Below are 205,907 nucleotides of genomic sequence, written 5' to 3'. Positions count from 1 at the left end.
TGGGTGGGCCCGTGGGGCCAGGGGATCTGATGGTCGAGATCGCACTCGACTGCTGGACGGCTACAGGTGGCGAACTGGCACGTTCCGTCGCGGAACTCGACAGCTCGGCGAAGCTTGGATGAGGGTCGGTAGCCGATTTCGGCAATGTCGAGAATGTGGCCGAGGGGATTTTTGAGGATGCGATAGAAGATCGTGCCGGGTTCGGCCGCGAGGTCACGGACCATGTCGGCCGGTAGCGCGAAGGAACCGTCGAGGGCTACGCCTGGCTCGTCAGTCAGACCGGCCAGAGATTCGAGCGTGGCCACGACGCCGATGACGGCCCTGCGGTTGGTCGAGCYRTGRCCGCGCCCGAGCATCTGGTCGACGAACGCGTCAGCGCGCATCTGGTCGATGTTGCGGTCGCCGGACGGCTTGTTTCTGGCCATTGTGGTCAGCAGATCGCTGATCTGAGCGGCATCGGTTGTCTTGATGTACGCGGTCAGTCGGGTCATACCGTCATCACCATGTTTGGCCCACACCGACCGTTTSGCGTATTCATCACGCGCGCGAGCTCTGGCGGCTTCTGGTTCGGCACGGGCCACGAACCGGTTCAACCATCCTTTGACCTGCGACGGGGTGTGGTTGGAGGCATAYCSCCCGAYCCGGTGGTCCAGCCTGGCCCGGGACTCGGGGTCGCGGAGCTTCTCGGCGGCCGCMGCGATCAGACCGACCCGGTAAGAATCGATCTCACCATCGAGGTGAGCCTGCCACGTCAAGGGCATGGTGCCACGGATCCGACGGGCTGCGGCCAACCGGTCGACGTCGCTGCCTCGACTTGGGCACGCTCGACCTCACGTGCGGCGATCCGGTCGAGGATCACCTGCGCCGGGTCGATTTCTGAGGCCATACATCGAACCTAGAAGACGCCTCCGACACCCGGTTTTGGCTGCAGCGCGGTTGTCCACAGGCCTTGTCACAACACCCAGTTCATCGGCGGTGGACGAAGACCAAGTCACTCTCAATGTCTTTGGCCGCAGCCAGCAGCTTCGGCAGGAAGTTCTCCACGATCTCTTCGGCGTCGCCCCGCAGCGCACTCGCCGACACGTTGAGTGCCGCAAGTATCTGGCCAGCCGGCAATCGAATGGGCACGGCAAGCGATCGGAGCCCTTCTTCGAGCTCTTCGCTGACCATCGACCAGCCCTTTTCACGCACCACGGCGATTTCGTCGAGCAGCGCCTGGCGGTCAACCAGCGTCCTGGAAGTGAACTTCTTACGTTCGTGCTGATCGAGATATGACTCGAGCTCTTCTGCCGAGCGGCCCGCGAGCAGAACGCGACCCATCGACGTCGCATAGGCCGGCATTCGAGTTCCCACACCGATATCGACAGACATGATCCGCCGCTTGGCGACTCGCGCGACGTAGACGATGTCCTTGCCGTCGAGGATGGCAACGGATGAGGACTCCTGAGTGGCTGCGGTCAAGCTCTCCAAATGCGGCGCCACCAGCGTCGGCAGATTCATCGATGAGAGGTAGGCGTAGCCCAGTTCGAGGATCTTGGGCCGCAGGCTGAAGTTCTTTCCGTCAGTCGCGACGTAGTCGAGGTCGACCAGGGTGTGCAGAACCCGTCTGGCTGTCGCACGTGTGAGTCCTGCCCGACGGGCGACTTCCGACAAGGTGAGTCTGGCGTGCTCTGCGTCGAACACCCGAATGACGGTCAGACCACGGACCAAAGACTGCACCTGAGTGCCTGATTTGGCATCGCTCTCGTCCTGCTCCGTCACAGGGACACCCTAGCCGTGGCATCGAAGGGAGCTACCGCCATCGTCGAGGAATACTTCGACGCTCAGCGCGGAGAGGACCTGTTCATCTAGGCGAGCTGACTCAGAACCGCATCGGATCGACCTGGATCCGCGGTAGTGAGAGCTTGGCCGCGCTGCGGGTCGCCACGATTTCCCGCAACGCATTCGCTAGCGCCGCTCCCTCACGTCGGGGTGCTCTGACGATCAGACGCTGTCCGGCCGACGGATCGCGCGGGTCGACCGGCACGGGACCGAGCACTTCGGCATGCGGCGTCCAGGTTCGCCCGGCCAGTTCGGCCAAGACGTCATCGTCTGCGTCGATGATCGCGAGCCTGCCGGTCGGCGGCAGGCGGGTCTCCGTCCGGTCGGCCAGTTCGCGCGCAGCAAACCCTGCCGGGTCGGCGCGCACAAGTGCCTGAAGTGTGGTCGGATCACCTACCGCGACGGCGGTGGCCCCTTCACCGGCCAGCGCCAATGCGTTGAACCAGCGGCGATGCGACTCCTCCTCGACGCGTACGTCGTCGCGAGCCAGCATGAGCCAAGTGTCGAGCAAGACGACGACGGAGTAGCCGCCTTCGACATGCGGCTCTGCTCCTGGGGTCGCCAGCACAAGAACGGGGCCAGGTTCCACCGAATCGCGGATCGTCTGACCACCCGACGTCACGACCTCCAGCTTCGGGAACGCTCGCGCGAACTCCTCGGCCGTTCGCAGCGCCCCCACAACAGGCGACCGGAGCCGGGTGCCTTGGCACTCACTGCACCGCCACGACGGTTCGCTCACGCCGCACCAGCGACACGTGACCGGCTGGGAGGCCGATCTCTGCATGAGCGGTCCTTGGCAGTGCCTGCAGCGGGCCGGATGACGGCAGGTCTGGCATGACAACGATTCGCGGTATCCCCGGCGCGGGACCTGTATCAGCACCGGACCAGAAGCCTTGCGAATCGCCGCGAAGACCTCCTTAGGCAGCCGGACCGGAGCAGAACCGTCGACGACACCGTCGGTCACCGCCAGCCGCGGCCATCGGTCGCGTCTGGTGTCGCGATCTGCCACGATCTCGCCGGCCCATCGGCTTTCGACGAGAAGCTGCGCCTCGGCGGTTCGGACATAACCACCCAACAGCAAGGCAGCTTTCTGCTCAGTAGCCCGCAGCAACAGCACGTCGCGCGCATGCGGATAGGGCGACCGTGGTTCGGCGAACAGATCGTCTCCGTCGTCCCAGATCGCGACCAGGCCGAGATCTTTGACCGGCGCGAAAGCCGCCGCACGTGTGCCGACCACGATCTGCACATCACCGCGCGACAACGCCAGGAACGAGCGGTAGCGGCGCGCTGGTGGCTGCGCCGCAGTCAGCGTGACGTGGTGTCCCTCCCCCAGCACTTCGGTGAACACCGCGTCCCACCGAGCGACATCGCGCTGGTCGGGAACACACACAACCGTGCCGCGACCGGCGTGCAGCGCAGCGAGAGCAGCCTGCGCCATCGAGCGGGCCGGATCATGGCCCGGGACGGCGTTCCAGCAGGCTCGTGGGCTCTCACCGGCCAGCAATGCGGCGAGGAACGAAGCACCGGCCTCGTAGTCGTTCCAACCATCTGAGGTGGCATCGGGCAGCCGGGCCGGCCGCACCGGACGTGCTTGTGCCTCGGCGCGGGCATGTCGCGGCGGAATCGCCAGTCGGAGGACATCACCCAGGACGCCGGCGTACCGATCGGCAACCGCACGAGCCAGCGTCAGGACCTCAGGCCTCAGGACCGGTTCGGACGACACGACCTTGGCCAGGAAGGCCAGTTTGCCCTCGTGTGCGCTGTCTGCCATCCGCTCGACCACGAATCCATCGACCATCCGACCGGCGAAACGTATCTTGACCCGACAACCGGGCACCGCCTCGGCATCGAGTTCGGCCGGGACCCGGTAGTCGAAGGGCCGGTCGAGATGCGGGAGGCCGGAGTCGACGACGACCCGGGCGACGGGGTCGGTCGCAGCCGCCTGTTGGGCCGGTTTGACCTTCTTCGCAGCCTTCTTCGGCGTGGGGACGGACGAAGGGACCAGAGCTAGCTGCTCTGGTCCCTCATCCGACGTCACGTGCCAGTTCTATCAGCCGGCGGTGACACCTACTTTGTCGCAGCTGCCTTCAGTGCCTCGGCGCGATCGGTGGTCTCCCACACGACGCCCGGGAGCTCACGACCGAAGTGGCCGTACGCGGCAGTCTGGGCGTAGATCGGCTTGAGCAGGTCGAGGTCGCGGATGATCGCGGCCGGACGCAGATCGAAGACCTCGAGCACAGCGGCCCGGATCTTGTCGACCGGCACAGTCTCTGTGCCGAACGCCTCGACGTAGAAGCCGACCGGGTGAGCCTTGCCGATTGCGTACGCGACCTGCACCTCGACCTTGGACGCGAGTCCGGCGGCCACGATGTTCTTGGCGACCCAACGCATCGCGTAGGCGGCCGAACGGTCGACCTTGCTCGGATCCTTGCCCGAGAACGCGCCGCCGCCGTGACGGGCATAGCCGCCGTAGGTGTCGACGATGATCTTGCGACCCGTCAGGCCGACATCGCCCATGGGGCCGCCGATGACGAACTTGCCGGTCGGGTTGACCAGCAGTCGGTAGTCGGAGGTGTCGATGTCGAATCCCGCGAGCACGACGTCGACGACATGCTTCTTGATGTCGACCGCGAGCTGCGCATCCAGATCGATGCCCTCTTCGTGCTGGGTCGACAGCACGACGGTGTCGACGCGAACCGGCTTGTCGTTGTCGTCGTACTCGACCGTGACCTGAGTCTTGCCGTCAGGACGCAGGTACGGCAGCGTGCCGTCCTTGCGAACTGCCGTGAGCTGCTCGGCGAGACGATGCGCGATCGTGATGGGCAAGGGCATCAGTTCGGGAGTCTCGTCACAGGCGAAACCGAACATCAGACCCTGGTCGCCGGCGCCCTGCAGATCGAGCGGATCGGCCGAACCCTCGGTCCGTCCCTCGAATGCGGTGTCGACGCCCTGTGCGATGTCGGGCGACTGCGCGTCGAGGGTGATCTGGACGCCGCATGAAGCACCGTCGAATCCCTTGACCGAGGAGTCGTAACCGATTTCGAGGACGCGGTCACGTGCGATCTTCGCGATGTCGGCATATGCCTCGGTCGTGACCTCGCCGCCGACGACGATGAGGCCGGTCGTGATGAATGTCTCGCACGCGACCCGGCTCTTGGAGTCCTGGGCAAGCAGCGCGTCCAACACGCTGTCGCTGATCTGGTCGGCGATCTTGTCCGGGTGACCCTCGGTCACTGACTCGGACGTAAAGAAGCGGCTCACTATTACTCCTGGGTTGACGACTGTTCGAAAGTGTAACGAGCGAAACGTCTCGCGGTTTTGCTCAGTCCAAGCGCTGGACCACTGCATCCCAGATCACGTGGGAGAGGGCCGTCTTGGAACCGAGCGGAAATTGTTTGAGTGTGCCGTCGGCGCCGAGCAGAACGGCTTCATTGTCTTCGCGGCCGAATGCCTTGCCTGCGCTCACATCATTGACGACGAGTAGATCACAGCCCTTACGGGCCAGCTTGGCCCGAGCATGCTCGATGACCGTGGCATGTGCATCGCCGGTCTCTGCCGCGAAACCGACGATGACCGGGTGGGTGCCCGTCCGTGTCTTGACGAGCTCGGCCAGGATGTCAGGGTTCTCCACCAGGTGGATCTGCGGCGCGACACCGTCGGGAGTCTTCTTGATCTTGGCATCGACGAACTCCGCCGGGCGAAAATCAGCCGGGGCGGCGGCCATGACGACGGCGTCGGCCGAAGCGGCGGCCAACTGCACCTGTTGGCGCAGTTCCTCGGTGCTCACGACGTCGATGACCTCGACACCTGCCGGGCGGGCCAGCGAGACGTTGGCGGCGACGACCGTGACGCGGGCGCCGCGGGCCACTGCTGCCTCGGCCAGGGCGAAGCCCTGACGTCCCGATGAGCGATTGCCGAGGTAACGGACCGGATCGAGGTATTCACGCGTGCCGCCTGCGGACACCACGACGTGGCGTCCGGCCAGATCCTGCGGATGTCCTTCGAGAACGTTCAAGGCGGCGGCGAAGATCTCGGCCGGCGCGGGAAGCCGCCCCTTGCCTGTATCGACGCCTGTCAGACGTCCGACGGCAGGTTCGAGCACGACACATCCGCGGGACCGCAGGGTCTCGACATTGGCCTGTGTGGCTGCGTTCTCCCACATCTCGGTGTGCATCGCCGGTGCGAACACAACCGGACAGCGGGCCGTGAGCAGGGTGTTGGTCAGCAGATCGTCCGCTAGTCCGTGGGCGGCCTTGGCCAAGATATTGGCCGTCGCAGGAGCCACGAGCACCAGATCGGCCGACTGGCCGATGCGGACGTGAGCCACCTCGTCGACATGCTCGAACACGCCGACCTGGACCGGTTTGCCGCTCAGGGCCTCCCACGTGGCCGCGCCGACGAAGTTCAGTGAAGACTCCGTCGGCACGACGCGGACACTGTGGCCCGACTCGGTGAAAAGTCGCAACAGCTCCGCGGCCTTGTAGGACGCGATCCCACCCGATACTCCGAGGACGATCTCAGTCATGGTGCAACCTCCGGGGTGGAGGTCAGGCCTTCTCTGCAGCTGCCGCTTCGGCCTCGGGGTCGATGTCTTCGACGGTCAGCAGATCGGCGTTGATCTCGCGCAGCGCGATCGACAGCGGCTTCTCCTGGACGCCGGTCTCGAGCAGCGGTCCGACGTACTCGAGCAGGCCTTCACCGAGCTGCGAGTAGTAGGCATTGATCTGGCGCGCACGCTTGGCGCTGTACAGCACGAGCTTGTACTTGCTGTCCGCCTTCTCGAGCAGATCGTCGAGCGGCGGGTTGGTGATGCCGATGGCAGTCGAACGTGTCGTGGACACAGAGCCTCACAGAAAAGACGGTTTGATGGGGGTGTTCATTCAAGAACCGACCCGGCTGGAGCCGGATCTGAACAAGTCTACCAATTCTTGGCAAGCCGTAGCGACATCGGTGTTGACGATCGTCACGTCGAACTCCGACTCGGCTGCCAACTCGACCCGCGCGGTCGCCAGACGACGTTCACGTTCCTCGGTGTCCTCGGTGCCGCGACCCACGAGACGTCGCTCGAGTTCGGCGAAACTCGGCGGTTTCAGGAAGCACATCAACGCACCGGGCATCGCCTCGCGCACCTGGCGGGCTCCCTGCAGATCGATCTCCAGCAACGCCGGTCGGCCAGCGGCCAACTGCTCCTCCACGGCGGCCCGCGGGGTGCCGTAGCGGGCGGCCTTGTGTACAACCGCCCATTCGAGCAGCCCGCCGGTCGCGATCAAGTGATCGAATTCCGCGTCACTGACGAAGTGATAGTGCACGCCGTCGATCTCCCCCGGTCTTGCCGGCCGGGTCGTGGCCGACACCGAGATCCAGATATCGGGATGCAGCTCCCGCACACACGCCGCGATGGTGCCTTTGCCGACGGCTGTCGGGCCGGCGAGCACCACGAGACGAGAAGGTCCTTCGATCTGTTCAGCCACGGGCAGTACGCTCAGCCCGCGCGGCGAACTCAGCGATCAGCGCCGAGATCTGATTCGCGCCGAGACCGCGCAATCGACGACTGTCGGCGATGCCGATGCGCTGCATGATCTCTTGGGCCCGCACCTTGCCGACGCCCGGCATGGCCTGCAAGAGATCGACCACTTTGAGTTTGGCGATGACCTCATTGGCCTTCGATTCTGCGATGACCTCGGTCAGGCTCGCGGTCGAGCTCTTGAGCCGGTTCTTGACCTCGGCACGCAGCTGGCGGGCCAGGGCCGCCTTTTCGAGTGCGGCCTTGCGCTGTTCTGGCGTCAGTGCGGGAAGTGCCACTGCCTCAACCTCTCTGCCTGCGGGACATCATTTGAGCGTCACACCGCATTCGCTCTTGACGTTGTCAGTGATGGCCTGACCATGATCGGCCACGGCGTCCGAGAATGACTTGTACGCCTCGTTGAGCCCGGTGCTCTGCGCCGTGCTGAGTCCTGCGACCGACTTGACCGTGACGTCTTCGAGTTTGAGTCCTGCAGCCTTCTGGGCGTCCCTGACCTCGATGAGTGACTTGGTCAGCGCGGTCCAGTCCTTGTCGACCGGCTCGGGGGCGAGCTTGGATATCTCATTGACCGCGCGACGGTACTTCTTGAACTTGGCGTCAGTCTTCTTCTTGCCGAAGGAGTCGAGCACCGACACATTCTGCTTGACCGTCGCACAGTACTCGCTGTCTCCGCCACAGCCGGACAGGACGGTGGACGCGACGACCGTCGCGGCAACCAGGGCCGCTGCCTTCTTCATGTCACGACCCTACAAGTTCGGCGTTGACCCGGGCGGCAGCATCGCGCAATGCGCCGATATCGGGACCGGCCGTCAGCACGCCACGCGACGTCGACGGGATGACGTTGTCGATGACACCGGCGAACAGACGCCGGATGTCGTCGACCGTGCCGCCCTGCGCACCGAAGCCCGGTACGAGCAGCGGACCGTTGATCGCCAAGTCCTCGGTCGCGTCACCGATCGTCGCACCGACCACGGCACCGTACGAACCCATGGGAGTCGCGCCGGCGTTGAGTTCGGCGAGCTGGGCAAGGACGTTTCCGGCGACGGTGCGGTCACCCACGCGCGCATGCTGCACCTCGGGGCCTTCGGGATTCGAGGTCAACGCGAGGACGAACACGCCCGCATCGTTCTTCTCGGCGACCTCGAAGAACGGGGTCAGCGAGCCGAATCCGAGGTAGGGACTGACTGTGATGGCGTCGGCGGCCATCGGCGAGTCGTCGTCGAGGTAGGCCTCGGCGTAGGCCGCAGCGGTCGATCCGATGTCGCCGCGCTTGACGTCGAGCACGACGAGCGAACCTGTGTGGCGCAGATCTTCGATCGTGCGCTCCAGGATCACGACTCCCCTGGCACCGAACCGTTCGAAGAACGCCGACTGCGGCTTGACGAACGCGACCTGCCCGGCGAACGCCTCGACGCAAGAAGAGGCGAACCGGTCGAGACCTTCGATGTCGTCGTCGAGTCCCCACTGCTCCAACAACGCGGCATGCGGGTCGATGCCGATGCAGGCTGGACCGTAGGCCTGCATCGCGACCCGCGCGCGGGAACCGAAGGACATCAGCTGCGCCCGGCCGTGATGATCTTGGCCCAGTCCTGCAGCGACGTGACGCCGATGCTGCCCTCGATCATCGCCTCGATGCCCTGGACCGCCGCAGCAAGCCCCTGGATCGTGGTGATGCACGGGACACCTTCGGCCACGGCCGCGGTGCGGATCTCGTAGCCGTCGATGCGCGGGCTGCCACCCGACGTCACGCCGTGCGGGGTGTTGATGATCAACTGTACGTCCTGCTCGTGGATCTTCTCCACGATCGTGCTGCGGCTCTGTCCCTCGAGCGGCTCCTCGCTGAGCTTGCGGATCACCGTCGACTTGACGCCGTTGCGGGCCAGGACGACTGCAGTTCCGCTTGTCGCGAGGATCTCGAAGCCGAGATCGGCGAGCCGCTTGACCGGGAAGATCATGTGCCGCTTGTCGCGGTTGGCGACCGACACGAAGACCTTGCCCGACGTCGGCAAGTTCTGCTGCGCACCGGCTTGAGACTTCGCGAACGCCGGGCCGAAGCCTGCGTCGAAGCCCATGACCTCGCCGGTCGAGCGCATCTCGGGGCCGAGCAGGGTGTCGACGTACTTGCCCTCGAACGTGCGGAACCGGTTGAACGGCATGACGGCTTCCTTGACGGCAATCGGGGCCGTGTCGGGAAGGCGTCCGCCGTCGCCGGTCGCGGGCAGCACGCCCGCCGCACGCAGCTCGGCGATCGACTCGCCCAGCATGAGCCGGGCCGCGGCCTTCGCCAGCTGGGTCGCTGTCGCCTTCGAGACGAACGGCACGGTGCGCGATGCCCGCGGATTGGCTTCGATGACGTACAGGATGTCGGATGACAGCGCGAACTGGATATTGATGAGCCCGCGCACGCCCACGCCCTTGGCGATTGCCTCGGTCGACTCGCGGATCCGCTGGATCTCCAGGTCGCCGAGCGTGATCGGCGGCAGCGCACAGGCCGAGTCGCCCGAGTGCACGCCGGCCTCTTCGATGTGCTCCATGACGCCGCCGAGGAACAGCTCGGTGCCGTCGTACAGCGCGTCGACGTCGATCTCGATCGCGTCGTCGAGGAACCGGTCGACCAGCACGGGACGATCGGGCGAGATCTCGGTGGCCCGACCGATGTAATCGGCCAGTGTCGCCTCGTCGTACACGATCTCCATGCCGCGCCCGCCGAGCACGTACGACGGACGCACCAGGACCGGGTAGCCGATCTCGTCGGCGATCTCCTTGGCATTCTCGAACGTCGTGGCCATGCCGTTCTTGGGGGCGACGAGTCCCGCTTCATCGAGCACCCGTGCGAATGCTCCGCGCTCCTCGGCCAGCTCGATCGCGGCGGGCTGAGTGCCCACGATTGGGACGCCCGCAGCTTCGAGGCCCGCAGCCAGACCCAGCGGGGTCTGTCCGCCCAGTTGCACGATGACACCGACGACGGGCCCGGCCTGCTGCTCGGCGTGGACGATCTCGAGCACGTCCTCGAGCGTCAACGGCTCGAAGTACAGGCGGTCGGAGGTGTCGTAGTCGGTCGAGACGGTCTCGGGATTGCAGTTGACCATGATGGTCTCGTAGCCGACGTCCGACAGCGCCATGGCCGCGTGCACGCACGAGTAGTCGAACTCGATGCCCTGACCGATGCGGTTGGGGCCACTGCCGAGGATCAGCACGGCCGGTTTGGTACGCGGCGCGACTTCGGTCTCCTCGTCGTACGACGAGTAGTGGTACGGCGTCGCGGCCGCGAACTCGGCGGCGCACGTGTCGACGGTCTTGTACACCGGGCGGACGCCGAGCGCGTGCCGAACACCGCGGACGACCTCCTCGCGCATATCGCGCAGACCCGCGATCTGCGCGTCGGAGAAGCCATGGCGCTTGGCCTTGCGCAGGACGGCGGGGTTGAGCTCGTTGGCGTCGCGCAGCTCGACCGCGACCTCGTTGATCAAGAACAGCTGGTCGACGAACCACGGGTCGATCTTGGTCGACTCGAATATCTCGTCGGGCGTCGCACCGGCACGGATTGCGTCCATGACGAGCTTGATTCGACCATCGTGCGGACGGGCGATCTCTTTGAGGAGCGTCGCCTTGTCACCGGCGTCGCCGGCCCAGGTGAACACCGAGTCCTTGCGTTCCAACGAGCGCAGCGCCTTGCCCAGCGCCTCGGTGAAGTTGCGACCGATCGCCATGGCCTCGCCGACCGACTTCATGTGCGTCGTCAGGGTCGAGTCGGCCGCCGGGAACTTCTCGAAGGCGAACCGCGGCACCTTGACGACGACGTAGTCGAGCGTGGGCTCGAACGACGCCGGAGTCTCCTGCGTGATGTCGTTGGGGATCTCGTCGAGCGTGTAGCCGATCGCGACCTTCGCAGCAATCTTCGCAATAGGGAACCCAGTGGCCTTGGAAGCCAGAGCGCTGGACCTCGAAACCCTCGGGTTCATCTCGATGACGACGATGCGGCCGTCCTCGGGGTTGACCGCGAACTGGATGTTGCAGCCACCCGTGTCGACGCCGACCTCGCGGATGATGCCGATCGAGATGTCGCGCAGCTTCTGGTACTCGACGTCGGTCAGCGTCATGGCCGGGGCGACCGTGATCGAGTCGCCCGTGTGGACGCCCATGGGGTCGAAGTTCTCGATCGAGCAGACGATCACGACATTGTCAGCCGTGTCGCGCATGACTTCGAGCTCGTACTCCTTCCAGCCGAGGATCGACTCCTCCAGGAGCACTTCGGTGGTCGGGCTGAGCGCGAGTCCCGAACCGGCGATGCGGTAGAGGTCCTCCTCGTTGTACGCCAGACCCGAACCGCTGCCGCCCATCGTGAAGCTCGGCCGCACGACGACGGGGTAGCCGCCGAGCTCAGGAACGCCGGCGAGGCAATCTTCCATGCTGTGACAGATGACCGAGTTGGCCGACTCCGCGCCCCACTCCGGAGGCAGCGTCGCGACGACCTCCTTGAACGACTCGCGGTTCTCGCCCTTCTCGATCGCCTCGATCGAGGCGCCGATCAGCTCGACGTTGTACTTCTCAAGCACCCCCGCCTCGTGCATCTGGATCGCGGCGTTGAGTGCCGTCTGACCGCCGAGGGTTGCCAGCAGGGCGTCGGGGCGCTCCTTGGCGATGACCTTCTCGACGAACTCGGGCGTGATCGGCTCGATGTAGGTCGCGTCGGCGAACTCCGGATCGGTCATGATCGTGGCCGGGTTGGAGTTGATCAGGATGACCCGGATGCCCTCCTCCTGGAGGACGCGGCACGCCTGGGTGCCCGAGTAGTCGAACTCGCACGCCTGGCCGATGACGATGGGACCCGAGCCGATGACCAGGACGGACTTGATGTCATTGCGCTTCGGCATTAGTTGGCCCCGTCGGTTGAGCTTGTCGAAACCACGGAATTCTCCTGCATCAGGTCTACAAAACGGTCGAAGAGGTAGGCCGCGTCGTGCGGGCCGGCCGCCGCCTCTGGGTGGTACTGGACGCTGAACGCGGGCTGCTCCAGCAGAGCCAGCCCTTCGACGACGTCGTCGTTGAGGCACACGTGGGTGACCCTCCCCGCGCCGTACGGCGTCTCGAACGTGCCGGTAGTGGGCGCGTCGACTGCGAAGCCGTGGTTGTGCGCAGTGATCTCGACCTTGCCGGTCGTCAGGTCCTGCACCGGCTGGTTGATGCCACGGTGTCCGTAGACCAGCTTATAGGTGCCACGGTCGAGCGCGCGGCCGAAGATCTGGTTGCCCAGGCAGATGCCGAAGTAGGGCAGCTTGGCGGCGAGCACCTGCTTCAGCACACCGACCGCGTGATCGGCGGTGGCCGGGTCGCCGGGTCCGTTCGACATGAAGACGCCGTCGGGAGCGACGGCAGCGATCTCGTCGAACGTCGTCGTCGCTGGCATGACGTGCACCTCGATGCCGCGCTCGGCCATCCGGCGCGGGGTCATCCCCTTGATGCCGAGGTCGATCGCGGCGACCGTGAAGCGCTTCTCACCGACGGCCGGCACGACATAGGTCTTCTCGGTCGTGACATCGGCCAGGAAGTTCGCGCCTTTCATCGTCGGCGCGGCCTGGACACGGGCCAGGACGGTCTCGACATCGGTGCTGGTCGAGCTGATGGCACCGCGCATGGATCCGCGTTCGCGCAGGTGGCGGGTCAGTGCACGGGTGTCGATACCGGAGATCCCGACGACGTTCTGCTTGGTCAGTTCTTCGTCGAGCGAGCGGTCGGACCGCCAGTTGCTCCGCACGCGCGCCGGGTCACGGACGATGTAGCCGTCGACCCAGATGCGACGCGACTCGAAGTCTTCGTCGTTGACTCCGGTATTGCCGATGTGCGGCGCGGTCATCGCCACGATCTGGCCCTTGTAGGACGGATCGGTCAGCGTCTCCTGGTAGCCGGTCATGCCGGTCGAGAACACGATCTCGCCGATCGTCTCACCGATCGCACCGTAAGACTCGCCACGAAAGACGCGCCCGTCCTCCAGCACGAGGATTGCCTCGGTCATGCGTTCACACCTTCTACGAGTGCACGGTCCTGGACGGTGGGATTGCCACGCAGGAACGTTGCGACGATTTCGCCGGGCAGGGTCAGGCCGGCGTAGGGGTTGTTGCGCGACAGCGAGGCGGTGTCGCGCGGGTCGATCGTGCGGGTCGCCGCGGGGTCGACCAGCACGATATTGGCCGGCTCCCCCACAGCGAGCGGACGGCCGTGACCGGCTACTCGTCCGATCGACGCGGGCTTGGTCGACATCTTGTCGGCGACCTGCGCCCAGGTGAGGCGTCCGGTGTCGACCATGGTCTGCTGGACGACCGAGAGCGCGGTCTCGAGCCCGAGCATGCCGAACGCTGCTGCGGACCACTCGCACTCCTTGTCTTCCATGGGGTGCGGCGCGTGATCGGTCGCGACGATGTCGATCGTCCCGTCGGCCAGACCGTCACGGACCGCCTCGACGTCGTCGTTGGAGCGCAACGGTGGGTTGACCTTGTAGATCGGGTCGTAACTGCGCACGAGGTCGTCGCTGAGAAGCAGGTGGTGCGGGGTGACCTCGGCGGTGACGTCGATGCCGCGGCTCTTGGCCCAGCGGATGATCTCGACCGATCCGCGGGTCGACAGGTGGCACACGTGCAGACGTGAGCCGACGTGTTCGGCCAGCAGCACGTCGCGGGCGATGATGGCCTCTTCGGCGACGGCCGGCCAGCCTGTGAGTCCGAGCTCGCCCGACAACGGGCCCTCGTTCATCTGAGCGCCCTCGGTGAGGCGCGGCTCTTGGGCGTGCTGGGCGATGACGCCGTCAAATGCCTTGACGTACTCGAGAGCCCGCCGCATCAGGACGGCGTCGGAGACACACAGGCCGTCATCGCTGAACACCCGGACACCGGCGGCCGAATCGGCCATCGCCCCGAGCTCGGCGAGCTGCTGGCCCTTGAGCCCCACGGTGACCGCGCCGACGGGCTGGACGTCGCAGTAGCCGCCTTCGCGGCCCAGGCGCCAGACCTGTTCGACGACACCGGCGGTGTCGGCGACCGGGGACGTGTTGGCCATGGCGTGCACGCAGGTGAACCCGCCACGGGCAGCGGCCCGCGAGCCGGTCAGGACCGTCTCGGCGTCCTCGCGCCCGGGTTCGCGGACGTGGGTGTGCAGGTCGACGAGACCGGGCAGGGCGACCAGGCCCGCGGCTTCGAGAACTTCGTCGCCGTCGAGGCCCGTGCCGATTGCCGCGATGACGCCGCCCTCGATCAGGATGTCGGCCGTGTTCTCACCGAGGAGGTTCGCTCCCTTGATGACGATGCTCATTCACGTTCCCTATCGGTGGAGTCTTGTTCTGCTGTGTCTCCAGCGGCGCCGCCGAGGAGGAGGTAGAGGACGGCCATTCGAACCGCGACGCCGTTGGTGACCTGTTCGACGATGACCGAGCGGCCGGAGTCGGCGACGTCGGCGGTGATCTCCATGCCCCGGTTCATCGGGCCTGGATGCATCACGATCGCGTGGTCAGGCAGCCGGTTCATCCGCACGGTGTCGAGGCCGTAGCGGCGTGAGTACTCGCGCGCGCTCGGAAAGTACGAAGCGTTCATGCGTTCTGCCTGCACCCGCAGCATCATGACCGCATCGGCCTTCTCCAGCGAGGAGTCGAGGTCGTACGACGTCTTGACCGGCCAATGCTCGATGCCGACCGGCAGCAATGTGGGCGGCGCGACGATCGTGACGTTGGCACCCAAGGTCTTGAGCAGGAGCACATTCGACCGCACGACCCGGCTGTGCAGCACATCGCCGACGATTGTGACGTTCTTGCCTTCGAGGCTGCCGTCGCCGTCCTTGGCCAGATGCCTGCGCATCGTGAACGCGTCGAGCAGCGCCTGCGTGGGGTGTTCGTGCGTGCCGTCGCCGGCATTGATCACAGCACCTTTGGTCCACTTGGCCTGAGCCAACCGGTGCGGCGCACCCGACGAGTGGTGCCGGATGATGACCGCGTCGGCACCCATCGCCTGCAGCGTCAGCGCAGTGTCCTTGAGGCTCTCACCCTTGCTGACGCTCGAGCCCTTGGCCGAGAAGTTGATGACATCGGCGCTGAGCCGCTTGGCCGCGGCCTCGAACGAGATCCGGGTGCGGGTCGAGTCCTCGAAGAACAGGTTGACGACGGTGCGTCCGCGCAGCGTCGGCAGCTTCTTGATCGGCCGGCTCGCGACGCCGAGGAGCTCTTCGGCGGTGTCGAGTACCTGGATCGCGTCGGCGCGGTTGAGATCGCCTGCGCTGAGGAGATTCTTGATCATGCCGCCGCCCCCTCGGAGAAGCAACGGTAGGTAGGCAGCGGCATGATTGCGCTGATTGTCGCGCCCCCTACTCGCAGAGCTCGTGGGGGGACCCCCAACTGGCGCTCGCTCATGCCGCTCCCCCAGTGATCGACACGGAGTCCGCATCATCGGACTCGGCCAGTTTGACCTTGACCTTCTCGGCCAAAGACGTCGGCAGATTCTTGCCCACAAAATCGGCCCGGATCGGCAGCTCGCGGTGACCACGGTCGATCAGCACGGCGAGCTGGACGGCCTTGGGACGGCCCAGCTCATTGAGCGCATCGAGCGCGGCGCGGATCGTGCGTCCCGAGAACAGCACATCGTCGATCAGCACGACAACCTTGCCGTCGATGTCATCGGGAATCTCGGTGTGCTCCAGCGCGCGAGCAGGCTTGAGCCGCAGATCGTCGCGGTACATCGTGACGTCGAGTGCGCCGGCAGTGATCTGGCGCCCCTCGACGTCGGACATCCGTTCGGCGATCCGGCGGGCGAGATGGACGCCGCGAGTCGGGATACCGAGGAGGACGAGTCCGTCGGAGTCACGGTTGCGTTCCAGGATCTCGTGCGTGATGCGGGTCAGAGCCCGGGAGATGTCCTGGTCGTCGAGGACTGTGCGAGCATCGTCGCTGCTGTCGTCGTGGGCATTGCCAGCACGTGAAGCGTCCGTAGGCGCGACCATGACTGACCTCCTTCTCCGCCTCTCGGGACGGCCGTTAAAGGATGTCGTTGAACGGCCTCAGCCTAGCAGCGTGAGCGCCCTCACTCCGACACGGCCCGCCCACTCCTTGAGCATCCCGATGCTAGGTTTCCCATGCTTCGATGTGCCTGCGCACCTGACAGTTGAGGATCGACGAATGACAAGTGCCCACCACGAGATCTCCGCGCTGCCGGTCGTCATCCCGCTGGCTGCACTGCTCTTCGCCGTCATGCTGTGGCGGCTGCATCGCCGCGCTGCATGGTCGATCCCTCGGGTCGTGGTCGCCGCCGCGTTGTGCGTCTACGGCGCCGGAATCGTCGCCAACACGATCTTCCCGATCCTGATCGGCCAGGACGCCTACCGTCCGCCGTGGGACGCATTCATCAACCTCGTCCCCTTGGCCGACACAGAACCGTTCGACATGCTCAGCAATGTCCTGGTTTTCATGCCGCTCGGCTTCTTGTTGCCACTTGTGACCCGCGCACGCACGTCAGGGCGCGTAGTGCTCTACGGATTCTTGATCAGCCTGACGATGGAGGCGGCCCAGTTCGTCAATGCCGTCACAGGTCACGGCGGCCACATCGCCGACATCAACGACCTGCTGGCCAACACCCTCGGCGCCGTCGTCGGGCACGCTCTCTTCCGGGCCTGCCTGCGCATACCGGCCGCTCGCCGATTGGCCGACGCCGCGAGTTGGAAGAGCGCCACGGGAGCCGACCAGCTCGCGGTCTCTGCAATTGCAGAGACCGACCGTGACGCCCCCTGACCGATTGGCGCGTCTGATTTGGGCTGTGGCATGATGTACACGCTGCTTCGGCAGCACTTGCGGACGTAACTCAATTGGCTAGAGTCTCTGCCTTCCAAGCAGAATGTTGCGAGTTCGAGTCTCGTCGTCCGCTCCACCACGAAGGGCCCCTCATCGAGGGGCCCTTCGTTATTTCGGTCGAGAATCGGCGAGGATCAGCTCGTCAGGTCCTTCATCATTTTCAGCGTTTCCGGTGATCCGTTGACGATCATGGTCGTGACGAGCGAGTCGTGCCAAGGTGCGATGTCCTCGGCGATCTTCTCGCGCGGCCCGATCAGCGAGATCAGCTCGACCATCTCCAATGTCACGGCCTTCTCGGCCTCGGCCTTACGCCCTGACAGGTAGAGGTCCTGGATCTTGTCGCACTGCTCTTCGTAGCCCATGCGGTCGAACACGGCCTTGTGGAAGTTGGCCCCCTTGGCACCCATGCCGCCGATATACAGCGCCATCATGGGACGGATGCGGTCGGCGGCCGCGTTGACGTCGTCGTCGACCTCGACGTTGACCATGCAGGCGACTTCGAAGTTGTCGATCGTGTTGCGGGCGCCTTCCTTGGCGAAGCCCACACCGAGCGCCTCACGGTAGTGCGCGTCGTCGGTCGGGGCATAGAACAGCGGCAGCCAACCATCAGCGATCTCCGCGGCCAGCGCGACGTTCTTGGGCCCTTCCGCAGCAAGCAGGATCGGGATGTCGGTGCGCAGCGGGTGGATCGTCGAACGCAACGGCTTACCGAGACCCGCGCCGCCTTTGAAGGGGATCTGGAAGAACTCGCCGTCGAACTCGACCTTTTGGCGCTCCATGGTCTGGCGCATGATCGCGATGTACTCGCGCGTGCGGGCCAGCGGCTTGGGATACGGCTGTCCGTACCAGCCCTCGACGACCTGGGGACCCGATGCTCCGAGGCCTATCATGACCCGGCCGCCACTGAGGTGATCCAGCGTCATGGCCGCCATCGCGGTCGCGACCGGCGTACGGGCCGACATCTGGGCGATCGCCGTGCCGAGCTTGAGATTCTGCGTCGTCGCTCCGTACCAAGTCAGCGGCGTCAGGGCGTCCGAGCCGTAGGCCTCCGCCGTCCACATCGAATCGAAGCCGAGATCGTCGGCGGTGCGAACCAGCTCCGCCATGCCCGGCGGCGGGCCGGCAGACCAGTAACCGAGGGAAAGACCTAGCTTCATATGTGACCTCCTGGGAAGTGATGACTCCCACAGATTGCCATATCTATTGCGCAACCAGTTGCATAGGTCGAAGATTTCTCAGAAATCAGCCATCCGGTCCAGGATCAGGACCGCCCGATCGTCATCGCCCGACTTGACCAGTTTGAGCAATCTGCGCGGTGCGTCATCGAATCCGCTCGCCACGACAGTCGCCGCACTCGCACGCAGCCATTCGATACCGCTCGTGAAGTCCTGGGTGCGGGACTCGACAACTCCGTCGGTGTAGAACATCAGCGCATCCCCGACTTCGAGTCGTCCCGTCGTCTGGACGAAGTCGGGACGCTTCATGATCCCCAGCGCCGTACCACGCGCACCGTCGACATCCCAGACCTCGCGGTGATGATCCCACCGCAACGCCGGCGGATGACCTGCATTGATGATCGAGTAGTCACCCGACCTCATGTCGATCACGACATGCACGGCGGTCGCGAATCCCTCATCCCAGTTCTGTCGCATCAAGAACTCATTGCCCGCGGAGAACAGGCCGTTGGGCGGCAGCGCGCCGATCAATCCGCCGAGCGCTCCGGCGAACTGCAGCGACTGGGTGCCGGCTCCCACACCTTTGCCGCACACGTCGACCAACACCATCTCGAGTCTGCTCTCGTCCTCCGACAAGTTGGCGACCAGGAAGTCCCCCGCGAATTTGGCCCCGCCGGCCGACAACATGGCACTCTGCGCCCGCCAGCCGTCGGGTAGCGCCGGGACGACGCCCTGGGCCTGCAGTTTGTCGCGCAGATCGACGAGCATCGCCTCGCCCAGCGGACCCGGCAGGCCGCTGCGGTGCCGGCTCGATTCGTAAAGGACCAGAACCGCGGCCAGCGCCATGACTGCCAGGGTGCTGATCCTGCCCGCCGTGATACCCGGCTCGTGTCGTTCGGTCGCCTCCAGATAGGCGTGGGTCACCGTGATCGCGACACAGACGAAGATGAACAGCACGAGCAGCAACAGCGGCCGATACCGCAACGCCATGGTCCCCAGCAGAAGCGGGATGACGAAAACGACCGCTGGAAACGTGTCATAGCTGAGGACCGAACAGCCCAGCAACACCACCGACATCGCGGCGAGGACCGCGAAGACCGCGACCTGCCCCTCGGACGTCCCGGTGCGCCAGCGCACGATGCGATCGTCCAGGTACCCGGCCACGGTCGGCAGCGATCGTCGTAAGCTTGGCATCACCGGAGAAACACTAGCGACGTTATTGGCATGACGGGCACCAGAACAGATTTCTGGCGGCCACGACACGCCGCCTGATCGCGGTGCCGCACACCAGACAGCCTTGCGCATCACGTCGGTACACGTAGACCTCTCCCCCGTGATCGTCCGCCCTGGGTTCACGTCCCATCGCCTCAGGCTCATGCTCGGGTCGCACCGTGTCGATGCGCCCACGTTCGACACCCACCTGCATGAGCTCGACCAGATCTGTCCAGATCGCGTTCCAGCGGACCTTGGAAATTCGTCGGCCCGCGGTCATGGGCGCGATCTGCTGCCTGAACAACACCTCTGCCCGGTAGACGTTCCCGACACCGGCCAGCACGGATTGGTCCATCAGGAGTGTCGCGATGGGCGCCGACGAACCGTGGATCCTGGTCCACGCACGCTCGGGATCGGCGTCAGCCCGCAGCGGATCCGGACCGAGGCGCGCCACGATCGCATCAACCTCGGGAGGCGTGAGCAGACGGCAGGCACTGGGTCCCCGCAGATCGGCGGTGTGATCGGACTCCAGCCGCCACCTGACCTGCCCGACGACAGGTCGGTCGACGCCCTGCGAGATCACGAATGTGCCGTACAGCCCGAGGTGCACGTGGACCTGCTCTGGAAGGCCCGCGAACGAGACGAACAGATGTTTGCCGTAGGCCTCTGCGCCCTCCATGACCTGTCCGTCGAGACGGGCCGACTCCGCCGCGAAACGTTCCTGCGGGCTCGACGACCTGACGAGCCGGCCCGCATAGGCCTCGGACAAGTCTCCGGCCAGGCGATGGAGAGTGTGCCCCTCAGGCAAATGTGCCCGTTTCCTCGTACGACAGCAGCATGTCGATACGGCGCTGATGGCGAGCCTCGTCACTCCACGGGGTCGTCAGGAAGGCTTCGACGATCGCGGTGGCTTCGTCGGCGGTGTGCATCCGCGCACCGACCGAAACGACCTGCGCATTGTTGTGCTGCCGGGCGAGTGTGGCCGTCTCGATGCTCCAGGCGAGGGCCGCGCGGGCGCCTTTGACCTTGTTGGCCGCGATCTGCTCACCGTTGCCGGAACCACCGATGACGATCGCCAGCGAGTCGGGCTCGGCGACGGCAGCGGCGGACGCTGCGACGCAGAACGGCGGATAGTCATCCAGCGCGTCATACGTGTGAGCGCCGTGGTCGACCGGCTCGTAGCCATGGGCCGAAAGCCAGGAGATGAGGTGGGTCTTGAGCTCGAAGCCGGCATGATCTGCCGCAATGTGGACGCGCATGCCCCGATTCTCCCAGTCGTATCGGTCGACCCGTCAACTGGCTCCGACGAGCTCTCGCACGAACTTGGCGAAGGCCTCGGCGGACTGCTCGCCGTCGAAGTCACCGAGCACATAACGTTTTCGCTCGGCCCGTGCCTGCGCCAGTGGATCGGCGATCAGCAGATCGTCGAGAACCTCGTCGAGGTTCGACAGATCGCCCAACAGGACGTAGCCGGTCTCGGCGACCGAGAACTCCGCCCGGAAGTCTTCGACCGAGGCATGCATGCTCGTCATGGCATAAGGCTTGCGCGACTGCAAGAAGTCCGACACGACGCTCGAGACGTCGGAGATCAAGGCATGTGAGTGGTTGGCACAGTCGGCGACCGACCATTCCTTGTCGATCTTGCGACCCCAGCGATGTCTTCGCCCCGAGGCCGTACGGTCAGCCCTCAGGATCGCCTGGATCTCACGCACTACGGCCTTGCGGATGCGCCAGCGATAGCTCAACGGGTGGGGGCGGAAGATCACGGTGACGCCGCGATCGATCAAGGCCTGAACGATCTGCGGACCGCGTTCGAGAGAGGAGAAGTTGACCGCCTCGTCCAGTCCCTGCCAGGTCGGTGCGTACAGGACGACTTTCGGGTCCTTCTCGGCGATCGGCTGTTTCATCGACTTGACCGCCGAGGCCTGCGGGCGGCCGAGGATCGCGAACTTCTCCGGATCGATGTGGATACCGTGACGCTCGTACCGGTCGATTCCGGCCTGGCCGCACACCACGAGCCTGTCGTAGTTCGCGTGCCGCGGATTGAAGTTGGCGGGCTTGTCGGAGTCACCATGATTGAGCCAGACATGCGTGAGTCGCTCGTGGGCCATGAAACCGGCATTGGCGCGCGCATTCTGCACGTAGAAGACGGCCTTCAGTGAAGGCACGAGCAGCTGACCGAGGTCTTTGAACCCGCGCGATCCCAGCTGCACGAACGGCGATGACAAGCCGGCGTCCTTCAGGATCATCCCGGCGTACTTGGGGTGCAGGCTGATCACGACATTGCGTTCGCCCGAGCGCAGGATGTAGGGCTCCCACATGCGCAACTGCCACGGTCCGCCCGACCGGCCGGCAAAGCCCATCGCGGTCGTCGGCGCATAGGCCGCGAGCCCCCGCTTGACGCGTCGGCTCTGCCTCACGTACCTCAGCGCACTGTCAGCGGCCACGAGCCAGGCCAGGGCCGCCCCGACCGCGAGAGCTGCGAACACCCAGGCACCCGCGCCAACAGCCACGAGCACTGCCGCGAGCACCACGACGGCACCGGTCACGACGGGATATGCGATGGCCGGAACTTTGCTTGGCGCACTCGGGCCATCGGGCACTCCCGGCAGGCCGTGCGACCACGGAGGGCTGTCGGTGATGGTCGGATCGAATCCGGACGCCGCACCGAGCAGTACGAGCACACCGACCGCGACAAGTCCGCGGTCGAGCACCACCGCGAGCGCGATCAGAACCACGAAGACCAGGACCGCAATCGTCTGGAGTACCGGCAGACGCCTCGTCGGCTGGTCTTCAGTCACCCGGACAGTATGCCAGTCAGCGTCGACGGGCCCGGTGCGTGTCGAGCAGGGCACCCACGAACGTCACCGCCGAGCGCGAACCGTCGAATACATCAGGCTGCCGCCAGAACGAGTGCACCATGCCGAGCGCTCGATGTGCGGTGACCTCGACCCCGGCCGCCGCGAGTCGTGCGGCGTACTGCTCGGCCTGGTCGCGCAGGACGTCGTACTCACACGTCAGCACGAATGCCGGCGGATGCTGGTCCAGATTCTCCGCGCGCGCCACCGAGACCTCTGGGTGATCGCCGAGCTCACCTGGTGCATAGCCTTCCCAGAACCAGTCCATCGCGACATCGCCGAGCGTCGAATTGGCCAGTTCGGACAGCAGTTCGGCCCGGCGATCCACCGGCGGGTACATCAGCACTTGGAAGTCGAGCAGCCGCGGATCGCGCACAGACAGCCCGGCGATCAGATTGGCCCCTGACGAGTCGCCGATTCCCGGTAGGAACGAGGCATCGATGCGATGCGTCCGATCGTGTCGGCGCAACCAGCGCGCTGCCGTCTCGACATCGTCCAACGGTGCCGGGAAAGGATGCTCGGGTGCCAGCCGGTAGTCGACCGCCAGCAGCGCCCACCCGGTCTTGTGAGCCAGGTACCGGCAGAACGCATCGTGGGTTTCCAGGTCGTGCATGACCCAGCCGCCGCCGTGGACGTACAACGCCACCGGCGCCCCCTGCTTGGGCCGGTAGAGCCGGCAGGGGACGCCGTCCGCGTCGACGTCGATGACGTAGTCGAGTCCGATCCGGTCACCGGACATCGCGGCTGCTTTCGCCTCAGCGCGCAGCGACACGAGGTCTTCAGGACGCCACGGTTCAGCGCCTTCGATGACGGTGTCCAACAGCGCCTGCGCCTGTGGGTGAAGAGTCATGGCACGAGACTAGTCAAAATCAGTCGAACGACAACTCGCCCTTCCGGGTCCGCTTGAGCTCGAAGAAGTCCGGGAACGCCGCAAGTGCACGGGCGCCGTCGAACACCGAACCGGCCGTCTCACCCTTGGGGATGCTCTGCAGGACCGGGCCGAAGAACGCCGAGCCGGCGATCTCGATGACCGGGGTGCCGACGTCCTCGCCCACCTTGTCGATGCCGACTTGATGGGAAGCCCGCACCGCGTCATCGAGCGACGGGTCGTCGGCGGCCTTGGCCAGCTCGACCGGCAGGCCTGCCGCAGCAAGGGATTCCTCGAACATCGCGGTGTCGAACTCCCGACCCTCGTTGTGGTGACGTGTGCCGATCGCGGTGTAGAACTCACGGACCGCGGCGCGGCCGTGTTGCTGTTCGACCGCGATCGCGATCCTGACCGGGCCCCAACCGCGTTCGATCATCTCTTTGTACTCGTCGGGCACGTCTTTGCCCGAATTGAGCACCGAAAGGCTCATGACGTGGAAGTGCGTCTCGACATCGCGGACCTTCTCCACCTCCAGCATCCAACGCGACGTGATCCACGCGAACGGGCACAGCGGGTCGAACCAGAAGTCGACGGTCTCTTTTCCAACAAGTTCAGTTTCAACAGCGTCAGTGGAAGTCATGACGGGTGCAACACCGGATGACCCGCCCGCATTTCCTCGACCAGGGATCCGACCACGGCGTCGAGCTCTCCGGCGTTGATCGCGGCGACCCGTCGCTGCCGCTGATACGACGCCCCGCGCGCGATGATGTCGTGGATCCCGGCCAGTTCGTCGACACATCCGAGGCGATCCGCCACGGGTTCGAGTCGGTCGAGCCAGCGATGCAGATCGGTCGTGACGAGATCTTCATTGCCCTCTTTGTCGAGGATCAAGATCGCGTCCATGCCGTAGCGGGCCGACCGCCACTTGTTCTCCTGCGCGAACCACGGCGGGATCGTCGGAAGCTCGCGACCTTCGTCGAGCTGGGTCGAGAAGTACTCGACCAGGCAGTGCGTGAGGGCAGAGATGCTGAGCAGCTCGGACATCGTCGGGATCCCGTCGCAAACCCGCACCTCCAAGGTGCCGAACTTCGGCGACGGTCGAAGGTCCCAGCGAATCTCGTCGAACGAATCGATCACGCCGGTGTGCAGCATGTCGTCGACATAGCGTTCGAGCTGGCTCCACTCCTCGAACTGGAATGGCAGCCCTGCTGTCGGAAGCTGTTGGAACATCAGAGCGCGGTTGGAGGCGTAACCCGTCTCACGGCCACCCCAGAACGGCGAGGACGCACTGAGTGCCTGCAAATGTCCGTAGACCGTCAGCAGCGCCCGACTGATCGGGAGTACTTTGTCACGATCCTCGATGCCGACATGCACGTGCACGCCGTAGATCAGCATTTGCCGGCCCCACCACTGGGTCCGGTCGATCAACCGCGCATAACGTTCTTTGTCGGTGACCTTTTGGTGATTCCAGGCCGCGAACGGATGGGTTCCGGCACACATCAGCTCGACCCTCAGCGGATCGGTGACGGTCCGGATCTCGTCGATCGCACGTTGCAGGTCAGCGCCCGCCTCGGCGACGTTGGCGCATATGCCCGAAACCACTTCGACGGTGTTGAGCAACAGCTCCTGACGGATGTGCGGATGCTGGTCGAGACCTCGCGGAACGACCGCATCGAGCACCGTCTGGGCCACCTGGCGCAGATCACCGGAGTCCGAATCGACGAGAGCCAGCTCCCACTCGATGCCGACCGTCGAGCGTCTGGACTGCGCGAAGGCAATGGGCATGTCCCTATCCTGCCCGAGTCTTGGCACATCACCCGCTTCGCCCAAACTCCGGGACCGTGAAAGCATGGCGATATGCCTGGTACGAATCTCACCCGCGAAGAAGCCAGCGAGCGCGCATCTGTCGTCTCCACCGAGACCTACGACGTGCAGCTCGACCTCACCCTCGACTCAGAGACCCGCTTCGGCTCGGTCACGACGATCGATTTCGGGGGCACCCCCGGCGCCTCGACGTTCGTCGACCTCGTCGATGCCGAAGTCTCGTCGATAACGCTCAACGGAAGCCCGGTCGACACCGCGGCGTACGTCGACAACCGCATCGCGCTGTCGGACCTTCAGGAGACCAACACCCTGGTCGTCGAAGCGACATGCGCCTACTCGCGCTCCGGCGAGGGTCTGCACCGGTTCGTCGACCCCGCCGACGACAAGGTGTACCTCTACACGCAGTTCGAGGTACCGGATGCCCGTCGCGTGTTCGCGACATTCGAGCAGCCCGACCTCAAGGCCGTGTTCACATTCCACGTCACCGCGCCGTCACACTGGGCCGTCGTGTCGAACTCCCCCACCCCTGAGCCCGAAGGCGCTGCGGAGGGCACGAGCACGTGGCACTTCGCGCCGACCAAGAAAATGTCGACCTACATCACGGCCCTGATCGCCGGCGAGTACGTCTCAGTCACCGACTCCTACCGTGGCGCCTACGACGAGATCCCGCTCGGAATCTTCTGCCGTCAGTCGGTACGTGAACACCTCGACGCCGACGACATCTTCCTCATCACCAAGCAGGGCTTCGAGTTCTTCGAGGGTGCCTTCGAGATGGCGTACCCGTTCGGCAAGTACGACCAGCTGTTCGTGCCCGAGTACAACATGGGTGCGATGGAGAACGCCGGAGCCGTGACGTTCCGCGACGAGATGATCTTCCGCAGCCGGCAGACCGTCGCGGCCTACGAGAGCCGCGCCAACACGATCCTGCACGAGATGGCGCATATGTGGTTCGGCGATCTCGTGACCATGAAGTGGTGGGACGATCTGTGGCTCAACGAGTCGTTCGCCGAGTTCGCGGCCTCGCACGCCTCGACCAATGCGACCCGCTTCAAGGACTCCTGGACGAGCTTCACGAATGCCCGCAAGAACTGGGCCTACCGCCAGGACCAGCTGCCGTCGACGCACCCCATCGCGGCCGACAACTACGATCTGCACGCGGTCGAAGCCAACTTCGACGGCATCACGTACGCCAAGGGCGCCTCGGCGCTCAAGCAACTCGTGGCCTGGGTCGGCGAGAAGGACTTCTTCGCGGGTCTGCGCGCCTACTTCGGCAAGCACGCGTACGGCAACACCGAGCTGAAGGATCTCCTGGTCGAGCTCGAAGCCGCTTCGGGACGCGAACTCGGCGACTGGGCTGCGGAATGGCTGCAGACGTCCGGTGTCAACACGCTGCGCGCCGAGTTCGAGACCGACGCCGATGGCATCTTCACGTCGTTCGCGGTGCAGCAGTCGGCCATAGAGGCGTACCCGACGCTGCGGCGTCACCGCATCGCGATCGGCCTGTACAACCGTGTCGATGGAAAACTCGTACGTACCCACCGGGTCGAGACCGACATCCGCGGCGCGTCGACCGATATCGCCGAGCTCATCGGTCAGCAGCAGCCCGACCTGATCCTGCTCAACGATGACGACCTCACGTACGCCAAGATCCGCCTCGACGAGCGCTCGTTCTCGACGCTGGTCGAGAGCATCGCGACGTTCACCGAATCGCTGCCACGTGCCCTGTGCTGGGGTTCGGCGTGGGACATGACCCGCGATGCCGAGCTGTCGGGTGCCGACTTCGTCACGTTGGTGCTGGCCGGTGTGGGCTCTGAATCCGATCTGACCGCAGTCGGTTCGCTACTGCGTCAGGGCAGCGGCGCGGTCCACTACTACACGAGCGATGCGGCACGTCCTGCCCTCGCCGCCCGCTGGGAGAAGGGGCTGCACGACCTGGTCGTTGCGGCCGAGCCCGGCAGTGACCACCAGCTCGCCCTCGTGCGCGCCTTCGCGTCGGCCGCGACCGACCCGGCGCACGTGCGGGCACTGCTGGCCGGTGAACTGGAGGGCCTCACGATCGACACCGATCTGCGCTGGACCCTCATCACGGCGCTGGCGCGTCTCGATGACGCCGACGAGGCACAGATCGCTGCCGAGCAGGAACGGGACAACACGATCTCGGGCCAGGAGCGCGCGGCCGCGGCTCGCACGATCCGTCCGTCCGCAGCTGCCAAGGAGGCGGCCTGGCAGGTCGTCGCGGTCGATCCCAAGACGCCGAACGAGACTCGACGTCAGACTGCGGCCGCATTCCAGGTGCCGGGTCAGGCCCAGATCTTGGAGCCCTACGTCGACCGGTACCTCGAGATGGCCAATACCGTCATCGACGATCTCGGTGTCTGGATCGGTCAGGTCGCCCTGATCCATCTGTTCCCGCTCGCCAATCCGTCGCAGTCGGCGTTGGAGAAGGTCGACGCCTGGCTCGCCACGACAACCGCGAACGCTGCCGCGATCCGCTACGTCTCCGAGGGCCGCGACGACCTCGCCCGTGCGCTCACGGCGCAAGCTGCGTTCTGACACTGTGGACCTCACGTTCCGCGGACGACGACTGGTGCGTGATCGCGCGCTTGTCATGGCGATCGTCAACCGCACTCCCGACTCGTTCTTCGACAAGGGTGCGACGTACGCCGACGGCGCGGCACGTGAGGCAGTACGGCAGGCGTTAGCCGAGGGCGCCGACATCATCGACGTGGGCGGCGTCAAAGCCGGTCCCGGTGACGCCGTCGACGTCGACGAGGAGATCCGCCGCACGGTCCCGTTCCTGGCGGCGGTGCGCGAGGAGTTTCCCGACGCCGTCTTGAGTATCGACACCTGGCGCGCCGAGGTCGGCCGGCAGTGCGCCGCCGCGGGAGCCGACATCATCAACGACACGTGGGCCGGCGCGGATGCCTCTCTCGGCGATGTCGCGGCCGAGTACGGTCTGGGATTCGTGTGCTCGCACACCGGAGGCGCCGTCCCGCGCACCCGCCCGCATCGGGTGCACTACGACGACATCGTGGGCGATGTCATCGCGCAGACCACCGCCGCTGCCGAGGCGCTCGTGGCCCGCGGCGTCCCGCGCGAGGGCATCGTGATCGATCCGACGCACGACTTCGGCAAGAACACCTGGCACGGTCTGGAACTGCTGCGCCGGGCCGACGAGCTCGTGGCGACCCGGTGGCCGGTGCTGATGGCTTTGTCGAACAAGGACTTCATCGGCGAGACGCTCGGCCGTCCGGTCGACCAGCGCCATGAGGGCACCCTCGCGGCCACGGCCCTCGCGGCCGATCGGGGCGCCGCGATCTTCCGCGCCCACGACGTACCGGGCACATTGCGTGTCCTGGAGATGATCGCCAGCATCCGCGGCGACCGGGTGCCGGCCCGGGTGGTGCGCGGCCTTGCCTGATCCCTTTGCCCAGACCTCGGCCTGGTTCGGCTCCCGCACGTATCGCTGGGACCAGTTCGACCCGGCGGCACTGTTGATCGCCAAAGGGCAGACGCGGGTCAGCATCCTGATCCCGGCCAAGGACGAGGCCGCCACGATCGGTGCGATCGTCAAGACGCTACGCACCGAACTGATGGAGCGGATCGCCTTGGTCGACGAGATCATCGTGATCGACTCGCACTCCAGCGACGACACGTCCGATATCGCCAGGACCGCCGGTGCCACAGTTTTCCACGTCGACCAGGTGCTGCCCGAGGTCGGCAGCCGCCGCGGCAAGGGCGAGGCGATGTGGAAGGCACTCGCGGTGATGTCGGGCGATATCGGCATATATCTCGACGCCGACGTCCAGGAGTTCACCGCCGACTTCGTGATCGGCCTGCTGGGCCCGTTGCTGTCCGATCCCGAGACCGTGTTCGTCAAAGCGTTCTATGACCGCCCCTGGTCGTCAGGACCGGCCCGGTCGTCGGGCGGCGGACGGGTCACTGAACTCGTCGCGCGACCGCTGATCCTCGATCGGGCCCCCCTGCTGGCGGGATTCGTGCAGCCCCTCGCCGGGGAGTGCGCATTCCGGGTCGAGGCTCTCCGCGCCGTCCCCTACGTCTCGGATTACGGCGTCGACATCGGTCTCATGATCGATGTGCTGCGCAATCACGGCCTCGACGCGATGGCACAGGTCGATCTCGGACTCCGGTTGCACCGCCATCAGGATCTCGCGGCGCTGAGCGCGATGGCCCAGCACGTTCAGGCCGCCTTCGAACTGCGCGGCGATCCAGCCTCCGATCACGCCGTCGACAGCACCGCCGTGGTGTTCCACCGCGACGGTGCCGCGATGCAGATGTCGAAACGCTCAACCACGACGTACCAGCGTCCCCCGATGGACGAGGTGGTGGACGCTCCGTGACCTCGCAAGATCTTTCGCCCGGCCGCAGCTCGTTTCGGCGGACGGCGACCGTGATCTCGATCCAGCAGCTCGCCGGCGGTCTCGGCACGGCGTTGCTGGCCGTCCTGACGCTCGCGTGGATGCTCGTGGTCCTCACCTTGTCCGTGGTCGGTATCGGGCTGCTTCTCGTGCCTGACGCACTCCGTAGATTGCGCGCCACCGCCGATCGAGAGCGGGCACGGCTGAGCTCCTGGGGTCCGGAGGTGGTCGGAGCCCCGCCGGGTCCGTCTCAGTTGCGGCCGGCCATCCGCGATCAGATGATCCGTCGTGAGGTCACGTGGCTCGCCCTCCATGCCACGGGAGGCCTGCTGATCGGTCTGGTCGGGATCCTCCTGCCAGTTTTCGTGGTCCGCGATCTGACCTTCCCATTGTGGTGGTGGCTTGCACCCGACGGGGAGGCCGCGGCCGCCTTGTGGTTCTGGGTCATCGACTCTTGGGCAGGTGCCTTTCTGGTGGCGGTGTCAGCGGCCGGGTGGCTCGTGCTGACGATCGTGCTGTGCCCACGACTGGCCCGACTCCAGGCGACCAGCGGCCGCAAGCTCCTTCCCCCGCCGCCCGGGACCGATCTGCCCCTGCGGATCGCGGTGCTGACTGCCAGCCGTGCCGCGGCGCTCGACGCGCATGCCACCGAGCTGCGACGTATCGAACGCTCCCTGCACGACAGCGCACAGAACCCTCTGGTCGCCGCCACCGTCATGATCGGAGCCGCCCGCCGCAAGCTCTCGAAGGACGTCCGCGGTGCCGACGAGCTGCTGGAACAGGCCCAGACCGCCGTCGAGCATGCTCTCGGCGAGCTGCGCTCCACGGTCCGGGGAATCTTGCCACCCGTCCTGGCCGACCGGGGGCTCGATGGGGCCATCTCGGGTCTCGCGACGACGTCCGCGGTCCCCACGACCGTCGATGTCACAACTGGAGTGCGTTGTCCCGCCTCCATCGAGGCCAGCGCCTACTTCATGGTCGCCGAGGCCCTGACCAACGTCTCTCGTCACAGCCAGGCGCATCTGGCATCCGTGACCGTGCACATCATCGACGGCCACCTCGACATCGTCGTCGCCGATGACGGACGTGGCGGCGCGGACGAGACCGGCGGATCCGGGCTCACCGGTATCCGCCGGAGGATCGAGGCGCACGACGGGACGCTCGACGTCAACAGTCCCAGCGGCGGACCGACGATCTTGCACGCGAGGCTGCCATGCGGATCGTGATCGCCGAGGACGACCCGCTGCTCCGCGAAGGTCTGGCCTTGCTGTTGCGGGCCGAATCGCTCGACGTCGTGGCGACGGCAGCGAACGCCCCCGACTTCCTGACAGCGATTGACGAGCACCGACCAGACATCGCCGTCGTCGATGTCCGTATGCCGCCGACCCACACCGACGAAGGAATCGTCGCTGCCGTCGAAGCCAGGAACAGACAGCCGGGCCTGGCGATCCTTGTACTGTCCGCCTACGTCGAGCAGGCATTCGCGACCGAGCTGCTCAGCCACGGCGTCGACGGTCTCGGCTATCTCCTGAAGGAACGCGTCGGCCGGGTGGAGGAGTTCCTCGACGCGCTGCACCGTGTGGCTTCGGGCGGGACATCGCTGGATCCGGAGGTCGTGGCGCAACTGCTCACCCGCAACAACCGCGATCCTCGGCTCTCGCGCCTCACTGGACGCGAGGACCAAGTCCTGGCGCTGATGGCAGAGGGACTCGGCAACAGCGCCATCGCCGACCGGCTCTTCATCACCGAAGGCGCGATCCACAAGCACGTGCGCAATATCTTCGCGAAGCTCGATCTGGCGCCGGACGACCGGGCCGATCGACGGGTCGCCGCCGTCCTGCAGTATCTCGGACGCTGACCTCCACTTCGAGGTAGTGCAGGCTGTACCACGATTCGGGTAGCCGACGGGATCGTGGCGGACGTCCCGGGCTCGTAGCGTCGATGACGTACATTCCCACACGTCAGGACGCTCACATGTTCACTCCTCCCGCACCTCGAACCGCCCACCGTGTCGTCCGGGCCATTTTGTGGTCATTGCTGGTCATCAGCGTCTTCGGCAACTCCGTCGCGTCGCTCGGCGATCCGGGCCTGGCGGTCCATCTGGTGTTCGGGCTCGTCAGCGCGGTATGCGCCGCAGCGCTGATCGCCGACTGGCGACGGTCGCGCGCATGAACGACGTCCAACCGGCCATCGAGCTGATCGACGTGACCCGGACCTACGAAGGTGGCGTGCGCGCTCTGCACGACGTCTCCCTTGCCGTCGGTCGCGGGGACTTCCTCGCCGTGATGGGACCGTCCGGATCGGGCAAGTCGACACTCATGCACTGCGCCGCTGCGCTCGACCTCCCCACCAGCGGCAGCGTCCAGATCGATGGCCATGAGACCCGCGCTCTGAACGAGACCCGCCGTACCGAGCTACGGCGTGAGCTGGTCGGCTTCGTCTTCCAGTCCTACAACCTCGTCCCAGCGCTGAGCGTCGCCGACAACATCACCCTTCCGCTGAGGCTCGCGGGGCGCGAACCGGACGCCGACTGGGTCGCCTCGCTCGTGGAACGGGTCGGGCTGAGCGGCCGTCTCTCGCACCGTCCAGCCGAGCTCTCCGGCGGGCAGCAGCAACGTGCAGCCATCGCACGAGCGCTGGTCACCCGGCCCGCCGTGGTGTTCGCCGACGAGCCCACCGGTGCTCTCGATCTGCGAACGGCCAATGACGTGCTCGATCTGTTCCGCGATGTGGCCGACGAGCTTCGACAGACCGTGGTGATGGTGACCCATGATCCCGCCGTCGCAGCTCGTGCCGACACCGCAGTCGTCATGGCGGACGGATGCATCGTCCACACCGTGCCCCGACCCGACGCCGCCGATCTGGCGAACCACCTCATCGCCTTGAGCCGGGACTGAGACATGATCACGCTCGCGATGCGCATGGCTCGTCACCGCCTCACCTCGTTGATCGCGGTGGCCTGCGCCGTCCTCGGCGGGGCCGCCCTCGTCACCGCCACCGGCGTGCTGGCCGAATCGGGCCTCCGATCCCACGCGCCGACCGGACGCCTCGCCGGCGCTGACATCGTGGTCAGTGGGAAGCAGAGCGTGGACGCGTCGGCGGACTTCGCTGCCGCCCTTCCGGAACGCCATCGGCTCTCCACCAGCCTGGCGGCTGATCTCCAGGACGTACCCGGCGTCCATCGCTCAGTCGGCGACATCACGTTCCCGGCCGCGCTCCTCGACACGGACGGGAGGATCGTCGACACGACGGATCTGCGGGCGTCCGCCGCACACGGCTGGTCATCCACGCACCTGCTGGGCGAACACCGGACAGACGGCACACCGCCGTCGGCCGACCATCAGGTCGCTCTCGGTTCCCGGGCGGCCTCGAGCGCGCAGGTGACCGTCGGTGACCTCGTTGGCGTCGCGGCTGCCGGACGCCCCCCGCAGAACTATCGGGTGTCGGCGATCATCGACGGCGCCGGTGACGATCTCTTCTTCTCCGATCGGACCGCGACCCGGTTGGCGGCCCTCGACGGTCGCTCGGTGACCCGAAGCATCGACCTGATCGGCCTACGGGTCGACCGGGGGTCGACCGAACAGATCGCGTCGGTGATACGCCGTGAGGTGCGCGGTTCCGGCCTGGTCGTATCGACCGGTGCCGTCCGTGGCGACGCCATTGCCCCAGACGTCGCGGCCGCCCGGAGCACGCTGTTGCTCGTGGCCGGCTCGCTGGCAGGAATCGTCATGATGCTCGTGGGATTCGTCGTCGCCGGAGCTGTGGCGGTCTCGGTTGCCGGACAACGTCGATCGCTCGCCCTGATCCGGTCCGTCGGTGGCACCCCCCGCCAAGTTCGCCACCTCGTCGCGGGCGAGGCCACCGCGATCGCCCTGCTCGCCATGGCTCCTGGGCTCGCGCTCGGGTATCTCCTCGCCGGTCAGCTCGGTCGGCTGCTGAGAGCTGTCGACATCCTGCCCGCCTCTCTGCCCCTGACGTTCAGTCCCCTGCCGGCCGCTGCCGCTGTCGTGTCGATGGTCTGCGTCGTCCAACTGTCGGCCCGAGCAGCCTCCTGGCGGACGTCGCGGCTCGCACCCACACGCGCCGTCGTTGAGTCGTCCAGTGCTGCTCGCTCCGGATCGACTATCCGCGCGCGCGTCGGCGTACTCACGATCCTGGCCGCAGTGACCCTTTCGGGCGCGCCGCTGATCGTCACGTCCGAGATCAGCGCAGCAATGACCTCGACAGCCGGGATCGTCGCGGCGATCGGCCTGGCCATCGCGGGCCCTGCTCTCCTTCGTCGTGCGGGCGACGCGATCGCCGCCCGGGTACCGCGACGCGCTTCGGCCACGACTTGGCTCGCGATAGCCAACATGCGCGTGTTCGCCACGCGGTTCGCGGGTGTCATCACGGCCTCGACGATGCTGATCGTCTTCACGCTGACCTATGCGCTGTCCCAGACGACGCTGCTGCAGGCCACGGCCGACTCCGAGCATGCTGGGACGTCGGCCCAGCACCGCATCACGGCCGACCAGCTCGGCGGGGTGCCCCGCGACGTCGTGGACCAGGTGCGCGACCTGAGCGGGGTCCGTGATGCCGCACCCGTATCGAGGACGTCCGTCGTCTGGCCACACCGCGTGCTGGGTGAGCTTGAGATCACGGCCGAACCGGCCATGATCCTCACCCCCCAGGCCCCGGGCGTGCTCGATCTGGACGTACGGCACGGGAGCCTGGAAGCGCTTGAGGGTGACACCGTCGCGGTCGGCCGAGATATTGCGGATTCACGAGATGCCGCAGTGGGTCGATCGGTCGATCTGACCCTGGGTGACGGATCCGAGGTCCGAGCGCGCGTTGTCGCGGTCTATGACCGGACCCTCGGTTTCGGTTCGATCGTGTTGTCCCGCGACCTCGCTGAGGGGCACACGACCTCCGGCCTCGACCAGAGCGTCCTCGTCCGAGTCGACGACACTCCGAACGCGGCCCGAGCTCTCGAATCGTTCACCGCGTCCCGGCCCGGCCTGAGCATCGGGTCCACCCGCGACGACACCGGTCAGTCGCTCGCATCGCCTACCCTGTGGCTCAACATCGCGACCATTGCGGTGCTGCTGGGCTACTTGTCGCTCACGATCGCCAACCGCATCGTGGCGACGACCGCACAGCGTGGTGGCGAACTGTCCGCGCTGCGTCTGGCCGGAGCCACCCGGCGCCAGATCCTGGCGATAACACGTCGGGAGGCGTTGATCGCCGGTGCGATGTCATCGATCGCCGGATTCGCCGTGGCGGCGTTGCCCTTGGCCTTCCTCGGCATCGGGTTCCTCGGTCGTCCGTGGCCGGCAGGGCCGATATGGCTGATGCCTGCGACGGCCTTATTCATCGTCGTTCTCACAACCGCCTCAGTCGAGCTGCCCGCCAGGTCGCTCCTGCGATCCTCACCCCTGACGTCGAGAAGTTGAGTCCCCGAGTGGACGCCGACTCAGCCGACCAGCGTCGGCAGCTTCCGGATGATCGCCTCGGCGTCGGCGACGATCGTCTCGACGACGTCCTTGACCGGGGCGACATCGTGGATCAGGCCCTGGGTCTGACCCGCCCACCACATGCCGTCGTCCATCTTGCCTTCGGCGAGCACATTCTGCCGGCCGCGAGCACCCGAGGCGAGGGCCGCGATGTCGTCGAATGTCGTGCCCTCGCGTTCGGAGATCTCGACGATCTCCTCCGAGATCTTGTTGCGCACGACGCGGGCAGTGTTGCGGAACTTGCGGAACACCAGCACGGTGTCGCGCTCGTCGTTGTCGACGAGCTGCTGCTTGACGTTGGCATGGATCGGCGCCTCTGCCGTGGCCATGAACCGGGTGCCCATATTGACCGCGACAGCACCCAGCGCAAGCGCCGCTGCCAGTCCCTGTCCGTTGGCGATACCGCCGCTGGCGATCACCGGGATCGACAGTTGCTGGACCGCAGCCGGGATCAGGATCAGGCCGGGCACATCGTCCTCACCGGGGTGCCCGGCGCACTCGAAGCCGTCGATGCTGATCGCATCGACACCCTTGCGTTCGGCCGACAGTGCATGACGCACCGACGTCGCCTTGTGGATGACCTTGATGCCGGCGCCGTGGAAGTCGGGCAGATGCGGTTCGGGACTCGAGCCGGCCGTCTCCACGACGGTGATACCCGCTTCGACGATCGCGGCGCGGTACTCGTCGTACGGAACAGGATTGATCGTCGGCAGGATCGTGAGATTGACGCCGAAGGGCTTGTCGGTCAGCTCCCGGGTGCGCACGATCTCCTTGGCCAGCGCCTCAGGAGTGGGCTGGGTCAAGGCCGTCAGGAATCCAAGGGCACCGGCGTTGGCGACTGCCGAGATCAGTTCAGCGGTGCCGAGGCCCGTCATACCGCCGCAGACGATCGGGTGCTGCACGCCGAACTGCTCGGTGAAGGGGGTACGGATCATGAGGACGTCCTTTGGGAGTGAGGAGTTTGGGAGTGGGGAGTTCGGGGATCGCCGGACAGCCCGGCGACCATGAGACTGGCAAGTGCGCGGTAGGCCGCAGAATCGTCGAGGCCGGTCTCCCGCGCGATGTCGCCGCGGTGGATCGAGGCCATCGTGAGCGCCGCGACGGCTCCGAGGAAGGACGAGTCGGCGTCCGGTCGGGCCTGCCGCACCAGATCGGCGACCCTGGCGGCCGCGACCTGGGTGTTGTGCTGGTAGATCTCGCCGGCCGGTGAGAAGACTTCGAGGTCCGCGTAGAACTGCGGAGAGGCGGAGGCCAGTTCGACCGAGACCGCCGTCAGATAGCTGTGAATCTGTTCGACCGGCGTCGACCGACGGTCGACGGATTCCTCGATCCGTTCGGTGGCTCGCTTGAAGAATGCGCGCACCACGACAACCAGCAGCTGCTCCTTGCTGGGAGCGATCGCATACAACGTGCTCTTGGAGCAGTTGAGTTCTGCCGCGATGTCGGCGACGCCGAGCGAGATGAATCCACGGGCGGCGATCAGGTCGACGAGTTCGAGCACGAGGGTCGCGGGACGACCAGCGGATGCTCTTTCGGCCATGGCCGAGACAGTACCAGAGATCATACTCCAGTACAGTTGCGCGTACACCCTGCTGAAAGAGGTTGCCCATGCCGGCAGAACGTCTCATGCCCACCGCGGAATCCGACGATCTCATCCAGCTGACCCGCGAGATCGTCGGCAAGGAGCTGCGCCCCAAGATCGGCGAGCTCGATGCGAGAGCCGAGTTCCCCCGCGATATCTTCCGCACACTCGGCCGCGCGGGGTTGTTGAGCCTGCCGTATCCCGAGGAGTTCAACGGTGCCGGCCAGTCGTACGAGGTCTACCTGCAGGCCCTCGAGGAGATCGCGTCGGCCTCGGCCAGTGTCGGAGTCGGAGTCAGCGTCCATGCGCTGTCGTGCTTCGGCCTCTTCACCGCCGGCACCCCCGAGCAGAAGGCCGAATGGCTGCCCGAGATGCTGTCGGGCGAACAGCTCGGCGCCTACTGTCTGTCCGAGGCGCATGCGGGCTCGGATCCGGCCGCGATGCGGACCAAAGCCGTCCGCGATGGCGATCACTACGTCCTCAACGGCGCCAAAGCCTGGACGACCCATGGTGGCCAGGCCGACTTCTACAAGGTCATGGCCCGCACCTCCGACCCTTCGACTGGCTCAGGGAGCAAGGGGTCCGGGATCTCCTGTTTCCTCGTCCCGGCCGACACTCCGGGCCTCACGGCGGACACACCCGAGAACAAGATGGGGCTGATGAGCTCCACAACGTCCACGATGCTGTTCGAGGAGGTCCGCATCCCGGCACACCGGCGCCTCGGGGACGAAGGACAGGGCCTCTCGATCGCTCTGGCCGGGCTCGACTCGGGCCGCCTCGGCATCGCCGCCGTGGCCACGGGCCTGGCGCAGGAAGCCCTCGACGTCGCGGTGGCCTACGCCAAGGAACGCGAGACGTTCGGCAAGGCCATCATCGACCACCAGGGCCTCGGCTTCGTCCTGGCCGATATGTCGGCCGCGGTCGAATCTGCTCGGGCGACATATCTCGCCGCGGCACGGCTGAGGGACGCCGGGCGACGGTTCTCGCGTCAGGCCTCGATCGCCAAGATGGTCTGCACCGACAACGCCATGAAGGTCACGACCGACGCGGTGCAGGTCCTCGGCGGCGCCGGTTACACCAAGGACTTCCCCGTGGAGCGCTTCATGCGCGAAGCCAAGGTCATGCAGATCTTCGAAGGCACCAACCAGATCCAGCGACTCGTCATCAGCCGCAGTCTCGCGCGCTGACCCGCCCCCAACGACCTCTACCTCTCAGGAGCAGCATGCAACTCAACGACACAGCCGCGATCGTCACCGGCGGAGCCTCCGGACTCGGCGCGGCCACAGCAGCCCTGCTCGCCGAGAAGGGCGCTTCGGTGTTCGCGCTCGATCTGCAGGGGTCGATCGAACAGGCCCCGGCCGTGGACGGGGTCACGTACCTCGCCGCTGACGTGACCGACGAGGATCAGGTCCGCGCGGCTGTCGCCACCGCGAATGAGGGCGCTCCCCTGCGGTCTGTCGTCAATTGCGCCGGTATCGGCCCGTCGGCCCGCATCCTGGGTCGCAAGGGCGTTCACGATCTCGGCATGTACGCCAAGGTCGTCCAGATCAATCTGGTCGGCAGCTTCACGGTGCTCGCTCTGGCGTCCGAGGCGATCGCCCAGAACCAGGCCGATGAGAACGGGCAGCGCGGTGTCATCGTCAACACCGCGTCGATCGCGGCCTACGACGGGCAGATCGGACAGGTCGCCTATGCCTCGTCCAAGGGCGGAATCGTCGGCATGACCTTGCCGGCGGCCCGCGATCTCGCGCAATACGGCATCCGCGTCTGCACGATCGCGCCCGGCATCGTCAACACCCCGATGCTCGCGACGGTCAGCGAGGAGTTCCGCGCCGGCCTAGCCGCCGGCGTCCCGTTCCCGCAGCGCCTGTGCGAACCGGCCGAGTACGCCAAGCTCGTCTCGATGATCATCGATCACGACTACCTCAACGGCGAGACGATCCGCATGGACGGTGCGCTGCGGATGGCTCCGCGCTGACTCAGTTGCCGAACAGGCAACGTTCCAGCACGGTCGCCAGCGCCTCTGCCGTCGGGAGTCTGTCGAGCGCACCGATCATCACGACCTGCACACTCCACGCGGCCACGATGTCGTGCAGCTCGGCGGTCTCCACGACAGATCCGAACACGACCATGACCAACTGATGGAACCGCTCGCGGCTCTCGTCGAGTTCCTTGCTGTGGGGCGACAGGTCGATCAATGCACGCATGACCCCGAGATGGGCATTGCGAAGTTCCAGAAGCCGGCGCGTCCAGTCGAGGCGTTCGGACACACCGCCGGCGCCCATCGTGACATCGCCGAGCGCAAGGATGTGGGCGAAGGCCAGATCCTCGAATTCATCGGCCAGGACCAAGAGCAGATCGGCTTTGTCGGCGAAGTACTTGTAGAAGGTGCCTCGGGCGAATCCGGCCTGCCGCAGGATCTCGTCCAAGTGGGCTCGGTGATAGCCCTGTTCGGCGAAGGCCTCGGCTCCCGCATCCACGATCCGGCGCACGGTCGTAGAGCTGCGAGGCGTCAGATCCGCCGTGATGTCGTCCAGACGGGACGATCGGGCACGACGCGTCACGACGAACTCCGCCGACGGCTCATCGTGCTGTGCCCGACAGGCCGACAGCACGTTGTGGGGCGTCGCAGGAAACAGGACGAGTTGCAGCGCGATCGCGACCTCGTCGGCCGCTCCGGGCCGGTGGACGAGTGAGTCGGGCTCGGCGAACCGCAGGTAGTTGAACCGGTGGACGACATCGGTCACCAAGGTGCTGGCATCGTCTGGACTCATCGCGCTGAGACCACCTGCGCGCAAGAGATGTGTGAGGCGGTGTTCGTACTCCTGCAGGGTGCCGAGACCCCCGGGCAGGTCGACGCCGGCCCACCGGACGAACAAGACACCGTATCGATCGTGGACGGCACTCCACTCGTCGATCCAACGTCGTAGTTGCTCGAATCCTTGTGCTGTCGGTCCCAGCTGGCCGATCCCGTCGACCACCTCGATCAGCGCGGTACTGCACTCGTCGAGCAGCTCCCGGACGATCTCGTCCTTGCTCGCGAAGTACTGGTACAACGTCGCACGGGACATCTCGGCTGCTTCGGCGATGTCATGGACCGTCGTGTCCTGAAAGCCTTGGCGTGCCAGCAGTTGCAGTGTCTCGGCGATGATCCTGTCGCGGGTCAGACTCCCCCGGCGCCCGATTTGCGGACTCGTCGGACCGTAGCTGGCACGACGTTGCACCGGCCCTATGCTCGACATAGTGCCCTTCCCCCCGGATTGAGTGACGCACGATCCGTCACTTTCGACTCCAACGGTAGCCGAATTCAGCCAGTCCGCTCACCGTGGGAGTCGATCATCTGGCCGCTGCCCGATAACTTCGCATACTCTGACGAATGTGTCACCCGCTCCCGAGAACCACCGCAGACAGGTCATCCTCGACGCCACCGTCGAACTGATCGTCGAGGGCGGCTGGGCGGGTCTGGCCATGAGAGCGATCGCCGAACGAGCCGGGGTCAGCCTCACCACGATCTACCATTTCTGGCCAACCAAGACCGACCTCGCCCTGGCGGCCGTGCAGTCGGTGACCCTTGCCCAGGACTGGTCACTGGAGTCGATCCGCGACTTGTTCGCCGATCGTCCCAATCTGGTGTTGTGCCTGGTATCGATCCAGCGCGCCGATCCGAGTCGGCGCGCGGCGATCGACGAACAGTTCGCTCAGGTACTGGTCGGCCCGCTTCGCGACGCCGCGATCGAGGCATCCGGCGGCGAACTCGATGACGACACCGCGAGCATGATCGCGCTGCTCGGACCGGCGTTCTTGTTCGTCCGGAGCATCGTTCTCGAGCGCCCCGTGAACGCTACAGAACTCGAACGCTTGGCCGACCTGATCGACCGCACCGCGCGGACATTCGGCCCCGGCGGTCAGGAAGTCGGCTGATTCGGCCGGTAGGAGACAGCCATCAGAACCGCTGCCGCGGCAGCTCCACCGAGCGCAGCAGCAACAGCCCAGCCGGTCCCGGCGAGATCGAGGCCGAATGCGTGATCGAGTGACCAGGCTCCGGGCCCGAGGGCGGCGATCGCGACGGCCGCCATCGCGACCAGGACGGTGTACTCCCAACCGCCCTTGAAGACGAAGTAGCCCTTGCCACGGTGATCGGTGAACGTCGCCACCAGCATGAGACCGACGAACGCCATGGCGGCAAGCCCGTTGAGCAGTCCGAGCGTCATGAGGATGCCGGCACCGATCTCGTTGACCGGTGCGATCCGGGCGTGGAGCCAGGCAGGCCGCAGGCCGAGGCTGCGGAACCAGCCTTCTGTCCCCGCCAGACCGCCGCCGCCCCACACCTTGTTGCAGCCGTGAAGGAGCAGCATGGGCCCCAACGCCAGGCGCAGGATCAGCAGGCCCAGGTTGAGCTCGTTCTCCGTCATCACCGGGTTCTAGTGCTGCGCCGGAGCCTTGCCGCCGGTCGTGGCGACCTCGCTGCTCGGCGCGGGAGGAACATAGTTGTTGCGGGCCGTCAGCAGTCCGAACAGCGAGATCACGATGAACAGGACCACAGTTCCACCACCGAACAGCAACAGCGTGTCGAGAGTGCTGCGCCCCTCCCCATCGGGCCAGGCCGGGCCGGCGGGCTGATCGGCGAGCGCCGCACCCGTGCCGGCAACGAACATGACCACGAACGAAAGCGCGAGACCGAGCACGCGAGCAGGAGTCCTCATGGGGTCAATCCTAGCCACCCGTAGGCTGGAGGCGTGCCTCACCTCGACATCGACTGGAAGCTGCCTGAGGGCAAGGCCTACGACTGGTTCGTGGCGACGCCCGGCGCCATTGCGCTGATCATCGCGGTCGGACTGTTGTTCCGCTGGTTCGTGTGCCGCGCGATCGACAAACTGGTCAGGCAGGCCAACCGGGGCGCAGTCCCCGGCGTCATCGCCAATACCCGCGCCGGCGAGTTCCTCGCGGACCTGCGTCCCGAATCGTACGAGCGTCGCCAGCAGCGCACCGAGGCCATGGGATCGCTACTCAAGAGTGCCGCCACGGGCCTCATCATGGCCGTGGTGACCGTCATGGTCCTGGCCAAGCTCTCGATCGATATCGCACCGATCATCGCGAGCGCCGGAATCGTGGGCGTCGCACTCGGCTTCGGCGCCCAGAATCTGGTCAAGGACTTCCTGGCCGGGACCTTCATGATCTTCGAGGACCAGTTCGGCGTCGGTGACATCGTCGACCTGGGGCTCGCGGCCGGTACGGTCGAGGCTGTCGGTCTGCGCGTGACCCGGCTGCGCGATGTCAACGGCACGGTGTGGCACGTCCGCAACGGAGAAGTGCTGCGGGTCGGCAACCAGAGCCAGAACTGGTCACGGACCGTCCTCGACATCACCGTGGGCTACGACGCGGACCTCGACCGGGTGCAGCAGATCCTGCAGGACGAGGCCAACAGCCTGTACGCCGATGCCCAGTTCGCCGGCGTCATCATCGAACCGCCCGAGGTGTGGGGCGTCGAACGGTTCGACAAGGACGGCGCCGTGGTTCGGGTGGTGCTGAAGACCGCGCCCATGAAGCAGTGGCTCGTGGCGCGCGCGATGCGCCAGCGGGTCAAGGCGCGCTTCGACGAAGAGGGCATCCGGATCCCCACGACATTCCGCACGACCACCGAAGAGGAGCAGACATGAGCGAGCAGAGCGGTGGAGAGCAGACCTTCTACGACCGGATCGGCGGATACGACACGATCAAGCTGATCGTCGACGTCTTCTACGACGGAGTCGCCACCGACCCCCTTCTTCGACCCATGTACCCCGAAGCCGACCTCGAGCCGGCCAAGGACAGGTTCACCCTGTTCCTGCAGCAGTACTGGGGCGGACCGTCGACGTACTCCGAACGTCGGGGTCACCCGCGTCTGCGGATGCGCCACGCGCCGTTCGAGGTGACGTCAGCGGCCCGTGAACGCTGGCTGCACCACTTTCGCGCAGGACTCGACAAGGCCGCGCTGACGCCGGAGCAGGACGCCCAGTTCTGGGCCTACGTCCAGCACGCCGCGACGTTCATGATCAACACGCCCGACTGAGCCGCGAGTGGTGCAAGCCCGCCCCCGAGTGGTGCCTTCTGGACTGACACGCCGTCTCAAGACGTCCAAAATGCACCACTCGCGGGGACCGGCGGGGGTCAGGCGCTGGCGGTCTCGTCTATCTCCATGATCGGATCGCCCTCCTGGACGATCTGACCCAACTCGACCAGGATCTTGCTGACGTGGCCACCGACCTGGGCGACCAACGGGATCTCCATCTTCATCGATTCGAGGATGGCCAGGGTGTCGCCGGCCGCGACCTGGTCACCCTCGCGGGCGACGATCTTCCAGACGTTCGAGACGATCTCTGCGCGAGCGAGGAACATCACTCACCTGATCCGTGGGTCAACATACGCAGCGCGGCGATCATACGGTCGCGGGTCTCCTCGGGGTGAATGACGTCGTCGACGATGCCGGCTTCGGCAGCCAAATAGGGCCGGGCCACTTCTTCGCGGTAGACCGCTGCGAGTTCGTCACGCAGTACGGTCGGCTCCTCGGCCTCCTTGAGTGCACGACGGTGCAGCAACGCCACCGCACCTCCGGGGCCCATCACAGCGATCTCGGAGTTGGACCACGCCCAGTTGGCGTGAGCGCCGAGCGAGGCAGAACCCATCGCGATGTACGCGCCGCCGTACGACTTGCGCACCACGACGGTCAGCTTGGGGCTCTTGGTGTCGACATATGCCTTGAGCAGTTTGGCGCCGTGCGTGATGACGCCGCGCCCCTCCTCAACCGTGCCGGGCAGGAAGCCGGGCACGTCGACGAACGTCAGCACCGGCAGGTCGAAGCGGCCGCAGAACTCCACGAACCGCGCGGCCTTGACCGACGCCTTGGAGTCGAGGATTCCGCCACGGGCATTCGGCTGATTGGCCAGGACGCCGACGGCGTGACCGTCGATGCGGGCGAACAGCGTCAGGATGCTCGGTGCATGCGTCGGCATGAGTTCGAGTCGGGCACCGTTGTCGAGCACACCGTCGAGCAGTTTGTTCATGTCGAAGACGATGCTCGACTTCTCCGGAACCAGCGTCGGCAGCGCCTCGACCGCGTGTGGATTCGCCGGTACGGCGTCGTGCCGTTTCTGCTTGCCACCCTTGTGGGTCGGCAGGAACGACAACAGCAGCCGGGTCGCGTCGAAGGCCTCCTCCTCGGAGTTGACCTCGAGATGGGCGACGCCGCTGGTCTTGGTGTGCAGCGCGGAGCCGCCGATGTCTTCGGCAGTAGCGTCCTCACCCGTCGCGGCCTTGACGATGTCGGGGCCGGTCAGGAACATCTGTCCCTGCTCCTTGACCATGATCGTCCAGTCCGTGAGCGCCGGCGAGTAGGCGGCGGCACCCGCACACGGGCCCAGGATCAGCGAGATCTGCGGGATGCGACTCTGCGCCTCGATGTTGAGCGCGAAGATCCCGCCACAGCCGTGGAGGGCGAAGATCCCGTCGTGGATACGGGCTCCACCGGAGTCGTTGATGTACACGATCGGGTAGCCCTTGTCGATCGCGAACCGCTGGGCCTTTTGGATGCTCTCGGCCATGACCGCGCCGATGGCACCGGAGGCGACCGCGGCATCGTGCGAGACGACGACGACCGAGTGACCGTCCGTCGTGCCCCAACCGGCCACGACGCCACTGCCTGCGCCGGCTCCTGCCGAACGCATCGGCGCCATCTCGACGAATGAACCGTCGTCGACGAGCATCTCGGCGCGCTCACGGGCGGTATAGACACGCTTGCCCTTGGGCTCGATCCGGGCGAACCGGGTCGCCCGACGCTGCGCGAGGGTTTCACGCTGATCGGCTGGTGTTGCTGCTTCGACAACCGCGGGTTGGTCGAGCTTCGACACATCGTCTCCTAAAACATGAGGGATGCCTCAACTATACACAAAGATGAGGAATCCCTCACCTTCTGAGCGTGTCGGATGCGTGTCTCTCGCGTGGATCGCCGCACTGCGATAGCGTGCCTTACTAAGCAAGCGCTTAGACCTATCCCTGAGGAGAACACAGTGACTGAACCCCGCACTGCCGTGGTGACCGGCGCAGCACGAGGCATCGGCGCCGGCGTGGCGCAGCGACTGGCCGCCGACGGCTTCAAGGTCGCGGTCGTCGACCTCGACGAGGCTTCGTGCGCGACGACGGTCGACGCGATCACCGCCGCCGGTGGCACTGCCCTCGCCGTCGGCGCCGACGTCAGCAAGGAGGAGCAGGTCGCTGCCGCGATCGAGCGGATCGCCTCCGAACTCGGTGCACCGACCGTCCTGATCAACAATGCGGGCATCATCCGCGACAACATGCTGTTCAAGATGACGGTCGACGAGTGGGACCTGGTCATGGCCGTGCACCTGCGTGGCGCGTTCCTGATGACCAAGTACGCCCAGAAGTACATGACCGAAGCCAAGTACGGCCGGATCGTCAACCTGTCGAGCACGTCGGCGTTGGGCAACCGCGGCCAGTCGAACTACTCGGCGGCCAAGGCCGGCGTCCAGGGCTTCACCAAGACCCTCGCTATCGAGCTGGGCAAGTTCGGTGTCACCGCCAATGCGATCGCGCCCGGATTCATCCAGACCGACATGACCGCGGCCACCGCGGAACGTATGAAGGTGTCATTCGACGACTTCATCAAGTTCAGCGCCGAGCAGATCCCCGTGCAGCGCGTCGGACAGCCCGAGGACATCGCCCACACCGCCTCGTTCCTGGTCAGTGAAGGCGCCGGTTTCGTGTCCGGTCAGGTCATCTACGTCGCCGGCGGACCTACCAACTGACATGACCGATCCCCAGGGGTTCGACTCCATCACCGTTGCCGACTGGCTGCGGGCTCGACAGCCCGAGGCCGTTGCCGGGCCGTTCACGGCCAGTCTCCTCACCGGCGGCAAGTCCAATCTGACCTACTTGGTTCAGGACGGCGTGCACGATTACGTCGTTCGGCGTCCGCCCCTGGGGCACGTTCTGGCCACAGCCCACGACATGGCCCGCGAGCACCGTGTCATGGCCGCGCTGGCACCCACCGCGGTGCCGGTCCCCCGCATGATCGCGTTGTGCGAGGACACCGAGGTGCTTGGCGCCCCGTTCTACATCATGGAGCGCGTCGTCGGTACGCCGTACAGTCGCGCGTCGCAGCTCGAGCCGTTGGGACCCGAGCGCACGCGCGCGATCACCGAACGCATGGTCGACACCCTCGTCGCGCTGCACGCGGTCGACTATCGATCCGTCGGACTCACCGAGTTCGGCCGACCCGACGGCTACCTCGATCGCCAGGTCGCGCGCTGGAAGAAGCAGCTTGTCGCTTCCACCAGCCGCGAGCTGCCCGGTATGGACGAGCTCGTCGCCTATCTCGACGCGAACATCCCGGCATCGGGCGAAGGAACTATCGTGCACGGCGATTTCCGACTCGACAATCTGCTGGTCGACGACGATGACCAGGTCACCGCAGTCCTCGACTGGGAGATGAGCACGCTCGGCGATCCGCTGACCGACCTTGCCGTGATGCTGGCCTATCAGCAACTCGGCGAACTTCCCGGTTCGTCCGGGGCCGTCGTGACGGATGCCCCGCGGGCTCCGGGCTATCTGAGCCGCGACGAGGTCGTCGAGCGCTATGCGGCCCGCTCAAGCCGTGCCGTCGATGACCTCGGTTTCCACCTTTCGCTCGCATTCTTCAAACTTGCTGTGATTCTCGAAGGAATCCACCTCCGACACTCGCGCGGACAGACCGTCGGAGCCGGATTCGACGGTCTCGGCGACATGATTGTGCCGCTGATCGACGCAGGACGCGCCGCTTCACGCTAGGGTTGCGCGCGTGACGGCCGAGATCCTCGAACCCCGGCGCCGCCCGACCCAGGAGCGTAGCCACAAGAAGTTCGACCACCTGTTGTTGGTAGCACGCGAGCTTTTGCTCGACGTGGGCTTCGAGTCGTTCACATGCGAGGAAGTCGCCCATCGGGCCGGCCTGCCGATCGGCACGTTGTACCAGTTCTTCCAGAACAAGTACGTCATCGTGTGCGAGCTCGACCGGGTCGACGCTGTCGCGGTGCGCCATGAACTGCAGAGCTTCGCCGAAGCGATCCCGTCGCTTGACTGGTTGCGCTTCCTCGACCGGCTCGTCGACCACATGGCCGCCCTGTGGGCCAATGACCCGTCACGGCGGGCCGTCTGGTTAGCGGTGCAGTCGACTCCTGCCACGAGGGCCACCGCGGCAGTCACCGAGCGGGAGCTGGCCGCCGAGGTCGCCCGTTTCCTGGGGCCACTCACCCCTGGCACCCCGCGCGAGCGCCGCACCATCATGGCCGAGGTCTTGGTGCACATCGTGTACTCGATGCTCAACTTCTCGATCCGCGACGGCCAGGAGCACGCCGAGTCGATCATCGAACTGAAACGGCTCCTCACGGCGTACCTTCTGAGCGCCGAACGCCCCTAGGGACGGTTTACCACGGTCCCGCGGCAAACTGGCTCCGCCCTCGGGAAGCTTTCCGCGGTAGGAGCAGGCTTGCTGCGGGGAGTCGTCGTCCACAACCTGGCAGCCGCCTTCCGCCGTCCACAGGGGCCGTTCCGCGTCTCGTACGCGCCGTCGTGAACAGCGACGCTCGAGGCATGGACGAACTCGCGTACGCCGCCAAGATCAACGGCGGCTACCTCTTCCGGCACCAGCTCAACTCATTGGGCTGCAGCGACCGTTTGATCCGGGCACTGACCCGAACGGGCACGCTGACCCGACTCCGCCACGGCACCTACGCACCCACAGAGAGCTACCGAAAGCTGTCACCAGAAGAGAAGCATCGCGTCGTGACCTATTCGATCCTCGACAAACTCGGGCCTGCGGTTGGAGCGTCCCACCATTCGGCGAGCGCAATTCACGGCCATGACCTCTACGACGTCGACCTCAGCAAAGTGCACGTGACTCTGCTCGACGGACGTTCCGGTCGCACCGAAGCAGGGGTCGTGTTCCACGAGGGCACGACCGACACCACCGGGGCATTCATCGAGTTCGACGGTCGCCTGGTGTCGTCGCCCATACGTTCGGTGTACGAGACCGCGAGCCTGACCACAACTGAGTCCGGGCTGGTCCTGGCGAGCTCTGCCCTGCACAAAGGCCCGTTCAGCAAGGAAGAACTCGTTGAAAGCGGAGGACAGTTCGCCCACTGGCCAGGCACCCGCAAGGCGCGACTCGCGATCCGGTTGTCGGATGGGCGCCTCGAATCAGTCGGCGAGGCCCGGTCACTGCACATGTTCTGGCGACACGGGATTCCCTTTCCCGAGCTCCAGTACGTCGTCGCCGACGGAAATGGCAGATTCATCGCCCGCACAGACTTTTGCTGGTGCGGCTATCGCCACGTCGGCGAGTTTGATGGACTCTCCAAGTACGGTCGGCTCAATCCGTACTCGACCGACGTCGGCCAGGTCATTGCCGACGAGAAGATTCGCGAAGACCTAGTCCGCGACCAGTTCCTCGGCATGTCCCGCTGGATCTGGAGTGGACTGGCACCGAAAGCCCAGGCGACTACGGCCGGCACGATCTTCCAGGGGATGCAACGATCCAAGAAGCTGTATCTGCGCAATGCGACTCACATCCAGCTGAGCTGAAACCTCTGTCGGCGTCTCTTCCCGCGGGAACCGTGCTCCTACCGCGGAAAGCTTCCCGCGGGCAGAGTCGGTTTGCCGCGGGACCGTGGTAAACCGTCAGCGGTGGAGGACCACGTAGGCGATCGCGTAGTCGCCGTCGTGGCTCAGTGAGACGTCGACGGTGCAACCCTCCAGGTGCTTGGCCACCTCGCCGTGAAGGCGCACGCGCGGCCGCCCCCAGGCATCCTTCACGAGCTCGATCAGATGGTGGACGTTCTCGTCCATGACCGGCGCCTCGCCGTACAACGAGGCGGACCAGGCTTTGATCACAGCTTCCTTGACCGCCCAGCGGGCGGCGAAGTGACGCGCGGAGCCGGAGGGATGGCTCCGCGCATCACTTCTTTCTCCGGGAAGAAACACAACTTCGAATCCGGTGCCGGGTCGTTCCAGCTGGTCCGCGAATGAGGGAACGTGGACCAGATCGACACCGACACCGAGAATCGTCACTGGCAGGCAACGCCGAAGTAGGCGCCGTCCTCCCCGAGCCGTGCCTGCGGATCCAGAAGCATTCCTGCCTCACGGGTCCGCACTCCCTCGCTGCCGAGACGACGGTCCGCCGGGCGTTCGTACAGGGAGGGGCCCCCGTACATCGCCCGGACGATCCGCATCCGGCCCTCGATGCTGCGGGCCTGCGCACGCTGGGCGTACGCGTCACGGTCCGCGGCAGACAAGGTTGCGAGGAATGCTTGTGGGTGGACGATCGCCAACAGGCCGGCGACGTGCCCGAAGCCGAGGCTCGTGACGAGTCCGGCCTTCAACGCTCCCGTCGCGAGCGGCTGACGCAGCCACACGAGATGCTCATGCTCGGCCAGATCGTCCATGACGCAGTCGAGGCTGCGGTTCGGCGGGATGACGCCGCCCGACAGCACCTGGCAGAGCCCGATGATCTGGAACGCCGCCGCGCCGCCCTTCGCGTGACCCGTGATGGTCTTCTGCGAGATGACGAACAGCGGATTGCCATCGCTTCGACCGATCGCAGCGGCGAGACGTTCGTGCAGCTCGGACTCATTGCGTTCGTTGACGCCGGTCGACGTGTCGTGCTTCGACAGCACCGCGACGTCATCGGCGGTCAGACCGACCTGGGCCAGACCACGGGCCAGCGCCGACTCACGTCCACCGAGTCCGGCCGCCAGAGCACCGATGCCGGGCGCCGGAATCGACGTGTGCACGCCGTCCGCGAACGATCCGGCATACGCCACGACTCCGAGCACCGGCAGCCCCATCGCCGCAGCGACGTCGCCACGCGCCAGCAGGATCGTGCCACCACCCTGCGACTCGACGAATCCGCCGTAGCGACGGTCGTTGCCGCGGCTGAAGTACTTGTCTTCGAGCCCCTTGGCCTTCATGGCGCCCGAGTCGGCCGTGGCCGACATGTCCGCGAAGCCGACAATGCCTTCCACCGACAGGTCGTCGAAGCCACCCGACACGACGAACTGCGCCTTGCCGAGACGGATCTTGTCGACGCCCTCCTCGACCGAGACGGCCGTCGTGGCACAGGCGGCCACCGGATGCACCATCGCGCCGTACGAGCCGACGTACGACTGCACGACGTGCGCCGCGATGACGTTGGGCAGCGCCTCCTGCAAGATGTCATTGGCCTTCGACTCACCCAGCAGCGTGTCGATGTACAGCGACTGCATCGACTGCATGCCGCCCATACCGGTGCCCTGCGTGTTGGCGACCAGCGCGGGGTGGACCCACTTCATGAGTTCGGACGGCGTGAAGCCGCTCGACAAGAAGGCGTCGACGGTGCAGATCAGGTTCCACAGCGCGACCCGGTCGATCGATTCGACCATCTCGGCCGGGACGCCCCACACCGTGGGATCGAACCCGGTCGGGATCTGGCCGCCGACCGTACGGGTCAGCTTCATGCGGCGCGGAACCCGGATCTCGGTGCCGGCCTTGCGGGTGACTGTCCAGTCGCCGTCGGCGGTGGCCGCGATGACCGTGCGCTCGGGGTCGGCGTCACGCAGCGCGCGGGCCTCGGCCTCATTGCCCACCGTGAAGGACAGATCCTTGTCGAGGAAGACCGAGGTCAGCAGCGGTGCTGCGTTGTCGACCATCGAACCTTCATCGACGTAGCGGCGGATGCCGACTGCTTCGCGGACGGTCTCCTCGTAGCGCTCGACCAGATCGGCCTCGTCGACCTTCTCCTGTGTCGCGGTGTCGAACCAGCCGCCACCGGCGGCGTCCCAGCTGACGAGCCCGGTCGACCAGGCGAGTTCGAGCACGCCGGCAGCCGACAGCTCGTCGGAGACCTCGACCTCGAACCGGGTGCGAGCCGAACCGTACGGCCCGAGTTCACCCGCGCCGACGATGACCACGAGGTCTTCGGGACGCGCTGTGACGGGCGCCCAGTCGAGCTCTTCGACCCGATCGAGCTGCGCCGGCGATGGTGCCAGCGCCGTGATCGTCGGAGTCTCGTCCTTGGCCGGAGCCACCGGACGTTCGATGCCCTCGGCGAGCGCCTTCATGTCGATGCGGGTGCCGCCCAGACCACCGGTCAGGTCGACCGTCAGCGGCTCGTCCAGCGCGGCGACACGTGATGCCGTCGAGCAGGTGTCGAGCAGGGCCGCAGCCATCTCGGCGGTCGTCCAAGTACGGACGCCAGCGGCTTCGACCGCTTCGATGAGCGGATCGTTCGCACCCATGAGCCCGGTGCCACGTACCCAGCCGATGATCGCGTGGGCCAAGGTGACCCGCTCGCCCCATGTGCGCTCGGCCGACCAGCGGGTGACGAGCGCGTCGAGGGCGGACTTGGCCTCGCCGTAGCCGCCGTCCCCGCCGAACATTCCGCGGTTTGGCGAGCCGGGCAGGACGACGTGCAGCTTGGCGTCGATGTCGTGATCCTGACCGTGCGCCGAGAGCGCCCCGATCAGACGCTCGACCGACCACAGCAGGATGCGCATGTCGACCTCGGTGCGGCTGCCTGCATCGCGCAGGTCACCGGCAACCGGTCCGGCCGCGAACGGGAACAGCAGCGTCGGCGTCATGGCCGGCTTCAGCACCGTCGTGGCACCCGCGCGGGTCTGGGTCTGCTCCGAGCTGATCCAGTCCGACAGCGAGTCGACGTCTGAGAACGAAGCCATATTGGCCGGGACGACCCACAGAGCGGCACCGTTGACGGCGTGCGTGCGGTAGAGCTGCTTGAAGAACTCCAGCTTCGCCGGCCCCATGCCCGACGTCGTCGCGACGACTGTCGCACCGCCTGCGAGCAGCTGTCCAACAATGCCTGCGGCAATCGAACCCTTGCTGGCGCCGGTCACGACCGCGAGCTCGGCGGCCCACTGGCCGTCCGAAGCCTGCAGCGCTTCCTGCGCGATCTGATTGAACCGTTCCCGAAGCTGAGCATCCTGCGACTGGGCACCCCACCAGGTGGCCTGCGCTGCGACGACCTTGCCGGCCCCGACGAACGAGGCGTCCACGGTCTGGCCGACAGCCAGACGCGCCAGATCTTCGCGTGCACTCGCCCAGCGGTCGTCGAATAGGACCGCATGCTGCTCATTGAACGCCGGCGCGGTGAGCTTGGCCCAATCGCTGCCGAGTTCGGCCTCGACCCGGGCCAGCACCTCGGCGTCGGCCGCGTCGGGCTCGATCACCGTGGGGGTCTCGGTGAGTCCCAGCTGATCGAGAACCAGGCGTGCCGAGGAGGCGAGAACGCCGTCCGGACCAGTGATCTGTGCCGTGAACTCTCCGAGGGCGGCCGCATCGATCGTGGCCTCTCCCCCGCCCGAGGACGGCATGTCGACCGCGACGCCATGGCGTGCGCCGACGGCCTGGACACTCGCGTCCACCGCGGCGTCGACATCGGCACCCGAAGCGATCGACAGCGAACCGTATGCTCCGCCGCGGACACTCGAACCCTCACGGGTCGACATCGCGAGCTCCGCCAGGACATGACTGGCCCAGCCGGGGCCGAGCTGCCAGACGTCCGTGACGCGTTCGGCGATCGCGGCCTGACGCTTGCCGGTCGGACCGAGCACCTTCTTGAGGTGGTCGCCGAGTGCCTCTGTCAGTACCGGACCGAAGGCCTTGTAGCCACGTGCCAGGCCCTTGACCTGGGCCGACAGCGACGGGATGTCGGCGTCGGCCGCACCGTCGATCGCACCGAGGCCGAGCTCACCACCGAGGTCGACGAGCAGCTGGTTGCGGCGCGACGACGCACCGTCACACAGCGACTCGATCGAGTCGGCGGCACCGATCTGGTCGAGGCGCATCTTGGTCCACCAGGCGATCAGCACCTTGGTGGCATCGGCGGCGTCGAACGTCAGGTCGGCCGGGCGCGGTCCGCTGCTGGTCGCCACCGCAGCGGGTGCAGCAGAAGCTGTGGTTCCGACAGGCTCAACCGACGAGGAAGCCGGGGTCTCATCTTCCACACTCGTGTCATCGAGGGGGGCCTGCTCTTCGTCGGTGGAGAACACCGCAGCGACATCGCGCTCGAAGTTGAGCACCTGCACCGCGGGACCGAAACGTCCGGGCAGCTTGAGGGTCGACGCTGCCAGGTTCGCGACGGTCGGCGACTGGCCGACACCGATCTCGATGAACCGCTCGACACCGAGTCCGCCGTCCTCGACGGGGGTGAAGAACAGGTCCTGCGTCTCGATCCAACGCACCGGGCTGGCGAACTGCCAGGCCAGCAGCTCGATCAACACGACGCGGCACAGCTCGCCGGGACGGCTCGCCCACGCGGCATAGTCCGCGAGCACCTCGTTGAGCGGCTCGGACGGCACGAGATCGGCGATCTCCTGCAGGAAGGCGCGGTCGAGCGTGAAGGGCCGCGGCACCAGGTTGGGCACGTACCGGCCGGCGAGGATCGCCGGATCGATCGTGGCAGGCAGCAGCTCGGTCAGACGCGCGCGGAAGTCCGGCACGCCGCCGTGCAGCACCGTGGAGTGGAACGGCACGTCGATGCCCGGAACCAGGATGAATGCACCCTTGCCCTTGAACTCCTCGCGGCGCTTGTTGACCCGCTTCTCCAGGACTTCGAGGCCCTTGACGGTGCCGGCGATCGCGTACTGCGAGTCCTTGAGGTTGTAGTTGACGATCTGCAGGAACTCGCCGGTCTCGGCAGCGACACCGTCGACGAAGGCCGTGACGTTGCTGTCGCTCAGACCGATCTGCGAGGGACGGATCGCGGCGAGACGATAGTTGCTGCGACCTGCCGCATCACGCGGGACGAGTCCGTGCATGACCGAGCCGCGCTGGAACACGACCTCGACGACAGCTTCCAGGGGGATGACGCCGGAGACGGCCGCGAGAGCGTTGTACTCACCGACGGAGTGCCCGGCGAGGATCGAGCCCTCGACGAAGTTGCCCGACTCGCGCAGTTCGGCCATCTGAGCGGCACCGAGCACCGCCATTGCGACCTGCGTGAACTGGGTCAGGAACAGCACACCGTCGGGGTGCTTGTGCGTGACGCCGCGCGTCACCAGCGTCGTCGGGTTGTCCCGTACGACGGTCAGGATCGAGAAGCCGAGAGCCTCGCGGGTGTGTGCGTCGGCACGGTCCCAGATCTCACGGGCGGCCTTCGACCGCTGGTAGGCGGCCATGCCCATGCCCTTGTGCTGGATGCCCTGACCCGGGAAGGCGTACGCCGTGCGGGGAGCTTCGAGGCGAGCAGTCGCCGACATGACGACCTCTCCCCCGGCGCGAACTGTGACGTCGACGACCTCGGCACCGGCGTCGAGGCCGACGCGGTCGGCGGAGATCGTGACGGTCGCACCCGGTGCGAGCGGCGACATGAAGCGCGTCGTCCAGCCCGTGATCTTGCGGTCGCTGACACCGCGCTGACTAACCACCTGCTGAGCAGCAGCCGAGATCCACATACCGTGAACGATCGGGGCGCCGAGTCCAGCGAGGCGGGCAGCAGCCACGTTCGTGTGGATCGGATTGTGATCGCCCGTGACGGCTGCGAAGGCGCGCAGATCGGTTGGCGCGGCCAGAGTCGCGGAGCCGCGTGACTTGCGCGGTGTGTCGCGGACGTCGTCGCCCAGCGTTCCACCGGCGCGCTCCGGGTCGGCGAGAGTGCCGGCGCCGGTGCGTCCGCGGATCGCGAATCGTTCACGCAGCGTGGCGACATCGCCGTCGCCCGAAGAGATCGTGACGTCGACCGAGACGACCCGACCGAAATCGGTGTCCTCGATCGAGTCGAGGTCGGCGGCGATGATCAGGCTCGACGGGACGGTCGGCAAAGCACCTGTCAACGCGATCGCGTGGTCGAGGTGGACCAGATCGAGCATGCCCTCGATGACGGGCAGACCCGCAGCGGTCTTGGCATCGCCGATCACGGCGAACACCGACGGCCAGGCCAGGCCCACCAGGACGTCGGGCGCGGGGTGGACCGGGACGTTCGCACCCGTCACACCCGCGTGGTCGGCCACCAGATCGGGATTCCAGTCGACAGCGACGCTCGCGCGTCCCTCGTTGACAACCGGGACATCGCCCCCGGCGGCGCCGACCAGCAACGTGCTCATGGCCTCGACGGCACTGTCGGTCGCCACGACCGGCGATGCACCGGTCAGGACCGACTCGCCCACCGTGATGCGCAGCGTCAACGGTCGTGCCATCGGGACCGTCAGTTCGGCGGTCTGAGCGTCCACCTGGACGAGCGCGGCTCCGGTTTCGGGGTGTTCGGCGCGCTGCGCGTCGACGATGACCCATTCGTCACCGAGACGGTGGACGGGATTGCGGACCGTGCGACCCGCCCACACGAGATCGGGCGAGGCAAGTACGAGGGACAGCACCGAACCGGCGTCATCGACGCGACGGCGTCCAGCGACACGGTGCGGCGACCGCCCGGCGGCGAGCAGTCCGTCGATCGTCGCGTCCTCGAAGCGGCGCAACAGTTCGGCGACGGGCTCGTCGACGCGCTCGATACCCGCGACGGACACGGTGCCGGGGATGATGCAGACCTCGTCGGCGGCGTAGCGCGGATCGTGCGCCTGCCACAGCGAGTCCGAACGCCACCAACGGCGGACGTCCTGGTCGAGCACGGGCACGAAGTTGACCGGCTTGCCCGGCGTGCGGCACTGATCGACGAAGAACAGGATGTCGGCGGGGTGAAGCACGATTTCCGAGGCGCTCGGGTAGGTCTCAAGCAGCTTCGCCAGTGCGGCGGCTCCGTCTTCGACCGTGGTCGCGTCGGCGAACAGCGTGGCGATCTCGCCGCGATCGGCGTCGTGGAGACGAGCCTCGGCACGCTGCAACATCGCGAAGAAGCGATTGCGCAGCGAGACGTCGAGCCACGTCGGCGTGCCCGACAGTTCGACGAAACGCGTGAGCCACTGGGCGTACGTCATGGTGTCGACATCGCCGAAGTACGGCTTGGCCGTGCGGTTCAGCGCCTCGATGATCTCGTCGCGACGTGCCGCGACCGCGTCGGCGTCTCCTGCAACGTCATCGAGCAGTCGGCCCGTCCGCGACGCGGTGTTGTCGATCTCGTGGATATCGGCGCCGAGCTGGCTACGACCCGATGCCATACCGCCCTTCGCGGTTCCGGCGCCGACCCACGAGCCGGTGCCGCGGGTGTCGACGAGCATCTGCTTGACGGCAGGCGAGGTGGTCGCCTCGAGCGTCGCCATCGCAGCGGTGCCGACCAGGATGCCGTCCAGGGGCATGAGGGGGAAGCCGTGGCGACGGGCCCACTCACCGGTCAGATACGCCGAGGCGACCTCGGGCGTACCGATTCCGCCGCCGACGCAGACCACGACATTGTCGAGGGCGCGCAGCTCACCGTAGGTCGCGAGCAGGAGATCGTCGAGCTCCTCCCACGAATGGTGTCCGCCGGCCTTGCCGCCTTCGATCTGGACGATCGTCGGCGTCGGCGCGACGGCCTTGGCGATCGCGATGACCTGGCGGATCTGCTTGACCGTGCCGGGCTTGAACACGACGTGTGCGATCGAGGCCTCGTGCAGTTCCTCGACGAGCGCGACGGCGTCGTCGAGTTCTGGGATCCCGGCCGTCACGATGACCGCATCGATCGGCGAGCCGGCCGCGCGGGCGCGCTGCACGAGACGCTTCTGCCCCAGCTGCAGCTTCCACAGGTAGGGGTCGAGGAACAGCGAGTTGAACTGGTAGGTGCTGCCGGGTGTCAGCAGTTCGTCGAGCTGGGCGACGTGATCGGCGAAGATGTCTTCGGTGACCTGGCCGCCGCCTGCGAGCTCGGCCCAGAAGCCGGCATTCGCGGCAGCGGCGACGATCTTGGGGTCGACGGTCGTCGGCGTCATACCGGCCAGCAGGATCGGCGACTTGCCGGTCAGGCGAGTGAAACGGGTTTCGGCGTGCAGCGTCCCGTCGGGCAGCGTCACGACGGTCGGCTCGTACGCCGACCACGGAGTCGTAGGACGCGGCGCGGCGCCGGCAGCCGTGAGCTCACGATGACCACGTCGGGTCGTCGTGGCGATGATGTTCGCGCCGCGGATGCGCAGCTCGCGGGCTGAAAGGCGTGCAGCGATATCGCCGGGGCCGAGGTCGAGGATCCAGGAAGCGCCGGCATCCATGGCCTGCTCCAGCGAGGCGACCCAATCGACGGGATCGACGATCGACCGCATCGTGAGGGTGCGTGCCAGGTCGGCGTCGATCCCGCAGGTCTCGGCCCAGCCGGCGACGAGGTCGGCGGCCTCGGCGAGATCGGGGTGGTGGAATGCCAGTAGCGCCGGCAACTGCTCGACGACCGGGGCGAACGGCGTTCCACCGGTTGTCTTGCGGTCACGCTCGGCCTTCTCCGCGGCGGCGATCTCTTCGAAGCGGGCCTGGACGATCGCCAGACTGTCGGCCGGGCCGGACAGCACGACGCTGCGGCGTCCGTTGCGCAGACGCGAGACGATCCGCAGGGAGGAGGGCAGTTCGGCCAGGATCTCGTCGATCATGTCGGGCGCGACGTTGGAGACACTCAACATCGTCGAACCTAGGAGGCCGCGGCGACGTCCGACCAACTGCGCCGCCGCACCCATCAGGCGGGCGACAGCCAGCAACTCGACGTCGGGGACGCCGGCCAGCGACTGAGTCGCAAGGTAGCCCTGCGAGTGGCCGATGACAGCGGCCGGGGCGACGGCCTGCGGATCGATACCCTGACGGTGCAGCGCGCGGATACCGGCGAGCTGGGCGAGCAGGATGCCGGGTATCGACGCTCCGGGTGTATCCAGCACCTCGGAGGTCGGCAGGGCGGGGGCGTCTTCGTCGTCGGCGGACTCAGCAGAGGCCAAGACATCGGCCCAAGCCAGCGGGGTGAACGTGACGCCGACGCGGGCGAGTTCGGTCGACACTGCCGCGATGCGCTCTTCAGCCTGCGATACCAGCTGTTCGAGTTCAGCATCGAGGGCGAAGTCACGGATCAGACCTGCGAGTGGCTCTAGCCACGGCGCGCCCTGACCGCCGAAGGCGATCGCGTACGGCGTTCCGGCGAGGAGGCGGTCGACAAGTGCTCCGCGGCGTTCGGTGGTCTGGCTCGTGGCAGGCGTGGTGTCAATCGTCGTCACGTGGAATCCCTCGGTACTGCCGTCGCTGGATCGACGGTCGTTACCCACCATCTTCGCAAAACATGAGGACTTCCTCAACTTTAACGCGAGGAAAACCTCATGTTTCTGCTGTGGCGTGAGTCACCCCAGACGCAATGCTCGCGAGTCACTTAATTACCTACGGCGAGTCACCCAGTCACGTGCCGCGAGATATTTTGCCTCTCGCGGTAGGTAATTGAGTGACTCGCCGACTGTGTTTCAGTGACTCGCGAGCGTGGGGGTTAGACGCCTCCGCCGAGGAGGACTCCTCCGTCGATCGTCAGGGTCTGACCCGTCATCCAGCCTGAGTCCTCCGACAGCAAGAAGGTCACAACCGAGCCGATGTCGTCGGGCAAGCCCAAGCGCTTGAGCGCATACGGTGCCGCGACCTCGTCCTCACGCCCCTCGTACAACGCTTCGGCGAACTTGGTCTTCACGACCGCCGGAGCGACCGCGTTGACCCGGATGTCGGGGCCGAGTTCGAGCGCGAGCTCCTGCGTCACGTGGATCAGCGCCGCCTTCGACGCACCATAGGTGCCGATCCCCGGCGCCGGACGCTGACCGGCGACTGACGCGATGTTGACGATCGCACCGCCGTTCTCGGCCAATGACGCCCGGTACGCCTTCTGAGCCCAACCGATCGCCGCCACGACGTTGACGCGGAAGATCTTGTTCGCGACCTCGAGATCGATGTCGATCATCTTGCCGTACGCCGGATTGATGCCGGTGTTGTTGACCAGGAAGTCCAGGCCGCCGAAGGTCTCGATCGTCTTGGCGATGACCTCGTCCTGGTGTTCGGCGTTGTCAGCCGCGCCCGCGACGAACATCGCCTTGTCGGGACCGCCCAGCGCCGTCACGGCCTCGGCGAGAGCCTCAGGCTTGCGAGCAGTGATGCACACCCGTCCACCATCGGCGACGAAACGTTCCGCGACCGCGAAACCGATACCTCGACTGGCGCCGGTGACGATCGCAACCTTGCCGTCGAAACGACCCGTCGTACTCTGTCCGCTCAAACTCTGTCCGCTCAAGACAAACGCTCCAACACCATCGCCATGCCCATGCCGCCACCGACGCACATCGACTCGACGCCGAACTGCTTGTCGTGGTGCTGCAGCGAGTTGATCAGCGTGCTCGTGATGCGCGCACCGGTCATACCGAACGGGTGACCGACCGCGATCGCCCCGCCGTTGACGTTGAGCTTGTCCATGGGGATGCCGAGCACCTTCGCCGAACCCCACGCCTGGACGGCGAATGCCTCGTTGATCTCATACAGATCGATGTCGTCGATGCCCATGCCGGCATTGCGCAGCGCCGCCGGAATCGCCTCGACCGGGCCGAGGCCCATGATCTCCGGAGACAGGCCCGTGACAGCAGTCGACACGATACGAGCCAGCGGCGTCAGCCCCAGCTCCTTGGCCTTGGTGTCGCTCATGATGACGACGGCCGCAGCGCCGTCGTTGAGCGCACAGCAGTTGCCGGCCGTGACGGTGCCGTCGGGACGGAACACCGGCTTGAGGCCGCTGATGCCTTCCAGCGTCACGCCGGCACGTGGGCCGTCATCGGTGCTGACGACCGTGCCGTCGGGCAGCGTGACGGGAGTGATGTCCTTGGCCCAGAAGCCGTTGGCGATGCCCTGCTCGGCCAGGTTCTGGCTGCGCACACCGAATTCGTCCTGCTCCTGACGACTCATGCCGAGATGCTGGGCGACGTTCTCGGCAGTCTGGCCCATCGCGATGTACAGATCGGGCAGCTCGCCGCCTTCGCGCGGGTCGGTCCAGGTGGCCGCGCCACCTTCGGCACGCTTGGCCGTACGCGCGATCGCGTCGGCGAAGACCGGGTTCTCCGAACCGGGGATATCGGCGAATCCGTTTCCGAACCGACTGACGGTTTCGACGCCGGCAGAGATGAACGCGTCGCCCTCGCCGGCCTTGATCGCGTGGTAGGCCATGCGGGTCGTCTGCAGCGATGAAGAGCAGTAACGGTGGACCGTCACGCCGGGCAAGTGATCGAGCCCCGACATGACGGCCACGACGCGCGCCAGGTTGTGACCGGATTCGCCAGCGGGCTGGCCGACGCCCAGGTGCAGATCGGTGATGTCGCGGGGATCCAGTCCGGGCACCTTGGCGAGCGCCGCCTGGAGCATCTGCACGGTCAGATCGTCAGGGCGCATTTCCTTCAGCGAACCCTTGACGGCACGGCCGATCGGCGAGCGGGCGGTGGATACGATGACTGCTTCGGGCATTGCGTCTCACTTCTTTCCGATGGTGGACTTGTTCAAACGGTAGGAATCAAAAGCCGAGATCGCGACCGATGAGCTCTTTCATGATCTCGTTGGAGCCGGCCCAGATCTTCGTGACGCGGGCATCACGCCACGCACGGGCAACCCGGTATTCGTTCATGAAGCCGTAGCCACCGTGCAGCTGCACACAGTGGTCGAGCACTTCGTTCTGCACCTGCGACGACCACCACTTGGCCTTGGCCGCATCGATCGCGGTCGCATCCCCCGTAGTGTGGGCCAAGACGGCCTGGTCGACGTACGCCTCGGCCACCTCGATCTGCGTCACGAGCTCGGCCAGGAGGAACTTGTTGTGCTGCAGACTGCCGATCGCCTGACCGAATGCTTTGCGGTCCTGGGCGTACTGGATCGTCTCGGCCAAGATCTGCTTGGCGTGGGCGACGTTCGCGACCGAGCAGCTGAGCCGTTCTTGCGGCAGTCGCTGCATCATGTAGATGAAGCCCATGTCGACCTCGCCGATCAACCGGTCATCGCCGAGACGGATGTTCTCGAAGAACAGTTCGGCCGTGTCGGCCTCACCCTGCCCGACCTTGTCGAGCTTGCGACCGCGACTGAAGCCCGGGTCGGTGGCCTCGATACCGAAAAGGCTGATTCCCTTGGCGCCCTTCTCGGGGGACGTCCGCACGGCCGTGATGATGAGATCTGCCGAGAAGCCGTTCGTGATGAACGTCTTGGAGCCGTTGATGACCCAGGCATCGCCATCGCGGACAGCAGTGGTGCGCAGCGCCGCCAGATCGGACCCGCCGCCGGGTTCGGTCATGCCGATCGCGGTAAGGATCTCGCCGGAGGCACAACCGGGCAGCCAGCGCTGCTTCTGCTCGTCGGTGCCCAGGTCGACGATGTACGGCACCGCGATATCAACGTGGATCGCGACGCATGAGGCCAGGGCGGCATTGAGCTTGCTCAGCTCTTCGCCCCACACCGCATTGAAGCGGAAGTCTTCGGCGCCTGCTCCCCCGAACTCCTCAGGGATCTCCAAACCGAGGAATCCTTCGCCACCGGCCGCCAGCCAGAACTCGCGCGGCAGCGCCTTGTCGTCGAGGTATGCCTCGAGATTCGGGGTGGCGTGCTTGGCCAGGAAGGCCGCACAGGAGTCGCGGAACGCCTCATGATCGTCACTGAAGATCGTCCGTTTCATCTGCTGGCCTGCCTTAAGGTGAAGAACTTCGAAGGAATCGAGTACTAAGCGCTTGCTTAGCATGCTGTCCCTCCGCCATGCTGTCAACCTAAGGAGGCCACATCATGACGACCGTCACTGCACGTGAACGACTGCTCAATGCCGCCGTCGAGGCATTCGCCGAAAAAGGATTCGCTGCAACGACAACGCGCGACATCGCGTCTCGTGCAGGTATGAGCCCGGCCGCCGTCTACGTGCACCACGACTCCAAGGAGAGCCTGCTGTTCACCGTGAGCCTCGACGGGCACCGTGAAACCTTGGAGATCCTGACGTCGGCTGCCGATTCCAGCACCGATCCGATCGTTCGGCTGCGCAATATGGTCTACGAATTCAGCCTCTGGCACGCCGACCACAGCCGCGTCGGACGCATCGTCCAGTACGAGTACCACGCTCTGACGCCCGAGCACCGTGCCGAGATCGCGGTCTATCGGCGCAATATCGAAAAGACCATGCAGGACGCCCTGGCCGACGGGGTCAGCCAGGGCGTCCTGGAGGCCGATGACGTTCCCGGAACAGCGTTCTCGGTACTTTCTCTCGGCGTCGATCTTGTGCGGTGGTTCAAACCAGGCGGCTCACGATCGAGTCATGAACTTGCGACGCTACACGCCGATCTCGCTGTGCGGATGACGCTTCGCACCTGAGGTTCAGGCCTGCTGCAGCACGGCCTCGGCAACGATGTTGATCGAGATCTTGTCACCGATCATCACCGAATCGCCACCGACGGGGATGTTGAAGTCGATGCCGAACTCCTTGCGGCTGATCGTGGTGGTGGCTTCGACGCCCACACGCGTGCCGCCCCACGGGTCGCCGCCCTCACCGAGGAAATCGACCGTGAGCTCGACCGGCTTGGTGACGTCCTTGATCGCGAGGTCACCGGTGACAACGAACTCGTTGTCACCCTTGTCAATGACGCCCGTCGAGGTGAACGTCATGGTCGGGTAGGTGTCGACGCCGAAGAAGTCGCCCGAGCGAAGGTGCGCGTCGCGATCAGCAGTTCCGGTATTGATCGAGCTGAGGTCGATCTTGACGTTGACCGAGGAGGCAGTGACGTCATCGGCCGTGACGAGCGTGCCCTCGAACGTCTCGAACTTGCCGCGCACCTTGCTCATGAGGTGGCGGACCGTGAAGCCGACCTCGGTGTGGGTCGGATCGAGGTTCCAGGTACCGGCGGTGATGTTGCCCATGGTGACTCCTTGAAAGATTGTGGTTGATGCTTCAACTAGACTACCGTAACACATGGTTGAAGATTCAATCAACAATACCGACTAGTAGGGTAGATCACATGAACAGCGGCGCAGAGACACCTTGGCTCGACTCCGAGCAGCAGCACGTCTGGCGGGCGTTCCTCGGTGCTACGACAGTCCTGACCGATCGCCTGGATCGCGACCTGCGCAACCAGCACGGCCTGTCGATGCCCGAGTACGAGATCCTCGTCAGGCTCTCGGAGGCTCCCGACCGGTCGATCCGCATGGCTGAGCTCGCCGATGCCGTCTCCCACTCCCGCAGTCGGGTGACGCACACGATCGCGCGCCTCGAACGCGAAGGCATCGTCCGACGAGGCCAGTGCTCAGACGACGGTCGGGGCGTATCGGCGGTACTGACCGAACACGGTTTCAGCGTCCTCGAGCAGGCCGCCCACACCCACGTCAGAGGTGTCAACGACTACCTGATCGAGAACGCCGATCCAGAAGATTTCCGCGCGCTCGGACGGATCATGGACAAAGTCCAGGAAAAGCTCCAGGGCAAGAGGTTCTAACCCCCGCCGCCCTTGGTCAGTCGCGGGTGAGCTTGCGGTAGGTGACGCTGTGCGGACGGGCGGCTTCTTCACCCAGACGTGCGACCTTGTTGACCTCGTAGTCGGCGAAGTTGCCCTCGAACCAGAACCAGTTGGCCGGGTTGTCGGCATTGCCCTCCCACGCCAAGATATGCGTCGCGACGCGGTCGAGGAACCACCTGTCGTGCGAGACGACCACGGCACAGCCGGGGAAGTCCAGCAGAGCGTCTTCGAGTGACTGCAAAGTCTCGACGTCGAGGTCGTTGGTGGGCTCATCGAGCAACAACAGGTTGCCGCCCATCTTGAGTGTCAGCGCGAGGTTCAGGCGGTTGCGCTCACCTCCCGACAGGACCTTGACCTGCTTCTGCTGGTCGGGGCCCTTGAAGCCGAACGAAGCGACGTATGCGCGGCTGGGCACCTCGAAGTTGGCGACCTTGATGAAATCGAGCTCCCCCGACACGAGCTGCCAGATGTTGAGCTTGTCGTCGATGCCGCCACGGCTCTGATCGACATACGAGATCTTGACCGTCTGACCGACTTCGAGCGTTCCGCTGTCGGGCTTCTCCTCGCCGACGATCATCCGGAACAGCGTCGACTTGCCGACACCGTTGGGGCCGACAACTCCGACGATGCCGGCCCGCGGTAGATCGAACGTCAGTCCGTCGAACAGCTCGCGCTCGCCGAAGCTCTTGTGCAGATCCTTGGCGTTGAGGACGACATCGCCGAGGCGCGGACCGGCCGGGATGTTGATCTCCTCGAAGTCGAGCTTGCGACCGCGCTCGGCCTCGGCCGCCATCTCCTCGTACCGACTCAGACGGGCCTGGTTCTTGACCTGGCGGGCCTTGGCGTTCGACCGCACCCACTCGAGTTCCTTGGCCAGGATCTTGGCGCGCTTGGCGTCCTTCTTGCCCTCGACGATGAGGCGCTGCTGCTTGGTCTCCAAGTACGTCGAGTAGTTGCCCTCGTACGGGTGGGTCTTGCCGCGGTCGAGCTCGAGGATCCATTCGGCGACGTTGTCGAGAAAGTAGCGATCGTGGGTGATCGCCAGCACCGCGCCGGGGTAGGACGCCAGGTGCTGCTCGAGCCACAGCACGCTCTCAGCGTCCAAGTGGTTGGTGGGCTCATCGAGCAGCAGCAGATCAGGCTGCTCGAGCAGGAGCTTGCAGAGCGCGACGCGGCGGCGCTCACCTCCGGACAGGTGATCGACGAGCTCATCCGGCGGCGGGCAGCGCAGGGCGTCCATGGCCTGGGCAAGGCGGGAGTCCAGATCCCATGCATTCGCGTGATCGAGGTCAGTCTGCAGATCGCCCATCTCGGGCAGCAGCTTGTCGTAATCGGCATCGGGGTCGGCCAGTTCCACGCTGATCTGGTTGAACCGATCGAGCTTGCCCTTGACGTCGGCGACGGCCTCCTCGACGTTCTCGAGCACGGTCTTGCCCTCGCTCAACGGCGGCTCCTGCAGCAAGATGCCGACCGAGGCCTCGGGGTCCTTGATGGCGTCGCCGTTATTGGGCTGGACCATGCCGGCCATGATCTTGAACAGCGTCGACTTGCCGGTGCCGTTGGGACCGACCACACCGATCTTGGCGCCGTGCAGGAACGAGAGCGTGACGTCGTCGAGGACGAGCTTCTCGCCCAGCTTCATGCGGACGTTGCGGAGAGTGAAGACGTATTCGGCCATAGGGTCAAGACTAACGAGAGCCCTGCAAGCAGCCCACGCCGGTCATGGCCGGTTCATGCCGCCGGAACATCGGCCGGTTGGCTCTCCAGTTCGGCAAGCGCCTCAGCGGTACCGTCACTGGCCGACGCCACGACCTGATTGCGCTCGACTTTGCGGAATCGCGTCACTCCACGGTTGAGGTCGTGGGCGATCAACGTCGCCTCAAGAACCGTACTTTCGCGCTCCTCCCCCTCTTTGGTCGACCACAACTCGGTGCGCAGCCGCCCGGTCACGACCACCGGATCACCGACTTGCAACGAGTCGGAAGCATTCTGGGCGAGCTGGCGGAAGGCTTTGACCGACATCCAGGTCGTCGGCAGGTCGCGCCAGGAACGGGTCGGTTGATCCCAGTAGCTCGGCGTCGATGCGACCCGGAACAGCACCCACGGGACGCTGGCCCCCTCGCGCAATACGACGGGCGTGCCGATATGTCCGTGAAAGGTCAAGATGTTGTCGTTCGACATGGCAGTCTCCTTCGAGGTCAGAAACACCAGCCTGGCCCTCGCGGTATGACCGCGCCAAGACGTCTGCGCGCGGCTGTGGACGACCAACAGCACCTTGCCGACCTGTGGACGCCGCTACTTCATCGCGGCGAGAATCCCGGTGCGATAGCTGCGGTAGGAGTCCAGCTCGGCCTGGATCGGCGCAATGACCCGCTCGTCGGTGACCTTCTGGATCGCCGAACGCAGCTCACGGTCGGCCCGCGCCGCCTTGCGCTGACCGCCGATCCGCGCAGCCACTCGTGATAGCAGGGACATCGCGATGCCGAGCACCAGAGCCCCGGCGGCAACTGCTGCGGCCATCGGCACGCCCGCGACCTCACCCAGGTCTGGCAGGTCAAACGAGGCGAGTTCACCTATCCCCTGCACCGCCCACCACGCCAAGCCGCCGATTAGCGCGATGACACCGAGAATCTGGAGTGCCTGCACGACGATCCACCAGCGTGAGGGCTGAGCACTGCCGACACTCGTCGCCGCAATGGCCCGATCGAGTTCACCGACGATGTCCTGGCCGGCCGGATTCGACGCGTCCCGCACGGCATCGCGCCAGGGACGTTCGAGACCGACCGCCGCCTTCTCGGCGGCGTCACGGATCGCGAGCTCGGCCTGCGCGCGCTGCACATTGCCGGCTTCTGGGACCGCCGACCGTGCGAGCGAGGCCGTTGACAGCTCATCGCCGAGTTCGAGCTCGTCAAGCGACGTCTTGCGCAAACGTCCGAGCCAGCGGGTGATCGGCCAGCCGGTACGCAGGGCCGCGCGCCGTTCGGACGAAGCCGAGAATGCCTCGACCAGCTGCGGGACACCCGCGCATTCCACGAGCGCGTCGTCGAGCGCCTGCCGGTCGACCGGGCTGATGCCGGGCGCATCGGCCGTGCCGCCGACCTGCGCCATGACATCGGCCGAGGCCGCGATATCCGAAGCAAGCCGTCCCTTGGCCGAGGCCTTGGCCCGGATGCGGGAGGCAAGTTCCCGTTTGAGATCGTCGACGCCGTCCCCACGGGTCGCGGACACTCCGATGACCGGAACGTCGGGAAGTCCCTCATCGGCGAGGATCCGTCGCACATCGGCAAGTGCCCGTTCACGCTGCTCGAACGGGATGCGGTCGATCTGGTTGAGCACGACCAGCGTCACGTCGCTGTATCCGGCCATGGGTCGGATGTAGCGGTCATGGATCGCCGCGTCGGCGTACTTCTGCGGGTCCAGCACCCACACCAACAGATCGGCATATTTGATCAGCCGATCCATTTCGAGGTGATGCGATACCTCGGTCGAGTCGTGGTCGGGCAGATCGAGCAGCACCAGACCGTCGAGCTTGGTGTCCTCGGCCGAACGGTCGAGCATGCTCATGCGCGAGACCTGATGACGCGCCGGGATGCCCATCCACTCCAGCAGCCCGTTGGCACCGTCGGGCCCCCAGGCGCAGGCCAGCGCCCACGACGTCGTGGGTCGACGCACACCGACACCGGCCAGTTCCAGATCCGTCAGCGCATTGAACAACGACGACTTGCCGGATCCGGTGGCACCGGCCAGCGCGACGATCGTGTGCTCCCCGGACAGGGTCAACCGCTCGGCCGCGCGAGCCGACAGCATTTCAGCCGGGGCGAGGATCTCCTCGTCGATCCGACCGCGGCTCGCGGCGACTGCCTGGGTCAGCCCGTCAAGGCGCTTGGCCACGTCACTCGGCCCGCCATCGAAGCTGGGACCGCCGTCGAACACAGCCGCGGCGGCGTTGACGGGCTCTGTCATGGTGTCTTCTCTTCTTCGTTCAGGAACTCGACGTGTCGAGCGTATTCGGTCTGGCGCGCGGATTCGCGCACTGCGGTCTGTTGTGCCTTGAGCGTCGCCGGATCCGCGAGCAGCGTCAGGAACCGCTTCTGCTCGGCATCCAACAGCGTCGTGACGCGCGTCGTCAGATCGGCGTGAGCCTGGTCGGCGAGCTGATCGACGACTTCGGCGCCGAAAACCGCGTCGAGGAGCCGGCGCCCGAGGATTGCTGTGCCGCCACCGACCGAGTCAGGAGCGGTTCGCGAGAACATCGTGATCATCAGTGCCACCGCGATGCCGTTGACGCCGAAAGCCAGGAATCGCGCAGTCATGCGTTTGTCGGCGCCTTCGGTTCTGACCAGTTCGAGCACCGACTGGCGCCAATCGTGGACGACACGCTCGGCCTTGACGCGCAGGTCAGGCGACGACCGTTCGAGCCCGCGGTTCGTTTCGAGAAGGTGGCGTCCCGGAACTGTCGCACTCCAGGCCCGGGCGATCTTCTCGGTCGTGGCCTCAGCGTGCTCGACGAGCAGCAGGTGGACGCCGGTCTCGATCGCGTCGACGACCTCGGTCGAGCGGGTCCGTTTGCCGGTCATGCCCTCGACGAAACGCCCCCGGATACGGCTGACCTTGTCCTCGACGGACTTCAGGAGTTCACCCGTGCCGACGAACTCACGCCAACTGGCCAGGATCTCGCCGTGCAGCAAGGTGCCGTCAGAGGTCTGCTTCGCGAAGTCTTCGAGCGCGGTGAGCTGGATGGCCACCGCCTCGTCATGCAGCTGCTCGGCCGATGCGATCTGGACGTCGAGGGCGTCGGCGACGTCATGTGTCCGCATGACCAGATGGCGCACCGCGCCGTCGAGCGTCCGGTTGACGACCATGTGCCGAGCCTTGGGATCGGCCGCGAGTTCGTGCAACCAACCGACCATCGGCGCAACCGCCTCGGGCGGGAGCAGACCATCGGCGTCGAGGCCGACCTCGGGGACCGTGAACAGTGGCGAGTCCGACAGCCCGCGCGACGTCATCATGCGGGCAAGGTGACCGCGCACTTCGATCACGGCATCGTCACTCGTACGGTCGAGGACGACCGCGACCGAGGTACTACGTTCAGCGGCCTGGCGCAGGTAGTCCCACGGCACCTGATCGGCGTAACGCGCCGCCGAGGTCACGAACAGCCACATGTCGGCGGCGGCCAGCAACTGTGCCGCAAGCTCCCGGTTGCCCTTGTCGATCGAGTCGACGTCGGGCGCGTCGAGAATCGCGAGTCCCTGGGGGATCCTCGTCGAGGACGCGAGGCGCAGACCGTACGAGTCGTTACCGACGACCGTCGTGCGTTCGAGATCGGGCAGGATCCGATCGGGCTGGAACCACTCGGCATCATCGGGATGGTGCACCAGCACCGGTGAACGGGTCGTGGGGCGAAGGACACCCGATTCGGTTACGGGCTCGCCCACGAGCGAATTGACCAGCGTCGACTTTCCGGCGCCGGTGGATCCGCCTACAACCGCCAACAGCGGCGCCTCAAGCTGCACGAGGCGTGGCAGAACGTAGTCGGACAATTGATCGGCCACTTCGGCGCGTGTGCGCCGGGCGTCCTCAACGCCTGGGACCTCCAACTCGAGTCCGGCATCACGCACCGTGAGGAGGAGGGAGCTCAAGCCCGCGAGGAGTTCGGCCGAAGCGTGTTCGCTGGGCACGGGCTGCTCCTCTCGTTGGCTGGTGCACTGTTGCGGCTTCGTTGGACCCAGATTAGTCGACAGTCTGCCTGTTCGTGGCCGCGGCTCGTGCGGCGTCGTGCTCAATACGCACGGTGAGTGGTCTGGAGCGCCGGCGGGAACCTCAGCCCGGGCCGCAGAGCGTACATCTCATCGAGCAGAGCATAGGTACGTTCGACCCCGAACGGCTTCTCTCGTCCGCTCATCAAGGAGTCGTGCAGGAACGCCATCTCGGTCGCGCGCTGCTGATATCGGGCCACGATCTTGGCTGCGATCTTGCCGTGGTTGGCCTTGGCATAGCGTCGCGCGGCGTTGCGATGGCCGAAGCGCGACAGGTACGGAATCTCGGCCGGATGGATCCAGCCGCGTTCTGCCACATATGACAGCGAACGTTCCAGGATCCGCACCTGGCGAAGGCGCACCACGACCGCCAGCACCGTGGCACCGATCAGGATCCCGGCCAAGGCGAGGTAGGCCAGCAGGAAGGCTGAGCCGTTGTCGGGACCGTAACTCAATGATCCGTTCCAGAGCATGTGCAGACCGACGCTGGCCGCGAGTCCGGCCGTTCCGATCAGCGTTTTGGCCCACTTCGACCTGCGTGAGACGGCAAGACCGATCGCGATGCCGAACGCCGCAGTGAACAGTGGATGCGCGAATGGACTGAAGATGCCCCGGACGACGAATGTGCTGGTGACACCTTCGGCACCCGCGACTTGGTAATCGGCCGATGTCGTGTAGCTGCTGACGTAATAGCCGATGTTCTCGACGAATGCGAAGCCGATCCCGACCAGGCCGGCGTAGATCATCCCGTCGAGCACTCCGTCGATGACTCGACGGGTACGCACGAAGGTCAGCAGCAGGAACAGGCATTTGGCCGGTTCCTCCACCAGAGGAGCGACGAATGTCGCCACCTGGTTATCGCTCAGATCGAACGCATTCGCGATCCACACCTCGAGGGCCAGCGCGATCGCGACGGCGACGACACCGCCCCAGATGAACGCCGCGCACTTGTAGCGAAGCGGCTCGGGCTCATATCTGTCGAGCCACCAGAAGACGAGCCACAGCAATGGCAGCGGGATCATCGCATAGAACAGTGAGAGACCGGTTCCTTCCGCATCACCGGCACCCAAGGCGATCAGGACGGCTCCGACCACACCCGCGACGGCGATCAGCGTGAACAGGACGATCAGCGCCGTGCGACCTCGCTGTCGCACTGCCTCGCGATATCGGGGCAGCGTGGCGGGAATCTGGCTGGTCGTCACGTCTGTCACCCGTCAGATCGTAGGCCATCTGGACGGCACAGGCCCGCGAGTGGCGCAAGACGGTCCGCAGCGTCTATCGCTCTCCAGCGGCCCGCACCTGACGCCGACCTGGTGCCGCCTGCCGAAGACGACCAACCAGTTAGACTCCGAACGACCAAATTCTTCGGTCTAGGCGCCCGTAGCTCAGATGGATAGAGCAAGAGCCTTCTAATCTCTAGGTCGCAGGTTCGAATCCTGCCGGGCGCGCAAAATGTGCGATGTTCGAAACATACCCTTCACTGCGAGCGGTGCGCTGCTCTCAGCTGCTCAGCGAATGCCTCGAGACCCGCTCGCCGCTCCGGGTCATAGCTCATCTCGTGGCGGTGCTCGTTCGCCTTGGTGATTAGGAGCCGGGGGCGCCGCCCATCGGTGAACTGCAGGTCAGGCCGGTAGGCGATATGAATCCGATGTGAGTCCTCGAACCCGAACACTTCGAGAACGTCGCCGTCAAAAGTCAGCAGTACATTTTCGGACACCCAAGCTTCGAAAGTGTGACTCATCTCCCGGGCCCCCGCCTGTCTGCACTTCATGACTCCGTTACGCAAGAGTGTAGGCCGTCTGCCGGTGCACCTTGAACGCCTTGGCGACCTCCTGCGCCGACCTCGAGCGTCAGAAATCGGGATGCAGGAGCCTGGCTCGCGGTCCCGGAAGCTTTGGTCATACGACATCGGCGGCACAGCCCAAAGTCTCGTCCTACGATTCCACCGCGGCCGGGGCAGAGCGCATGTCACCGGTTCTGCGAAGCTTTTGCCACTTCAGCCGGATGCCGTAGATGGCGCTGGCGACCGACTGAAGCACCACCAAGTACATGAGCTGGCGGTACACGACTTGTTGCAGGGCAAGGCTCCACAGCGGACGCAGGCTCTCTCGATCGAGTTTGAAGGCATACGCGGCGCTGACGTACTGCAAGCCGAGAAACGCCAACCAGATGTAGGCGATGGTGGGCGACGGGGCGAAGATCAATGAATACAGTGCCGCGACGTCGATGGCAGGGGCAAGAAGCGGTAGGAGCACCTGGAACGCCATCAGGTAGGGAAGTCCTCGGCGTCCGAGCTTGCCGGATGCGCCCGGCTCGATCACGGCGCGGCGGTGCTTCCACATCGCCTGCATCGTGCCGTAGCACCAGCGGTAACGCTGTCGCCAGAGCTGCCCGAGTGATGAGGGAGCCTCGGTCCAGGCGCGCGCTGCGGGAGCGTAGACGACTCGCCACCCGGCTCGACAGATCGCCATGGTCAAGTCGGTGTCCTCGGCCAAGGTGTCCTCGCTGACTCCGCCTACCTGCTCGAGCACCGACCGTCGGAAGGCGCCGATCGCGCCGGGGACGGTGGGCATGCACTGCAGGACGTCGAACATGCGGCGATCCAGGTTGAATCCGATGACGTACTCAATGTGCTGCCAGCGCCCGAGCAGGCCGCTGCGGTTGCCGACCTTCGTATTCCCCGACACAGCGCCAACGCGGGGATCGGTCAACGGAGCTACGAGCGCACGCATGGCGTCGGGTTCGAAGACGGTGTCACCGTCGACCAGAACCAAGACGTCATGGGCGGCAGCTGCGATCCCGGTGTTGAGTGCGGCCGGTTTGCCAGCATTGTCTTGACGGATCAGTCGGACCGCGGGCATCGCAAGCGAACGCACGACTTCCGAGGTCGAGTCAGTGGAACCATCGTCGACAACGATGATCTCCAGCTCGGGATAGTCGCTGTTCGCCAAGGATCGGACGGCGGCCTCGATCCCCAGCTCCTCATTGAAGGCAGGCACGATGACCGTCACGCCGGGAAGATCGTCGTCCCCGCTCGTGTGCGGTTCCACCGGTGTCCGGGCGTGCCGACGCGCAACACTCACGAGCAGCAGGGTCCGTGCGATGGCAAGTATCGCGAGAAGGATGAAGGCCCAGCGCAGGAACGAGACCACCGCATCGCTGATGCGGACCAAGGCGATGACGACGTCTCCGCGGAGTTCAGCAAAGCGGCTCGCCTCGTGCCAGGGAGACGGCACGCCGACCGCTTCGGTCACCGTCGTGAACGTATATCCCCGCGCCTGGAGATCGACGATGAGTTTTTCGAGACCGGCCGCCGTCTGGGCGCGGTCGCCTCCCCCGTCGTGAAGCATCACCACGGCGCCGGCATCACCCGACGGGGTCCCCGAGGTGGCGATTTTGTCGACACCCGGCGTCTGCCAGTCCTTGGTGTCGAGATCGGTCAGCACGATGCGATAGCCGCGGGTACGAACGAGGGCACGCCAGTCCCCGGGAGAGATTCCGGCAACGGTCGAAGAGTACGGCGGCCTCAACAGATCGGTCGTGCGGCCGGTGACTGCGGCGACGGCGAACTGGGTCTGGTTGAGTTCGAGCTTCTGGCGCCAATCTGGCACGTTGGCCATGTTGATGTGTGTGAACGTATGAATGCCGACTTCGTGACCGTCTGCCACGATTCGGCGGAGAATATCGGGCTTCTGAGCGACCTGTGATCCGATCACGAAGAACGTGGCTTTGACGCGGTGGCGCTCGAGGACGTCGAGGATGCGGGGAGTCCAGTCGGTCGGGCCATCGTCGAACGTCAGCGCGATCGTCTTGGCGGGCACCTTGAGACCAGGCTCCGCCGGAGCCGACGGATCGAGTACGGGCCCGCCTCGACGAACGGCGTCGGGAACCGCGACTGCACCACCCTTCGACTTCGGTGCGTCCTTGTTCTCCCCGAGTTGCCCGGTGGTAAATCCCGACACGACCAGCAGCAGGAACAAGGCCGCCAGCAGAACGGCCAAAAGAAACCAGTGAGCCCGCGGTTCGCGCGAAACACGAGAGTTCACGAGCCGTCGGAGGACTTCTTGGCCTTGCCCGGTGGCTCGGTGGGCGGGCTGCCCGGCGAATGGACCGGCTCCGCGGCATTGGTCGGCTTGGACGTGGGCTTCCCGTGCACCGTCCCTTTGCCCTTGCCGGGCTTGCTCGGCACAGCCGGGGTTGAAGTTCCCGGCGCGGGAGTGGAGGGCCGGACAGGTGTTGCATCGGATCGGCCCCCGTTGCCCGCGATACTGTCGCGCGTGGTGCGCCCGGTCCTCGTCACGGTGTCGCTCGGCTGTGCATCTCCCGGAGCGAGATCTGTCGGCGCCACGGCCCCGCTGGACGGCAGACCAGCAGAGACGGACGGGGAGTGTGGGCGTGACTCGGTGACACGCGAAGTCCCCGATCCGGTACCGGGGAACGACAAAGGAGACTTGAAGCCGGGCAGCGAGACGTTGCCCACCATGCTGATCACGACGGCCAACACACCGAGAATCAGGAGCACGGACGTCGAACGAAACGTCCACGCCACCCATCGCCGACGCGAGCCGGAATCGTCGGTGAACACCGACGTGTCGCCTGCGTTCTTTGTCATGAAACCTCGCTTCCGGAGACGTACTCTACCGGCAGTTCGAGGACCCGCCGCTCCTCCAGCCAGTCGCACCGCGGGATCATCGGCTGGTCCACTCCCCTCCGTTGACGGCTATCGTCTGCCCGGTGATCTGACGTGCGCTGCCTGAAGCAAGGAATGCCACGGTCGCCGCGATATCGTCCGGGACGCCTGCCCTGCCGGTCATGGTGGCCTTCACCAGGCTCTCGCGACGCTCGTCGGTCAAGACGTCGCGGAAGAATTCCGTGCTCGCGATATAGCCCGGCGAGACGACGTTCGCGGTGAGCCCTTGCGATCCCACCTCTCGTGCCAGGTCCACGTTCCAGGACGCGACAGCAGCCTTGGCAGCGCCATAGGATCCAGCGCCCTTGTCTGCTGCGATCGAGCCGATCGTGATGATCGTTCCGCCCTCGCGCATGACCGGCCGCAGCGCCGCGGTCATCAGCACGGCTGACATGACATTCGACTCGAAGTTGGCCCGCCAGGCCACTGCGACGTCGCTGAGTGCATCTGCGGCGGGGCGGTCGAAGTCGGTGTTCCCGCCGGCATTGTTGACGAGCACGTCGACGTCACCGATCTCGGCCGCGAATTCGGCCACCTGTCGCGGGTCCGAGGCGTCGAACGATCTCGTCGACACATCACGACCGAGGTCAGCTGCTGCCTGTCGGAGAACGTCAGCTCGCCGACCTGTGATGGTCACTTTCGCACCTTCTGAAGCGAACTGCTTCGCAATCGCCTTTCCGATGCCTGTTCCCCCGCCACTCACGACGACACACTTACTCATATGAACCCCATCCCCTGCTACGTTTAGCCCTAAACGTAACGGATGATTCGGAGAGGTGTACGGATGCCCCTCGACCCGCATGACGCCATCGACGCGATCGCTCTGGGATGGAAGCGCGAGCGTCCAAGCACTCCTGTGGACTCGATCGGAGTCGTCACCAGGCTCTGGCAGGCGGCGAAGCTCTTCGGCGACGACCGGACGCGCCTGTTGCGCGGAGCAGGGGCCGACGCCGCGACGCTGGATCTGCTGTCGACCCTGCGCCGCTCAGGCCCTCCGTATCGGATGACGACCCGCGACCTGGCCGAAACAGCCCTGATCACCGCCGGTGCGATCACCCAGCGGGTGACACGAGCCGAAGAACAAGGGCTGGTCGTTCGCACTCCGCGCGGAAAAGGCTCACGGCAGGTCGACGTCGAACTGACCCGAGACGGTCACGAGGTCGTGGAGAACCTGGTCGACAGCGTTTTGAACCGGGAGGTTCAACTACTCGGCGTCCTCGACGACGAGGAACGCGACCAGCTCACCGGGCTATTGCGCAAGCTCCTGAACGGACTGCAGTCGGAGCTGAACGAGGTGAAGCCAGGACACGTCGGTCACTGAATCTCTTGAGAAGCGAGACGTCAGGCCTCGCCCAGCTTGAGTTCGCTGACGAGAGCCTCTTCCAGGTATGTGCCGGACGGATCGGGCGACTCCTGCGCGTCGCCGACTCCGCGGCGCACAACCAGCACGGGGCACTTGGCGTAACGGACGACCTGCTCGCTGACCGATCCCAGGACGAGGCCTGCGAACCCACCACGTCCTCGGCTGCCGACGACGACCATCTCTGCCGTCTCGGATGCTTCGATGAGCTGGGCGGCCGGATTGCCACGCACGACCGCAGTGTTGATCGTGACGTCGGCGTGCTGCTCACGGACGGCGGCCACATCGCGATCGAGTTCGGCCAGCGTGGCCGCCTCGAAATCCTCCAGCGGCGGGACGTATCCGGCTGTCGCAGTCGGAGGCTTGGGCGCGGTCATGAGACTCCAGGCGCGGGTCACCGTGACATGCGTGCCGAGGGCCTCAGCCATACGGACGGCCGTCTGCAACGCCTGATTGGCGTCCTTGGAGCCGTCGTGTCCGACGAGAATTCCGCCCGCTGCTTGGTTCACTGTCTGGTTCCTCCCTCAGGCCGATCCGCCGGGCTCGGGGCGCTCGGCGTCTTCGACTATCCGACCGTATCAAGATGGTCCGCCGCAGCTGCACGGATCGCGGCCTCCACGGCTTCGAGCGCCGGAGTCGTCAGCGCCCATCGCTGCCAGTGCAGAGTCACATCGACGTGCCGTCCCGGTTCCAGCTCGACGAGCTGTCCGGCGAGTTCGGCATCTGCGCTCTGTTGTCGCGGCAACATCCCCCACCCCAGGCCGAGGCGGACGGCCGCAGCAAAATCCGCCGACGCCGGTATGTGGTGGCGTGGCGGCGTCAACCGGATGCCGCCCTTGGGCCGCAGATACTCGTCCTGCAGCTCGTCGGATCGGTCGTACACGACAACCGGCGCCGCGGCGAGCGAAGCGGCATCGACTCCGCCAGCAAACCAGCGTTCCATGAACGACGGCGATGCCATCGGGCGATAGCGCATGACCCCGAGCCGGGTGGATCTGCAACCTTGCACGGCTTCGGCAACTGACGTAATGGCTGCCATGACGGCTCCCGATCTCAACAATTCGGCCGTATTGGCCTGATCATCGCGCTGCAGGTCGAAACATATCGACGACGGCAACGTCGCCAGCGCCGGAAGCAGCCAAGTCGCCAGAGAGTCCGCGTTGACCGCGATCGGAATCACCACGACATCGTGGTCCTCGGCGTCTGCGGTCGCGGTCGCCTCGTGCACCAGGGCATCTATCTGACGGGCGAGGCGGAGATAGGCCTGACCGGCGTCAGTCGGCTCGACGGGCTTGGTCCGGCGTACCAGCACCCGGCCGGCCGACTGCTCCAGCGACTTGATGCGCTGGCTCACCGCCGACGGGGTCAGGTGCAACGCGATCGCAGCGGCGTCGAACGATCCTTCGTCCACGACGGCGGCAAGGGCCTTGAGCTGGGCGAGATCCGGGGTCACATAAGAGATGCTAATGCAACCTGAATAACTTGATCTGTACTTCACTGTCGATCGACCCTAGATTCGACGTCGTGGACCACGACACGCTGCTCTCGACGCTGCAAGGCTTCGGCTTCGGGCTGTCCCTCATCATCGCGATCGGCGCCCAGAACGCCTTCGTCCTGCGCCAGGGGCTGCGCCGAGAGCATGTGCTGCCCGTCGTCGCGGTGTGCGCCGTCTCCGACATCGTCCTGATCGCCGCCGGCATAGCCGGACTCGGCGCGCTCCTCGATCTCGCACCCTGGCTCATCGACGTCCTGCGGATAGGCGGTGCCGCCTTCCTGCTCACATACGGGGCGCTTGCCGCGCGACGGGCCTGGCGTCCGGCGGCGATGCACACCAGCAACGGAGCCGCGCCCACACCGCTGTGGACCGCCGTCACGACATGTCTGGCGCTCACTTGGCTCAATCCGCACGTCTACCTCGACACCGTCGTCCTGCTCGGCTCAGTGGCCGGAACACACGGCGACGACCGGTGGTGGTTCGGTGCGGGCGCGGCGGTCGCCAGCATTGCCTGGTTCACCTCGCTGGGAGTCGGTGCGCGCCTCCTGCGACCGTTGTTCGTACGTCCTGCGGCATGGCGCGTCCTGGACGGGCTGATCGCCCTGGTCATGGTCGCGATAGCGGCAACCCTGTTACATGGTCTGATGGGTTCGTGAGGTCATTCACCATCGTCGCCGTGGGCGGCGCCGTCGGCACCCTTGCCCGCCACAGCATCAACGAATCGCTGGCCTCCGACCGGCTGTTCCCTCTGGCGACGTTCACGGTCAACGTCTCGGGCGCATTCCTGCTCGGGCTCTTGATCACCGCACTCGCCGCACCAGGCGATGAGCGCACAGGACGACGTCGCGATGCCCGGCTCCTGCTCGGTACCGGGCTCCTCGGCGGCTTCACGACCTACAGCACCCTGGCGGTGGAGACCGACGCCCTGCTCCGCGACGATCACCTGGGGCTCGCGCTGGCGTACGGCGCAGGATCGGCCGTCATCGGACTGGCCGCCGCCCTCGCAGGCGCCATCACCGCGCGGGTCGCGATGCGATGACGACCCTCCTGATGGCCCTGGCCGGTGGACTGGGCGCCGGCACCCGGTTCAGCCTCGACACCTGGCTCCGCTCGCGCACCGCTTGGTCTCTCCACGTCGTCAACGTCAGCGGATCGTTCCTGCTCGGACTACTCCTCGGTTTGGGTGCCGACTCGACCTCGGTCACGATCCTGGGCGTGGGATTCCTCGGGGGCTACACGACGTTCAGTGCGGCCAGCCTCGGCACCGCCCAGCTCATACTCGACCGCAGATACACGACGGCCGCCGTCAACCTCGGCAGCATGGTGCTGCTGAGCGTTGCGGCGGCCGCGTGCGGCTATGCCTTGGGCTAGCCCTTCTTGGCTGCGTCGATCGCCTTCTGAATGTCGGCGACCTGCGGGATCGTGTTACCGGCGCCGCTGACGTCCTTGCCGCCGATGCGCATCGTCGGAGTGCCTGAGACGCCGTCCTTCTTGCCCTGTTCGAGGGCAGCCTCGACCCACGGCGTGAACGTCTGCTTGTTGATGCAGGTGTCGATCCCGGTGACTCCGGCGTCCTTGGCCCAGCTGATCAGCTGATCGTTCTCGGGACCTTCGCCGCCCTCTGCGGGCTGATTGGCGAACAGTGTGTCGTGGAACGTCTTGAACGCCTTGACGCCGCCCTTGTCGTTGACGCACACCGCAGCGTTCCACGCGCGCTGGGAGTACTCATTCGTGCTGGCGTTCACCAAGAACGCGTACGGGCGGTAGTCGATCGTGATCTCGCCCTTGGCGACCAGGTCGGTCAGGAACGGGCCGGCGGTCTGCTCGAGCGCACCGCAACCGGGGCACAGGAAGTCCTCGTAGATCGTGACCTTGACCGGATCGGTCTTGGGTGCCGTACCCGTGGCCACCTCAGGGGTGTACTCGATGCCGAAGTTCTTGGCGACATTCGCCGGCGTCGTCAGGTCAGTGGCGATCTTCTTGTCGTCACTGATCGACTTGATGCCGTAGCCGCCCAGGGCGATCAGTGCGACGACCACCACCACGATGGCCACTGTGATGAGGTTGCGCTGCTTGCGGTCGGCCTTCTCCCGCTCCTTGCGCATCTGCTCGGCGCGCGCGGCGCGGTTCTGTCGGTCGTTGCTCACTGCTGTCTCCTGGGTCGTGTGGTCACCACATTGACCAACGCGACGCTGTCGCAGAAGGTTCCACGCGAGCTTACCGGCCCGCGGGCCCACCCTGTCCGCAGATCGCAGTAGTGTGCACCACGTGAATGACAAGTTGGTGTGGATCGATTGTGAAATGACCGGGCTGTCCCTCGAGACCGATGCGTTGGTCGAGGTGGCGGCGCTCGTGACCGACTACGAGCTCAATGTGCTCGGCGACGGTGTCGACCTCGTGATCAAACCTCCGCAGGCCGCACTCGACCAGATGAACGAGTTCGTGACCAATATGCACACGACATCAGGCCTGATCAACGAACTCGAGCACGGAATCAGCCTCGGCGAAGCCCAGGAGCAGGTGCTCGACTACGTCCGCGAGTTCGTCAAGGAACCCCGCAAGGCCCCCATGGCCGGCAACACGATCGGCACCGACCGTGCCTTCTTGGCCCGTGACATGGCCGAGCTCGAAGGCTGGCTGCACTACCGGGTCATCGACGTCTCGTCGATCAAGGAACTGTCGCGCCAGTGGTTCCCGCGCGCCTACTTCGCCGCACCGGTCAAGGGCGGCGAACACCGTGCGCTGATCGACATCCAAGAGAGCATCGAGGAGCTGCGCTACTACCGCAGGGCCGTCTTCACCCCGGAACCCGGCATCGATTCAGACACCGCCAAGGCCATCGCGGCCGAGGTGTCCGGCTCGGCGACGGGCCGGTCGCCGGCTCCCGAGGGCCTGGGATAGACTTCTTCTCGCCGTGTCGGGCGTATGCCCGGCACGCGTGGTGGGCGTAGCTCAGTTGGTAGAGCACCGGCTTGTGGTGCCGGTGGCCGCGGGTTCAAGTCCCGTCGTCCACCCCACGAAGAACCCCCCGAGACTCAGGTCTCGGGGGGTTCTGTGCTGCCAGGGCGGACGTCCGCTACTCGGGGCGTAGGGAGATATCGCCGCTACTGGTCTTGGCCAGGATGAGGCCCTTTCCATCGGCATCCGAATCGACTTTCGACGACACATCGCCGGACTTCGACTTGGCCATGACGTGATAGGTCCTCTTGCCGGTGGGGATGACCGCGGCGATGTCTCCGCTGGTCGTGGTGGCCTTGAGCCCGAAGGGCTGGGTCTTGAAGCTCGCGGCGATGTCTCCGCTCTTCGACGTCGCGAACAGTTCGTCGACCTTCAGTTGCTTACCGGTGATATCGCCGCTCCCGGTCAGGATCGTCAACGCACCCTCGTCGATCGAGTCAGCCACGACATCGCCTGAACTGGTACGGATCACGACCGGAAACCCTTCGGGGATCTCCAGCGTCGCGGAGACTCCGCAACCTGGCGACAGCCAGGTCTGGCATTCGGAGGCGATCTTGATCTCATCGCCGCGACGACCGATCTCGAAGTCGGTCTTGCGCAGGCCGCTGGTGATTCGTGACGTGACCTTCACGACATCGGGATCGCCTTGAACCAGGCGTAGATCGGCCGATCCGCTGTCGATCACGATCTGGGCCGAGTTGCCGATCTCCACAATGCTGGTCGACACCTTGGTGTTGCGCTTGAGCAGCGACGTCCCCAGCACGAGACCGATCACGAGCGCCACGAACAGGAGCGTGCCGAGCACCGTCAACAGCGTCCGTGAGGCCGGTGACCGGATGTCGTAGTCAGCGACGACCTCGTGCTCCGTCACGAAGCGCCCTCAGCTGTGAGCGTCGAACTCTCCCGTGTCGAAACCGGGACGACGTCGCCGGCGCCCATGCGGGCGGCGTCGGCGGTCTCGTCATCAGGCATGGTCTGACTCTCCCGCTCTGCCTCGACGCGCTTGAGGTAGTGGTCGATCTCATTGGCGCGCTGCTCGTCGGTCCACCCCAGAACACCGCCCATCAGCGCCGCCACCTCCTCGGCTACCTCGGTGCCACGGTCGAACGTCTCGATCGAGATCCGGGTTCGGCGCGCGATCGCATCGTCGAGGTGGCGGGCCCCCTCATGCGTCGCGGCGTACACGATCTCGGCCCGCAGATAGTCATCGGCGCCGGTCAGTGCCCCGGCCAGGTCGGGTCGCTCCGCGATCAGGTCGAGCAGTTCGTCGATCAGCGATCCGTAGCGGTGCAGGAGGTGCTCGATTCGGCCGACTCCAAGGCCGTGCGTCCGGGCGAGCATATGTCGTTGGTTCCACACCGCCTCGTAGCCGTCTGCTCCGAGCAAGGGGACGTCTTCGGTCACCGACGGCGGGGCATGGCGGTCGAGCTGAGTCGACATGCCGTGCACAGCCGCGTCGATCGCGTCCTTGGCCATGACCCGGTAGGTCGTGTATTTTCCGCCCGCGATGACCACGAGCCCTTTGACGCTGGTTCCGACCGCGTGTTCGCGCGACAGCTTGCTGGTGGCCTCATCCTCGCCCGACAGCAGCGGCCGAAGACCCGCGTAGACGCCCTCGACGTCGGCGTGGGTCAGCGGCTCCTCCAGCACGGTGTTGACATGGTCGAGCAGATAGTCGATATCGCTGCGGCTCGCGGCCGGGTGATCCTTCGACAGCGACCAGTCGGTGTCGGTCGTGCCGATGATCCAGTGCCGGCCCCACGGGATGACGAACAGCACCGACTTCTCGGTGCGCAGTATCAGCCCGGATTCGCCGCGGATCCGGTCACGTGGCACGACGAGGTGCACGCCCTTGCTGGCCCGGACGTGGAACTGTCCACGCTCCCCCGCGAACGACTGCGTCTCATCGGTCCAGACGCCGGTCGAGTTGACAACTTGTTTGGCCGCGATGTCGAACTCGTGCCCCGACTCCAGGTCCTTGACCTTGGCGCCGACAACCCGGTCGCCTTCACGGAGCAGGCCGATCACGCGGGTACGGCTCGCGACATGCGCTCCGTAGGCAGCTGCGGTGCGCGACAAGAACATCGTGTGACGGGCATCGTCGACCTGGCCGTCGTAGTAGTGCAGCGCACCGATCAGCGCATCCTTCTTGAGCGCGGGCATCAGCCGGCGGGCGCCACGGCGGGTCAGATGCCGGTGATGTGGCACACCGCGCGAACGTCCCGAGAGGAATGCCAGCGAGTCGTACAACGCGACACCCGCGCCGGCGTAGAAGCGTTCCCAGCCGCGGTGAGTCAGCGGGTACAGGAAGGGGACGGGATGCACCAGATGCGGGGCGAGCCGGTCCAGCAGCAGGCTGCGCTCGGCGAGCGCCTCAGCGACGAGCCGGAAGTCGAGCATTTCGAGGTAGCGCAGGCCGCCGTGGATGAGCTTGCTCGACCGGCTGGAAGTGCCGGAGGCGAAGTCTCGCGCTTCCACCAGGCCGACTGTGAGCCCGCGGGTGGCCGCGTCGAGCGCTGCACCACCGCCGACGACCCCCGCACCGATCACGAGCACGTCGAGCGGCGTCGCAGCCATGGCATCGAGCGCGGCTTGACGATTCTCGGGCGAAAGAGCAACGGAACGCATGGCCCCAGTCAATCAGGTTGTAGCCCACTGCACCTGTTGTCGGGTCTCAGTCGACGTCGACCCACTCGAGCGTCTTGTCGACAGCCTTCTTCCACTGGGCGTGCTGGGCCTGCCGTTGGTCCGCCGTCGACTGCGGATCCCAGCGCTTGGATTCGTTCCAGTTCGCGACAAGCTCGTCGGTATTGGCCCAGTATCCGACCGCGAGGCCCGCAGCGTACGCCGCACCGAGCGCGGTCGTCTCGGCGACGACTGGGCGGCTGACCTGCACCCCGAGGACATCGGCCTGGATCTGCATGCACAGCTCATTGGCCGTGACTCCCCCGTCGACCCGCAGAATCTGCAGATCGAGGCAGGCATCGGCGATCATCGCTTCGACGACGTCCTTGCTCTGCAGACAGATCGCCTCCAAAGCTGCCCGGGCGATATGCGCGCTCGTGTTGTACCTCGACAATCCGACGATGACCCCGCGCGCATCGGAGCGCCAATAGGGAGCGAACAGACCCGAGAAGGCCGGCACGAAGCACACCCCGCCATTGTCGTCGACGGATGCCGCGAGTGATTCGACGTCGCCGGCAGACTTGATGATGCCGAGCTGATCACGCAGCCATTGGATCGCCGAGCCGGTCACGGCGATCGATCCTTCCAGCGCATACACCGCAGGCGCATCGCCGAACTTGTAGGCCAGCGTCGTCAGCAGTCCGTTCGTGGACCTGACGATCTCGGTGCCCGTGTTGAGAACCAGGAAGTTGCCGGTTCCGTAGGTGTTCTTGAGCTGCCCGGGTTCGAAGCAGACCTGCCCGACCAGGGCCGCATGCTGATCGCCGAGGTCACCGGCGATCGCGACCTCGCCGCCGAACGGCCCGGTCGCCTCGGTGTGCCCGTACACCTCGGAGGAGGACTTGATCTCGGGCAGCATCGAGCGCGGGATGTCGAACAGCGCGAGCAGTTCGTCGTCCCACGCGAGCGACTCCAGGTCCATCAGCATCGTCCGACTCGCATTGGTCACGTCCGTCAGGTGCAGGCCGCCGTCGGGACCGCCCGTGAGCCACCAGATGAGCCATGAGTCGGTATTGCCGAAGATCGCGTGGCCTGCATCGGCGTCGGCCCGCACGCCGTCGACGTTGTCGAGGATCCAGCGGAGCTTGCCGCCGGAGAAGTACGGTGCGGGCGTCAGTCCCGACCGCTCGCGGATCAGGTCGGCGTGTCCGTCGTTGTGCAGGGCCGAGGCGATCTTGTCGGTGCGGGTGTCCTGCCACACGATCGCGTTGTAGTACGGGACCCCGGTGCGGCGATCCCACACGACGGTTGTCTCGCGCTGATTCGTGATGCCGATCGCGGCAAGGTCAGCGGCCGCGATACCGGCTCGACCGAGGGCGCCTTCGACGACGTCCTGCGTCGCCTCCCAGATCTCATGTGGATCGTGCTCGACCCAGCCGGCCTGCGGCATGATCTGCTCGTGTTCCAGCTGGTGCCGTGCCACTTCGTGACCGTCGTGATCGAAGATCATGAACCGGGTGCTCGTGGTGCCTTGATCGATCGCACCGACATACTTCGTCATGCGCCAGACCCTATCCGTAGGCTCGTGGCATGCGCTTGATCCTGATCCGCCACGGCCAGACCCCCGCCAACGTCGATGGAGTGCTCGAGTCGACCGTGCCAGGCCCGGGCCTGACCGAACTCGGCTACGAGCAGGCCGCTGAGCTTCCGGCCGCACTGGCACACGAACCGATCGATGCGCTGTACGTGTCGTCGATGATCCGGACGCACCTGACCGCCGCGCCGCTCGCCGCAGCCCGTGGTGTGGTGCCGGTCGAACGTGACGGCGCGCGGGAGATCTCTGCGGGTGACGTCGAGGGCAACGCCGACGAGGCGTCGGTGCACCAGTACGTCTCGACGTTGCTGAGCTGGTGCGGCGGTGACCTCGACGTCCGCATGCCCGGCGCCGACAACGGTCATGAGGTGCTCGCACGATTCGACGAGGTTGTCGCAGAGGCAGAAGATGCCGGCCACCAGGCCGTCGCGATCGTGAGTCACGGCGCGATCATCCGTGCCTGGTGCGCGGCGCGGGCCGACGACGTCGATCTGGAGTTCGTCCGACACCACTACGTCGTCAACACGGGTGTCGTCGTGCTCAACGGCTCCATGAAGTCGAGCTGGGACGTCGAATCCTGGCTGGGCCAGAGCATCAGCGAGGCCGCCGCGCGAGGCGTCACCTCGGACCACAGTCCCGCCTCAGAACCGCTGGACGACTGAGCGCCGGGGACCGTGAATCGCGGACAAAACCCGATTCTTCCGTCACACCCTGATCACTCGGGCTGGTTCATTTCGCCTCTGAGGTCGGCGTGCGGCACGGTCGGGATCGTCCCGAGCCTGCCCTTCTCGAAGTCTTCGAACGCCTGCAGCACTTCGGCCTTGGTGTTCATCACGAACGGTCCCGCCCAGGCGATCGGCTCACGGATCGGCAGTCCACCCAGGAGCACGACCTCGAGCGCGGGGTCCTTGGAGTCCTGCTGCTGATCCGCGCCAACTGTGATGGTTTCGCCGTGTCCGAGGACGGCCAGTTGACCGGCGCTGATCGGACGACGCTCGCGGCCCACGTACCCCGCACCGCCCATAACGTAGACCAGCGCGTTGAAATCCGTCCGCCATGGCACGGTCATCTCGGCACCCGGGAGCACCGTCGCATGCACCATCGCCATCGGCGTGTGGGTCGAGCCGGGCCCCTTGACGCCGTCGACCTCCCCGGCGATGACGCGCAGCAATGCGCCTGCGTCGGGAGTCGAAGCCAGACCGACGTCGCTGGCACGGATGTCCTGGTAGTGCGGGGGCAGCCACTTCGACGCCTTCGGCAGGTTGACCCACAGCTGCAGCCCGTGGAACAGGCCGCCCTTGGCGACGAGCCACTCCGGCGGCGCCTCGATGTGCAGGAGACCGCTCGCAGCGGTCATCCACTGGGTGTCGCCGTCGGTGATGGAACCTCCGCCGCCGTTGCTGTCCTGGTGGTCCATGACACCGTCGATCATGTACGTCACGGTCTCGAAGCCGCGGTGTGGATGCCACGGCGTGCCCTTGGGCTCGCCCGGCGCATATTCGACCTCGCCCATCTGGTCCATGTGGATGAACGGGTCGAGCTTGGCTGCGTCGACACCCGCGAAGGCGCGGCGCACCGGGAAGCCCTCCCCCTCATAGCCCTGGGGCGCGGACGTGACGCTGACAGGCGCCCGATCTTCAGTCTGGGTCGGCGTCGCGATCACGCGAGGCAGGACGGTCCAGTCGGCAACAGTCACAGCAGGCATCGTGTTCTCCTTGGTAGGCCTTCAAAGTAGTACAACATTCAACTACTCGCAACTATTCCCGTAGTGTTGGCCGCATGGATGGCCTCCTCAACGAGATCCGCGCCGGACTGCGAGCCGCTGCGGACCCTGTGCGCGCGCCCGGAATGCAGGCCTACATGAAGTCGGAAATGCCCTACCTCGGGGTACCCATGCCTGCCGTCCGCACCACTGTGAAGACCGCGGTCAAGGTCGATCCTCCTGACTCGGTGGCCGAGCTCGACGGCATCGTGCGCCGCCTCTGGGACGGCGCCGAGTTCCGCGAAGAGCGATATGCCGCCGGCATGATCGCCGACCTCCCACTCGCCTCCGGCGAACTCCAGCTGATCGAGTTGCACGAGCACATGGCCATCACGGGTGCCTGGTGGGACCACGTCGATCCCATCGCGCACCGCATCGCCGCTCTCCACGACATACACCCGAGCCAGACCGCCGACATCGTCCGGGACTGGAGCACCGACCACGACATATGGCTGCGACGCCTCGCGATCATCAGCCAGCTCGGCCGCAAGGACCGTCTCGATCCGGGTCTGCTGACCGACGTCATCGAGCCCAACATCCGCGACCGCGAGTTCTTCATCCGCAAGGCAATCGGCTGGGCCCTGCGCGAGTACGCACGAATAGAACCGGACTGGGTACGAGACTTCGTGGCCGAGCGCGAAGACGTGCTCAGCGGTCTGACCAAACGAGAGGCGCTCAAACATGTCGCATGATTCAGCAGACGTCGCGATCGTCGGCGGCGGTCACAACGCGCTGGTCGCATCGATCTACCTGGCCCGCGCGGGCAAGAAGGTCGTCGTGCTCGAACGCCTCCCCCATGTCGGGGGCGCCGCGATCAGCGCCAAGACCTTCAACGAGCACGATGCGCGCCTTTCTCGCTACTCCTATCTCGTGAGCCTGATGCCTCAACAGCTCATCGACGATCTCGGACTGCGTCTGGAGTTGCGCTCACGCGACACCGCCTCCTACACGCCGTACGACGACGCAGGGTTGCTGGTCGAGACCGTCGAGGGACCCGCGACGCAGGAGTCGTTCAGAGCCCTGACCGGATCCGATCATGAGCTCGCGGCCTGGCGACAGTTCTACGCCGAGGTCGCGACAGTCGCCGAAGCGATCGCACCGACCCTGCTCTCACCGCTGCCCCACATCGGCGACCTCCGCGACCGGGTCGAGATGGCGATCTGGACCGATCTGGTCGACGAACCTCTGGGCATCGCCCTCGAGCGGCGCTTCAGCCACGACCTGGTCCGCGGCATCGTCGGCACGGACGCGCTGATCGGAACGTTCGCCTCACTGCATGAACCGAGTCTGATCCAGAACAAGTGCTTCCTCTACCACCTGATCGGCAATGGCACCGGCGAGTGGCGGGTGCCCGAAGGGGGCATGGGCGCGGTGACCGGTGAGCTCGAACGTGTTGCCCGTGACACTGGCGTCGAAATTCGCACGGACGCCGAGGTACATGCCATCGCACCGCACGCAGGCGGGGCCACCGTCAGCGGAGCCGGATTCGAGATCGACGCCGAGTGGGTGCTGAGCGGCGTCGCACCGTACGTCCTGGCGGGTCTGCTCGGTCACCCTTTGCCACGCAAACCGTCGGGATCGCAGTTCAAAATCAATCTCCTGGTGTCACGGCTCCCGCAACTCAAGTCGGGCATCGACCCGGCGATCGCCTTCGCCGGGACATTTCACCTGGGCGAATCGATGACCGAACTGGAGGCCGCCTACCGCCAGGCCGCCGCCGGCTCCCTACCGGCCAAAGCGGCCGGCGAACTGTACTGCCACACGCTCACGGACCGCTCGATCCTCGGGGCCGAACTCGCTGCGACGACGGCTCACACCCTGACCTATTTCGGCCTGCACACACCCTATGAAGTGCTGCCGGACGAGGCCGCAGCCCAGCGTGCGTACGCCCAGTTCATCGACGCCTTGGAAGAATTCTGTGTGGAACCAGTCACACCACTGATCATGGGTGTCGAGCACAAAACTCCGGCTCAGATCGAGGAGGCGCTCGCGATGCCCGGCGGGCACATCTTCCACGGCGATCTGCAGTGGCCGTGGTTGGAGGAAGGCGAAAAGGCCCACGATTCCGGGCAGCGCTGGGGCGTCGCGACACATCATCCCCGCGTCCTGCTGTGCGGCAGCGGCGCGCGGCGCGGAGGTGCCGTGAGCGGCGTCGGCGGGCACAACGCGGCACACGCCATCCTGGATTATGAGTCCCGTTAGGGGCCTGCTAATGTTTCACTCGCTTCGCCACGCAAGTGGCAACGCGGCATTAGCTCAATTGGCAGAGCAATTGACTCTTAATCAATGGGTTCGGGGTTCGAGTCCCTGATGCCGCACTGTGAAGGCCTCATTCCTCGCCGAATGGGGCCTTCGCTTTTTCTCCGGCCCAGTCGGCGCCACAGGGAACTCTCCCACCGCCGATCGAGTTGGTCAGGACAAGGAGGAACAACTATGAAGTGTCCGACCGACAATGCGGTCCTGGTGATGAGCGAACGTTCCGGTATCGAGATCGACTACTGCCCCGAGTGCCGGGGAGTGTGGCTCGACCGCGGTGAACTCGACAAGATCATCGACCGCGCAGCCAGCGAATCGGTTGCCCCGGCAGCCGCACCGGCTCCGCAGCAGTACGCCCAGCCCCGATATGACGAGCGCCCGCGTTCTGGCCACCAGCAGCCGTATCGCAAGAAGAAGGAAAGCTGGCTCAGCGAGTTGTTCGACTGAGTCCCAGCACGGACCAGGAATAGGCGTCCGGATCCTCCGGTTGGCACTCATATGAAGATCTTGCTCACCGGAGGAACCGGATACATCGGCTCGGCGGTCCTCGAAGCGCTCGTCGGCGCCGGACACCAGGTCACCGCGATCGTGCGCAGCCAGCAGTCATCGCTTGCTGTCAGCGACAAAGGTGCCGTCGGCATCATCGGGGATCTGTTCGACGCCGCCTGGCTCGCAGCGGAACTTCGCGGCCACGACGCTGCGATCCACGCCGCTGCCGGCAGCGACGAGCGCGATCCCGATATGAACGATGCGGTCCTGAACGCTGCGATCGAGGCCTTCTCGGGCACCGACAAGCCGTTCATCCACACCGGCGGGATCTGGACCTACGGCAATAACCAGTCCATCTCCGAAACCGATGAGCCCGCACCCCCGCAGTTGACGTCCTGGCGTCCCGCCAACGAGCAGCGCGTCCTCGGTGCGGACATCAAGAGCTCGATCATCCAGCCGGGCATCGTCTACGGACACGGTGGCGGAATTCCCGCGATGCTGGCCGGGGCCGTCGCCGAGGACGGCACACTTCAGCTCATTGGTAGCGGCGAGCAGCATTGGGTGACCGTTCACGTCGATGATCTGGCCGATCTCTACGTCCGCGTACTCGACAAGGCACCAGGCGGCCAGTCGTATGTGGGTGCCAGCGGCGTCAATCCGACGGTCCGCGAACTCGGCGAGGCATTGACCCCCACGGTCACGCCTGAGTCCGACGAGGCCACGATCGCGCGTCTCGGCCTGTTCGGCGAGGCTCTCCTGCTCGACCAGGCCGCTTCCGGTCAGCGCGCCAAGTCCGACTTCGGCTGGATCCCGACTGGTCCCGCACTCGTCGACCTGCTGGCGAAGGGCTACGCCACGGCCGAGTGATCCGGCATCCTGGGGGCATGTGGATCGGCTGGCTGGAACTCGACCTTCTTCTCGGTGACGTGCATTCGCTCAAAGAGAAGCGATCGTTCGTGCGACCCTTGGTCGCCGACATCCGACGCACGTTCACGGTGTCGGCGGCTGAGACCGGAAGCCTCGACCTGCACCGGCGCGCCGGCATAGGCGTCGGTCTGGTGTCGTCCGAAAGCCAGCACATCATCGACGTCCTCGACAAGGTCGAGGACTACGTGGCACGTCGGCCCGAGTTCGACCTGCTGTCGGCGCACCGCGGAATGGCGAGCAGCGCCGACGAATAGCCGGATGTCTCTCATGGCCTTGAGACGAGCCGATAGCCGATGCCCGGTTCGGTGATGAAGATCGTGGGCCGCGACGGATCCGTTTCCAGTTTGCGGCGCAATTGGGCCAGATAGACCCGCAGGTAGTTGGTCTCGCGGGAGTATCCGGGCCCCCAGACCTCATGCAGCAGATCTGCCTGCCGCACGAGCTTGCCCTGACGGCGAGCGAGTACCTCGACGATGTGCCATTCGGTCGGCGTCAGTCGCACCTCCTGGCCGGCTCGCACGGCACGTCGTTCGGTGACGTCGAGGCGCACATCCCCGACTTCGACCACGATCGCGACGTCATCGGAGCCGCCGCGCCGCATCGCGGCGCGGACCCGCGCCAGCAGTTCCTCGAGCTCGAATGGTTTGGTGACGTAATCGTCGGCTCCCTCGTCGAGGGCTTCGACCTTGTCGTCGGACTCGTGACGGGCCGACAGCACCACGATGGGCACCCGGGCGTGGGTCCGCAGCCGTTTGAGCACTGCGACCCCGTCGAGATCCGGCAGGCCGAGATCGAGGATCACGACGTCAGGCATCCGCTCGTCGACGATCTGCAATGCCGATCGGCCGTCGCCGGCAGTCTCGACGTCGTAGCCCCGCGCCCGCAGGTTGATCGACAAGGTGCGCAGGATCGCCGGATCGTCGTCGACGACCAGAACGAATGTCATATCGTCACTCCCCTCAGCGGCAGATCGAGGATGAACGTCAGTCCGCCCCCCGCGGTGTCCTCGGCGGTCAACGTACCGCCCATCGCTTCGGTCAGCCCACGGGCCACGGCAAGCCCCAAGCCGATCCCTTCGCCACGCGGCACATCACCCAGACGCTGGAACGGCTCGAACAGCCGATCCCGCTGCGCGGCGGGAACGCCCGGACCGGTGTCGATGATGCGGACTATCGCGCGTTGACCTGCCGCCGAAGCGTCGACGCGGACGCGGGTGTCACCAGGCGCGTACGTGACGGCATTGGCGATGACATTGGCGAGCACCCGCTCCAGCAGACCCGCGTCACCGGCGACCAGTGCCGCCGCAGGATCGATCTGGACGTCGACCCGATCGTGACCCGGCAAGGTCGCGAGCGCCGCCCCGATAGCTCCGGCAAGCTCGACCTCGTCGACATGGGCGTTGACGGCTCCCATCTGCAGACGGCTCATATCGAGCAGATTCGCGATCAGGTCTTCGAGACGGTCGGCGCCCTCCTCGACCGTCTCGAGCAGTGCCTGCTCGTCCTCGGCCGACCAAGTGATCTCGGTATTGCGCAGGCTGCTCACCGCGGCCTTGACCACGGCCAGCGGAGTCCGCAGATCGTGAGACACCGCCGCCAGCAACGCCGTGCGGGTGCGGTCCGTCTCGGCCAGGAGCCGGCGCTCGCTGCTCTCGCGCGCCGCCTGGCGACGCTCCGCCAGTACCGACGCATGTGCGGCGTAGGCCTTGAGAAGACGCTGATCAGCGGCCGGCAGTGCTCGTCCAACCAACACGAGGTGCGAGTCGTCATCGACCGGCACCGACACATCGGCGTCCGACAGCGACGTGATCGGCGCGCCGACTGTCTCGACGACGACACCGTCCGTGCCGATGATCGAGGCGCCCCGCATGCCGAACAGCTCGCAGGCGCTGGTCAACAAGGAGTCGAAGTCACCCGCATGCAGCAGGCTGTGCGACAACACAGCGAGCGCATCGGCTTCTGCCGACGCCTTCTCGGCCTGGGCCGTGCGCCGGGCAGCGAGACCCACAACCGACGACACCGCGATTCCGACGATCACGAACAAGACGACTGCCACCGCATTGTCTCCGCTGGCGATCGTCACAGTCCGAAGCGGCGGGGTGAAGAAGTAGTTGAGCGCGAAGCCGCTGATGAGCGAACACGCCATCGCCGGCCACCGTCCGCCGACGATCGCCGTCGCCACGACCAGTGCCATGAAGAACATCGCCTCGGTCGGCAATCCGTGGATGTCCGGCGTCGCAAGCAGCAATGCCGCCAGGATGAACGGGCCCGCAACACCCACGAGGTAGCCCGCCAGTCGCCGTTTACGGCTCAGATCCGGGGAGGCACGCACATTGGCCTTGGTCCGTCGTGCCTCGTCGTGCGTCACGATGTGGACGTCGATGTCTCCTGATTCGGCGATCACGATCTCGCCGATACCGGGATTGGCCAGCGTCGAGAGCCGTCCGCGACGACTCGCGCCGATCAACACCTGCGTCGCATTCTCGGCGCGGGAGAACTCCAAGATCGCGGTAGCAGTGTTGTCGCCCACGACGGAATGGAAGGTGCCGCCCAGGTCTTCGGTCATGGTGTGCAATCGGTGCAACCGGGCCGGGTCCATGTGGGTCAACCCGTCGCCGCGGGTCACGTAGAGCGCGAGCCACTCCCCCGTCCCCGTGCGCGAGACGATGCGGGCCGCACGCCGCAGCAGGACCTCGGATTCGGGACCGCCGGTCACCGCGACGACGATCCGCTCGCGGGCCGCCCAGGTGGAGTCGATGTCGTGCTGAGTGCGGTAACGCTCCATTCCCTCGTCGACCCGGTCGGCGAGCCACAACAGTGCCAACTCGCGCAGAGCCGTCAGATTGCCTTCGCGGAAGAACTGCGACAGGGCCGCGTCCACTTTGTCTGCGGCATAGATATTGCCGTGAGCCATCCGCCGCCGCAGAGCCTGCGGGCTCATGTCGACCAGTTCGATCGCATCGGCCTGACGGACGACCCGGTCAGGGACGGTTTCGCGCTGTCGGATTCCGGTGATCGACTCGACGACGTCGTTGAGCGACTCGAGGTGCTGGATGTTGACCGTCGTGATGACGCAGATCCCGGCGTCCAGCAACTCCTCGATGTCCTGCCAGCGCTTCTCATGACCGGCCCCGGGGACGTTGGTGTGGGCCAGCTCGTCGACGAGGGCGACCTCGGGGCGCCGCTTCAGCAATGCGGCCAGGTCGAACTCCTCCTGGACCGTTCCGCGATGTTCCAGTACGAGGCGCGGTAACACCTCCAGGTCGCCGATCTGCTCGATCGTGTGCACCCGATCATGGGTCTCGACGAATCCGACGACGACATCGGTGCCGCGCGCCGCCCGACGTCGCCCCTCGTCCAACATCGCGAACGTCTTGCCGACGCCCGGCGACGCGCCGAGGTAGACCCGCAGGATCCCTCTCGGACGCGTCGCAGCATTCGCAGATCCGGTGTTCACGGATTCAGTCTGCACCCGAGACCGTCCTACTTTCCGGCCAGCTCGAGATTGAGCTCCAGCACGTTGACCTTGGATTCGCCCAAGAAGCCGAACTGCCGGCCAGAGGTCGCATCCTCGACGAGCCGTTCCACCTGCTCGGACGGCAGTCCGCGTTCACGTGCGATCCGGTCGACCTGGAGCGCGGCATACTCCGGTGAGATGTACGGGTCCAGTCCCGAACCCGACGCCGTAACAGCGTCCGCCGGGATCTGCGAGACCGCAATCCCCTCCAAAGCAGCGATAGCGCTCTGCCGGTCCTTGATCGCGGCGAGCAGATCCGGATTGGACGGGCCGAGGTTGGACGGCGCGGACGCCAGGGCGTCGTACTCCGGAGCGGACGGGCGTCCGTGGAACCACTGCGGGCCCGCGCTGGCGAAGTCCTGCCCGATCAGCCGTGAACCGACGTCCTGGCCGCCGGCCGAGACCATCTGGCCGTTCGACCGGTCGTGCAAGGCCACCTGGCCGACGCCCCAGACCGCCGCGGGATACAGCACCCCGAGCACGACGGTCATGACCAGCAGGACCTTGAGCCCCACAAAGGACTGACGGAAGAAGTTTGCGGTCATGGTGCTACCCGATTCCTGGGATGGTGGAGATGACGAGGTCGATGAGCTTGATGCCGACGAACGGGGCGATGATCCCGCCGAGTCCGTAGATCACGATGTTGCGGCGAAGCACCGAGGCAGCCGAGGCCGCGCGGTACTTCACGCCCTTCAGCGCCAACGGGATCAGCGCGACGATGACCAGGGCATTGAAGATGACCGCCGAGGCGATCGCCGACTCCGGTGTCGCGAGCTGCATGACGTTGAGCCGGTCGAGGGAGGGATAGGCGACCAGGAACATCGCCGGGATGATCGCGAAGTACTTCGCGATGTCATTGGCGATCGAGAACGTCGTCAGCGCACCGCGGGTGATGAGCAGCTGCTTGCCGATGCCGACGATGTCGATCAGCTTGGTCGGATCGGAGTCGAGGTCGACCATGTTGCCGGCCTCCTTGGCCGCGGACGTCCCGGAGTTCATCGCGACGCCGACGTCGGCGGCGGCGAGAGCGGGCGCGTCGTTGGTGCCGTCGCCGGTCATCGCGACGAGACGTCCACCCTCCTGCTCCTTGCGGATCAGCTGCATCTTGTCCTCAGGGGTGGCTTCGGCCAGGAAGTCGTCGACGCCGGCCTCCTTGGCGATCGCCGCCGCGGTCAACGGATTGTCGCCGGTGATCATCACGGTGCGGATGCCCATGCGGCGCAGTTCGTCGAACCGCTGGGTCATGCCCTCCTTGACGACGTCCTTGAGATGCACGACACCCAGCAAGGCGGTCTGTCCGTGGCTCTGTTCGGCCACGACGAGCGGAGTGCCGCCGGATCCGCTGATCTCGTCGATCGTGGCCCGGACCTCGGCGTCGACCTCGCTGCCCGACCAGGCCGCGATCGCTGCGCCGGCCCCCTTGCGGACGATCCGTCCATCGGCCAGGTCGACCCCTGACATCCGGGTCTGAGCGGTGAACTCCACCGCCGTTGCGCCGACCGGGAGCGAGCCATCGGCAGCGCCCTGCTCGACAGCGAGATCGACGATCGATCGGCCTTCGGGTGTCAGGTCGGCCACACTCGACAGCCTGGCCGCATCGCGCAGATACTCATCCGTGACGCCCGGGGCCGCCACGAACCGGGTCGCGCGACGGTTGCCGTAGGTGATCGTCCCGGTCTTGTCGAGCAACAACGTGCTGACATCTCCCGCGGCCTCCACCGCGCGTCCCGACAGCGCGAGCACATTGACCCGCACGAGCCGGTCCATCCCCGCGATGCCGATCGCGCTCAGCAGCGCACCGATCGTGGTCGGAATCAGGCACACCAACAGGGCCACCAGGACCAGGGTGCTTTGCGGAGCGCCGGCATAGTCGGCCATAGGTGCCAACGTCGTGACGGCCAGTACGAACACGATCGTCAGGCTCACCAGCAGGATCGACAACGCGATCTCATTGGGTGTCTTACGCCGGGACGCGCCCTCGACCAGCGCGATCATACGATCGAGGAACGTCTCGCCCGGCGCTGAGGTGATCTTGACCGTGATCTGGTCCGACAGCACCTTGGTGCCGCCCGTGACCGCCGATCGATCGCCGCCGGCTTCGCGGATCACCGGCGCGGACTCGCCGGTGATGGCCGACTCGTCGACCGTCGCGACGCCCTCGACCACATCACCGTCGCCGGGAATGACCTCGCCGGCCTGCACCAGCACCAGGTCGCCGATCCGCAACTCCGTGCCGGGCACACTCTCGAAACTGCCGTCAGGCCCGACCCGCAGTGCGGAGACCGTGGTGCGGGCGGCCCGCAACGAGGCCGCCTGAGCCTTACCGCGGCCCTCGGCGACGGCTTCGGCCAGATTGCCGAACACCACCGTGAGCCAGAGCCAGATCGTGACGACCCAGGCAAAGACGCTGGGCTCGGCCACCGCGATGAACGTCGTCATGATCGAGCCGATCCAGACGATGAACATCACGGGGCTACGCCACAGGTGCCGGGGGTCGAGCTTTCGCAGTGCCTGGGGCAACTGCGACAACAGTGAATGGAGCGTCATGCGAGAGCCTCCGCGAGGGGTCCGAGAGCGAGCGCCGGGAAGAACGTCAGACCTGTGATCAGGAGGATCACGCCGACGAGCAGCCCGACGAACAGGGGGGTATGGGTGGGCAGAGTGCCAGCCGTACTCGGCACCTTGCCTTGTTTGGCCAGCGAACCGGCGAGTGCGAGAACCAGGACGATCGGGATGAACCGGCCGAGCAGCATCGCCAGTCCCAGCGATATCTGGAAGAAGTCAGACGTCACGGTGATGCCTCCGAAGGCACTGCCGTTGTTATTGGCCGCCGAGGTGAAGGCGTAGACGACTTCGCTGAACCCGTGCCCTCCCGGATTTCCCATCGCCTCGGCCGTACTCGGCAGGGCGATCGCGGTACCGATGCCGATCAGGATGATCGCCGGGACGGTCAGCGTGTACAGCGCCACGAACGTCATCTCTTTGGCACCGATCTTCTTGCCGAGGAACTCCGGTGTCCGGCCGACCATCAGGCCCGCCACGAAGACGGCCAGGATCGCCATGATGAGGATTCCGTAGATGCCGGCACCCACCCCGCCGGGCGAGACTTCGCCGAGCATCATGTTGAGCATCGGCACGGCACCGCCGAGCGGCGTCATCGAATCATGTGCGGAGTTGACCGCGCCCGTCGACGTACCGGTGGTCGCGACGGCGAACAGCGCCGAGCCCCAGGTACCGAACTGGGTCTCCTTGCCCTCCATCGCGCCTCCGGCCAACTGCGCGGCCTGCGAGTGTGCACCGGTCTCCGACCAGGTCGCGACGGCAAGCGCGCAGCCGAGCATGAAGGTCATCGCGCCGAGGATCGCCAGACCCTGACGACGGTGGCCGATCATGGTGCCGAATGTGCGGGTCAGGCTGACCGGGATCACCAGGATCAAGAAGATCTGCAGCAGATTGGCAAAGGGGGTCGGGTTCTCGAACGGGTGGGCGGAGTTGGCGTTGAAGAAGCCACCGCCGTTGGTGCCCAGCACCTTGATGGCTTCTTGACTCGCAACCGGCCCGCCGGGGATCACCTGGGTGCCGCCGCTGATGGTGCGCACCGTGTCGTCGGCGAAGTTCTGGACCGCGCCCTGTGTGATCAGCAGGATCGCGCCGATGAAGGCGATCGGCAGCAGGATGCGCAGCGTCCCGCGCACCAGATCGACCCAGAAGTTGCCGAGTTCACCGCTGCGCGAGCGGACGAATCCCCGGATCAGGGCGACCGCCACGGCCAGGCCCACTGCCGCGGACACGAAGTTCTGCACCGCCAGACCGGCCGCCTGGGCCGCGAAGCCCAAAGTCGACTCACCGCCGTACGACTGCCAGTTGGTGTTGGTGACAAATGAGATGGCGGTGTTGAAGCCCATCTCCCAGGGCATACCGGCCATTCCCCGGTCGAACGGCAGCATCTGCTGACCGACCAGGATCGCGAATAGCACGACAACGCTCGCCAGGGAGAAGCCGAGGACGCTGAGCGTGTAGCTGCGTGAGCTCTGCTCGGCGTCGGGGTTGACCCCCACCAGCCGGTAGGCGCGCTTCTCGACGCGCCAGTGAGCAGGTGAGGTGAAGACTCTGGCCATGTAGTCGCCCAGGGGTACGTAGACGATGGCGAGCAGGAGGACGAGGGCACTGATCGTGAGCAGGCCGGACGTGGTGTCGTTCATGCGCGCTCAGAACTTGTCTGGGCGGATCAGGGCTGCGACGAGGTACACCAGCAGCCCGATCACGATCACCAGGGGGACGATGGAATCGATGGTCATGTCCCCATGCCACACCCGGATTCGGGGCGATCCGGCGTCCCTGACGCGGTCCTAGCGCGTCTTGATGCGTTCTTAGCGCTGCCTGCCGCGGTGTGACCCCCGCCCTACTCGCGGTTAGCAACCGTTAGCCATACTGTGAGGAGTTTTGTCCTCTCCAGAGAGTGGTCCGCGTGCGCAATCCCCGTGCTTTCCTTCGCCCCCTTGCCGTTGGTGCTCCGACACCCGTCGCGGACGTGCCGTTCCGGCCGAGCCGGATGATCCACTTCTTCGACCCGAGCAACGAGAAGATGGCCGCCAAGGTCCCCGACATCGCCCAGAAGGTCGACATCATCCTGGGCAACCTCGAGGACGCGGTCAAGACCGAGAAGAAGGAAGCCGCCCGGCAGGGTCTGGTCGATATCGCGAAGGCCACCGACTTCGGGCACACCCAGCTGTGGACCCGCGTCAACAGCCTGGACTCCCCGTGGGCGCTCGACGACATCATCACGCTGGTGACCGAGATCGGCGACAAGCTCGACGTCATCATGGTGCCCAAGGTTGAAGGCGCTCAGGACATCCACTACATCGACCGGCTGCTGGCCCAGCTGGAAGCGCGCGCCGGCCTGACCCGCCCGATCCTCGTGCACGCGATCCTCGAGACCGCCGAGGGCATGACGAATGTCGAGGAGATCGCTGCGGCGAGTCCCCGTATGCAGGGCATCTCGCTCGGCCCCGCGGACCTGGCTGCGAGCCGCCGGATGAAGACCACGCGTGTCGGCGGTGGCCACCCCGGCTACCTGGTCCGCCAGGATCCCACCGGCGAGGACCTCACGGTCGGACGCACGACGTACCAGCAGGATCTGTGGCACTACACGATCGCCCGCATGGTCGATGCGTGCGCGGCCAACGACATCCTGCCGTTCTACGGACCGTTCGGCGACATCAAGGACGTCGTGGCGTGCGAGGACCAGTTCCGCAACGCGTTCCTGCTCGGCTGCGTCGGCGCGTGGAGCCTGCACCCCGTGCAGATCGACATCGCCAAGAAGGTCTTCTCCCCCAGCCCTGAAGACGTCGCACATGCCAAGGTCGTCGTGGAAGCGATGGGCGACGGTTCCGGTGCCGTCATGATCAACGGCAAGATGGAGGACGATGCGTCCTGCAAGCAGTGCCTCGTGATGCTCGACCTCGCCAAGGCGTTGTCCGAGCGCGATCCCGAACTCGCCGCCGCCTACGATCTCTGAGGACTTCCCATGACTTCTGAACTCCGCCCCCGTCGTTCCGTCCTCTACATGCCCGGCGCGAATGAGCGCGCGCTCGAAAAAGCCAAGACAATCGACGCCGATGCGCTGATCCTCGACCTCGAAGACTCTGTCGCTCCCGACTCCAAGGCACAGGGACGCGAGAATGTCGTCGCGGCCGTGAAGTCAGGCGACTACGGTCACCGCGAACTCGCGATCCGTATCAACGGCATCGGAACCGAGTGGCATGACGCCGATCTGGCGGCGGCCGCTGCTGCCGGCCCCGACGCCGTGTTGGTGCCGAAGGTCAATTCGGCTGCCGAGGTGCTGCAGCTCGTCGCGGCGTTGGAGGCCGCGGGCGCTCCTGAGAAGACCACACTCTGGGCCATGGTCGAGACGCCGATCGCGCTGCTGCACGCCGAGGAGATCTGCGCCGCGCACGAGCGCTTGACGGTCATCGTGATGGGCACCAACGACGTCGTCAACGAGACGTACGGTCTGCACATCCCGGGTCGCAATCCGCTGGTGTTGACGGCGTTGTCGCTGTCGCTGCTGGCGGCCCGTGCCGCCGGCAAGGTCATCATCGACGGCGTCTACAACGATGTGAAGAATCTCGAAGGCTTCGACGCCGAAGCACGTCAGGGCCGTGAGATGGGCTTCGACGGCAAGACGTTGATCCATCCTGCCCAAGTCGAGCCGGCCAATGTGGCGTTCGCGCCGTCGGCCGACGATATCGAGCACGCGCGGGCGATGATCACCGCATTCGACGAGGCCAAGGCCGCCGGCCAGGGCGTCGTGACGTTCAACAACAAGATGGTCGAGGAGCTGCACATCCGCGACGCCCACCGCATCCTGGCGTTCGCCGAAGCCATCGCCTCCCGCTGACCGCCCCACCTGGTGCGGTTTCCCATGAGGCCTGGGGCCCCTGCCACGCACCTAGGGTTACAGCCCTGGGTGCGTGACAGGAAGGCTAGGCCTCATGGGAAACCGACAATCCGGTTAGCGGTTGATTCTTAGCGCGTAGACCTCGGAGTGCATCCGCTGCTTGTGCGCCTGAGCTTTCCGACGCTGTCGCACTGACTCCAGGAGTACAGCACGATCGATCTCCGACATCTCGTCCCAGGCGCGCACGACGGGCTCGGGACGTGATTCGAGAAATACCATTGCCTTCACCTCCTCCCCTGATGTTCTGGCCGTCGATTCGTAATCGGTCGGGCTGTGTGCGGACATGTCGGGTGTGGCGAGTTGCATGGTCATGGCGCGCCTCCTTTCTTGAGGACTGGATGGATGGGATTGGCCTTCGTCACCGTCAGAGCACAACAAAAAACCGCTTCAGATCGAAGATCCGAAGCGGCAGAAGTGCCAACAGGTGAGGGCTACTTCAGGTGCACTGCTCCGGAGATCGGACCGGCGAAGGACGTGACGGCGCGGCGAAAGGCCACTGCGCGTGTCGCGATGTTGATGTTCTTCATGGGTCCACCTCCTTCAACAGTCGGTGCTCTGAATGGAGCAACTTGAGCAGGCTAGCGGGTGGACAGACGAACTGTCCACCCGCCACGCCTGGCGTGAATTACTTCTTGAGTTTCAGTGCGCGCGAGATCGTGAAGAACAGATCCGTCTGATCGGTCAGGCCGACCACATTGGCTGCTTGCGGACCGTACGCCGCGATCCGCAGCTGGCTGCCGGTGTGCTGCTGGGATCCCCCGGCGGCCGCGGTGGCGTAGTTGATCGTCAGCGGGCTGCCCTCATTGGTCAGCAGATTCGTGGTCAGGCCGGGTGTCGTGCTGCCTGCTTCGACGATCTGACTTGTGTGCGCGTGGTCGGCCGTGACGATGACCGTCGTGTGACCGTCCTTCTTGGCGAAGTCGAGTGCGACCTTGACCGCCTCGTCCAGATCCACGGTCTCGCCGATCTGACCGCAGGCATCGGCCGCATGGTCCTGCTTGTCGATGCTCGCACCCTCGACCTGCAGGAAGAATCCCTTGCCACCGCGCTGATCCAGCAACTGGATCGACTTCTTGGTCATCGCGGCCAACGAGGGCAGCGACGCGGTGCGTGCAGGGTTGTCGGTGCAACGCGCCGGCGCCTTCTTGCCACCGTCGGGTGTCGCGGCGGGACCTGTCCAGCGGACCGGGAAGTTGCCGGGCGAGAACAGGCCCAGGACCGGCCGGTTCTGGTCGGCCTTCTTGATCGCATTCAGTGAAGCCAGGTCCGTCGGCAGCTGATAGCCGCGACGGCCGGCCTGGTCGAGCAAAGTCAGATCCTTGAATGTTCCGGCCGTCGCCTTCTCGGCAAAGGTGGCCGCGCCGCCTCCCAAACTCACATCCGGACGGGTCTTGAGCAGCTGCTCGCTGATCGAGCCTTTGCCGCCGTTCTCGAGTGCCGCCTCAGGACAGGTCGCCGACGTCTTGACCGGTCCGTAGCAAGAACGGGCCGAGATATGTGCGACCTGTACGGCCGGAGTGGCGTCCTGCAACTCGGCGGTGCTGACGTTGCCGGTCTTAAGCCCGCGCTGCTTGGCCAGCTCCAGGAGCGTCGGCTGCGCCTTGCCGCGGATGTCCACTGATACGGCGTTGTCGTACGTCTTGGTGCCCGTCGCCCACGCACTTCCCGTGGCGGCCGAATCGGGGACGTAGTCGGTCTTGCCGTCCTTGGTCAGCGAGTACGTCGTGTACTGGCCCGTCAACGGCAGTCCGTCGATGCCGGGGAACCGTCCCCCGGCGCCGTGCTGGTAGTCGCGGGCCGAGGTGATCTCGGAGTCACCCATGCCGTCGCCGATCAACAAGATGACGTTATCGGCCCGGCCGCCTTTGGCCGCATGTTTGATGAAGCTGGTCTGGTCGCCGTTCAGACGGGTCGCCCCGCCATGCTTCGAGGCATCCTTGCCGCCCGAACCTATTGCGCCGGCCGCAGCCGTCGCGATCAGAATCCCCGCACCCCCGAGCGCGATCATCGCGCGAGTGCTCTTGTTCGTGAATGTCTTCATGACCGCAGCACAACGTCTCGGAGTGAATCACCGACCAACATGGCGAGACGATCAGTCGAAATCCAGACGTTCATCGATCTCGTCGCGGGTCGCTCCGCTGGCGTAGAGCAGATCCGCGGCCAGGGACCTGACCTGCGCCGCAATCGCGGCGGTGTTGAGGGTCATGGCCCCCGGCAGGGCGGTCACCGCGATCCGGGCAGCGTCGACCAGCTCTTGGCGGGCCTCGTCGAAGTCTTCATGCTGTGACAGGTCATCGGCGAAGATCTTGACCGCTCGCGCCAAGGCATCGACCGCGATGTCCATGTCCTTGGGCGCCGATTCCCCGTGCCGCAGCATCGCCGCCGTCCGCCTGGCCAGCACGCGGGCATCGCGAATCGCGTTGTCCAGGTCGCGGACCGCGCCGACGTAGAGCCCCACATGATCTCGCTGCTTCCAACGCATCGGCGACATCCGGGCGATCTCGGCGACATTTGCGGCGGTGGCCTCCAACGCCTGCAGCTCCGGTTGCAGCGCTCTGGCGCTCTCGAGAGCGCGCTCGGCGAGTTCTGAATCCTCACGCCGCATGGCTTCGGCGCACAAGGTCAGCAGATCGGAGAGTCGCCGCAACACCGATTGGACCTCGACGTCGATATCGCGCACCGGGTTGCGGGGCACGAGCAGGACCATCGCGAGGCCGGCGCAACCGCCGATGAACGCGTCGATGAAACGCGTGACTGCCGGATTGCTGGCATTGGCTGCCGGCACGACGGCGGCCAGCAGCACCGACGAATTGGCGGCCTGGGTCAGCGCCAGACCTTTGATTCCAAGCAGCGTGCTGATGACGACTGTCAACGCCACAACGAGCGCTATCTGCCACGTGCCGCGGCCGATCGTGAGGATCAGCAACTCGCCCACGAGGACGCCCAGCGCCACCCCGAACACGAGCTCGAACAGCGTACGTCCGCGCAGCCCGGCACCCGCAATGATGACGATGACCGCCGAGATCGGCGCGAAGAAGGCCTGTGAGTGCCCGAACACGTGCGTCGCGATGAAGAAAGCACCACCCGTGGCGACGCTGAGCCGAAGCAGCAACCGCCACCGTTTGCGCACTCGCAGCACCCGATCGCGCCACGATTCGACGGGCCCAGTCGTCAGGCGGATCCGTCGAATCGGGATGTCGCGTGGACCGATCATCAGATGCTCACAGGTAGAGGCCCGTCTGGCCTTCCTCGATACGTTCCGCGGCAACCGCGTGCAGATCTCGTTCGCGCAACAAGATCAGATCCTCCCCGCGCACCTCGACCTCGGCACGGTCTTCGGGATCGAACAGCACCCGATCGCCGACCTCCACAGAACGTACGTGCGAACCCACGGCCTCAACCCTGGCCCACGACAGCCGTTTGCCCACCGCGGCCGTCGCCGGGATCACGATGCCTCCAGTGGATCGCCGGTCACCGGCCTCTTGGTCGAGTGCGACCAGGAGGCGGTCGGCCAACATGCGAATCGGGAGCTTGCTGGTCATCGTCAGTTCAGCAGCTTGCGAATGACGACGATACCGGCGACGACAGCCAGCGCGCCGCCGACGATCGGGGCGATGTTTTCGAGCCGCGGCGATCCGGTTTCGTCGACGAACCGTGCCTTGACACGTTCGAGGCCGCGCCGCGCGATGTTCTTGGGATTGGACCGATCGATCAGCGCGTCAACCGTGTCGGCCAATCGGTCGCGGATCTCTTCGATCTCATCGACTAGATCATCGGGTTTGACCTTCGACACGTCGAGCCTCGCTCACCTGGGAAATCTGCGGAGGTGCGAGCGGAGGACCCGCACGCATACGTAAGGATAGGACGTATGACAACGCGACTGCAGGCAGGCGACAAAGCTCCCGACTTCACCTTGACCAATGATGTCGGCGAGCCGGTCACGCTCTCGGAACAGAGCGGCAAGGTCATCGTGTACTTCTACCCCGCCGCCATGACCCCCGGTTGCACCAAGCAGGCCTGCGACTTCAGCGAGTCGATCGATCGACTGCAGACCGAGGGCTACACCGTCATCGGGATCTCGCCCGACAAGCCGGAGAAGCTGGCCAAGTTCCGCGAGCGCGACGGTCTCACGATCACGCTGCTGTCAGATCCCGAGAAAGACGTGCTCACCGCGTGGGGCGCCTTCGGCGAGAAGAAGCTGTACGGCAAGGTCGTCCAGGGTGTCATCCGCTCGACATTCGTCGTCGAGGACGGGGCGATCCAACTCGCGCAGTACAACGTCAAAGCCACGGGGCACGTGGCCAAGCTGCGCCGGGATCTAGGTCTCGACTGAGCACCCACAGGTACAGCGATACGCTGTACCTGCTCGCCGATGTGGTGGAACTGGTAGACACGCAGGTCTTAGGAACCTGTGTCTTCGGACGTGCAGGTTCAAGTCCTGTCATCGGCACACTGTGATGTCTCAAGACATCGCAAACTCCTGAACCTTCGAAAATGATCCAGGAGCTTGCTTCTCGGCTGATTTCGTCGGCGGAATCTGTCGAGTCCGCTAGCGTCGGCCGCCCCACTCCGCATGCCAGTAGCGGGCGTTCTCGCTGCCCACGCGAAGGATCTTGTCCTGCTCCGGTGGCGATTGCCACAGTTCAAGGAGGTAGTGGTCCACGACGCGGTCAGCAAACTCATCCTGTGCGCCTACGTCCCGTCCACGGGCACTCACTCGCAGCCGGTACGAGCCCGGCGATACGTCGAGACTTCCGGTCGTCTCACCAGCCCATGACGCCCAACCGACCCCGCTGCCGGCGGGAATCGTCAGCGAGACTTCGACCACGTCTTCCCATTGGTCGTCAGGGCCGCTCGGCACTCCGTCCACAAGCGTGATGCGCACGCGCGAACCACCAGAACGTCTCGCCAAGTTCAAGTAGACGCCGTCGGGATCACCAGCTCCAACCAGCCCGTTGACCTGGTTGGCGAAGAACCGCTCAACTGCTCCGTCGAAGCCGCCGGTTTCTGACCACAGCAGGTCGAGCTGTCCATAGTCGGTCTCGACGATCTCATCCGCGAGCAGGATCTCCATCGGTGAAACGATAGGCGTAGACACCTTCACCCGTCACTGGGTGCGCCGCGGCACGGGCTTGGCTCAACCAGTTCCACCGGTGCCGATCGAGCTCAGGAAAATCGTTTGACCCTGCAATTTCACGGTATACTCAGGTCACCTGCTACAGCGAGGGGGCAGTCACCATGTCCAAGGTCATCGACTCATTGACGCGCATACGGCATCGCCAGAACAAACATCGCGACGACCAGGCCCGCCACCGCCGTGACGGTTGGTTCGACGAGAGCGATAACTGGCACGACGCCGAGAGCGAATCGGCAGCCAACGTCACAGACGAAATCGCGCGCTGACCTCACAGAAGTTTCCTTGGTCGGGCAAGATAAGTCCATGAAATCCGAACTGTTCAGCCAGGCAAATCACGAGGTACAGACCACCGATCGGTTCGCGCTGCAGAATCCGCGCATGCTGAAGGTGACTCTGGGCGCTCCCGTCCTGGCCACCAAGGGTGTCATGGTCGCCTATCAGGGCCAGGTCACATTCGAGCACAAGTCTGCCGGCAGCTTCGGCAAGCTCATGAAGAAAGTCGTCACGAGCGAGGACAATCCGCTCATGACCGTCGCGGGGCAAGGTGAGGTGTTCTTCGCCGACACCGCCAAGAACGTGTTCATCCTGACCCTCGAAGGCGACGGCATCTCGATCAACGGCCGTAATCTGCTGGCCTTCGATGCAACGCTCGACCACGACATCCGTCGGGTCAAGGGTGTCGGTGTGGCCGCCGGCGGGCTGTTCAACACGATCGTCAACGGTCACGGGCAGGTCGCGCTGATCGCCCACGGCGATCCGATGATCCTCGACTGCTCGCAGCAGCCGACCTACGTCGACATCAACGCCGCCGTGTGCTGGTCGGCGAACCTGACGCCCCAGATCCACAACAGCATGTCGATGCGCTCGTCGCTTCGCGGCGGCTCCGGCGAGGCCTTCCAGTACGCCTTCCAGGGCCCCGGCTTCGTGGTCGTACAGCCGTCGGAAGGCCCGGCCTACGGCCAGGGCGGCGGTGGCAACGGCGGGCAGGTTGCCGCGGCGGCAGTCGGCGGTGGCATCCTCGGTGGCATCCTGAGCTGATTCACCGCCGGTTCGCCAGCAGCACAGCCGTCGAGTGCTCCAGGTGTGCTCGCACTGCCTGCTCGCCAACGCGTTGGACGTCGGACAGATAGGCGGTGTGCTCCGCGCAGAGGGCCGTCGCGTCGTAGCGGAACCGCAGCTGACGCATGAACAGCAACATCTCAGCGTCCAGAGCGGCATAGGCTTCGGCGATTCGCCGGCTGCCCGCGCTGGCGACCAGGAGACGGTGAAACTCCGCGTGAGCACCTTCTACGGGCTCAGCCATGGCGAGACCCTCGGCGGCCGTCGTCAACGGGTCCAGCAGCGCTGACGGCCAGGTGTCACCGTGCGCGGCACGGATCAGCCGGACGGCCTCGGACTCCAATGCCGAGCGCAACTGCTGCATCGCGATGACATCGTCATCTGAGAACGACGTGACCCGGACCCCGCGATAGGGCTCGGAGACAAGCAGCCGCTCGGCCACAAGCCGCTCCAACGCCCGGCGAACCGTGTGCCGCGACAGACCGTGCTCGGCGCTGATGGCCTCCTCGCGCATCGGCGTGTCCGGCGGTAGCTCTCCTGACAACACCCGTCGGCGTAACTCTTCGGCGAGGCGATCGGCCCCGGTCAGCCGGGTCATGCCGGCACCGCCACGGGGCGTGTCGGCCACGCCAGGAGCGCGACTCCCACAAGCAGCACGACAAGACCGGTCCAACCGACGCCGCTGAGCTGTTCGCCGAGCATCACGAGCCCAAGAACGCACGCGGTCAGGGGCTCGACCAGCGTGAGGGTCGAGACAGTCGACGCGCTCAGGGACTGCAGTCCGATCGCGAACAGCACGTACGCCACAACGATCGTGACAACCGCGAGCCACGCCACCAATGCGATGCCCGACCGTGAACTCAGCCAACTCAGATCTACCAGGAGCAGGAACGGCGCACCGATCACGGCCGCCGTCGCGAAGATCGTGCCGACAGCGGCCGTCGGACGCCAACCCCCGTCCAACAGATGCTTGGCGGCCAGTGTGTAGACGGCGTACGCGAACGCGGCAGCCAACGATCCGACCAAGCCACGGGCGCTCACGCTCTGACCGGCACCTTCCAGGAGTCCACTGAGCAGGACGACGCCGGTCACAGCGCATCCCGTGGCGGCGAACCATACCGACGACGGCGCCGTACGTCGGACGACCCATTCGAGGAGTCCGGTCATGACCGGCGCGGCGCCCAGCGTCACGACGGCACCCACGGCGACGCCGTTGAGCCGGGCTCCCTCGAAGAAGGCAGGTTGATATGCGACCACGGCCGCTCCCCCGATCACCACGGCGCCCCATCGCGGACCGCCCGGCGTGGCCACCGATCTCTGGCCGCCACGCCGACCGACCCACCAGGCCAACAGACCAAGGAGCGCGCCGCCGAACACGATCCGGGTCAGTCCCACCGCCGCGCTCGAGGCAGCGTCCGGACCGTACGCCTGAGATGTGCCGGTCGTCCCGAAGCACACGGCCGAGGCAATGACGAAGACGATCGCGCGCATCCAAGATTGTTACACAATTTGAGCTGCGTACCTAGGGAGTGAGCTTGCCGAGCCCCTTGGAGATGTTCTTGGTCAGCACCTTCGCGACGATCCCGGCCACACCGGGCACTGCCATGTCGAAGCCGATCGTGTAGTCCAGCACCGTCCCGCCGTCAGGCGCCGGAGTGAGTACCTGCCGTCCCCAATGGCCCTTGAGCGGGCTGCCCTTCGTGATCTTGTACTCGATCAGCGTGTCGGGTTCGGACACCGTCGTGGTCTCCTGGAATGCCGGCAACGGACCGATTTTGAGACTGCGGGTCGATCCCACACCGTTACGGGAAGTGTCGCCGTCCCTGACCCGGGAGATCTTGGCGCCGAAGACCTGGCCGAGATTCTCATGCTCGGAGAGCTTCTCGAACACGGTTGCCGGATCTGATCGGTAGGTGTGGACGACATGGACGCGCTGGGGAGTGGACATAGCCGATGAGTCTAGGCTGATCCACCATGAAGCGGGAGAGATTCGGCGAGCGCGATCGCGGCGATCTCCAGCAGCCTGTCAGTGCTGGCGTCATCGCGGTGCTCGTCGGCTACACAAGTTCATTCGCCGTGGTCCTGACCGGTCTGACCGCCGTCGGCGCGACTCCGGCCCAGGCGGCCTCCGGTCTGCTGGCGCTCTGCCTCACCCAGGCCGTCAGCATGATCTGGCTCAGCGCCCGCTACCGGATGCCCATCGTGCTCGCCTGGTCGACGCCGGGAGCTGCCCTGCTCGCCGGTACCGCAACCCTCGAGGGCGGCTGGCCCGTTGCGGTCGGGGCGTTCGTCGTGGCCGGCGCCGCGTACGTCCTGACGGGGCTGTGGCCCGCCCTGGGCCGCCTGATCGCTCGTATCCCCGCTCCGGTCGCCCAGGCGATGCTCGCGGGCGTCGTCCTCGAACTGTGCCTCGAGCCGATCTCGGCCATCAAGGACAATCCGGCCGCGATCCTGCCCATCGTCGCCGTGTGGCTCTTGGGCGTCCGGCTCGCGCCGCGGTGGGCCGTGCCGGCGGCATTCCTGGCGGCCGGAGTTGTCATCGCCGTCGACATGGTCCGCCACGGAACCACGATCGCCGGGTCGTCCCTGCTCCCGGAGCTCTCGGTCACGACCCCGGAGTGGAGCTGGGCGGCCCTCGTCGGCATCGCGCTGCCTCTCTACATCGTCACAATGGCGTCCCAGAACGTTCCGGGCGTCGCGATCATGAAGTCACTCGGCTACGACGTGCCGTGGCGCGGGTCGATCGTGACCACCGGGATCGCCACGATCGTCGGAGCCCCGGCCGGCGGCCACTCGGCCAACCTCGCGGCGATCAGCGCTGCCCTCGCGGCCGGCCCCCCAGCCGGACCGGACCCGCAACGGCGCTGGATCGCGGCCCAGTCGGCCGCATGGACGTACGCGGCGCTCGGCGTGGCCTCGGCAGCACTCGCCGCGCTTGTCGCGGTCGCACCGGTCGGCGTCATCGCCACCGTGGCCGGACTGGCTCTGCTGGGAACCCTCGCCGACGCCCTCGACGGAGCCGTCAACCAGCGCAGAGGCCGCGAGGCCGCGGTCATCACCTTCCTGGTCGCCGCTTCAGGAATCTCTGCCTACGGGATCGGTTCAGCGTTCTGGGCGCTCATCGCCGGCCTGCTCGTCCACCTAGCTCTCGATGGGAAGCGCCCCTGATGTTCCGCATCATGTTCTACGAACCCCGCATCGCCGGAAACACCGGAGCCGCGATCCGGCTCGCCGCAGTCACGGGCGCCGAGCTGCATCTCGTCGAGCCGTTGGGCTTCGACCTCGAAGAGTCCAAGCTCCGCCGCGCCGGCTTGGACTACCACGACCTCGCCGTCATGACGGTCCATCCAGATTTCGATACTGCTGTGGCGGCCTTGTCCCCCGGCCGGATATTCGCCTTCACCGCACACGGCGAGCGGCTCTACACCGATGTCGCGTACGAACCCGGCGATGTCCTGCTGTTCGGCCCCGAGCCGACCGGCCTGCCTGCAGAGGTGCTGGACGACCCACGAGTCGAAGCCCGGGTACGGTTGCCCATGCTGCCGGGACGACGCTCAATGAACCTGGCCAATACCGCCTCGATCGCGGTCTACGAGGCCTGGCGGCAACACAGTTTCGCCCTTCCTGAGTGAACCTCCCACGGGAACCGTCCTTGCGCGCGTAGAGTAGCGCTCTCGCACGAGAAAGAAGTACCGCATGACCCGGCCACGAGGCGCCCGCCGCAGACTACTCGGCGTCGCGCTTGCGCTCACCGTCGCGGCCGCGCCCTATCTGCTCTGGCAAGGCGCCGCCCAAGGCGGCCAGACCCATCCCGTCTCGACGCTGGCACCCCACGGCATCACGGTCGTCGGCGATTCCATCACGGCCCGCTACAACGATTCCCCGGGCGATGAGCACCAGGCCTGGTGGAGTTTCGTCGGACGGACCTTCGACGCCCAGGTCACGACATATGCGCAGTCAGGCTCGGGCTATGTGCGCCCCGGGCATCGGTGCGGCGGCAACCGTTTCATCGACCGCACTGACGCCTACAGCGGCGAGGCACCCTCGATCGTGATCGTCGAAGGAGGTCGCAACGACTGGGCCCACTGCGTCGACGGCATGTTCCGGCCCGCATCGAGTCAATTGCTCGAACACGCCGTGTCGACGTATCTGACCACACTGCAGACGCATCTGCCCAGCTCGACGCGCATCATCGTCCTGGGCCCGCCCTGGGGCCCCTTCCAGCGGGTTCAGGGCCAGCGCATCACCCGGATCATCCAGGCACAGGCCAGGACCCATGACGTGCAGTTCATCGATCTCAGCGGAACGTTGACGGCCGAACATGTCGTCGACGGCATACATCCCAACCGCGCCGGGAGCGCGGCGATCGCACGTCGAGTCGTCAGCGCCCTGAAAAGCCCGTTGACCTAGCCCAGCGCCGCCAGGATCGACTGCGCCATCGCGGTCAGCGCCTTGCCCCGGTGGCTGATCCGATCCTTTTCAGCCGGCTCGAGCTCCGCGGTCGACACGTCGTAGCCGTCGGCGGCGAACAACGGGTCGTAGCCGAAGCCTCCGCCCCCGTGCTCAGCCAGCAGGATCCGTCCGGGCATCTCGCCATGTTCGATGATCTCGCGGCCGTCAGGCGTGCACAGTGCCATGACACAGCGGAACTGTGCCGTACGGCGGGCCTCGGGCACGTCACCGAGCTGATTGAGCAGGAGCCGGTTGTTGGCCGCATCGCCGCCTTCGTCCTTCGGCACCCCGGACCATCGCGCCGACAGTACTCCCGGCATGCCGTTCAGCGCATCGACGCACAGACCCGAGTCATCGGCCAATGACGGCAGACCCGTCGCTGCCAGAGCGGCCCGAGCCTTGATCAGGGCATTGCCCTCGAACGTCGGCTCGGTCTCGGCCGGCTCATCGTACGGGGGGAAATCGGCAAGTCCCAGCACTTCGATTCCGGGCACGAGCGGCGACACGATACGACGCAGCTCCGCGAGCTTCTTGGCGTTGTTGGACGCCAGGAGGATCTGGGTCATCGACCAAGGGCCTCGGTCTGCATACGGGTCAGGTCGACGCAGCCCTTCGCCGCGAGCTCGAGCAGCGCATCGAGTTCGGCCTTGTCGAACGGCGCACCTTCGGCGGTTCCCTGCACCTCGACGAATTTGCCCGATCCGGTCATCACGACGTTCATGTCGGTCTCCGCGCGGACGTCCTCGACGTACGGCAGATCGAGCAGCGGGACACCGTCGATGATGCCGACGCTGATCGCGGCGACGGACTCGACCAGGGGTTCACCGGCCAGGGCGCCCTTGGCCCGCAGATGCTCCACGGCGTCGGCCAGCGCGACGTACGCGCCGGTGATCGCGGCGGTACGGGTGCCGCCGTCGGCCTGCAACACGTCGCAGTCGATCGTGATGGTGTTCTCACCCAGCGCCTTGTAGTCGATCGCCATGCGCAGCGACCGCCCGACCAACCGGGAGATCTCGTGCGTCCTGCCGCCGATGCGGCCCTTGACCGACTCGCGCGCCGAACGGTCGTGCGTCGCTTGGGGCAGCATCGCGTACTCGGCGGTGACCCAGCCGAGCCCCGATCCCTTGCGCCAGCGCGGAACGCCTTCGCTCGCACTCGCGGCACACAACACCTTGGTCTTGCCGAACTCGATCAGGCAGGATCCCTGCGCATGGTCGAGCCAGTTGCGGGTGATCGTCACGTCACGGAGCTGATCGGCGCTGCGGCCATCTTCACGGGTCATGGGGCGAGCCTATCGGCCGCGGACATGGCTCAGATGTCGTAGGTCAGGCCGGCCTCGACCAGGTCGTACGGGCCGGCCCACGTCGACTTGACGTCCGACTCGACCTCGTTCCGGTCGGTCCACGCCGGGATGTGCGTCACCAGCAGGCGTCCGACGCCGCCCGCGGTCGCATAGTGCCCCGCCTCGGCACCGGTCAGGTGCAATGCGGGTGGATTGTCCCCCGACTCCACGAACGACGCCTCGCACAAGAACGCATCGGCGCCGGCGACGAACTCGACCAGCATCTCGGTCGGCCCGGTGTCGGCGGAGTACACCAAAGTGCGGCCCCCTGAGGAGATCCGCATTCCGTAAGCCGGGATGGGGTGCACCATCTGGCGAGCGATGATCTCGAACGGGCCCAGCTGGACGACCTCATCGTCCTGCCATCCGTGCAGATCGAACTGCTCAGCGACGGCGGCCTCGTCCTCAGCGCCGTAGATCATGGCCAGGTGCGCTTCGGAGCCGCTGGGAGCGTAGAGCGGGATCTGCCGGTACGCACCATCTGGGTGGTACTTGCTGACGACGTACAGGCCCGACAGGTCGAAACAGTGGTCTGCGTGCATGTGCGAGATCGCGATCGCGTCGATATCGCGCAGATCGCAGTGCCGCTGCAGATTGCCCAATGACCCGCTGCCGAGGTCGACCAGCAAGCGATAGGTCCGGCCTTCGAACGGCGCTTCGAGCAGATAGCAGCTGGCCGGCGATTCCGGACTGGGAAATGAACCCGCACAGCCGACGACAGATAGCCTCATGCTGCCCCCATCCAGGCGAACTGACGCACCGTCTCGACCTCGGGTCCGAGGAAGCGACGCGCCAACAACGCGAAGTCGTCCGGCCGCCCTGTCGTCAAGAAGCCATGTTTCGGAGCGTCGAGAGAGGCGTCCCGTTCCAGGCCCTCACGGACCAAGAGCCCGTAGACGTCCTTGGCCGTCTCTTCCGCGCTCGACACGAGGGTGACACCGTCGCCCATGACGTATGAGAGCACGCCGGTCAGCAGCGGATAGTGCGTGCAGCCGAGAACCAGCGTGTCGACGTCGAGTTCAATCAACGGTTCGAGGTACTCCCGCGCCGCCTCGAGGAGTTCGGGGCCGCTCGTGACGCCCTGCTCGACCAGCTCGACGAACCGCGGACAGGCCTGGGTGTGCAGCGTGATGCCGGGATTGGCTGCGAAGGCATCGTCGTACGCCCGTGACGTCGCGGTCGCTTCGGTGCAGATGACGCCCACGATGCCGTTGCGGGTCGCGCTGACGGCGCGTCGCGTCGCCGGCACGATGACCTCGACGACGGGGACGTCGTAGCGTTCGCGGGCATCGCGCAAAACCGCCGCACTCGCAGAATTGCAGGCGATCACCAAAACCTTGACTCCCTGAGCGACCAGATGATCCAGGCATTCCAGCGCATATTCGCGCACCTCGGAGATCGGTTTGGGGCCGTAGGGCTGCCGCGCGGTGTCGCCGAGATACACGACCGGCTCGTGCGGGAGCTGGTCGAGAACGGCGCGCGCAACTGTCAGACCGCCGAAGCCTGAGTCAAAAATCCCGATGGGTGCGTCGCTCACAACGAAAAAGCGTACGGGCGCATCGGGTGACAGCAAAGTGAACGGGCCCAAGATCACACCCACCGTGGGAGCGGCGAGCGGCGCAAAGGTGTCAGAGTGGCAGTTTGGGCTGGGGAGGCGCATGTGCCGGATCGACGCCGTCGAACAGCGATGACACCGACTCCCCCGCATGGATCCGGGCGATGGCTTCGGCGAACAGCCCAGCGACCGATCGGACTTGCAGCTCCGGCCAATCGGCGGGCCGCGGCACCGTGTCGGTCGTGACGACTTCGGTGATCGCCGGGTGATTTCGCAACCGCTCAACGGCCTTGCCCGTGAACAGCCCGTGCGTGCAGGCCACGGATGCCTCCAGACAGCCTTCTTCCTGCAATTTGTTCATGAGTTCGATGATCGAGCCGCCCGTCGCGATCTCGTCGTCGAGAACGATCGCCGTCTTGCCGGCGACATCACCGACTATCGCGTCGATCACGACCTTGTCGTCGGCCTGGCGCTGCTTGCTGCCGGCCGCGACCGGGACGCCGAGAAGCCGGGCGAACAACGAGGCCGTCTTGGCGTTGCCGAGATCTGGTGAGACCACGACGGTGTTGCTCAGATCGCGACCACGGTAGTGATCGGCGAGCTCGCCGATCGCAGTCAGATGGTCGACCGGCACGCTGAAGAAGCCGTGCACCTGCGGTGCGTGCAACGTCATCGTGACGACCCGGTCTGCTCCGGCGGTTGTCAGCATGTCGGCAACGAGCTTGCCACCGATCGAGATGCGCGAAGCGTCCTTCTTGTCGGAGCGCGCATACGCGTAGTGCGGGATCACGACTGTCACCGAATCGGCGCTCGCCCCCCGTGCCGCGTCGATCATCAGCAGCAGTTCCATCAGATGGTCCTGCGTCGGCGGTACGAGCGGCTGGATGATGTAGACGTCCTTGCGCCGACAGTTCGCGAGCAGTTGGACCTGCAGGCAGTCGTTGCTGAACCGGATGGTCTCGGCTGCCGACAAGGGCTGCCCGAGCTCGGAGCAGATCTTCTCGGCAAGGGGTCGGTGCGCGCTTCCGGAGAAGACCACGATCTGGCTCACGAGGATGAGAGTAGCCGACGTTGGCACCGCATGGCTCATGTCAGGGACGGCGATGAGGGTGACGGGTTGCCAGGCAACCCGTCGGCCTCAACGCACGCCCCCGACAGGGCCTCGTCAGCGGATGACCGTGAACGTCTTCTTGACCGGCTTCCGCGCGCTAGCAGCGGAGGCCTTCACTGTGTGCCTGCCCCGATCCGCACCGACGTTGAAGGTCATCGTGAAGACGCCTTTGGAGTTGGCGCGGGCGGACTTCTTGGAGATCCGGCGCCCCTTGTAGGTGAGCGTCACCTTCTCCCCCGGCAGCAGCTTGCTGACTATGACTTGCTGCTGATACCACGCTCGCACGCTGGCGGCTCTGAACACCATCTTGATGGTCTTGGTCCGCACCACCTCGATCTTCCGGAAGCCGGTCCTGTCGGGCTGCGATCCGATGACTCGCAGTACCCGCTTACCGGCGCCGACCGACGAAGGTACTCGCAACTCGCGGTCGATCCGTCCGGCTTTCGTGGCTCGACCTGATGCGAATACCTTGCCGCCAAGACGGACCGTGTACTTCTCGCTCCGAGCCAGTCCGGAAGCCTTCAAGCCGAAGCTGCGGTCGGCCCGCAGCGACCATTTCCCAGCCATCCGGAACGTCTTCGCCGGCAGCGCGACCGGCACTGCCACCTGCGCGGTCGTCGTGCCCGCATTGTTCTTCGCCCGCAGGACGTACTTCGATGTACCGATCGTGGTCGGCTTGACCTTCTGAGAGCCCGACAGCATCTTGCGGCCCGACCAACTGCCGGAAGCTTCGACCGATATCGCATTCGTGCTCGACCAGGTCAGCACGGTCGACTGTCCCAAGCGCAGCTTGGCCGCGGCAGGCTTCAGACTCACAGTTGGCGCGTCACGGCCGACCACCACGGCGGATTCGGCCGACTTGTCGGAGGCATCGACATAGCCGGCACGCTTCGCCGTGACCTCAACCGAGATCTTGGCACCGTCCTGTGCCCGCGCTAGAACCAGCGTCCTGCTGGTTGCCGCTTCGATCGGATCTCCGTTGGCGAACCACTGATACGCGAACGAGTCCTGCTTGGGCGCCGGGGGCCCCTCGACTGCCGTCAACTTCTCGCCGACCATGAAGACTCCGGAAATCGCGGCTATCGGACCGGTATCGAAGCTCGCCTTCTCGACCTGCGCGCTGGGTCCGAACCCCGAGTCGGCCGAATCGAAGTACGGCTTGCTCGCGGAGACCATCAGGGCGACGGTCTTCCCGACATCGCCGGGCTTCAAGGTGTAGGTCGCGCCCGTGCCTGCTTGCTGACCGTCGACCGACCACGCATAGCTGAGCGTGGCGTCTGCCGGAGCGAGTCCCGGCGTCGTCGCAACGAGAGTCTCGTCGACCACATAGTTCCCGGTCACGGTCGGAACCGGAAGGGCAATGACGCCGCCGGAGATCTTCGCCGTGGCATTGCTGCTGACCACCATGGGCTCGTAGCCGGGCTTGGTGTGTGTCTCGACGTACGTCAGCTCAGAACCGGCGTCGGCGTTGGTCGGCGCATAGACCGGATCCGTCGCTGAGGCGATCGCCTCAGCGTCACGGAACCACTGTCCGGACACTCCATCTGCCGCCGGGACCGTTGTGACCTGGGATGTCGCGGACAACATCTGCCCCACCTTGGCCACTCCGTCCACCGTGACGGCACCCGAGGACGTCATAGTGCCTGTCACAACTGCTGCGGTAGCGACCGAGGACTGCGAAGTGGTCGTGTAACCGTTCTTGGTCCCGGTCGCGACGACGTGGATCGACTTGCCCAGGTCAGCGGCCTTGACGGTGTAGCTCGCACCCGAGCCCAACGAGTCTGAGCCGGAGAACCATTCGTAGGTCTGGGTGACGTCGAGCGGCGCGACCTGACCCGGCTCGGCTGTGAGCGTGGCACCGACCTTCGCCGAACCCTGGACGGATGGCTTGTCCAGTGAGATGTCTCCCGGTTCGACCGGTCCGACGGCATTGCTCGTGCCGATTGCGTCCTTGTATCCGACCAGTTCGAGTGTCTGCCTGAACGTGATGGTCTTGCCCTCGTCGGCGGCCACCAGCGTGTAGGCGGAGTCCGTGGCCGATGCGATCTCTTCGGAACCTCGCAGCCACTGGCCGGTGACTCGTGTCGCGGCCGGTGTCGTGGTCAGGGTCGAGGTCGAGGTCAGCGTCGAACCGACCTTCGCCGTGCCCCCGACGGTCAACTCGCCGGTGACCGGAAGCGGGCCGTTCGTGACCTTGACTTCAAGTGTCTTGGTCGTCGTGTTGTTGCGGGTGTCGCTCGAAGCACAGCTCACGGTCGTCGTCCCGCGCGGGAACGTCGATCCCGAGGCAGGCGTGCATGTCACCGGACGCGATCCGTCGACGAGGTCGGAGGCCGTCACCTCATACGTGACGACTGCGCCCTCTGGGGTATTTGCTTCAGCAGTAGGAGGGCTCGGAAGTGTCATGACGGGAGCAGTTGTGTCCTTGACCGTCACGTTGAAGCCACGCGTCCCGACATTGTCACTCAGATCGGAGGCGGTGCAGTTGACGCGCGTTCTGGCGATCGGGAACGTCGAACCCGACGCGGGGACGCAGACGACCGGCCGCACGCCGTCGACCGCGTCGTTCGCGCTGACCGTGAACGTGGCTTCTGCACCTGCGGGCTTGGTCGCTTCGAGTGTCATGCTGCTCGGAACCGTCAGCTCGGGGGGCGTCACGTCGGTGATGTCGGTGAGTTCGACTGCGGTGGCGTTCGACGAGGTCACCGAGAGCGAGAATGCTCCGAGGTCACCAGCGCTGTGGCCGGCCACGACGAAAACGTAGCTCCGTTCGGTTATCCCCGGGAATTCGGTCAGGGACGGCGTCGGGATGGAGTACGTGACCGGAGCGCCGGAGCCCGAACCGGACGGATTGCCCATGCAGTTGACGATCGGCATGTCCGGCATGAAAGCACCGTCGTAAACGCCCAGGTTGGCCCGGAAACCGGAGGGCGTGACGGTCGCGCTGAGCACCGAGGCACTGGTGCCGATGATCCGCGCCTGGATCAGCCGGTAGTGCGTCGTCTCACTGCCCGCGACACACAGACCGTTCATGTGCTGATAAGCCGGCTGATTCGTGGTGATCGTCGCATTGATCGACGAGCCTGCAGCGGAGGCGGCGCCCGGCACCGCGAACATCGACCCGGCCGCCAAGGCACAGGCAAGGAAAAACAGGACAAGGGGCCGCAACGCGCGTTGCTCGAGAATCACCGGAACAGGCTACAGACGGCCCGAGTCTTTTGACGCCGAATGCCAAAACGGTTTGCGGACAGACTGAAATGGCTGCGAAAAAATCTTTCGATCAAGCCCAGAGTTGGCCGTCGAGCCGGTCTTCGGCCTCGTCGAGCGTTCCTTCGTAGGCTCCGGTCGACAAGTACTTCCAGCCTCCGTCGGCCACCACGAAGGCGATATCGGCACTCTCCCCGGCCTTGACGCACTTGCTGGCCTGAGCCATCGCGGCATGCAGGATCGCACCGGTCGAGACACCCGCGAAGATGCCCTCCTGCTCGACGAGTTCACGCACACGGCGCACCGCATCACGTGGCCCCACCGAGAAGCGCGAGTCGATCAGCGAGGCGTCGTACAGTTCGGGTACGAAGCCCTCGTCGAGGTTGCGCAGACCATAGACGAGTTCGCCGTAACGCGGCTCGGCCGCCACGATGCGCACCATCGGCTTGTGCTCGCGGAAGAACCGGCCGGCGCCCATCAGCGTCCCCGTAGTTCCAAGACCCGCCACGAAGTGCGTCACGTCGGGCAGATCGGCCAAGATCTCGGGGGCGGTGCCGTTGTAGTGCGCATCGGCATTGGCCGGATTGCCGTACTGGTAGAGCATGACCCAGTCGGGATTCTCCGCAGCGATTCCCTTGGCGACCCTGACTGCCTCATTCGATCCACCGGCCGCAGGCGATGTGATGATCTGGGCGCCCCACATCGTCAGAAGCTGCGTACGTTCGATCGAGGTGTTCTCCGGCATGACGCAGATGATCTGGTAGCCGCGCTGACGTGCGACCATCGCCAACGAGATGCCGGTATTGCCCGACGTCGGCTCCAAGATCGTGTCGCCCGGCAAGAGCCGCCCGTCCTTCTCCGCCTTCAAGATCATGCTCAAGGCAGCACGATCCTTGATCGACCCGGTGGGATTGCGGTCCTCGAGCTTGGCCCAGATCCGGACGTCCGGGGACGGTGACAACCGCGGCAGCCCGACCAGCGGCGTGCCGCCGACCGAGTCGATCAGCGAATCGAAACGCACTGGATCAGGAGATCTCAGTGGCGCCGCCGGCCACGGCCGGCAAGATGACCACGGTGTCGCCGTCGGCGACCGGGGTGGCCAGGCCACCGGTGAAACGGATGTCCTCGTCGTTGACGTAGATGTTGACGAAACGGCGCGCCTCACCGTTCTCGAGCAAACGCTCCTTGATGCCGGCGTGATCAGCTTCGAGCTTGTCGATCAGCTCGGTGACCGTTGCGCCCGCGCCTTCGACGGCACGCTCGCCGCCGGTGTAGGGACGCAGGATCGTGGGGATGCGGACCTCGATGGCCATCAGTGTTCTGCCTTCTGTTGGGTGGTGCCTTCGTCTGTAGCTGTATAACTCGCAACGACGCGAACTTCTTCCTCGGTGACCTCGCCATCGACGATGCGGTACGAGTTGAAGTCGACCGGACCGGTCTCGTGAGCACCGTCTCGGGTCGAGACCAGAACGTAATGGGCGCCCGGTTCGCTGGCGAGATTGATGTCGGTGCGAGACGGATAAGCCTCGGTAGCCGTGTGCGAGTGGTAGATCACGACGGGTTCTTCGTCGTTGTCGTCCATCTCACGGTAGAGCTTGAGCAGGTCACCGGAGTCGAACTCATAGAACGTCGGCGACATCGCCGCATTCAGCATCGGGATGAATCGGGCCGGGACGTCCGAGCCTATTGGGCCGGCGACGACACCGCAGGCCTCGTCGGGGTGGTCTCGGCGGGCGTGCGCGATGATCGCGTCGTACGTCGCCTGGTCGATGGTCAGCACCCACCGAGTTTATCGGGGCGAGATCACCAGCCGGGAAACGGACCCAAACCATGAGACGCCTCGGTGGTTTCCCACGACGCCTAGGCTGCGCGGACGTGAAGATCAGTCCAGGGCAGCGACCAACGTCTCCTGGACGTATCCGAGCCAGTCGTAGATATCGGACATCGCCGCCGTCGCCTCGTCCTCGGACTCGGCGACCAGCAGGGTGTCCTCCTCGGTCTCGATTCCGAGACGGACTGCCAGCGACAGACGTATGTCGGTCAGCGCCCGCAACCACGACTGGATCTCTGCATCGTCGAGCTCGACCTCGATCCGTTCGCCGTTGTCGTGCTCGGGCAGGACGCCGAAGTCGAGCCCGCCGTCGACGAGCGAGCCGATCAGCACCTCCGCGTTGTGCACCTTGACCGAGGTCAGCGTCTGTTCCGTGAACCGCCGGAACTCACCGGAGTCTTCAGCGCTGTCACGGTAGGCATCGGGCAGCAGGCGTTGCAGCACCGGATCCTCCGGCGGCAGCGAGGAGCCGCCCATGCCGAGCTGGACCGCCAGCGGATCGGCATCTGACTCAGGACGCCCGTTGCGGTCGCGCAGCAACTCGACCACCTGGCTGGCCAGGCTTGCGAGCAAGTGCGCCTCCCCCAGCTCGAACGTCGCGGTGACGCTACCGCGCCGCCTACGCTTAAAAGGCTTCAAGCGTCCTGCCTTTCAAGAGTGGCCCACAAGCCGTACTCGTGCATCGCCTGCACATGCCGCTCCATCTGTTCGCGGCTGCCGCTGGAGACAACCGCCTTACCGTCGTGGTGCACCTTCAACATGAGTTCATGGGCCTTCTCGTCGGTGTAACCGAAGTAGTTGCGCAGCACGTAGGCGACATAGGACATCAGGTTGACCGGATCGTTCCAGACGATCGTGACCCAGGGATCCTCGAGCTCGACGTGGTCGTCGACCTCGGGTTTGACGATCTCGATGGCGCTCGGCGTGGTCACTGGTCCATTGTGTCGCAGAGTTCCCACGAGACGAAACAGGTCGTGACTAGTCTGAAGGAGTGACCGCACCTTCGCGTACCGCGCCGCCCAGCACCGCGTTACTGACAGATCGCTACGAGCTCACGATGCTTCAGGCGACGCTGCGTGACGGGACGGCCGAACGGAGATCGGTCTTCGAACTGTTCGCACGACGGCTGTCCGGCGGCCGCCGATACGGTGTCGTCGCGGGCATCGGCCGGGCGCTCGACGCGCTGGCCGGCTTCCGATTCGGCGAGGCCGAATTGAACTGGCTCCGCGAGGCCGAGGTCGTCGATGACGACACCCTGACCTGGCTCGCCGACTACCGGTTCTCCGGCAATATCTGGGGCTACCCCGACGGCGAGGTCTACTTCCCTCAGTCGCCCGTCATGATCGTGGAGGGGACGTTCGCCGAAGGGGTGATTCTCGAGACCGTCCTCCTGTCGGTGCTCAACCACGATTCGGCGATCGCGACCGCGGCGTCGCGGATGATCACCGCGGCCGGCGATCGTCCGTGTATCGAGATGGGATCACGACGGACACACGAGACCTCAGCCGTCGCAGCTGCCCGCGCTGCCTATATCGCCGGATTCGCCGCCACGTCCAACCTCGAAGCCGGCCGGAGGTACGGTATTCCGACCACCGGCACCAGCGCCCACTCGTTCACCTTGTTGCACGACACCGAACGCGAGGCGTTCGAAGCGCAGATCCGCGCCCTCGGACCGGGCACGACGCTGCTCGTCGACACCTATGACATTCCCGAGGCGATCCGCACGGCCGTCGAGTTGGCCGGCAACGATCTCGGCGGCGTTCGACTCGACTCCGGTGATCTGGTGTCGCTCGCAGTGGCGGTACGCAAACAACTCGACGATCTCGGTGCGACCACAACGCGCATCACTGTCACGAGCGACCTGGACGAGCACTCGATCGCCGCCCTTGCGGTGGCTCCCGTGGACGGATATGGCGTCGGAACCTCACTGGTGACCGGTTCAGGTGTGCCCACCAGCGGCTTCGTCTACAAGCTCGTCTCACGCACCGACGACGACGGGGTCATGGTGCCGGTCGCCAAGAAGAGTGTGGACAAGATCTCGGTCGGCGGTCGCAAATACGCGATGCGTCGCCGCAGCCCCGCAGGTCGAGCCCAGGCCGAGGTCATCGGCATCGGCGCTGCGCCCGTCGACGACGGCGATGACCGGCCGTTGTTGGTCGAGCTGGTGCGCGACGGCGAACGTGTCCACCACGACACACTCGGAGAGGCTCGCGCGCGACTGCAGTCAGCCCTGGCCGAGCTCCCGGTCTCAGCTCGCCGGCTGTCCAAGAGCGATCCGGTTCTGCCCACGATCTTCGAGGAGCCCGCATGAGTACCGCATTGATCGTGGTCGACGTCCAGAACGACTTCTGTGAAGGCGGCTCGCTTGCCGTTTCAGGCGGCGCGCAGGTCGCCCGCGACGTGGCCGGTCTGATCGCATCGGGCAGCTATCAGACCGTCGTGGCAACCCGCGATCATCACATCGATCCGGGCAGCCATTTCTCCGACGCCCCCGACTTCATCGACTCCTGGCCACGCCACTGCGTCGTGGGCACGGCAGGCGAGCAGTTGCACGCGCCACTGGAACCAACGATGTTCGCCGAGACGTTCTTCAAGGGCGAGTACGCGGCGGCCTACTCCGGGTTCGAAGGCTCGTCGGCCGAAGGCGTCCCCCTCGGCGACTGGCTCCGGGCAGCCGGCGTCGAGACCGTGGACGTGTGCGGGATCGCCACCGATCACTGCGTCCGCGCGACGGCCCTGGATGCTGCCGCCCAAGGTTTCGAGGTCCGCGTGCTGGAAGGTCTCACCGCTGCGGTCTCCGCCGAGAACCTGCCTGCCGTCCACAACGAGTGGGCCGCTGCGGGGATTTCCACAGCCTGAGTTCTTTCTCCTCCAGGCACGATCGACTGACCACCTGTCTGCACCCCGTACTAAGTTGGACAGGTGATTGCACCAAATCTGCCCATCGACGAAATCTCCCGTGCTCGACTAGCCGCCGACGGTCTTCGGCTCGCTCTGATCGACGCGCAGGACGCGGCTGGCTACGAGACGTGGTTCCGCGCCGAGAGCCGTGGCTTCCACGGCGCTGAGCCGACTGCCGAACTCATCGCCTGGCGCAGCGCCTTCCCCCGCACTGCCGACCGGGTCACCGGAGTCTGGGACGACACAATCGTCAATCCGGCATCCCCCGTGGCCACAACGGTCTGTTGGCCCGCAGACCTGACGGTCCCGGGCCATCGCAGTGTGCCGGCCTGGGCCGTCAGCGGGGTCACCGTCGCACCGACCCATCGGCGCCGCGGAATCGCACGGGCGCTCATGGAAGCCGAACTCCGAACCGCCGCTGCCCTCGACCTCCCCGTGGCAATGCTGACGGTCTCCGAATCGACCCTCTATGCCCGCTATGGCTACGCCCTTGCAGCACTGGGCCGCGACGTGACCGTGCTGACCAAACGGGTTCGTTGGACCGGACCCACGCCCACAGGTCGTGTCCATTTCCTGACCGCCGAACAGCTCCGCGACACCGGACACCCGATCGTCGAACGGGTCAGGCTCCAGACTCCTGGGCAGATCTCGTACGAAGGCGGGCTCTGGGACCGCCAACTCGGCTTCTCGCCGAGCGACGAGAACGCCAAGAATCTGCGCTTCATCCGCTACGACGACGCGGACGGCGCGCCGCAGGGATTCGCGATCTACCGGCTGGTCGAGAAAGCTCAGGACTTCACCGAGCACGAGCTGGTCCTGGAGACGCTCGTCGCCGCGACGACCGACGCGTACGCGGGCCTTTGGCGTTTCCTGATCGACATGGATCTCGTCGCCAAGATCTCCGCCCATCTGCGACCTGTCGACGAACCACTGCGCTGGATGATGGACGATTTCCGAGCTGTGCGGGTCTCGGAGTTCGATCACCTGTGGGTCCGCATCCTCGACGTCGCCGCTGCTCTAGGTGCCCGCACCTATGCGCGAGCAGATCGCCTCGTCATCACGGTCGCCGATCCGTTGGGATTCGCTGACGGGACGTGGGCCATCGACATCGCCGAATCGGGTGAAGCCACCCTGACAGTCACCGACGAGCCGGCTGACGCGACGATGACGGTCAACGCGCTGGGCTCGCTCTACCTCGGCGGGGTCCCAGCGCGTCAGTTGATCGCAACCGGCAGCCTGTCCGGAGATGCCGAACGGCTCGACGGGCTGTTCCGCTCCCCCGTCGAGCCGTACCTCAGCATCTGGTTCTGATTACCGCTTGACCCGGATCCGGACCGCATCCGACTTCGACGCCTTCGCAGTGGCCGAACCGGTGTAGTAGGCCCGGATGCTCCGGATTCCGGTCGAGCGCAGCTTGAACGAGATCGACCGCTTCGCCCCACTGACCCTGACGGTCTTCAGCACTTTTGCACCGTCCCTGATCTGCACCGTGCCGCTGGGCACGAACCCTTCACCCGCGACCGTGACCTTCGCGGTGCGCGTCGCGCCTCTCTTGACCGGCTTGGTTCCCAGCGACAGCGTCGTCCGTGTCGCGCCCTTCTCGACCCTCAGCGTGACCGCAGGACTGACGCTGCCGGCAGTCCGGGCATCGCCGGAGTAGGAAGCAATGAGACGGCGAGAGCCGATCTTGAGCGCTGACAAGGTCACCCGCGACTTACCGTTCTCGACTGTTCCCCTGCCAAGCACCGTGCTGCCGTCCTTGACGGTGACTGTCCCTGCCGGTGAGATTCCCGCTGCGCCGGTGACAGTCACCGTCACAGTCGGCTTCTCGCCGAAACTGGCCTTCGCGGCCGGAAGCGTCAGGCTGGTGGTGCTCGCAAGGTCGTCGGCGAACACGTCCATGGCCTTGCCCAGTCGCAAGAACGCCGTCTCACCGGTCGAATCCTTCAGTCCGTCATTGTCGGTGACGCCGTACAGCGAACCGTCGGCGGCGATCGTGAATCCTTCGAGCTTCTCCTGGGTCCATCCTTCCGTCGCCCTGAGCGCGGGCAGGACGTCGATCGCCAGCTTCTTGTCCAACACCGGCAGATCCGCGCCGACCGGATCGGTCTCCGGGATGTCGAAGGTGTAGATCCGCTTGTGACGGGCGTTGGGTCCGTTGAGCTTGTCACGCTCGATGACCGCGAACGTGTCGTTGTCGACTGCCGTGATCTCCGACAGACCCACCCAGTCGGCGCCATCACGCTTCGGACTGTTCATCTCGTAGCCGTACCAGTGCCAGGAACCGTCCGCGACGTCATAGCGGCCGATGCGGGCGATGTTGTCACCGTCGAGCGTCTCGCTCTGATCGCTGACGTCGGTCCAGAGCTGGCGCTGGATGACAGTCCACACATGCTCGCCATCGGCATCCGTCGTCGCCGTGACTCCCTCAAGACCCCAGTTCTTGATGTGATCGCTGATCTCCTGCGGCAAGGAGACCGTCTGCTGGATCGCGCCTGCGGCATCCGTGCGATAGATCTTGTTGGCAGCACCTGTCGCACCTTCGGACGCCAGCCAGAAGCCGCCCTGCGGGCGCGCGAACAGGCCCTCGATGTCGAGATTGACCGGGGCTCCGTTCTCGGTGACGGTCATTGCCGAGGCGATGTGCGCCGGAGCCTTGGAGACGTCGACGGAATAGATCTGCGCGGGTTTCAGCACAGTGTCGGCCGCGGTGTAGATCGTGTTGCCGTCTCCGGGCTTCGCACTCAGCGCACCGAGGGCGCTCCAGCCGATCGGAACCCCGTTGACGTCATCGGCCACGATCGACGGGAATGTCGGCGCATCGTCGCCCAGCTCGTACAGGCTCACGCTCGCCCGGACGTTGACCGACGCATCATCGGTCTCGCTCGACACCGCGAGCAGGTTGCGGCCGGGAATCGGCAGGATCCCCTCAGGCCCGTTGGTCGCGGGCAGCATCTGCTTGAACACGGGCGCCGCAGGATCGCTAATGTCGTAGACCGCGACGAAGTTGCTGCGCTCGGACCCGACGAACGCGTACTTGACGCCGTCGATCGTCGAGATCGTCAGCCCCTCAGGCTCAGCACCCTTCTTGGCGGCACGGTCGTCGTTGTACAGACCGTGCTTGACCGCAAGGTGTTCGAACGAGTTGCCGGCGTCCCAGGTGACGCTGCCGTCCGTCGCGTCAAAGACCGTCCAGCCACGGGAGCCGCCCTTCCAGTCACCCTCATTCGCCGTCGCGACGTGGGTGTCGTCGACCCAACCGATCGAGTCGGGTTCACGGACCACATCGGTCAGCGAATCAGTCAGCGATATCTTGCCGTCCTTCTTGGTGTCGAAGCCCGACCCCGAGACGCTCCCTGCGGAGAAGACCTTCTCGATCGCTCGAGTCGCAAGGTCGATGATGACGATGCCGTTGTTCTCCTGCAGCGTCAGGGCGAGTTTGTCGTTGCCGTTGATCGACACATACTCCGGCTCCGGATCGGTCGGCTCGGTCAGGCCCGCGTCGATCAGCGAGGGCAGCGCAGTGCCATCGGGCTTGACCAGATCGATCCGGTGCGCCTGCCAATCGGCCGGAGCACCATCGAGATCGATGATCTGGACGAATCCGGCCGGTGTCTGGGGCAGATCGCCCTTGTTCTTGCCCGCCGGCTTGAACTCTTCGTCGCGCTGATTCTCGATCGCGATGGCGGCATAGTCCTCACCACCGCTGATGTCGATCGAATCGGGCTGCCCGGCGAGGTCGATGCTGCGGATGCGCTTGGAGTCGGCCAACCGGACGATGTCGAGGCGGCCCGACGGATTCGCGAAGCTTTCAGACGTGTCGACGACAACCAGGACGTACTTTCCGACCACGGCGACCGATGTGGGCTGATCATCGACATGGCCGAGCTGAGCCAATGACAAACTGCCTGCGCCCTCGGGGGCACTGGGATCGCTGATGTCGAGGAAGCCGATGCGCTTACCGACTGCATCGGTGTAGATCAGCGTTTTGCCGTCCCGGGAGACGTCTGAGATCTCGGCAACGGTGGCCGAGGACGCCGGAACGTCCTTGGGCAGGTTCTTGTAGACCGGATACGTCGCGGTACGTCGGAACGACTGTTCGGAGTCGGCGCTGGCGCCGGTGGCCGGAATCACGACTGCGGCGAGCGCGCCGGCGGCGACTCCGACGACGGCAGGGCGCGCGATGGCACGTACCAGCAATGACAGGCGCGAAGGCGGGAGGTGATGTGACATGCCCCGACCATGTCGAGGCCACCCGACCTGACACCGACGTCACGGTGAACTCCCGGTGTCCACCGTGCCAAGAATTGGCCGCCGACTACAGCAGTTCTTTGGCCAACAACTCCAACGTCTGCTCGCGGGCCGGAGCAGTGCGGGGATCCGTGCCGCGTCGCGCGGACGCCACGGGGTTGACCATGACCTCATCGACACCGAACTGCTCGGCCAGTTCGCGCACCTGCGCCGCGGCCGATTGCGGCGTGCCTGAAACGGCCCGGCCGAAGGCAGACTCGACCATGGCCTGCGCCTGGGGAGGCAACTGTTTGGCCTGCGCATCCTCGACCAGGTCGAGAGCCGTCAGCGGCTGCCCCGTGCGCAACTTGGCCATCATGTGCAGATTCGGCAGCATCATGGCCGAGGCCTCCTCCTCCGTCTCGGCCACCACCGCGTTCACGGTCAGGAACGTCACGGGCTCGGGCGCCACATCGCTGGGCTGGAACTCCGAGCGGTAGACCGCCAGCGCCTCGGCCGTGCCCTGCCCGGAGAAGTGATGCGCGAAGACATACGGCAAGCCTTTGGCTGCAGCAAGGTGCGCCGAGTACATCGACGAGCCGAGCAACCACATCTTGGGCTCGGAGACCGCCGCGGGCGTCGCCTTGAGGATGTAGTCCTGCCTCGGGACCGCGACTCGCACGCCCTGCGCGCCCATCAGCGCGACAACATCGTCAAGGTACTGCGGGAAATTGGCGATATCGGTGTCGTCGCGCCCGGCCGCACCACGCAGCGCCATCGACGTGACGGGATCGGAACCTGGCGCCCGGCCGATGCCGAGATCGACGCGGCCCGGGGTCGCGGCTTCCAGCAGCGCGAACTGCTCGGCCACGGCCAATGGGGCGTGATTGGGCAACATGACCCCGCCCGATCCAAGCCGGATGCTCTGCGTCTGTGCACCGAGCATCGCGATGAGCACCGGCGGCGAGGTCGCTGCCACCGCGGGCATATTGTGATGCTCGGCCAGCCAATAGCGGCTGAAACCGAGCCGGTCGGCAACCTGGGCCAGCGAGACCGTGGCCGCCACGGCGTCGCTGGTCGACTGGTCGGTCCGGACAGGAACAAGATCGAGCACTGAGAGCCTCACGACTGGTCCAACGTCCAAGAGCCGCTCGATCTTCCCGCCGATCAATTCCGCCTCGGTTCTACTTGACCTTGTAGACCTTCCCGCTGGTCGTGAACGTCACCTTGCGGGTGACGGTCCTGACCTTCTTGACCTTCTTGATCTTCTTGCCCTTGCGGATCTTGACGGTCTTGGTGCCCTTGGCGCAGTACGTGAACGTCTTGCCGAGTCTGGCGTGTGGCTGACCGGCCTTCAGCAGCACGTTCTTGACCGTCGTGCCCTTTTTGAGTTTGGTGAAGACACTCGTGCTCTTGATGACTCGCCGATTGCGGCAGGCATCGTTGCTGACCCCTACCGCCCGCTCCCAGGTGCCTAGGTAAGCCTCGGCGCCGCGTGCCATGTCGTCGGCGATCGCCTGACCCCCTTGGCGACGCAGGTCCTCGATCCAGTCCGGGTACAGGCCGTAGTGCGAGACACCGTCGACGTTGATGTCGTACGTCCGCTGCCCGCTGACCTGCCGGTTGACCGTGACTCCGCCGAGGCCCTTGAACGGATACGTCACCTTGTGGGGAGCATTGGCTCCTCGCGGACTGCCCTGAGCACCCAGACCATTGATATCGGCTCCATAACCGAAGCCGAAGTAATACCGCGGATCTGCCCAATTGAGGTGCTGGCGCCACTTGGCGACGAAGCCCTTACTGTCGCCTGCATACGGCGTCACGACGCCGCCGGCTTTGTAGATGCGCGGGTAGGCATCAGGCGTCGACCACGAATGGCTCGACACGACGCCGGGATACTTGAGCCGCTCGGTCAGGTCCAGCGAGGCCTTACGGGCCTTGACGCTCATGTGATCGGGATCGAACAGCATCTTGCGCTTGGCCATCTGCGCGATCGTGTAGTCACCCAAATTGCTCAGACCCAATGCATTGCAATGCGGGCCCGAGGCATACAGCGGCAGTTTGATCGGCAAGTAGAGCCCGGCGATCGCGCCGAACAGTGCGTCCTGTTCGGGCACGATACGCGGAAGCGTGATCTGTTCGCGATCGCTGACCTGGGGATCGCTGCCTGCCGGACATTTGCGCATGTCCCAGAACGAGCCCGTCTCCAAGAAATTGGCCGCATTGATCAACGGCGCCGCTCCGCCCGTGTCGCCGGCCACACCGGCCAGCGCATTGTCGAACTTGTTGACGAGCTCCATCTGTCGGACGCCGAGCGCATGCACCTCGTCGAGTTGTGTGGAGATCGAGGCCGTCGTGCACGTCGGATTGCCGAGCTTGGTGGAGCAACCGAACACGGCACTCGTCTCGATACCCATGACGACTGCCAGCTTGCCGGAGTTGATGACCTGTCTGGCCTGGAACGGATCAGTCACGATGCGATACCAGCCCTTTCCGGGCCCGCCGTTCTGCGCGTCGATATAGCGCTCGAGTTTGCGCATGTCCTGCGCCTGGAGACGAATCGACGCCATGTCATCGCACGAGTTGCGTTTGATCGGATAGATATTGCACAACTGGTTGTTCTCGACCAGCAAGTTGACGAAGAGTCGCTGACCGCCGCGCCACGAACGCTCGAGCCATTTGTAGTACGTGCCTTCATGCGTCAATGAGTCGGGAGCCGGCCAGTCCTTGAACGTCGGCCAACCGACCGGATCGTGCGGTGTGATCGGGCTGCCGCCTTTCAGGAAGTTCTCGATCACCGCACCATTGCCACCCGTCACGGCGTGGTCGACACAATCCTTCAGTGCAAACGCCACGCCGTACCGATGCCACGGCCGACCGCAGTGCACGTCGCCACCCAGGAACTCGAACGCCATACCGTGCGTGTGTGCGTCGAGGTAGCCGCGAACCTCCTGGAATGCGCTGGATCCGATGAAGGGCCGACCGCTCACCCCGACCTCGATCTCGGGCCATGTCGCGCAACCGGTGACCTGGCGTAACACGAACCCGCTCGCAGCGCCTGCGCCCAGGCCGCCGGCTGAGTCGGCCCCGAGGGCGGTCTTGACACCGGGCAGTGCGAACGTGAACGTCGCTCCCTGCTTCGTCACGGTCCAGTCGGTACGTTCGCTCGGATTGGGCAAGGCGCCCACCGCGCCCAGTACCGTCACTCCGAGAAAGTGCTTGGCCTTGCTGTAGAGCAGATAGGAACCCAGATCTGTGGCCTGGAAGTGGAACGGTTCGGCGGTCGCCGAACTCGCCGCGGTCGCACGATAGGTGCTCCCGGTCTGAGCTACCCACTTTCCGGTGTTGGTCGCCTGCAGGGCGTAACACCCACCGGCCATCGCGTAACGGTCCTGCGGAGTCGCGAGGCGCGGAGCCGGCGCTGGCGACCGGAGCAGCTTGGGATCCGGCTCGGCCCGTTGGGCAGCCACGCTCGACCGGCTGCTCAGCGCCTGGACCGCTGTTGTCGGATCCGCGGTCTCCTTGCTCTGAGAGGCCCGCGACACCGAGTTCTTGCTGGCCGGATCGTTGTGGCTGTGCGGCTTCGACTCGTCGATGACATCGGAGCCGGCGGAGACCTTCGCCTGGTCCGAACCGTGGAAACGCTGCACCCACGACGCATATGCCGGAAAACTTGCCATCGTCAATGCGATCGTGGTGACCGCGACGATGATCGGACGACTATGCCGGTGACTGCGCTGCACAGATGCCTCCCCTGAGAAGTTACTCAAGAGTCACAACGAGACCCACATCACAAAGTCACGTCAGCGCGCAGCGGAAATCTCCTGATCCGTCGGCATCGTCGCAGGGAACGTGCCGAGCTTGTCGATCATGAAGCCGCCCGGATATGAACGGATCCGATGCGTGTCACGGATGTACGAAGGCTTGCGGCGGGGCGGGAAGAACCGGACGATCCGCCCACGGGCCACGAGTGAGCCGTGTGCCAGAGACTTGAGCAGCCGCGACGGTTCGGGATACCTGAACGTCGCACGCAAGTGATCGTCGAGCAGCGCGATACTGAACCGCCTCATGATCGGGCGTAGCGGCCGCGGATAGAACGAGACGAATAGTTCGAGGGTCGAGTCGGCCACGGCCCGCGACTTGGGGTCGAATGCGAAGGTCTCGCGCTCATAGGCGTCGAGCAGGTCCGAGAAGCCCTGGAAATCGGCCGGCACATCTTTGATGCCCATGAGTTTTCCGAGCCGCTGGTAGTAACGGACGGCGGCGATCTCCTCCGCCTGGCTGGGCCGCCGCCAACCGTAGCGGTCGATCCAACGCGCCGGCGTCACGACGAATGTCGCGAGCACGTAGCGCATGTCCTCATTGGAGATGTCGTAGCTACCGTGCATCTGGTTCATCCGACGCACTCCCGCGCGTCCGTCAGTCGATTCCAGCCCCTTTTCGGCGATCTTCTCCAGCAGCAACGCGGTATCGTCATGACGCTTTTGCACCGCGGCGGTGAACTCGCCGGTGTCGAACAGCAATCGCCCTATCGACGGAACGGCGTAGGTGCGGAACAGCGCGAAGCTCAACGCCTGCTGGGAGTCCCACGGGAATTCGTACATACCGGCGATGCGAGCGATCTGCTCATAGTCGGTCTCCGGGTCGAGCCGGGCGATCTCCTGCTGCCAGTGATTGCGCTTCATGCACGGGAGACTACCGTGACAGTGCCACTGTCACAATGTTTCGCGCAGGAAGCCGACGATATCGTCGAGTGCTGGTTTCGCCGCTGGGACGACGCCCGGCAAGCTCATGAAGCCATGAATCGCCCCGGGATACTCCGCGTACCGCACCGGCACACCGGCCTCGCTCAGCACATCGCGATATCGCGCTCCGTTGTCAAGCAGCGGATCGGACTCTGCCGTAATGATGAACGCCTTGGGCAAGTCGGCGTGGGACTCGGCCCGGATCGGCGAAGCGCGGAAATCCTCGGTTCCGTATTGATCGCCCAGGTACAACCGGACGAACGCGCGCATATTCGCTGAGGTCAGCACGGGCGCATCGGCGTGACGGTCCTCCGACGGCCACCTGTCGTACATCTCGACGCCGGGATAGATCAGCACCTGCGCGCGGATCTGCGGCTCCCCGGCGTCGCGGGCCATCAGCGCGATGACTGCGGCAAGATTTCCGCCTGCACTGTCACCCATCACGGCAAGGCGTTCCGGGTTGATCCCGAGCTCGTCGGCGCGTTCGACAATCCATCCCAGCGCACCCCAGGCGTCGTCCACCCCGGCCGGAAAGACATCCTCCGGGGCCAGCCGGTACGCCGGCGCGATCACGACCGCACGATTGCGCACCGCGACCCGACTGGAGAGCCACGCCGATTGCTCGGGATTGCCCTGGACCCATCCCCCGCCGTGGAAGTTGATGACACATGGCAAAGGGCCGACCGCGCCCTTGGGCCGGTACACCAAGGCTCGCTGCCCGGTGCCGAGGGTTATCTCCTCGACGGTCGACTCCCGGTCGATCCGGCCGAAGACGAACTTGCCGGCCGCCTTGGCTTGCAGCTCAAGTCGCTCAGCCCGGAACTTCGCGAAGTCACCGGCTTCCTCGACTGGCGTGGAGACGCGTTTCAAGATCGCGGCGAAGATCCGGGTTCGCACGGGCATGTTGTTCACGCGCTGAGCTTAGCCAGAAGCCTTGAGCGCCCAGGTACGGATCGCATCGATACGCGCCTGCAGTTGCGCCGTCGAGGCCTGCGCAGCCGGCGGTCCGCCACACTGTGCCCGCAGACGATTGTGGGTGACGCCATGTGGAGCCCCGGTGCGGTGGTGCCAGGCAGCAACCAGTCCCTGCAGCTCACGTCGCAACTCGCTGCGACGTTCGAAAGCCACATCGGCCTCCGGTTCGACCGTGGCGGTGGCAGCCTTGTCCTTGGCCTTCTTGGCACGAGATGTGCGCAGCAACTCGGCTACCTGATCGGGTTCGAGCAGACCGGGAATTCCGAGGAAGTCCAGTTCTCCTTCGTCATCGGACAAACTGTCGTAGCCGAACTCTCCCCCGTCATAGACGACACGATCGAATGAGGCATCGCTCGCGAGCGCACGGTACTGGCCCAGCAGATCGTCCGAGGCACCCTCTTCGGCCTGGGCCTGGGCCAGCATGTCGGCCTCAGCGGCAAACAGATCGGCCTCGTCCTTGACCGGTCTGCCCACGACGTGATCTCGCTGCACCTCGAGGTCGGCAGCCAACGACAGTAGCCGCGGCACGCTCGGGACGAAGATCGAAGCCGTCTCCCCCTTGCGGCGAGCACGGACGAAACGACCGACCGCCTGCGCGAAGTACAGCGGCGTCGACGTCGTCGTGGCGTACACGCCGACCGACAGTCGGGGGATGTCGACACCTTCACTCACCATGCGGACCGCAACCATCCACGGCGACTTCGACGCCGCGAATTCAGCGATCTTCTGGCTGCTTCCGGCCTCGTCGGACAATACGACCGTCGGCGTGCAGTCGGTGAGATCGGCCAGCAGCCCGGCGTACGCTCTCGCGGTGGTCTGATCGCTCGCGATGACCAGTCCTCCGGCGTCGGGAACATCGCGACGCACTTCCATCAACCGAGTGTGAGCGGCTGCCAGCACTTCGGGCATCCACGAGCCGTTGGGGTCGAGCGCGGTACGAAGCGCCTGTGCCGTGGCGGCCCGGTCGAGCGGTTCGCCCAGCCGAGCGGCCACCTCGTCGCCGGCGCGCGTACGCCAGTGCATCCGCCCCGAATAGGCCATGAACAGCACCGGGCGGACGACGCCGTCCTTGAGGGCGTGACCGTAGCCGTACGAATAGTCCGCGACGCTGGTCTTGCTGCCGTCGCTGGCCGGAGCGTAGGTCACGAAGGGGATCGGATTGTCATCTGAGCGGAACGGAGTGCCGGTCAGCGCGAGGCGACGTACGGCCGGCTCGCAGGCCTCTTGCACCCCATCGCCCCAGGTCAGCGCATCGCCGGCGTGGTGGACCTCGTCGAGGATCACGAGCGTCGAACGGTGCTCGATCCGGGCCCGATAGGCATTGGGGTTGACCGCGATACCGGCGTACGTCACGGCGAAACCCTGGAATCCGGTCCCGAGGACGCCCTGGCTCGCCAGGGCCGGATCGACCGAGATACCCATGCGGGCCGCCGCCATGGCCCACTGAGTCTTGAGGTGATCGGTCGGCGCGACGATCGCGATGCGCTCGACGATCCCGCGAGACAGCAGGTCGGCGGCAATCGTCAGGGCAAAGGTCGTCTTGCCGGCACCGGGCGTGGCGACAGTGAGAAAATCGCGCGGTTGTTTGCGCTGATAGAGCTCGAATGCCTCTTGCTGCCAGACCCGGAGGTGCTGGCTACGCGTCACCGGGCTTGTCCCCGTCGTCGCCCTTGTCGAGACCTTCCCAAATGTCCTTGCACTCGGGGCAGACCGGGAAACGCTCAGGATCGCGGCTGGGAGTCCACACCTTGCCGCACAACGCGATCACCGGCGTACCCATGACCATGGCCTCGGTCAGCTGATCTTTGGGGACGTAGTGAGAGAACTTCTCGTGGTCGCCCTCCTCGATCTTCTGCTCGGTGCGCTCGTCCAGGACCGTCTGGGAACCGCGTTGAAAGAAAGCCACTCCTGAAGTCTAACGACTCCCGCTGACAACGCGAGGCCCCCCGCGCAACCAGATTCAGTTGACCGACGGGTCGTCCGGGAATGTCGTCCAATACCGGAGGTCGCCGTCTTGACGACGCAGAACTTCGCGCCACAGCGTTTCAGGTTGCGGCGACATCAAATCGCTTTCGCGGGCGTCCAGGACGAGCCAGGCGCCTTCGGCGATCTCGGCTTCGAGCTGATCCGGCGCCCACCCGGCATAACCGGCGAAAACGCGCAGTCCCGCCAGCTCACCTGTGCCAGGCAGCGGTCCGTCGAGATCGACGAGTCCGACCCGGCCGGCCATCTGCCTCCAGCCGAGCGGCGGCAGATTGTCCGAGATGACGCCCAGTGCCAGTGCCGAGTCCATCGCTACGGGCCCGCCGTCGAACAGGCAATCCGGCGCGTTGACCAATGCGGCCCAGTCCGGCAGGACGTCGTCGACATCTGATTCCAACGGACGGTTCACGATGACGCCGAGCGCGCCGTCGGCGTCATGGTCGAGCAGAAACACGACGCTGCGCAGGAACGGACCCGACTCGATGGCCGGGGTCGCCACCAATAATCTGCCGCGCAGCGTGTCCATAGCTCCATGATGCCCCTCGGGCGCACACCGCGTGGGGATTGGCTGCCCTTATGCTTCCTGCATGGCCGAGGACGCGACATCCGGTGAGGAGTTCACCGTCGACGAGCTGGCGTCCCGCGCCCAGATGACAGTACGTAATGTGCGCGCATACGCGAGCCGCGGTCTGATCGACGCGCCGCGTTTGGCCGGCCGCACGGGCTACTACAACCGCGAGCATCTGCAACGACTCCAGCTGATTCGGCAACTGCTGGAACGCGGATTCACCCTCGGGGCGGTGGAGAAGGCCATCCTCAACGCCCCGCACAACACGGCCGGACACACGCTCGATCTCATGACGATTCTCGATCAGGACGAAGTCGGCGAGGCGGAGATCATGACCCGCGAACACCTCGCGGCGCTGGCCGGAGTCGAACGCGATGACGCCCTCATCGAGGCAATGGTCGGTCTCGGCCTGGTGGAGAAGCTCGACGGTTCCCGCCTCCGGCTACTCGAACCGGCTGTCGTGAGAGCGGGCGTTTCGGCGGTCAAGCTCGGCCTGGCCCCCGAGACCGTCATCACGGTGTTTCCGATACTGCAGTCGCATCTACGCACTATCGCCGACACCTTCGTCCGCGAGGTTGTCAGCGAACTGATCCAGCCGTTCATCGACGCCGGACTGCCCGAGGATCAGTGGCAGGGCATCATCGATCTGGTCGACGGACTCATGCCGATCGCGAGCCAGGTCACGCTCGGCATCTTCCGCAGCGAGTTGCGCAAGTCGATCGACATCGAACTGGGCGAGCAGATCACCGGTATCGCGGCAAGAACCCCCTGAAACACACCGACCCCGCCCGACGACACGGAGGGAGGAAGCGTCGCCGAACGGGGCGATCGGTGTTGACTGCGGTCAGGCTGCGATGGCACTGCGCAAGCGAGCGACGAACCCGATCCGCGATCCTGAGTCGAGGCTACTGACCTCACGCAATGCGAGTGCTTCGCGCGCGGATTCCTGGATGCGCTGCCCTTGAGCGATCAGGTCGGGGTGGTAGGTCGGGACGCCGGCAGAGGCGGCCAGATAGGCCAGCTCCTTGGCGACGGCTTTGCGCAGAGCAGGCTCATCGCGGTGCGCATCGAGGAGCGCTCGGGCTCCGGGCAGTTCTGCCGCCGCGTTGACCCACGCCGTCACCGCGACGAGTTCGGGGCCGTGCAGTTCTTCTGCGATCAAACGGTCCAGCTGGCCGCTGAGGCGCTGGAACCACGTCATCTGGAGTTCGAACAGCAGCTCGGTCTCGTCCTTGATCGATCCACGGTCGGGATCAACCGTGTCGAGGAGTTCGGTGAGGGTCATGTCGGGCTGCCGGTCGGCAATCACGAGCAGTTCCCGAAGAGCGATCTTGCGACGGTTGTAAGCATCCCAGGTCATGGTGTGCTCCTTTCTGTGCCGTCGATTCGAGAGTTCCATACTCTCGGTACGTACTCTCAGTATGTTCGAATCCGCATGGATTGGCAAACCTCCGGTATGTGATTCCGGGCACGACGACACGGAGCCGTAGACTTGCTCCCATGCCCCATCCCGCACGCGTGACGAAGAGCGTTCTGCGCACCGCCCGCAAGACCACGAAGTCCACGCGGCGACAGGACTATTCCTCCGGCACCAAGCGCGCACTGCTCGACAGCGCGACCAAGCTCTTCGCCGATCACGGCTACGCCGGCACCTCGCTCGACGAGGTCGTCGCGGCGGCCCGGGTCACCAAGGGAGCTCTGTACCACCACTTCCCCAGCAAGCTCGCACTGTTCGAAGAGGTCTTCCTGCGAGTGCAGGATTCCACAACCGCCGACATCGAGAAGGCCATCAACGCCTCGAAAGATCCGTGGGAGCGTGCCCAGATCGGCCTGGCCAAGTTCCTCGAGGTATGCCGCGAGCCCCAGTTCCGGCGCATCTGCATGCAGGAAGGTCCTGTTGCGTTGGGGCACGAGCGCTGGCAGGAGGCGGAGAAGGCGTCTTCCTACGGCATCGTCAAACGCACCGTCGATGATCTGCTCGGCGACCTGGGCGGAGTCGACGAGCTCGGTGACGCGTTCACGGCGGTGTTCTACGGTGCGGTGAGGTCAGCGTCGGAATATGTCTCAGACGCCGAAGACCCCGATGCCGCGAGCGAAGACGTCAAGGCCACGATCGGTGCGATCCTGACCGGCTTGCGGCTGCTGCCCACCGCAGGCGACTGACCGAAGGTCAGTTCAGCGCTACGGAGCCATCGTTCTTGGGCATCAGCTCGAGGAACACCTTGCCCGGCTCGATCGTGAACGTTGAGCCGTCCGCATTCTTGAACGTCAGGCCCTCGTCGAGGCTCGGCTTGTGCCATTTGACGGTCGTGACCTGACTGCCGTGGAACACCTTGGCCTCACCACTGCCCTCGAACACCGTCTCAGGGACGGGATTGCCGGCCGGATCGGTATAGCCGGCATCTCCGACGCGACATGAGATGACGATCATCGTGTCGGCCTTGAAGTCCTTGCCCGGCTCGGCGTGACCGTTGGTACGCACCCACTTCTTGTCCTTGTACGCCCACGAGGTCGAGGTGGAGTTGGAGAACCGCACCGTTGCCGCCTTCGCCGGCTTCGAATCGACCGACGGGGTCGTTCCCGCGCTCGCGGTCGTCTCGGGCTCAGGCTTCTTCGCCGACTCGGGGGTCGTCCATGGCAGATAGGGACCCTTGATCTTGCCCGGTTTGGCCTTTTTGTTGACGGTCTTGAGATTGATCAGACGGTTGTAGGGGCGGTACTTCAGCGGATCGCTGCTGAATCCGGGTGAGCCGGCATCTTCGGAGAAGACCTTGATTCCGGCGTTCTCGACCTTGTTGTACGCGCCATTGGCGCCGCCGGATGCCACGATCTGCCCCTTCACCGGCCCGGCGATACCGATATCGCTGGTGCGCAGTGACCTGACGTGGCCGACCTTGCTCGGCAAATCGGAGTAGTAGAACGCCGCCAGCCGGGTCAGTCCGCCTTCGACGAGTTCCTCGATGACCAGATCTGCTTTGTTGAGACCGTATTGCGGCGCACCGCCACTGGTGTTCTCGATCTTGACCACGAACACCGGATTGTCGGGCCGTCCGTCCTTCATCGCTCTGCCCGTCAGCGGCGATCGTTCGACCAACTTGACCGGGGCGGCCTTGGACGGATCCGGCTTGTCGGGGTCGGCCGGGTCCGAGGACGATGAGCAGGCCGTCAGGAGGACAGCTGCAGCGGACGCGGCAGCGACGAGACGCAAAGACATGCGGCCCAGCATGCCGCATCGGCCAAGGACCTCCGCGCCGACCTGCCGGACCGGGACGGTCAAGAATTCTTCGGCTTGCGAAAGCCCGCTGCGACGGCCTCGTCCTCGGTGTGGAACCAGACATCGGCCTTCGTACGGGCATAGGAACCGCTGCTGGGAGTGTGATAGATCATGGAGCTCTTCTTGCCCTTGATCAGCGGAGGTTCAGGGGTCGCCGGCTCGGGTTCGGGTTCCTTGGGCGCCGGCTCGGGTTCGGGTTCGGGTGTGGGTTCTGGCTCTGGGATCGGCACTTCGGTCGCCGGGGCCGGCCCGACGACTGTCTGACGTCCTGCCCGCATCTGCAGCTCCCGCACCAGCCAGCCGAGGACGAACCCGATCACCGCCGTCACCAACAGCCAGACGACGATCTCGCCGATCGTGTAGCTCGACATGGATCAGTTCCCCTTCACGATGAAGTCGACCCGCCGGAATTGTTCGGCCTGCGGGTCATGAGCTGCCAGGGGCCCCGAGCCGTAGCTCCTGGTCGAGAGCCGGTCCGCCTCGACACCGACCGCGACGAGATAGCCCTTGACGGAAGCCACCCGCTGGTCGCTGAGCCGCTTTCCGGCCGCGTCAGGGCCCGCGTGGCCGCCGATCTCGATCTTCAGCTCGGCGTTGCGACGCAGCACCTCGGCCAGGGCATCGAGGTCGGGCGCCGCGGTGTACGTCACGACCGAGGATCCTGGTTCGAAGTGGACTGCCGAGTCGTTCAGCACCGTGGCGTCGGCCTTGCTCAGGCCACGCGCGTCGATCCTGATGTCATTGACGACCTTGACCTGCGGCAAGGCCGATGAGATGAGCCGGGAGATCTTGCGGCGTCCTGCCCTGCTCTCGATCGTGCCGCGGATCGTCAACGTCGCGGACGCATCGACTGTGAGCGCAAGATCCCTGACCCCGACGACATCGCCGAATACCGTCGGCAGCGCCTTCGTCCAGGAGGCTGAGCCGGTCTCACCGCCGACGCCGAGGTCCCCTGACACCAGTTCCTCGAAGACCAGCGCGGCACCGGCCTTGATCTCGGCCGCCGCATCGGCATCGGGCACATTGCCGCTGATCGTGATCCGCCCGGCCGCTCGCCTCAGTTCGATCGACGGGCCAGGTTCGGTGCGCGGCTCCGGCGCAGAGGTCGGGGGACGCTCGTCGGTGTCATCCTCGCTCCTTGTGAGCCGGACACCGTCGATGGCCTCGACGATCTTCTCGGCTTCCGTCAGATCGGCGTGGCTGCCGCCGCTCAACGTCGCCTCGCGCCCCTCGAAGTCGACTGTGACGCCGTCCAGGCCGGCATCGGCGAGTGCCGTCTCGGCTGTCTGCTGCAGATTGCTCGCGACGGCACCGGAACCCACCACGGCACCAGCACCCACGACCACGAGCAGAACAACCGTCACCAACACCGCCAGCCACCGGAGTCGGGCGTCCGACACGTGAATCCCCTTCGTCGTCGAGCCATGGGCGAACAGCAACAATAGCCACCCTGCCAGGCCTTCCTGAGTGCAGTCTCTCAGTGCTGTCTCCCAGTGCAGTTGTCGGACCCGGCTGACACCATGGACGTATGACAGGCCCACTCGATCGATTCGCTCCGGCGACCCGCGAGTGGTTCGGCGAGTCATTCAGTTCGCCGACCCCTGCTCAGGAGGGCGCCTGGGACGGCGTCGGCGGCGACGATCATGTGCTGGTCATCGCCCCTACCGGGTCGGGCAAGACGCTGGCCGCATTCTTGTCGGCGATCGACCGGCTGATGCACGCCGGGGAGTCCGAGGGCACGCGAGTCCTCTACATCTCGCCGCTCAAGGCGCTCGCGGTCGACGTCGAGCGCAATCTCCGGTCGCCGCTCGTCGGTATCACTCAGGCTGCGGCCCGGCGCGGCGACGACTATCGCGAGGTCACGGTGGGCGTCCGCTCAGGCGACACGTCGCAACGCGATCGGCGCGCCCTGGTCTCACATCCGCCCGACATCTTGATCACGACACCCGAATCGCTGTTCCTCATGCTGACGTCCGCGGCCCGCGAGACGCTGCGCGATGTCGACACGGTCATCATCGACGAGATCCATGCCGTCGCCGGTACCAAGCGCGGTGCTCATCTCGCCCTGTCGCTCGAGCGCCTCGACGCCCTGCTCGACACACCGGCTCGACGCATCGGGCTGAGCGCGACGGTCCGACCGCATGACGAGGTCGCCCGGTTCCTGGCCGGATCGGGTCGTGTCCGGGTCGTCGCACCCGAATCGCCGAGCCGACTCGAGATGCAGGTCGCGGTGCCGGTCGACGACATGACCCAGCTTCCGGCCCGACCTTCGACCGGGTCGCCGGACGGCGCCGACGATTCTCCCCGCGGCTCCATCTGGCCCCATGTCGAAGAGGCGATCCTCGAACGCATCCTGCAGTTTCGTTCCACGATCGTGTTCGTCAACTCACGCGGTGTCGCCGAACGCCTGACCGCCCGGCTCAACGAGGCCTACACCGAGCTGACGGGTGACGGTGCCGAGCGGCCTCCGGCCAAACGCGCACCGGCACAACTCATGGGCGGCAGCGCCCAATCAGACGGGGCCGAACCGGTTCTTGCCCGGGCTCACCACGGCTCGGTCAGCAAAGATCAACGCGCCGGTATCGAAGACGACCTCAAGTCGGGGCGGTTGCGTTGTGTCGTCGCCACGTCGAGTCTCGAACTCGGCATCGACATGGGTGCCGTCGACCTGGTGATCCAGGTGTCAACCCCGCCGTCGGTCGCCAGCGGTCTTCAACGAGTCGGCCGTGCGGGTCACCAGGTCGGCGAGCTGTCGCGCGGAGTCATGTTTCCGACGTCCCGGCAAGACCTGCTCGGATCCGCCGTCACCTCGGCGCGCATGCAGGCCGGCCTCATCGAACGGCTCGACATCCCGGCCAATCCGCTCGACATCCTCGCCCAACAGACGGTGGCAGTCACGGCCCTCGAGCCGATCGGGGTCGAGGAATGGTTCGACATCGTCCGCCGCAGCGCGCCATTCGCGACGCTTCCGCGCTCGGCCTTCGAGGCGACGCTCGACCTGCTCTCCGGCCGGTATCCGTCCGACGAGTTCGCCGAGCTTCGCCCCCGTCTCGTGTGGGACCGCGAGGCCGGAACCCTCACCGGACGTCCCGGCGCGCAACGCCTCGCCGTCACCAGCGGCGGCACGATCCCCGATCGCGGCATGTTCGCGGTCACCTTGGCAGCCGGCTCCGAGGAGTCCGGGCCACGCAAAGTCGGTGAACTCGACGAAGAGATGGTCTACGAGTCACGGATCAACGATGTCTTCGCGCTCGGCGCCACGAGTTGGCGTATCCAGGAGATCACCCACGACCGGGTCGTCGTCACGCCCGCATTCGGCGAACCTGCACGGCTGCCGTTCTGGAAGGGCGAGAGCGTCGGGCGTCCCTACGAACTCGGTGAGGCGATCGGTGCATTCGTCCGGGAGTCAACCGCTGCGACCCCCGCAGGGCTGCGCAAGCGCACTGACGCCTTGGGCCTCGACCGCCAGGCGTCCGACAACCTCGCCGCCTTCCTGACCGACCAGAAGCAGGCCACAGGGCAGGTGCCGTCCGACCGCACACTGGTCGTCGAACGCTTCCGCGACGAGCTCGGCGACTGGCGGGTCGTGCTGCACTCACCCTATGGTCGCCGGGTCCACGCGCCGTGGGCGCTCGCGGTCGCCGCTCGGATCCAGGAACGCTTCGGTCTCGACGGTTCGGTCGTGGCCAATGACGATGGCATCGTGGCGCGCATCCCCGACACCGAGCTGGAACCGCCGGGCGCCGACCTGTTCGTGTTCGACGTCGATGAGCTCGACAAGATCGTCACCGAAGAAGTCGGCGGTTCAGCCTTGTTCGCGGCGCGGTTCCGCGAGTGCGCGGCACGAGCGCTGCTGCTCCCCCGTCGCAATCCAGGTTCTCGCGCACCGCTGTGGCAGCAACGCCAGCGTTCGGCCCAATTGCTCGACGTCGCCCGCAACTATCCGAGCTTCCCGATCCTGCTCGAGACCGCTCGCGAATGCCTGCAAGACGTCTACGACCTTCCAGCCCTCGCGGCGTTGACGCGGCGTATCGCTTCGCGTGAGGTCCAGATCGCCGAGGTCACGACCGACAAGGCATCGCCCTTCGCCCAGAACCTGCTGTTCGGATACGTCGCGGCATTCCTGTACGAGGGCGACACGCCGCTGGCCGAGCGTCGTGCCGCAGCGCTGACACTCGATCCGTCCTTGCTGGCCGAGCTGCTGGGCCGCACCGAATTGCGCGAGTTGCTCGATCCCGATGTCATCGAACGTACTGAGCTGGAGCTGCAACGCCTGGCCGACGATCGTCGGGTCAAAGGGCTTGAAGGCGTGGCCGATCTGTTGCGGCTGCTCGGGCCGCTCGAACTCGACGAGATCGTGGCGCGGGTCGACGGCGGCGACTCCCAGCAGATCGCCGGGTGGCTCGAAGAGCTGCAATCGTCACGCCGGGTCATCGCAGTTTCGATCGCCGGCACCGCCCGCTGGGCCACAGTCGAAGATGCGGGACGCCTGCGCGAGGCGCTCGGAGTCGTGATCCCGCTCGGTGTCGCTGACGCACACTTGACCGCGAGCGCAGACCCGTTGAGCGATCTGATCTCACGGTTCACCCGTACCCACGGCCCGTTCACGACCGACGACGTCGCTGTGCGTTTCGGCATCGGACCTGCTGTCGCCCTTCAGGTGCTGCGCAGGCTCGCCCGCGACAAACGTCTGACCGAAGGCGAATTCCGGCCCCATGCGACCGGCTCCGAATGGGTCGAGCCCGGAGTGCTCCGTCGCCTCCGGTCCCGATCGCTGGCCGCTGCCCGTCAACAGGTCGAGCCGGTCGACGGCACGACGTTCGCGCGTTTCCTCCCGTCATGGCAGGGAGTCGGCGGCTCCCTCCGTGGACCCGATGGCGTCCTCGCGGTGATCGACCAGCTCGCCGGACTTCCCCTTCCAGCCTCAGCCTGGGAATCGCTTGTACTACCGGCCCGCGTCCGCGACTACACGCCGGGCATGCTCGACGAGCTGGCCTCGGCAGGCGAGATCGTGTGGACCGGAGCAGGCACTTTGCCGGGCAATGACGGCTGGATCCAGTTGCACCCGGCCGACCTCGTGCTGTCCCAACTAGCCGGATTCGAGCCCGACTCGCTCCATGCCTCCATCGTGACGGCACTCGACGGCGGGGGCGCCTTCTTATTCCGCCAGCTGGCCGAAGCGGTGGCCTGCGATGACGACTCGCTGATCGTCCCGGCGCTGTGGGATCTCGTCTGGTCCGGCCACGTCAGCAATGACACCTTCACCCCGATTCGGGCGATGGTCAGCCGCGGCGGCGCCCACCGCACGACCCGAGCGGTTCCTCGAGCCCGCGTGCACGGCCGCCGGATCCGGTCTCCGCGAGTGGCGTTGCAGGGGCCACCGACTGTCAGCGGGCGCTGGTTCGCGTCCACTCCCACTCTGACCGACTCGACCAGCGTCCAGCTGGCCCGCGCCGAGGCACTTTTGGGCCGTTACGGTGTCGTCACACGCGGATCGGTCATGGCTGAGTCGACCCCCGGCGGATTCGCAGGTGTCTATCGGGTCCTGCGCGAACTCGAGCAGACCGGCGCTTGCCTGCGCGGCTACTACATCGAGACCCTCGGCGCGGCCCAGTTCGCCGCCCCAGCGACGATCGACCGTATGCGCGGCTCCTCGTCCGACGATGAAGCCCCATCTGCCGAGGCTGCGATAACCCTCGCAGCAACCGACCCGGCCAACCCATACGGCGCGGCTCTCCCCTGGCCCGACCGGGTCGGGGAGGACGATGCGGCACGTCATCGGCCGGCCCGCAAAGCTGGCTCGATCGTGGTTCTGCACGACGGCCGGCTCGTGCTCTACCTCGAGCGCAGCGGTAAGAAGGCCCTGGTGTTCGACGACGAGCCGGCCCGGCTCGCTGCGGCTGCCGCTTCGCTGGCCTCGACCGTACGGGCACGACGCATCAGCAGGCTGACCATCGAGACCGCCGGTGGTCGCAGTATCGCGTCCACACCCCTTGGCACAGCACTGGCCGAGGCCGGCTTCGAGGCGACGATCAAGGGCCTGAGACTCGATGCCTGAAGGCGACACCGTCTGGCGTGCCGCACGCCGGCTACGCGATGCCCTCGAAGGTCGTGAACTCACCCGCACCGATTTCCGGGTTCCGGCCCATGCGACGCTCGACCTGTCCGGCCAGCTTGTCGACGACGTCGTCAGCCGCGGCAAACATCTGTTGATCCGCGTCGGACGGCACTCGATCCACACCCACCTCAAGATGGAGGGGGTCTGGCACGTGTACTCCCACGACCAGACCTGGCGACGTCCAGCCCATCAGGCCCGCGTCATCCTCGAGACCGCCGACCATCAAGCCATCGGCTTCGCCCTCGGGATCACCGAGGTCGTCGACCGGCACGCCGAAGGTCTCGACCACCTCGGACCGGACCTGCTCGGTCCGGACTGGGATATCGACGAGGCGATCGGTCGGATCACCGCCGACCCGGCCCGACCGGTCTTCCTGGCTCTGCATGACCAAAGAAATCTCGCCGGCTTCGGAAATGAATACGTCAATGAGATCTGCTTCCTCAGCGGATTGCTACCGACCCGTCCGGTGGGCGAAGTCGACGTCGCCCGGGTGATCGAGCGTGGCCGCCGCATGATCATGGTCAACCGCGACCGCCCCGAACGGGTGTTCACCGGTGTCATGCGCTCGGGTCAGATGCACTGGGTGTTCGGCCGTGATCGTCGCCCCTGCCGCCGCTGTGGCACAGCAATTCAACGCGGCGAGCTAGGCAACGTCCCGACTCAGATGCGAAACACCTTCTGGTGCCCCCACTGCCAAACCTAACCGCCCCACCCCCAAGATGTCGGCGGTTTTAGGTCGTCCCCCGCCGGTTATCGACCCACAACCGCCGACATCTTGGCCGCGCGGCCGAAGACCATCGCCTCGTCGAGATCCGTCCGCTTCATATCCCATGAGTCGAGCAGCCAGTTCTGCCTGATCGTCCAGGGCGAGCTAGCCCCCTGTTGCGGCAACAGTTCGGCGACACGGGTGACATATCCCGATGTGAGGTCCAGGATCGGTGCCGAATCGCCTGAGGCTCCATGGGGATCCGGCATCGCGAAATCGTGGCCCAGAGCGTCGATGCGGTTGATCAGCCGGCAGACGTACTGCGACGACAGGTCTGCTCGCAGTGTCCACGACGCGTTGGTGTAGCCCACGCACCAGGCGAAGTTCGGCAGCCCGCTGAACATCAGCCCCTTGTAGACATACAGATCGTGCGGATCGATCGTCCGGCCGTCGACCTCGATCGAGATCTGACCCATCGCAACGACCTGAAGCCCCGTGGCGGTCACCACGATGTCGGCATCGAGATGTCTACCGGAGTTGAGCTCGATACCGGTCGCGGTGAAACCGGCGATCGTGTCGGTGACGATCGAAGCCTGTCCCTTGCGGATCGATCGGAACAGATCGCCGTTCGGGACGATGCACAGACGCTGGTCCCACGGCTTGTAACTCGGCGTGAAGTGCGTCATGTCGGTGCCCTCAGGCAGTTGCCCCTTGGCACGTGCCAACAAGACCTTCGTGGCGAGTTTGGGGAACTTGCGGCAGAACAGGTAGAAGCCGATCGCGACCATGGCGTTCTTGCGGCGGATCGCCCGGTGCGCCAGCTTGGCCGGCAGCACTTTGCGCATCAGCTGGCCGAGCTTGTCGACGTCAGGCAGCGTCGTGATGTAAGTCGGCGAGCGCTGCAGCATCGTGATGTGCGAGACGTCGTCGGCCATGGACGGGATCAGCGTGACTGCGGTAGCTCCGCTGCCGATCACCACGACCTTCTTGCCGGCGTAGTCGAGATCCTGCGGCCAGAATTGCGGGTGCACGACCTGTCCACCGAAGTCGTCCATGCCGGGGAAGTCGGGGGTGAACCCGGTGTCATAGCTGTAATACCCGCTGCAGAGATAAAGGAACGACGCGGTCTTCACGATGGTTTCGTTGCCGACGCGAGAGGTCACGGTCCAACGCGCATCTTCGGACGACCACGAAGCGCTCTGCACACGGTGTCCGAACCGGATGTGCTGTTGGATTCCGAACTCGTCGGCCGCATCCTCGATATACGTGCGAATATCGCTGCCGTCCGCGATCGATTTGGCATTGGTCCACGGCCGAAACGGGAAGCTCAAGGTGTACATGTCCGAGTCCGAGCGGATTCCGGGGTAGCGGAACAGATCCCAGGTGCCGCCTACCGCTTCACGCGACTCGAGGATTTCATAGGTCTTCGTGGGGCATTGTTCCTGCAGGCGGTAGGCCGCGCCGACGCCCGACAGACCTGCCCCGACGATGATCACGTCGACGTGCTGAGAACTCATGAGATCCCTTCCACATACCGTTGGTATGTGGAACTGTAACCCACAGTCACGGCTTTGGCTATCACGAGGGTCAACACCGAGTTGCAGTTCGCCTCTAAGATCACTGTCATGACTGCGCAGACGCACGAGGTCGACGCCGACCTCAAGACTTACGGGCCCTCGGACCGCGGCCTCGGCTGGTTGTTGACGATCGGCGGCGCCATCGGGCTGCTGTCCGCGGCGATCTTGATCATCGAGAAGATCGAGTTCCTCAAGCACCCCGAGAAGGCGCTGGGCTGCGACATCAACGCCTTCGTCAGCTGCGGCGGAGTCATCAACACCGACGAGGCATCGGTGTTCGGCTTCCCCAACCCTTTGATGGGGGTCGTCGGATTCGCGGTTGTCGTGACAATCGGCGTCCTGGCGATCGCGCGGGTCCAGCTCCCGGCCTTCATCTGGCTCGGCCTGCAGGCCGGCGCACTGTTCGGGATCAGCCTCATCACCTGGCTGCAATGGCAGAGCATTTACGACATCGTGAAACTCTGTCCCTGGTGCATGGTCGTCTGGACCGTCATGATCGCGATCTTCGTGTGGCTCACTGCACGCAACTTGCGGGAGTTCTTGCCCGAGAACCCGATCACCCGTGTCGTCACCGACTGGACGCTGTTGATCAACATCCTCTGGTACGTCGCCGTCATCGCGGCGATCTGGTTCCAGTTCGGCAGCGATCTCTGGGCCTGAACCGGCCCAGTTAAGTCCGGGTCAGCTTGCCGCGGCCAACCGGTCGAGCACCTTGGCCAGACGAACGTCGCGATCGGTCACTCCCCCGGCATCGTGACTGGTGAGCCGCACATCGACGCGGTTGTAGACGTTGGTCCATTCGGGGTGATGGTCCATCTCGTCGATCGGTCCCACCGCACGGTTGATGAACGCAATCGCTGCGGCGAAGTCGGTGAACTCGAATGACTTCACAACCGCCTCGCCTTCTTGTGACCAGCCCGGAAGAGTTTCAAGCGCTGTTTCGATCTGGTCATCAGTGAAAGCTGTCATGGCTTCACGGTAGTGGCGAGACCCACAGATGCAACCCCGGGGCGGCAGGTCAGTGCGATCGGCCGACCCAAGTGAGCCATTCCTGCGATCCGGGCGCCAGCTGTATGCCACCTCGGGAAATCGTGAGAAACCCGGACGGCGCTTCGTCGAGTTCTGCGTCGTATCCCAATGCGTCGAGTATCGCTGTCTCCTTCAGATCATCACCATGGGCCACCACCATGATCTGAGTCTCCGTACGCTCGCGCTCTCGCCACACTTGGCGCAGAACATCATTGACGCACTGATCACGAAATGAGTAGCCGGCGATGATCCATCGGCCGGACGTTCTGAGCTGCTCCCGGAACTGGTCATACGCGATCGAGAACGGGGGCTCGGCGACTGTCATGTTCTTGTGATGCTGATTCGTCAGCACGACCACCGGCTCCCAGTTGGTCTTCCCGGCGCGCCAGGCCGCCCAGAACCCGTCAGATCGCAGCGAACTTATCTTGAATCGGAACACCTGACCTTCGTCTTGAGGCTCCGGCGACCGCAACCACGAGACCGAGCCATGCAGATGCAGCAACAGAACCTTCTGCTTCCTGATGAACTCTGCGTCGAAATCCGACGCCGCTCGCAAGGGATGGCCGACTCTTTTCTTGCCTTCTCCGACGATGTCGCGCTGGACCTTCTTGTGTGTCCTGCCATCAGCCATGTCACAGACCTTTGGATCCTGCTCAGAGATCAGCGCTTTCATCACCAAACTGTCGTAGTTCAGATTCGCGATCGTGATCTTGCTTTCTTCGCCTGCTGCCGCGACGATCGCGTCGACGAAATCGGTGATGACATGCATGTCCGGCTCGCTCGCAAAGGCACGTTCGTCGATCGTCTCCAAAGCGATGCTCACCCCGGTTCGACGCACATCTTCGAAGAAGGCGGCTGTGCCTTTGAGGTCGGACTGGACATCCTCACTCGCCCGAGTGGCAAGGTGACTCAACGCGGAGAAGGCTTTGATCGTCTCGCTGAGACGATCGAGCGGGCCGAACAGCGCTTCGAAGTCCTCCCTGGCACTGTCCGCGGGCAGGTCGTTGACCAGGCCGAGCAATGCTTGCGACGCATCCCCGTCACCGCCCTCGTTGATCTTTTCGATGATGGCCGCTGTCAGCTCCCTCATCGCAAGTTCAGTGTTGAACGCGACAGAGACGCCATTCCCGATCAGCGCCACCACGTCTTGGCCGTCCGCCGCCGACTGCTCACTCAATGCCATAGGGACCAAACTATTCTGCCCTGCTTCAAGCCGCGACAGCGTACTCATCGAGATCCCGGCCTCGCCGGCCAACTCGGCGAGCGTGAGGCTACAAGCGTTGTCGCAGTGGTTGGAGCCGTGGTCCGACCGCATGTCGTCGTGCGCACCACCCGGCTCGAACCGGACGGGGTCTAGTCGACGACCGCTACTTCACCGCGATCGAATAGCTTTTGGCCAGCCCTTGAGTGCTGCTGGTTCCCGAGTAGGTTGCGGTGAACTTCTGCTTTCCTTTGGGCAGGCTCTTCAGGGCAATTGTTGCCTTGCCCTTGACGAGTTTGACCTTCTTGGAGTTGCTGCCAAGAGCCAATGTCATGGTGCCATTCGAGGCGCTTCCGGTCGCCTTGCGGGTGATCTTGAAGACGATCTTCACCGAGCCCTTGCCGACTGTGGTCTTCGTCGCGATGGCGGCCCGCGACTTGAGCCTGACGTTGACGCCGGTGGTCTTGGTGCCTCCCACGATGTTGAAGATCCGAGCGCCTGACGCCTGGGTCGCGCCCCCGGCGTACTGCGTAGCCCAGACCGACCTTGAGTCGTTGAATCGGACGACATAGGCCCCCGACTCCAAGCCCGACATCGAGAAACGCCCGGTCGACCGAGACACATCACTCCCGTACTGGAGACCCCGATCCTGGCCGGTTGCCCTGACACCGATTCCCTTAATCGGCCTGCCGGAGGTGTCTGTCACCTTTCCTCCCATGGTCGAGACCTTCTCGGTCAAGACGGTGGGCGACAACGCCCGCCGCTCCCCCGCAGTAAGCGTGAACTTGAGCGTGCCGGTCTGCGAATCACAGCGCGTCAGGACGCCTGCCGTGAATTCGTAACAGCGTCGGCCATACACATCTCCCCCTGAAATAGCCACATGGGGGTACGCACCTGGCTGAAGTCCGCTAAGCGTGAAGGTGCCATCGGGCCTGACCACAGTCGTCCTGTTGGGACGCAATTCCTCGGCGTAACCCGGATCAGAAGCGTCGTCATCTATTCCAGCTCTCACGTCGAAACCTGCCGGCGAGCCTCCGTCCGAGCGCGTGACTTTCCCGGTGATGATGGCGGCAGGCTTGAGCTGAAAGTTCTGGGTGATCGTCTTACCCTTCTTGACCACGACGTAGGCAGCATGCCTGACAGTTTTGCCAGAGCGATCCGTGGCAACGACGGCGTAGCTAAAGTACTTTTTCGTGTTCTTCGGCTGGGGCGACAGGCCCGAGAAGGAGAACTTGCCGTCCTTCCCGGTATTGACTGTCTTGAGCCGTCGGTAGTTCGTGATATCTCCTCCACGGTCGGAAAAGACCGCACGGAACAGCTGCACTCTCGCGAAATCCAACGGCGCACCCTCAACTGTCACAACCCCCTTGACACTGCCGGTCGATGCCGCCGTAGCCGGCATCGCGAGTCCGGTCATGACAAGCGCGACGACGGCGAGAACCGCTCCTAGGAACGTGCGAACAGATGGGCGTGACGTCATGCGGGGCCTCAATTCAGGGTGGTGCCATTCGGACACCTCGTCACAAACCTAACCCACCGATCATGACGTGTGAACCGCCCCGGTGTCTCAGCCGAGGTCTGCGAGACTCCACATAGTCAGATAACTCTTGTCTGTGCTCGCGAGCTCAGCCAAGTCCGGGACGGGGATGGATCTTGTACGTTTTCCAGTGACTACGTTGTAGGTCTCGAGTGTTGCCTTGCCGCGACCAGCATCGGTACCCACAATGTTCAATCGATCTTCCGTCCAAGTGGCGACGACACGGTCTGAGTTCATCATCTCCGTACTTACCTGACCATGATTTCGCCACTTTTTGGTACGCAGATTTGCTGAGAGAATGTGGCCGCTGTGGTCCACAGTGAAGATGGCGCCCTCGTAGAAGTGCGTCCCGGTGCCGGCGTTGCCCACCGCTGAGTCATCGGCGCCACCCCACATGGAGTCGGGATACTGCACAACTGCCGTTGACTGGTGCTTGCCGGTCTTCAGGTCGATAGCGCTGAGGTGAACAGTCTCGCCGGGCGAATCGGCGTCGACGCCATATATGAGTTCGAGAAACCAAAGTTTGCCGTTGACGGCGAACATATTCCTCCCCGAGTCGAATTCTGATTCGTCAGGGTCGCCATATCTCCACGTGGATACCTTGCKAGTCGAGCTCTGTGCACGCAGATCTGTGGCGTAGAGAGTGACCTCACCCTCTGAGGTGCTTTCCGCTGCGTTCAACGAGAACAGATCTGATCCGCCAATTCCCATCGCACCTGGAACATCAGGCATCACGGAATGAACTACCGCTTTGTCGGCTTCCGCGTAAATATCAGTGATGTATCCGTCGTCGCCATATCCAGTGTTCAGGACCGTCACAAAAGACCCGTCTCCGGAAACGCCTGACCATACCCCCGAGGGAGCATCATCCCTGGCATCGAATTGCCTCGTCTGGTAGCCCTTGCCAATGATCCGCATCTCGTTGGCCGTAGGGATCATCAGCTCGCCCGGCCTACTAGCGATCTGACCGACGTCGAGTGCATCCGATTTCGCCAGAACAGTACTGCCATCCTCGCGGATTAGTACTACCACCGATTTTTGATCTGAGTCATCCATTTCAGGCATGGATGACAAGAAGACCGCCGCCTCGAAGTCCTTAAGGTATTCGGCTTTGCCGATCTCCTGAAGTGACAAGAGCTCCGGTTCGTGGTTCGGGGAACTTGAACTACAACCAGCCAAACAAGCCAACAGGAGGCTACCGATAGTCAGCTGCACGCAGAGATTAGGACGTGTCATAAACATCAGTTGTGCTCGCATCTCGGATTTCGGATTTCGGATTTCGCCAGTTTCAGTGGTCGTTGGGGACGATCGGGCCACCAGATCGTCGCACGCATCGAAGGCAGACGCGGGTAGGCATCAACCGTCCCGCGTGTCACTTGGACACTGGCTTTAGTCAGCGTCATCTGCAGGAGCTGCGGGGATCCCCTACTGCTCGCAGTGCTCGCAGCGTGGGCCCACTCGATTCACTGCGTCTATAGAAATGATTATGACCCCAGCAAAAACCGCGGAGGTCATAATCATTTGTGGAGCTCGCGGAAATCTATTCGAAGCAGGCACACCCAACTTCTCAGTGGCGACGAGTCCTCGATTACCAGCTTCCTCCCGAGACACGACAAGTTGTCGGTGCAGTGCCGCGCAAGCTCTCGCAACGGCTATCGACACATCACGTGCAGGAGATTGTCGACGGCTACAAAGCAGGTCAGGACTCCCGGCAACTCGCCTCTCGGTTCAGGATCTCGCCGCCAAGCGTTCTGCGTCTTCTTCATCAGAACGGAATCAGCGTCCGGAAACGCGGAGCCAGTTGACTCACACCCGTCACCTCTCGGACTGCCGCATGACTAGGCCGAGATGTCAGCCAAACCACGGGCTGTCCCAACCAATCCCACGCGAGCAGACCCTAGGTCTGAGTCGTGCCGCTCACGAGGCAGTACCTGATTCTGTCGCAAAGCGAAGGGTAGCGAGCTCCAAATCGCAAGTAGCACCAAGACTGCCATCGTCGCCGACATCGCGGCGACCGAAAGATCGTCCAGCCGTGATATTTGCGGGGTTCTTCCCTCAACAGTTTCAGCCTGGTCAAAAGCGATACCCCACACAATCCGCTGTGCGACGCTCGACACCGTTCCCGCTGTCCAAGCCAGGACTGCCAGAACTAGGGCCGAAATGCGGAGAGCCGGGACCCACTTCCGGGTAGATAGATACACCACTGCAACCAACGAAGCCGCTGGCATAGCAAACCACGGCGAAGGATTTGCGAGGACGAAGGAGAGCTCCCACCCCACGATCGCGATGAAGGCTACTCCGGAACTTAGCCTCGATCCACCGATGTAGTTGTGGTCTGATCGGCGTGTGAAATAGGAAATGCCCTCGTGTTGCAGGAAAATAGGGCGGCGCAGATGATGTGCATGGCCAGGTCGTCGACGTTCTCGCGTGCTCTTCGGGTCGGGTCCAGATGATACTTGTGAGTATCACGGATCCAACGGTAGGTCGGGGGTACGACAGATCTCGATGAAGTTCCACCGGGCGGCCGCGGGCGCGAACTTCCCGATGTTCTGGCCTGCTTATGGCGCCCGATCTCATCCGAGAACGGACGCCATAAGCACTCGTCGTCTACAGCATTCCGGGACTCTCAGGGACCCCGAATGGAGGACTAACCGGCCAGATAGCGGCTGCGTCGGCGCGAACATGTCCGAACAGTTCCGGTATGCCTTCGTTTTTGGCTCGATCTAGAATTTCTCGTAGATCACCCCTACGCAGTGCGGCGAGACAGCCGTTGCACACGAAGACATAGTCTCCGAATGGTTGGCTTTCAAGCAACTGGTCTATCTCGATCTGATGGTTGGCAGGGGCGTCGCACACGGAACACATGGAGGGTTCGTCGTCAGTTTCGGCCTCTGGCTGGGACCATTGATCTCCGGTCTGGGTATCCAGAACCACCCCGTCTACGAAGCGGAAGCGAGCATCAGGCCCTGCTGACTTAGCCACCGTGCGATCCTCTCAGCCTATATTCGCCGCCGGATTCCATATCAGAATCCTCGTGGAACTTTATGTTCCATCCGCGATACTTGTTATCAGATTTGAACGAATACCCGTCCCATTTCAAGCGAATTTTGACCATGGGGAATCGAGTATGTGGCAGACGAGATGTCAGCCTGGCACATACAGAATCATTCTTCAGGCAATTCACAGAAATTGGCCCGACCCTAGCAGGAGTACCAGTGGCCCGGACGATCCGTGCAGCGTGCGGCAAAGCGAGTTGACCATCGGAAGACCTGATGAGTTCGACAGTTAAAGGCGGTCGATCCACGTGTCTTCCTCGCGGTCATCCCACAGGTTACCCGTGGATGGTCTCTTGGGTGCTTGGATCTCCTTAAGACGATCAGCTACCCGGCGGGCTTGCGCCGCAGTGAGGTCGCGCAAAGAACCTGCGGGCCCGAGAATGACGGATTCGATAAAGGCCTGACGATCTTGTTGAGTCAGGATGCCTGCGTTGTCGAGGCCTGCGCGAATAGCAGCTACCTGCGCTTAGAGTCGAATCGAAACGACGCCGACAAACGGCTGGCGATCGGCGCTCAAGCGCTAGACGCAGCCCTTCAGATGACTGCCGTCCCCGAGAAAATCTACGAACAGACGCCAGACAATGTTCGACGCGAGATCAACAGCGCTTTCTTCGAACGACTGTTTGTAGATGAGCACGGCGACATCGTTGACAGCGAACTTGTCCTCGCAGTCCGCTTCATCGTCGACACCTACCGATCACCCGAAAACGCAAAACGCCCCGACCGTGTGGGCGAGGCGTCTGCATCTGATCTAGCTACTAATCATCCTTTGCCGTTCCTACGAGACCTTTTCTGGAATCGCGGTTCGAATACGGATGCCCTGGTGAAGGCCAGGGAAACCTATTCGAGTCAAACCACAGATGAAGATAAAATTCGTGGTTCGAATACAGCGTCTTTCGTGGAGCTGCGGGGATCCCTCGCTGACGACGAACGCTGGCGGCTTCGCCGCGGGCCGTACGCCGTGCTGGTGGGGCCCACTCGATTCACTCGGCTGTTTTACAAATGACAGAGCCCCACTCACCCAAAACCGGGGTGAGTGGGGCTCTGTCATTTGTGGAGCTGCGGGGAATCGAACCCCGGTCCTACGGCGCTGAGTCAGGGCTTCTCCGGGTGCAGTCTGTCTAGTCGATTTTCTCGGCCCCGGCGCTCGAACAGACGCGTCGCCGACAGGCCCAGTCACAGTTAAGTCCCGACTACGCCCTGCAACACAATGTAGTCAGCAAGTCCCCTTAATGAGACTGGCGATCCGGAGCGGAGACGCCCCCGGGCCAGCCCTTCACCTATCGCTTAAGCAGCGAGGGCGAAGTCAGTGCGCTTAGAATCGGCACTTGTTGGTTTCCAGAGATCGTTAAAGAGATAACCCTGGATCCTCTACCCGCTTCACCTGAATCGAACGACCTTAGTCGAAACCGATCAGCCCCTCTGGAGTTTTCAAACGCTACCGAAGTAACACCTTGATACTACTCCTGCACAACGACACAGCCCGCACCCCTATTCCGGCACGGTCGCAACACGTTTGGGCAGCAGGAGCGCGGCCGAGGCCGCAGCAGCGATCAGCATGCCGATGCAGATCCACGTCCCGGTCTCGAATCCCGGACCGAAGACCTCGGGATCTGTGAAGTTCGCACCGGCGATCCCGGCGATCGGCGGTACCGCGGCGACTGCCAGAAGCGACGCCGTACGGGCAACTGCGTTGTTGATCCCCGAGGCGATACCCGTCTGCGCCATGGGGGCTGCGGCGAGCACCGCAGTCGTCAACGGAGCAACCAAGACCGTGATGCCGGCACCGAACACGATCGAGGCGGGCAGCACATCGGTCCACATACTCGCATCGGCACCGATCCGAAGCATCAACACCAGACCCAGCGCAGCGATCAGAGGGCCAGCCGTCAAGGGCACTCGGGGGCCGATCCGCGTTCCGAGCGCTCCGGCTCTAGTGGAGAACAGCAGCATGATGACGGTCATCGGCACCGTCGCGAGGCCGGCCTGCAGGGGCGAGAAGCCCGACACGTACTGCAATTGCTGCACCAGCAGGAACCCCGACGCCGCCAACGCACCATAGATCGCGAACGTGCAGATGTTGGCGGCAGTGAACACCCGATTGGCGAACAGTTCAAGCGGCACCAGTGCATGCGGCGTGAGCTTCTGGTGCACGACGAAGACCACGAGCAGAGCGACTCCGGCCCCTCCCCACCACCACGAGCCGTCGACCAGTCCGTACGTCAGCGCCGCGAGTCCCAACGCCGTCAGGACCGCTCCCCCGTAGTCGATACGTCCCTGCTCACCCCTGGTCTCCGGGACATGTCTGACGGTCAACCAGATCACGGCAGCGGCCAGTGGGATATTGAGCCAGAAGATCGATCGCCAACCCACCGTGTCGACCAGGGCGCCACCGACCAGCGGCCCGATCGCCGTCGTGACACCCGAAAGCCCGGACCACGCGCCGATCGCCTTTCCACGGTCATCGGGCACGAAGGCTGCGGAGATGATCGCCAGGCTTCCCGGAGTCAGGAGGGCCGCCCCCACGCCTTGCAAGCCCCTGGCCGCCACAAGGACGCCGATGGTCGGCGCCAGCGCGCAGAGCACCGAGGCGAGCGCGAACCCCGCCACGCCGACGACATAAACCCTGCGTCGGCCCAGACGATCACCCAATGAGCCTCCCACCAGGATCAACGCCGCGAGCGTCAAGGTGTAGGCATTGACGATCCACTGGACGCCGGCCGCACCCGCGTCGAGATCGTCGTTCATGGCCGGTAGCGCCAGACCCACGATCGACCCGTCGAGGAAGGCCATCCCCGACCCCAGGATCATCGCGGCGAGCAACCACGCACCTTGCGGTGTTGCGAGCCTGATGGTCCCGGCGGAACTCACGAGGTGAGTCCGAACAACTCAGCTCCGTTGTGCCACAGAACGCTGCGCATCCAGTCATCGCCGAGGTCGAGCCTCTGCAGCACCTCCACCTGGTGCGCATACACGTACGGGATATTGGGAAAGTCGGTGCCGAACAAGATCTTGTCCTGCAGATCGTGAAGGCGCGGGACGATGCCAGCGGGAACCTGCCGGTCCCAAAAGTCGACGAATGCCATCGTGGTGTCGAGCCGCACGTTCTCGTATTTGTCGGCCAGATCGCAGAACTCGGAGATCTCCGGCATCCCGAGGTGTGCGATGACCAAAGCGAGGTCAGGGTGCCGGCTCAGCACATCGGCAACGCCCGCCGGGCCGGTGTGATCACCCGGGGCGGGGCCGGAACCGGCATGCAGCACAATCGGTGTCCGGCTCTCGGCCAGCGCACCCCACACCGGCTCAAGCAAGGGGTCGTTCGGGGCGAAGTTGCCGACCTGCACATGCACCTTGAAGACCTCGACGCCTTCCGCGATCAACGCAGGAACGTACATTGCGGCGTCGGGCTCGGGATAGAACGTCGCCGAGCGCAAGGCGTCGGGGGTGCGGTCGGCGAACGCCAGAGTCCAATCGTTCATGAAGCCGGCAATCCCCGGCTTGTGGGCGTACGACAAAGTCGAGAATTTCCGGACGCCGATCGAACGCAGATGCGCGACCCGCTCCTCGTCGCTCGTGCGGTACGTGATGGGCCACGGTCGTCCCAGCAACGGACCGGCCGCATCGAAGTAGGCCCACACCTTGGCCAGGATCTCCGGCGGCATGAAGTGAGCATGCACGTCGACGATTCCCGGCAGGCCGAGGTCGGCGAGCAGGTCTGGCAGATCGGCGTCGGCCAGAGCCACTAGTGGGTGCCCTTGAGCCGCCGACCGAAGTCACGTTCCGCCTCGCGGGTCGCATCGCGCTCAGCGATTGCATGCCGCTTGTCGTACGTCTTCTTGCCCCGAGCCAGCGCGATCTCAACCTTGGCGCGGCCGTCCTTGAAGTACAGGGACAACGGGATGATCGTCAGCCCCTTCTCGGACGTACGTCGCTCGATCCGGGCGATCTCCTGGCGGTGCAACAACAGCTTGCGCTTGCGGCGAGTCGTGTGATTAGTCCACGTTCCCTGTGTGTATTCGGGAATGTGGACCTGCAGGAGCCAGGCCTCGCCGTTTTCGATATCGCCGAAACCGTCGACCAGGGATGCGCGACCGGCACGCAACGACTTCACTTCGGTTCCGGTGAGGACGAGACCGGCCTCAAACGTGTCTTCGATGTGATAGTCGTGGCGCGCCTTCTTGTTCTGCGCTACGAGCTTTCGCCCAGTTTCCTTGGCCACGGGTCCATTGTGTCATCTCGTCCCGAGAACGGACGACAGGTCGGGTTACAGCCAGCCCATCGGGTTGGTTGTCGACCCGTTGACCAGCACCATGAAGTGCAGGTGGCAGCCCGTGGAATAGCCGGTCGTGCCGACATAGCCGATGACCTGTCCGCGCTTGACCTTGGAACCGGAGCTCAGCGCGAAGCGCGACATGTGGTTGTACGTCGTCACGACGCTGACGCCGCGCTTGACGCCGTTGTTGAGGATGACCCGGTTGCCGTAGGCGCCATTGAAGTACTGCTCGACGATCGTGCCGCTGGCCGCGGCCCGGATCGGGGTGCCGCAGCCGACGCCGAAGTCCGTGCCGTCGTGCAGCTTGTAGACGCCCGTGACGGGGTGCACGCGCATACCGTACGGCGAGGTGATCGGGCCGTTGACCGGATACGACAGCGCACCGCCGCTGTCACCGCCCGAGCCCTTGCCGCCGGACTTGACCTCTTTGGCCGCCAGTGCACGGATGCGGGCCTCCAAGGCAGCCGCCTCCGAACGGAACGCGCGGTACTGCCGCTCGTCCTCGGCCTGAGCGGATGCGGCCAGTTTCTTGGCGCCCTGCCGCTTCGCGACGAGCACTGTGACGAGCTCGGCCTGGTCCTCGGCGATAACCTCGAGTCGCTGCTTCTCGGCCAGATTCGCTGCCGCCTGCGCTCGCTGGACCTTGACCTGGTCGCGCAGCTTCTGCACCTTCTGCCGGTTGAGCTTGAGGATCACCCGAGTCGCATCGAGCTGCTGCATCGTGGCAACCTGCTGATCGCTGATCGCACTGTTCAGACTCAGCTGCTCGCTGAATTCCTCAGCGTCCTGCCCGCGCAACAATCCGCTGACCGCGCGAAGCTTGGGATCGCCCTGCAAGAACTCCTGCACGGCGAACTCCTCGACGTCCGCTGCGGATGCCTTGAGCTTCTTCTCGCCCTTCTTGAGCTTGAGCCGCGCGGTCTCCAGCGCGACCTGGCTGCGGTTGAGCTTGACCTGCATCTCCTGGTCGACGGCCTTCGCAGCGGCGACCTTCCCGCGTGTCGCACCCAGTTGGGCCTCGGCCGAATCGAGCTTGGCCTGCGCCTTCTTCAACGCCGCGGCTGCCTCGATGAGCTCTTGTGTCGAGGCTTCGAGATCCTTCTTGGCCTTGGCAGCTTCGCTGTTGGCCTCTCGCTTCTGCCGTTCGAGATCGTCCTTCTTATCGGCGAAGGAGGGCGCGGTCAACGTCGCGACGAGTGCCGTCGCGAGAATTCCGGCTGTCAGCGCATGGCGACTTCTGGTGAACATGACCTCGACCTTGGGGGAAGGATCCCCGGCGGGCCGGGGACTGTCGATGTGATGGAGAAAAACTATCAAGCCCGACTTTAGGCTACAAACCTCAGACGTCGAGGTATTTGCGTGTCAGCAAGAGTGTCGGGATCATCGCGAGCAGCACCGCGAGTGCCGTGGTCACGCCCATGACTTGAACCGCGTCACCCCAACCGACCCAGGTCGTGAAGGTGCCGAGCGTGTCGCGCAGATAGCCGTAGACCACGAACTTCATGAACGCGGCCAGCCCGCCGATCGCCAAGGCTGCCGAGATCAACGCCGCCAGGAGCGACTCGAGCAGGAACGGCAATTGGATGTGCCAGCTCGACGCGCCCACGAGTCGCATGATGCCGATCTCGCGGCGCCGCGCGAAAGCCGTCATCCGGATCGTGTTGGACACCTGCAGCACGGCGGCCACGATCAGCAGCGCCGAGATCGCCAGGGCGCCATTGCTCAGTTTGTCGAGCGCCGTGTACAACGGTCCCAGCGTCTTCTTGAGGTCGATGATGCTGCCGACGCCCTCCATGCCGCCCAGTTGGCTCTCGATGCTGTCGTACTTCTGGGGGTCCTTCAACGTCACGAAATACGTCGAGGGAAATGACGAGGCGCTGAAGGTCTCCAACTGCTTGCGGCCGGTCTCGGACTGGCTGAACTTGACCCGTGCGGCCTCATATTGTTCGGCCGGTGTGCGCTCGTCGAATGATTCGACCTGCGAGTTGCCCCGCATGGCCTCCTCGATCGCCGCCTTCTGCTCTTTCGTGGCGACGCCGCCGATGCAGTTGGCGCTCGGCGAGTTCTTGGTGCACAGGTTGACCTGCAGTTGGAGCCGGTCGCCGAGGTATTTCTCGGTACGGTCGGACTGGGCCAGGATCAGCAGGCCGAGCGCCGCCAGCAACAGCGACACGGTCATCGTCACGATCAGCGAGATCGACATCGACTTGTTGCGCGACAGGCTTTGGCGCAGCTCACTCAGGGTGCTTCGCATACGGTCCTCAGTTCTAGTTCTGGTAGCCGTAGATGCCGCGCGCCTCGTCGCGGACGATGAGTCCGCCTTCGAGTTCGATGACGCGCTTGCGCATCTGGTCGACGATCGACGAGTCATGTGTCGCCATGACAACGGTCGTGTCGGTGCGGTTGATCCGGTCGAGCAGCTTCATGATGCCGACGCTCGTCGCCGGATCGAGGTTTCCGGTGGGCTCGTCGGCGATGAGGATCATCGGCCGGTTGACGAACGCCCGGGCCACGGCCACACGCTGCTGCTCCCCGCCGGACAGCTCATCAGGCATGCGATGCCCTTTGCCTTCCAGGCCCACCATTTCGAGTGTCTCGGGCACGAGCTTCTTGATCTCGCTGCGGTGCTTGCCGATGACTTCGAGGGCGAACGCGACGTTCTCAGTCACATTCTTGTTGGGCAGCAGCCGGAAATCCTGGAACACCGTGCCGACCTGGCGGCGCAGCTTGGGCACCTTCCAGTTCGACAGCTTGTTGATCTCCTTGCCGGCCACATAGACCCGACCGCTGGTCGGACGTGCCTCGCGCAGGATCAGCCGCAGGAACGTCGACTTGCCCGAGCCCGAGGCTCCGACGAGGAAGACGAACTCGCCCTTTTCGATCTCGAGATCGACGGCGTCGAGCGCCGCACGCTTCTGGCCGGGATAGGTCTTGGTGACCTTGTCGAATCGAATCACCCGATCGAGTCTAGGCAGGTAGGCCTACTCCGTGGGGAAGCATCGCCGGTCGGCCGTGCCGCGTCGCACACCATCAGCTCGCGTTCTCGCGGCGCCACCGGATGCCGGCCTCGATGAAGTCGTCGATCTCGCCGTCGAGCACTGCCTGCGTGTTGCCGGTCTCGTACTCGGTACGCAGATCCTTGACCATTTGGTACGGATTGAGGACGTAGTTGCGCATCTGGTCACCCCAGGACGCCTGCACGTCGCCGCGCATCTCGTCGAGATGGGCCCGCTCTTCGGCCTTCTTGAGCGCCAGGAGCTTCGCCTTGAGGATCACCATGGCGCTGGCCTTGTTCTGCAGCTGGCTCTTCTCGTTCTGGCAGCTGACGACTGTGCCGGTGGGGATGTGGGTCAGGCGGACCGCGGAGTCGGTCGTGTTGACGCTTTGACCACCGGGGCCTGACGAACGGTAGACGTCGACCCGGATCTCCTCATCGGGGATATCGATCTCGTCGGTCTGCTCCAGGACGGGAACGACCTCGATCGCCGCGAACGATGTCTGACGGCGTCCCTGGTTGTCGAACGGCGAGATGCGCACCAGTCGGTGAGTGCCGGCCTCGACCGACAACGTGCCGTAGGCGTACGGGGCCTTGACCGCGAACGTCGTCGACTTGAGTCCGGCCTCCTCGGCGTAGGACGTGTCGTAGACCTCGACGGTGTAGCCATGGCGCTCGGCCCAGCGGATGTACATGCGCTGCAGCATCAGCGCGAAGTCAGCGGCATCGACGCCGCCGGCGCCCGAACGGATCGACACCAGCGCGTCACGCTCGTCGTACTCGCCGGACAGCAAAGTGCGGATCTCGAGCGAGTCGATCGCCTTCTTGATTCGTCCGAGTTCCGCGTCAGCCTCGGCGAGGGTGTCGCTATCGCCCTCTTCAGCACCCATCTCGTGCAGGATGCTGACGTCGTCGAGGCGCGAGCGCAGGCCCGTGACCCGTTCGACCTCGGCCTGGAGCACCGAGAGCCGTCCGGTCACGCGCTGCGCATTGGCCTGATCGTCCCAGAGATCGGGCGCACCGACCTCTTCTTGCAAGGAAGCGATCTCCACGCGCACCGCATCGAGGTCGAGGACTTTCTCGATCGACGTCAGGGTCGCATCGAGTGCCTTGGTCTGCTCTGCAAAGTCAGGTGTTGCCACCTGTCGAGGCTACCGCGTCGGGTCAGACGCTCTTGCGGCGGAACTCCGGCGACTGGGTCGGGCCGTTGGCACCATGCGACTTCTCACTGCCGTCGTGCTCGGCACCTTCTGCTGTCGCGTGCTGCTTGCCCTTCTTCTTCTCCAGGGCTTCGCGGAACTTGGCCTTCATGTCAGCCTTCTGATCGTTGCCTTCTGAGTTAGCCATGGGACCACCTTAGCGCGGCAGTGTGATGTGATCTTCCCGTGAGCAAGGAATGCCTGTTTTGCGGGATCATCGCCGGGACGACTCCTGCCGCGATCGTGCTCGAGACGCCCGAAGTCGTCGGATTCCTCGACGTTCGGCCGGTCTTCAAGGGCCACGTCCTGCTCGTCCCGCGCACGCACATCGTCACGCTGCCGGAGCTTCCCGAACCGCTGATCGTCCCGTTGTTCTCAACAGCTCAACGCGTCGCCGACGCTCTGACATCCGGGCTGGGAGCACAGGGCACCTTCGTCGCGATGAACAACGTCGTGTCGCAGAGCGTCCCGCATCTGCATGTGCACATCGTTCCGCGCACCAAGGGCGACGGTCTGCGGGGATTCTTCTGGCCCCGGACGAAGTACGCCGAGGGCGAAGCGGAGAGTTTCGCCGCACGTATCAAGGAGGCACTGGCATGACGCTGACCCGCGAGGCCGCGGCGGTCAAGGCGGCCGAACTGCTCGGTACGCCGGTCACCGCCCACTCACACGGCGAGCTGGAAGGCGATCAGCTCTGCGGCGGGTTCGCGTTCGACGGCGGCGACCGGGCCGCGATCATCGGATACCGCGGGGGCTACCAGACCAGCATGATCGCCGAATCCGGTGAGACGCTCGAGACCTTGATCATCGGCTCGCACACCGATCGCTATCCCGATTCGGTGTGCGCCGACTGCCAGAGCCGAGCATCCGACAGCGACGGCCGCCGGATCGTCGGCTACAACGAGGGCTTCTCCGGCGGCCTGATCGTGTTCTACGCCGAATCGCCCTCAGGACCGCAGAGCGAGATCGCCGGTGAGGTGCTCGATACCGGGCGCTGCTGGATCGACGGGATCGAATGCTCGATCGGCGAGGCCCGGTTCGGTGGCGTCGTGATCCAGCGGCTCAATCCTGCCTGAGCTGTGCGGGGGCGGTCTCGCGTTCGTATGTGTGGCCGGTGAATCCGTGTTGACGTGCGCCGATGACGATAGCGAGCGTCGGAAGCACCAGCGCGAGAGCGATCCAGCTCAGGGAAAGGGGTCCCAGGGCGTTGAGAGTGATACCGCCGACGATCCCGCCTGCGGCGATCCCGATGTTCCAGCACGTGGTGAGAAATGCTTGTGCAACGTCGCCCGCTGCGCCTGCAGCATCAGCGATCGCGGTCTGCAGCAGGGTGGAGGCACCACCGAATGCGAGTCCCCACAGGGCTGTGCTGGCGTACACCAGAGCGGGAGTGTCAGAGAAGACGCTCAGGACGAGAGCGGCCGTGGCCAGAAGCACGCAGACCAGGACCATGAGCGTGCGCAGGTGCCGGTCGATGAGCACGCCGGTGAGCCAGATGCTCACGAGCGAGACCAGACCGAAGGTGAGCAGCACCGAATCGACCCGACCCGCCATACCGAGCGGAGCCAGGAATGGGGCGATGTAGGTGAAGAGGATGTTGTGCGCGAACACGAACGTCAACGTCACGACGAGAATCGGAGCGACTCCCGGCAGGCGGAACGTGTGGACCAGCGGCAGTCGTGCACCCTGGGATTGGCCGGGGAAGTTCGGGACGGTGGCGATCACCCATACGATCAGCGCGAGAGTCACCAGCGTGATGATCCCGAACGCGAATCGCCATTCGACGACCTTGGCGAGGAACGCGGCTGCGGGGACCCCGACGGACAGCGCAACGGTCCCGCCCGCCATCGCGATCGCCATGGCCTTGCCCCGCTGGTGCGCAGGAACCATCCTCCGGGCATAACCGGCAAGGACCGCCCAGAGCATGCCGCCGACGAGCCCGCCGAGGAACCGCGCGGCCAGGGTGAGTTCGAAACTGTCAGAGAAGGCGGTGACCGTGTTGGCGATCGCAATCCCGGAGATCGCGAACAGCAACAGGTGCTTGCGTCGCCAGCCGATCGTAGCTCTCGTGAGCGGGATCGCCGCGAGAATCGCCCCGACCGCGAAGACTGTGACGCTCTGCCCCGCAGCCGCCTCACTCACTCCCAGATCGCGACTCATCTGCGACAGCATTCCAGCGGGCATCGTCTCGGTCAGGAGCGTGATGAACCCCGTGGCGGCCAGGGCCAGCAGAGCCGCGAGCGGGAGCCGCGACTCAGCGCCGGAAGGGGTTGGTGGTGTATCCGTTGATGTCATATCCTTATCATCAATGTGTGACATTAGTGTGAGGGTCAAATCCGGCTGCATCGCAGTCCTGACACGAAAGGTGTGCGGATGAAGATCGGTGACCTCTCCCAGCGCACAGACACGCCAGTGCGGATGCTCCGCTACTACGAGGAGCAGGAACTGATCCATTCCGAACGGCTCCCCAACGGGTACCGGGACTACGAGGACTATGTTGTCGATCGGGTGCGGCAAGTCCGCGGGCTCCTCGATGTCGGCCTGCCGACACGGATCATCAAGCAGATCCTCCCCTGTCTGGACAATCCGCGCGAGATACATCTGCCGTACGTCACTCCAGACATGATCGCGACGCTAGAACACGAACGCGACCGCATGGCTGAGAAGATCGAATGCCTGACGAAAAATCACCGAGCCATCAGTGGCTACCTCGACGCCGTGAGCCACGAGATCCGAGCCTCTTAGCAACCGTCCCGTCGCGATCCAGCGGCTCAATTCTGTCTGAGCTGCGCCGTGGCCTCCGCGACGATCCGCGAACTCCCGCTCCACCCCGGCGGTTTGATCGCCAGCTCGATTCTCCGTTCGAGCCGGACCATGACCTCGTCGTCGTTGGTCGTGACGCGGACGATACGGATTTCAGGTGCAGACAGGTACTCCCTGACCAGACGTCGCGCCTGCCCCTGGTCGAGCGTCACCTCTCCACGTCGGTAGAACGTGTCGCGGTTCAACCCGTCTGCGGCGGCGATTGCGGCCCCGTCGGCGATATTGTCGAGCCTGCGCCGCTCCAAGAAGGCCGCCGACGAATTGATCACCACGACGGCGAGCAGGCCGATGAACAGCAAGAAACCCACTGTCATGACCGTGATCTGGCCGTCCTCGCGCTTCATCGCCCACTCCGGAAACTGCCATACGGCTCGGTGTGCGTGCTGTCGACCCGAATGCCGCCGAGCTGTCCGCCCAACGCGCGCGGCGTCAGCGGAAGTCGCTGAGTCGTCCGCACCACGACCCGCACCGACGATCCAGGGCGCAGACAGTCCGATCGAGTCGGCAAACACGTGACCCGAACCGTCGCGACGTCGAGTCCCTGATCGGTCAAGGCGATCCGCGCGGCGGCCTGCGCTCGACGCTGACCCGTCGCAACGTCCGGCGCCTGCAGGAACGCTCGCGCTGCCGCACGGCTGGCCGCCGTCACGCCGTACGACGCACGTTGGGTGTCGAACACCGCGACCAGGATGTAGACGAACGGGATCAGCAGCAGCATCGTCAACCAGACGAACTCGACCGTCGCGGTGCCCGCCGACCGGTTTCTCACGGCTCGACCTCGCGGACCGCATGCCCGCGCACAGTCACCGAAACCGACGGACCGAACAAACCCAATGCCGGAACCCGCGCCTGCACCTCGACCTCCGTGGCAGGCACCCCGTCGACCGTCGTCCACGACGCCGAGATGTCTGAGGCGTAGCGATCGGCAAGCGCCTGGCGAATCATCCGCCGGGTCTGCGCCACGGCATCTGACGGCGTCGCCCCGATCGGAGCGGAAGCCCGCGCACCCTCCGACGCAGCCGCAGCGAGGGTATTGCGGACGTGCAGCACCAGCCCGACCTGCGCGATGCCGAGAACGAGCGGTACGAGAAGCGTCATGACCAGGACGAACTCGACGACCGCCGACCCGCGTTCCCGCCCCAGTTGCTCCATGACTCAGCCGCCGACCGCCGACAGCGCTTGGTCGAGCATGCTCTGGAGCCTGGGCCCGGCCGCAGCGGCCAACACGGCCACGAGTCCCGCAGACATGACCACGATCATGACCCAGCCGGGCACGTCGCCGCGTTCCTCTGATCTGTGCTTGTCGAAGAACCTGTGCGGTGTGAACATATGCGATCCCTTTCTAAAGTCCTGACGTGAGATTGAGGCCGATGAATCCGGGGAAGAAGGCGAACACGACGGTGACCGGCAGGATCAGGAAGACGACGGGCAGCATCATCGCGATCTCCCTGCGGCCACCGGCCTCGATGAGATCGCGGCGACTCGATTCGCGCACATCGGCCGCCTGCGCATGGAGCACATCGACCAGCGGAGTCCCCCGTTCGACCGCGATAGCGAGTCCGGCAGCGAACCGCGCGATGCTCGTGACGCCGGTGCGAGCGGCCAACCGGTCGAACGCCACCGCCATGGGGGCACCCGTGCGGACATCGGCGATGACGCCACCGAGTTCTTCAGTGAGCGATCCGCGACACACGCCCATGATGCGGCTGAGCCCGGCGATCGGACTCTCCCCCGCCGCCACGGCCAGCGCAAGAAGATCGGCAACGACCGGGAACTCTTCTTGCATCGCGCGCTCCCGGGCGGTCACCTGGGCCGAGAGGCGCTGATCGCACAACAGCACCCCGAGTACGAATCCGACTCCGCAGATCACGAACAGCAGGACGATATTCGTTCGGCCATTGGTCCACAGCGCCGTGGCCACCAAGACCCCCACCGCCAGCCCCGCTGCTCCCCAGGCCACCTGGATGAGGCGGAAGTCCTCGACCGTCCTGGTCGAACCCAGTCTCACGAGTCGCCGCGTGACGCTCGCCGTGCCACCCACCAGATCGCCGACCACCTGGCCCAGTTTGCGGATCGACGGTCCGAAGATCGCATCGACGACATGTGCGGGGCGGGGCGACGGCGGCGCCTGGTGCACATCGCGGATGTACGGCAGCACCCGCTGCTCCAAAGTGGGCCGTCGCGCTCGGATCCAGCCTGTGACGGTCAGCAGCATGCCGGCGGACAGGCAGAACCCCAGGAGCGCGCCGGTCATGCGAGGATCCGCCGTTCTGCGGGCAAGCGTCCGATCCACATCATCAGGCGGTACGCGACGAGGCACAGGACCGCACCGGACGCCAAGACGATCAGGCCGATACCGGTCGCGAATCTGCTCACGACCTCGCCTTGCAGGCACATCAGCGTCAGGACGATCCACGGCGCCGCCACTGCGAGCCGAGCACCGTTGACCGTCCACGACTGGCGTGACTCGAGTTCGCCGCGCGTACGAAGGTCCTCGCGCAGGAAGCCGGACAACGATCTGAGCATCCGGCCGAGGTCGCCTCCGCCGACCTCGCGGGCCATGCGCAACGCCTCGACAACCCGGTCACCGACCGGATCCGCCAGACGGAACTTGAGCCGATCGAGGGACTCGTTGAACCGTCCGGTGCTCTGATAATCGTGACCGAACTTCTCGAACGGTCCTCGCAAACCGTCGGGGCCACGCTCTCCCAGCTGTATCAGCGCCTCAGGCAGGGACAAGCCCGCCCGCACCGCCGAAGTCAGATTGTCGACCGCATCGGGCCACATCTCGGCGTGTTCACGCAAGCGCCTGACCGCTCGACCGCGCAGGACCGACACCGGGATCGCCGCAGCCATGGCACCGAAGACCACGCCGATGGCAGCGACTCCCGACAAGCCCATCATGACGATGGCGGCCAGACCGAAGGCTGCCGCGCACAATGCGATGAACTGGACCGGCGTGACACCGTCGACCCCGGCCCGAGCCAGGAGGTCCGTGATCCGCGACTCTCTCCGGCGCGCACGACGGTGCGGGCGCCAACCGGGCTCCGCGATGGCCCAGCTCACCAGCAGCACACCCACACCGGCCATGAGTCCGATCAGGGCCCCCATCGGTTGACCCCCAACACAGCGTCGAGGTCGATCCCCGCCTGCTCGAAAACCTCCCGCCGTACCGGTAGGCCATGGCCACGTTCCAGTCTGCCTGCACGCCGGGTGAACACGGCTTCGGACTCGATCAGGCCGTTCTCGACCCGTCCGGTGACGGCCACGATCTCACGCACCGCGCGATGACCATGGGCGTCGAGCCCGGTATGGATCACCAGATCGACCGAGGCCGCGACGCTCGGCACCACGAACCGAGAACCGATGTTGTCGCCGGCCAACAACGGAAGTGTGCACATCTTGACCAGGGCCTGACGGGCCGAGTTGGCGTGGATACTCGCCATGCCCGGAAGCCCCGAGTTCAAGGCAAGCAGCAAATCGAGACATTCGGCCGCACGCACTTCGCCGACGATGATTCGGGACGGACGCATACGTAGGGCCTCTTTGACGAGCGTCCGCAGATCGATCGTGCCGGTGCCCTCCAGCCCTGCTTGGCGGGTCTGCATCGCGACCCAATCAGGATGGCCGCACTGCAACTCGAAAACCTCCTCGACGGAGATGAGCCGCTGTGTGCCGGGGATCGAAGCGGCCAGACAGTTCAGCAGAGTCGTCTTACCGGCCTGGGTTCCTCCCGAGACGATGACATTGAGACCAGCGCGCACACTCGCCTCGAGAAAGGCCGCGGCAGGGGCGTCAAGCGTCCCCAACGTCACGAGGTCGTCCAGCGAATGGGCTGCGGCAATGAACTTGCGAATATTGACCGCAGCGAATCCGCGACTGATGCCGCTCAGCACGACGTGCAGACGATGGCCGCCCGGCAGCATCGCATCGACGAACGGCGAACTGATGTCAAGGCGGCGACCTGACGACGACAGCATCCGCTCGACCAGCTCACGCACCTGCTCGGCAGTCAGGATCACCGATGTCAGTTCGTGTCGACCGCCTCGCGCGACGAAAACCCGTGATGGTTCATTGATCCAGATCTCCTCGACCGTGTCGTCGTCGAGCAATGCCTGCAGGGGGCCGAGTCCGCTGACGTCCGCGACGATCTGACCGATCAGGATCTCCGGCTCGTCCAAGGGCAGGACCGCTCCGGTCAGACTCCGCGATTCGTGCTCGGCGATCGCCTCCACTGCCGCCCGCCGCACGGACTCAGCATCCAGGCGCGGATCGATACGGCGTTGTCGCACGAGATCACGTACTCGGTCGGCGAGCACTGTCTCCTGAGAATCCATCCCCTCAACCCTTCGTCCAACGGGGCCACAAGGAACCGATCCTCACGAATCGCCGCGGGAATGGGAACAGCTACCGGAATTTCTGGGGAAAACCTCCCACGAATGGTCACATAGGTGACAACTCGCAACTCACAGATCTACGGTTCGCGATCAACGATCCGTCGCGGGCGAACAGATTCCTCCAGATGCGCGTACTTCACCCGGGCAGCCTCACCGAGTCGACGCACCTGGGCCGAGTGGGCATGATTTTCAGGCTCGGCGGTCAGGGACGCCATCTGCAACTCGATTCGTGCCCCGGAGCGGAAGCCTCGGCCGGGCACCATGACCTCGGGAACATCGCGGAAAGCCAGGTCGAGAAATGCATAGTCCGCATGGTCTGCGAGCCGCAGGGCGATCTGGTCGGCCAGCAGCGCTCTCATCTCGACGTCGAGCAACCGTCTGCCACCCGTGACGATCACGTGGATTCCCGCTGCCGCGCCTTGTCTCAACAGGAGTTTGACGATGGCAGGCATCGTGCCATCGATCGACGTCTGCTCACCTGCGAACCCTTCCCAACCGTCGATCAGCAGCACAATGTGCGGGAGTCGCTCCCCGCTGGGTGCCGCCGAACGCTGCTCACGCACTGACGCGAATCCACCCGTACGGAGCAGATAGTGCCGTCGCTGCAATTCGGCCGCGAGGTACGCGGCCAGTCCTCTGAGGCGTTGTGTTTCGCTGCGGGTCACGACCGCACCGCAGTGTGGCAACTCAGTCAGGGGCAGCAGCGCGCCGTTACCGCCATCGAGGCCATACACGTGGACATCCGCCGGACTCGTGTAGGTGGCAAGGGACCCAGCGATCGTCTGCAACGACCTCGACTTGCCGCTCTGAGGCCCTCCGATCACGCCGAGGTGCAAGAAATTGTCCAGATCGATCGCAGCGACTCGCCTGGCCTGGTCCGCCGGCAGGTCCTCGAGTGCATAGGGCACCAACGGCAGGCCGCCCGCAGCGGGCGCTTCGACCAGCAGATCATCGAGCAACACCGTCTCGGCCAGCGGGGGAAGCCACGGCATCGACAGGGGCGTCTCGCCGAGCGCAGCATGGGCTTTCGACACTGCATCCACCAGAAGGGAGAGATCAGTGGCCCGTTCCGACTCCGGAACACCGTGAGCAGCGAGCACTCTGCCGCCGACTCTGGCCACTTGGAATCCGATCAACGGTCCGGCTCCTGTACGCGCGAACCCGCGGCCTGGAAGCGCCCGGGGAATCATCGCGGCGTCAGGAGCCTCCAGAACATCTGTGCTTTCCGTCTGATCGGAGAGCCTCAACGAGATCCGCACATTGGTATTAGCCCGAATCTCGGGCGATACGACGCCGCTGGGTCGCTGGGTCGCAAGGACGAGATGGACACCCAACGAACGACCACGCTGCGCGACACCGACCAGGCCGGTCACAAACTCCGGCAGCTCTTTGGCCAGGTGCGCGAACTCGTCCACGACGATGACGAGCAGCGGGAAGGCATCACCCGAGTGGGGCTGCCGCTCGATGTAGTCCTCGAAATCCTTGGCTCCGGCCCCGGCGAGGAGGCGTTCGCGTCGATGTAGCTCTGCGCCGAGCGAGGTCAATGCGCGCCGTGTGAGGTGACGGTCAAGATCCGTCACGAGCGCGACGGTGTGCGGTAGGCCCGCGCAGGCCTTGAACGCGCTGCCGCCTTTGTAGTCCACGAGCACGAAGTTCAAGGCGTCAGGACGGTTCTCCAGTGCAAGCGAGGCGATCATCGACTGCAGTAGTTCTGATTTGCCCGAACCGGTGGTTCCCGCGATGAGTGCGTGGGGGCCGTCCCGTCGCAGGTCGATCGTGAACAACCCCGTCGCGCAGACGCCGACCACCGCCTGGGTTGAACGTGGCGTGTCCACCCATCGAGCCGCCACGGCAGCTGGCGAGAACGGATCGAATCCCACGACATCCGCCAAACGGCAGGAGTCCGGGAGCTCGTTCAACTCTGGAGCATCCGGCGACGGAAGCTGACTTGCTGGGACGGGTAGCGCCATCGGGGTCTCGGCCCGGATACCCTCTGCCTGCGCGAAGGCGCGTGCCCGAGCCGAGGCGCACAGCCATCCGTCGTTGGTGACTGAGGCGATCAGTGCCCCAGCCTGAGTCGGGACAGACTCCACGTCCAGGAGATGGGCATCGCGCAACGGGGCGATGAGTCGCAGCTGCTCGTCGTCCCCGGACTCCAAGGTGACCGCGCCCGCGCCTTCACACATGCGGTCGAAGAGCCGCCAGGAATCGGCGGGCACCCCGACGACGTCCGCGAGAATGAGGTCGGCCTGCTCGGCCAGCCATGCTTGGAAATAGAGCGGACGCTCCTCGTCCGCAGGCAGGATTGCGCTGGTGCCGACGAACTCGTGGTGGTAGTACTTCGCGAACTGCTGGGCCAGGGCCAAGGAGTCGCGCAGATTGAGTCCGAGCGCCCGGTACAGATACTGGAAATCCCCTGGCTGTACGGGCGGATGTGCCCGTTCGGTACCCCAGTACTCAAGTCGCCGGCGAACCAGTTCGACGCTCTCCTCCTCGGTCAACGGCTGCAGCCGGATGGGAGCATCGATGAAGCCGCTCAACCTTCGCGAACGGGCGCTGGACACGATCCCGTTGGATCCAACCAGAACCCATCTGATCGCGGGCACCTCCAGGAGGTTGCTTCTGATCGTCTCCAGCGAATGACGGGCCGCTTCAGACGTGCCCAAGAGCTCGAGATTGTCCAATATGCAGACGATTCCCCCGGCAGCAGCCGTGGGGAACAGCTCCTCCAAAGCGCGCCGAACGAGCGCTGTGAAGCCGCTCTCCCCGAACCCTGACGATGTGTTCATCCCCCTGCCGGCACCTGCGCCGAAGCCCAGTATGCTCGCAGAACCCGTCGTGAGAGTCGTTGGAGATTGCAACCAGTCCCCCAGGCCCGACAGGTCCGGCATGTTCAGACCGGCCGACCGGATCGCCTGCTCATTGATCAGCAGGCTGTGCGCGATGCTGCGCCAGACCTGCAGCTCGAAGTCGACCGGGTCGGAGCTCAATTGCAGCGGGGTGGTGACCGGGACGAACAGCGTGCCGTTGGCCGCTTGCCGACCCCGCCGGAACATCTCGAACGCCGCTACTTGAGCCAGGCTCGTCTTCCCGACTCCCGCATCGCCTTCGATCGAGACATGCGTGCCACCTGACCCGATGCTCATCTGCACTCGCGCCAGTTCGCTCGTCCGTCCGCAAAAGAGCGCTGCTCCTTGCTCTGTTCCGGCCAGATAGTTCTGGTCATACGGGTTGCCGCTGAAGCCCAGCTCGGTCCAGATGCTGTACTCGGTCACGACAGCCCTCACTGGTCAGATCATGTGTCGATGCGAACCTAGCGGAACGCACCTCGACATGACCCTCCTTTGCGGTACCTTGTGCCGTCGAGTTCGTCAGCTCGACTCCGAACCGAGGAGAACTAGTGCGTTTGAGCATGTCAAGAATCGCCGTGTCGACGGCGGCGGCGATCGTCCTGAGCGGCCTCGTCGCCGCTCCGGCCATTGCCGCATCGGGAGTCAGCACCTGGACCGGGCTCGGCACCGACAACAACTGGACGACGGCAGGCAACTGGGACACAGTCCCGGCGGCCGGCAGCGACCTGGTCTTCCCAGACATCTCCAACGCGGCCAGACATACTGCCGTCAACGACTTCGCGACCGGAACATCGTTCGGGTCGATCACGATCGCAGAGCCGGGATACACGCTGTCGGGCAATGGATTCGCACCGACCGGTGGACTCCAGGCCGACTACGGCACCGGAACCTCGACGATTAACAGCGCCGTCGCAGGGCCGGGCACCGTGTCCGTCCACAGCGGAGGGACCTTAACCCTCGGCGGTTCACTGTCGGGTAGCAGCGGCTTGACCAAAACCGGCGCTGGCATTGCGGTCCTGACCACGGCGAACAACTACACAGGCGTGACCAATGTCGATGCCGGCACGCTGGCCATCGCCAACAGTTCCGCATTGGGTAGTTGGGCCGTCGGCGATGGCACGAGTGTCGCTGATGGCGCCACGTTGGAAATTCGCGGCACGATCAACACGAGCGAGCCGATTCGAATCGTCGGCAGCGGTGCGGACGATGTGGGATCGCTGTACAACAGCGCCGGCAACAACGTGGTGCAGCACGTCGTCATGACCGGTGATGCCGAAATCGGCGCTGCGTCCGACACCTTCCTCCTCATCCCCAGCTCGCTCGGCGAGTCGGCTGGCTCAGCTCGGATGACCAAGACCGGTGCAGGCGTTCTCGATGTGCTTGCCGGCGCGACCTACACCGGCCAGACCGACGTCACGGCTGGAACCCTCGCAGTGGAAGGAACCGTGGCCGGCACGATCAACGTCGCGGCGGGAGCGACACTGTCCGGCGCCGGAGGCAACGTCGAACACATCGTCTCCGTGGGCGGAACTGTGACTGCTGGTTTCCGCACGTCGCCATTCACTTCGGACACGGAAACCTTGCTGCTCGACTCCGATTCGACCTTCGTGGCACAGCTCAGCGGGACACAGGCAGGAAATGGCAGCACCGGGCATTCGCGCCTGATCGTCGCCCAGGGTGCGACTCTCGGCGGTGCGACCCTCACCGCCACGATGAACGGATACACGCCCGCCATCGGCGACGCGTTGACAATCCTGACGACCAAGTACGGGGTGACGGGCACGTTCAAGGGGCTCCCCGAGGGCGGGATCTTCACCACCGGTGGCAAAGCCTTCCGTATCAGCTATCAAGGTGGCGACGGCAACGACGTCGTACTGACCAACGTCGATGCCACTGCACCCAACACCGTCATCTCGCTCGGTCCGACAGGCGGTTCGGCGACCACAGCCACCGACGCAACATTCACCTTCTCCAGCGCCGATGCCGATCTCGCCTCGTTCGAGTGCAGCTTCGATGCCTCGCCCTTCACGGCATGCACCAGCCCGATGACCTACACGGGTCTCGATGTGGGTAGCCACACCGTCGCGGTACGTGCGGTCGACACTTCCGGCAACGTCGACCCGACGCCTGCCACTCGTACGTGGACCGTGACGGGAGTCTTCGAATCGACGGGCTCAGTAGTCGTCAACGGTTCGGCCAAGGTCGGTCAGACGTTGACCGCATCCTCCACCGTGACGACCGACCCGGTGGCGACTTCGACCACGGGTCAGTGGTTCCGCGGCTCGTCGCCGATCGACGGCGCGACGGGATCGCGCTACGAACTGACAGGCGCCGACCTGTCGTTCGAGATCAGCTATCGGGAGACACGTACCCGCGCCAACTACGAGACCGCCGTGGCGATGAGCGAGCCGACGGCCTCGGTCACCGGCGGCATCATCACACTGGACGTTCCGACGATCTCCGGGAACGCCGTGGTCGACCAGGTCCTGACGGCGACACCCGGCACGGTCGATCCGGCCTCCGCGACCGTCGAGCTGTCGTGGAGCGTCGACGGCGTGCCCGCCGGCAGCGGATCGACCTACACGGTCAAGCCGGGCGATGTCGGCAAGCCGGTGACGGTGACCGCTGAGGCGACCAAGACCGACTACGACACCGTGGCCAAGACATCGGCCCCCACCGGTGCCGTCACGGAAGCCACCTTCACCTCCGGTCCGACTGCATCGATCACGGGTGCCTTCAAGGTCGGTGAAGAACTCACCGCGGGCGAAGGCGCACCTTCGCCCGCGCCGACCTCGTACACCTACCAGTGGTTCGCCGGGAGCGACAAGATCGACGGCGCGACATCGCGAACCTTCACACTGACGAAGGCGCAAAAGGACCTGACGATCACGGTCGAGGTCACAGCGGTGCGTGCCGGATACACCGATGCATCCGACACGTCGGCGGCCTCGGCCGTTGTGGTGACGAATGAGGCACCGGATCTGAGTTTCGCCCCCACGTCGAAAAAGCTGCGACTCGGCAAGGCCACCACATTGTCATGGTCCAGTCAGGACGCGATCAGTCTCGAGGCTTCCGGCGGCTGGTCGGGAACCAAGAGCTCATCGGGCAGCGAGACGGTCAAGCCGGCACGAGTCGGCACACAGGTCTACAAGCTGACCGCGATCAATGGTTCGGGCACGACGACCGCGCAGGTATCGGTCGAAGTGGCTCTCCCGGCCGCGAAGTTGACCTTGAAGGCACGCAAGTCCGTCAAGGCCGGCGCAAAGCTCACGGTGTCGACCTCGGGCCTCGCCCCGCGCGAGGCCTACACCGTGCGCATCGGTGGCAAGAAGCTGGCTTCGGGCAAGGCGAGCGCCACGGGCAAGGTCAAGCGCACAGTCCGCGTCCCGGCTTCCACCAAGGCCGGCAAGCGGCTGATACGGGTGACCGGATCCATCGCGGATCGCACCGGCACCCGTCGCGTCACCGTGACCAAGACCAAAGCACCGAAGGTCACGCTCCGTGATTCGTCGGTGCGGGCATCGGACGATCAACGGGTCACGGTCCGCAATCTGCGCCCGCACGAGAAGGTCAAGGTCACCTACAAGGGTGAGCGGATCTCGCCGAAGTCTGCCCGCGCCAACGCCAAGGGTGTCTACAAGCTGACGTTCGATGTCGGCATCTACTGGGGTCGCAAGACCGTCACTGTCAAGGGCGCACAGAGCGGCAAGTCGACGTCCGAGCAGTTCTCGGTCGTCAACCGTTGCCCGCAAGGTGGCTACTACTGCCGCTGACCCGAGGTCACACGCCAGGGTGCCCGTCTTCTCGGAGACGGGCACCCTGTGCTGTGCCGTCGTCCGAGACAGCGCAGCTGCATCGGCACTTCTGACCGCTACGATTGCGTGGCGAGGCCTCAATACGAGGGCCATCGGCACGTGAGGACGAACATGACGCTCGACGAATCTGTTGGCCCATCGCAGGTCTACGTTCGCGGTATGGAGCGACTCATGGTCGCCGTTCAGGAACTGTCCTTGGCACGCGACCTGGAGCGCGTACAGGAGATCGTCCGAACCACGGCCCGCGAGCTGGCCGGTAGCGACGGCGCGACGTTCGTCCTTCGCGACGAGGACCAGTGCTACTACGCCGACGAAGATGCCATCGAGCCATTGTGGAAGGGCAGCAGATTCCCGTTGGAGACCTGCATCAGCGGTTGGGCCATGATCAACAAACTGCCCGCCATCGTCGAAGACATCTACGTCGATGACCGGATCCCGCACGCCGCCTATCGGCCGACGTTCGTCAAAAGCCTGGCCATGGTGCCGATCCGCAGTCTCGATCCCATCGGCGCGATCGGCAACTACTGGGCCGACGGTCATCTGGCGACCGATGAAGAGATCCAGTTGCTCCAGGCCCTGGCCGACGCCACATCGATCGCGATGGAGAATGTCGCGATCTACGGTGAGCTCGAACGCCGCGTCGGAGATCGCACGGCCGCGCTGGAACAGGCCAACCGCGAGATCCACGAGCTGTCGGTCACCGACCCGTTGACCGGTCTGCTCAACCGGCGGGGCTTTTTTCAGGTCGCCGACCAGCAGCTCACGGCCGCTGGCGAGAACGGTCAGAGCTGCCTGGTCGCATTCGTGGACGTCGACGGGCTCAAGTCGGTCAATGACGAGTTCGGCCACCTCGCGGGCGATGCACTGCTGGTCCACGTCTCAGAAGCGCTCCGCTCGGTCCTGCGCGCGGGAGACGTGCTGGCCCGGATCGGCGGCGACGAGTTCTGCGTCCTCATCGCACAGCCCCCGCTCGATGAGGCCGGATTGGCCGAGCGGCTGCTGGCCCGGCTCGACACCATCAATGACGACGGCGACCTGCGCTACCGGCTATCGGCCAGCATCGGCACGGTCACGACCGCCGAGCTGCCCGCCGCGACGGTCGATGACCTGGTACTTGCGGCCGACCGGCGGATGTACGAGCACAAGCGCTTGCGCGGTGCCCAACGATGACCTGGACCGCGCCGAAGCCGGCCGATCCCCCCAACGGACCTATGACCGGCGCAGAGCGGCCGATCCTCGAGGGGATGTTGGCCTGGCACCGCTGGACGCTGCTCAATGTCTGCGCAGGCCTCACCGCCGACCAGCTCGCCTCTCGACCCGTCATCACCACTCATCTGAGTCTGCTCGGCCTGGTCCGGCACATGGCGAAGGTCGAACGTGTGTGGTTCCGCAAACGGGTTGCCGCCGAGGACATCGAGCATCTGCACAACTTCGACGCGCGCGATGACACCGACTTCAATGTCATCGACCCGGCCGATGCCCCGAGCGCCTTGATCCAACTGGCGGAAGAGCAAGCCGCCGCGGCGCACGCGGTGGCCGACCTCGATCTCGACTTCGAGATCGAGAGCCACGGCGGTCAGATGTCGTTACGGACGGTGCACGTGCACATGATCCAGGAATACGCCCGACACAACGGTCACGCCGATCTCATCCGCGAGGCCATCGACGGAGTCACTGGCCGGTGACGGCGGTTCCCATCGCACCGGGCACGATGAACCCATGAAGCGCGCACCCGTCCTGCTGGCCACTCTGACCGCCGCCGCACTGCTACTGGCCGGCTGTGGGTCGGACGCACCGCCTGCGGCGACCCCGACGTCATCGTCGCCGGCACCCCAGACGTCCGGAAGTACCGCTCCGACTGCGACGCCGACAGCCCAGCCGTCGACATCGCCGACCACCTCGAGTCCGGCGCCTCCCGCCTCGCCAGACGTTCCCGCCGACCCCGCGGCCGGCAAGTTCATCGACTACGAGAACGTGGACGAGAGTGGCGTCATCATCACGCGTGCGGCCGACACCGCCAGACTCACCGGCGCTCCGGCGGACTTCAAGACATTCATCGCCGCCGAACTCGCCAGGAGCCGGGCCGATCTCGACAAGGAGTGCCCGGAGAATCCGCAGATCTACGTCTCCCGCCTGGCGACCGGCGGGTGGGCCGCCGGCGGCTACTTCATCCCGCAATGCGGCGGCTACGCAGCCCTGTGGGCCTCATCGCAGGGCTCGTGGAAACAGGTGTGGACCGGACAGGAGCTCGTCGGGTGCGCGACCTTGACCAAGTACGCATTCCCGGCCAGCGTCAGCGGTACCTCATGCCTCGAAGGCGACAAGTCCGTGAAGTACCCGCGCCGCTAGGCCGTCAGTTCGCGATGGACGCCAACAACGGTTGGAGCAGACGCAGGAACCGGTCCGGTGAAGCCTTCGCATTCGTGATCTGGCGAACCGCGACGCCGATCGCGTAGTCGACGGCCGCTTCACCCAGCACGTCGATCGTCTCGTCGTCGACGGCTTCGGCGGGCAGCAGCGAACGGACGATGCCGCTGGCCTGCTCGACCGCCGCAGCCTGCCGCGCAGTCTGGTCGGCTGCCAGACGCGGATCATTGATCGTGTCGAGCAGTAGCTCGAGCTCGAATCGCACCCAACCCGACGCTGTCGCAGCAACGGCCCACGTCCTGACCTGTGCCAGGACCTCATCGGGAGTCGACGCCGCCGCGACGCCATCGCCCAGAGCCGAGATCTGCTCGGACTGCAGCCGTTCGAGCACACGAATGGCCAGATCGGCCTTACTGCCGAAACTCGAATAGACGATGCCCGTCGTGAAGCCGGCTTCCTTGGCCACCGATGCCAGAGAGGTCGCGACGTAACCGTCACGCATGAATGCGACCCTCGCGACGTCGAGCACAACCTCACGGTTCTGCTCCTGCACCTGGGCTCGGGTGGGGCGCGTCATGCATGACAGCGTAGTCACGTACTGCCTCAGATCGACGAGGAGTCCGTACTGCCGGTGTCGGTGCCGCTCCCATCGGTGCCGTCGGTGCCGTCGCCAGGGAGCCCGGGAGGTTGCTGCAGTCTGCCGGGCTGACCCGGCTGACCCGGTTGGCCACCGCTGGGGAAATTTCCCCTCATCTGCCCCGGCCCGCCTCTCCCGTCCCCGCTGTCGCCTCCGAGGGAACCGAGTGCCGCCCCTGCGCCTACCCCGAGCACGACCGCTGCCACGGCTGCGGCAACAAGCGTGCGGCTCGACCAGGTGCGCATGGGTGATGCCTTCGTCTCGTCATGTTCAGTCATGCTGTCGAGCATTCGCCGGCAACCTGTCAGGAATCTGTGCGTGTGAACAGCGATAGCTGAGGCGCCCTCTTCACAGTTCTGTCACAGCAAACACCCAGGACGACGTCAAACCGGTGCCACACACTGGACTCATGGCACCTTCACTGACGCGAGCCGATGGCACTGCCCTACGGGTGCTGGTCGTCGATGACGAGATCAATATCGCCGAACTGCTCCAGATGGCACTGCGCTACGAGGGCTGGGACGTTCAGATGGCACATACAGGCCGCAAGGCCGTTGCCGCAGCCAAGGACTATGCGCCCGACGTGATCGTGCTCGACATGATGCTGCCCGACTACGACGGCATGGAAGTCCTGCGCAAGGTGCGAGCTTTCGCCCCGGAGATTCCGATCTTGTTCCTGACTGCTCGCGATTCGGTCGAGGACCGGGTCGCCGGTCTGACCGCGGGCGGGGACGACTACGTCACCAAACCCTTCAGCCTCGAGGAAGTCATCGCCAGACTGCGCGGTCTCCTGCGCCGGACCGGTGCCCTCGACACACGTCCGAACACCGTCATCACGGTCGGCGACCTCTCGATGGACGAGGACAGCCGTGACGTCACCCGTGCCGGTCGCGAGATCGATCTGACCGCCACGGAGTTCGAACTGTTGCGCTTCCTCATGCGGAATCCACGCCGAGTCCTGTCGAAGGCGCAGATCCTCGACCGGGTCTGGGACTACGACTTCGGCGGCCAGGCCAATATCGTCGAGCTCTACATCTCCTATCTGCGCAAGAAGATCGAGGGCAATGCAAGTGCCCCGATGATCCACACCAAACGTGGCGCCGGATACGTCCTGAAGCCGGCGGAGTAGACGGCCATGCGCAGTTTTCTGCCGTCGTCCCTGACGAACCGACTCATCGTCACAGCCGTCGCGCTGGTCGCGGTTGTGAGCATTCTCGTCACGATCAGCGCGACGCTCGTCATGCGGTCATATCTGATGAACCGACTCGACGACCAGCTGGAACAGTCCGCGCAGCGCGCACAAGACAAGTTCCGAGGCGGCGATCCGGGCTTCCGTCCCCGAACTGACAACGGCCAATTCTGCGGCGAGCCTCCGCCGCTGGCCCAAGGGCAAGGCGCCGGCAGCCTGACTGCGATCATCACGTCCGACTGCTTCGCGGGACTGGTGATCCCGAGCAGCGGTGTACCTCGCGAGTTGTCCCGCAGCGCCTTGAGGGCACTCTCGACCGTCGAAGTCGGGGCTTCACCTCGAACTGTCGAGGTGCCCGCCTTGGGCTCGTATCGCGTCCTGGCGGCCACCACTCCGCAAGACAATACGCTCGTGCAGGCCCTGCCGACCGACGACGTCGATGGCACGATCTCCAGCCTCATCTGGTGGGAATCGTTGTTGGCGTTGGCCGGAATCGCTGCCGCAGCGGTAGCCGGACGGCTGCTGGTCCGCCGCCAGCTACGCCCCTTGCGAGACGTCGCCGCAACGGCTCACGAGGTCACGGCAATGCCGCTGTCGTCAGGCAGCGTGGGTCAGACCGTCCGTGTCCCAGCCGAGCTGACCGATCCGGCGACAGAGGTCGGCCAGGTCGGTGAAGCCCTCAACCAGCTGCTGGGCCACGTCGAGGAGGCGCTCGACGCCCGCCATGAGAGTGAGCAACAGGTCAGACAGTTCCTCGCCGACGCCTCACACGAGCTGCGCACTCCGCTGTCGACGATCAAGGGCTACGCCGAACTCAGCCGCCGTACCGGCCGCGACGATCCCGACCAGATCCTGGCGAAGGTCGAATCCGAGGCGGGACGCATGTCGCACCTCGTCGAGGACATGCTGTTGCTGGCCCGCCTTGATGCCGGCCGCGACATCGACCGTCGGCCCGTCGACCTGACACGCCTGGTCGTCGAGGCAGTCGACGATGCGCGCGTCGTCGACCGGGAGCGCGGCTGGACCTTCGACGTTCCGGACGAACCGGTAATCGTGACGGGCGATGAACAGCGCCTGCACCAGGCCGTCACCAACTTGCTGACAAATGCGACCCGGCACACTCCCCCGAAGACGCAGATCAAGGTCAGCATCAACCTCACTGACGAAGTGCGGATCGATGTCCACGACGACGGTCCCGGAATCGATCCGGAACTGCTGCCCACGGTCTTCGAGCGATTCACCCGAGGCGACTCCTCGCGGACCCGGGCGTCTGGCGGCGCGGGCCTCGGCATGTCACTGGTCAAGGCGATCATGCACGCGCACGACGGCAACGCCTCAGTGCAGAGCATCCCCGGCGACACGACGTTCACCCTGTCCCTCCCCTCCACCCCCTCCGCGAGTGGTGCGAAATAGTCGTTTTGAGACGGCGAGTCGGTCCAGGAAGCACCGCTCGGCACGGTGCTTGCACCGCTCGGGACGGTGCTTGCACCACTCGCGGACGGTCACAGACACCGCACAGATACACCACATCGCCCTGCCAGCGCGGACGTCGACCGTGGAGTCATGACTCCAACGACCTATTCGGCGCCGCCGACCGCGCAGCAGCGTTCGGCGGCCACCGCGACTTCATCCACGGTCATCCCGGCTCGACTGCATCGCTTGTGGCGCGGTCGGGCTGAAGATTCGCCGCTCGTCCGTCCGACCCTGATCGCTCTACTGTTCGCGACCGGACTGCTCTACCTGTGGAACCTCGGCGCCTCCGGTTGGGCCAATTCCTTCTACTCCGCAGCAGTCCAGGCCGGCTCGGAATCATGGAAGGCGTTCTTCTTCGGCTCCTCCGATGCCGCCAACTCGATCACGGTCGACAAGACACCGATGGCGTTGTGGCCCATGTCGTTGTCGGTGCGGATCTTCGGCCTTTCCCCGTGGGCGATGCTCGTACCCCAGGCACTCATGGGTATCGGCTCGGTGGGGCTCTTGTACGCGACGGTGCGACGCACGACGCAGTCCGCGTGGGCCGGCCTCCTGGCCGGACTGGTTCTGGCGGTGACGCCCGTCGCTGCACTGATGTTCCGATTCAACAACCCCGATGCGCTGTTGACCCTGCTGCTGGTCGGCGCCGTGTATGCCACGATCCGCGCCGTCGAGGCGCCCGAGCGGGCCGTGCGCTGGCTCGTCCTCGGCGGTTCGCTGGTCGGATTCGCCTTCCTGACCAAAATGCTCCAAGCCTTCTTGGTCCTGCCCCCGCTGGCACTGGTCTACCTCGTAGCGGCGCGACCGTCGGTCGGCACCAGAATCAGGCATCTGCTGATCGCGTTCGGATCGATGGTTCTCGCCGCCGGCTGGTGGATCGTGATCGTCGAACTGTGGCCGGCTTCGAGCCGTCCCTACATCGGCGGTTCCCAGAACAACTCGATCCTCGAACTGACCCTCGGCTACAACGGCTTCGGTCGTTTGAACGGCAATGAAACCGGCTCGGTCGGCGGAGGCGGCGGTTGGGGCGAGACCGGCATGTTCCGATTGTTCAGTTCCGAGATCGGTGGGCAGATCGCCTGGCTGGTTCCTGCAGCAATCGCCCTTCTCGCGCTGGGTCTGTGGTTCCGTCGCGGAGCCGGTCGCAGCGACCGTCAACTCACCGGACTCATCGTCTGGGGCGGCTGGCTGCTCGTCACGGGACTCACGTTCAGCTTCATGGCGGGCATCTTCCATGCCTACTACACGGTCGCATTGGCCCCCGCGATCGCGGCACTGATCGGAATCGGTGTGAACATTTTGTGGGATCAGCGTCGGTCGGTCATCGCGACACTCGGAGCTGCGTTCGTGATCGCGCTGACCGCGGCCATGAGCTTTGCACTCTTGGACCGCTCCGCGGATTTTATGCCGTGGCTGAAGTACGCCGTCGTGATCAGCGGGGTCGCCTCGGGATTCCTTCTGGCCGTTCACCAGCTGCTACCCCGGCGGGCGGCATGCGCCATTGCGGCAGCGGCTCTGATCACGATGATCGCCGGACCTGCCGCCTACGCCGTCGACACGGCCTCAGTTGCTCACACCGGCTCGATCCCCAGTGCGGGACCGAGCGCGGGAGGCGGCATGGGTGGTGGCATGGGTGGTGGCATGGGGCAGCCCGGTGGGGCCGGTCGCGCCATGGGTCAGCGCGGTCCCGGAGGCCTGCTGTCGGGTTCTTCGTCGACCGATCAGATCGATACGCTGCTGACGACCGACGCCGGCTCGTACACGTGGGTCGGTGCGGCGGTGGGCTCGAACTCTGCTTCGGGCTACCAGCTCGCCACCGGATTGCCCGTCATGGCGATCGGCGGATTCAACGGTTCTGATCCCAGCCCGACACTGGCACAGTTCCAGCAATACGTGGCGGACGGCGAGGTCCATTACTTCATCTCCGGCGGCGCTGGAGGCGGCGGACGCGGGATCAACGCCGGCGGCAGCACGAGCTCCGACATCACGACCTGGGTCGCGGCGAACTTCACCGCTCAGACCGTCGACGGTGTCACGCTCTACGACTTGTCAGGTGGCGTCCGATGACCGCCCTCGTCGAGTCCGCTGCCGTCGGTGTCGGCATGCCGCTGCGACGTCCGAGCATCGAGATCGTGATCCCTGTCCACAACGAGGAAAGGACGCTGGTCAGCTCGGTCGAAACCCTCCGCGAGGCCCTTCGCGTCCTGCCATTCGATCACCACGTGACGATCGCCGACAATGCCAGTACCGACGCGACCAATGTGCTGGCGCATCAACTCGCGCACCGATTCGATGACGTCCACGTGCTGACGTTGTCTGAGAAGGGGCGGGGGCGGGCGCTGAAACGGGCGTGGTCACACTCCGACTCCGATGTGTTGGTCTACATGGACGTCGACCTGTCGACCGACCTCAACGCCCTGCTACCGCTCGTCGCTCCGCTGCTGTCGGGTCATTCCGATCTCGCGATCGGCTCTCGCCTCGCCAGAACGTCCCGGACAACGCGTGGCCCCAAACGTGAGTTCATCTCGCGGACGTACAACGTCTTGCTGCGCAGCGCTCTGCGCGCTCGGTTCTCCGATGCGCAGTGCGGATTCAAGGCGATCCGGCGCGACGTCGCCGAGAAACTGCTGCCGTTGATCGAAGATGACGAATGGTTCTTCGACACCGAGCTGCTCATCGTCGCCGAACGTGCCGGATTGCGGATTCACGAGGTGCCGGTCGATTGGGTCGACGATCCCGACAGCAGGGTCGACATCGTCCGAACGGCGGCCGCAGACCTACGGGGTATGGGACGGCTGGGCTGGGCGTTGCTGCGTGGGAGGATCCCGCTCGCCGACGTCACCAGCACCCTGGGCCGGGCCAGTGCAAGCAGCGCAGGCGGCAGACTCAGCTCGCAGCTCGTGGTGTTCGCGCTGGTCGGCGTCCTGTCGACGATCGCCTACGGCGCGCTGTACGTCCTGCTGCGCGGGAATCTCGGCGCGCAGCAAGCCAACGCCGTGGCCTTGGCCGTCACGGCAATCGCCAATACTGCCGCCAACCGTCGATTCACCTTCGGCTTCCGCGGCGGCAACGATGCCTTGAAACACCAACTGCAGGGGCTGTTGGTGTTCGGTTGCGGATTGGCCGTGACAGGTGGATCGCTTGCGCTGATGCGTCGAGTGCAAGGTGACGCGCATCCTTTGCTGGAGGTGGTGCTGCTGACCGCGGCGAATCTGTTCGTGACCGTCATGAGGTTCGCATCGATGCGCTGGTGGATCTTCCGGAGCCGTCCGGTGACGGCCGATTCCTCGATCTGAAACACAACTCGTGGGTGCCACTGGTTGTCTCGGCTCTCCCGATGCAGCAAGATCGAGTGCGACGGCACCACGCACAGACCGCCGACTTACCGAAAGTGACGACCATGGCTCAGAAACAGTCCATCCTCGGGCGAATCGGGCAGCTGACCCGCGCCAACATCAATTCGCTCCTCGACAAGGCCGAAGATCCCGAGAAGATGCTCGACCAGCTCGTGCGTGACTACACCAACTCGATCGCCGAGGCGCAGGACGCAGTCGCCCAGACGATCGGCAACCTGCGTCTGGCCGAGGCCGACTACGCCGAGGACGTCGCGGCGGTCAAGGAGTGGGGCGCCAAGGCCCTGTCCGCCTCCCAGCGCGCTGACTCGTTGCGCGCCTCGGGGCAGCCTGCCGAGGCCGACAAGTTCGACGCCCTCGCGAAGGTCGCGCTGAGCAAGCAGATCAGCTTCGAGGGCGAGGCCAAGGCCGCCGCACCGCAGATCGCCGCACAGAACGAGACGGTCGAGAAGCTCAAGACCGGTCTGGTCAACATGCAGGGCAAGCTCGGCGAGCTGAAGACCAAGCGTGACCAGCTCGTCGCCCGTGCCAAGACCGCCGAAGCCCAGGCCAAGGTCCAAGACGCCGTCTCCTCGATCAACGTGCTCGACCCCACGAGCGAGCTGTCGCGCTTCGAGGAGAAGGTCCGCCGCGATGAGGCCCAGGTCGCCGGTCACGCCGAGTTGGCCGCCTCGAGCCTCGACTCGCAGTTCGCCGAGCTCGAGAACGACTCCGCGATGACCGAGGTCGAAGCCCGACTCGCCGAACTCAAGGCTCTCGCGGCCGGCAACCAGGAGGTGACCCCGTGAAGCTCAATGAGAAGTTCACCTACGACGGTGCCAGCGTCGAAGAGGTCTTCACACTGCTCGCAGATCAGGCCTTCCGCACCGAATCGTGTGCCAACCAGGGTGCGACCGACTACGAAGTCACCGTAGTCCCCGACGGCGACGGCGCCACCGTGACGATTCTTCGCACCCAAGAGGCCGATATGCCCGACTTCGTCAAGAAGCTCACCGGCAGCACGGTCAAGGTCAAGCAGACCGAGGTGTGGAGTGGCCCCGACGCCACGGGAAACCGCACCGCCGACGTCAAGGTCAGCATCATCGGTCAACCTGCCGAAATGATCGGTAAGGCCAAGCTGTTCGCCCGCGAGGGCGGCTCGGACTTCACCGTGGACGGCGAAGTCAAGGTGTCGATCCCGTTCATCGGCAAGAAGATCGAGCCCGAGGTCGCCAAGGCCATCAGGTCCTCGCTGCGCGAAGAAGTCGAATACGGCATGTCCAAGCTCTGACCCCACCCCCTTGGGCAGTTTCGTCAAGTTCTTGGACGCCAGCGCACCGCCCCAGGGGTTGGAGGGGCTGGAGGCTAGAGCAGGGTGAGGACGGCGTCCAGCTCCTGTGGCGCGTACCAGGCCAGATCACCGCTGCCGTCGATGTCGACATGGAACGACGCGATATCGACCAGCGAGACCGGACCGTCAGGATCAGCCAGCTCAGCGGCCGCAGCGACAGCTCCCTGCTCCGCGGCCTCCTCGACGGCCGCGAGCTCGTCCTCCTCATCGACCGATGCGGCCAGGAAAGCCTCGGCCGGTGTGACGCTCTCCCCCGTCTGGAGGACGAGAAGGTCCTCGCGGGACAGGCTCAGATAAACACGCATCAGTTCTTCACCGGGCGTTGACGCCCACGCGGCGCACGAGCGCGGCGTCCTTCGACAGTTTCGACCAGTTCCATCAGGGCATCCTCGATACATTGCGCCAGGACGTCCACGTCGGGCACGGCTTCGCGATCGGCGACGATGCCGAAGAAGACCTTGCTGTTGTAAGACGTCACTCCGATCGCCAGGGCGCGTTTGCCGCTGAGCGGGATACATGGATACACCTCGGCGACAGCCTCACCGGCCAGGTAGAGCGGATCCTGCGGTCCCGGCACATTGGTGATGACGATCTGGTGACCACGGCCCGCCTCGGCGTCGGCCACCCGTGCGCCCACCGCATGGAACGTCGAGGTCGCGAATCCCGGCAGCGCGGCCAGCTTGTTGGCAGCCACAGCCGATCCGGTCTCGCGGTGATCCTTGAGCGCATATGACACCTGATGCAGCCGGACGACGGGATTGGACTCCCCCACCGGCAGAGACAGCAGGTGTCCGCGTACCTTCGAGCCGAGCGAGGTCGGCAGACCGTCCTCGGCCACGACCGACATCGGCACCATGGCCCGAAAGCTCGTCTTGGCCGTGACTGGTTCGGCCCGGGTCAGGATCCAGCCCCGGATCCCGCCGGCGATCACGGCCAGGATGACGTCATTGACCGTGCCGCCGTGCTCTTCTCGAACCCGGCGGAAGTCGTCGAGATCGGCCGCGAGCGAGGCGAATCTGCGGTGTCGGCTCAGCTCGGTCGACAAGATCCCGTGAGGAGTCTGCGCTTCCGATCCGATGACCGGCAGTTTGCGTGCGATACGGCCGATATTGAGTTCGGCGATCCGCATCGCCTCGGCCGGGTGACGTAGATTGCGGCTGATCGTGCCTGCGACAAGCTCGGCGGCGTTGGGTTCGGTGCGCGGATTCCATTCCTCGTGCGGAATATCGCGGTCGTGGGCGGTCTCTTCCAGCAGCACCTGCGCGAGATCGACGGTCTCCGATCCGTCGACGAGCGCCTGATGCGCCTTGAACAGCAGCGCCACCCGGCCGCCGACCAGTCCCTCGATCAGGTAGAGCTCCCACAACGGCCGGTCGAGATCGAGGCGACGGGCGATCAATCGTCCGACGAGCTCGTGCAAGGCATCACTCGTACCGGGCTTCGGCAACGCCGAGCGTCGCACATGAAGCGAGATGTCGAAATTCTCATCATCGACCCACATCGGCGTGCCGAGCGCGCCGGGCACCGACCGGGCAACCTGGCGGTACCGGGGAACCAGGTCGATCCGCTCGTTGATGACGTGGATGAGCCGGTCGTAGTCCAACGGCGTCGGACCCGGTTCCAAAATGGCCAACGAAGCGACCTGACGAGGCATCGTCGGACTGTCCTGGTGCAGGAACATCGCATCCAGCGGGCTCAACCGTTGCATGGCCCTCCTCAAGGACGTCGTGCAGAAAAGTTACCACCGGGTCACTGATCGACCGTTGCAAGGACCGCATCGTGCGACGCGCCGGCGATGACCCGGCTCGTCAGGACGTCCATCCGAGCCACGAACGACGATGACGCCGACTCCTGCGGGCATCTGCCGCTGACCGCCGCGAGGTCGAGTCCGGACTGATCGAATGGCAAGAACACCGCCGGCTCATGACCGGTCAGCCGCAGCAACATGGAGCCGACCTCACGTTCGCCCCAGCCGAGCGACGACCGCATCTGATTGACCACGACTATCGCCTCGCGCTGCCCCGAGACATCGCCCAGGTCATGCAGACCGCGGATCAACCGGGACAGGCCGACCGGATCGGGTTTTCCCACCGCGACGACCGAAGCGGCGAGGTCGAGCAGCTGCAACGTGGTCTGATTCCGCCCGTTGGGACCTGCCCCCTCTTCAAGGGAGAATCCGCAATCGACGACGATGAGATCTGCGGTCGTCCTGAGACGGGTCAGCACGACGTCAAGGGCGCCTGCGCGGATCTGCGGCCACATGTCGGCCCGCGGCACGCCCGTGAGCAGCCGCAGCCCGGGATCGACGTCGAGCAGATGATCTGTCACCTCGTGAGCCCGCACCTGGTTGGCTGCCCTACATGCCGCCACGAGCCCACTGACGTCATCGAGCATCCCCAGCATCTGTCCGAGCGCCCCACCGTAGGTGTCGGCGTCGACAAGGATCGTGTCGATCCCACGGCCAGCGGCCGCGGACCCCAGGGCCAGTGCCACGGTGCTACGCCCCGGAGCACCGGCCGGCCCCCACACCGCGACAACCGGCGCCGCCGCTTCGCCGGCTGTCTTCGCCGGCCCGGGCGACTCTCTGAGGATCTCGTCGAGTCCACCCAGTCGCAGGCGCCGGGTCACACCGAGGGCATCGCATCTGGCCTGGTCACCCTGCACGGCAGCGACCCGTACGCCGGAGCGTTCGAGTCGATGCACGGTATCGACGTCGAGCCCGGCAAGTTCGACCGAGACGATGGCCGCTGCCGCACGCTCGCTGCGGGCGACCGCGAGGAGGTCGGCGACATCGACGCACCGCCGCACCAACCGTAGCGACGGCGATGATTCGAGCTCTCGAATCGCCTCGGCTTCCCAGGCCGCATCCCCGGCGGCGATGACTACGTCCATCTCAGGACACCCGGACCAGAGTCACATGTCCTGACGCGACGGCGGCGATGACCGAGGCGTCCAGGTCCTGCTGATCGACCTCCACCAGCACCGTCTGAGCCAGGTCGCCTCCCGCAGCGACGCCATCGTCGCCCGACTGCACGATGCGCACGGCCTCCAATATCTGGCTCGCCTTGCCGGCCCCCTGGTCACCGGGTCCGGGACCGACCCACACGTCGACGGAGTCACCACGCCCCAGGTCTGCGGGCGCCGAACCGGCCGCGACGTTAAGAGGCAGCTCCCCACGTCGCCGGTCGCCCGATTCGACCAACGCCGCCTTGACCAGCAACGAACCGGCCGCGACGTCGTGTGCCCAGACCAGTTGGTCCAGCGGAGCCACGAACTCCTCGTCGACGCGTATGTAGTTGTCTGCCGTCGAACCCGACAGTGTGACCCGCGCGGGTTCGAGATCGGCCTCCTGCACCCGCTCCCCCGAAGCCACCTGGTCCCGCACGGCCCAGTACTCCACCGCCCCATCGCCGCCGGACAGCACCCGTGCGCCCAGTACCGTCGCGCCGAGAACCAGCAGCACGCCGATCAGCAGTCGCGGATCCTTCCACGGCTGAAGCCGAAGTCGGGTCGTGGGCTTGCCGGATTTGTCGGACCCTCGCCAGTTGGTCATCCCACGGTTCTACCGAGTCGACCGTGATCCGTCCAGCGGAATCCACAGATGTCCACAGAAGTGGTCAGGTAGGTAACACTCTTGACACCTGGTCATGGGAAACTGATGCCATGCCACCTTCCAGCCCGCGGTTTCTGACGCTGGCGGACGTCGCCGAGATTCTCAACGTGACGGTCCGGCAGGTTTACGCCTTGGTGCGTTCGGGCGACCTCCGAGGCATCCAGATCGGTGGACGAGGTCAGTGGCGAGTCGAGAACGACCAGCTCGAGGAATATATCGCCCGCCAGTACGCCCGAGCCGAAGCACACGATCTCGTCGACGATGAGGTCGAAGACGAGATCACCTCCGAGCGCTGACCACCGCGATAGCGCGCCAAGCGATGATCTGATCGCGGCCTGACTCAGTTCGCAGTCGGACGAAGTCCTGCCCGACGACGTCCACCATCCCGTCACGTGCGGTGGTATCGACGAGCCTGATCCGGACCTCCTCTCCGGCATCACGCAGCGTCCGGAGCACATATCCCCAGCCGAGCCGAGCAGCAACCTCCGACACCGAATCGGCCCGCCGTTGCGCGGAGTGCAGCACCGTGACTGCCTCGGCCGACACGACGTGATCCACTCCATCGCCTCTGAGCTGGATGATCTGCTGATTGACCAGACCCACGACACCTTCGAGTCGGCCTGCCCCCTGGACCTCCAACACGACTCGGCCGCCGAGCAGATCCCGCCAGGACGTCTCGGCCCAATCGCCATCGCTCAGATCACCGACCAACACGTCGCGTTCCTGGAGCTCCAGATCGGCCAGCTGTGCTTCGAGGTCGTCGAAGAGTCTGTCCCAACGCATCACCGCACGTTATCGAAGTTCGTCGAGCCACGACAGTGTCCCCAGGCACCTGATCACGTGGTTGACAGAGCATCTTAAAAGGACTTTGGTGTATTCAAACGTTATTAAACGTCATCAAAGGACCTGGAATGAGTCTATCGAAGAGCGGTTGGGGGGTCACGGCGCTGGCAGTTGTCAGTGCCTGGCTGCTCGCACCTCAGGCCGCGACATCCCTGGAGGCCGTGGACGGCCCCTCCTTTCCCGACGCGCTGCTGGCGCTGGCGACTCTGCTCCAACTGGCGCTCTCCATGTGGGTGTTGCTGGCCGTCACTCTGGCGCTCCTCGGAAGTTCGTCTCACCTCGTCCGACTGACTACCCCGCGCCTCCTACGGCACGCCCTCTTCGCGGGGGCCGCCGGGGCCATTGCCGTCACGCCGGCCTACGCCGATCCGCATTTAGGACCGCACGAGGCGCCTCAGCACTCGCTGTCCGGGATGAAACTGCCTGATCGACCCAGCAGCGCGGCGACACCGGACCTCGTCCACACGCGTTTCAGCATCATCGTCCGACCCGGCGACACGCTGTGGGCCATCGCGGCCCGTTCCTTGCCCCCGAGCGCGTCGGCGGCCGACATCGCCGCGGCAACGAGCCGGTGGCACGACGCGAATCGCGCCGTGATCGGCGTCGATCCCCACCTGATCTTCCCCGGCCAACAGCTCACTCCACCGCTTGGGAAGGATCGTCGATGAAGACCGCGACCGCGTTGATCGCACCCGCCCACCATGTGCCGTTCGCGAGGCGCTCCGATCCCGATGCGGGGCAGATCCCGCTTCCGTTTCCAGGTATGAAGCCGGTCCTTCCTGTGCCCATCGAACGCGGCGACGCCCATGCGATCCGCGAGCGAGCGGCGCGCTTCATGCAGGCTCTTGTCGAAGTGCTCGGAGGTGTCCGTCCTGCACGGCAGATGGCGGCCTGGATGGCCCCCGACGTCTACGCGCAGCTGACAAGCAGGCTTGCGGTCCATGCCCGGGTCCCGCTGCGAGCCCGTTCCGGCAGCGGGCCGCGCATCGTCTCGGTCCATGTGGCGATGGTGCACGAGGAAGCCGCGGAGATCGCCGGACGCATGGTGCATCGCGGACGCTCGCGCGCCATCGCCGTCCGGCTCGAGCTACAGACCACGCATCGAGGCGAGAAAGTCTGGCGCTGCACCGCCCTAGCCTGGGCCTAACGAGCGCTCGCCTAACGGTTGTTCTTGCGAGACTTCCGCTGTTGCTTGGCCTTCTGGCGGGCACGGTTCTTGGCATTGGCCTGGCGGCGCGCTTCGGTCTCAGCTGGATCTTCGTCCGACAGTTCGGCATGCACTTCGGCATCGCCGTCCTCACCCGGAGACGAGTAGGTCAATGCCTGTGGCGCCGACTTCACACCCAGGCCCTTGGCCGAAAGCTGCATCGCCTCGTCGGCGTCATCATCATCTTCTTGTTCGACCTCGACGTCCAGGTTGAACAAGAAGCCGACCGACTCCTCGGCGATACCTTCCATCATGGCGTTGAACAGGTCATAGCCTTCACGCTGATACTCGACCAGCGGATCGCGCTGGGAGTACGCACGCAGACCGATGCCCTCGCGCAGATAGTCCATCTCGTAGAGGTGCTCGCGCCACTTGCGGTCGAGCACGCTGAGGACGACGCGACGTTCCAGCTCACGCACGACCTCTGCACCGAGCTCCTCCTCGCGCTTGGCGTAGGCGGCGAGCGCATCCTCGGAGATGAGTTCCTGCAGGCTGTCGCGGCTCAGACCCTCACGGCCGCCTGCTTCGGCCTCGACCTGTTCGATCGTCAGGCTGATCGGATACAGGGTGCCGAGCGCGGTCCACAGCTGCTCGAGCTCCCACTCCTCGGGGAATCCTTCGGTCGCGCCACTGACGTACGCCCGGATGACACCTTCGATGTTGGCGACAACCCAGTCGCGCATGTCCTTGCCCTCGAGCACCTCTCGACGCTCGGTGTAGATGACCGAACGCTGCGCGCTCATGACGTCGTCGTACTTCAGGATGTTCTTGCGGGAGTCGAAGTTCTGCGCCTCGACCTGCGACTGCGCCGAAGCGATCGCACCCGTGACGCGCTTGTTCTCGATCGGGACGTCGTCGGGGATCTTCATGGTCTGCAGGACCCAGTTGACCCAGTCAGCCTTGAACAGGCGCATGAGGTCATCCTCAAGCGACAGGTAGAAACGGGTCTCGCCCGGATCGCCCTGACGGCCTGAACGTCCACGCAGCTGATTGTCGATGCGACGCGACTCGTGGCGCTCGGTTCCGATGACTGCCAGGCCACCGGCTTCGGCGACGGCGATCTTCTCGGCCTTGACCTGCTCCTCCATCTGCTGGAGCGTTACGGGCCACTCGGCCTCGTATGCCTCGGAGTCCTCAAGCGGATCGAGACCCTTCTTGCGCAGCGCGGCGTCGGCGAGGAACTCGACGCTGCCGCCGAGCATGATGTCGGTGCCTCGACCGGCCATATTGGTCGCCACCGTGACGGCACCCTTGTGACCGGCCATCGCGACGATCGCGGCTTCGCGGTCGTGCTGCTTGGCGTTGAGCACCTCGTGCGGGACGCCGCGCTTCTTGAGCTGCTTGGAGAGTCGCTCGCTCTTCTCGACGCTCGTGGTGCCGACCAGGATGGGCTGACCTGAGGCGTGCCGCTCGACGATGTCATCGACGACGGCGTTGAACTTCGCCTCCTCAGTGCGGTAGACGAGATCGGGCTGGTCGACGCGCGCGATCGGCCGGTTGGTCGGGATCGGGACGACGCCGAGCTTGTAGATCTTGTCGAACTCCGACGCCTCGGTCAGGGCGGTTCCGGTCATGCCGCTGAGCGTGTCGTAGAGACGGAAGTAGTTCTGCAGCGTGATCGTGGCAAGGGTCTGGTACTCCTCGCGGATGCGTACGCCCTCCTTGGCCTCGATCGCCTGGTGCAGGCCCTCGTTGTAACGACGACCGTCGAGGATTCGTCCGGTGTGCTCGTCGACGATCAGGACTTCGCCTTCGATGACGACATAGTCCTTGTCGTTCTTGAACAGCTCCTTGGCCTTGATCGCGTTGTTGAGGAAGCTGATCAGCGGCGTGTTGACCGCGTCATAGAGATTGTCGATCCCAAGCTGGTCCTCGACCTTGTCGATACCCTGCTCGGTCACCGAGATCGTGCGCTTCTTCTCGTCGACCTCATAGTGCTCGTCGACCTTCATGGCTCCGACAATCTTGGCGAACTCGCCGTACCACTTGACTTCGTCCTCGGTGGGGCCCGAAATGATCAACGGCGTACGGGCCTCGTCGATCAGGATCGAGTCGACCTCGTCGACCACGGCGAAGTTGTGACCGCGCTGCACGCACTCGGCGATGTCGTCGGCCATGTTGTCGCGCAGGTAGTCAAAGCCCAGCTCGTTGTTGGTCGCATACGTGATGTCGGCGGCGTAGGCCTCACGGCGCTCGGCCGGAGCCATATTGGGCAGAATCATGCCGACCGTCAGACCCAGGAAGTGGTGCACTCGGCCCATCCACTCCGCGTGGTACTTGGCCAGGTAGTCGTTGACCGTGACGATGTGGACACCCTTGCCGCTCAAGGCATTCAGGTAGGCCGGCAGGGTCGACACGAGCGTCTTGCCCTCGCCGGTCTTCATCTCGGCGATATTGCCCAGGTGCAGTGCGGCGCCGCCCATGATCTGGACGTCGAAGTGACGCTGGCCGAGTACTCGGAAGGCCGCCTCGCGAACTGTCGCGAACGCTTCCGGCATGAGGTCGTCCAGACTTTCACCGTCAGCCAGCCGGCTGCGGAACTCCTCAGTCATGCCGCGGAGCTCGTCATCGCTCATCGCGTGGAACTCGTCCTCGAGGGCGTTGACCTGCCTGGAGATGGCCTCGAGTTGCTTGAGGACCTTGCCTTCGCCCATGCGAAGAATCTTGTCGATGACCTTGGGCACGAAAATGCACTCCTGAAACGGCGGGGAACTCAGCACTGTGAGGGTGGAAAACTTTGAGCTTGGTCAGTCTATGTGACGAGCAAGGGTCACCGTGAGTTCCCTGGCAAGATCACCTTTCGCAGGTGGTACGACTGCCCCAAGACTCAGCCAGTCGGCCAGAAGCCTCAGCTCATCGGCAAGCTCCTCAGCGGTGTGCGGGGGCGCATGGGACTCAGCCCACGCGCCGTGCACGACGAGCACCCCGTTCTTACGGTCGGCCTTCAGATCGACCCTGGCCACGAGCCGGTCCCCCAGCAGGAATGGCAGCACATAATAGCCGTGGATCCGCTTGTCGGCCGGAACGTAGATCTCGATCCGATAGCGGAAGTCGAACAGCTGCTCGGCTCGCGTGCGTTCGAACACCAACGGATCGAAGGGACTCAGCAGAGCCCGTGCCTCCACCTTGCGCGGCCTGACGGCGTCGCGGTGCAGGTACGCAGGTCGCTTCCATCCTTTGATCGTCGCCGGCAGCAGCTCGCCGGTTTCGACGAGTTCGCCGATCGCGGTCTTGGTCGACTCGGGGTCCATGCGGAAATAGTCGCGCAGGCATTGCGCCGTCCCGATCCCGAGCGCGGACGCCGCATGGCTGACGAGAACCCGATGCGCCTCGGCCGGGGTCAGCGGTTCGGCGTCGAGATACACGGCCGGGATGACTCGCTCGGGCAGATCGTAAACCCGCTCGAAGGCAGAGTTGCGCCGCGCGGAGGTGACGTGCCCCTTGTAGAACAGATACTCCAGCGCCTGCTTGACCTCGGACCAGTTCCAGCCCCAGTTGTCCTTCTCCCGCGGCACATCGTGTTCGATCTCGCGCGCCGTGAGCGGTCCTCTGGCGCGGACCTCCTCGAGGACCCACGCGACGAATTCGGGCTTCTCCGCGGCGATCCGCGCCATCCCGCCCCACATGCGGGCACCCGATTCCATCCGGAACTGGAATGCCTGCCACAAGGCGACGTCGACCAAGGCCGCCTCGTGCGCCCAATACTCGAACAGCCGACGTGGAGCGCGCCCGGATGCCCTATGCAGGATCTCGACGTCATATGAGCCGAGCCGCGAGAACAACGGCATGTAGTGGGCCCGTTGCAGCACGTTGACCGAGTCGATCTGGAAGAAACCGAGCCGTCGGATCACCTTGGCGACATGACGCGCGCTGACTTCGCCTTCGCGGCCAGGCCGCGGTTTGGTGAACCCTTGCGCCGCCAGTGCGATTCGTCGCGCTTGCAGCACGCTGAGCTGCTGCACCCCAGGCTGCTCGGTCACGGAACGTTGTCGACGAGCTTGCTGCGCACGGCGTACATGGCCGCCTCCATGCGCGACTTCATCTGCAGCTTCTCCAAGATATTGCGAATGTGGTTCTTGACCGTGTTCTCGCTGATGAACAATTCCTCCGCGATCTCGCGGTTACTCAGACCCCGAGCGACATGCCGCAGCACACCGAGCTCACGGGGCGTGAGATTCGTCGTCGGAGCAGGACTCTTCGACATGTGCACGAACTCATCGAGGAGCTTGGTGGCCATGCTGGGACTGATCAAGGACTGGCCCGACGAGACCAGGCGCACCGCTTCGGCGACCTGTTCGTACGTCGAGCCGTCCTTGAGCAGATATCCCGAAGCCCCACTACGAATCGACTCGTAGAGATCGGACTCATCATCGCTGGCAGTCAGCATGATGATGCCCGTGGTCGGCGAGATCTGTTTGATCGCCGCACACACTTCGACCCCGCTACGTCCGGGCATCCGCACGTCGAGCAGGACGATGTCGAAGGGATTCTCCGCGACCAGCTCGAGAGCCTTGTCGCCGTCGTCGACCTCCTCGAGTTCGAGAGCGTCATCGGCGCCGAGGACCATCTTGACGCCACGCCTGAACAGCTCTTGATCGTCGACCAAGAGCACGCGGATGCTATCGCCCGAAGAAGTCACTCTTGGAGTCTCCCATGAATCGGGGTCGGAAGCGCGACAGGCTCACTCAGTCACGTCGAGGTGAATCACGCCATAGTCGTATCCCTTGCGCAAATAGACCACGCTCGGACGCATCGAGTCCTTCTCCATGAACAGATAGAAGTCATGGCCGACCAGTTCCATTTCGTACATGGCTTGGTCGAGCGTCATGGGGGTGGCCTGGTGAGTCTTCTCCCGGACGACGAGCGGGCAATCACCCTGCACTTCGATGGGTCCGGCCATCGTGACCGGAACGTCATCGGTCGGGCCGTCGAGAATCGCATCGTCGGACGGAACCACGGCGGTGGCCTGGGCGACTGAGCGCGGGGTCTTGTCGCCGTGGTGGATGCGCTTGCGATCAACGGCCCGGCGCAGACGTGACTCCAGCTTGTCGATCGCGGAGTCGAGCGCGGAATGCTGATCGGTCGAGGTCGCCTCGGCCCTGACGGCCGGACCTCGTGAACGCAAAGTCATCTCGACCTTCGCGGCGGTGTCGTGCTGGCGTGGATTCTTCTCGTGAGTGACTTCGACTTCTACTCGGGTGATCTTCTGCCGAGAGTCGTACTTCTCGAGGCGGAGGAGCTTTTCCTCGACCCGGCCTCGAAAGGTCTCGGAGATCTCGCTGTTGCGACCGTTGACGACAATTTCCATGGGAACTCCCTTGTCTCGGTGTCACGCTGAAGAGCAGCGCCTGCTTCATGCCATACCTGTGACGTTAGACCGCCCAGATGCGAATAACCAGTGCAGCGCGCAAGTTCATCGGGGACCCTTGGAATGCCAGGGTGTCGCGGCGACGACCGCCGAGCCGATCGGCCGGTGCCCCACCTCGATGAGTGCGCGGACCGCCTCCGCAAGGGTCGCTCCGGTCGTCGAGATGTCATCCACCACGACGATGTCGCGTCCGGCCGGGACCGCATTCGACCTGGCCCGGAAGGCCCCTGCCACATTGGCCTGGCGGTCACGAGCGTCGAGTCCAGCTTGGTCGCGGGTCGTCCGGGCGAACGTCAGGACGGCTGCCACCTCTACGTCGGCGCCGGTGCGTCTGAGCAGCCGTGCTGCCGCTCGCGCCAGATCTTCGACCAGATCGCCGCCGCGCCTTCTCCGACCGTGCCGCGAGGTCGGGACGGCGACCAGTGTCAGTTGCTGTCCGGGGCGCAGATGAGGCGCCACAGCGGTTGCCAGGTGATGGCTGAGCACGCCAGTCAACCGAGTCGCTCCGCCCTCCTTCCAGGCGATCAGGACCCGGCGCATGACACCGTCGTTGAGTCCGGCCGCGATGGGCGTCGACGGGACGGCCGCCCCGCCCTCGATGGGTTCGGGCCGCATCTTCTCCCCGCACGCACGGCACAACAGCAATGCCGGGCCGTGGCATCCCGCGCACCGTGCGCCCAGCAGCAGATCGGCCAGCGGCGCCACGAGATCTCGCATGCGATCAGCTTGATCGAAACCTACGGTCCCGTGGTCCCACGCCCCCGGGCTGTGGATTCAGCTTCCGTGCGACAGGGCTGTGACTTCAGGAGTCTCGATGAGACGCCACGGTGCCTCACCCGATCGGAACCACAATCTGCCCTTGGCATCGGCCGCGTACTGGTCGGACATGTCGCCGACACCGACGACCAGCGATTCGATCCCTACGTCGGGCAGCACCGCCGATCCGCGATCGAGTTCGCCCGTAGAGTCGGACCCGTCGATCGCGACATGAGTGACCTGTGCGCCGACCCGCCCGTCCGCGAGGAAGTCGAGCTCGGTGCTCGAACCCCAGGAGACCGCCCGCGGATCCTTCGCAGTGGTCAAAACCTTCCGCGCCGCAGACAAACCCCGGATCCGGTCGTCAGCGTCGCGCAGCACCATCCCTACCCGGACCTCGCGAGACGATCCGTTACGGACTCCCACGACGTACCTCGTGCCATCTGGTGAGACCGAGAAGCTCTCGACGTCCAGATCGTCCAGCGTCGTCGTCTTGACCGCCCTCAGATTGCCGACCCGCCCGACTCTGACCCGCGTACGTGACGCCATGGCGTCGACGAGCCACAACTGTCCGTCCAGATCCCAGTGCGGCGTGATGAACTCGCTGCCGAAGACCTGATTCGATCCGCTGCCGTCGGGTTTGGTGATCCGCGCCTCGCGGCGTCCCGGCAGAACTGCGGCAACACCTGACTCCGAGACGGCCACGGATTCGGCGTTGCGGGCGTTTTTACCCCAAGCCCCGTCGAGCGGGATGATATCGCCCTCGTCGATCGTGACGACCCGATTGCCGATCACGGCATGGGCTTTGCCGGGCAGGACCCGGGGTCCGAAGCCGCCCCACGAACTGACCGGCTGGATCGCGCGACGCGCATCGAGCAACGACGCGGTGTCGGCCAAAATCTGCACTGAATCGATCGAGGGCACCTGCCGCAGGGTCCAGACCAACTGGGCCGACATCCGGTCGCTGGCGGTTCCGCCCATGCCGGCCAGGTCGGCAGTGAACTCCACCTCCGCCACCCCATCACGGGAGACCGGCACAGACGGACGCAGCTCTGGCAGGGGCGGCACGTACGTGCGCGTCGAAGTGCCCAGCCGCGCCGCAGGTCCGCGCACCAGACTCGTGACCAGGCTGGTCGCCAGCTGATCGCCCACGACCAGATGCACTGGATCTGGCACGAGTCGGCGACCCGGATGATCGAAGAAGTACAGATTGAACGGTCGAAGATAGTCGCTGAAGAACTTGGCGTTGACCATCAGGCCCGGAGGGGGGTTCACAATCCGCCACTGCCCCTCCGACCGCTGCAGCGTGTACGTCACGGATTCCGACGTGCCGCGCGGCGTGTAGTGGCCCTGGCTGTCGAGTTCTGCCTCGAGGATCAACCCGAGGCGCACGTCGACGGTCGCCTTGCTGCCACTCTGGGCATCGCCAAGGGCTTTGGACGATGGAACCCTTCCGGCGACATTGGGAACCGAATACACGCTGATACCGGCTGCCGGGTTCCATTTCGACGCTGCCTGCGGCGTCAGGAACGCCGACGCCGTGCGCGTCGAGGCAGGGTAGGCGAGCATCGCGTCGAGGAAGCCCCGGACGATCTGCTCGGGCGTTCCATCCTCGAGCGGACCGGTCGGTGAGTAGCGGACCGTGCTGCCGCCGAGTCCCGCATCGTCCTCCACTTTCGTGACCGGGCCGGACGACGGGATGCCGGCGCAGGCCGACACCGCGAGGACGGCCAACACCGCCGCCCAGCGGAACCGGCGGGCACTCATGCGTACACCGATCGCAGAGCCGGGTTCTTGGCCGAACCCTCGGGCTTGGGAATCGTCAGGATAAATTCGGTTCCCACACCCGGCCGGCCCCACGCCTCCAATGTTCCCCCGTGCAATGCGGCGTCCTCGCGCGAGATCGGCAGGCCGAGACCTGTGCCGCCCTGAGCGCGTGCCGGGTCGGCTCGCCAGAAGCGGTCGAAGACGCGGATGTTCTCATCGCCCGACAGCCCGACGCCGAAATCGCGGACCGCGAACGAGACACATTCGTCGTTCTGCGCCACTTCGATCTCGATGACGTCGGATTGGCTGTACTTGGCGGCATTCGCGAGCAGATTGCGCACAATGCGGTGGATCCGGCGGATATCGGCTTCCACGATCGCCGGACGGCTGACGCCGTGGACTCGCACCTTGATTCCCTTGCGCACGATTTCGGCATCGTCGACGGCGTCACGGGCGATCCGAGCCAGGTCGACGGTGCTGAGTTCCAGTTGCGCGGCACCCGCGTCGAAGCGGCTCAGATCGAGCAGATCCGACAGCAGGGACTCGAATCTGTCGAGTTCGCCCTTGAGTAGTTCGGCCGATCTGGCGGTCACTGGATCGAATCGCTCACGCGCGTCGAACAGCACCTCGCTGGCCATCTGCACGGTCGTCAGCGGTGTCCGTAGCTCGTGCGAGACGTCGGACACGAAACGCTGCTGGAGCCGCGACAGATTCTCCAGGCGCCGGATCTGACTCTGCAGACTGGCCGCCATCTGGTTGAACGAGTTGCTCAACCGGGCGATGTCATCCTCACCACTGACGTGCATCCGTTGTTCGAGGTGTCCGCTGGCATAGCGCTCGGCGATGCGACGAGCCATCCTGACCGGATCGAGCACTTGACGCGATACGAGCCATGCGACGGCGCCGACCATCAGCACCATCGCCACACCACCGAGCATCAGTGCACGACGCACCAGGCTCAGGGTCTCTTGCTGGTCCTGCATCGAGAACAGATAGAACAGTGCATACGTGTCTCCGCTGCCCGGGACGCGCAGTTGGCTGCCGACCACGACAGACGGGTCAACGACCGACGAACCCAGCAGAGAGAGATCCGAATAGCGCCAAAACGTTCCGGGGCCCGCTCGTACGGCCTCAGCCAGGTCATTGGGCAGTGAACCGTCTTCGATCGCCGCCGACGAACGCACCGGCACCTCACCGTCGGCGGTCACCAAAGGTCCTTCCAGGACCAGCTCGTACGTCCGCTTCGCCCCGCGCGACCTGGTCAGCGAGTCGACCATCTGGGTCAGCGTCTGCGATTGGGTTGCGGGCTCGGTCTCGACCGATGCGTCGAGCTGGGTCCGGGCATAGTCGAATCCGGATCGGGCCTCGGCCACCGCAGCGATCCGCCGGTCCTCGGCCAGGCCGCTGGCGACATCGCTCAGCAGCGCCCATCCGGTCAAGGCGATGACGAGCGAGCTCAGCAAGATCGTGCTTGTCACCACCCTGACCTGGATGGAGCGGCGCCAGAACTGCGCGATGGCCCGCATCAGTGACTCACGTGGGTGGCGAGATCGCCTGATATCCGACGCCGCGCACGGTGCGAATGATCTCGGGGTCCTCCGCGTCGTCCTCGATCTTGGAGCGCAGTCGGGTCATGTGGACGTTGACGAGTTTGGTGTCGCCGGGGTGGTGATAGCCCCACACCTTCTCGAGCAACGACTCGCGGCTGAAGACCTTGGCCGGTTCGCTCAGCAGGCACGCCAGCAGGTCGAATTCGAGAGGTGTCAGTTCAAGTGGTTCGCCCTTGCGGGTCACGGTGTGGCCCGCCGGATCAAGCACGATATCGCCGAACACCAGCGCTTCCTCGATCTGATCGGATCGACGTAGGCGGGCCCGAACGCGTGCCACCAGCTCGGTGTTCTTGAACGGTTTGGTGATGTAGTCATCGGCACCGGCTTCGAGACCGGCGACGACATCAGGGGTGTCGGCCTTGGCCGTCAGCATGATGATCGGCACCGCCGACTTCTCGCGGATCTGGCGGCACACGCTCATACCGTCCAGACCAGGCAGCATCAGATCGAGCAGGACTATGTCTGGCCTGAACTGCGCGAACGTCGACATGACCGACCACCGCAGCACAAGGGTGCTGCGGTGGTCGGCGGTCTGCGTGGTGGTCATGCGGGGCACTGACGGATCAGTAGCGGTAGAGATCCGACTTGTAAGGCCCGGCAACGTCGACGCCCAGGTAGGCGGCTTGTTCCTTGCTGAGCTCGGTCAGCTCGACGCCGAGGGCGTCGAGGTGCAGACGAGCGACCTCTTCGTCGAGGTGCTTGGGCAGGACGTGCACGCCCAGCTCGTACTGGCTGGCTTTGCTGTAGAGCTCGATCTGCGCCAACACCTGGTTGGTGAAGGAGTTCGACATCACGAACGACGGGTGACCCGTCGCGTTGCCGAGGTTGAGCAGACGTCCTTCGGACAGCACGATGATCTTCTTGCCGTCGGGGAAGATCCACTGGTGGACCTGCGGCTTGATCTCGTCCTTCACGATGCCCGGGATCTTGGCCAGACCGGCCATGTTGATCTCGTTGTCGAAGTGGCCGATGTTGCCGACGATCGCCTGGTGCTTCATCTTCTCGAAGTGCTCGACGCGGATGATGTCGAAGTTGCCCGTCGTCGTGATGAAGATGTCAGCCGTTTCGACGACCGACTCGAGACGCTTGACCTCGTAGCCGTCCATCGCCGCCTGCAATGCGCAGATCGGGTCGATCTCGGTGACGATCACGCGAGCACCCTGTCCGCGCAGCGACTCTGCGGAGCCCTTGCCGACGTCGCCGTAGCCACAGACGACGGCGACCTTGCCGCCGATCATGACGTCGGTGGCGCGGTTGAGGCCGTCGATCAGCGAGTGGCGGCAACCGTACTTGTTGTCGAACTTGCTCTTGGTGACCGAGTCGTTGACGTTGATCGCCGGGAACAGCAGCGTGCCGTCACGGAAACGGTCGTAGAGGCGCAGGACGCCGGTCGTGGTCTCTTCCGAGACGCCCTTGATGTCCTTGGAGATGTTGGTCCAGTGCTGCGGCTTGTTGGCGACCGAACGGGCCAGGACGCGCAGCACCTCCTTGAACTCCTCGTTGTCGGTGCTGTCCTGTGACGGCACGACGCCGGTCTTCTCGTACTCGACGCCCAGGTGCAGCAGCATCGTGATGTCGCCGCCGTCGTCGAGCAGGACGTTGGGTCCGCCTTCGGCGAAGTCGAAGACCTTCTCGGCTTCGTCCCAGTACTCGGCGAGCGTCTCACCCTTCCAGGCGAAGACAGGGGTGCCCTTCGGGTCGTCGACCGTTCCGTCGCGACCGACGACAACCGCAGCGGCGGCGTGGTCCTGCGTCGAGAAGATATTGCACGTGGCCCAGCGGACATCGGCGCCGAGATCCACGAGGGTCTCGATCAGCACGGCCGTCTGGATCGTCATGTGCAGTGAACCGGCGATACGTGCTCCGGCGAGCGGCTTGGTCTTGCCATAGCGCTCGCGCATGGCGACGAGGCCTGGCATCTCGTGCTCGGCGAGGTCGATCTCCTTGCGACCGTACTCGGCAAGCGAGAGGTCTGCGACGTTGTAATCCATGCGTGACAGCCTACCGGCGGGTACCCATTAGCACCCAACTGACTCGCAACATCGTCCCGCTATCTCGGGCCGATCGGATCCGTCTGGTTGGTTCAGCTCAATGCGCGCGCCTCGTCGACCAGCATGACCGGGATGTCGCGCCTGACCGGATAGGCCAATGCGCAGGTGTTGCACACGAGTTCACTCGCGTCGTCGTCGACGAACAACGTCGCACGGCATTGGGGGCATACGAGGATCTCGAGCAGAGCCGGGTCGAGGTTCATGGCTCCACCCTAGCGGCGGCGTCAGGTCCCGCGGATCACGGCGAGCACCTGATCGCGGATCTCGGCCATCGTCACCTCGTCGTCGCCCTCGACGTTGAGCCGCAGGAGGGGCTCGGTGTTGGACGCCCGGACGTTGAACCACCAGGTGTCCGAGGTGATCGTCAATCCGTCCATCGTGTCCTGCGGCAGTTCGGCGTATTTGCGCGCAAGCTCGGCCAGGATCGCCGGGGCGTCGTCGACCGTGCTGTTGATCTCCCCCGACGAGACGTAACGCTCGTACTGGGCCATGAGTTCGGAGACCGTGCCGGTCGTCTCGGCGAGGGCGGCCATGACGTGCAGGGCCGCGATCATGCCGGAGTCGGCCAGGAAGAAGTCTTTGAAGTAGAAGTGTCCTGAGTGCTCTCCACCGAACAGCGCACCGGTGCGGGCCATCTCGGCCTTGATCAGCGAGTGACCGACCGGGGTGCGGACCGCGGTGCCGCCGTTCTCGGTGATGATCTCCGGAACGGCCTTCGATGTGATGACGTTGTGCAGGATCGTCGCGCCCGGATTGGCCTTGAGCGCCCGGTGCGCGATCAGCGCCGTGATCGCGCTGGGCGACACGACGGCTCCCAACTCGTCGACGACGAAACAGCGATCGGCGTCGCCGTCGAATGCCAGGCCGATGTCGGCGCCGGTCTCGATGACCTTGGCCTGCAGGTCGACCAGTGTCGTGTGGTCGAGCGGATTGGCGTCGTGATGAGGGAACGTGCCGTCGAGTTCGAAGTACATCGGCGTCAGGTCGACATCGAGGTCGGCGAACACCGACGGGACCGTGTGTCCGGCCATACCGTTGCCCGCATCGGCGACGACCTTCAGGCGGCGGCCCTTCGGAATCGGCACGATCTGGTGAAGGTACTCGGCGTAGCGGCTGAGCGCATCGCGCTGCTCGATCGAGCCGGTCGGCTCGGGCAGGTCGGTGCGCTGGAGGAATTCCGTGGCTTTCTCGGCCATGGCCGAGAGTCCGGTGTCGTACCCGATCGGTCTGGCGCCGGCCCGGCACAGTTTGATGCCGTTGTACTCGGCCGGATTGTGGCTCGCCGTGATCATGGCGCCGGGAAGATCGAAGTCACCCGAAGCGAAGTAGAGCAGGTCGGTCGAGGCCAGACCGATACTGATGACATTGCCGCCGCGTGCACGTACGCCGTCTGCGAATGCCTCGACGAGTAAAGGAGAGGTGTCACGCATGTCATGGCCGATGACGGCAGTGCCGCCTCCGGGGATGCTGTCGGCGTCGATCTGCGTCTCGAGCGCGAAGGCCTCCCCCAGTGCTCGGGTCAGGGCGGGGTCGAGCTCTTCGGGCGAGCGGCCGCGCACGTCGTACGCCTTGACCACCAGCCCAAGACGGGGATCGATCACGAATCGGGCCTCACGAGTCGAAGGGATGGCGGGCCGTCTGGCACGGGTGCCGGCGGGCGACCTGCTTCACGGACTGCGTCGGCGAGCGCCAACAGATCGTCGTGCGACGGCGCGGCAGCTGCCGGATCCGGCGCCAGACGAAGGACGTTCCAGCCCTGCGGCGCCGAGGTGCGCTGGGCATGCTCGTCGCACAGGTCATAGGTGTGCGGTTCGGCGTACGTCGCCAGCGGACCGAGCACCGCCGTCTGGTCGGCGTAGACATACGTCAGTGTCGCCACTGCTGCCTGGGAGCACGCCGATCGCGTGCAGCGTCGAACTGTTGCCACGAGCCGAGGCTATCCGGGTAGCGGTGAGGTACGCGTTAGGCTCGCCATATGGATCATCTGGGTGGCATCGTGACGGGTCCTCGACCCGGTCGGATGCGCGATCGCCGTGGACGTGGACGCCGTGGCCCTATGGCATTGCCGGGGCCGCTGTCTCCTCAAAGCGTGCCGGCCCACCGGTCCCCCCGCGAGTCGTTCGACCTGCTCGTGACCGACATCCTGGCGGCGCTCGAACCGCACTTTTCTATTGAGCCCGATCAGGTCGAGATCGTCGTGGAAGAGGCTCCTCTGCTCCCTCCGGAGTGGACCGACGACGTTCCGCTTTCGATCGTCGTCACTGGTGTCGATTCGACCCGGATCCTGCTGTTCCGCATTCCGATCACCCAGCGCTGTCCGACAGCGGAGGACGTCGAGGAGCTGGTCTGGTCGGTCGTGCTCGATCGGCTTGCGGAGGTGTGGCACATGTCGCCCGATGATTTGGACCCTCGGTTGCGGTGAGTCTGAGCTTCGAACCGTCAGTACTCGTGTGGCTTCCAAGAAACCCTGCGGTGTTTGAGAGCCATACTTCCCGGTACTTCGGCAAAGCCAAGTTGGAATCTAATTCAACAACTCCATACCCACCACCACTGTACCCATCACAATCATAACTATCCCGATGTTACGAGCCGCAAGAGACGGTCTCACAAAGTTGACGGCTAGCAGTAGTAGTCCCAAAAAGATCGCGCCGATGCCATAGCTCACGTTGAAACTCAGTTCTCTCGCTCGATCAAAGTAGGTAATTCTTTACGTGCTTCGGACGTTGTCCAGCGAGAAACGCCGCGTGCAGATAGTTTCCGACTTCAGTGTTGACTTCTGAGTACTTGGAAGGCACTGAGTGGGCATGAAGTTGTTCTCGTAGCAAATTGTCGTAGTCCTTTGGATCTGCCCGCATAGACCACGCACTCTTGTATGCGAGATAGGCCAACTTTCGATCACTGAATGACGTGTCCCGGGTGCGGCGTTCAAGTACACGATTCAGCATCACTTCGAAGAGGTCAGCTATCATCGCTTTCCTTTCAGCTTGTTCCCGTTTTTCCGTACATCGACCTGTTTCTTGCGATTGTGCTCTTTCAGTTTACCTTTGGCATACCCTGCCGCAGCACCCTTCACCCCAGCCGATATCGTGCCGCGGACGGTGGACTTCCGTCCGGCTTTTGCCCTGTACTTGGCCATACCTCCAATTGCGCCAACACCTACCGCACAGACGATTGAGGCTCCACACCCGAGTCCTGCCAAAGCTGCCGCACTGCCAATAGCAATTCTATTTCTGTTTTTCTTAGCCCACTTCCACGCCTTCTTTGCCCAGCCCCATTCGCCGCTGAGGTCAAACATGTTGATGGGATCTACGGGGTAGGTGTATGTGTTGTCGTTGCCGCCGGGTACGGGGTCCCGTGAGAGGAACCTTCCGGTGGTGGGATTGTAGAGCCGGACGCCCATGAGGGTCAGTCCGCCGATCGTGTCGGTGGAGCGGCGTTTGGCGCCGAGCCATCCGTAGTTCTGACCCAACGACCCGGCGTCTACCTTGGGCAGGCCGTACTCAGTGGTTTCGGCCCATGCATCGATTCCGGTGACGGCGCCCGTGGTGTTGGGGATTTG

At 65.1% G+C, this 205,907-nt stretch carries 198 protein-coding genes, 5 tRNA genes and 1 other RNA gene (1 of these 204 only partly in view); 70 read left to right on the top strand and 134 right to left on the bottom strand.

Annotated elements, in window-relative coordinates; genetic code table 11:
• The 16 genes from ACXJKC_RS19670 to pyrR form a co-directional block, all read right to left on the bottom strand.
• A partial coding sequence (locus ACXJKC_RS19670; protein ID WP_456698442.1) for a DUF222 domain-containing protein occupies positions 1–761 on the bottom strand: 761 nt, incomplete at its 3' end.
• Positions 752–886 carry a hypothetical protein gene (locus ACXJKC_RS19665; RefSeq protein ID WP_456698441.1) on the bottom strand — a complete coding sequence of 45 codons (135 nt, stop codon included), beginning with the start codon at positions 884–886 and terminating at the stop codon, positions 752–754. The genes ACXJKC_RS19665 and ACXJKC_RS19670, both read right to left, overlap by 10 nt.
• Positions 887–966: 80 nt before the next feature.
• The gene (locus ACXJKC_RS19660) at positions 967–1,761 is read right to left on the bottom strand and encodes an IclR family transcriptional regulator domain-containing protein (protein WP_456698440.1); all 795 of its coding nucleotides are present in this window, start codon (positions 1,759–1,761) and stop codon (positions 967–969) included.
• Between the two features lie 100 nt (positions 1,762–1,861).
• A complete protein-coding gene (locus ACXJKC_RS19655; RefSeq protein WP_456698439.1) occupies positions 1,862–3,859 on the bottom strand; it encodes a primosomal protein N' in 1,998 nt (665 codons plus the stop codon).
• A gap of 29 nt (positions 3,860–3,888) precedes the next feature.
• Entirely contained in the window at positions 3,889–5,085 is a 1,197-nt protein-coding gene (gene metK / locus ACXJKC_RS19650; RefSeq protein WP_456698445.1) for a methionine adenosyltransferase, read from the bottom strand.
• Positions 5,086–5,143: 58 nt separating this feature from the next.
• Positions 5,144–6,346, bottom strand: coding sequence for a bifunctional phosphopantothenoylcysteine decarboxylase/phosphopantothenate--cysteine ligase CoaBC (gene coaBC / locus ACXJKC_RS19645; RefSeq protein ID WP_456698438.1), 1,203 nt, complete (start codon positions 6,344–6,346; stop codon positions 5,144–5,146).
• Between the two features lie 22 nt (positions 6,347–6,368).
• Entirely contained in the window at positions 6,369–6,662 is a 294-nt protein-coding gene (gene rpoZ, locus ACXJKC_RS19640) for a DNA-directed RNA polymerase subunit omega (protein ID WP_173491709.1), read from the bottom strand.
• A gap of 39 nt (positions 6,663–6,701) precedes the next feature.
• Positions 6,702–7,292, bottom strand: a complete 591-nt coding sequence (gmk, locus tag ACXJKC_RS19635; protein WP_456698437.1) for a guanylate kinase — start codon at positions 7,290–7,292, stop codon at positions 6,702–6,704.
• Positions 7,285–7,623 carry an integration host factor, actinobacterial type gene (gene mihF, locus ACXJKC_RS19630; RefSeq protein ID WP_456698436.1) on the bottom strand — a complete coding sequence of 113 codons (339 nt, stop codon included), beginning with the start codon at positions 7,621–7,623 and terminating at the stop codon, positions 7,285–7,287. Before mihF ends, gmk begins: the two co-directional genes overlap by 8 nt.
• A gap of 27 nt (positions 7,624–7,650) precedes the next feature.
• A complete protein-coding gene (locus ACXJKC_RS19625) occupies positions 7,651–8,082 on the bottom strand; it encodes a hypothetical protein (protein ID WP_456698435.1) in 432 nt (143 codons plus the stop codon).
• Position 8,083: 1 nt separating this feature from the next.
• A complete protein-coding gene (pyrF, locus tag ACXJKC_RS19620) occupies positions 8,084–8,899 on the bottom strand; it encodes an orotidine-5'-phosphate decarboxylase (protein ID WP_456698434.1) in 816 nt (271 codons plus the stop codon).
• A complete protein-coding gene (carB, locus tag ACXJKC_RS19615) occupies positions 8,899–12,219 on the bottom strand; it encodes a carbamoyl-phosphate synthase large subunit (protein ID WP_456698433.1) in 3,321 nt (1,106 codons plus the stop codon). Before carB ends, pyrF begins: the two co-directional genes overlap by 1 nt.
• A complete protein-coding gene (gene carA / locus ACXJKC_RS19610) occupies positions 12,219–13,358 on the bottom strand; it encodes a glutamine-hydrolyzing carbamoyl-phosphate synthase small subunit (RefSeq protein WP_456698432.1) in 1,140 nt (379 codons plus the stop codon). Before carA ends, carB begins: the two co-directional genes overlap by 1 nt.
• Positions 13,355–14,647: a dihydroorotase gene (locus tag ACXJKC_RS19605; RefSeq protein ID WP_456698431.1), complete on the bottom strand. Its 1,293-nt coding sequence runs from the start codon at positions 14,645–14,647 to the stop codon at positions 13,355–13,357. Before ACXJKC_RS19605 ends, carA begins: the two co-directional genes overlap by 4 nt.
• Positions 14,644–15,621 (bottom strand): aspartate carbamoyltransferase catalytic subunit, encoded by a 978-nt coding sequence (locus ACXJKC_RS19600; RefSeq protein ID WP_456698430.1) that lies wholly within the window; start codon positions 15,619–15,621, stop codon positions 14,644–14,646. The genes ACXJKC_RS19605 and ACXJKC_RS19600 overlap by 4 nt, the downstream gene beginning before the upstream one ends.
• A 109-nt stretch (positions 15,622–15,730) precedes the next feature.
• Positions 15,731–16,321, bottom strand: a complete 591-nt coding sequence (gene pyrR / locus ACXJKC_RS19595) for a bifunctional pyr operon transcriptional regulator/uracil phosphoribosyltransferase PyrR (RefSeq protein ID WP_456698429.1) — start codon at positions 16,319–16,321, stop codon at positions 15,731–15,733.
• A 175-nt stretch (positions 16,322–16,496) separates the two neighbouring features.
• On the opposite strand from pyrR, the gene ACXJKC_RS19590 reads away from it, so the two are divergent.
• Both ACXJKC_RS19590 and ACXJKC_RS19585 read left to right on the top strand, forming a co-directional pair.
• Positions 16,497–17,105, top strand: coding sequence for a VanZ family protein (locus tag ACXJKC_RS19590; RefSeq protein ID WP_456698428.1), 609 nt, complete (start codon positions 16,497–16,499; stop codon positions 17,103–17,105).
• Between the two features lie 59 nt (positions 17,106–17,164).
• Positions 17,165–17,241 (top strand) — tRNA-Gly (locus ACXJKC_RS19585).
• 58 nt (positions 17,242–17,299) lie between these two features.
• Here ACXJKC_RS19585 and ACXJKC_RS19580 read toward each other — a convergent pair.
• The 8 genes from ACXJKC_RS19580 to ACXJKC_RS19545 form a co-directional block, all read right to left on the bottom strand.
• Positions 17,300–18,322: an LLM class F420-dependent oxidoreductase gene (locus ACXJKC_RS19580; RefSeq protein ID WP_456698427.1), complete on the bottom strand. Its 1,023-nt coding sequence runs from the start codon at positions 18,320–18,322 to the stop codon at positions 17,300–17,302.
• Between the two features lie 78 nt (positions 18,323–18,400).
• Entirely contained in the window at positions 18,401–19,534 is a 1,134-nt protein-coding gene (locus tag ACXJKC_RS19575) for a PP2C family protein-serine/threonine phosphatase (protein WP_456698444.1), read from the bottom strand.
• Between the two features lie 22 nt (positions 19,535–19,556).
• Positions 19,557–20,360 carry an Fpg/Nei family DNA glycosylase gene (locus tag ACXJKC_RS19570; protein ID WP_456698426.1) on the bottom strand — a complete coding sequence of 268 codons (804 nt, stop codon included), beginning with the start codon at positions 20,358–20,360 and terminating at the stop codon, positions 19,557–19,559.
• Positions 20,353–20,811, bottom strand: coding sequence for a ribose-5-phosphate isomerase (locus tag ACXJKC_RS19565; RefSeq protein WP_456698425.1), 459 nt, complete (start codon positions 20,809–20,811; stop codon positions 20,353–20,355). Before ACXJKC_RS19565 ends, ACXJKC_RS19570 begins: the two co-directional genes overlap by 8 nt.
• A 33-nt stretch (positions 20,812–20,844) precedes the next feature.
• Positions 20,845–22,353: a CDP-glycerol glycerophosphotransferase family protein gene (locus tag ACXJKC_RS19560; RefSeq protein WP_456698424.1), complete on the bottom strand. Its 1,509-nt coding sequence runs from the start codon at positions 22,351–22,353 to the stop codon at positions 20,845–20,847.
• A gap of 16 nt (positions 22,354–22,369) precedes the next feature.
• On the bottom strand, positions 22,370–23,260 hold the full coding sequence (locus ACXJKC_RS19555; protein ID WP_456698423.1) for an alpha/beta hydrolase: 891 nt from the start codon (positions 23,258–23,260) through the stop codon (positions 22,370–22,372).
• A gap of 19 nt (positions 23,261–23,279) precedes the next feature.
• Complete coding sequence (locus ACXJKC_RS19550) at positions 23,280–23,918, bottom strand: mycothiol-dependent nitroreductase Rv2466c family protein (protein ID WP_456698422.1); 639 nt, start codon at positions 23,916–23,918, stop codon at positions 23,280–23,282.
• A complete protein-coding gene (locus ACXJKC_RS19545; RefSeq protein WP_456698421.1) occupies positions 23,915–25,063 on the bottom strand; it encodes a glutamate--cysteine ligase in 1,149 nt (382 codons plus the stop codon). The genes ACXJKC_RS19550 and ACXJKC_RS19545 overlap by 4 nt, the downstream gene beginning before the upstream one ends.
• Positions 25,064–25,135: 72 nt before the next feature.
• Between ACXJKC_RS19545 and pepN the strand changes: the two genes are divergently transcribed.
• The 8 genes from pepN to ACXJKC_RS19505 all read left to right on the top strand — a co-directional run bounded on the left by pepN (position 25,136) and on the right by ACXJKC_RS19505 (position 34,913).
• The gene (gene pepN / locus ACXJKC_RS19540; protein ID WP_456698420.1) at positions 25,136–27,655 is read left to right on the top strand and encodes an aminopeptidase N; all 2,520 of its coding nucleotides are present in this window, start codon (positions 25,136–25,138) and stop codon (positions 27,653–27,655) included.
• Entirely contained in the window at positions 27,627–28,523 is an 897-nt protein-coding gene (gene folP / locus ACXJKC_RS19535; RefSeq protein WP_456698419.1) for a dihydropteroate synthase, read from the top strand. Before pepN ends, folP begins: the two co-directional genes overlap by 29 nt.
• Positions 28,516–29,463, top strand: a complete 948-nt coding sequence (locus ACXJKC_RS19530; RefSeq protein ID WP_456698418.1) for a glucosyl-3-phosphoglycerate synthase — start codon at positions 28,516–28,518, stop codon at positions 29,461–29,463. The genes folP and ACXJKC_RS19530 overlap by 8 nt, the downstream gene beginning before the upstream one ends.
• Positions 29,460–30,707: a sensor histidine kinase gene (locus ACXJKC_RS19525; RefSeq protein WP_456698417.1), complete on the top strand. Its 1,248-nt coding sequence runs from the start codon at positions 29,460–29,462 to the stop codon at positions 30,705–30,707. Before ACXJKC_RS19530 ends, ACXJKC_RS19525 begins: the two co-directional genes overlap by 4 nt.
• Positions 30,695–31,339, top strand: a complete 645-nt coding sequence (locus ACXJKC_RS19520; protein WP_456698416.1) for a response regulator — start codon at positions 30,695–30,697, stop codon at positions 31,337–31,339. The genes ACXJKC_RS19525 and ACXJKC_RS19520 overlap by 13 nt, the downstream gene beginning before the upstream one ends.
• 116 nt (positions 31,340–31,455) lie before the next feature.
• A complete protein-coding gene (locus ACXJKC_RS19515; RefSeq protein ID WP_456698415.1) occupies positions 31,456–31,653 on the top strand; it encodes a hypothetical protein in 198 nt (65 codons plus the stop codon).
• Entirely contained in the window at positions 31,650–32,378 is a 729-nt protein-coding gene (locus ACXJKC_RS19510; protein ID WP_456698414.1) for an ABC transporter ATP-binding protein, read from the top strand. The genes ACXJKC_RS19515 and ACXJKC_RS19510 overlap by 4 nt, the downstream gene beginning before the upstream one ends.
• Before the next feature lie 3 nt (positions 32,379–32,381).
• Entirely contained in the window at positions 32,382–34,913 is a 2,532-nt protein-coding gene (locus ACXJKC_RS19505) for an FtsX-like permease family protein (RefSeq protein ID WP_456698413.1), read from the top strand.
• Between the two features lie 20 nt (positions 34,914–34,933).
• On the opposite strand, the gene ACXJKC_RS19500 is transcribed toward ACXJKC_RS19505, so the two are convergent.
• Positions 34,934–35,908: an NAD(P)H-dependent flavin oxidoreductase gene (locus ACXJKC_RS19500; RefSeq protein WP_456698412.1), complete on the bottom strand. Its 975-nt coding sequence runs from the start codon at positions 35,906–35,908 to the stop codon at positions 34,934–34,936.
• Entirely contained in the window at positions 35,905–36,513 is a 609-nt protein-coding gene (locus tag ACXJKC_RS19495) for a TetR/AcrR family transcriptional regulator (protein WP_456698411.1), read from the bottom strand. The genes ACXJKC_RS19500 and ACXJKC_RS19495 overlap by 4 nt, the downstream gene beginning before the upstream one ends.
• 68 nt (positions 36,514–36,581) lie before the next feature.
• Between ACXJKC_RS19495 and ACXJKC_RS19490 the strand changes: the two genes are divergently transcribed.
• Together ACXJKC_RS19490 and ACXJKC_RS19485 are read left to right on the top strand one after the other, a co-directional pair.
• The gene (locus tag ACXJKC_RS19490) at positions 36,582–37,742 is read left to right on the top strand and encodes an acyl-CoA dehydrogenase family protein (RefSeq protein WP_456698410.1); all 1,161 of its coding nucleotides are present in this window, start codon (positions 36,582–36,584) and stop codon (positions 37,740–37,742) included.
• Between the two features lie 35 nt (positions 37,743–37,777).
• Positions 37,778–38,533: an SDR family NAD(P)-dependent oxidoreductase gene (locus ACXJKC_RS19485; protein ID WP_456698409.1), complete on the top strand. Its 756-nt coding sequence runs from the start codon at positions 37,778–37,780 to the stop codon at positions 38,531–38,533.
• A gap of 1 nt (position 38,534) precedes the next feature.
• Here the strand turns inward: ACXJKC_RS19485 and ACXJKC_RS19480 are convergent, their stop codons facing one another.
• A complete protein-coding gene (locus ACXJKC_RS19480; protein ID WP_456698408.1) occupies positions 38,535–39,779 on the bottom strand; it encodes a TetR/AcrR family transcriptional regulator in 1,245 nt (414 codons plus the stop codon).
• Positions 39,780–39,933: 154 nt separating this feature from the next.
• Between ACXJKC_RS19480 and ACXJKC_RS19475 the strand changes: the two genes are divergently transcribed.
• Positions 39,934–40,476 carry a TetR/AcrR family transcriptional regulator gene (locus ACXJKC_RS19475; protein WP_456698407.1) on the top strand — a complete coding sequence of 181 codons (543 nt, stop codon included), beginning with the start codon at positions 39,934–39,936 and terminating at the stop codon, positions 40,474–40,476.
• On the opposite strand, the gene ACXJKC_RS19470 is transcribed toward ACXJKC_RS19475, so the two are convergent.
• Both ACXJKC_RS19470 and ACXJKC_RS19465 read right to left on the bottom strand, forming a co-directional pair.
• Complete coding sequence (locus ACXJKC_RS19470; protein WP_456698406.1) at positions 40,461–40,967, bottom strand: DoxX family protein; 507 nt, start codon at positions 40,965–40,967, stop codon at positions 40,461–40,463. The two genes, ACXJKC_RS19475 and ACXJKC_RS19470, sit on opposite strands and share 16 nt — an antisense overlap.
• Positions 40,968–40,976: 9 nt before the next feature.
• A complete protein-coding gene (locus tag ACXJKC_RS19465) occupies positions 40,977–41,258 on the bottom strand; it encodes a hypothetical protein (RefSeq protein WP_456698405.1) in 282 nt (93 codons plus the stop codon).
• Positions 41,259–41,291: 33 nt separating this feature from the next.
• Here ACXJKC_RS19465 and ACXJKC_RS19460 point away from each other — a divergent pair, with 33 nt between their 5' ends.
• Positions 41,292–42,212, top strand: coding sequence for a mechanosensitive ion channel family protein (locus ACXJKC_RS19460; RefSeq protein ID WP_456698404.1), 921 nt, complete (start codon positions 41,292–41,294; stop codon positions 42,210–42,212).
• Positions 42,209–42,604, top strand: coding sequence for a globin (locus ACXJKC_RS19455; RefSeq protein WP_456698403.1), 396 nt, complete (start codon positions 42,209–42,211; stop codon positions 42,602–42,604). Before ACXJKC_RS19460 ends, ACXJKC_RS19455 begins: the two co-directional genes overlap by 4 nt.
• 98 nt (positions 42,605–42,702) lie before the next feature.
• Here the strand turns inward: ACXJKC_RS19455 and ACXJKC_RS19450 are convergent, their stop codons facing one another.
• On the bottom strand, positions 42,703–42,930 hold the full coding sequence (locus ACXJKC_RS19450; protein WP_456698402.1) for a biotin/lipoyl-binding carrier protein: 228 nt from the start codon (positions 42,928–42,930) through the stop codon (positions 42,703–42,705).
• Entirely contained in the window at positions 42,930–44,438 is a 1,509-nt protein-coding gene (locus tag ACXJKC_RS19445; RefSeq protein ID WP_456698401.1) for an acyl-CoA carboxylase subunit beta, read from the bottom strand. The genes ACXJKC_RS19450 and ACXJKC_RS19445 overlap by 1 nt, the downstream gene beginning before the upstream one ends.
• Before the next feature lie 159 nt (positions 44,439–44,597).
• Here ACXJKC_RS19445 and fabG point away from each other — a divergent pair, with 159 nt between their 5' ends.
• The 4 genes from fabG to ACXJKC_RS19425 all read left to right on the top strand — a co-directional run bounded on the left by fabG (position 44,598) and on the right by ACXJKC_RS19425 (position 48,165).
• Positions 44,598–45,353: a 3-oxoacyl-ACP reductase FabG gene (fabG, locus tag ACXJKC_RS19440; protein ID WP_456698400.1), complete on the top strand. Its 756-nt coding sequence runs from the start codon at positions 44,598–44,600 to the stop codon at positions 45,351–45,353.
• A gap of 1 nt (position 45,354) precedes the next feature.
• The gene (locus ACXJKC_RS19435; RefSeq protein ID WP_456698399.1) at positions 45,355–46,374 is read left to right on the top strand and encodes a phosphotransferase family protein; all 1,020 of its coding nucleotides are present in this window, start codon (positions 45,355–45,357) and stop codon (positions 46,372–46,374) included.
• Between the two features lie 10 nt (positions 46,375–46,384).
• Positions 46,385–47,002, top strand: coding sequence for a TetR family transcriptional regulator (locus tag ACXJKC_RS19430; RefSeq protein ID WP_456698398.1), 618 nt, complete (start codon positions 46,385–46,387; stop codon positions 47,000–47,002).
• A gap of 173 nt (positions 47,003–47,175) precedes the next feature.
• Positions 47,176–48,165: a type IV toxin-antitoxin system AbiEi family antitoxin domain-containing protein gene (locus ACXJKC_RS19425; protein ID WP_456698397.1), complete on the top strand. Its 990-nt coding sequence runs from the start codon at positions 47,176–47,178 to the stop codon at positions 48,163–48,165.
• Positions 48,166–48,261: 96 nt separating this feature from the next.
• Here ACXJKC_RS19425 and acpS read toward each other — a convergent pair whose 3' ends face one another.
• The 5 genes from acpS to ACXJKC_RS19400 all read right to left on the bottom strand — a co-directional run bounded on the left by acpS (position 48,262) and on the right by ACXJKC_RS19400 (position 61,132).
• Entirely contained in the window at positions 48,262–48,651 is a 390-nt protein-coding gene (gene acpS / locus ACXJKC_RS19420) for a holo-ACP synthase AcpS (protein WP_456698396.1), read from the bottom strand.
• The gene (locus tag ACXJKC_RS19415) at positions 48,648–57,680 is read right to left on the bottom strand and encodes a fatty acid synthase subunit beta domain-containing protein (protein ID WP_456698395.1); all 9,033 of its coding nucleotides are present in this window, start codon (positions 57,678–57,680) and stop codon (positions 48,648–48,650) included. The genes acpS and ACXJKC_RS19415 overlap by 4 nt, the downstream gene beginning before the upstream one ends.
• 260 nt (positions 57,681–57,940) lie before the next feature.
• Positions 57,941–58,726, bottom strand: coding sequence for an SDR family oxidoreductase (locus ACXJKC_RS19410; protein WP_456698394.1), 786 nt, complete (start codon positions 58,724–58,726; stop codon positions 57,941–57,943).
• The gene (locus tag ACXJKC_RS19405; RefSeq protein ID WP_456698393.1) at positions 58,723–59,940 is read right to left on the bottom strand and encodes an acetyl-CoA C-acetyltransferase; all 1,218 of its coding nucleotides are present in this window, start codon (positions 59,938–59,940) and stop codon (positions 58,723–58,725) included. Before ACXJKC_RS19405 ends, ACXJKC_RS19410 begins: the two co-directional genes overlap by 4 nt.
• Before the next feature lie 46 nt (positions 59,941–59,986).
• On the bottom strand, positions 59,987–61,132 hold the full coding sequence (locus ACXJKC_RS19400) for an acyl-CoA dehydrogenase family protein (RefSeq protein WP_456698392.1): 1,146 nt from the start codon (positions 61,130–61,132) through the stop codon (positions 59,987–59,989).
• A gap of 104 nt (positions 61,133–61,236) precedes the next feature.
• On the opposite strand from ACXJKC_RS19400, the gene ACXJKC_RS19395 reads away from it, so the two are divergent.
• Positions 61,237–61,812 carry a TetR/AcrR family transcriptional regulator gene (locus ACXJKC_RS19395; RefSeq protein WP_456698391.1) on the top strand — a complete coding sequence of 192 codons (576 nt, stop codon included), beginning with the start codon at positions 61,237–61,239 and terminating at the stop codon, positions 61,810–61,812.
• Between the two features lie 3 nt (positions 61,813–61,815).
• Here the strand turns inward: ACXJKC_RS19395 and ACXJKC_RS19390 are convergent, their stop codons facing one another.
• Complete coding sequence (locus ACXJKC_RS19390) at positions 61,816–62,355, bottom strand: YceI family protein (protein WP_456698390.1); 540 nt, start codon at positions 62,353–62,355, stop codon at positions 61,816–61,818.
• A 98-nt stretch (positions 62,356–62,453) separates the two neighbouring features.
• Between ACXJKC_RS19390 and ACXJKC_RS19385 the strand changes: the two genes are divergently transcribed.
• Positions 62,454–62,927 (top strand): MarR family winged helix-turn-helix transcriptional regulator, encoded by a 474-nt coding sequence (locus ACXJKC_RS19385; protein ID WP_456698389.1) that lies wholly within the window; start codon positions 62,454–62,456, stop codon positions 62,925–62,927.
• Positions 62,928–62,943: 16 nt separating this feature from the next.
• On the opposite strand, the gene ettA is transcribed toward ACXJKC_RS19385, so the two are convergent.
• From ettA to ACXJKC_RS19360, 5 genes are all read right to left on the bottom strand, one after another.
• Positions 62,944–64,626: an energy-dependent translational throttle protein EttA gene (gene ettA / locus ACXJKC_RS19380; RefSeq protein WP_456698388.1), complete on the bottom strand. Its 1,683-nt coding sequence runs from the start codon at positions 64,624–64,626 to the stop codon at positions 62,944–62,946.
• Positions 64,627–64,679: 53 nt separating this feature from the next.
• Positions 64,680–65,129, bottom strand: a complete 450-nt coding sequence (locus ACXJKC_RS19375; RefSeq protein ID WP_456698387.1) for a single-stranded DNA-binding protein — start codon at positions 65,127–65,129, stop codon at positions 64,680–64,682.
• 114 nt (positions 65,130–65,243) lie between these two features.
• On the bottom strand, positions 65,244–66,911 hold the full coding sequence (locus tag ACXJKC_RS19370) for a GTPase (protein ID WP_456698386.1): 1,668 nt from the start codon (positions 66,909–66,911) through the stop codon (positions 65,244–65,246).
• Positions 66,908–68,626 carry a dynamin family protein gene (locus ACXJKC_RS19365; protein ID WP_456698385.1) on the bottom strand — a complete coding sequence of 573 codons (1,719 nt, stop codon included), beginning with the start codon at positions 68,624–68,626 and terminating at the stop codon, positions 66,908–66,910. The genes ACXJKC_RS19370 and ACXJKC_RS19365 overlap by 4 nt, the downstream gene beginning before the upstream one ends.
• 101 nt (positions 68,627–68,727) lie before the next feature.
• Positions 68,728–69,915, bottom strand: a complete 1,188-nt coding sequence (locus ACXJKC_RS19360) for a PrsW family intramembrane metalloprotease (protein WP_456698384.1) — start codon at positions 69,913–69,915, stop codon at positions 68,728–68,730.
• Between the two features lie 163 nt (positions 69,916–70,078).
• Between ACXJKC_RS19360 and ACXJKC_RS19355 the strand changes: the two genes are divergently transcribed.
• Positions 70,079–70,152: transfer RNA gene (locus ACXJKC_RS19355), tRNA-Arg, on the top strand.
• Positions 70,153–70,181: 29 nt separating this feature from the next.
• Here ACXJKC_RS19355 and ACXJKC_RS19350 read toward each other — a convergent pair.
• The 4 genes from ACXJKC_RS19350 to ACXJKC_RS19335 all read right to left on the bottom strand — a co-directional run bounded on the left by ACXJKC_RS19350 (position 70,182) and on the right by ACXJKC_RS19335 (position 74,115).
• Entirely contained in the window at positions 70,182–70,421 is a 240-nt protein-coding gene (locus ACXJKC_RS19350; RefSeq protein WP_456698383.1) for a hypothetical protein, read from the bottom strand.
• A 217-nt stretch (positions 70,422–70,638) separates the two neighbouring features.
• On the bottom strand, positions 70,639–72,705 hold the full coding sequence (locus ACXJKC_RS19345) for a bifunctional polysaccharide deacetylase/glycosyltransferase family 2 protein (RefSeq protein WP_456698382.1): 2,067 nt from the start codon (positions 72,703–72,705) through the stop codon (positions 70,639–70,641).
• Positions 72,706–72,746: 41 nt separating this feature from the next.
• Positions 72,747–73,316 carry a hypothetical protein gene (locus ACXJKC_RS19340; protein ID WP_456698381.1) on the bottom strand — a complete coding sequence of 190 codons (570 nt, stop codon included), beginning with the start codon at positions 73,314–73,316 and terminating at the stop codon, positions 72,747–72,749.
• 76 nt (positions 73,317–73,392) lie between these two features.
• Positions 73,393–74,115, bottom strand: coding sequence for an SDR family NAD(P)-dependent oxidoreductase (locus ACXJKC_RS19335; RefSeq protein ID WP_456698380.1), 723 nt, complete (start codon positions 74,113–74,115; stop codon positions 73,393–73,395).
• Positions 74,116–74,178: 63 nt separating this feature from the next.
• Here ACXJKC_RS19335 and ACXJKC_RS19330 point away from each other — a divergent pair, with 63 nt between their 5' ends.
• Positions 74,179–74,715, top strand: coding sequence for a MarR family winged helix-turn-helix transcriptional regulator (locus tag ACXJKC_RS19330; RefSeq protein ID WP_456698379.1), 537 nt, complete (start codon positions 74,179–74,181; stop codon positions 74,713–74,715).
• Positions 74,716–74,735: 20 nt separating this feature from the next.
• Here the strand turns inward: ACXJKC_RS19330 and ACXJKC_RS19325 are convergent, their stop codons facing one another.
• Complete coding sequence (locus ACXJKC_RS19325) at positions 74,736–75,263, bottom strand: universal stress protein (protein WP_456698378.1); 528 nt, start codon at positions 75,261–75,263, stop codon at positions 74,736–74,738.
• A 56-nt stretch (positions 75,264–75,319) separates the two neighbouring features.
• Entirely contained in the window at positions 75,320–76,207 is an 888-nt protein-coding gene (locus ACXJKC_RS19320) for a LysR family transcriptional regulator ArgP (RefSeq protein WP_456698377.1), read from the bottom strand.
• A gap of 71 nt (positions 76,208–76,278) precedes the next feature.
• Here ACXJKC_RS19320 and ACXJKC_RS19315 point away from each other — a divergent pair, with 71 nt between their 5' ends.
• Genes ACXJKC_RS19315 through ACXJKC_RS19305 form a run of 3 tightly spaced genes read left to right on the top strand, consistent with a single transcriptional unit; the run spans position 76,279 to position 77,620 of the window.
• Positions 76,279–76,905, top strand: a complete 627-nt coding sequence (locus ACXJKC_RS19315; RefSeq protein ID WP_456698376.1) for a LysE/ArgO family amino acid transporter — start codon at positions 76,279–76,281, stop codon at positions 76,903–76,905.
• On the top strand, positions 76,902–77,288 hold the full coding sequence (locus ACXJKC_RS19310; RefSeq protein WP_456698375.1) for a fluoride efflux transporter FluC: 387 nt from the start codon (positions 76,902–76,904) through the stop codon (positions 77,286–77,288). The genes ACXJKC_RS19315 and ACXJKC_RS19310 overlap by 4 nt, the downstream gene beginning before the upstream one ends.
• Positions 77,285–77,620 carry a fluoride efflux transporter FluC gene (locus tag ACXJKC_RS19305; RefSeq protein WP_456698374.1) on the top strand — a complete coding sequence of 112 codons (336 nt, stop codon included), beginning with the start codon at positions 77,285–77,287 and terminating at the stop codon, positions 77,618–77,620. Before ACXJKC_RS19310 ends, ACXJKC_RS19305 begins: the two co-directional genes overlap by 4 nt.
• Here ACXJKC_RS19305 and ACXJKC_RS19300 read toward each other — a convergent pair.
• Positions 77,617–78,396: a DsbA family protein gene (locus ACXJKC_RS19300; RefSeq protein ID WP_456698373.1), complete on the bottom strand. Its 780-nt coding sequence runs from the start codon at positions 78,394–78,396 to the stop codon at positions 77,617–77,619. The two genes, ACXJKC_RS19305 and ACXJKC_RS19300, sit on opposite strands and share 4 nt — an antisense overlap.
• A 121-nt stretch (positions 78,397–78,517) precedes the next feature.
• On the opposite strand from ACXJKC_RS19300, the gene orn reads away from it, so the two are divergent.
• Entirely contained in the window at positions 78,518–79,150 is a 633-nt protein-coding gene (gene orn / locus ACXJKC_RS19295) for an oligoribonuclease (protein ID WP_456698372.1), read from the top strand.
• 40 nt (positions 79,151–79,190) lie between these two features.
• Positions 79,191–79,266: transfer RNA gene (locus ACXJKC_RS19290), tRNA-His, on the top strand.
• A gap of 59 nt (positions 79,267–79,325) precedes the next feature.
• Here the strand turns inward: ACXJKC_RS19290 and ACXJKC_RS19285 are convergent.
• The 3 genes from ACXJKC_RS19285 to glpK are packed head-to-tail and all read right to left on the bottom strand — an operon-like array spanning position 79,326 to position 83,393.
• A complete protein-coding gene (locus ACXJKC_RS19285) occupies positions 79,326–80,078 on the bottom strand; it encodes a DUF4097 family beta strand repeat-containing protein (protein WP_456698371.1) in 753 nt (250 codons plus the stop codon).
• Positions 80,075–81,835, bottom strand: a complete 1,761-nt coding sequence (locus tag ACXJKC_RS19280) for a glycerol-3-phosphate dehydrogenase/oxidase (protein ID WP_456698370.1) — start codon at positions 81,833–81,835, stop codon at positions 80,075–80,077. Before ACXJKC_RS19280 ends, ACXJKC_RS19285 begins: the two co-directional genes overlap by 4 nt.
• A 46-nt stretch (positions 81,836–81,881) precedes the next feature.
• Positions 81,882–83,393 (bottom strand): glycerol kinase GlpK, encoded by a 1,512-nt coding sequence (glpK, locus tag ACXJKC_RS19275; protein ID WP_456698369.1) that lies wholly within the window; start codon positions 83,391–83,393, stop codon positions 81,882–81,884.
• Positions 83,394–83,422: 29 nt separating this feature from the next.
• On the opposite strand from glpK, the gene ACXJKC_RS19270 reads away from it, so the two are divergent.
• Positions 83,423–84,088 carry a histidine phosphatase family protein gene (locus ACXJKC_RS19270; RefSeq protein WP_456698368.1) on the top strand — a complete coding sequence of 222 codons (666 nt, stop codon included), beginning with the start codon at positions 83,423–83,425 and terminating at the stop codon, positions 84,086–84,088.
• A gap of 53 nt (positions 84,089–84,141) precedes the next feature.
• Here ACXJKC_RS19270 and ACXJKC_RS19265 read toward each other — a convergent pair whose 3' ends face one another.
• Positions 84,142–85,131, bottom strand: coding sequence for a pirin family protein (locus tag ACXJKC_RS19265; protein ID WP_456698367.1), 990 nt, complete (start codon positions 85,129–85,131; stop codon positions 84,142–84,144).
• A 74-nt stretch (positions 85,132–85,205) separates the two neighbouring features.
• Between ACXJKC_RS19265 and ACXJKC_RS19260 the strand changes: the two genes are divergently transcribed.
• The 6 genes from ACXJKC_RS19260 to ACXJKC_RS19235 all read left to right on the top strand — a co-directional run bounded on the left by ACXJKC_RS19260 (position 85,206) and on the right by ACXJKC_RS19235 (position 89,114).
• Entirely contained in the window at positions 85,206–85,880 is a 675-nt protein-coding gene (locus ACXJKC_RS19260) for a DNA alkylation repair protein (RefSeq protein ID WP_456698366.1), read from the top strand.
• Positions 85,870–87,390: a phytoene desaturase family protein gene (locus ACXJKC_RS19255; protein ID WP_456698365.1), complete on the top strand. Its 1,521-nt coding sequence runs from the start codon at positions 85,870–85,872 to the stop codon at positions 87,388–87,390. The genes ACXJKC_RS19260 and ACXJKC_RS19255 overlap by 11 nt, the downstream gene beginning before the upstream one ends.
• 43 nt (positions 87,391–87,433) lie before the next feature.
• Positions 87,434–87,506, top strand: a tRNA-Lys gene (locus ACXJKC_RS19250).
• A gap of 115 nt (positions 87,507–87,621) precedes the next feature.
• Positions 87,622–87,891, top strand: a complete 270-nt coding sequence (locus ACXJKC_RS19245) for a TFIIB-type zinc ribbon-containing protein (RefSeq protein WP_456698364.1) — start codon at positions 87,622–87,624, stop codon at positions 87,889–87,891.
• Between the two features lie 51 nt (positions 87,892–87,942).
• Positions 87,943–88,800, top strand: a complete 858-nt coding sequence (locus tag ACXJKC_RS19240) for an NAD-dependent epimerase/dehydratase family protein (RefSeq protein WP_456698363.1) — start codon at positions 87,943–87,945, stop codon at positions 88,798–88,800.
• 17 nt (positions 88,801–88,817) lie between these two features.
• Positions 88,818–89,114 (top strand): DUF503 domain-containing protein, encoded by a 297-nt coding sequence (locus ACXJKC_RS19235; protein WP_456698362.1) that lies wholly within the window; start codon positions 88,818–88,820, stop codon positions 89,112–89,114.
• An 11-nt stretch (positions 89,115–89,125) separates the two neighbouring features.
• On the opposite strand, the gene ACXJKC_RS19230 is transcribed toward ACXJKC_RS19235, so the two are convergent.
• Genes ACXJKC_RS19230 through kdpF form a run of 6 tightly spaced genes read right to left on the bottom strand, consistent with a single transcriptional unit; the run spans position 89,126 to position 96,674 of the window.
• Complete coding sequence (locus ACXJKC_RS19230; RefSeq protein ID WP_456698361.1) at positions 89,126–89,806, bottom strand: response regulator transcription factor; 681 nt, start codon at positions 89,804–89,806, stop codon at positions 89,126–89,128.
• A complete protein-coding gene (locus ACXJKC_RS19225) occupies positions 89,803–92,316 on the bottom strand; it encodes an ATP-binding protein (RefSeq protein WP_456698360.1) in 2,514 nt (837 codons plus the stop codon). Before ACXJKC_RS19225 ends, ACXJKC_RS19230 begins: the two co-directional genes overlap by 4 nt.
• A 26-nt stretch (positions 92,317–92,342) precedes the next feature.
• Positions 92,343–92,921 carry a potassium-transporting ATPase subunit KdpC gene (gene kdpC / locus ACXJKC_RS19220; RefSeq protein WP_456698359.1) on the bottom strand — a complete coding sequence of 193 codons (579 nt, stop codon included), beginning with the start codon at positions 92,919–92,921 and terminating at the stop codon, positions 92,343–92,345.
• Positions 92,922–92,925: 4 nt separating this feature from the next.
• Complete coding sequence (gene kdpB / locus ACXJKC_RS19215; RefSeq protein ID WP_456698358.1) at positions 92,926–94,923, bottom strand: potassium-transporting ATPase subunit KdpB; 1,998 nt, start codon at positions 94,921–94,923, stop codon at positions 92,926–92,928.
• The gene (gene kdpA / locus ACXJKC_RS19210) at positions 94,920–96,578 is read right to left on the bottom strand and encodes a potassium-transporting ATPase subunit KdpA (protein ID WP_456698357.1); all 1,659 of its coding nucleotides are present in this window, start codon (positions 96,576–96,578) and stop codon (positions 94,920–94,922) included. Before kdpA ends, kdpB begins: the two co-directional genes overlap by 4 nt.
• 6 nt (positions 96,579–96,584) lie before the next feature.
• Positions 96,585–96,674: a K(+)-transporting ATPase subunit F gene (gene kdpF / locus ACXJKC_RS19205; protein ID WP_456698356.1), complete on the bottom strand. Its 90-nt coding sequence runs from the start codon at positions 96,672–96,674 to the stop codon at positions 96,585–96,587.
• A gap of 170 nt (positions 96,675–96,844) precedes the next feature.
• Between kdpF and ACXJKC_RS19200 the strand changes: the two genes are divergently transcribed.
• On the top strand, positions 96,845–97,894 hold the full coding sequence (locus ACXJKC_RS19200) for an HpcH/HpaI aldolase/citrate lyase family protein (RefSeq protein ID WP_456698355.1): 1,050 nt from the start codon (positions 96,845–96,847) through the stop codon (positions 97,892–97,894).
• Positions 97,895–97,903: 9 nt separating this feature from the next.
• Positions 97,904–98,776, top strand: a complete 873-nt coding sequence (locus ACXJKC_RS19195) for an HpcH/HpaI aldolase/citrate lyase family protein (RefSeq protein WP_456698354.1) — start codon at positions 97,904–97,906, stop codon at positions 98,774–98,776.
• A gap of 114 nt (positions 98,777–98,890) precedes the next feature.
• Here ACXJKC_RS19195 and ACXJKC_RS19190 read toward each other — a convergent pair whose 3' ends face one another.
• From ACXJKC_RS19190 to ACXJKC_RS19170, 5 genes are all read right to left on the bottom strand, one after another.
• Positions 98,891–99,148 (bottom strand): hypothetical protein, encoded by a 258-nt coding sequence (locus tag ACXJKC_RS19190; RefSeq protein WP_456698353.1) that lies wholly within the window; start codon positions 99,146–99,148, stop codon positions 98,891–98,893.
• A gap of 313 nt (positions 99,149–99,461) precedes the next feature.
• Positions 99,462–100,877, bottom strand: coding sequence for an alkaline phosphatase (phoA, locus tag ACXJKC_RS19185; RefSeq protein WP_456698352.1), 1,416 nt, complete (start codon positions 100,875–100,877; stop codon positions 99,462–99,464).
• A 51-nt stretch (positions 100,878–100,928) separates the two neighbouring features.
• Complete coding sequence (locus ACXJKC_RS19180; protein ID WP_456698351.1) at positions 100,929–102,050, bottom strand: FUSC family protein; 1,122 nt, start codon at positions 102,048–102,050, stop codon at positions 100,929–100,931.
• A 7-nt stretch (positions 102,051–102,057) separates the two neighbouring features.
• Positions 102,058–102,378, bottom strand: coding sequence for a GroES family chaperonin (locus ACXJKC_RS19175; RefSeq protein ID WP_456698350.1), 321 nt, complete (start codon positions 102,376–102,378; stop codon positions 102,058–102,060).
• Between the two features lie 2 nt (positions 102,379–102,380).
• Positions 102,381–102,629 carry a DUF3618 domain-containing protein gene (locus ACXJKC_RS19170; protein ID WP_456698349.1) on the bottom strand — a complete coding sequence of 83 codons (249 nt, stop codon included), beginning with the start codon at positions 102,627–102,629 and terminating at the stop codon, positions 102,381–102,383.
• A gap of 75 nt (positions 102,630–102,704) precedes the next feature.
• Here ACXJKC_RS19170 and bcp point away from each other — a divergent pair, with 75 nt between their 5' ends.
• Positions 102,705–103,169 (top strand): thioredoxin-dependent thiol peroxidase, encoded by a 465-nt coding sequence (gene bcp / locus ACXJKC_RS19165; protein ID WP_456698348.1) that lies wholly within the window; start codon positions 102,705–102,707, stop codon positions 103,167–103,169.
• A gap of 35 nt (positions 103,170–103,204) precedes the next feature.
• A tRNA-Leu gene (locus ACXJKC_RS19160) sits at positions 103,205–103,286 on the top strand.
• A gap of 99 nt (positions 103,287–103,385) precedes the next feature.
• Here the strand turns inward: ACXJKC_RS19160 and ACXJKC_RS19155 are convergent.
• Positions 103,386–103,910, bottom strand: coding sequence for a hypothetical protein (locus tag ACXJKC_RS19155; protein WP_456698347.1), 525 nt, complete (start codon positions 103,908–103,910; stop codon positions 103,386–103,388).
• A gap of 164 nt (positions 103,911–104,074) precedes the next feature.
• Between ACXJKC_RS19155 and ACXJKC_RS19150 the strand changes: the two genes are divergently transcribed.
• Together ACXJKC_RS19150 and ACXJKC_RS19145 are read left to right on the top strand one after the other, a co-directional pair.
• The gene (locus ACXJKC_RS19150) at positions 104,075–104,239 is read left to right on the top strand and encodes a hypothetical protein (RefSeq protein ID WP_456698346.1); all 165 of its coding nucleotides are present in this window, start codon (positions 104,075–104,077) and stop codon (positions 104,237–104,239) included.
• A 37-nt stretch (positions 104,240–104,276) separates the two neighbouring features.
• Positions 104,277–105,011, top strand: a complete 735-nt coding sequence (locus ACXJKC_RS19145) for an AIM24 family protein (protein ID WP_456698345.1) — start codon at positions 104,277–104,279, stop codon at positions 105,009–105,011.
• Between the two features lies 1 nt (position 105,012).
• On the opposite strand, the gene ACXJKC_RS19140 is transcribed toward ACXJKC_RS19145, so the two are convergent.
• From ACXJKC_RS19140 to ACXJKC_RS19130, 3 genes are read right to left on the bottom strand one after another with little or no spacing between them, the layout of a single operon-like run.
• On the bottom strand, positions 105,013–105,660 hold the full coding sequence (locus tag ACXJKC_RS19140; protein ID WP_456698344.1) for a GntR family transcriptional regulator: 648 nt from the start codon (positions 105,658–105,660) through the stop codon (positions 105,013–105,015).
• The gene (locus tag ACXJKC_RS19135) at positions 105,627–106,523 is read right to left on the bottom strand and encodes a DMT family transporter (protein ID WP_456698343.1); all 897 of its coding nucleotides are present in this window, start codon (positions 106,521–106,523) and stop codon (positions 105,627–105,629) included. The genes ACXJKC_RS19140 and ACXJKC_RS19135 overlap by 34 nt, the downstream gene beginning before the upstream one ends.
• 31 nt (positions 106,524–106,554) lie before the next feature.
• Positions 106,555–106,980 (bottom strand): SRPBCC family protein, encoded by a 426-nt coding sequence (locus ACXJKC_RS19130; protein ID WP_456698342.1) that lies wholly within the window; start codon positions 106,978–106,980, stop codon positions 106,555–106,557.
• Between the two features lie 26 nt (positions 106,981–107,006).
• Here ACXJKC_RS19130 and ACXJKC_RS19125 point away from each other — a divergent pair, with 26 nt between their 5' ends.
• The 3 genes from ACXJKC_RS19125 (at position 107,007) to ACXJKC_RS19115 (ending at position 109,442) form a co-directional block, all read left to right on the top strand.
• The gene (locus ACXJKC_RS19125; RefSeq protein WP_456698341.1) at positions 107,007–108,200 is read left to right on the top strand and encodes a benzoate/H(+) symporter BenE family transporter; all 1,194 of its coding nucleotides are present in this window, start codon (positions 107,007–107,009) and stop codon (positions 108,198–108,200) included.
• On the top strand, positions 108,200–108,664 hold the full coding sequence (locus ACXJKC_RS19120; protein ID WP_456698340.1) for a tRNA (cytidine(34)-2'-O)-methyltransferase: 465 nt from the start codon (positions 108,200–108,202) through the stop codon (positions 108,662–108,664). The genes ACXJKC_RS19125 and ACXJKC_RS19120 overlap by 1 nt, the downstream gene beginning before the upstream one ends.
• A gap of 64 nt (positions 108,665–108,728) precedes the next feature.
• The gene (locus ACXJKC_RS19115) at positions 108,729–109,442 is read left to right on the top strand and encodes an SGNH/GDSL hydrolase family protein (RefSeq protein ID WP_456698339.1); all 714 of its coding nucleotides are present in this window, start codon (positions 108,729–108,731) and stop codon (positions 109,440–109,442) included.
• Here the strand turns inward: ACXJKC_RS19115 and rdgB are convergent.
• From rdgB to clpS, 11 genes are all read right to left on the bottom strand, one after another.
• A complete protein-coding gene (gene rdgB / locus ACXJKC_RS19110; RefSeq protein ID WP_456698338.1) occupies positions 109,439–110,050 on the bottom strand; it encodes an RdgB/HAM1 family non-canonical purine NTP pyrophosphatase in 612 nt (203 codons plus the stop codon). The two genes, ACXJKC_RS19115 and rdgB, sit on opposite strands and share 4 nt — an antisense overlap.
• On the bottom strand, positions 110,047–110,766 hold the full coding sequence (gene rph, locus ACXJKC_RS19105) for a ribonuclease PH (RefSeq protein WP_456698337.1): 720 nt from the start codon (positions 110,764–110,766) through the stop codon (positions 110,047–110,049). Before rph ends, rdgB begins: the two co-directional genes overlap by 4 nt.
• A gap of 29 nt (positions 110,767–110,795) precedes the next feature.
• On the bottom strand, positions 110,796–111,557 hold the full coding sequence (locus ACXJKC_RS19100; RefSeq protein WP_456698336.1) for an MBL fold metallo-hydrolase: 762 nt from the start codon (positions 111,555–111,557) through the stop codon (positions 110,796–110,798).
• Complete coding sequence (gene murI, locus ACXJKC_RS19095) at positions 111,554–112,363, bottom strand: glutamate racemase (protein WP_456698335.1); 810 nt, start codon at positions 112,361–112,363, stop codon at positions 111,554–111,556. The genes ACXJKC_RS19100 and murI overlap by 4 nt, the downstream gene beginning before the upstream one ends.
• Before the next feature lie 91 nt (positions 112,364–112,454).
• Positions 112,455–113,432: a ribose-phosphate diphosphokinase gene (locus tag ACXJKC_RS19090; protein WP_456698334.1), complete on the bottom strand. Its 978-nt coding sequence runs from the start codon at positions 113,430–113,432 to the stop codon at positions 112,455–112,457.
• 114 nt (positions 113,433–113,546) lie between these two features.
• Positions 113,547–116,681, bottom strand: a complete 3,135-nt coding sequence (locus ACXJKC_RS19085) for an HYR domain-containing protein (RefSeq protein WP_456698333.1) — start codon at positions 116,679–116,681, stop codon at positions 113,547–113,549.
• 91 nt (positions 116,682–116,772) lie between these two features.
• On the bottom strand, positions 116,773–117,720 hold the full coding sequence (locus ACXJKC_RS19080) for a PLP-dependent cysteine synthase family protein (RefSeq protein ID WP_456698332.1): 948 nt from the start codon (positions 117,718–117,720) through the stop codon (positions 116,773–116,775).
• A gap of 4 nt (positions 117,721–117,724) precedes the next feature.
• The gene (locus tag ACXJKC_RS19075) at positions 117,725–118,012 is read right to left on the bottom strand and encodes a MoaD family protein (RefSeq protein ID WP_456698331.1); all 288 of its coding nucleotides are present in this window, start codon (positions 118,010–118,012) and stop codon (positions 117,725–117,727) included.
• Positions 118,012–118,479, bottom strand: a complete 468-nt coding sequence (locus ACXJKC_RS19070) for a Mov34/MPN/PAD-1 family protein (protein ID WP_456698330.1) — start codon at positions 118,477–118,479, stop codon at positions 118,012–118,014. The genes ACXJKC_RS19075 and ACXJKC_RS19070 overlap by 1 nt, the downstream gene beginning before the upstream one ends.
• A 102-nt stretch (positions 118,480–118,581) precedes the next feature.
• Positions 118,582–119,169, bottom strand: coding sequence for a DUF2017 domain-containing protein (locus tag ACXJKC_RS19065; protein WP_456698329.1), 588 nt, complete (start codon positions 119,167–119,169; stop codon positions 118,582–118,584).
• Entirely contained in the window at positions 119,166–119,462 is a 297-nt protein-coding gene (gene clpS, locus ACXJKC_RS19060; RefSeq protein ID WP_456698328.1) for an ATP-dependent Clp protease adapter ClpS, read from the bottom strand. Before clpS ends, ACXJKC_RS19065 begins: the two co-directional genes overlap by 4 nt.
• Positions 119,463–119,521: 59 nt before the next feature.
• Between clpS and ACXJKC_RS19055 the strand changes: the two genes are divergently transcribed.
• The 3 genes from ACXJKC_RS19055 (at position 119,522) to ACXJKC_RS19045 (ending at position 122,742) form a co-directional block, all read left to right on the top strand.
• Positions 119,522–120,841 (top strand): nicotinate phosphoribosyltransferase, encoded by a 1,320-nt coding sequence (locus ACXJKC_RS19055; protein WP_456698327.1) that lies wholly within the window; start codon positions 119,522–119,524, stop codon positions 120,839–120,841.
• Positions 120,838–121,389 carry an isochorismatase family protein gene (locus ACXJKC_RS19050; protein ID WP_456698326.1) on the top strand — a complete coding sequence of 184 codons (552 nt, stop codon included), beginning with the start codon at positions 120,838–120,840 and terminating at the stop codon, positions 121,387–121,389. Before ACXJKC_RS19055 ends, ACXJKC_RS19050 begins: the two co-directional genes overlap by 4 nt.
• A 63-nt stretch (positions 121,390–121,452) precedes the next feature.
• Positions 121,453–122,742 carry a GNAT family N-acetyltransferase gene (locus ACXJKC_RS19045; protein ID WP_456698325.1) on the top strand — a complete coding sequence of 430 codons (1,290 nt, stop codon included), beginning with the start codon at positions 121,453–121,455 and terminating at the stop codon, positions 122,740–122,742.
• Here ACXJKC_RS19045 and ACXJKC_RS19040 read toward each other — a convergent pair whose 3' ends face one another.
• The 8 genes from ACXJKC_RS19040 to ACXJKC_RS19005 form a co-directional block, all read right to left on the bottom strand.
• Positions 122,743–125,664 carry an esterase-like activity of phytase family protein gene (locus ACXJKC_RS19040; RefSeq protein ID WP_456698324.1) on the bottom strand — a complete coding sequence of 974 codons (2,922 nt, stop codon included), beginning with the start codon at positions 125,662–125,664 and terminating at the stop codon, positions 122,743–122,745.
• An 85-nt stretch (positions 125,665–125,749) separates the two neighbouring features.
• The gene (locus ACXJKC_RS19035) at positions 125,750–126,787 is read right to left on the bottom strand and encodes an LLM class flavin-dependent oxidoreductase (protein WP_456698323.1); all 1,038 of its coding nucleotides are present in this window, start codon (positions 126,785–126,787) and stop codon (positions 125,750–125,752) included.
• Positions 126,788–126,845: 58 nt separating this feature from the next.
• Positions 126,846–129,404 carry a hypothetical protein gene (locus ACXJKC_RS19030; protein WP_456698322.1) on the bottom strand — a complete coding sequence of 853 codons (2,559 nt, stop codon included), beginning with the start codon at positions 129,402–129,404 and terminating at the stop codon, positions 126,846–126,848.
• A gap of 60 nt (positions 129,405–129,464) precedes the next feature.
• The gene (locus ACXJKC_RS19025) at positions 129,465–130,346 is read right to left on the bottom strand and encodes an oxygenase MpaB family protein (RefSeq protein WP_456698321.1); all 882 of its coding nucleotides are present in this window, start codon (positions 130,344–130,346) and stop codon (positions 129,465–129,467) included.
• Positions 130,347–130,376: 30 nt separating this feature from the next.
• Complete coding sequence (locus tag ACXJKC_RS19020) at positions 130,377–131,309, bottom strand: alpha/beta hydrolase (RefSeq protein ID WP_456698443.1); 933 nt, start codon at positions 131,307–131,309, stop codon at positions 130,377–130,379.
• A gap of 18 nt (positions 131,310–131,327) precedes the next feature.
• Positions 131,328–133,028, bottom strand: coding sequence for a DEAD/DEAH box helicase (locus ACXJKC_RS19015; protein WP_456698320.1), 1,701 nt, complete (start codon positions 133,026–133,028; stop codon positions 131,328–131,330).
• Positions 133,018–133,287, bottom strand: coding sequence for a DUF3039 domain-containing protein (locus tag ACXJKC_RS19010; RefSeq protein WP_456698319.1), 270 nt, complete (start codon positions 133,285–133,287; stop codon positions 133,018–133,020). The genes ACXJKC_RS19015 and ACXJKC_RS19010 overlap by 11 nt, the downstream gene beginning before the upstream one ends.
• Before the next feature lie 54 nt (positions 133,288–133,341).
• Entirely contained in the window at positions 133,342–133,890 is a 549-nt protein-coding gene (locus ACXJKC_RS19005) for a YqgE/AlgH family protein (protein WP_456698318.1), read from the bottom strand.
• A gap of 61 nt (positions 133,891–133,951) precedes the next feature.
• Between ACXJKC_RS19005 and ACXJKC_RS19000 the strand changes: the two genes are divergently transcribed.
• Positions 133,952–134,704, top strand: coding sequence for a MerR family transcriptional regulator (locus ACXJKC_RS19000; RefSeq protein ID WP_456698317.1), 753 nt, complete (start codon positions 133,952–133,954; stop codon positions 134,702–134,704).
• Between the two features lie 72 nt (positions 134,705–134,776).
• Here the strand turns inward: ACXJKC_RS19000 and ACXJKC_RS18995 are convergent, their stop codons facing one another.
• Positions 134,777–135,292 (bottom strand): hypothetical protein, encoded by a 516-nt coding sequence (locus ACXJKC_RS18995; protein WP_456698316.1) that lies wholly within the window; start codon positions 135,290–135,292, stop codon positions 134,777–134,779.
• Between the two features lie 140 nt (positions 135,293–135,432).
• On the opposite strand from ACXJKC_RS18995, the gene ACXJKC_RS18990 reads away from it, so the two are divergent.
• Positions 135,433–136,095 (top strand): TetR/AcrR family transcriptional regulator, encoded by a 663-nt coding sequence (locus ACXJKC_RS18990; RefSeq protein WP_456698315.1) that lies wholly within the window; start codon positions 135,433–135,435, stop codon positions 136,093–136,095.
• A 7-nt stretch (positions 136,096–136,102) separates the two neighbouring features.
• On the opposite strand, the gene ACXJKC_RS18985 is transcribed toward ACXJKC_RS18990, so the two are convergent.
• From ACXJKC_RS18985 to ACXJKC_RS18975, 3 genes are read right to left on the bottom strand one after another with little or no spacing between them, the layout of a single operon-like run.
• A complete protein-coding gene (locus tag ACXJKC_RS18985; protein WP_456698314.1) occupies positions 136,103–137,146 on the bottom strand; it encodes a DUF3048 domain-containing protein in 1,044 nt (347 codons plus the stop codon).
• Positions 137,147–137,205: 59 nt separating this feature from the next.
• Positions 137,206–137,577: a sunset domain-containing protein gene (locus ACXJKC_RS18980; protein ID WP_456698313.1), complete on the bottom strand. Its 372-nt coding sequence runs from the start codon at positions 137,575–137,577 to the stop codon at positions 137,206–137,208.
• A 3-nt stretch (positions 137,578–137,580) separates the two neighbouring features.
• Positions 137,581–138,606 carry an OmpA family protein gene (locus ACXJKC_RS18975; RefSeq protein ID WP_456698312.1) on the bottom strand — a complete coding sequence of 342 codons (1,026 nt, stop codon included), beginning with the start codon at positions 138,604–138,606 and terminating at the stop codon, positions 137,581–137,583.
• A 128-nt stretch (positions 138,607–138,734) separates the two neighbouring features.
• Between ACXJKC_RS18975 and ACXJKC_RS18970 the strand changes: the two genes are divergently transcribed.
• Together ACXJKC_RS18970 and ACXJKC_RS18965 are read left to right on the top strand one after the other, a co-directional pair.
• The gene (locus ACXJKC_RS18970; RefSeq protein ID WP_456698311.1) at positions 138,735–143,264 is read left to right on the top strand and encodes an ATP-dependent helicase; all 4,530 of its coding nucleotides are present in this window, start codon (positions 138,735–138,737) and stop codon (positions 143,262–143,264) included.
• Complete coding sequence (locus tag ACXJKC_RS18965) at positions 143,257–144,027, top strand: DNA-formamidopyrimidine glycosylase family protein (protein ID WP_456698310.1); 771 nt, start codon at positions 143,257–143,259, stop codon at positions 144,025–144,027. The genes ACXJKC_RS18970 and ACXJKC_RS18965 overlap by 8 nt, the downstream gene beginning before the upstream one ends.
• A gap of 47 nt (positions 144,028–144,074) precedes the next feature.
• Here ACXJKC_RS18965 and ACXJKC_RS18960 read toward each other — a convergent pair whose 3' ends face one another.
• Positions 144,075–145,547: a flavin-containing monooxygenase gene (locus tag ACXJKC_RS18960; protein ID WP_456698309.1), complete on the bottom strand. Its 1,473-nt coding sequence runs from the start codon at positions 145,545–145,547 to the stop codon at positions 144,075–144,077.
• Between the two features lie 108 nt (positions 145,548–145,655).
• On the opposite strand from ACXJKC_RS18960, the gene ACXJKC_RS18955 reads away from it, so the two are divergent.
• Entirely contained in the window at positions 145,656–146,267 is a 612-nt protein-coding gene (locus ACXJKC_RS18955; protein WP_456698308.1) for a vitamin K epoxide reductase family protein, read from the top strand.
• A 21-nt stretch (positions 146,268–146,288) separates the two neighbouring features.
• On the opposite strand, the gene ACXJKC_RS18950 is transcribed toward ACXJKC_RS18955, so the two are convergent.
• The 4 genes from ACXJKC_RS18950 to ACXJKC_RS18935 form a co-directional block, all read right to left on the bottom strand.
• Entirely contained in the window at positions 146,289–146,576 is a 288-nt protein-coding gene (locus ACXJKC_RS18950) for a 4a-hydroxytetrahydrobiopterin dehydratase (RefSeq protein ID WP_456698307.1), read from the bottom strand.
• Between the two features lie 49 nt (positions 146,577–146,625).
• The gene (locus ACXJKC_RS18945) at positions 146,626–147,819 is read right to left on the bottom strand and encodes an SIR2 family protein (RefSeq protein WP_456698306.1); all 1,194 of its coding nucleotides are present in this window, start codon (positions 147,817–147,819) and stop codon (positions 146,626–146,628) included.
• Positions 147,820–148,003: 184 nt separating this feature from the next.
• Positions 148,004–149,317, bottom strand: a complete 1,314-nt coding sequence (locus ACXJKC_RS18940; protein WP_456698305.1) for a carboxypeptidase-like regulatory domain-containing protein — start codon at positions 149,315–149,317, stop codon at positions 148,004–148,006.
• A gap of 87 nt (positions 149,318–149,404) precedes the next feature.
• Positions 149,405–150,589 (bottom strand): hypothetical protein, encoded by a 1,185-nt coding sequence (locus ACXJKC_RS18935; RefSeq protein ID WP_456698304.1) that lies wholly within the window; start codon positions 150,587–150,589, stop codon positions 149,405–149,407.
• A 2,142-nt stretch (positions 150,590–152,731) separates the two neighbouring features.
• Here ACXJKC_RS18935 and ACXJKC_RS18930 point away from each other — a divergent pair.
• The gene (locus tag ACXJKC_RS18930) at positions 152,732–153,436 is read left to right on the top strand and encodes a hypothetical protein (RefSeq protein ID WP_456698303.1); all 705 of its coding nucleotides are present in this window, start codon (positions 152,732–152,734) and stop codon (positions 153,434–153,436) included.
• A 45-nt stretch (positions 153,437–153,481) separates the two neighbouring features.
• Here ACXJKC_RS18930 and ssrA read toward each other — a convergent pair.
• From ssrA to ACXJKC_RS18885, 9 genes are all read right to left on the bottom strand, one after another.
• Positions 153,482–153,851, bottom strand: a transfer-messenger RNA (tmRNA) gene (gene ssrA, locus ACXJKC_RS18925).
• A gap of 70 nt (positions 153,852–153,921) precedes the next feature.
• Positions 153,922–155,301, bottom strand: a complete 1,380-nt coding sequence (locus ACXJKC_RS18920; RefSeq protein WP_456698302.1) for an MFS transporter — start codon at positions 155,299–155,301, stop codon at positions 153,922–153,924.
• Positions 155,298–156,173: an amidohydrolase family protein gene (locus tag ACXJKC_RS18915; RefSeq protein WP_456698301.1), complete on the bottom strand. Its 876-nt coding sequence runs from the start codon at positions 156,171–156,173 to the stop codon at positions 155,298–155,300. Before ACXJKC_RS18915 ends, ACXJKC_RS18920 begins: the two co-directional genes overlap by 4 nt.
• Positions 156,173–156,649 (bottom strand): SsrA-binding protein SmpB, encoded by a 477-nt coding sequence (gene smpB / locus ACXJKC_RS18910; RefSeq protein WP_456698300.1) that lies wholly within the window; start codon positions 156,647–156,649, stop codon positions 156,173–156,175. Before smpB ends, ACXJKC_RS18915 begins: the two co-directional genes overlap by 1 nt.
• A gap of 45 nt (positions 156,650–156,694) precedes the next feature.
• Positions 156,695–157,951 carry a peptidoglycan DD-metalloendopeptidase family protein gene (locus ACXJKC_RS18905; RefSeq protein WP_456698299.1) on the bottom strand — a complete coding sequence of 419 codons (1,257 nt, stop codon included), beginning with the start codon at positions 157,949–157,951 and terminating at the stop codon, positions 156,695–156,697.
• A 91-nt stretch (positions 157,952–158,042) separates the two neighbouring features.
• Positions 158,043–158,957 (bottom strand): permease-like cell division protein FtsX, encoded by a 915-nt coding sequence (gene ftsX / locus ACXJKC_RS18900; RefSeq protein WP_456698298.1) that lies wholly within the window; start codon positions 158,955–158,957, stop codon positions 158,043–158,045.
• Positions 158,958–158,970: 13 nt separating this feature from the next.
• Positions 158,971–159,660, bottom strand: a complete 690-nt coding sequence (ftsE, locus tag ACXJKC_RS18895) for a cell division ATP-binding protein FtsE (protein ID WP_456698297.1) — start codon at positions 159,658–159,660, stop codon at positions 158,971–158,973.
• Between the two features lie 73 nt (positions 159,661–159,733).
• Complete coding sequence (gene prfB, locus ACXJKC_RS18890) at positions 159,734–160,840, bottom strand: peptide chain release factor 2 (RefSeq protein WP_456698296.1); 1,107 nt, start codon at positions 160,838–160,840, stop codon at positions 159,734–159,736.
• A gap of 22 nt (positions 160,841–160,862) precedes the next feature.
• Positions 160,863–161,045 (bottom strand): DUF5302 domain-containing protein, encoded by a 183-nt coding sequence (locus ACXJKC_RS18885; RefSeq protein WP_456698295.1) that lies wholly within the window; start codon positions 161,043–161,045, stop codon positions 160,863–160,865.
• Positions 161,046–161,083: 38 nt separating this feature from the next.
• Here ACXJKC_RS18885 and ACXJKC_RS18880 point away from each other — a divergent pair, with 38 nt between their 5' ends.
• Both ACXJKC_RS18880 and ACXJKC_RS18875 read left to right on the top strand, forming a co-directional pair.
• Positions 161,084–161,497 (top strand): HIT family protein, encoded by a 414-nt coding sequence (locus ACXJKC_RS18880; RefSeq protein WP_456698294.1) that lies wholly within the window; start codon positions 161,084–161,086, stop codon positions 161,495–161,497.
• Entirely contained in the window at positions 161,494–161,973 is a 480-nt protein-coding gene (locus ACXJKC_RS18875) for a hypothetical protein (RefSeq protein WP_456698293.1), read from the top strand. The genes ACXJKC_RS18880 and ACXJKC_RS18875 overlap by 4 nt, the downstream gene beginning before the upstream one ends.
• Here ACXJKC_RS18875 and ACXJKC_RS18870 read toward each other — a convergent pair.
• A complete protein-coding gene (locus ACXJKC_RS18870) occupies positions 161,960–163,192 on the bottom strand; it encodes an MFS transporter (protein WP_456698292.1) in 1,233 nt (410 codons plus the stop codon). The two genes, ACXJKC_RS18875 and ACXJKC_RS18870, sit on opposite strands and share 14 nt — an antisense overlap.
• A 78-nt stretch (positions 163,193–163,270) precedes the next feature.
• Between ACXJKC_RS18870 and ACXJKC_RS18865 the strand changes: the two genes are divergently transcribed.
• Complete coding sequence (locus ACXJKC_RS18865) at positions 163,271–163,642, top strand: MerR family transcriptional regulator (protein WP_456698291.1); 372 nt, start codon at positions 163,271–163,273, stop codon at positions 163,640–163,642.
• Between the two features lie 26 nt (positions 163,643–163,668).
• Here the strand turns inward: ACXJKC_RS18865 and ACXJKC_RS18860 are convergent, their stop codons facing one another.
• The 8 genes from ACXJKC_RS18860 to ACXJKC_RS18825 all read right to left on the bottom strand — a co-directional run bounded on the left by ACXJKC_RS18860 (position 163,669) and on the right by ACXJKC_RS18825 (position 171,392).
• A complete protein-coding gene (locus ACXJKC_RS18860; protein ID WP_456698290.1) occupies positions 163,669–164,064 on the bottom strand; it encodes a pilus assembly protein TadG-related protein in 396 nt (131 codons plus the stop codon).
• Positions 164,061–164,489 (bottom strand): hypothetical protein, encoded by a 429-nt coding sequence (locus ACXJKC_RS18855; protein ID WP_456698289.1) that lies wholly within the window; start codon positions 164,487–164,489, stop codon positions 164,061–164,063. Before ACXJKC_RS18855 ends, ACXJKC_RS18860 begins: the two co-directional genes overlap by 4 nt.
• On the bottom strand, positions 164,486–164,872 hold the full coding sequence (locus ACXJKC_RS18850; RefSeq protein ID WP_456698288.1) for a TadE family protein: 387 nt from the start codon (positions 164,870–164,872) through the stop codon (positions 164,486–164,488). The genes ACXJKC_RS18855 and ACXJKC_RS18850 overlap by 4 nt, the downstream gene beginning before the upstream one ends.
• Before the next feature lie 3 nt (positions 164,873–164,875).
• Complete coding sequence (locus tag ACXJKC_RS18845; protein WP_456698287.1) at positions 164,876–165,049, bottom strand: hypothetical protein; 174 nt, start codon at positions 165,047–165,049, stop codon at positions 164,876–164,878.
• 13 nt (positions 165,050–165,062) lie between these two features.
• Positions 165,063–165,974 (bottom strand): type II secretion system F family protein, encoded by a 912-nt coding sequence (locus tag ACXJKC_RS18840; RefSeq protein ID WP_456698286.1) that lies wholly within the window; start codon positions 165,972–165,974, stop codon positions 165,063–165,065.
• The gene (locus ACXJKC_RS18835) at positions 165,971–166,831 is read right to left on the bottom strand and encodes a type II secretion system F family protein (RefSeq protein ID WP_456698285.1); all 861 of its coding nucleotides are present in this window, start codon (positions 166,829–166,831) and stop codon (positions 165,971–165,973) included. Before ACXJKC_RS18835 ends, ACXJKC_RS18840 begins: the two co-directional genes overlap by 4 nt.
• A complete protein-coding gene (locus tag ACXJKC_RS18830) occupies positions 166,819–168,057 on the bottom strand; it encodes a CpaF family protein (protein WP_456698284.1) in 1,239 nt (412 codons plus the stop codon). The genes ACXJKC_RS18835 and ACXJKC_RS18830 overlap by 13 nt, the downstream gene beginning before the upstream one ends.
• A gap of 137 nt (positions 168,058–168,194) precedes the next feature.
• Positions 168,195–171,392 (bottom strand): FtsK/SpoIIIE domain-containing protein, encoded by a 3,198-nt coding sequence (locus tag ACXJKC_RS18825; protein WP_456698283.1) that lies wholly within the window; start codon positions 171,390–171,392, stop codon positions 168,195–168,197.
• 137 nt (positions 171,393–171,529) lie between these two features.
• Here ACXJKC_RS18825 and ACXJKC_RS18820 point away from each other — a divergent pair, with 137 nt between their 5' ends.
• The 4 genes from ACXJKC_RS18820 to ACXJKC_RS18805 all read left to right on the top strand — a co-directional run bounded on the left by ACXJKC_RS18820 (position 171,530) and on the right by ACXJKC_RS18805 (position 177,133).
• Complete coding sequence (locus tag ACXJKC_RS18820) at positions 171,530–174,742, top strand: beta strand repeat-containing protein (RefSeq protein ID WP_456698282.1); 3,213 nt, start codon at positions 171,530–171,532, stop codon at positions 174,740–174,742.
• A gap of 153 nt (positions 174,743–174,895) precedes the next feature.
• Positions 174,896–175,954, top strand: a complete 1,059-nt coding sequence (locus tag ACXJKC_RS18815) for a diguanylate cyclase domain-containing protein (RefSeq protein WP_456698281.1) — start codon at positions 174,896–174,898, stop codon at positions 175,952–175,954.
• Positions 175,951–176,469, top strand: a complete 519-nt coding sequence (locus ACXJKC_RS18810) for a mycothiol transferase (RefSeq protein ID WP_456698280.1) — start codon at positions 175,951–175,953, stop codon at positions 176,467–176,469. The genes ACXJKC_RS18815 and ACXJKC_RS18810 overlap by 4 nt, the downstream gene beginning before the upstream one ends.
• Positions 176,470–176,503: 34 nt before the next feature.
• Complete coding sequence (locus tag ACXJKC_RS18805) at positions 176,504–177,133, top strand: hypothetical protein (RefSeq protein WP_456698279.1); 630 nt, start codon at positions 176,504–176,506, stop codon at positions 177,131–177,133.
• 4 nt (positions 177,134–177,137) lie between these two features.
• On the opposite strand, the gene ACXJKC_RS18800 is transcribed toward ACXJKC_RS18805, so the two are convergent.
• Both ACXJKC_RS18800 and ACXJKC_RS18795 read right to left on the bottom strand, forming a co-directional pair.
• The gene (locus tag ACXJKC_RS18800) at positions 177,138–177,728 is read right to left on the bottom strand and encodes a TetR/AcrR family transcriptional regulator (RefSeq protein WP_456698278.1); all 591 of its coding nucleotides are present in this window, start codon (positions 177,726–177,728) and stop codon (positions 177,138–177,140) included.
• Between the two features lie 26 nt (positions 177,729–177,754).
• Positions 177,755–178,066: a hypothetical protein gene (locus ACXJKC_RS18795; RefSeq protein ID WP_456698277.1), complete on the bottom strand. Its 312-nt coding sequence runs from the start codon at positions 178,064–178,066 to the stop codon at positions 177,755–177,757.
• A gap of 131 nt (positions 178,067–178,197) precedes the next feature.
• Between ACXJKC_RS18795 and ACXJKC_RS18790 the strand changes: the two genes are divergently transcribed.
• The 6 genes from ACXJKC_RS18790 (at position 178,198) to ACXJKC_RS18765 (ending at position 185,073) form a co-directional block, all read left to right on the top strand.
• A complete protein-coding gene (locus ACXJKC_RS18790) occupies positions 178,198–178,917 on the top strand; it encodes a response regulator transcription factor (RefSeq protein ID WP_456698276.1) in 720 nt (239 codons plus the stop codon).
• Between the two features lie 6 nt (positions 178,918–178,923).
• On the top strand, positions 178,924–180,390 hold the full coding sequence (locus ACXJKC_RS18785; protein ID WP_456698275.1) for a sensor histidine kinase: 1,467 nt from the start codon (positions 178,924–178,926) through the stop codon (positions 180,388–180,390).
• A 150-nt stretch (positions 180,391–180,540) separates the two neighbouring features.
• Entirely contained in the window at positions 180,541–182,517 is a 1,977-nt protein-coding gene (locus tag ACXJKC_RS18780) for an ArnT family glycosyltransferase (protein ID WP_456698274.1), read from the top strand.
• Positions 182,514–183,746 carry a glycosyltransferase gene (locus ACXJKC_RS18775; RefSeq protein WP_456698273.1) on the top strand — a complete coding sequence of 411 codons (1,233 nt, stop codon included), beginning with the start codon at positions 182,514–182,516 and terminating at the stop codon, positions 183,744–183,746. Before ACXJKC_RS18780 ends, ACXJKC_RS18775 begins: the two co-directional genes overlap by 4 nt.
• Positions 183,747–183,850: 104 nt before the next feature.
• A complete protein-coding gene (locus ACXJKC_RS18770; protein WP_456698272.1) occupies positions 183,851–184,591 on the top strand; it encodes a PspA/IM30 family protein in 741 nt (246 codons plus the stop codon).
• Positions 184,588–185,073: a DUF2505 domain-containing protein gene (locus ACXJKC_RS18765; protein WP_456698271.1), complete on the top strand. Its 486-nt coding sequence runs from the start codon at positions 184,588–184,590 to the stop codon at positions 185,071–185,073. Before ACXJKC_RS18770 ends, ACXJKC_RS18765 begins: the two co-directional genes overlap by 4 nt.
• Before the next feature lie 74 nt (positions 185,074–185,147).
• On the opposite strand, the gene ACXJKC_RS18760 is transcribed toward ACXJKC_RS18765, so the two are convergent.
• From ACXJKC_RS18760 to ACXJKC_RS18745, 4 genes are read right to left on the bottom strand one after another with little or no spacing between them, the layout of a single operon-like run.
• A complete protein-coding gene (locus ACXJKC_RS18760) occupies positions 185,148–185,438 on the bottom strand; it encodes a hypothetical protein (RefSeq protein WP_456698270.1) in 291 nt (96 codons plus the stop codon).
• The gene (locus ACXJKC_RS18755; RefSeq protein ID WP_456698269.1) at positions 185,438–186,841 is read right to left on the bottom strand and encodes a WS/DGAT/MGAT family O-acyltransferase; all 1,404 of its coding nucleotides are present in this window, start codon (positions 186,839–186,841) and stop codon (positions 185,438–185,440) included. Before ACXJKC_RS18755 ends, ACXJKC_RS18760 begins: the two co-directional genes overlap by 1 nt.
• A gap of 41 nt (positions 186,842–186,882) precedes the next feature.
• Positions 186,883–188,025 carry an AAA family ATPase gene (locus tag ACXJKC_RS18750; protein ID WP_456698268.1) on the bottom strand — a complete coding sequence of 381 codons (1,143 nt, stop codon included), beginning with the start codon at positions 188,023–188,025 and terminating at the stop codon, positions 186,883–186,885.
• A gap of 1 nt (position 188,026) precedes the next feature.
• Positions 188,027–188,686 carry a hypothetical protein gene (locus ACXJKC_RS18745; protein WP_456698267.1) on the bottom strand — a complete coding sequence of 220 codons (660 nt, stop codon included), beginning with the start codon at positions 188,684–188,686 and terminating at the stop codon, positions 188,027–188,029.
• A 110-nt stretch (positions 188,687–188,796) separates the two neighbouring features.
• On the opposite strand from ACXJKC_RS18745, the gene ACXJKC_RS18740 reads away from it, so the two are divergent.
• Positions 188,797–189,042: a helix-turn-helix domain-containing protein gene (locus ACXJKC_RS18740; protein ID WP_456698266.1), complete on the top strand. Its 246-nt coding sequence runs from the start codon at positions 188,797–188,799 to the stop codon at positions 189,040–189,042.
• On the opposite strand, the gene ACXJKC_RS18735 is transcribed toward ACXJKC_RS18740, so the two are convergent.
• Positions 189,026–189,529, bottom strand: a complete 504-nt coding sequence (locus tag ACXJKC_RS18735) for a hypothetical protein (RefSeq protein ID WP_456698265.1) — start codon at positions 189,527–189,529, stop codon at positions 189,026–189,028. The genes ACXJKC_RS18740 and ACXJKC_RS18735 overlap by 17 nt on opposite strands.
• Positions 189,530–189,657: 128 nt before the next feature.
• Here ACXJKC_RS18735 and ACXJKC_RS18730 point away from each other — a divergent pair, with 128 nt between their 5' ends.
• Positions 189,658–190,257: a LysM peptidoglycan-binding domain-containing protein gene (locus ACXJKC_RS18730; RefSeq protein ID WP_456698264.1), complete on the top strand. Its 600-nt coding sequence runs from the start codon at positions 189,658–189,660 to the stop codon at positions 190,255–190,257.
• Complete coding sequence (locus ACXJKC_RS18725) at positions 190,254–190,736, top strand: Rv3235 family protein (RefSeq protein ID WP_456698263.1); 483 nt, start codon at positions 190,254–190,256, stop codon at positions 190,734–190,736. Before ACXJKC_RS18730 ends, ACXJKC_RS18725 begins: the two co-directional genes overlap by 4 nt.
• Before the next feature lie 11 nt (positions 190,737–190,747).
• Here the strand turns inward: ACXJKC_RS18725 and secA are convergent, their stop codons facing one another.
• The 12 genes from secA to ACXJKC_RS18665 all read right to left on the bottom strand — a co-directional run bounded on the left by secA (position 190,748) and on the right by ACXJKC_RS18665 (position 204,275).
• Positions 190,748–193,480: a preprotein translocase subunit SecA gene (gene secA, locus ACXJKC_RS18720; RefSeq protein WP_456698262.1), complete on the bottom strand. Its 2,733-nt coding sequence runs from the start codon at positions 193,478–193,480 to the stop codon at positions 190,748–190,750.
• A 63-nt stretch (positions 193,481–193,543) separates the two neighbouring features.
• Entirely contained in the window at positions 193,544–194,776 is a 1,233-nt protein-coding gene (locus ACXJKC_RS18715; protein ID WP_456698261.1) for a winged helix-turn-helix domain-containing protein, read from the bottom strand.
• Positions 194,773–195,435 (bottom strand): response regulator, encoded by a 663-nt coding sequence (locus tag ACXJKC_RS18710; protein WP_456698260.1) that lies wholly within the window; start codon positions 195,433–195,435, stop codon positions 194,773–194,775. Before ACXJKC_RS18710 ends, ACXJKC_RS18715 begins: the two co-directional genes overlap by 4 nt.
• 42 nt (positions 195,436–195,477) lie before the next feature.
• The gene (gene hpf / locus ACXJKC_RS18705) at positions 195,478–196,104 is read right to left on the bottom strand and encodes a ribosome hibernation-promoting factor, HPF/YfiA family (protein ID WP_456698259.1); all 627 of its coding nucleotides are present in this window, start codon (positions 196,102–196,104) and stop codon (positions 195,478–195,480) included.
• A 105-nt stretch (positions 196,105–196,209) separates the two neighbouring features.
• The gene (locus ACXJKC_RS18700; protein WP_456698258.1) at positions 196,210–196,881 is read right to left on the bottom strand and encodes a ComF family protein; all 672 of its coding nucleotides are present in this window, start codon (positions 196,879–196,881) and stop codon (positions 196,210–196,212) included.
• Positions 196,882–196,938: 57 nt separating this feature from the next.
• A complete protein-coding gene (locus ACXJKC_RS18695; protein ID WP_456698257.1) occupies positions 196,939–198,687 on the bottom strand; it encodes an LpqB family beta-propeller domain-containing protein in 1,749 nt (582 codons plus the stop codon).
• Positions 198,684–200,213 carry an MtrAB system histidine kinase MtrB gene (gene mtrB / locus ACXJKC_RS18690; RefSeq protein ID WP_456698256.1) on the bottom strand — a complete coding sequence of 510 codons (1,530 nt, stop codon included), beginning with the start codon at positions 200,211–200,213 and terminating at the stop codon, positions 198,684–198,686. Before mtrB ends, ACXJKC_RS18695 begins: the two co-directional genes overlap by 4 nt.
• 7 nt (positions 200,214–200,220) lie before the next feature.
• On the bottom strand, positions 200,221–200,844 hold the full coding sequence (gene mtrA, locus ACXJKC_RS18685; RefSeq protein ID WP_456698255.1) for an MtrAB system response regulator MtrA: 624 nt from the start codon (positions 200,842–200,844) through the stop codon (positions 200,221–200,223).
• A 16-nt stretch (positions 200,845–200,860) separates the two neighbouring features.
• Positions 200,861–202,288 (bottom strand): adenosylhomocysteinase, encoded by a 1,428-nt coding sequence (gene ahcY, locus ACXJKC_RS18680; RefSeq protein WP_456698254.1) that lies wholly within the window; start codon positions 202,286–202,288, stop codon positions 200,861–200,863.
• 92 nt (positions 202,289–202,380) lie between these two features.
• On the bottom strand, positions 202,381–202,551 hold the full coding sequence (locus ACXJKC_RS18675; protein ID WP_456698253.1) for a Trm112 family protein: 171 nt from the start codon (positions 202,549–202,551) through the stop codon (positions 202,381–202,383).
• Positions 202,552–202,572: 21 nt separating this feature from the next.
• Complete coding sequence (locus ACXJKC_RS18670) at positions 202,573–203,949, bottom strand: phosphomannomutase/phosphoglucomutase (RefSeq protein WP_456698252.1); 1,377 nt, start codon at positions 203,947–203,949, stop codon at positions 202,573–202,575.
• Complete coding sequence (locus ACXJKC_RS18665; RefSeq protein ID WP_456698251.1) at positions 203,946–204,275, bottom strand: DUF3499 domain-containing protein; 330 nt, start codon at positions 204,273–204,275, stop codon at positions 203,946–203,948. Before ACXJKC_RS18665 ends, ACXJKC_RS18670 begins: the two co-directional genes overlap by 4 nt.
• Before the next feature lie 48 nt (positions 204,276–204,323).
• Here ACXJKC_RS18665 and ACXJKC_RS18660 point away from each other — a divergent pair, with 48 nt between their 5' ends.
• Positions 204,324–204,770: a metallopeptidase family protein gene (locus ACXJKC_RS18660; protein WP_456698250.1), complete on the top strand. Its 447-nt coding sequence runs from the start codon at positions 204,324–204,326 to the stop codon at positions 204,768–204,770.
• Positions 204,771–205,313: 543 nt separating this feature from the next.
• Here ACXJKC_RS18660 and ACXJKC_RS18655 read toward each other — a convergent pair.
• Positions 205,314–205,907, bottom strand: partial view of a DNRLRE domain-containing protein gene (locus ACXJKC_RS18655; RefSeq protein ID WP_456698249.1) — the 3' end only. It continues 5,673 nt past the right edge of the window; 594 of the gene's 6,267 nt are visible here — the last part of the coding sequence; the start codon falls outside the window, past its right edge; its stop codon occupies positions 205,314–205,316.

It is taken from the genome of Aeromicrobium sp. P5_D10, from assembly GCF_054049535.1.
Note: the sequence above shows the minus strand (reverse complement) of the source record. Positions and strands in the feature narration are given on the sequence as shown.

Excerpts from the sequence above, each read along its gene's own strand:
- ACXJKC_RS18660 (WP_456698250.1), top strand. The coding sequence starts at position 204,324 with ATGGATCATCTGGGTGGCATCGTGACGGGTCCTCGACCCGGTCGGATG.
- pyrF (WP_456698434.1), bottom strand. The coding sequence starts at position 8,899 with ATGTCCTTCGGTTCCCGCGCGCGGGTCGCGATGCAGGCCTACGGTCCA.
- ACXJKC_RS19385 (WP_456698389.1), top strand. The coding sequence starts at position 62,454 with ATGAACAGCGGCGCAGAGACACCTTGGCTCGACTCCGAGCAGCAGCAC.
- ACXJKC_RS18810 (WP_456698280.1), top strand. The coding sequence starts at position 175,951 with ATGACCTGGACCGCGCCGAAGCCGGCCGATCCCCCCAACGGACCTATG.
- ACXJKC_RS18980 (WP_456698313.1), bottom strand. The coding sequence starts at position 137,577 with ATGTCGAGCTACACGATCGGCGAGATCGTCGTCTGGCTGTTGGTGACG.
- hpf (WP_456698259.1), bottom strand. The coding sequence starts at position 196,104 with ATGGAAATTGTCGTCAACGGTCGCAACAGCGAGATCTCCGAGACCTTT.
- ACXJKC_RS19510 (WP_456698414.1), top strand. The coding sequence starts at position 31,650 with ATGAACGACGTCCAACCGGCCATCGAGCTGATCGACGTGACCCGGACC.
- ahcY (WP_456698254.1), bottom strand. The coding sequence starts at position 202,288 with ATGGATTACAACGTCGCAGACCTCTCGCTTGCCGAGTACGGTCGCAAG.
- ACXJKC_RS19425 (WP_456698397.1), top strand. The coding sequence starts at position 47,176 with ATGGACGAACTCGCGTACGCCGCCAAGATCAACGGCGGCTACCTCTTC.
- ACXJKC_RS19565 (WP_456698425.1), bottom strand. The coding sequence starts at position 20,811 with ATGCGCGTCCACATTGCGGCAGATCATGCCGGCTTCGAGCTCAAGACC.
- ACXJKC_RS19175 (WP_456698350.1), bottom strand. The coding sequence starts at position 102,378 with ATGACCAGCAAGCTCCCGATTCGCATGTTGGCCGACCGCCTCCTGGTC.
- ACXJKC_RS19235 (WP_456698362.1), top strand. The coding sequence starts at position 88,818 with ATGTGGATCGGCTGGCTGGAACTCGACCTTCTTCTCGGTGACGTGCAT.
- ACXJKC_RS19550 (WP_456698422.1), bottom strand. The coding sequence starts at position 23,918 with ATGACTTCCACTGACGCTGTTGAAACTGAACTTGTTGGAAAAGAGACC.
- ACXJKC_RS18805 (WP_456698279.1), top strand. The coding sequence starts at position 176,504 with ATGAAGCGCGCACCCGTCCTGCTGGCCACTCTGACCGCCGCCGCACTG.
- ACXJKC_RS19450 (WP_456698402.1), bottom strand. The coding sequence starts at position 42,930 with ATGTTCCTCGCTCGCGCAGAGATCGTCTCGAACGTCTGGAAGATCGTC.
- ACXJKC_RS18675 (WP_456698253.1), bottom strand. The coding sequence starts at position 202,551 with ATGAACCTCGACCCGGCTCTGCTCGAGATCCTCGTATGCCCCCAATGC.
- ACXJKC_RS19025 (WP_456698321.1), bottom strand. The coding sequence starts at position 130,346 with ATGAAGCGCAATCACTGGCAGCAGGAGATCGCCCGGCTCGACCCGGAG.
- ACXJKC_RS19050 (WP_456698326.1), top strand. The coding sequence starts at position 120,838 with ATGAGTACCGCATTGATCGTGGTCGACGTCCAGAACGACTTCTGTGAA.
- ACXJKC_RS19605 (WP_456698431.1), bottom strand. The coding sequence starts at position 14,647 with ATGAGCATCGTCATCAAGGGAGCGAACCTCCTCGGTGAGAACACGGCC.
- ACXJKC_RS18960 (WP_456698309.1), bottom strand. The coding sequence starts at position 145,547 with ATGAGTTCTCAGCACGTCGACGTGATCATCGTCGGGGCAGGTCTGTCG.
- ACXJKC_RS19260 (WP_456698366.1), top strand. The coding sequence starts at position 85,206 with ATGGATGGCCTCCTCAACGAGATCCGCGCCGGACTGCGAGCCGCTGCG.
- ACXJKC_RS18770 (WP_456698272.1), top strand. The coding sequence starts at position 183,851 with ATGGCTCAGAAACAGTCCATCCTCGGGCGAATCGGGCAGCTGACCCGC.
- ACXJKC_RS18835 (WP_456698285.1), bottom strand. The coding sequence starts at position 166,831 with ATGGGGGCCCTGATCGGACTCATGGCCGGTGTGGGTGTGCTGCTGGTG.
- ettA (WP_456698388.1), bottom strand. The coding sequence starts at position 64,626 with ATGGCCGAATACGTCTTCACTCTCCGCAACGTCCGCATGAAGCTGGGC.
- ACXJKC_RS18700 (WP_456698258.1), bottom strand. The coding sequence starts at position 196,881 with ATGCGAGATCTCGTGGCGCCGCTGGCCGATCTGCTGCTGGGCGCACGG.
- ACXJKC_RS18755 (WP_456698269.1), bottom strand. The coding sequence starts at position 186,841 with ATGCAACGGTTGAGCCCGCTGGATGCGATGTTCCTGCACCAGGACAGT.
- ftsX (WP_456698298.1), bottom strand. The coding sequence starts at position 158,957 with ATGCGAAGCACCCTGAGTGAGCTGCGCCAAAGCCTGTCGCGCAACAAG.
- ACXJKC_RS19100 (WP_456698336.1), bottom strand. The coding sequence starts at position 111,557 with ATGAGGCTATCTGTCGTCGGCTGTGCGGGTTCATTTCCCAGTCCGGAA.
- ACXJKC_RS19145 (WP_456698345.1), top strand. The coding sequence starts at position 104,277 with ATGAAATCCGAACTGTTCAGCCAGGCAAATCACGAGGTACAGACCACC.
- kdpF (WP_456698356.1), bottom strand. The coding sequence starts at position 96,674 with ATGACCATCGATTCCATCGTCCCCCTGGTGATCGTGATCGGGCTGCTG.
- ACXJKC_RS19590 (WP_456698428.1), top strand. The coding sequence starts at position 16,497 with ATGACAAGTGCCCACCACGAGATCTCCGCGCTGCCGGTCGTCATCCCG.
- ACXJKC_RS19265 (WP_456698367.1), bottom strand. The coding sequence starts at position 85,131 with ATGCCTGCTGTGACTGTTGCCGACTGGACCGTCCTGCCTCGCGTGATC.
- ACXJKC_RS19005 (WP_456698318.1), bottom strand. The coding sequence starts at position 133,890 with ATGGACACGCTGCGCGGCAGATTATTGGTGGCGACCCCGGCCATCGAG.
- rph (WP_456698337.1), bottom strand. The coding sequence starts at position 110,766 with ATGACCCGTGAAGATGGCCGCAGCGCCGATCAGCTCCGTGACGTGACG.
- ACXJKC_RS19115 (WP_456698339.1), top strand. The coding sequence starts at position 108,729 with ATGACCCGGCCACGAGGCGCCCGCCGCAGACTACTCGGCGTCGCGCTT.
- ACXJKC_RS19390 (WP_456698390.1), bottom strand. The coding sequence starts at position 62,355 with ATGGGCAACATCACCGCCGGTACCTGGAACCTCGATCCGACCCACACC.
- bcp (WP_456698348.1), top strand. The coding sequence starts at position 102,705 with ATGACAACGCGACTGCAGGCAGGCGACAAAGCTCCCGACTTCACCTTG.
- ACXJKC_RS18790 (WP_456698276.1), top strand. The coding sequence starts at position 178,198 with ATGGCACCTTCACTGACGCGAGCCGATGGCACTGCCCTACGGGTGCTG.
- kdpC (WP_456698359.1), bottom strand. The coding sequence starts at position 92,921 with ATGACCGCAAACTTCTTCCGTCAGTCCTTTGTGGGGCTCAAGGTCCTG.
- kdpB (WP_456698358.1), bottom strand. The coding sequence starts at position 94,923 with ATGACGCTCCATTCACTGTTGTCGCAGTTGCCCCAGGCACTGCGAAAG.
- ACXJKC_RS18780 (WP_456698274.1), top strand. The coding sequence starts at position 180,541 with ATGACTCCAACGACCTATTCGGCGCCGCCGACCGCGCAGCAGCGTTCG.
- ACXJKC_RS19470 (WP_456698406.1), bottom strand. The coding sequence starts at position 40,967 with ATGACGGAGAACGAGCTCAACCTGGGCCTGCTGATCCTGCGCCTGGCG.
- ACXJKC_RS18865 (WP_456698291.1), top strand. The coding sequence starts at position 163,271 with ATGAAGATCGGTGACCTCTCCCAGCGCACAGACACGCCAGTGCGGATG.
- ACXJKC_RS19240 (WP_456698363.1), top strand. The coding sequence starts at position 87,943 with ATGAAGATCTTGCTCACCGGAGGAACCGGATACATCGGCTCGGCGGTC.
- ACXJKC_RS18725 (WP_456698263.1), top strand. The coding sequence starts at position 190,254 with ATGAAGACCGCGACCGCGTTGATCGCACCCGCCCACCATGTGCCGTTC.
- ACXJKC_RS18870 (WP_456698292.1), bottom strand. The coding sequence starts at position 163,192 with ATGACATCAACGGATACACCACCAACCCCTTCCGGCGCTGAGTCGCGG.
- ACXJKC_RS18750 (WP_456698268.1), bottom strand. The coding sequence starts at position 188,025 with ATGGACGTAGTCATCGCCGCCGGGGATGCGGCCTGGGAAGCCGAGGCG.
- ACXJKC_RS19505 (WP_456698413.1), top strand. The coding sequence starts at position 32,382 with ATGATCACGCTCGCGATGCGCATGGCTCGTCACCGCCTCACCTCGTTG.
- ACXJKC_RS19130 (WP_456698342.1), bottom strand. The coding sequence starts at position 106,980 with ATGTCCACTCCCCAGCGCGTCCATGTCGTCCACACCTACCGATCAGAT.
- carA (WP_456698432.1), bottom strand. The coding sequence starts at position 13,358 with ATGACCGAGGCAATCCTCGTGCTGGAGGACGGGCGCGTCTTTCGTGGC.
- ACXJKC_RS19600 (WP_456698430.1), bottom strand. The coding sequence starts at position 15,621 with ATGATCAAGAATCTCCTCAGCGCAGGCGATCTCAACCGCGCCGACGCG.
- ACXJKC_RS18695 (WP_456698257.1), bottom strand. The coding sequence starts at position 198,687 with ATGAGTGCCCGCCGGTTCCGCTGGGCGGCGGTGTTGGCCGTCCTCGCG.
- ACXJKC_RS18990 (WP_456698315.1), top strand. The coding sequence starts at position 135,433 with ATGCCCCATCCCGCACGCGTGACGAAGAGCGTTCTGCGCACCGCCCGC.
- ACXJKC_RS19245 (WP_456698364.1), top strand. The coding sequence starts at position 87,622 with ATGAAGTGTCCGACCGACAATGCGGTCCTGGTGATGAGCGAACGTTCC.
- ACXJKC_RS18800 (WP_456698278.1), bottom strand. The coding sequence starts at position 177,728 with ATGACGCGCCCCACCCGAGCCCAGGTGCAGGAGCAGAACCGTGAGGTT.
- ACXJKC_RS18740 (WP_456698266.1), top strand. The coding sequence starts at position 188,797 with ATGCCACCTTCCAGCCCGCGGTTTCTGACGCTGGCGGACGTCGCCGAG.
- ACXJKC_RS19375 (WP_456698387.1), bottom strand. The coding sequence starts at position 65,129 with ATGTCGAACGACAACATCTTGACCTTTCACGGACATATCGGCACGCCC.
- ACXJKC_RS19485 (WP_456698409.1), top strand. The coding sequence starts at position 37,778 with ATGCAACTCAACGACACAGCCGCGATCGTCACCGGCGGAGCCTCCGGA.
- ACXJKC_RS19580 (WP_456698427.1), bottom strand. The coding sequence starts at position 18,322 with ATGAAGCTAGGTCTTTCCCTCGGTTACTGGTCTGCCGGCCCGCCGCCG.
- ACXJKC_RS19150 (WP_456698346.1), top strand. The coding sequence starts at position 104,075 with ATGTCCAAGGTCATCGACTCATTGACGCGCATACGGCATCGCCAGAAC.
- ACXJKC_RS19335 (WP_456698380.1), bottom strand. The coding sequence starts at position 74,115 with ATGAGTAAGTGTGTCGTCGTGAGTGGCGGGGGAACAGGCATCGGAAAG.
- ACXJKC_RS19575 (WP_456698444.1), bottom strand. The coding sequence starts at position 19,534 with ATGCCAAGCTTACGACGATCGCTGCCGACCGTGGCCGGGTACCTGGAC.
- mtrB (WP_456698256.1), bottom strand. The coding sequence starts at position 200,213 with ATGCGGGCCATCGCGCAGTTCTGGCGCCGCTCCATCCAGGTCAGGGTG.
- ACXJKC_RS19120 (WP_456698340.1), top strand. The coding sequence starts at position 108,200 with ATGTTCCGCATCATGTTCTACGAACCCCGCATCGCCGGAAACACCGGA.
- ACXJKC_RS19270 (WP_456698368.1), top strand. The coding sequence starts at position 83,423 with ATGCGCTTGATCCTGATCCGCCACGGCCAGACCCCCGCCAACGTCGAT.
- phoA (WP_456698352.1), bottom strand. The coding sequence starts at position 100,877 with ATGAAGACATTCACGAACAAGAGCACTCGCGCGATGATCGCGCTCGGG.
- ACXJKC_RS18995 (WP_456698316.1), bottom strand. The coding sequence starts at position 135,292 with ATGACCTGGGATGCTTACAACCGTCGCAAGATCGCTCTTCGGGAACTG.
- ACXJKC_RS19040 (WP_456698324.1), bottom strand. The coding sequence starts at position 125,664 with ATGTCACATCACCTCCCGCCTTCGCGCCTGTCATTGCTGGTACGTGCC.
- ACXJKC_RS19000 (WP_456698317.1), top strand. The coding sequence starts at position 133,952 with ATGGCCGAGGACGCGACATCCGGTGAGGAGTTCACCGTCGACGAGCTG.
- ACXJKC_RS18885 (WP_456698295.1), bottom strand. The coding sequence starts at position 161,045 with ATGGCTAACTCAGAAGGCAACGATCAGAAGGCTGACATGAAGGCCAAG.
- ACXJKC_RS18775 (WP_456698273.1), top strand. The coding sequence starts at position 182,514 with ATGACCGCCCTCGTCGAGTCCGCTGCCGTCGGTGTCGGCATGCCGCTG.
- ACXJKC_RS18850 (WP_456698288.1), bottom strand. The coding sequence starts at position 164,872 with ATGGAGCAACTGGGGCGGGAACGCGGGTCGGCGGTCGTCGAGTTCGTC.
- ACXJKC_RS19255 (WP_456698365.1), top strand. The coding sequence starts at position 85,870 with ATGTCGCATGATTCAGCAGACGTCGCGATCGTCGGCGGCGGTCACAAC.
- ACXJKC_RS18970 (WP_456698311.1), top strand. The coding sequence starts at position 138,735 with ATGACAGGCCCACTCGATCGATTCGCTCCGGCGACCCGCGAGTGGTTC.
- ACXJKC_RS18730 (WP_456698264.1), top strand. The coding sequence starts at position 189,658 with ATGAGTCTATCGAAGAGCGGTTGGGGGGTCACGGCGCTGGCAGTTGTC.
- ACXJKC_RS18940 (WP_456698305.1), bottom strand. The coding sequence starts at position 149,317 with ATGACGTCACGCCCATCTGTTCGCACGTTCCTAGGAGCGGTTCTCGCC.
- ACXJKC_RS19135 (WP_456698343.1), bottom strand. The coding sequence starts at position 106,523 with ATGCGCGCGATCGTCTTCGTCATTGCCTCGGCCGTGTGCTTCGGGACG.
- ACXJKC_RS18950 (WP_456698307.1), bottom strand. The coding sequence starts at position 146,576 with ATGACAGCTTTCACTGATGACCAGATCGAAACAGCGCTTGAAACTCTT.
- ACXJKC_RS19465 (WP_456698405.1), bottom strand. The coding sequence starts at position 41,258 with ATGAGGACTCCTGCTCGCGTGCTCGGTCTCGCGCTTTCGTTCGTGGTC.
- ACXJKC_RS19340 (WP_456698381.1), bottom strand. The coding sequence starts at position 73,316 with ATGACAAAGAACGCAGGCGACACGTCGGTGTTCACCGACGATTCCGGC.
- ACXJKC_RS19405 (WP_456698393.1), bottom strand. The coding sequence starts at position 59,940 with ATGCCCGAAGCAGTCATCGTATCCACCGCCCGCTCGCCGATCGGCCGT.
- ACXJKC_RS18745 (WP_456698267.1), bottom strand. The coding sequence starts at position 188,686 with ATGACCAACTGGCGAGGGTCCGACAAATCCGGCAAGCCCACGACCCGA.
- ACXJKC_RS19330 (WP_456698379.1), top strand. The coding sequence starts at position 74,179 with ATGCCCCTCGACCCGCATGACGCCATCGACGCGATCGCTCTGGGATGG.
- ACXJKC_RS18785 (WP_456698275.1), top strand. The coding sequence starts at position 178,924 with ATGCGCAGTTTTCTGCCGTCGTCCCTGACGAACCGACTCATCGTCACA.
- ACXJKC_RS19395 (WP_456698391.1), top strand. The coding sequence starts at position 61,237 with ATGACGACCGTCACTGCACGTGAACGACTGCTCAATGCCGCCGTCGAG.
- ACXJKC_RS19555 (WP_456698423.1), bottom strand. The coding sequence starts at position 23,260 with ATGACTCTTCACCCACAGGCGCAGGCGCTGTTGGACACCGTCATCGAA.
- ACXJKC_RS19625 (WP_456698435.1), bottom strand. The coding sequence starts at position 8,082 with ATGAAGAAGGCAGCGGCCCTGGTTGCCGCGACGGTCGTCGCGTCCACC.
- ACXJKC_RS18815 (WP_456698281.1), top strand. The coding sequence starts at position 174,896 with ATGACGCTCGACGAATCTGTTGGCCCATCGCAGGTCTACGTTCGCGGT.
- ACXJKC_RS18875 (WP_456698293.1), top strand. The coding sequence starts at position 161,494 with ATGACGCTGACCCGCGAGGCCGCGGCGGTCAAGGCGGCCGAACTGCTC.
- ACXJKC_RS19435 (WP_456698399.1), top strand. The coding sequence starts at position 45,355 with ATGACCGATCCCCAGGGGTTCGACTCCATCACCGTTGCCGACTGGCTG.
- rdgB (WP_456698338.1), bottom strand. The coding sequence starts at position 110,050 with ATGACCCAGATCCTCCTGGCGTCCAACAACGCCAAGAAGCTCGCGGAG.
- ACXJKC_RS18830 (WP_456698284.1), bottom strand. The coding sequence starts at position 168,057 with ATGGATTCTCAGGAGACAGTGCTCGCCGACCGAGTACGTGATCTCGTG.
- ACXJKC_RS18905 (WP_456698299.1), bottom strand. The coding sequence starts at position 157,951 with ATGTTCACCAGAAGTCGCCATGCGCTGACAGCCGGAATTCTCGCGACG.
- ACXJKC_RS18860 (WP_456698290.1), bottom strand. The coding sequence starts at position 164,064 with ATGAAGCGCGAGGACGGCCAGATCACGGTCATGACAGTGGGTTTCTTG.
- ACXJKC_RS19195 (WP_456698354.1), top strand. The coding sequence starts at position 97,904 with ATGACTTCTGAACTCCGCCCCCGTCGTTCCGTCCTCTACATGCCCGGC.
- ACXJKC_RS19020 (WP_456698443.1), bottom strand. The coding sequence starts at position 131,309 with ATGCCCGTGCGAACCCGGATCTTCGCCGCGATCTTGAAACGCGTCTCC.
- ACXJKC_RS18820 (WP_456698282.1), top strand. The coding sequence starts at position 171,530 with ATGTCAAGAATCGCCGTGTCGACGGCGGCGGCGATCGTCCTGAGCGGC.
- kdpA (WP_456698357.1), bottom strand. The coding sequence starts at position 96,578 with ATGAACGACACCACGTCCGGCCTGCTCACGATCAGTGCCCTCGTCCTC.
- ACXJKC_RS18795 (WP_456698277.1), bottom strand. The coding sequence starts at position 178,066 with ATGACTGAACATGACGAGACGAAGGCATCACCCATGCGCACCTGGTCG.
- ACXJKC_RS19455 (WP_456698403.1), top strand. The coding sequence starts at position 42,209 with ATGAGCGAGCAGAGCGGTGGAGAGCAGACCTTCTACGACCGGATCGGC.
- ACXJKC_RS19500 (WP_456698412.1), bottom strand. The coding sequence starts at position 35,908 with ATGATCCGTACCCCCTTCACCGAGCAGTTCGGCGTGCAGCACCCGATC.
- ACXJKC_RS18965 (WP_456698310.1), top strand. The coding sequence starts at position 143,257 with ATGCCTGAAGGCGACACCGTCTGGCGTGCCGCACGCCGGCTACGCGAT.
- ACXJKC_RS19665 (WP_456698441.1), bottom strand. The coding sequence starts at position 886 with ATGGCCTCAGAAATCGACCCGGCGCAGGTGATCCTCGACCGGATCGCC.
- ACXJKC_RS19280 (WP_456698370.1), bottom strand. The coding sequence starts at position 81,835 with ATGCGTTCCGTTGCTCTTTCGCCCGAGAATCGTCAAGCCGCGCTCGAT.
- ACXJKC_RS19495 (WP_456698411.1), bottom strand. The coding sequence starts at position 36,513 with ATGGCCGAAAGAGCATCCGCTGGTCGTCCCGCGACCCTCGTGCTCGAA.
- ACXJKC_RS18760 (WP_456698270.1), bottom strand. The coding sequence starts at position 185,438 with ATGCGTGTTTATCTGAGCCTGTCCCGCGAGGACCTTCTCGTCCTCCAG.
- ACXJKC_RS19400 (WP_456698392.1), bottom strand. The coding sequence starts at position 61,132 with ATGAAACGGACGATCTTCAGTGACGATCATGAGGCGTTCCGCGACTCC.
- ACXJKC_RS19190 (WP_456698353.1), bottom strand. The coding sequence starts at position 99,148 with ATGACCATGCAACTCGCCACACCCGACATGTCCGCACACAGCCCGACC.
- ACXJKC_RS18840 (WP_456698286.1), bottom strand. The coding sequence starts at position 165,974 with ATGACCGGCGCGCTCCTGGGGTTCTGCCTGTCCGCCGGCATGCTGCTG.
- ACXJKC_RS19305 (WP_456698374.1), top strand. The coding sequence starts at position 77,285 with ATGACGACCCTCCTGATGGCCCTGGCCGGTGGACTGGGCGCCGGCACC.
- ACXJKC_RS19490 (WP_456698410.1), top strand. The coding sequence starts at position 36,582 with ATGCCGGCAGAACGTCTCATGCCCACCGCGGAATCCGACGATCTCATC.
- ACXJKC_RS19155 (WP_456698347.1), bottom strand. The coding sequence starts at position 103,910 with ATGGAGATCCTGCTCGCGGATGAGATCGTCGAGACCGACTATGGACAG.
- ACXJKC_RS19520 (WP_456698416.1), top strand. The coding sequence starts at position 30,695 with ATGCGGATCGTGATCGCCGAGGACGACCCGCTGCTCCGCGAAGGTCTG.
- ACXJKC_RS19180 (WP_456698351.1), bottom strand. The coding sequence starts at position 102,050 with ATGATCGGTCCACGCGACATCCCGATTCGACGGATCCGCCTGACGACT.
- ACXJKC_RS19230 (WP_456698361.1), bottom strand. The coding sequence starts at position 89,806 with ATGACATTCGTTCTGGTCGTCGACGACGATCCGGCGATCCTGCGCACC.
- pepN (WP_456698420.1), top strand. The coding sequence starts at position 25,136 with ATGCCTGGTACGAATCTCACCCGCGAAGAAGCCAGCGAGCGCGCATCT.
- ACXJKC_RS18955 (WP_456698308.1), top strand. The coding sequence starts at position 145,656 with ATGACTGCGCAGACGCACGAGGTCGACGCCGACCTCAAGACTTACGGG.
- ACXJKC_RS19075 (WP_456698331.1), bottom strand. The coding sequence starts at position 118,012 with ATGGCCATCGAGGTCCGCATCCCCACGATCCTGCGTCCCTACACCGGC.
- ACXJKC_RS19370 (WP_456698386.1), bottom strand. The coding sequence starts at position 66,911 with ATGACAGAGCCCGTCAACGCCGCCGCGGCTGTGTTCGACGGCGGTCCC.
- coaBC (WP_456698438.1), bottom strand. The coding sequence starts at position 6,346 with ATGACTGAGATCGTCCTCGGAGTATCGGGTGGGATCGCGTCCTACAAG.
- ACXJKC_RS18945 (WP_456698306.1), bottom strand. The coding sequence starts at position 147,819 with ATGGCATTGAGTGAGCAGTCGGCGGCGGACGGCCAAGACGTGGTGGCG.
- ACXJKC_RS19545 (WP_456698421.1), bottom strand. The coding sequence starts at position 25,063 with ATGCCCATTGCCTTCGCGCAGTCCAGACGCTCGACGGTCGGCATCGAG.
- ACXJKC_RS18985 (WP_456698314.1), bottom strand. The coding sequence starts at position 137,146 with ATGTCTTTGCGTCTCGTCGCTGCCGCGTCCGCTGCAGCTGTCCTCCTG.
- carB (WP_456698433.1), bottom strand. The coding sequence starts at position 12,219 with ATGCCGAAGCGCAATGACATCAAGTCCGTCCTGGTCATCGGCTCGGGT.
- ACXJKC_RS19515 (WP_456698415.1), top strand. The coding sequence starts at position 31,456 with ATGTTCACTCCTCCCGCACCTCGAACCGCCCACCGTGTCGTCCGGGCC.
- ACXJKC_RS18735 (WP_456698265.1), bottom strand. The coding sequence starts at position 189,529 with ATGCGTTGGGACAGACTCTTCGACGACCTCGAAGCACAGCTGGCCGAT.
- ACXJKC_RS18845 (WP_456698287.1), bottom strand. The coding sequence starts at position 165,049 with ATGTTCACACCGCACAGGTTCTTCGACAAGCACAGATCAGAGGAACGC.
- ACXJKC_RS19125 (WP_456698341.1), top strand. The coding sequence starts at position 107,007 with ATGAAGCGGGAGAGATTCGGCGAGCGCGATCGCGGCGATCTCCAGCAG.
- pyrR (WP_456698429.1), bottom strand. The coding sequence starts at position 16,321 with ATGGTCGCGCCTACGGACGCTTCACGTGCTGGCAATGCCCACGACGAC.
- glpK (WP_456698369.1), bottom strand. The coding sequence starts at position 83,393 with ATGACGAAGTATGTCGGTGCGATCGATCAAGGCACCACGAGCACCCGG.
- mtrA (WP_456698255.1), bottom strand. The coding sequence starts at position 200,844 with ATGACCACCACGCAGACCGCCGACCACCGCAGCACCCTTGTGCTGCGG.